The sequence below is a fragment of the Maritimibacter sp. DP1N21-5 genome, from assembly GCF_019218295.1.
Taxonomy (GTDB): domain Bacteria; phylum Pseudomonadota; class Alphaproteobacteria; order Rhodobacterales; family Rhodobacteraceae; genus Maritimibacter.
In genome coordinates this window covers 1-224,127 of sequence record NZ_JAHUZF010000004.1, presented here as the reverse complement: position 1 = coordinate 224,127, position 224,127 = coordinate 1, and the positions used below count along the sequence as shown (strand labels likewise).

The window sequence follows — 224,127 nt, the reverse complement described above, 5'->3', positions numbered from 1 at the left end:
AAAAACCTTGCGTCCGACCAGATGCGTTGTCTCGGGCCCGCCGGGCACCGCGATGACAAGCACGTCGGCCCAGGCGGCGACATCCTCGATCCGCTCCATCTGTTTCGCCGGAACCTCGCACTTTTTCGGGCTGCGGTTGTGGAACAGAATGTTCATGCCGAACCCGTGATGCGCGCGACGGGCGATGGCCTGACCGATCCGCCCCATGCCGATGATGCCGAGCGTCTTGCCGGTCATGTGAAGGCCGAGCATCTGCATCGGGTGCCAGCCTTCCCATGTGCCCGAGCGCACCAGACGTTCGCCCTCGCCCGCGCGGCGGCAGGCCATGAGCATGAGCGTCAGCGCGATATCTGCCGTGGCATCCGTCACCGCGCCCGGCGTGTTGGTCACGGCCACCCCGGCACGGCGCGCGGCGGCCACGTCGATGTGGTTGTAGCCCACACCGAAGTTCGCGATCAGCCGGCAACGTGGCTTGCCCGCCTTGGTGAAGAGCTCGGCACTGAAACGGTCGCCCAAGGAACAGAGCACCGCGTCATAGTCCCGGAGCGCGGCGAGCATCTCATCCACGTCCATCGGCCAGGTCGCATCGCGAAAGTCCACGTCATGCGCCACGGCGAGAGCGTCGATGACAGTGTCCGGCAGCGGGCGGGCGACGAGAACCAGCGCCATCAGTAGAGCCTTCCGCCGTCGGGCACGCTCTTGTCAGGCGTGATCAGGACCACCTCGCCCGTGTCGTCGGGCACGCCCAGGACGAGGACCTCGGACATGAACTTGCCGATCTGGCGGGGCGGAAAGTTGACCACGGCCATCACCTCTTTTCCGAGCACGCTTTCTGGCGTGTAGTGCTTGGTGATCTGGGCCGAGGACTTGCGCACGCCGATTTCGCCGCCGAAGTCGACCCAGAGCTTGATCGCGGGGCGGCGGGCTTCGGGGAAGGGTGCGGCCTCGACCACCGTGCCCTTGCGCACATCCACCTTCAGGAAGTCGTCGAAGCTGATTTTCTCCGTCGCGCCGCTCATGCGCCCAACTCCCGTGACCGGTCCGCCGCGGCCTTGACGGCGCGGGACAGGAGCGCGGGGAACCCCGTCGCCTCGTCCATCAGCACTTCGAGCGCCGCCTGCGTCGTGCCATTCGGCGAGGTCACGTTGACACGAAGCTGACCCGGATTTTCGGGGGCATCTTCGGCAAGCTGACCGGCACCACCCACGGTCGCCTTGGCGAGCGCCATGGAAAGCTCGGGCGAAAGGCCCTGTTCCACCCCGGCGGCGGCCAGCGTTTCGATGAGGTGGAAGACATAGGCGGGCCCGGACCCCGAAACCGCCGTGACCGCGTCCATCTGGTCCTCGCTGTCGAGGCGCACGACCTGACCGACGGCAGAGAGAAGTGCCTCGGCCATGTCGAGATGCGCGGGCGTTGCGGCGGCACCGCCGATGATCGCGGTGATCCCGCGCCCCACGGCGGCCGGCGTGTTGGGCATCGAACGCACGATCGGCGTGCGCGCGCCCAGCATCCGCTCGTAGGTCGCGATGGTGACACCGGCGGCGACCGAGACGAAGAGCGTCTCGGCATTCCCCATGGCCGCGAGCGCGGGCAGCGCGTCGGCCATCATCTGGGGCTTCACGGCGACAAGGACCACGGCGGGGGTCTCGGGCAGGGCCGCGTTCAGATGCACGCCGGTCGAGGTGAGCCAGTCGGACGGCTTCGGGTCGAGGACCCAGACGCTCGTCGCAGGAAGGCCGCCATCGAGCCAGCCCTTGAGCATGGCAGAGCCCATCTTCCCGCAGCCCAGAAGCACCAGCCCCCGCGCTGCAACCTGCTTCATGTCCATGTCCGCCTCCTTCCGCGCCCCTTGTCCGGCCCGGACGCTAGGCCCATGCGCGGCAATGTGCAACGGCACCCCCGGTTTTCCCGGCCTGCGCCATTCCGCCAACGCGAACGGGGGGACCGAAGCCCCCCCGCTGCCCGTATGAAACCCTTCCCAGTGTCAGGCCCGGCCGTAGGCTTCGGCCATCGCCACCTGCATGGCCGCGTCCACGCTCTTGTCGCTCCAGTTGACCAGTTGGAAGGCCGGGTAGAAGCGTTCACAGTTGCCCACGGCGGAGGAGATGAGCCGCCCAAGCTGTTCCGTGCCCGCGATCAGACCCCCGGCCAGAACGAGACCGTAACGGAAGACCATGAGGCGCTGTTCGTGCCAGTAGGTGAAAGCGCCGTCCCAGACCATGTCGTTGGTCGCGTTGAGCGCTTCGTAGAGCTGCGGAAGACGATGCTCCGGCGGCTCCATTTCGAAGGTGCAGATCAGGCGCAAAGTCTCGTCGTAGGGCGACCACGCGAGCGTGATCGAATAGGTGCGCCACTGTCCTTCGACAGCCATGGCAATCTGATCGTCCCCGACGCGGTCGAAATCCCAGGCGTGGTGTTCGGCCAGAGTTTCAACGATGTCGATTGGATGCAGGTCTTCGCTTTCGAGATAATGCTCGGTCGCCGCCATGGCTTGCCCCTTCTGCTCGGTGAGCCCTCGCGGATGCAGAAACGCTAGGACTCGGTGCCTGTACAGGGTTTGGCGTCTGATGCGCCATGTCCCTACCACATATCGTCAACTTTTCGTTGACTCCTGTAAAGGACAATCTGAACTATTCACGATTTGCCAATGTTCTGAGTCGCTTATGGACTCGCGACTTGCACGATTTGCACATGACATCCGCAGCGTCGGAGCGAACAGGGGCGCGCGCGCCTCGAACCGGGCAGTAACGAGCGGCGTTGGCGCGGCCTTCAGTGTTCCCCACGGATCGCGGCGGCGGCCTTTTCCGCGATCATTACGGTCGGCGACGCGGTGTTGCCCGACACGATCGTGGGCATCACTCCGGCGTCCACCACGCGCAGGCCCCCCATGCCATGGACCCGCAGGTCGTGATCCACGACAGCCATCGGGTCCGTCCCCATCCTTGTGGTGCCGACCGGGTGGAAGATGGTCGAGGCGATGTCTCCCACGCCACGCAGGAGGTCGGCGTCGGTTTCGCAGGATGGGCCGGGCAGGAACTCGTCGGGCTCATATTGCGCCATGGCCGGCATCCGCATCAGGGCGCGCGCCTGTTGCACCGCCTTGACGGCGACCAGCCTGTCGCGCTCGGCGCTGAGATAGCCCAGCCGGATGTCGGGCTGCTCGGCCGGGTCGCGGGAGCGGATATGGCTCGTGCCCCGGCTTTCCGGACGCAGGTTGCAGACCGACACCGTGACACCCGGAAAGGGATGCAGCGGATCGCCCAGCTTGTCGGTGGTCAGGGGCTGGACGTGGTATTCGAGATCCGGCGTCGCGACGGTTTCGTCAGACCGCGTGAAGATGCCCAGCTGCGAGGGCGCCATTGAGAGCGGTCCAGAGCGCGTCAGGGCATAGCGCAGGCCCATGCCCATTCTGCCGATGAGCGAATTTGTTTTCTCGTTCAATGTCTGCGCGTTCTTCACGCGATAGGCGGTGCGGATCTGGAGATGGTCCTGAAGGTTCTTGCCGACACCCGGCAGGTCATGCGCGACGGGAATGCCGAACCGGGACAGGACTTCTGGATCGCCGATGCCGGACAGCTCGAGCAGCTTGGGTGAATTGATCGACCCGGCGGCGAGGATCACTTCGCGCGTAGCACGGGCCTTGTGCGGGGTGCCGTGGACCGACCAGCGCAGACCGACCGCGCGGCGACCCTCGATGACAAGACCCTCGGCCAGCGCATGGGTCACGACGCGCAGGTTCGGGCGCTTCATGGCGGGCCGCAGAAAGGCCTTGGCGGTGGACCAGCGCACGCCCCGGTTCTGGTTCACCTCGAAGAAGCCGACGCCCTCATTCAATCCGTCGTTGAAGTCGTCGGACAGCGGAATGCCGAACTGGACGGCCGCGTCGCGAACGCTTTCGAGGATCGGCCAGCGCAGGCGCTGCTTCTGCACTTTCCATTCACCGCCCCCGCCGTGAAGCTCGCTCGTGCCGGCGTGGTGGTCTTCGGAGGCCTTGAAGAAAGGCAGGACGTCGTCCCATCCCCAGCCGACATTGCCAAGCTGGCGCCAGTGGTCGTAATCGGCCGCCTGCCCGCGCATATAGATCATGCCGTTGATCGAGGTGCAGCCTCCCAGCACCTTGCCACGCGGATAGGCGAGCGACCGGCCATTGAGGCCCGGCTCCTCGGCCGTGCGCATCATCCAGTCGGTGCGCGGGTTGCCCATGGTATAGAGGTAGCCCACCGGCACATGGATCCAGGGATAGCTGTCGCGTCCGCCCGCTTCGATCAGGAGCACCCGAGTCGCCGGATCTTCGGACAAGCGGTTCGCCAGAACGCATCCGGCCGTGCCTGCGCCGACCACGATGTAGTCCCATTCTTCCTCAGGTTGCATCGTGACACCTCCTTGCATTGCAAAACGCAAATTCCTGTTCGCGCCATCGCATCGTGCTGTGCAAAAACCAACAAAACAAAGGGTTTATTGCTTGAGCAATTGCTCAGTCACATACCTTGCGCTATCTCGTCCACATGAAGGCGGGGATCAAGCGCAAGTTGTCGGTCGTACTGTACATGGTGGCTATCGCCGCCGTGACCGGACCCTTCGATACCTTCCAGACGCTCGGCCTGATGCACAGGATCGCATACTGGGGCGTCAGTATCGTGGCGATTTCGGCCTTTATGATCGTTGCCATCGAGTGGTTCGGTGGTTTGCCTGCGTTGCGGCGCTTCCCCGTCGTGGCCATCGTGCTTGGCGCGACGGCCGCGGGCCCATTCGGCGCGGCGACTGTTTTGGCGCTCGACGTTGCGTTTCGGGGCTCGGAGTTCACGCTTTACGGTCTGGGCTTTCGCTGGGTCTTCGTGAGCCTGGTCGGGATCGGCGTCGGGATCATGGAGCATTACGTACGCCCCAGGGCGCAGGCGCGCGAGCGCGAAATCCTGTTCAGCGCCGCGCGCGCCGAAGTCGCGAAGTCGGAAACCGCCTCCCTCTTCCCGGAGCCGGGCGGGGCGAACGGAGCGCACGACGTTCCTGTATCGAAAGCAAACGGCCACGCGGCGGCGAGGCCAAAAGAGCCGCCCCTGTTCCTGCGCAACCTGCCCGAGGAACTTGGGCGGTCGATCATTTCGATCACGACGCAGGACCACTACCTCGATGTGGTCACGGAAGGTGGAAGCGACAGGATCCTGAAGCGGATGTCGGACGCAATCGCCGAGTTGAACGGCTATCCCGGGATGCAGATCCACAGGTCACACTGGATCGCCTTCGACGCGGTGGAGTCACTCGAACGCGAGGGACGCAAGGTGCGGGTCAGGCTGAAGAATGGCGAGGTCCTGCCGGTCAGCCGCCCGAACGTCGAGCCGCTGACGAAGGCGCTCGAGGCGGGCTGACGAGCGCGTGCCATGGCGCGAGGTCGTGGCTCGGACCCAGTCCGCAAATGGCGCACAAGTCGGCAATGCATGCTTCAGGAATGCACAGATTAACACTTTCGGCCCGCACGTGGTCTGTAACACGATGATTTCTATACCTTTTCAGGCTTCCGGGATTCCGGATTTCTAGAATCCCGGAACTCCCGACCGGGGACCGCCTCTTTCACCATCCCCTCTCAACACATAGTTTCTCCCACAACGCGATGGCGACGGCCCGGCACGACCCCCCGCCACGCCCAAGAAGGAGAGACCATGACCGCCTATTCCATCCTCGATCTGGCCCCGATTCCCGAAGGTTTCACTGCGGCCGACGCGCTCGCCAATTCCGTGGACCTCGCCCAGAACGCGGAAGCGCAGGGTTACACCCGTTACTGGTTCGCCGAGCACCACAACACCACCGGGATCGCGAGCGCGGCGACCTCGATCGTGATCGGCCATGTCGCCGGGAAGACGAAAACCATCCGCGTCGGTGCCGGAGGCATCATGTTGCCCAACCACGCCCCGCTCATGGTGGCCGAGCAGTTCGGGACCCTGGCCACGCTCTACCCCGACCGGATCGACCTTGGCCTCGGGCGCGCGCCGGGGACCGACATGGCGACCGCGCGGGCGCTGCGCCGGATGATGCAGCAGGCGGACACCTTCCCCGAGGACGTGGTCGAACTGATAGGCTATCTCGCGCCGCCGCAGCCGGGCCAGCGCATCCTTGCCGTTCCGGGCGAAGGCACTGAGGTGCCGATCTACATGCTTGGCTCGTCGCTGTTCGGCGCACAATTGGCCGCGCATCTGGGCCTGCCCTATGCCTTTGCCAGCCACTTCGCGCCCGACGCGCTGGACGACGCCGCCTATATCTATCGTCGGGATTTCAAACCCGGACAGATCGAGAAGCCGCATTTCATCCTCGCCGCGAACCTCTTCGCCGCCGACACGGATGACGAGGCGGCGCGACTGCGCACCTCGATGCAGCAGAGTTTTCTCAAGATCCGGCGCGGCGAGATGCGGGGGAAATTGCCCAAACCCGTTGACGACTTCGGCCTCGTCGCGACGCCCGATGAACAGGCGATGGTGAACCAAATGCTGCGGATCACCGCCGTCGGAGGCCCCGCGCGGGTGCAATCGCAACTGGCCGCGCTGATCGAACGCTACCGTCCCGACGAGATCATCCTCACCGGCATGATCCACGACCACGCTGCACGGTGCCGGTCGTTCGAGATCGGGGCCCAGGCGATGCAGGCTCTCAATACGGAACGGATTGCGAGCTAGACCTCAGCGCACGCCACGCTTCTCCCGCTCCCGCGCGTCGCCCTCTTCGGCGAGGCGCTGGTCCTCGCGCAGTTCAAGCCACATGGCGTTGAGCACGGCGAAGAGGGCGGCGAGGGGAAGCCCCAAAAGCCAAGCGAAATACCACATGTTGCGGCCCTCCTAGTAACTATGCCCGGAACCGGTCACGTCTTCCTCCGTGACCTTGCCCCAGAGCACTTTGTAGACCCAGGCCGTATAGGCCAAGATGATCGGCAGAAAGATCGCCGTGGCGACCAGCATGATGAAAAGCGTGAGGTGACTGGATGACGCGTCCCAGACCGTGAGCGAGGAATCCGGGTCCACGGTCGAGGGCAGGATGAAGGGGAACATCACCGTGCCCACCGAAGCGATGATCCCGAAGATCCCGAGTTTGGAAGCGAGGAGCGTCGTTCCCCCCCGCCCGGCGCGCAGCCCCAGGATGGCGAGCCCGATCCCGAGGAACCCGAAGATCGGCGCGATCATCGCCCAGGGCCTTTTGGCATAGGCGTCGAACCAGGTGCCCGTGCGGATGACCTCGTTGTAGAGCGGGTTGGAAGGGCCGTCCTTTGCGACCTCGTTCACGAACTGATAGCCGTCGATCCCGAGCCAGAGCCAGACACCGGCGAGCGCATAGGCCGCAGCGGCGACAAGACCCGCGACCACGCCCACCCGGCGGGCCCGAGTTGCGATCACCCCATCGGCCTTGAGCCCGAGCCAGGCCGCGCCATGCATTGTGAGCATCGAGATCGAGACGAGGCCCGCGAGCAGCGCGAAGGGGTTGAGAAGCGCGAACAGCTTGCCGAAGGCACCGCCTTCATACATCGGGACGAGGCTGTCGGTCAGATAGAAAGGCACGCCCTGCAACACGTTGCCCACCGCGACCCCGAAGACGGTGGCGGGCACCGCCCCACCGGCGAAAAGCGCCCAGTCCCAGCGGTTGCGCCAGACGGGGTCTTCGCGTTTCGAGCGATACTTGAAGGCCACGGGTCGGACGATCAGCGCCGCCAGGATCAGGAACATCGCGAGGTAGAATCCCGAAAAGCTCACCGCATAGAGCGGCGGCCATGCGGCGAAGATCGCGCCACCGCCCAGGATGAACCAGACCTGGTTGCCCTCCCACACCGGGCCGACGGTGTTGATGATCACGCGGCGCTCCACGTCGGTCTTGCCGATGAACGGAAGGAGCGCGCCCACCCCCATGTCGAACCCGTCTGTAAGGGCGAAGCCGATGAGCAGCACGCCCAGCAGCACCCACCAGGCGACGCGGAGGAACTCGAAACTGACGAATTCATGCAGGATCATGGGCTTACTCCGCAGGTTGGTCGACGTGGGGGGCTTCGGTCAGACCCGAGGACCTGAGCCGGGCTTCGTGCTTGTAGCGCCAGTCGAGCGTTTCCTCGACGTCCTCCACCGGTCCGCGGCGAATGTATTTCAGCATGAGCTTCACCTCGATCACGAAGAGGACGGTGTAGAAAGCGATGAACCCCGCCAGCGTGAGCGCGACATCGGTGATCGACAGGCGCGACACCGACAGCGCGGTCGGCAAAACCCCGTCCACCGTCCAGGGCTGTCGCCCGTATTCGGCGACGAACCAGCCCATCTCGGCTGCGATCCATGGCGTCGGGATGATGATGACGGCAGAGCGCAGCGCCCACTTGTGGAACCGCATGTTCCCGAAGGACGACATCGCGAAGAAGTAAAGCATCACGGCGATGAACATGAAGCCGAGTCCCACCATGACGCGGAAGGCCCAGAAGAGTGGCCCGACGCCCGGGATCGTGTCTTCCGCCGCCTGCGCGATCTGCTCGTCAGTGGCGTCACGCGGGTCCTCGACATAACGGTAGAGAAGGAATGCGTATCCCAGGTTCTCGGAATTTTCCTCGAATACGAGCCGCGTGGCTTCCGGCGTCTCGTCGCGCATCTCGCGGATTTCCATGAGCGCATCATAGGCACGCAGACCGGAGCGGATGTTGTTGACGCTTTCCGCCTCGAGCTCGTTGATTCCCGGGATTTCCTGCGTCAGGGACCGCGTGCCGATAAGGCCCATGACCCACGGTATCTCGATGGCGTAATGCGTCTCGCGCGCCTCTCGGTCGGGAATGCCGAAAAGGGTGAAGGGCGCGGGGGCGTCATGGGTTTCCCACATCGCTTCGATCGAGGCGAGCTTCATCTTCTGGGTATGCGACGCCGCATAGCCGCTTTCGTCTCCAAGGACGACGACCGACAGCGCCGAGGCGAGACCGAACGCCGAGGCCACGGCAATGGAGCGGCGGGCAAGCTCGATATGGCGGTTCTTCAGAAGATACCACGCGCTCACGCCCAGAACGAAGACCGCAGCCGTGACGTAGCCGGCCGAAACGGTGTGGACGAATTTCGACTGCGCGGCCTGATTGAAGAGGACTTCGAAGAAGTTCGTCATCTCCATGCGCATCGTCTCGGGATTGAACTCGGCCCCGACCGGGTTCACCATCCAGCCGTTGGCGATCAGGATCCAGAGCGCCGAGAAGTTCGAGCCGATGGCAACGAGCCAGGCGACGACGAGGTGTCCGACCTTGGAGAGCTTGTCCCAGCCGAAGAAGAAGAGACCCACGAAGGTCGCTTCGAGAAAGAAGGCCATGAGCCCTTCGATGGCCAGCGGCGCGCCGAAGACGTCGCCGACGTAGTGGCTGTAGTAGCTCCAGTTCATCCCGAACTGGAACTCCATGGTGATGCCGGTCGCCACGCCGAGAACGAAGTTGATCCCGAAGAGCGTGCCCCAGAATTTGGTCATCTGCCGCCAGATCGGCCGGCCGGACATGACATAGACCGTCTCCATGATCGCCACGAGGATCGACAGACCCAGGGTCAGCGGGACGAAGAGGAAGTGATACATCGCCGTCAGGGCGAACTGGAGCCGTGACAGCTCCACGATTCCGAATTCCATATCGTTTCTCCTGTGCCGCGACCGGAAAACCCGTGGCCACGACCATCCTTGGGACCGAAGCCCCTTCGCGTGCAACGATAATATCGCATCTGCGCGACAGGTTTAATGCGGCGGTTTGCCCCCTGTGACGCCGTGGCGCAGTTTAGAGCGTCACGATTGCGTCAGCCTCAACGAGATCCGTGTCGCGATGGGCGGCGATGACCAGCACCGCATCGGGCAAGGCTTGGCGCAGGTTCGCAAGAACGCGCGCGGCGGTCGCGGCGTCGAGCCCTTCGGTCGGTTCGTCGAGGAGGAGAACCTCGGGGTGGACAAGGAGCGCGCGCGCGAGCGCGAGGCGACGGGCCTCGCCCCCGGAAAGCCCCGTGCCACGGGGGCCGAGTTTGAGGGACAGCCCGCCCTTGGTGCGGATAGTCTCTGCTAGAGCAGCGGTGTCGAGGGCTTGCCAGAGCCCGTCGTCGCTCGCCTCCGGCGCGGCGAGGCGCAGGTTGTCAGCCACCGTGCCTGCAATCAGGGCCGCGCGCTGTGGGAGCAGGCTCAGACGGCGACGCAGCGCATCCTCCGGCCAGTCACTGACCGGCATGCCGCCAAGGGTGACCATGCCCGAGGCCGGGTCGATCAGGCCCGCAAGTGCCGCGAGAAGAGTGGATTTGCCCTGACCCGATGGGGCGGTGAGAAGCGTGGTTGTTCCGGCGGCGAGGGTAAGCGACAGATCCGAGACGATGGGAATGGCGGTGCCGGGTCGGTATAGCGCGAGGTCTGACACCACGAGCGGCAGCAACGTCCCGGGCGGCGCGGTGGTGCTCTCGGGAGCGCTGGACTGGTCCAACAGGTCGCCCACCCGTTTGGCGGCGCTCGTCAGGCGTCCCATCTCGGCGGCGAGACGGCGCAGCGGCATCAGAGCCTCGCCCAGCGCGAGGGCGGCGAAGACGGCGATGGCGGCACGGGCAGGGTCAAGGTCCCCAGCCAGAACGAGGCTGCCGGTCTGCCAGACGACAACGGCGAGGGTCATTCCGGCAACGAGCGACAGGTTGCGACCCGTGGCGCGTTCGATGCGGTCGAGGGCAATCGAGGCGCGGTGGCGGTCATCCTCGGCCGCCTCAGTCACTGCCAGCGCCTCGGGCAGGCGACCGGTGGCGACAAGGTCATCGCGGGCGGAGAGAAGGTCGATGGTCCGGGCGCGGTGCGATTGGGTCAGGGCCTCGGTCCGGGTGGACAGGTCGCGCGCGCGACGGATGCCGGCAAGCGTGACGAAACCGCCGCCAAGGGTGAAGCCCGCCCAGAGAAGCAGTGCCGCCATGGGGTCGACAAGCCATGCGATCATGACGGCCGCGAGGGTAACGGTGACGGAAGCCGCGACCACGGGCAGAACCACGCGCAAGGGCAGCGCGTCGAGCGCGTCCACATCCGCCGTAATCCGGTTGAGCCCCTCCCCCGCCCGCAGCCGACCGAGGGTCAGGAAGGGGGCGGTGGACAGCCGGGACAGAAGGGTCGTTCGCAAGGACGCGAGGGCCGCCAGCGTGGCGTCATGGGTCAGGAGCCGCTCGCCATAGCGGGCGGCGGCGCGGCCCAGAGCGAGGAAGCGGATCATCGCGGAGGGGCGGAATACGTCGAAGGCGATGCCGATTCCTGCAAGCCCCGCCACAGCGGTGGCGGTGATGAACCATCCCGAAAGCCCCAGAAGCGCCGCACCCATGATCAGGACCAGCGTCGCAAGTGCCCCACCCCGCCAGAAGGCGGCCCGGTTGCCTTGGGTCATGATGCGCAGAATGCGGACAAGGGCGCTCATGGCGACACCTCGATCACACGGTCCAGTCGGGCGATGAGGGCGGGGTCATGGCTGGCGACGATGAGCGTTGTCCCCCGGGCGGCGAGCGTCAGAAGGGCATCCGTGATCGCCCCAGCGGTCGCGCCGTCGAGATCGGCCGTCGGCTCGTCGGCAAGGACCACGTCCGGTGCGGTGGCGAGAAGCCGGGCGACGAGGACACGGCGGGCTTCGCCCCCGGAAAGGCCCGCGCCGGTTTCGCCAAGGGTCGTGGCGAGGCCGTCGGTCAGGCGGGCGACCACCTCGGTCAATTGCGCGGCGGCGAGGATGCCGGCGTCCGCCGTGCCGATCACCTCGGACAGGGGCGCGTCGGGAAAGCGGGGCGACTGGGGCATCCAGCCGACCCGACCGCGCCAGCCATCGGCCGTGCCATGGTCGAGCGGCAGCCCGGCGACAGTGATGGTCCCGGTATCGGGGGCCATGAGACCTGCGAGAAGCGCAAGGAGCGTGGATTTCCCCGCGCCGGAGGGGCCGGTGAGCGCCACGGTTTCACCCGGGGCGATGCGGGCGTCCGGATAGCGGATGCCCCGCGCGGAAAGCCCGGCCCAAGCGAGCGTCGCCGGTCCGGGAAGCGGATCCGACGAGGTAAGGCCGCCGAGGATCGCAGGTCGGGGGGTCGCCTCCCAATCCGCGAACTCCTTGGCCACTGCGCGGGCGGCGGCGCGGTCGTGCCAAGCTGCGGCGAGATCGCGCAAGGGTTGGAAATAGTCCGGTGTGAGCAACAGGAGGAAAATGCCCGCGAATGGGCTGAGGCCCCCGGTCCATGTGCCCCAGCCGATCACGCCCAGGAGCGAGAATCCCACCCAGACAGCGGTCATGGCCGTGCCGAGGGCGGCAAAAAGCTCCAGCACCGTGGACGACAGGAAGGCCAGCCGCAGGACCGACATGGCGCGATCGGCGAGGTCGCGGGCTTCACTGGCGAAGCGCTCGGTCACCCGGGACCCCGCGCCGAGAATGCGGATGTCAGGCAGCGCTGCGAGACGATCGACGAGAAGGTCGGAAAGCGTCGCGATACCTGCGAGGTGTCGGGCCGAAGCCCCTTCGGCGGCGCGTCCGATAAGCGCCATGAACACAGGGATCACCGGGCCCGCGACCAGAAGAACCAGCGCCACGGCCCAGCTTTGCGAAAGCGCGACGGCAAGGATCACCGGCGGCAACACCATGGTGCGGGCATGGGCGGGCGCGTAGCGGGTCAGGTAGGGGATGAGGCTGTCGAGTTTTTCCCGCGCAAGCGTCGCGGTCGTGCCTGGACCGGAGGGGAGCGCGGCGGTGGCCTCGCGCATGAGGATGCGCCGGCGCTGGCGGCGGATGACATCTTCGGCCAGCGCGAAGGCAAGCGCCTCGGCCCGGGACGAAAGCAATAAACGGATCAGCGCGATCGCGGAAAGCATCAACGCAGCGGTAAGCGGGGAGACGACCGGGGTCTGCGTGACGAAGCCCGCGAGAAGCGTCGCGAGAACTGCGGCCTGAGGCAGCCAGAGAAGCGAGGCGATGACGGCCAGCACCGAAGGGGCGCGCAGGCTGCGGGCCTTGTCGCCGATGAGGGTGGCAAGTGGATTGTCTGGTCGCGCGGTCACGAGAGGGAGATAGGCGGCAGGCGCAGGAATGCCCAGAGGCTGGACTGCGGCCTTTGGCCTCGGGCGCTAGGGCGTTGCGAGTTGCGCGGCGGCGGCGGCGGTCCCTGCCCCCACGATCCCGTCGAGCGCACCGTTGTAGAGCCCTCGCTCTTGCAGAACCAACTGGAAGGCGATCGCTGTATCGCGGTCCCAGGGTCCGGGCGCCCCACGGCGCAAGTCCGCGAAGGCGAGTTCGCCGCTCTCGAGCGCCTTGACATACAGCCCTGCGGCCACGGCCGGATCATAGGCGACACCGCGCCCGGTCTCATAAAACACGCCCATCTGCGCGACGGCGGGCGCATGTCCCGTATTAGCGACCATGCGGGTCAGCCGGATCTGTTCAGCGGGGTTGTCGGGCAGGCCCGAGGCCGGATCGGCATAGAGCGTGGACAGCTCCAGCGCGGCGGCAAGATTGCCCTGATCGGCCGCGCGGGTGAAATAGTCGACGGCCTTGGCGGTATCGGGAATGCCTAGTGCGGCATCGGCACGACCGGGGAAGCCTTCGCCGGTGAGATAGGTCTGGGCGAGGCGATACTGCGCGAAATGATATCCCTGATCGGCAGCGCCGGTCATGAGCTCGACCATGCGGGCGGGATCGCGCGGCACGCCGGTCGCCACCTGATGAAGAAGCGCGAGCGTGGTCATCCCGGCGGCATCACCAAGCGCGGCGGCGCGCTGGAAATGCTCCACGGCCTTCTGGATGTTCTGGCCCTGCGGTCCCACACCGAAGAGGAAGTAATCCCCCAGACGCGCCTCGGCCGGACCGAACCCGGCTACAGACGCCCGTGTGAGGAGCGCGAAGGTCGTTCGGGCATCACCCTTGGCCTGCGCGATGGAGGCGGCGTGGAACAGGACCGCGGGATCGGCGGGATCGGCGGTTGCGGCCTCGCTGCAGGCCGCGGCGGCGCGGGCGAGCCGGGCCTTCTGCCCGTCGGCATCTGCGGCGCCTGTCGGGACCCCGGCAGAAGCCGGGCCGGCGATGTCGAGGCATTCGGCGGCGGCAATCGCGAGCGGGTCCGGCTCGGGTTCCGGCGGGGTGGGCTCTGGAACGGCGACGTCGGTCGGGGGCTCTTCGGCGACGGGTGCCGGTGCGGCTTCCGGCGCGTCTGAGGCGGGCACGGATGGCGCGGGATCGACATGTGGCTCTCTCGCGTCGCTCGCCGGCCTTTCGGGCGCTGCGTCTGCCTCCGAGGCGATCGCGTTCTGCGACCGGTCGACGTCGTCGGGCACGGGCTTGGCGCTCTCGCTGCCGAGCGGCTCTTCAACTTCGGGCGTCATATCGGCCTTGAGGGGGAGCTTCTCCCCATCCGCGCCGACTTCAGGCTGGATGACAGCGGTCGGGGCCTTGTCGGACGCCATGTCCGCAGGCTCGTCGCCTTGTGCAATCGCCGTCATCGGCAAGAAGACGAGCGTAGCGGCCAAGGCACGAAATTGCGTCACGACAAATCCCTCTTTGCGAAAATACCCACCCCCAAAGTGCTAGCCCGAGCGTGGCCCTGTGTCCACAGCGCGGCATTGTTGCGGGCGCGTGGCTTGCTGCCATTGCCTTGTGCCCGCCGGGCGGTAACGTGGAGGAAAAGGGATGGGGCCGTGAACAGGGACGCCGCACGGGAAATCGAGAAGGATCAGCCGCAAGCGGTGCAAGAGCCGCTGGTGGTGGACCTCGACCGCGATCTGATGCGCGGCAATCTTGGCGCGGAGGTCTTTTGGTCGACGCTCGGCAAGGATTATCGCCGCTGTCTTTCGCTCCGCCATCGCATTCCGCCCGCCGCAGAGAACGTGCCGCTGGACAACCACGTGATCGGCGCGATGGGAGCGGCGGAGGCCAGCGGTCGGGCGGTGATCCTGACCGACAGCGGACAACCCGGTCTCGCCGCCGGGGTCGCGACGCGGATCGGCTGCGTCAGCGCGGTCGAACCCGGGACCGCGCCCGCCTCCGACCTGCCCCATGCGCCGCGCGCCTTGGGGCGTGCCATGATCAAGCAGATGCGGCCCCACCAATGGGTCAAGAACCTCTTGATCCTCCTGCCGCTGATCGCGGATCACGCCTTTCAGCCGGGACCGATCCTTCAGGCGCTGCTCGCCTTCGTCGCGATGAGCCTCATTGCCTCCTCGGTCTATGTGCTGAACGATCTGGCCGACCTCGACAACGACCGGGTGCACCGGACCAAGCGGGAACGGCCCTTCGCCTCGGGTCGTTTGCCGGTGAGATACGGCGGGCCGATGCTGGCCCTGCTTCTGGTCACGGGCTTCGGCGTCGCGGCATTCGTGAACCCGGCGCTGGTCGCCGTGCTCGCGGTCTATTTCGTGATGACGACGGCCTATTCGATGAAGCTGAAGGGGATGCTCGCGATCGACATCGTCGTGCTGGCGATGCTCTACACCGTGCGCATTGTCGCCGGAGCGGCCGCGACCCAGATCGACCCCTCGGTGTGGCTCCTCACCTTCTCGATCTTCCTGTTCTTGTCACTGGCGGCGGTCAAGCGGCTCGCCGAACTGGTCGATCTCGAAGCGCGCGACGGGCCGAAGGCAGCGGCGGGACGGGCCTATTCGGTCGCCGACCAGCCGATCATCGCGAACATCGCGACCGCTGCGGGGTTCATCGCGGTGCTGGTGCTCGCGCTCTACATGGACAGCCCCGAGGTGCGGGCGATGTATTCCGAGCCTTGGGCGCTCTGGGGCGTGTGCATCGTGATCCTGTTCTGGGTGAGCCGAATCGTTTTGCTGGCCCACCGGGGTGGTGTGCACGAAGATCCCGTGGTTTTCGCACTCAAGGACCCGATGAGCCGCGTCGTGGTGGGGATCGTCATCGCGCTATTTGCGACTGCGGTTCTCGCCTGACGGGGGGTTGCGGCGGCTCTTGGGCGGATTCGCGCGCAAAACCGCCCAAAACCGTGCTGCAGCGCGGCAATATCCCGCCCAGCGCCATAAGAGCTAGGCCGACCTGGTGGTTCCATTTATTGTTTTCTTAAACTTGGGACAGTACCAGCGCGGACCATGATCCGACTGAATTATACGAAAACGAACACAGCTTCGGCGGGGCGCGCCAAGACGCGTCTGAACGCCGCCACCGCGATTGGCGGGGCGGGCGTGCTTGCCGGTTTGTGTGTCGCCGCCTGGGGCAGCTTCTTTGCGGTCCACGGCCTGTACCCGTCCTATGTGGAAGCGTTCCTGAGCGAAGACGCCAAGGGCGCAACCGAAACAGCCGCCATGACGCGGGACGTTCTCCCTGCCGTCACGGCCCCCGAAACGGCCGCCCCGGAAACGGAACTCGTCGTCGTGGCGGACCGGCCCGCCGAGACCCCGGTGAAGCCGGAAGTTCCGGTGCAGACCTTGCCCGATACCCCCGCGAAGATCGGCGAACTGTCCTTCGAGGACTTCGCCGCTCTCGGGCAGGAGACGGTAGGTTTGGGAAGCGCGACGTCGCAGCCCACGGAGAACGCGGTGGAAACGGCCGCCGTTTCGCAAATCCCATCCTTGCAGGATTCAGCGGCCGCTGTGCCCGACACCGACCCGCTCGCCGGGATCGACCCCGAGCTTCTGCGCGGGCGGATGGGATCGGCGCCACTGGAAGGTGACTCCCTCGTCACCCGCGTGGTCGCCTCTGCCACAAGTGTCGTCCAGACGGTGCGCCCCGCGCCGCGTCCGGCAGGCTTTGCGCCCGTTCGCGAACCGGCGCGCGACATGGCGCCCGAGGCCGAGATCATCTCATCGATGAACGGCGCGACGGAGCTGGCGGTCGATATTTCTCCGCGTCCGCGTGCGATCCCGGATGACCTTCGCACGGCACTGACCGCGCCGGGCGCGGTGGCCCGGCTGGAAACCGTGGCTGCGAACCCCGCCTCCGATCCCGCGCCTCGCGGCTCTGCGGTCCTCGCGGGCAACGGCTGCAACCGCTCGCTCGCCAATGCGATGCCGGGACGGCGCGGCAATGCGACGGGCGGACAGGCCTTCGTCTCGGCGCTTGGCAACGGGTCGGGGTCGTCGCGCGACAATGCGATCATCAACGAGCTTGCCAAGGGCAACATGCCCGATTTCCTGCATGACCTTCAGCCCGTGGTGCTGTCAGGCAAGGATTCGCGCGGGTCGACGACCCAGATCGTCATCTGCGTGACGCCCGACTACCTGGCGCTCGGATCCGACCGCGACTTTGTGCGCGTGCCGCTTGGCCTGCCTGCCGCCGCCTCGATCGCGAACCGTTTCAACATGACGCTGCCCACCTCCCGCATGGTCGATGCGATCTATGCGCAGGCGAGCGTGCGCCTGTCGCCCTCGCCGATGCAGCCGGGGCCGCAGATGTCCTCGACCGACTACTTCCTGCGCCACAACGCGACCATCGAAGGTCAACGGGGCGGGCGCGCCGGGCTGGTGTCTGGCCACAAGAAGGACGTGGTGCTGGCCAATCGCATGGCGTCGAACCCCGGCCGAGTGGCGATCTATGGCTGGCACCGGAGCAAGAACGACCCGATCCAGCCGGTCTCGACCGTGCACGGGGCGAGCTATGCCGATTATTCGCATGGCATCCGGCTGGTCAGCCGCACCGCTTTCGTCAACGGCAAACCGGTGGACATCGACGATTTGCTGTCCTCGGACCGCTACGCCTATCTGCTCAATGCCGACGGGCCGATGCCGGGCGGCGTGATCCAACTCGCTTCGCGCTGATCGGCTGAAGCGGACGACAAAAAAGGCCCGCTCGGTTCGTCGAGCGGGCCTTTCGTTATGTCTCGGATTGTCTCACTTCACATCGGCAAAGCAGCGAAACCCGAGGTGGTAGTTCGCATGGCTGTGCGAGGACATGACCGGCGTGCCGTGCCAATAGGGAGCACGCCATCGAGCCCATTCCTCATGCGCGCGGATCGTGTCCCAGATGAACCAGCTTCCCTTCATCTCGGTCACGCCCAGCGTGGTGGAGCCGCGACTCGCCATCTGGCTTTCGTTGAGCGGCAGGTTCATGTGTTCAGCGGCATTCCCTTCGAGGTCATAGACCCCGAGCGCCGAACGGCAGTTCGGGAACGACCCGACCGGATAGGTGTTCGACCCACAACCGGCCCAGCTTCCGCCGTTGCAGCTTGGCGATTTCTGCGAGCCTTGTGCGCAAATCCCCCGCTGCCACTGCGGGCCATAGGTCCAGGATTTCGACGGGCCCCATTTCGCGTTATGGGCCGCGCGCATCGCCTGCGGCGTGCCGAGGTCGAAGCGGTAGTCGGGCGGCAGGAGCGCACCGGCGGCCGCCCCCTCCCATTCATGCGCGTCGCCCATCCGCTTGCCTTCCGCCGCACAGACCAGCGCCGCCTCCCGCGCACGGATCCAGGTCACGGGATAGGCCAGCGGCACGTTCGGATATTCGAACATATCGACGCAGACGGTCGCATCCTCGGGCCGCTGGGTCGCGGGGTCGTAGAGTGGCGCCATATACTTGCGCCCACATATGCGTTCGAACTGGGCATTGCGGTAGTATTGATAGGCATCCTGCGGGAGCTTGGCCTGCGCCTGTTCGGGCGTCATGGGGTGGCGGGTGATCGCCGGGTTGCCCTGCCCCGCGTAACCGGAGGCCTGAAAGATCTGGCGAATGCGGGAAATCTGCGCATCGGTAACCCCCCGCTTCTCCTGCATGAGGCGGAACATCGCCTCGTTGTTCTCCGCAAGGGTCGCAGCCAACGCGCCCCCTCCGGTCAAGAGTGACAGACAAAGGCCGATGGTCGCGACTGCTCTGCGCATTCCCTTATTCCTTTCGCACCATATAGAAGAAATCCCGATTGTCCGAGAACCCGATGAAACGCGGGATCTGACGTCCGTTCACCCAGGGGTCGCTCTCGGCCATGAACCGGTTCAGGTGCATCGGGGCGAGCCCGTCGCCGGTCTCGTTCTGCTTGTACACGGCAAGATAGGTCAGTTCGGGCGAGTTCATGTCGAGGAGCATCCCGTAGCCGCAGTCATAGGCCTGAAACACTCGCGCCATGGCAGAGGGGGTCACGGAGGAGAAATAGCCGTAGATCAGGAATTGCCGACCGTTCACCTCGCGCAGGCAGACTCCGGCGCGAAGCGTGCGAAGCTCCGCCTCGGCAGACCCGGACCAGTTGCCCCCGCCCCAGTTCGACACCCGGTCGCCAGGCACGCTCTGCCCTGCCTCGTTACGCACGACGAGCGGCACGCCGTTCTGGCGGGCATAACGCAGGTCGGGCACGACGTCGTTGTCCTCTTCGGTCCAGGTCTTCATCCCGACCGTGCCGTCGAGCGTCACGTAAAGCGTCGCGAGGTTGGGCATGAGCCGCGAGAAGGTGACACCGTTCGACAGGAAGCCGTAGTGATGACCCTTGTTGAAGGTCGCATAATCCTGAAACCGATAGGCCCCGTGGTCGCGTTTGAAGCCCCCGGCAAAGGTCGCCACGGTGCGGCTGGTGAGCGCCGGCGACAGCATTCCGTTACGCACCAGAGGATCGGGCCGGTTGAATCCATCAGGTCCCGGGATCTGCCAGTCGTCGCCGCGCCGTTGCGGGCGGGAGGACCATTCAAGCCCCGGGTGATCGGTGCCAAGTTCATAACCCAAGTCGAAACGCGACAAGTCGAAGGCCACGAGATAGACATCGGCACCTTGCTCCACCCCGTCGAGCCAGTTGGCCCCGTTCCGTTCGGCAAGGATCGACTGGGCGATCATGCCGGGCTGGAGCGCCGAGGCGAAGACGCCCTCCTGCCCGGTCACGCCATACCAGGCGCCAGCCTCCATGCCACCTTCGGCACCGTCAAGCTCAAGCCCCATGTAGGGTCGCATGATCGGACGCCGGTCGAGATTGGCCTGTCCCAGCGCGGCGGCCGTTTCGCCCGCATCGCCGTCTTCGACCATGGCGGCGTTCTCGATGAATGCGTCTTCGTAGAAGGCGCCCTTGATCAGGTTCACGAGCTTGTCGCCGAAGACGACGTTGTCGCGCAGGAAGTCCGAAACCGCCTCGCGGTTCGTCTTGCTGCCTGGCACGACGTTGCGAAGATAGGCTTTCTGGCCGCAGATCGGCGCATAGGGCAGACCGGTCTGGCTGGCCGTCGCGAGTTCGGAGGTGTCGCCTTTCCACGGACGACACTCCGTCTCCTCCCCGAGACCCGCGATGACGAGCGCCGGATCGGGCCCTTCAGAGAGCGAGAAGCGCCAGCTTTTCTCGTCAGCATTCTCGAGGTGATAGCGCCGCGTCGCGCCGGCCATGGTCACGTCGAGCACGAACCAACGGTTCACCCCCGGGTGCAGCGCCGTCAAGGCAAGAGCGCCGCCATCGGGCAGGGCGACCTCGGTCACTTCGCGCATGGGCGACATCTCGAGCACCGAAGGAACGGCGTATTGGTTGTAGGTTTCCCATTGCGCCGCGAGCGCCGCGTCATCCGCGGCCGTCGCGCTTTCTGCTGTTGCCGCACCCGTGAAAAGCGCGTTCGCGCAGAGTGCGGAGGTCGCGAGACCCCTTAAATACCGGGTCCAGCCTGTCACCATGGTCGTCTCCAATCGTCCGTGACCCACCGGACCGGAAGAGCCTGTGAAGGGACCTTGCGCCGACATTTCCCCGCGCTCCCGGACGCCCCCACGTCCTTCACCCCACTGCCCAAACCGAAAACAGATGAATCGTTTGTTCCCTCATCTTAGGGCGAAGGCGTCGCAAAAATAGGGCCAGTTGCGGGAAATTTTCGGAATGTGGCAGCAATGGTGAAAATGTGATCGGCACGGCCCACGAGGCGGGACGCAAATGAAAACCCCGGCCCGTGGTCGGACCGGGGTGGCTCGCGTGAATGGCGTCTCTCTTAGAACGGGCTGTCCGGGAAGTAGAAGCTTTCGGCGTTCTCCGGGGTGATCATCTCGCTCCCGATAATGAAGCGGCCCGACACCGGGGTCGCGGACACCATGCCCAGCGCGGTAAGTTCGATCGCGGTGGCGATCTGTGCCGGGGGATAGGTCACGTTGACGGGAAGCTGCGGGTCGCCCTCCATGATGCGGGCTATGATCTCTTTCATGCCGGCACCGCCGACCACCCACATTTCTTCCTCGCGGCCCGCCTGCGCAATGGCTTCGAGCACGCCGATGGCCATGTCGTCGTCCGACGCCCAGACCGCGTCGATGTCGTTATACTTGGACAGGTAGTCCTGCATCACGTTGAAGGCGTCGTCGCGGTTCCAGTTTCCGTGCTGCATGTCGAGCACGTTGATGCCCGAGCCCTCGATGGCGGCGCTAAAGGCGTCCACGCGCTCGTTGTCGAGCGTGGTGGGAATGCCGCGCAGGACGACGATGTTGTCGCCCTCGGTCAGGTTCTCGGCGAAATACTCACCGGCGACGCGGCCAAAGCCGGTGTTGTCGCCTGCGACGTACAGGTCCTCGATCCCCGGCACGGACAGGCCACGGTCCACCACCGTGACCCAGATGCCAGCATCGGCCACGGCCTGCACGGGCGAGGTGAGCGGTTCGCTTTCGAACGGCAACACGACGAGCGCGTCTATGTTGCGGGTGGCGACCATGTCCTCGATGTCGTTGACCATCGTGCCCGCGTCACCCGCCGTCGCGAGGACGAAGTCGAGCTGGGGATAGGTCTCTTCCAGCCGCGCGATGGCCTCCTGCGCGTGGTAGTTGAGGCCCCCCATGAAGCCATGGGTGGCCGAAGGGATCGCGACGCCGATCACCTTGGTTTCCCCGTCCTGCGCCATAACCGGCGTGGCCACAACGGCCAGACCCAGCGCCGCACCTTTGAAAATGTCTCTGCGTTTCATGATTTCCTCCCGTTTTGCCGCTCAGTCGGCGGACTTGCTTTCGCGCTGCAAGACGACAGCGAGAATGACGATGACCCCCTGGATCGCGCCATTGAGATAGGGCGAGACGATCGAAGCGAGGTTCAGGATGTTGTCGATAAGGCTCAGGATGAGCACGCCGATCACGGTGCCCCAGACCCGGCCAAAGCCGCCCTTGAGCACGGTGCCCCCGATGATGACGGCAGCGATGGCCTCGAGCTCCCAGAGCACCCCGGTCGAGGCCGAGGCGGAGCCAAGGCGCGGTACATACATGATCGTCGCCACGCCCACGAGGAGACCCAGGATCACGTAGGTCATGAGCCGCAGGCGATCGACCTTGATCGCGGAATATTTCGCGACCTGTTCATTGGCGCCAAGCGCCGCACAATGGCGGCCAAAGGGGGTGTGGCGCATGGCCAGTTCGCCAAGGATCGCGACGACGGCAAAGACGATGATCGGCCAGGCGATCCCGAGGAGGCCGTCATAGTAGACGGGGCGGTAGAAACTGCGCGCATCGAAGTTGAGCGACAGGGTGCCACCGTCGGCAAGCCATGTGACAAGGCTGCGGTAGATGCCCATGGAGCCGAGGGTCACGATAAAGGCCTCGATCCTGATCTTGGATATGAGAAAGCCGTTCAGGAACCCGGCGGCGAACCCGGTGGCCAGCGCAATGACCATGCCGGTGGCGATGAGTGGCACACCGATACCCATGCTGGGTATGAGCGCATTGAGCGAAAGGATCATCACGCCCGCGACAAAGGCCGCCATTGACCCCACCGACAGGTCGATCCCCCCCGCCGTGATGACGAAGGTCATGCCGACCGCGATGATCCCGATAAACGCCGACCGTGCGAGCACGTTGGTGACGTTGCCGTAGCTCAGGAAGTTCGAATTGAGCGACGCGCCAAGGATGATCAGCGCGACGAGCGCCAGAACGGGGCCCAGCACGTGCAGGTTCACGCGGCGGCGGGGTTTCGGCTCGGATGCGGTGATGTCGGTCATGCTGGCTCTGCTTCTGCGCTGCGGTCCGCGACGCCCACGGCGAGGCGGAGGATGTTTTCTTCGGTGATCTTCTCGCCGGTCAACTCGCCCGCGATGAAGCCCCGGCCCATGACCACGACGCGGTGCGCGGTGCCGATGACTTCGGGCAGTTCCGAGGACACGACGATCACGGATTTGCCCTGGGCGGCGAGGTCCGCGATGAAGCCGTAGATTTGTTGCTTGGTGCCGATGTCGATGCCGCGCGTGGGTTCGTCGATGATGACGATGTCGGGGTCCGCGAGCATGGTCTTGGCGAGCAGGAGTTTCTGCTGGTTCCCGCCCGACAGGCTTCCCGCCAGCATCGCGCGGTCGTTCACCCGGATGTCGAAGTCCGAGATCGCCTTGGTCAAGGCGGTGTCTTCCGCCCGCTTGTCGATCTTGATCCCACCAAACTTGTCGAGCGCGAGAAGCGTGAGGTTCTGGGTCAGGTCCTTGCCCAGAAGCAGCCCCTTGTCCTTGCGATCCTCGGTCAGGTAGACGACCCCAGCCTCGCGCGCGGCCTGGACCGATCCGGGTTTCACCGCCTTGCCCATCACACGCACGGTGCCGGTCGCCGGGCGCAGACCGACGAGGCCCTCCATCAGTTCCGTGCGGCCCGATCCGACGAGACCGGCAAAGCCAAGCACCTCACCCCGTTTCAGGGTGAAGCTCGCGTCGCGCACCTTGCCGGGCACGGTCAGGTTCTCGACCGTCAGGACCACCTCGTCCTTCGCGGGCGTCTTGTCGGGGAAAAGGTCGGTCAACTCGCGCCCCACCATGGCGGTGGCCATCGCGTCCTCGGTGAACCCCTCCGCCTCGCGGGTCAGGATCTGCGTCCCGTCGCGCAGGACCGTCACCCGGTCGGCAATGCGCCGGATCTCGTCCAGCTTGTGCGAGGTATAAAGGATCGCGGTTCCATTCGCGCGCAGCCGGTCGATCTGGCCCAGAAGCACGTCGGTTTCGCGCCCGGTGAGCACGGCGGTCGGTTCGTCCATGATCAGCACGCGGGCATTGCGGCCCAGCGCGCGCGCGATCTCGACCATCTGACGGTTGGGCACCGAGAGGTCGGCGACACGGGTGCGCGGATCGACGTGGCAATCTAGACGGGACAGAAGCTCGGACGCCTCGGCCCGCATCGCGGCCTTGTCGAGGAAGATGCCGCGCTTTTTCTCGCGGCCCAGAAAGATGTTCTCCTCGACTGACAGTTGCAGCGCGAGGTTGAACTCCTGGTGGATCATCAGGATGCCCGCGTTTTCCGCGTCGCGCTGGTCGGTGAAGGTGACGGGCGAGCCGTCGAGCAGAAGCTGGCCTTCGGAGGGCGACAGGTAGCCGCCCAGGATCTTCATCAGGGTCGATTTGCCCGCGCCGTTTTCACCGATAAGCGCATGGATCTGCCCCGGGACGAGGTCGAAATCGACGCCGTGCAGCACCTCGATCGGGCCGAAGCGGCGTTTGACGCTCTGTGCGGCCAGAACGGCGGTCATAGCGTGACCCATGCCGCGTTGCGTTTCGACGAGCGGACGCAGGCATCGACGAAGCTGACGCCCTCGAGGCCGTCCGCGACCGAAGGAAAGTCGATGCCGTCTGGCAGGCCGTCCGACGACCGGCGATGCCTGATCGCGGCGGCGGCAGCACCGTAGAGGTTCGCGAAGGCCTCGAAATACCCCTCGGGGTGGCCGGGCGGGATGCGCGTCATCGCGCGGCTCGCGTCCGAGGTCACGGCCAGCCCGCGCGTGAGCGTCATGGTCGGCCCACCGATCTCGGTCACATGCAGCTCGTTGGGGTTTTCCTGCCGCCATTCCAGCCCGGCCTTGTCACCGAAGACCCGGATGCGCAGACCGTTCTCCAGCCCCGCCGCGACCTGCGAGCACCAGAGCGTGCCGCGCGCGCCGCCTTGAAAACGGATCATGACATGGGCGTTGTCGTCCAGCTGGCGACCGGGGACAAAGGCTTGCAGGTCCGCCGCAATCGCCTCGGGCACGAGGCCCGTGATGTGACGGGCGAGGTGCCAGGCGTGCGTGCCGATGTCGCCCGTCGCGCCCCCGGCCCCCGACTGCGCCGGATCGGTGCGCCACGCGGCCTGTTTGTTGCCCGCGTCCGGCGCGTGGGCGAGCCAGTCCTGCGCATATTCGACCTGCACCAGACGGATGGTGCCCAGATCGCCGCGCGCCACCCGTTCCTGCGCCTCGCGCACCATCGGATAGCCCGCATAGGTATGGGTGAGCATGAAAAGCGCGTCGGATTTTTCAGCGAGTGCGGCGAGCTTTTTCGCGTCAGGCAGCGTGCCGGTCAGCGGCTTGTCACAGATGACGTGGATGCCACGCTTGAGGAACTCGCGCGCCACGGGCAGGTGCAGGTGGTTGGGGGTCACGATCGCGACCGCCTCGATCCCGTCTTTCAGACGCGCCTCGCGCTTGGCCATTTCGGTGAAGTCGTCATAGGTGCGCTCGGCGGCGAGTCCCAGCGCCTCGCCCGAAGCGCGCGCTTTGTCGGGCGTGGAGGACAGCGCCCCCGCGACCAGCGTATACTCTCCGTCGAGCCGCGCGGCGACCCGATGCGCGGCCCCGATGAAGGCGCCCTGCCCGCCCCCGACCATACCCAGCCGAATGGGACCGGTGCGATTCGCGAAACGGCTCATGGCTTCAGCCCCAGCATCCGCGCGTTGGCCTCGTCATCCGTGCCCGCGTCGGCGAAGTCGTCGAAGGCATGGGGTGTCACGCGGATGATGTGATCCTTCACGAATGCCGCCCCTTCCCGCGCCCCGTCCTCCGGGTGCTTCAGCGCACATTCCCATTCGACCACGGCCCAGCCGTCGAAATCCATCGCGGCGAATTTCGAGAAGACCGCGCCGAAATCAACATGCCCATCCCCCGGCGAGCGGAAGCGACCGGCGCGGTTGACCCAGGACTGATAACCGCCATAGACGCCCTGCCGGCCGGTCGGATTGAACTCGGCATCCTTGACGTGGAACATGCCGATCCGGTCGGCATAGATGTCGATGTTGTCGAGATAATCGAGGCATTGCAGGATGTAATGCGACGGATCGTAGAGCATCTTGGCACGCGGATGCTGGTTCACGCGGTCAAGAAACATCTCGAAGGTGACACCGTCATGCAGGTCCTCGCCCGGATGGATCTCGTAACAGACATCGAGGCCAAGCTCGTCTGCGAGATTCAGCAGCGGCGTCCAGCGCTTGGCAAGCTCGTCAAAGGCCATCTCGACCAGACCCGCCGGACGCTGCGGCCAAGGATACATGTAAGGCCAGGCGAGCGCGCCCGAGAAGGTGCCGACGGCCCGGTGGCCCATGTTGGCGGCGGCGCGCAGGGTCTTTTCAACCTGATCCACGGCCCATTTCTGACGCTCGGACGGGTTGTTGTGGACCGAAGGCGCGGCAAAACCGTCAAAGGCAACGTCATAGGCCGGATGCACGGCGACCAGCTGGCCTTGCAGGTGGCAGGTCATTTCCGGCACCTCGACGCCGTTCTCACGCGCCACGCCCAGAAATTCGTCGCAGTAATCCTTGCTCTCTGCCGCGCGATCCAGATCGAGGAAACGCGTCTCCCACGACGGCACCTGGACGCCCGCATATCCCGCGTCAGCCGCCCAGCGGCAGATCGACGGCCAGTCGTTGAACGGCGCTTCGTCCCCTGCAAATTGCGCAAGGAACAGGCCAGGGCCCTTGATCGTCTTCATCTTTCCTCCCACGCGCCCAGCTTCGGTTTTTCCACCCCGGGCCCACCGACTCTGACCGCCGATGTAATCGTTTGCGCTAACGCTGACAGAAGATGAAATCGTTTACAACCGTTTTTCGATTGCCCATTGTCGCGACAGCGCTAAGGAGTTCCCATGGACAGGAAAGTTGCGACGATCCAGGATGTTGCGCGTGTCGCCGGGGTATCGACCGCGACCGTGAGCCGGACGTTGTCCAAACCCTCTGTGGTGTCCACAACGACTCGCGATGCCGTTCTGTCTGCAATCGAAGCCACCGGATATCGCCCCAACACGATGGCCTCGAACCTGCGCCGGCAACGCGCGGGAAGCGTGATCGCGCTGGTCCCGAACCTTGCCAACCCTTTCTTCTCCCAGATCTTCGCGGGTCTGTCGTCGGTGCTGACGGAAGCCGGTTTCGGACTTCTGGTGGCAGACACGCAGACGGGCTCCGACCCGGATGAACGCCTGTCGCATTATCTGACATCGGGCATGGCGGACGGGCTCGTGGTGTTCGACGGGACGCTGTCGCCAGAGGTGCTGGCGCGCGGACAAAGACCGCCGGTGCTGATGGCCTGTGAATGGATGGACGGGGGGCTTCCCTCACTCACGGTGGACAATGTTGCGGGCGCGCGGATGGCTGTGGACCATCTGGTCGCGCAGGGACACCGCCGTATCGGTCACATCGGCGGGCCGGAGGGCAACGTGCTCTCTCTCGCGCGGGTCCAGGGATATCGCGCGGCCATGACAAAGGCCGGCCTCGCCGTCCGGGACGATTGGATCTTCGAGGGCGATTTCAGCATGGATTCCGGCGCACAGGCGGGGCGCGACTGGCTCCGGCGGGGCGACCGGCCCACGGCGCTTTTCTGCGCCTCGGACGAAATGGCGGTGGGGTTCGTGGGCGCGGTACATCGGGCCGGCTTATCCGTTCCGCGCGACGTGTCGGTCATCGGTTTCGACAATATCGAAGTGGTCCAGCACCTATCCCCGGCGCTGACCACGATCCGTCAGCCAAGACATCTCATCGGCGCGCGTGCGGCAGAGATGCTGCTCGACATGATCACGATGGGGAGCCTGTCGGGCCCGTCAGAGAAGATCCCGCTCGAGTTCATCGAGCGCGACAGCGTGACGGCCCCTCAGTCGGCATAGGCGATGGTCGCACGAACCGCGCGTTTCCACGCGTCGTATTTTCGGTCCCGCGCTGTTTCGTCCATCGCCGGATCGAAGCGCCGTTCGGCCGACCACCCCGCGGCGAAGGCCTCCATGTCCGGGAAGATCCCCGCCTTGTAGCCGGCGAGCCACGCGGCGCCCATCGCTGTGGTTTCGAGCACCTTCGGTCGTTCTACCGGCGCGTCGATGATATCGGCGAGGAACTGCATCGCCCAGTCGGACGCAGCCATGCCACCGTCCACCCGTAACGCCGTGTCGGAGGCCCCCGACCAATCCGCCTTCATAGCGTCGAGCAGGTCGCGGGTCTGGAACCCGACGCTTTCAAGCGCAGCACGGGCAAAATCCTCAGGTCCCGAATTGCGGGTCAGGCCAAAGACCGCACCCCGGCATTCCGCGTTCCAATAGGGCGCACCCAGCCCCGTGAACGCGGGCACGAGAACCACTCCTTGCCCCGGATCCGAGGCCTCGGCCATGGGCTGGGTCTCCGCCGCCTCACGGATGATCTTCAAACCGTCGCGCAACCACTGCACGACCGCGCCCGCAATGAAGATCGAACCCTCGAGCGCATAGGTCGGCTTTCCGTCAAGCTGATAGGCAATCGTGGTGAGCAGCCGGTTCTTCGAGGTGACCGGTTCGGACCCCGTATTGAGAAGCGCGAAGCATCCGGTGCCATAGGTGCTCTTCATCATGCCCGGCTTGAAACAGGCCTGCCCCACGGTCGCGGCCTGCTGGTCGCCGGCGATGCCGAGGATCGGGATCGGACGACCGAAGAGGTCGGGGCGGGTTGTACCGAAGTCATCCGCACAGTCGCGGACCTCGGGCAGCATCTCCATCGGGATATCGAGCCGGTCGCAGATGGTGCGCGACCAGCGCCCCTTGCGGATGTCATAGAGCATGGTGCGTGCGGCATTCGTGGCGTCGGTCGCATGGACCTTGCCGCCGGTGAGCTTCCAGACGAGCCAGCAATCCACCGTACCGAAGGCAAGCTCTCCCTTCCGGGCCCGATCTCGCGCCCCATCGACGGCATCAAGGATCCAGGCGAGCTTCGTGGCGCTGAAATAGGGATCGAGCAGGAGGCCGGTCTTCTCGGTCACGATGTCCTCGAACCCCTCCTTCTTCAACGCACGGCAAACCGATGACGTGCGACGGTCCTGCCAGACGATGGCATTGTGAATAGGCTTGCCCGTGGTCCGGTCCCAGACGACGGTGGTCTCCCGCTGGTTGGTGATGCCGATGGCCGCGATATCCTCGGCCCTGCCCCCCGCCTTCTCGATCGCCGCACGACAGGTCGCGGCCGTGGTCGTCCAGAGATCGGAGGGGTCATGCTCGACCCAGCCGCTCTGCGGAAAATGCTGCGCAAACTCCTGCTGCGCGCTGGCCACGTTCGTGAAGTCCGGCGCGAACAGGATCGCGCGGGTCGAGGTGGTGCCTTGGTCGATGGCGAGAATATGGGTCATGCGGCTCCTTTACGGTTCGACCCATGGTGCCGGCCATAGGGGGTCGGGCGCAAGAGAGGGGTCGGGATTGCCAATCATGGGCGCGGACGGCCTGCGGGGGAAGAGTCGCGAACAAGCGCCTAGGACGACCGTCACCAACACGGGCGCCAAAATGCACCAAAATCCAAGGTCATTTGTCGTCACGAACTATGGGGATTTGGTGGAGCCTAGGGGGATCGAACCCCTGACCTCTTGCATGCCATGCAAGCGCTCTCCCAGCTGAGCTAAGGCCCCGTCGTTCCGGCTGTCGCCGAACGCTTGGGGTGTTTAGGCGAGGCCGCTTTGCAGATCAAGCGGAAACTTCGGCGCGTTCGGCGGTTTTTTGTGGGACCCGATCACACCAGGACAAAGGCCCCGGCACCGCTTGAAAAACAAAGGCCGGACACGTGGCCCGGCCTTCCAAGGAACCCTGTCGAGAGGATCAATCCTCGTCGTCGCCCGCCACATCGGTGATGTCGTCGAGCGAGACATCGTCGTCCTCGTCGTCTTCGAGCACGTCATCGTCCAGATCCACCGAATCGTCATCGTCGTCGAGCAGGTCGTCGTCGTCGTCGAGCAGATCGTCGTCCATCGTGTCGTCGTCTTTGCGCGAATTCTTGTCGGCCTTGTCCGCAACCATGGTGCGGGTCTTGCCCTGATCAATCTCGACCACGTGACCCGTGTAGGGCGAAATGATCGGGTTGGCGTTCAGGTCATAGAACCGTTTACCGGTGGTCGGGCAGACGCGCTTGGTGCCCCATTCTGCTTTGGGCATGGAAAAACCCTTTCCGTCGTCGTGTCGTCATGCGAGAATCTGGGAGCAACTGCCACAAGTGCAAGGGGCTGTCAAAGCCTTTCCCCGCAGAACGCGAACGATCGGCGGTTCGGCGGGCAAGGCAATGGCAACGATCGACGGGAACGGGAACCGGCATGGGGCTTGGGCGGGCATTCTTCAGGCGCGAGACGGATCGCATCATGGCGAGCGAAAGGGTCCTGCTGTCCGGAGAGCCGCCGGTCGAAGTGCTTCTCAAACCCTCGACTCGCTCGCGACGCCTGTCGCTTCGGGTGAGTCGGCTTGACGGACGCGTGACGCTCTCGATGCCCGTGGGCATTCCCCGTGCCGAGGCAGAAGGCTTTCTTGTCGAGAAATCCAGTTGGATCCGCGAGCATCTGGCCGGCGTGCCGGGAGAGGCGCGACCAATGCCGGGCACCACGCTCCTGTTCGAGGGGACGCCGCACAGGATCGAGGCGGCCCCCCAGCGTGGCGTCAGCGTGAGGGACGGCACGATCCTGGTGCCACAGACGCGGGTCGAGACGACGCCGGCCCGGCTCGCCGCCTTTCTGAAAACGGTGGCGCGGGACCGGTTGGTCATGGCCTCGGAGCACTATGCGGCCCAGATCGGGCGGGAGCTGGGGCGTGTTACGCTGCGCGACACGCGCTCGCGCTGGGGCTCGTGCACCCATGAGGGCGATCTCATGTATAGTTGGCGGCTCGTCATGGCGCCGCCTCCGGTGCTCGATTACGTGGCAGCGCATGAGGTCGCGCATATGATCCACATGGATCACTCGGCACGCTTCTGGGGGCTGGTGGGCGACATCTGTCCCGACCACAAGGCCCAGCGCCAGTGGCTGCGGCAACGGGGCGGTGAATTGCATCGCTATCGTTTCCGCGATTGACGAAGACCGCGGGCGTGATCACAAAGCATCATGGAAACCCATGTGCCCAATCCGAACCCGGTGCCGCCGCCCGACGGGCAGGCGCCGGCACATGAACGGGTCTATCGCACGTTGCGGGGACGGATCATGGCGGGCGAACTGGAGCCCGGCGTCGCCCTGACACTGCGCGGAATTGGCAAGGACTTCGGCGTGTCGATGACCCCCGCGCGCGAAGCCGTGCGTCGCCTCGCCGCCGAAGGAGCGCTGACGCTCTCCGCGTCGGGTCGGGTGACGACGCCGGACCTGTCACCGGAACGGATCGAGGAACTCGCCGCACTCCGGGCGCTCCTCGAGCCAGAACTCGCCGCCCGCGCCCTGCCACGCGCGCATATGGCGCTGATCGAACGGCTTCGCACGATCAACGGGCGGGTGGCGGAGGTCGTCGCGAAACATGACGTGACCGGCTACATCCGCTCGAACCTCGAATTTCACCGCACGCTTTACCTGCGGGCGCAGGCCCCGGCAATGCTCGCCATGGTCGAGACAGTCTGGCTGCAACTTGGCCCCACAATGCGGGCGCTCTACATGTCGAAAGACCGGTCCGACCTGCAAAAACACCACCGCACCATCCTGGCGGCGCTCGCCGCAGGAGACGAACCCGGGCTCCGGCTCGCGGTGCGTACGGATGTGACGCAGGGGTTGCGGATGCTCGTCGGGCTGTAGAAGCATCGTCCCGGACCTGTTGACGCTCTTCAAGGATGGGTCAAAATGCGCCGTTTCAGACTTCCGGGATTCTAGAATTCCAGAATCCCGGATGCGGTACGATTATCCACGCCTTGCCCTTGGACCGCCCAGGCAAGAGTTAATGAATCGAAGATGCAACCAGACAGCGCCTCGGCCCAAGTCCGATGATTTCAGATCTGCAACCTTCGACGGATCGGATGGCCGCCCGCGTTTCAGTCCTGACGAACAGAAGGATGAACCGATGTCACATCTCAGCCGCCGTCAGCTTCTGGCCAGCCTCGCCGCCTCGCCTGTGGTCGCCTTAGGGATAGGCGCATACTCCCGCGCGGCCCACGCCCAGGCCGCCGGTGCGGGCCCGATCGCGCCGAATGTCTGCATGGTCATGCCTGAGACTACCGCTGGCCCCTATTACTTCGACCCTGGGATCGTCCGTGCGGACATCACTGAAGGCCTCGAGGGCGTGCCGCTCACGCTGAAGCTTCAGGTCGTCGATGCGACCTGCGTGCCGCTCGCGGGCGCGCGGGTGGATGTCTGGCAGTGTGATGCCGAAGGAAATTACTCGGGCTATCGCCAGAACGCTGGCGGCGACACGTCGAACAAGACCTTCCTGCGCGGCACCCAGATGACGGACGAGGCCGGCCTCGTGACCTTCGACAGCATCTATCCCGGCTGGTATCCCGGGCGCACCACACACGTGCATTACAAGGTATTTCTGGATGAGACGACCGTCCTCACCAGCCAGATCTTCTTTCCCGACACCCTGTCGGATGCGATCTACGCGACCGTCGCCCCCTATGACACGCGCGGCGCAGCGCACAGGACGATGAACACCGATGATTTCATTGCGCGCCAGATCGGTGACGGCGGCTATGCCGCGATCCGGGAGCAGACCGGACGTTACACCGCCGATCTGGTGGTCGGAGTAGATCCAGGCCCTCTCTAGGCGCTCGCCGGAACGCCAAAGGTCACGTCGAAAGACGGAGGGTCGACGTCCTGCCCCCTCCGGGCTGCTTCCGCGTTCGGACAGCCGACAGGCCGGGGTCTCGCCCCGGCCTGTCTTCCTGTTTCGCGATCAGATCGCTTCGACCATCGCTTCGCCGCCCGACATGTCGCAGACGCCGGGGTTTTCCTCGGCTTGAAAGACCTTCACGACGCCATCCTCAGCCATGAGCGCATAGCGTTTGGACCGGGCGACGAGGCCAACAGGCGGCGCGTCGAAGCGCAGACCCAGCGCCTCGGTCAGCGAACAATCCGCATCCCCGAGCATCTCGATCCCGGCATCCGTCGCGCCGGTCGATTCGCCCCAGGCGCCCATCACGAAGGGGTCGTTCACCGATACGCAGACCACGTGATCCACGCCCTTTTTCTTCAAGGCGTCCATGTTGCGCACGAAGCTGGGAACATGAGCGGTGGTGCAGGTGCCGGTATAGGCGCCCGGCAGCCCGAAGATCACCGTCTTTTTGCCTTTGGTGAGCGACGACAGCGTCACCGGCTCGGGCCCCTTTGCACCCATCTTCAGAAGCGTCGCTTCGGGCAGCGTTTCACCTACTTGAACCATACGATTTTCCTCTCCTGTTCGCATTGCCATCGGCATAGGCGCGACTATAGGGTCACGCACGAACGAGAGGGAGACGAAAAATATGGCGGGATGCATTGTCGTGGGGGCGGGACAGGCAGGGTCCGCTCTGGTCGCGAAATTGCGGCACGGCGGCTACGAGGGGCCGATCACGCTCATCGGCGAGGAACCGGTTCCGCCCTATCAGCGTCCGCCCCTGTCCAAGGCCTATCTGCTGGGCGACATGACGCTCGACCGGCTCTACCTGCGGCCCGAAAGCTTCTACACCGAGAAAGACATCGCCCTCCGGCTGAACACCGTGGTCGAGGGGATCGATCCGGCGGCCAAGACCTTGCGCCTCGCGGATGGCGAAGTCCTGGAATACGAGCATCTCGCGCTGACGACCGGCTCGATCCCGAACCGGCTGCCGGCAGCGATCGGCGGCGATCTTGCCGGTGTCTATACCGTGCGCACGCTCGCCGACGTGGACGCAATGGCGCATGAGTTCGCCGAGGGCCGCCGTGTGCTTGTCGTCGGCGGGGGTTACATCGGCCTCGAGGCCGCCGCGGTCGCGTCCAAGAAAGGCATGAAGGTCACGTTGATCGAGATGGGGCAGCGCATCCTGCAACGGGTCGCGGCGCCGGAAACCTCGGAGTATTTCCGCGAGCTCCACCGCAATCACGGTGCCACGATCCTCGAAGAGGTCGGCCTCTCCCGGCTGACCGGCGACGGCCATGTGTCAGGTGCGGAGCTCACCGACGGCTCCACGCTCGACGTCGATTTCGTGATCGTCGGCGTGGGCATCCGCCCGGACACGCGGCTTGCTGAAGCGGCCGGGCTCACCATCGACAACGGGATCGCGACCGATGCGCAGGGCCACACCTCGGATCCGTCGATCTATGCTGCGGGTGATTGCGCGTCCTTCCCCTACAAAGGCGGGCGCGTCCGGCTGGAAAGCGTGGGGAACGCCATCGACCAGGCCGAGCTGGTGGCAGAGAACATCATGGGCGCTGGCAAGGACTATGTCGCGAAGCCGTGGTTCTGGTCGGATCAATACGACACCAAACTGCAGATCGCAGGGCTGAATACGGGCTACGACCGGGTCGTGACGCGAACATCCGAGGGCGGCAGGAGCTTCTGGTATTACGCGGGCGACACGCTCGTCGCGGTCGACGCCATGGACGACCCCCGCGCCTATATGGTCGGCAAGCGGCTGATCGAAGGCGGCAAGTCGCCTGCTCCGGCGGCGGTGGCAGATACGGCCACCGACCTCAAGGAACTCCTTAAGGCGTGAGGATCATCGCGGGCAGGTTTCGTGGCCTTGCCTTGGCCGCGGTGGGCAAGGGCGATGCCGGCGCGCATCTGCGTCCGACCGCGGACCGGGTCCGCGAGAGCCTGTTCTCCATGCTCACCGGCGGGCGCTTCGGTGATCCCGTGACCGGGGCCGTCGTGCTCGACCTCTTCGCGGGGACCGGTGCGCTGGGGCTCGAGGCGCTGTCACGCGGCGCGGCGCAGGTGACCTTTGTCGAAGACGGGCGCGTGGGGACAAAGCTCATTCGCGACAACATCGACAAATGCCGGGCGCGGGACGAAACGCGCCTCATTGCCCGGGACGCCACCCGTTTGCCGCCCTGCGACGCCGCACCTGCGACGCTCGTGTTTCTCGACCCGCCCTATGGCAAGGGGTTGGGGGAGAAGGCCCTGACCTCGGCCCTGTCCGGCGGCTGGATCGCCCTCGGCGCGACGTTGGTCTGGGAAGAAAACCGCCCCGTCGTCCCGCCAAAGGGCATCGCGGTTCTGGACGCAAGGCGGTATGGGGACACGACGATCACGATCTGCGAGCGACAAGAGTGAGGACACCGCACACCCACATGACCCCGAAAGCAGTGCTTTTCGACTGCGACGGCGTTCTTGTCGACAGCGAGCCGCCGGCCTTCGACCTGCTGTGCGAGGAACTGGCCGCTCATGGGCGACCAATGTCGCGGGACGAGGCCGAGCGCACATTCATCGGCGGCACCATCGCAGGGGTCGCGGATCGGGCGCGGTCGATGGGGATCGGCTTCGGTCCCGATTGGGTCGATCTTTTCTATGACAAGCTCTACGCGCGTCTGGCCGAGGGCGTGCCGATGATGCCGGGGGTGGTCGAGACGCTCGATGCGCTCGACGCGGCCGGCGTCCCCTATGCCGTCGGTTCGAACGGCACGCGGCGCAAGATGACCATCACGCTCGGGGCCCATCCCGAAATCTGGGACCGGCTGAAGGGTCGTCTGTTCTCGGGTCAGGAACTTGGTGCGCCGAAACCGGCGCCGGACCTGTTTCTCGAGGCGGCGCATGCACTTGGCGTCGCGCCCGCCGATTGCGTGGTGCTGGACGACAGCCCCTCGGGGGCCAGCGGCGGGATCGCCGCGGGCATGCGCACGATCGGCTTTGCGCCGCATGGCCCGGGGCTTCTGGCGCCGCTCGGGATCGAGATGGTGGCGAGTTTCCCCGCCTTTCGCGAGTTGATCGGCCTCTAGCTAGTGCGCGGCGACAAGGCTCGCCCGGTCCCGCCCGGCAAGCAATCGCGCCTTGGCGGAGGTGGATTTCCACGCGAAGGACGGGGGCAACCCCAGACGAATCGCGGCCTGCGCCGCCGGAAGCGACCGGACCGGCACCCGGTCCCCCAGGGCGCCAAAGGCCCGCAACGCGACCCTTCGGCCCGGGGTAAGGTCGTAGGCCGGACCAAGCTCCAACGTATCGCGCAGCCCCGGAGGCAGGAGGCTCACCGCCCCCGCGGCTACGGCGCGATAGAGCGACTTCGGCACCCCGCGCGCCGTCTTGCCGGAGGTGATGATGTCGAGAAAGTCGAACACGATCTGATGCGGCTCGAAGCCGGCCGCGCGGGTCGCATAGATCGTATCGAAATCCTCGGGCCTGCGGATCGGGGTTTCCACGCCGTAAAGCGCCGCGATGGGCAGGTTCTCGGTATAGAAGGCACAGATTTCGTCCCGCGAGAGAGGACGCACGAAGCGGTGGTAGGCGGTCACGAAGCCATAGAGCGCCGTCGCGCTGACCCAGTCGAGGAGCGCGGGGTCCGTGGCGGCATAGGCAAGCCCGTCGGGCGTCTCGCCCGACACGCGCGCATGCATGTTGTTCACGCCCTTGATCACACGCCTTGCGGCCGAGGAGGGACCATAGGCCCCGATCATCGCCGCCATGCCGGTGCGCTTGGACCGTCCGAGCGGGTCGGTCGGATAGACCGAGTGATTCCAGACCCCGGACCTGATCCGCGGATCGGCAAATTCGAGCAGGACGGCCGCCACGCCCCCGACGGCCAGCGCCACGGGGTTCTTGTAGATCATCCAGGTCACGCTATCGGGCGAGCAATACGCGGGCTCGCCCCGGGGCTCGGAGAAATCGACTTTCCAGCCCAGATAAGACGTGGTTTTCGACATGTGGCGCCTCCCTTTCAACGGTCGTCACAGGCGTTGGTGGGCGCTCCTTCCAGGACGGACTGTGGCCTCTCGATGCCCGTCCGGCAAGGGTCAGGACGGTCCTGCTTCAGGTCTCGCAACGTCAAGCAGCAGAAAGCCTCTCCCCAACGACCCGTAATCGTGCGCGCAAAACGCGGCCCTCTGTGTTATGCTTGCTCAAGGCCGCTGCCCGCCCGGGGTGACATTGGCCTGACCTCAAACCCCGGTTCCGGTCTCCGGCCGTTTGGAAGACGGACGAGGGAGGAGACCATGTCCACAAGCAAGACCATCGGAAATCCGATATCCGTCGGACTGGGCGCGATCGGGCGCGGCGCACGCAGCGTCGAGCACGGCATAGAGACGCTCGGAAGCCACGACATGACCGCCGCGCGGGTGCGACGGCTGACGGTCACGGACCTAAGGCGCGCGATGCAGGCCGGGGTCCGCGATTTCAGCACCATGCGCACCGACGTGATGTTTCTCGTCCTGATCTATCCGATCATCGGCGTGGCGCTCGCGGGGCTCGCCTTCAACGAAGCACTGGTGCCGCTTCTCTTCCCCATCGCGGCGGGCTTCGCGCTCGTCGGTCCGATCCTGTCGATCGGGCTTTATGCGATGTCACGCACGCGGGAACTTCGCGGCACGGCCAACTGGTTCGACGCTTTCGCTGCCCTGCGCGCGGACACCATCGTGCCGCTTCTGGCAATGGCCGGCTATCTGGGCATCCTGTTCTTCCTCTGGCTCTGGACCGCCGACACGATCCATGGCGCGACGATGGGCGGGAGTTACGGCGCGCTCCTGCCGTTCCTGTCCGACGTGCTGACGACCGAAGCCGGATGGAGCATGATCGTCATCGGCATGGGCGCGGGGTTCGTCTTCGCCTGTGTGGCGCTCGTGACGACCTTCGTCGCGGCGCCGATGCTGGTCGACCGCAAGGTCGGGCTTCCGGTCGCGGTGAGCACCTCGATCCGGGTGGCGCGGGCCAGTCCCGGCGTCGTCCTCTTGTGGGGTTTCATCGTGGCCATGCTTCTGGCCATCGGCTCGGCCCCGCTGTTCCTAGGGCTGATTGTGGTGCTCCCGATCCTGGGCCACGCCACGTGGCACCTCTATCGCCGGGCGGTGCGCTTCGACGACATGGAGCGCGACAACCGGCTCTAGCCGTAGGTCGGATGAAACTTCCCGGCGGGCGACAGGGTAAAGATCTCGCAGCCGTCCGCCGTGATGCCGATGGAATGCTCGAACTGGGCCGACAGCGACTTGTCGCGCGTGACGGCGGTCCAATCGTCGGCAAGCACCTTGGTTTCGGGCCGTCCGAGGTTCACCATGGGTTCGATGGTGAAGAACATGCCTTCCTGCAGAACCGGTCCGGTGCCAGGACGGCCGTAATGGAGGACGTTCGGCGGCGCGTGGAACACCTGCCCAAGCCCGTGACCGCAGAAATCGCGCACGACGCTCATGCGGTTCTTTTCCACGAAGCTCTGGATGGCGAAACCGATGTCGCCGAAGGTGTTGCCGGGTTTCGCCGCCTCGATCCCGAGCATCAGCGCGTCATGCGTCACCTCGATGAGCCGCTCTGCCTTGCGCGGCAGGGCACCTGCCACATACATGCGCGAGGTGTCGCCATACCAGCCGTCCACGATCACCGTCACGTCGATGTTGAGGATGTCACCGTCCTTGAGCTTCTTGTCGCTCGGGATGCCGTGACAGACCACGTGGTTGATCGAGATGCAGGAGGCGTGTTTGTAGCCCTTGTAGCCGATCGTCGCCGAAGTCGCGCCGGCGTCGGTGACCATCGCTTCGATGGCCGCATCGAGTTCACCGGTGGTAACGCCGGGCTGCACCAAGGGCGCGATCCGGTCGAGGATATCCGCGGCAAGCCGCCCGGCCGCCCGCATGCCAGCAAAATCGGACGTGTCGTAAAGCCGGATACCTTCGCGCGTGATACGGGTTTTGTGGTCCAAGGGAGTCTCCTGAGATTTCCAGATAAATAGGCCAGAACGCCGGGGGAGACAACGGTGCGGGGGCCCGTCGCAGTCGCATTGGACGCGCTGCGAGGGCCGTTTGCGCAGCGCGGCGCGGTCCACCGCCGGCCGGACGATCCCACCTCCGCCTTGCCAGACAGGGGGTGCCGGTTCTAGTCTGGATCCGATTTCAGCATGAATTGACGAATGCCCATGTCCCGTTTCACCCGCCTGTCCCTCGTCGTCCCGCTCGCTTTTTCCGGGATCGGTTCCGCGGCCTTCGCCGACGCCTGTGAGGACGAGATCCGTGCGCTCTACGGCGCACCGGACGGTGTCATGGACCCCTCGAACCTTGTCCCGCAGGAGCATCAGGTCGTCTGGGAATATCCGGATGGCACGAAGGTCTTCTACAACACCGCCCGCTGGGAAAGCCCGGCGCGGGTGCTGAACGAGACCCCGAACGGATTCTATCTGCTCTTCGACGGGAGCTTCTATCAGGGCGCCAGTTGGGAGGGACCGTGGGAGCCCATGGGGCAGGACATCGACTATGATCCGGTCGACTTTGCGCGGGGTCTGAATGCCAGCGTGCAGGCATCGCTGCGCGATGTGCGATGCGACGGGACCGTCGATCTGGACGGGCGCGAGGCGCTGCGGTTCGGCTTCTTCGCGCGGGTCGAACCGCCAGGGGGTGGCAGCTGGTGGGAGGCGACGCACGTCCTCTATGTCGATCCCGTCACCAAACAGCGGCTCAGAATCGAGGAGCACAGGCTCTCTGAAAGCTGGGCTCCGGAGGTGAAAGAGGAGACGCGGGTGACCACGGTCACGCTCCTCCCAGGCTACACCATCCCGAATCCTCCGGGCCCTGAATGAGCGTCGGACGGGTCAAAGGATCACGGGGAGTCGTTCGCCCAGCGTGACCCCCGTCGGCGAGATGCGGGTGCCATAGGCGACGGGCTCCACCCCCGCCGCCACAGCCACCTCGACCGCCCGCGCATAGGTCGGGTCGATGTCGGCAGCGATGCGGACCTCCGTCGCGTCGCTGCGTTGCACGAGGTAGAAGATCACGGCCCGGTCGCCCGCCCGGGCCATTTTGGCGAGGTCCTCCATATGCCGCGTGCCACGCGCGGTGACGCTGTCGGGAAACTCCGCACGACCCGGCACACGCGCCAGCGTCACGGACTTGACCTCGACCCAGGCTTGCGGAAGGGCGTCGCCGGTCAGCAGGAAATCAACGCGGCTTCTGTCGCCATAGGCCACTTCGGGGCGGACAGTGGTATAACCCGCGAGGTCCGGCACGATGCCAGCCATAAAGGCCTGCTTCAACATGCGGTTGGGGAGCGCCGTGTCCACGCCCGTGAAGCTGCCGTCGGCATGCTCGACCAGCCGCCAGCCGAACTTGAGCTTCTTCTTCGGATCGTCGTTGGGTTCGAGCCAGATGCGCAGACCGGGGTCCGCAAGGCCCATCATCGAGCCGGGATTGGCACAATGCGCGGTGATCTCGGTCCCATCCTCGAGCCGGCAATCGGCCAAGAAACGTTTGTAGCGGCGTAGGAGGGTGGCAGGGATCAGGGGGGTGGCGAAGTCCATGGCGGCAGGGTGGAGTGAGGACCAAGCGATGTCCAGAGAGGGAGCGGAGCGGGCGGGCGATAGCAGGCGTAGGTCGGGTCCGCGCAGGGAGGGTTCGGTGTGCGAAAGGCGGGTGTCGTGGCACCGGGCTTCGGGATTCCGGAATTCTGGGATTCCGGAATTCCAGAATCCTGAAATTCGGATTACATCATCAAAAACATGCCGTTAGTCCACTTCCCCCCGGCGCAATGGTTAACGCACCACGTCAATCCGCCCCGCGCATCCCCTCTTTTGACGTTTCAAAAAAGCGACTACTCTCGGCAAAAAGGATGCACGACATGACCGCCAGCCCGAACCCGACCGCCGCGATGCTCGTCATTGGGGACGAGATCCTCTCGGGTCGCACGCGCGATTCCAACCTTCATTTCCTTGCCCGGCAACTCACCGAACATGGTGTCACGCTTGCCGAGGCCCGGGTCGTGTCCGACGATCATGCCGCCATCGTCGCCGCGGTGCAGGCGCTGTCTGACGCCTTCGATCACGTCTTCACCTCTGGCGGGATCGGGCCGACCCATGACGACATCACCGCCGACGCCGTAGCCGAGGCCTTTGGCGACCATATCGACATCCGGCCCGACGCCCGCGACCTTCTGCTCGCCTATTTCGAAAGCCGCGGGGTTGAGGCGACCGAGGGACGCATGCGCATGGCGCGTATTCCCGACAGTGCGACGCTGATCGAGAACCCGGTTTCGATCGCGCCCGGCTTCACGATCGGGAACGTCCACGTGATGGCCGGCGTCCCCAGCGTCTTCGAGGCGATGGTGGCCAGCGTCCTGCCGACCATCAAGGGCGGCGCGCCGCTCCTGTCGCAATCGCTGCGCATCCAGATGCCCGAAGGGGAAATCGCCGGGCCGCTGCGCACGCTCGCCGCCGAGTATCCGCAGTTGTCCATCGGGTCCTATCCCTATTCCACCAACGGCGTCTTCGGGTCGAACATCGTGATCCGCGGGCAGGACGGGGGTCAGGTTTCCGCCGCCATGGTCGCGCTCTGCGACCTCTTTCCGGGGCACGGCGCATGACCCAGCCCCTGCCCCTGCCAGATGCCCGCCGGCTGATCGACGCGGTGCTCGCCACCTGGCCCGCCGCCAGTGTCCAGCACGTCGGCGCCTGGACCATTCGCGAGGGTCAGAACGGCGGATCGCGCGTGTCCTCGGCGACCGAGGACTGGCCCGTGACCGAGGTCGACCTGCCCGCCGCCGAAGCCGCGATGCGGTCTTTCGGTCAGGTGCCGCAGATCATGGTCCGCGATCACGAAGACAAGCTCGACCACCTGCTCGAAACCCACGGCTACGCCATCAAGGATCCGACGAACCTCTACGTGATCGAGGCGAAGCTCCTCGCCGGGGACGGCAAGTTGCCGATGGGCGGCGGTTTCGCGATGTGGCCGCCCCTTGGCCTGATCCGCGACATCTTTGCGGACGGTCAGATCGACGCGGCCAGACAGGCGGTCATGGAGCGGTGCCCACATCCGAAAACGGCCATGATCGAGCGCGCCGGTGATTACCCCGGCGGCGCGGCCTTTGTCGCGATCGACGGCGATATCGCCATGGTCCATGCGCTCCACGTTCTTCCCGACGCGCGCCGCAAGGGCGTTGCCCGCCGGCTCCTCAAACGTGCCGCGATCTGGGGGCTGGACCACGGCGCCCAAATGGTGGGGCTGGCCGTGACGAAGGGAAACCACGCCGCCAATCCACTTTACGCTTCCTTGGGCATGAGCCTTCGTGGTCAGTACCACTACCGGATCAAGGAGGAATGAGACGATGGCGACGACTGCAGGCAAGACGATGATGGCCCTGGACCTTACCCCGGTGGACCCGCTTCCCGAGGCGACGCAGAAATACTTCGACATCTGCCAGGACAAGCTCGGCATGGTGCCAAATGTGCTGCGCGCCTATACCCATGACATCACGAAACTGAACGCCTTCACGGCGATGTACAACGACCTCATGCTGGGCGAGTCCGGCCTGACCAAGCTCGAGCGCGAGATGATTGCGGTGGTCGTGTCATCGGTGAACAAGTGCTGGTATTGCCTCGTCGCCCATGGTGCGGCCGTGCGGCAACTGTCGGGGGACCCGAAGCTCGGAGAGGCCATGGTCATGAACTTTCGCGCCGCCGATCTTGATGCCCGCCAATCCGCCATGCTCCATTTCGCCGAAAAGCTGACCGAGACGCCGGCGAAGATCGACGACGGGGACCGGCAGGCCTTGCGCGACGCGGGATTTTCGGACAGGGACATCTTCGACATTGCGAGCGTGGCCGGGTTTTACAACATGTCCAACCGGGTCGCTGCCGCCACGGATATGCAACCGAACGACGAATACCACGCCCTCGCGCGTTAGACCCCCATGACGCTTCGCCATCTGATCGCCCTCGCCTTGCTCGCGGCGCCGCCCGCGGCGGCGGATGTGCGGTTGCCTGACGGGGCGGTGCTGCGGTCGGAAACGGTCGAACAATCCGGCACATATGCCCTGCCCATCGGGGCGCACAACGGTGACAGCCTCCCGGTCGTGCGCGCGGCCGGGACCATCATGCGACAGGCCTGGCGCATCGGGGGCACGGGACAGTCGAGCTACCAGTTGCTCGTGACCCTGCGCCAGCAGTTGATCGACGACGGCTACGACATTCTTTTCGAGTGCGACCAGAAGAGCTGCGGCGGCTTCGATTTCCGCTTCGACACCGACGTGATCCGCGAGCCCGAAATGCATGTCGACCTTGGCGATTATCAGTTCGTCTCGGCCCATATGCCGGGCGACAGCGGCGAATACGCGTCGCTCCTCGTCTCACGTTCGGCCAGCGCCGGCTTCGTGCAGGTGATCCGCGTGAGCCGCAACGACCTGCGCCCCGGCACCACCGTCGCGGCGTCCATGGGACAGGCTGCCGCGCCCGAAGAGCCCCAAACGCAGGTGGCCCCCGGTACCGCTCCGCCCGCCGACGTCGGGGCAGCCATGGAACAGGTGGGCCGCTTCGTCCTCTCGGACCTGCGCTTTGAAACCGGCTCGTCCGCGCTCGGTGACGGGCGTTACGACAGCCTCGCATCGCTGGCCGGGTACCTGAAGGCCAATGCGACGAAGCGCGTCGCGCTCGTCGGCCATACGGATGCGGAGGGGTCGCTGGCGGCGAATATCGCGGTCTCGAAACGACGGGCGACGAGCGTGCTGGAACGTCTGGTCACCGACTATGGCGTGCCCGCATCGCAACTCGAGGCCGAAGGCATGGGCTACCTCGCGCCGCTGGCCTCCAACCAGACCGAAGAAGGTCGGACTCTGAACCGCCGCGTCGAGGCGATCCTCGTCAGCACCGAGTGACGGTCACTTCCCCATTTTCGCCATCTGCCTCTGGATGAAGCGGATCGCCCAGGCCGGTGCGAGACGGACGAGACGGAAGAGCATCTTGGCGTCCGAGCCGACAAGGATGTGCAGTTTCCCGGCTTCGATCCCGTCCAGTATGATCTTCGCCGCATCCGGCGCCGACGTCATCTGCGCGCTGGAGGCATCGGCCGAGCCGCGCATTTCGATACCCGAGTTGCCCGCGATGTTCGTGTTCACCGCGCCGGGCATCACGACCGACACGCCAAGCGTCGTGTCGACGGTCTCGGCATAGATGCCTTCGGTCATGAGCTTCACGGCCGCCTTCGTTGCGGAGTACATGGTCTGACCCGGGAAGGGGATGAACCCGCCCATGCTGGCCACATTTACCAGATGCGCCTCGGGGCGCGAGAGGAGCCCCGGCAGGAATGCCTTTGTCATGTTGATCGGTCCCGACAGGTTCACCGCGATGAGCCGGTCGATCACCTCCATCTCCAGATCCGCGAAATCGACGAAGGGCTGGATGATGCCTGCGTTGTTGATCAGGACATCCACGGGGCCAAGCCGTGCCTCGATCGCCGCAGGCAAGGCCAGAACCGCCTCGCGATCCGCGATGTTGGCTTCGTGCAGCGAGAGCCTGTCGCCCGCCCCGGCGATTTTGGCGGTCTCGGCAAGACCCTCCATCCGAAGGTCCACCGCCGCGACCTTTGCGCCACGCGCCAGACAGGCGAGGGCAAGTTCCCGTCCAATGCCGCTGCCGGCGCCAGTCACGACGACGGTTTTCCCACTGAGCTCCATGTGATCCTCGTTGCGTAACAGCTTTTCGCTCCTACGAATGCACAGGAGGGAATGAGCGTCAATTGACGGGAGTGACGCATCCCTGCGGCGTCAGACAATGGGCGGCCTTTGTCTGACAATAGAAAAGGAGCGCCGCAGGCTGCCACCCGCTTGGCGCTCCAGTTGCCTAAGTGTTCAGGCTGGGGAAATTCGCTGTGCCGGTGTTACCAGCTGTCGGGGCCTTTTTCCTGAAAGGCGGTCACGAGGAAGTCGATGAAGGCGCGCACCTTGGGCTGGGTGAAACGGCCCGGCGGGTAGACGGCATAGATGCCGACCACATCCTGAGGCAGGTCGGGTATCGCGTCCTCGACCAGCCCTTTTTCAAGAGCGTCGGCATAGAGGAAGGACGGCAGGTAAGCGATGCCAAGGCCGGCGATGGCGGCATTGAGAAGCGATTGCCCGTCGTTCACGGAAAGCCAGCCGGCCGTGCGGACCTGACGCACCTCGCCCGAGGGGGCCGGAACCTTCCAGACGTTCCCCGACGATTGCGAAGAATAATGCAGAAGCTTGTGTTCGTTCAGATCGTCGATCCGCATCGGGCGCCCGTATTTCTGGAAGTAATTCGGGCTGCCCACCATGCGACGCGTGGTTTCCGCGATCTTGCGGGCGCGCAGGGAGCTGTCTTCCATCTCGCCCACCCGGATGGCCATGTCGAAGCCTTCCGAGATGAGTTCGACGTAGCGATTGTTCAGCACCATGTTCACGTTCACGTCCGGGAAGTCCTGAAGGAACTGTCCAAGGACGGGCGAGAGGTGATTCACGCCGAAGTCGGTGTTGACGGAAATCCGCAACAGACCCGAGGGCGCGGATTGCATGGAGGTGACGAGGGCATCGGCCTCACCCGCATCGTTCAGCACCCTGCGGGCGCGATCATAGTAGGCCAGACCGATTTCGGTCGGCGACACGCGGCGCGTCGTGCGGTTGAGAAGCCGCGCGCCGAGGCGGGCTTCGAGAGAAGAGACGTGCTTGGAGACGGCGGACTTTGAGATCCCCATTTTCTTCGCCGCGTCCGTAAAGCCGCCCTGGTCCACGACGGTGGCGAAGGCTTCCATTTCGGTCAATCGGTCCATTTCAGGTCTTTCTACAGTCATCGCCCCAACACGGAATTGTATCGCGGCGAAATCGGGCAGGACTGTGGAAGGCACGGGTCGAAACCGGGGTCATTCGACGGATTGGATAAGGCGCGGAAACGGCGGTGAGGGCAAAACGGCCAGCTTGGCTCGCCGTCTGGCGCTCTGCCCCGTGTTGATATGGCATGCGGCGCGGTGTAGGGCGTGACGCGACAGTGAACGGGGCCAAGGAGCGAGGGCCGGGCGTGGACCATTTTCTCTACAAGGACGGCGTGCTGCATGCCGAGGACGTCTCGATCCCCGATATCGCGCGGGTCGTGGGAACACCGTTCTATCTTTATTCAGCGGCGACGCTGCGGCGCCATTTCGAGGTCTTCGATCAGGCGCTGTCCGGCATGGACCACCTTGTCTGCTACGCGATGAAGGCCAATTCGAACCTCGCCGTCATCAAGCTCCTGTCGGATATGGGCGCCGGAATGGATGTCGTGTCGGGCGGCGAGTATCGCCGTGCCATCGCGGCGGGCGTGCCGGGCGACCGGATCGTGTTCTCGGGCGTCGGCAAGACGCGCGAGGAGATGAGGCTGGCGCTTACCCACGGGATCCGCCAGTTCAACCTCGAGAGCGAACCCGAAATGCGGGCATTGTCGCAGGTGGCGAGCGAGTTGGGCGTCGAAGCCCCGGTCACGGTGCGCGTGAACCCGGATGTGGACGCCAAGACCCATGCCAAGATCGCCACCGGCAAGAGCGAGAACAAGTTCGGCATCCCGATCGCGCGGGCGCGCGAGGTCTATGCCGAGATCGCCGCCCTGCCCGGCCTGCGCGCCGTGGGCATCGACGTGCACATCGGGAGCCAGCTCACGGATCTCGCGCCTTTCCGCGCGGCCTTCGAGAAGGTCGCGGCGCTGACCGAGGTGCTGCGCGCGGACGGGCACGAGATCATCCGCCTCGATCTGGGCGGCGGTCTGGGCATTCCTTATGAACGCTCGAACGAAGTGCCGCCGCTGCCGTCGGACTACGGTCAGGTCATTCGCGAGACCGTCGGGCACCTGGGATGCGAGGTCGAGATCGAGCCCGGGCGACTCATCGCGGGAAACGCGGGCCTGATGGTGGCGTCCGTCATCTATCTCAAGCATGGCGAAGGCCGGGATTTCCTGATCCTCGACGCGGCGATGAATGACCTCGTGCGCCCGTCGATGTACGACGCGCACCACGACATCGTCCCGGTGATCGAAGCCGATGTCGGCGTCGATCAGGTGCCGCATGACATCGTCGGCCCAGTCTGTGAAACCGGCGACACCTTTGCCAAGGCGCGAAACCTGCCGCCGCTGAAAGACGGCGATCTGGTCGCGTTTCGCTCGGCAGGAGCCTACGGCGCGGTGATGGCGAGCGAATACAACTCGCGGCCCCTGATCCCCGAAGTGCTGGTCGACGGCGACCATTTCGCGGTGATCCGCCGGCGTCCGACCTTCGACGAGATGCTGGCCCGGGACGAAATTCCCGAGTGGCTTTGAGATATTGCGCCGCTTGCTGACGCAGGCGACGCGAAGCCGGGAGGGCGCTGCCCTCCCGGACCCTCCCGGAGATATTGGGGAAAGATGGAAGCAGGGGCGCGGGCGCGCGGACCTGAGCGGCTTTCCATCACTTTGCGGTCATACCTGCGTGTGAGCCTTTGACGCCTGACACGGGCGCGCTAGGGTTCGGGCGTGATGTCCGGTGCCAGGATCCGGACGCTGACTCGCGAAAGGCCCGGATGGACCGTTACGACAGCCTGCCCAATGATGCCCTTGCCCGTGTGAAGCGGGCACTCCGCCTGACGCGGGCCGGCATGTATCTGGAGCGCCTTCTGCGCGCCTTCTGGCCGCTCCTGACCGTCCTGTTCTTTGCACTCGCCTGGATGTTCTCGGGGCTGTCCGCCGTTGCGCCGATGTCACTGATGCGCGGCATTGCGGTTGTCGTGGCGACCACGGGGCTCGCCGCTCTGGTCTATGGCTTCGCGCGCTACCGCGCGCCGACGAAGGCCGAAGCCCTTGCCCGTCTTGATGCGAGCCTGCCCGGCGCACCCATTGCCGCGCTGTCGGACGCGCAGGCGATCGGTGCCGCGGACCCGGCCTCCCGCGCAGTCTGGGAGACGCACCTCGCCCGCATGGCGGCGCGGCTCGATGCCGCGAAGGGCCAGGCGCCAAAACCCGATCTCGCGCCGCGCGATCCTTTTGCCTTCCGGCTCATGGCGATGGTTGCCCTGGTCGTGGCCGTTCTTTTCGGCGTGCGGGCGGCGGGGCCGGGTCTCTCGGGACTGGTGCCGGGTTCCGGGGAGGAGGTCGCGCAGGCCTCCTGGGAGGGGTGGATCGAACCTCCGTCCTATACCGGCAAGCCGACCCTCTATCTTGGCGACCAGGCGCCCGGATATCTCGAAGTGCCCGAAGGCAGCCGGATCACCCTGCGCCTTTACGGGATCATCGACGAGATCGACATCACCGAGACTTGGTCGGACGAGCCCGCGACGGAACCGATGCCGACGCGGCTCTTCACCGTGGACGAAGATGGCGCACTGACGATCAACGGGGACACCTGGGATATCGCGGCGCTCGACGACGCGGACCCGGCCATTACCTTCGACGGGGACCTGACCCGGTCGATCGGCGGCGAAATGCAGCAGGGGTTCATCGCGACCGACGACTATGGCGTGGCCACCGGTCAGGCGCGGGTGGACCTGAACCTCGACGCCGTCAGCCGAGACTTCGGCCTTGCCGCCACACCGGAGCCGCGCGAGGCGATCGTCGTCGACCTTCCCATGCCCTTCCGTGGGTCGCGGGAAGAGGTCCGTGAGATCCTTGTCGAGAACTTCGCCGAGCACCCCTGGGCGGAACTGCCGGTGCGGGTGACCCTGACCGCCGTGGATGCCGCCGGTCAGACAGGTGACAGCGCGCCGATGGAAATGGTCCTGCCGGGGCGTCGGTTCCTGAACCCCATTGCGCGCGCGGTGATCGAACAGCGGCGGGATATCCTTTGGTCCATCGACAACGCGGCCTCCTCGGCACGGCTCCTGCGGGCGGTGTCGAACCGGCCCGCCGGGTTCTTCCCGAAGGAAAGCCAGGCGCTTGTGCTGCGCGCGAGCGTCAACGCGATGGAGGAGAACGATTTCAATCCGTCGGTCCGCGACGAGGTGGCGCAAGCGCTCTGGGATCTGGCCATCGAGCTTGAGGAAGGCGCGCTGAACGACGCGCTGGAGCGGCTGCGTCGGGCGCAGGAGCGGCTTCAGGAAGCGATGCGGCAGGGTGCCACGCCGGACGAGTTGTCGGAGCTTATGGACGAGCTGCGCGAAGCGATGCGCGACTACATGCAGCAACTGGCCGAAAACGCCCAACCGCAGGACGGCACGGACCAGCCCGATCAGGGCGAAACCATGGAGATGACCCAGCAGGACCTGCAGGACATGATGGACCGCATCGAGGAGTTGATGCGCGAAGGGCGGACGGAGGAAGCCGCGCAGATGCTCCAGATGCTCCAGCAGATGATGGAGAATATGCAGATGACCCAGGGCCAGGGCGGCGAGGGTCAGCAATCTCCGGGTCAGCAGGCGATGCGCGGATTGCAGGACACCCTGCGCGAACAGCGGGACCTGTCGGACGACACCTTCCAGGAACAGCAGGGCAATCCCGGACAGCAGCAGGGTCAGCAACAGGGACAAGGCCAACAGCAGGGTCAGGACCAGCCGGGCGAGGGCCAAGGCCAGCAGCAGGGCGAGAACCAGCCAGGTCAGGGTCAGGACGGCGACCTCGCTGGACGCCAGCGCCAGCTTCAGGGCCAGTTGCAGCGTCAGCGCGACAATCTGCCGGGCGCGGGCACCGAAGAAGGCGACGCGGCGCGCGATGCGCTCGACCGGGCCGGGCGCGCGATGGACGAGGCGGCCGAGGCGCTGCGTGACGGCAACAACTCGGAGGCGCTCGATCGGCAGGCCGAAGCGATGGAAGAAATGCGCGAGGGCATGCGCAATCTCGAGGACGCGATGCGGCAGGAAGCCCAGAACCAGCAGGGCGACCAGCAACAGCAGGGCGGCCAGGGTGACCAGCGCGGCGGTCCCGACGGACGCGACCAGCGCGACCCGCTGGGCCGGGAGGCCGGCGAACGCGGGGCGCTGGGGTCCGACAGCCCGCTGGCCGATGGCGAAGACGTCTACCGCCGGGCCGAGGAACTCATGGAAGAGCTGCGCCGGCGCTCAGGCGAAACGGAACGGCCGCAGGTCGAGCGCGATTATCTCGAACGCCTGCTCGATTTCTTCTGACCGTTTGGGATCCCGTCCACAGGGCGATACGCCACGCGGCGCATCATTCTAGAGCGGGACGACCGGTTGCCGAATGACGGTGCGCAGCTTTTCCGGGGCCGCGCGGCGTGGGTCGGAGAGGTAAATCTCGTGGTGAGGCTGGCCAAATGTCACCTGCGCTTCCGGCATGACCTCTTCATGCAGGCGCACCAGGGTCGGACCTTCATCGCTGTAGGGGCCGATGTGTACCGTCTGGAAGCACTCGCCTTCGATCAGATTGATCAGCGAGACCCCGGTTACGCCCTTTTCCTCCGCCGCCTTCCCGACGTCCGAGGCTTCCACGAAGTCCGGCATCCGAATGAGCGCCTGCCAATGCCATTCGTCCCGGCGTCCTTCGCCAAAAGCGCTTGGGTCGTCGGCCCACCATTGCGTCGAGAGGGGCGGGACCACGAAATCCCGGCCCTCGGCCTTCTTCGCGAACTTCACGCCATAAGCCACGGGATAGAGCCGTTCCATCGCCGCCGCATAGGCTGCATCTTCCGGCGCGCCTTGCCCGCTCACAGAGAGATAGCGGCAAGGCGGGATCGTCACCCGCGCCCACTCGCCCGGCTTGCCACCGTAATAGGTCTTGTCGGTCTTCTTCAGGTCGAGCTTGTCGGTCATGATGTCCTCTCATGATAGGTCAGCGCCCCGAGTATGAGGGGCGCGAGGGCCGTGCCGTCCAGATCTTCCACGTCGTCGAACAGAACCGCCCGTGTGCCTTCGGTCCGGAAGGCGGCGCCCGTCCGGTCCCGGAAGGTGTCGATGAGCGGGGTCCGGCAGTGGGTGAAGAGCGCGAGTCCCCGGCCATCCCGTGGCACCCCGATCCGGAGCGAGCATCCTTTCGGCGCGACGAAGGCCGCTGCCCCCAGCGAATGGCCTCCTCGACTGCAATGCTGTTCTCGGCCGCCACTTGCAGGATCAGGGCGCGCAGCGCGGCGAGCCCCTGCGCCGCATCACTCATGCCAGCGGCATCCCGATCAGCGTCACGAGCGTTTCGGGCGCCGTGTCCATCGGCGTGTTGACGTAGAGCTCCCAAGGCGGTCCGTCGCGCGGCACCTCGCCCGAACCGGGAAGCCAGTCGGCGTAGAGATACTGATAGGCCGCCGCAAGCCCCGTGTAGGGCCCCACATGGCGCAGGACCGCATGTTTTCCACCCAGCAGACGCAGCTCTTCCAAAGGTGGCGCGATCTCGACCCCTTCGGCAATCTCGAACCCGGCGGCGCTCTCCAGATCCTCTTCCGCCACGTTCTGCGGATCGCTGAAGTAGACGCCGAGCATCGCCCCAAGGTTCGGTCCCATTCCACGCGCCATGACGGTGGTTCCCGCCTTGTCGAAGGCCTGCCCGATCCCGAGATAGGAACCCCTGTGGGACACGACCGCGAGACGCCGGTCCGGTTCGTCGGTGATTTGCACGTCATACATCTGCGTCACTCCTTGTTTGCCAAGCCGCAGTGGAGGCAACGGCGTCCCATGTGCGCGAAATTCCGCGGGCGTGCGACCGAACCCCTCCCGGAAGGTCCGCGCAAAGCTTTTCGGGTTCGGGTATCCGACCGTGGCAGCGATCTCGGCCACGGTCCTGTCCGTTGTCAGTAGCAGGATTCCCGCCCGGTGCAGCCGCACCCGCCGGATGAAGACGGCAATGGATTCGCCGGTGATTGCCGTGAACACGCGGTGAAAATGGAACCGCGACAGGGCCGCGACGTCAGACAGGGCGTCGAGCGACAGGTCGCCGTCCAGATGCTCGTAGACATAGTCCAGAACCCGGAGCAATCGCTGATCATAGTCATTGGCCATGCCGTCTTCCGCCTTCTTGCTGCCCCGCAGACATGCCACGGGTCGGGGTCACAAATCTTGCCGAGTTGCAATCAGCCCCTTCCCCACCTTATATCGGGCCAAACCACGTTGAGGCATCCGATGACCAACTATCTCGACTTCGAAAAGCCGCTTGCTGAGATCGAAGGCAAGGCCGAGGAACTCCGCGCCATGGCGCGGGCGAATGCCGAGATGGATGTGGAAGGCGAGGCAAAGGCGCTCGACCGCAAGGCCGAGCAGATGCTCAAGGACCTCTACAAGGGCCTGACCCCCTGGCGCAAATGCCAGGTTGCGCGTCATCCCGAGCGGCCCCACTGCAAGGACTATATCGAAGCGCTCTTCACCGAATACACGCCGCTGGCCGGTGACCGGAACTTCGCCGACGACCACGCGGTGATGGGCGGTCTCGCGCGGCTGGGCGATCAGCCGGTCGTGGTGATCGGCCTGGAAAAGGGCCACGACACGAAGAGCCGCATCGAGCGGAACTTCGGCATGGCCCGGCCCGAAGGCTACCGCAAGGCGATCCGGCTCATGGACCTTGCCGACCGCTTCGGCCTTCCGGTCATCGCACTCGTGGACACGTCGGGCGCCTATCCCGGCAAGGGCGCGGAAGAGCGTGGCCAGTCCGAGGCCATCGCGCGCTCGACGCAGAAATGCCTGTCGCTGCGGGTGCCGCTGATTTCGGTGATCATCGGCGAGGGCGGTTCAGGCGGCGCGGTGGCTTTCGCATCGGGCAATACGGTCATGATGCTCGAGCATTCGGTCTATTCGGTGATTTCGCCCGAAGGCTGCGCCGCGATCCTGTGGAAGGACGCCGAAAAGATGCGCGAAGCCGCCGAGGCGCTGCGGCTGACCGCTCAGGACCTCAAGTCGCTGGGCGTGATCGACCGGATCATCCCGGAGCCCGTGGGCGGTGCCCATCGCGGCCGGAAGGATACCATCGCCGCTGTCGGGCAGGCCATCGAGACCGAGTTGAAGGCGCTCGCCAAGAAAAAGCCCGACGCGCTGCGCAAATCCCGTCGCGAAAAGTTCCTCTCCATGGGGTCCAAAGGTCTGGCAGCCTGACCGGGGCTTTCTACCACATCGTATCTTTTGCCCGCGCGGCCCAATCGAGGTCGTAGCCTTCGCCGTCCACCTCGCCCTTCGTCGCGTCCCGCAGCATCTCACCCATGGTGGGAAGCCCGGCGCTCTCGTCCGCGCCCGACCAAAGACCCGCACGCATGATCGCGCGGGCACATTGTGCATAAACCTCGGTGACCGAGATCACGGTGCAGGTCTGCGGGTGCTTGCCCTGCTGCTCGAAGCTTGCACAAAGCGCCGCGTCGTCGGTGACCATGGCCTGCCCGTTCACACGCACCACATTGCCCGAGCCGGGCACGAAGAACATCACCGAGATGCGCCCGTCGCGAACGATATTGCGCAGCGTATCGAGCCGCTTGTTGCCCCGCCAGTCCGGCAGCACCAGCGTCACGGGATCGACGATCCGCACGACGGGACCATCGTTCCCCCGCGGCGAAGTGTCGGTTCCTTCCGGCCCGGCGGTCGAGACCACGCAGAATCGCGAGGCTTCGATCCAGCGACGATAGGCTGGCGTGAGATGCGCGGTCACCTTGCGGATCGCCGCGTCCGAGGGTTTGGCGGTATCGTAGATCGCTTCCAGCGATGCGATATCCTCAATCCGCCGCATGAATGTCAGGGTCGAACCCCGCCTCCCGCATCAGACGGTTCGAGTTCTCCTCGATCACCTGTTCCAGCTTCATCGTAAAGGCGGTCACCTCCAGCCCCGGCTCGATGGGATCAAGAAACTCGACCACGGCCAGACCGGGTTTGCGCAGGATTCCGTGGCGCGGCCAGAAGACACCCACGTTGGTGGCCGCCGGAATGGCGGTCTGTCCCGAGCCGGAATAAAGCGCCGCGGCCCCCACCTTGTAGGGTTTCTTGGCCCCGGCGGCGACCCGCGTGCCTTGCGGGAAGATGATTAGCTGTCCCGGTCGCGATCGCCCCGAGGCGACATCGGCGAGCATCTGCTTCACCGCCGCGCCCCGCTTGCCCCGGTCGACCGGCACGCAACCGATGGCCTTGGCGTAATAGCCAAGGACCGGCGCCCATTTGAGCTGCTTCTTCATGATGAATTTCGGACGCGGAACCGCCGAGACGATCAGGATGATGTCGAAGAAGCTCTGATGCTTGGAGCAGATCAGGACCTCGTCGGTCGGCACTGTCCCCCGGATTTCCGAGCGCAGGCCGACGATGTGATGAGCAAGCCAGCGCACCGTCTTGGTGTAATGATCCACCGCGACATAGGCCATGTCCCGATTGATCAGCGTGGGGATGAAATAGGCGATCCCCATGACCCCCATCACCACATACATGAGAGCGATGAACAGTAACGACCGAAGCCATTGCATCAGGACAATTCCCGTAACGTGACCAGCGCCGCGCGACGGGTCGCGGCGAAAGCGACCAGCGCGGCGAGGACCGGAATAGCGAGAGGCAGGAGCCAATGCCAGCCCCGGAACCCGAGGCCGGTCAGGAAACCACCTCCGACGTCCGCCGAGGGCAGGAGCAGGATCATTACCGTGCCCACGAGGGTCCCGATGGCCGACCCCGCGAGCGCGCGCAGCGTGAAGCGCCGAACGAAGGCTCCGGCGATATAGCTGTCCATCGCGCCGACGAGGCGCAGCACATGGATGACCTGCGCATTTGCGGCAAGGGCGGCATTGGCCGCGAGCGTGATCATGGCCCCCGTCGTGGCGGCAATGAGGACGATCGAGATCGCGCCCAGCCCGCGCAGACGCGAAGCGGCACGCACCAGCGGCTCGCGCCACCGCGTATGGTCGTCCAGCACCGCGCCGGGCGCTTCACCGGCAAGCCGCTGACGCAGCCCGTCGGAATCGTAGCCCTCCCCCTCTTCGATCACTTCGATGAGCTTGGGCACGGGCAACGTGTCGATCGGCAGGTCGGGCCCGAACCAGGGCTCGAGGAGCGCGCGCTGTTCCTCGTCGGTCAGCACACGGGCATTGGCGATGCCGGGGGTGGTTTCGAGCACCGACATGACGGCCAGCACCTGTTGTTCGACTTGCCCATCCGGCGCAGAGACACGAATGGTGGAGGATTGCGCCAGCGCCTCGCCCCAGCGGTCGGCAAGCCGCCCGGTGGCCAGAGACAGCGCGAGTGCGAAGACCGCGAGGAACGCCATCGCACCCGAGGCGAAGAGCGTAAGGCGCGCGGTGAAGCCGGTGGGCGGCACGACCCGGTCGGCCTGGGCATCGCCGCCGATGAGCGCGAGCAGCGGGGTGAGGAAACGCTCGATCACAGGTCCGCCCCCGCCAGTTGCACCCGGTTGTTGGAGATCCGCAGCACCCGCGCCTGCACCTGCCCGCGAGCCTGCCGGATCAGGTTCATGTCATGGGTCGCAATGAGCACCGTCTTGCCCATGCGGTTGAGTTCGACCAGGAGCTGGAGAAGCCTGAGCGACATCTCCCAATCGACGTTGCCCGTCGGTTCATCGGCCAGGATGACCTCGGGTGACATGATCACGGCACGGGCCAGCGCGGCCCGCTGGCGTTCGCCGCCCGACAGTTCGGGGGGAAGCGCCTCGATCTGACCCGATAGCCCCACCCAGCCCAGAAGGTCGTCAAGGTCGGCCATATCCGCCTTGTTGCCCGACACCATGAGCGGCAGCGCAACGTTTTCGGCAAGGGACAGATGGTCGAGAAACTGCACGTCCTGATGGACGACGCCGATCCGGCGGCGCGTCTCGGCCACGTCGTCGCGCGTCATCTGGCGCACGTCCTGATCGAACAGCATCATCCGCCCGCTCGTCGGCACAAGCGCGCCGTAGCACAGCTTCATCAGCGTGGTCTTGCCGGCCCCTGAGGGCCCGGTGAGAAAATGGAACGATCCCGGCGCGAGCTTTAGCGAAATATCCGCGAGAAGCGGGCCGCCTCCGCGATAGCCATAGGAGACTTCCTGAAACTCGATCACTTGACGCCCCCTTTTGGCCTCCCCGTTCGGCTCTGCACAGTTTTGCCCCACAGGTCAGATTGTTGCAACGGCGCGATTGCAATGGTTTGATTCTTCATGATTTGCTCCCCATAGTATGGCCAAATGGCAGGTGCTTCGCCTGCCACGACAAAATGCGAGAGCGGGGGATCAGGGCGAATGCGGTTGGTATGCCCGAATTGCGGTGCGCAATACGAGGTCGATGATCGCGTGATCCCCGAGGGTGGGCGTGACGTCCAATGCTCGAATTGCGGGCACGCATGGTTCCAGCGCCCGGCGAACTGGGGGGTCGGTGACGCGGACGATGCCGGCTCGGAGCCAGCGCCGCTGCCCGAGGACGATCACGCCGACTATGTCGACGCGGACGAAGACGACGACGATCTGCCAGAAGACATCACCGACGAGCCGCCGCATCCTGCGCCGCCCCGTCGCCCGATGTCGGACAACGTACGCGACATCCTCGAAACCGAAGCCCAGCGCGAGCTGGACGCCCGGTCGCGCGAAAGCGTGGAGGTGCAGGAGGAGCTTGGCATAGGCGCCTACGGCGACCCGGAAGCCGAACGTCGCCGGATCGCGCGTGAACGGATGGCCCGCATGCGCGGCATCGAAGAGGGCGAGACCCTCGAACCCGAGGTCGAGCCGGAACCCGAACCGGAGCCCGAGCCGGCCACGCTGGCCGAACGGCGCGGGCGCGAGGTTTTCCCCGACATCGAAGAGATCAACTCCACCCTCGACGGAAACCGGGGGACCGACCACAGCGACCCGGCGCCCACCCCCGAGATCAGCGAATTTGCCCAGAAGGGGTCGTCCGGCTTCCGGCGCGGTTTCTCAGCCGTCCTGATCCTCGCGGCACTGGCGCTGGGGCTCTACCTGCTCGCGCCGAGGATCGTCGACCTCCTGCCGGCAAGCGCAGGGATCATGGCGCAATATGTCGACCTCGTGAACGGGTTCATCGCCTGGATCAATGCGATGGTGGTCGACGCCGTCGCACGTTTGGAAAGCGCGGCACAGGCCAGTTGACCTGGGGTCGGCGCCCGCCCGGCAGGGACCGGACGGGCAGTGTTGCGTTTACGCTCCGGAGATCAGTTCCGCCTGTTTCACGATCACCTCGGCCTGCTTGATCGACGCGATGTCGACCAGCCGGCCCTTGTAGACCGTCGCGCCCGCGCCGGTCGCCTTGGCTTCTTCCATCGCGGCGAGGATTTCGCGCGCTTCGGCCACCTTGGCCTCGGATGGCGTGAAGACCTGGTTGGCCAGCGCGATCTGTTTCGGGTGGATCGCCCATTTCCCGACCATGCCGAGCGTGGCAGAGCGCAGCGACTGCGCGATAAAGCCGTCGTCGTCCGAGAAATCGCCAAAGGGCCCGTCCACCGGCAGAAGCCCATGCGTCCGGCAGGCCGCGACGATGGCGGTCTGCGCCCAGTGCCACGGATCCGACCAGTACTTCTGGCCCTCGCGGAGCATGTAGTAGTCTTCCTGCGTGCCGCCGATCCCGGTGGTCTGCATGCCCATCGAGGCCGCGAAATCGGCCGCACCCAGAGACATGGCGACCAGCCGGGGCGAGGCCGCCGCGATTTCCTCCACATGGGCGATGCCTGCCGCGCTTTCGATAATGACCTCGAAGTTGATCGGCTTGGTGCGGCCCTTGGCGCGCTCGATCGCCGTCACCAGAGCATCGACGGCATAGATGTCACCCGCGCACCCCACCTTCGGGATCATGATCTGGTCAAGCCTGTCGCCTCCCTGTTCGAGCACATCGACCACGTCGCGATACCAATAGGGGGTGTCGAGACCGTTGATACGCACCGAGAGCGTCTTTTTCCCCCAGTCCACGGTGTTGATCGCCTCGATCACGTTGGCGCGGGCCGTGTCCTTGTCCGAGGGCGACACCGAGTCCTCCAGATCGAGGTTGATCACATCCGCGTCGGAGGCTGCCATTTTCGCGAAGAGCTTGGTGTTCGAGCCGGGGCCGAAGAGCTGGCAGCGGTTCGGACGGGCCGGAGCGGCGGGCTGGATTCGGAAAGACATGATCGCCTCGCAAGTTTGTTACGTCCAATTCGCGATCCGGGATAGATTATTGCGCAAGAGATGCCAAGCGATTCTCGCAGGTGCAGCAGATGGACGCCGCGTTGCGGCATAGGGTGATCCGATACCTGCAAAAAAATTCGACGAAAACCCACTTCTGCGCGAAGACCGTGCAAAAATCCGCGCTCCTGCAACCGAAATCGCGAGGCAATCGTTAGGAAGGTCAGCCATCCTGCCCCTGACAGTGGAGTGAAGCATGATACAGACCCCCTACCTACTTTTTCTCGGCGATGCGCCGGATGGACTCGCCGCCAAGGTCGCGCAGGGCATCAAGGACTGGCGTCCGGACAATGCCGTCGGCCAGTTCCGCATGGAGGGCTGCAAGGCCGACATGAAACTGCCCGACATGACGCTGGACGAGGCGAAAGCCGCCGGAGCGAAGACGCTGGTCATCGGGGTCGCGAACCGGGGCGGCGTGATTTCGCAGGCCTGGAAGCGCGTGCTGATCGACGCGCTGGAAGCGGGCTTCGATATCGCTTCCGGGCTGCACAACCTCCTGCGCGACGAAGCCGACCTTGTGGAGGTCGCCAAGACTTTTGGCCGGACGCTGCACGACGTGCGGGTGCCCTCGGTGAAATATCCGATCGCGAATGGCGAGAAACGGCGCGGCAAGCGTTGTCTCGCCGTGGGCACCGATTGTTCAGTGGGCAAGATGTATACAGCGATGGCAATGGACGCCGAGATGAAGGCGCGCGGCCTCAAGTCGAGTTTCCGCGCCACCGGCCAGACCGGCATCCTCATCACCGGCGACGGCGTGCCACTCGATGCCGTGATCGCGGATTTCATGGCGGGGTCCATCGAGTGGCTCACGCCCGACAACGACGACGACCATTGGGACATGATCGAGGGGCAGGGCTCGCTCTTTCACGTCAGCTATTCCGGCGTGACGCTGGCGCTGGTGCACGGCGGCCAGCCCGATGCACTGATCCTCTGCCATGAACCGACCCGCGACCATATGCGGGGCCTGCCGAGCTACAAGCTGCCGTCGCTCGAGACACTGCGCGACACCGCGCTGCCGCTGGCGCGGGTCGGAAACCCGGCCTGCGAGGTGGTCGGGATCTCGGTCAACACCCAGCACATGAGCGAGGAGGAGGCGAAGGTCTATCTCGCAAAGGTCGAGGCCGAGATGGGCCTGCCCGCGACCGATCCCTACCGCTTTGGCTCGGCCAGGCTGGTAGATGCGCTGGTCGCGCTCGGCTAAGGTCACGCGCGTGGCAGCGGCAGGCAGCGGGGGTTTCACACCCCCGCACCCCCGTGAGGTATTTGTGAAGCAGTGAAGGAGCAGCCGATGCACCTGTCCGTGACGTCCGAGAGTTTTCCCTTGGCCGAGGTCTTTACCATTTCGCGGGGGTCCAAGACCCATGCGGATGTGCTGACCGTGCGGCTGTCGGACGGGACGCACAAGGGCTGGGGCGAATGCGTGCCCTACAAGCGCTATGGCGAGACGCTGGACAGCGTGACGGCGGAGATCGAGGGGCTGCCCGAGGAATTCGACCGGGCGTCGCTGATGGACTTGCTGCCTGCCGGGGCCGCCCGCAACGCCGTGGATTGCGCGCTCTGGGACCTCGAGGCGAAACGCGCCGGCAAGCGGGCGTGGGAACTCGCCGGGCTGACGAAGCCCGGGCCGGAGATCACCGCCTACACCCTGTCCCTGGGCGAGCCTGACGCGATGGAGGCGGCCGCGCGCAGGCACGCCCATCGCCCGCTCCTCAAGATCAAGCTCGGCACGCCCGACGACATGGCACGGCTCGAAGCCGTGCGCCGGGGCGCGCCCAGATCGCGGATCATCGTGGATGCGAACGAAGGCTGGAGCGCGGAGGTCTATGCCGATCTCGCGCCGCATCTGGTGCGTCTCGGCGTGGCGCTGGTGGAACAGCCCCTGCCCGCCTCTGATGACGAGGCGCTCCTCGGAATGGAGCGTCCGGTGCCGGTCTGCGCCGACGAAAGCGCACATGACACTGCGAGCCTTGCCGCGCTCAAGGGCAAATACGACGTGGTCAACATCAAGCTCGACAAAACCGGCGGTCTGACCGAGGCATTGCGCCTGCGCGAGGCGGCGCTGACGGAGGGCTACGGGATCATGGTCGGCTGCATGGTCGGCACGAGCCTCGCCATGGCACCCGCGGTGCTCGTCGCGCAGGGCGCGATGGTGACGGACCTTGACGGGCCGCTTCTGCTGGCCCAAGACCGCCCGGAACCTTTGCAATTCGACGAGGCCGGGGTCCATCCGTCCTCGCCCAGCCTCTGGGGATAGGAGTCCGAACATGAGCCGAACCGTTTACGTCAATGGCGAGTACCTTCCCGAGGAAGAGGCGAAGGTCTCGATCTTCGACCGGTCTTTCCTTATGGCCGATGGCGTCTACGAGGTGACCTCCGTCCTTGGCGGCAAGATCATCGACTTCTCCGGCCACATCGCGCGGCTCGAACGCTCGCTGGGCGAGCTCGACATGCAGAAGCCCGCGGCCTTTGACGACCTGCTCGAGATTCACCGTGAGCTTGTCCGACTGAACGAGATCGACGAAGGCATGATCTATCTTCAGGTCAGCCGCGGCTCCGCCGGCGACCGCGATTTCGTGTTCCCAGACCCGGAGAAAGTGAAGCCGACGCTGGTGCTCTTCACCCAGAACAAACCCGGCCTCGCCGACAGTCCGGCGGCCAAGACGGGCCTCAAGGTCATTTCCATCGAGGACATGCGCTGGGCGCGCCGCGACATCAAGACGGTCCAGCTTCTCTACCCCTCCATGGGCAAGATGATGGCCAAGAAGCAGGGCTGCGACGATGCCTGGCTGGTCGAGGACGGCGTGGTGACCGAAGGCACCTCGAACAACGCCTATATCGTCAAGAACGGCACGATCATCACGCGGGAACTGTCCACACATATCCTGCATGGGATCACCCGCGCCGCCGTGCTCCGCTTCGCCAGGGAAGCGCAGATGACGGTGGTGGAACGGCCCTTCACTATCGAAGAGGCACAGGACGCCGACGAGGCCTTCATCACCTCGGCATCCACCTTCGTGCTGCCGGTGGTCGAGATCGACGGTGCTGCGATCGGCACCGGGGCACCGGGCCCCATGGCGGCCCGTCTGCGCGAGATTTACCTCGAAGAAAGCCGCAAAGCCGGGGTCTGACCCTGATTTAACTTGATTTTTGGCCGTCCCTCAGGCCTGCTGTATACGAGGCGACACCTTGTGACAGGCCCGGCACCTAGACCGGACAGGGGGACGACATGCGGGTAATCGGGGCAGCATTCGTGCTGATCGTCGGGATAGGCGGTCTCGCGCTCTGGAGCGCGCAGCATCAGGCACCACGGATCGAGGACGAAATCCGCGCCGCCGCGGGCGGTGTCGTCACGGGTGCCATCCATCCCATGGCGGTCACCGTATCGGGTCGCGACATCTCCCTCTCGGGCACCGCCGATACGCCCGAGGAGCTTGGCGTCATCAAGGACGCGCTGGACGAGGTTGACGGGCGTCGGGTCGTGGACACGGCGGACGTGACAGTGCTTCCTGTCGCCGCGCCCTATGACAGTGCCATCGCCAAGGGGGCGGACGGCAGCATCGCCGTGACCGGAAACGCGCCCAGCGCTGCCCTTGCCGAGACACTCGCGGCACAGGGCGTGCCGGGGGCAGACACCCTTCCGCTTGCCTCCGGTGCGCCGGAGGGTTGGTCGGGAGCGATGCTGGCCGGGCATGCGGCGCTGGCGGTCCTCGACGAGGGGTCTTTCGCGCTGGCCGGGACCTCGGCCATCTTGTCGGGCCTCGCCAAGACCCCGGAAGAGGCGAAAGCCGCCGCCGTCGCGCTCGAGGCGCTGCCGGAAGGTTTCGAGCGGCTTGTGTCGATCGACGTGCGCGACACCGGTCAGGTGGCCTTCGACCTGCGCTATGATGCGGCGGAGGGGATCGTGGTGAACGGCGCGGTGCCCGAGACGCTGGGCGTCGATGGCCTGCGCGAGAGCCTTGGCGGGTTGGACACCGGCGGCGATGTGACGCCGACCTACGGGACGTTTGCCGGGCTCGACGCCCGTCTTGAGGCCCTGTCCACGGTCTTGCCCGACCTGAACTGGCTGTCGTTGCGGGTCGAAAATGGCGCGATGTTCGCCGAAGCCGAGGCCGCGCCCGGACTTGGTCCGGCGCAGGTGGCCGAGGCGTTGAAGGCCGCGCTGAACACGCAGGACATCACGGTCAGGGGCGGCGAGGCCCCCCAGGACGGCGCGACGCGCACCAACGCCGCCACCGGCGCTTCGGAAGTCGCGAGCGCGGGCTACTGGCTCACGCTCCCGGACCTCGAGGTCTCGCGGGCCAATTGCACCACGAAGGCTCAGACCATCCAGGCTGGCCGGACCATCGGCTTCGTCTCGGGGTCCGCGCAGATCGACGCCGCCTCCATCGCTGTCGTGAACGATCTGGCGGGGCTGCTTCTCCTCTGCACAAAGGGCATGGGAATGCAGGTCCAGATCGGCGGACACACCGACGATCTGGGGGACGAGATGGAGAACTACCGCTTGTCCATTGCCCGCGCGAATGCGGTGCGCGACGCAGTGGTCGCGCGCGGTGTGCCTGCGAACAAGGTGCAGGCCTTCGGCTATGGCGCGACCGAGCCGGTGGCCGACAATGCGACAGACCAAGGCCGCGCCGCGAACCGCCGCACGACCTTTACCTGGCCCTGAGGGGCGACGAACAGCCAAACAGTCATGAGGCAGAAATGTTCACCAACTGGGGTTTTCTCCTTTCCGAAATGGCAGTGCTCCTGGCGCTCGCCGCCGGAGTCGGCCTGATCGCAGGCTGGATTCTCTGGGGCAGGCGGAGCGCACCCGACACCAGCCAGGAATCGCGTCTCCTGGCCGACCTCGCCGCCTGTCGGAGGGCGGGGGAGGAGAAATCGGCACGAATTGCGGAACTCGAGGATCGACTGGCAGCGGCGAAAGCGGATCGCGGGGCTTCCGCGCCGGCGTCCGACACTGGTGAATTGACGCAGGCTCATCCCGAGCGGACTCACGCGACCATGCCCACCACCCTCGACGCCCCGCGCGGCGACCGGCCCGACGACCTGACGCTCATTCGCGGTGTAGGTCCCAAGCTCATGGCAATGGTGAACGGCCTGGGGTTCTATCACTTCGACCAGATCGCCGCCTGGACTCCGGCGGAAGTCGCCTGGGTCGACGAAAACCTGACCGGCTTCAAGGGCCGGGTGAGCCGCGACAACTGGGTCGAACAGGCGACGATCCTCGCGACGGGCGGCACGACGGAGTTTGCCAACCGGCAGCGCGCGAAGGACGATTGATCAGTCCAGAACCGTGACGCCCTTTTCGGGATGCTTGCGGTAATGGTCCAGGCGCGCGTCGATCCCGCCGACGTGGAGCTCCAGCTTGTGGCCGTCCGGATCGAGCAGATAGGTCGACGCCCCTTCGCTGACGTTGTCCTGCCAGAGCGTTGCATCCACGCCGAGTCTCTCGACCAGCAGCGGGAAATCTTGCTCGGACACGTCGAAAGCGATGTGGCTATAGTCTCCGCGCACGTCCACCCTGGGCGCTAGACTCAGACAAAGCCAGAGCGCGCCGGAGGTGAGATAGGCCCCTTCGGACCAGACCGCCCGCAGCCGCAATCCAAGCCGATCGCGATAGAACGCCACCGACCGGTCGAGGTCGGTAACGGCAAGGGTGATATGGTTGACGCCGGTGATCGCCATGGGGCCACCGTGACCGCCCGGCGCCATCGGCGCAAGATCAGTCAAACCGCCAGCTCGAGGCCGTGACGCCACCGAAGATGTCGTCTTCGTGGTAGGTCCGGGTGGCCGTCGCACCCTCGGCCGCGCCGAGCGCCACGAAGAGTGGCACGAGGTGATCCTCCTGCGCGTGGCAGATGCGTGCGTAGGGCGCCGTTTCCCAATCCACGAGCGCCTCGGTGCGAGCGTCAGGTGCCGCATCGAGCGTCTTGCCCAGCCAGTCGTCGAAGGCCATCGACGGCGCCTTGGCCTGCGGACCGAAGTTGCGCAGATTATGGTAGGACAGCCCCGACCCGACGATCAGGACGCCTTCGTCGCGCAGCGGTGCAAGTGCGCGGCCGATCGCAAAGTGCTGCTCGGGCGAGTAATTGGCGAGAAGCGAAACCTGATAGACCGGGACCTGTGCCTCGGGATACATGATATAGGCGGGCACGAAGGTGCCGTGGTCGAAGCCCTGCGTCTCGTCGAGCGTCACGTCGAACCCGGCGTCGCGGATCAGCTCTGCGGTCCGTTCCGCAAGCTCGGGCGCACCCGGGGCGGGATAGGTGATCTGGTAGGTGTGCGGCGGGAAGCCGAAATAGTCGTATTCCATCGGCGGCTTCGCGGCATGCATCACGCGCACCTCGTCGGCTTCCCAATGACCGGAGATCATGAGAATCGCTTTGGGCGGTTCGGGAAGTTCGTCGGGCATCGCCGCGAGTGATCGTTCGAGCTTGGCGAAGCCCCGGCGCATGTCGGGGATCCACGGCCAGGGGCCGCCGCCGTGGGAAATGAAATAGGTGGGCATCCGGGTCATGATGGGTTCCTTTCCGTTGGCACCAATCTAGTGCCGTTATCGCCGCACAGAAGATGGTATTTCCCAACAGTTTCTGTGCAATTATTGGCAGACTTCACGCGTCACAAAGCGTTTGTCTTTCCGGTGCTCGCGCACCATGGTGAAGCCGCGTCAAGGATACGACTCCCACCGAGGTATCCGGTCAACTCAGGAAAGGACCCAGAATGAAACGCATCCTCCCGACACTCGCCCTCACGCTTGCCGCCTCACCGGCGCTCGCGCATCTCGATCCGAACGAGCACGGATCGGTCATGGCGGGGCTGTCGCACCCGGTCTTCGGACTCGATCATATCCTGGCCATGGTCGCGGTGGGGCTTTGGGCCGTGTCGCTTGGCGGGCGGGCGATCGTGGCGCTACCCGCAGCCTTTGTCGGTGCGATGATCCTGGGATATTTCGCTGCCGTCGCGGGCGTGCCCCTGCCCTTCGTCGAGCCGATGATCCTTGTCTCGGTCTTCGCCCTGGGCCTCGCCCTGGCCTTCGCGTTCCGTCTTCCCGTCTGGGCGGCCGCGACTGCCGTCGGTTTCTTCGGTCTGTTCCACGGCCATGCACATGGCGGCGAGCTTGGGTCCGCGGGCGCCCTTGCCTTCGGGATCGGCTTTGCCATCTCCACCGCGCTCCTTCACGCCTTCGGGGTCGTGGTCGCGATCATGGCAGGACGCGCGCTCCGTGGCGCCAATATCCTCCGGGGGCTGGGCGTGCTGACCGCGCTGGGCGGACTCTGGGTCGTGGTGGCCGGCTGACCACCAATTGGGCAGCGGGGCGCGGTTCTCCCGCTCCGCTGCGCCACAGGATCACTCTTTCAGCACGTTTTCCTTGAACGCGACCTCGAAGGCGGCCTGTTTCTCGGGCGAGGCTTCGGTCTGCTGGCTGGCCTTCCAGTCGTCATAGGGCATGCCATAGAAAATCTCGCGTCCCTCGTCCTTGCTCATCTCGATGCCGCGCTCGTTCGCGGCTTCCTGATACCAGCGCGACAGGCAGTTCCGGCAGAACCCGGCAAGGTTCATGAGGTCGATGTTCTGCACCTCGGGCCGGTCTTCCATGAGGTGCTGGCGCAAGCGCCGGAACGCAGCGGCTTCGAGTTCGATGCGGGTCTGGTCGTCCATGGGATCCTCCGTTTTCCCTAGACTTGTGCCAATCGGGCCGCCTCTTCAAGGAGCGGCGCCAGACGCGCGGCCCACTGACGCTGCTGGTCCTCGGTCCGGATCAGGTCGTTTCGCACTTCCACAAGCACGTTCGGACGGTTGTGGCGGATCGCATGACGGTCGACGCTGTCACCGTCCAGATGCCCGCCATAGGGCTCGTTCGCGCCGACGCAAAGATCCCCCTCGGCTTCGAGCAAAGCGATCAGCGGCGCGGTGAGGCGTTCGTCGCGCGCAAAGAGCACCCCCACCTGCCACGGTCTTGGATCGCGGCCCCGAAGCTGGCGGGTGAAGGAATGGACGGCGCAGTAAAGCGTGTCCTCGCGCCGCGCCGCGAGACGCGCGACTTCCTGATGATAGGGGCGGTAGCACAAGTTCAGTCGCCGCTGGACCTCGGCCGCGTCGGCATGACGATTGGCCGGGATGATCGTGCCGTCATAGAGCTTCATCACCAGCGTCGGATCATCTTCGCCCCGGTTCGGGTCGATCACGAGGCGGGAGAAGTTCGAGCAGACAACCGAGGCGTCGAGCAATTCGCCCAGCGCGAGCGACACCCCCGCGGCGCCCGGGTCGAAAGCGATGTGGCGGGCCATATCCTCGGGCGCAATGCCCAGATCGCCCCCCGCCACGGCTTCGGGCACGAAATTCTGTGCGTGGTCGCAGGTGATCAGCCAGCGACCGGTCCGGTCCGCGCCGAAGGTATGAAAAGGATGGTAGGTCATGCGCCTGTCACGGTTATCGCCAACATTGCCTAACGGACAGTCGGCGGGATGAAAAGAGGACGAATACGCCCGCTTTTGTCTGCCGAGCGCCGGCTTGCCGTTGCGCCACTCGTCCACCCGGTTTAGAGACATCTCGACCGTTACCGCAAACATCGCAAAACCCGAGGTCCCATGTCCCCTTCCCGCAATACCAAGATCGTCGCGACCCTTGGCCCGGCCTCCTCCACCTATGAGATGATCCGGGCGCTCGCCGAAGCGGGCGCGGATGTGTTCCGGCTCAACATGTCGCATGGCGGGCACGAAGATCACCGAGAGAGGCACGCGACGATCCGGCAGGTGGAAGCGGACCTGGGCCGGCCGATCGCCATTCTCGCCGACCTCCAGGGTCCGAAACTGCGCTGCGGCACCTTCGTGGCCGAGGCCGCCGATCTCGAGGACGGGCAGGATTTCCGCTTCGATCTGGACAAGAAACCCGGTGACAGCCACCGCGTCTGCTTGCCGCACAAGGAGATTTTCGAGGCGCTGGAGCCGGGTTCGACCCTGCTCGTCAACGACGGCAAGATGCGGCTGAAGGTGAAGGACTGCGGAGACGATTTCGCCAACTGCGAGGTGATCGTGGGCGGCACGATTTCCGACCGCAAAGGCGTGAACGTGCCCGACGTGGTGCTGCCGCTGGCTGCGTTGTCGGACAAGGACAAGGCCGACCTCGAGTTCGCCTGCGAACTGGGCGTGGACTGGCTTGCGCTGTCTTTCGTGCAGCGCCCTGCCGACGTGGAAGAGGCCCGCGCGCTGGCCAAGGGTCGTGCCGCCGTGCTCGCCAAGATCGAAAAGCCCGCCGCCGTGCGCGCCTTCGACGATATCCTCGCAGTCTGCGACGCGATCATGGTGGCGCGGGGAGATCTGGGTGTGGAGCTTCCGGTCCAGAACGTGCCGCCGATCCAGAAGCGCCTCGTCCATGCCTGCCGGCGCGCCGGCAAACCGGTGATCGTCGCCACCCAGATGATGGAGTCCATGATCGAAAGCCCGGTGCCCACGCGGGCCGAGGTCTCGGACGTGGCCAATGCGATCTACGAAGGTGCGGACGCCGTGATGCTCTCGGCGGAATCGGCGGCCGGGAACTACCCGCGCGAAGCGGTGTCGACCATGACGAAGATCGCGCATGAGGTGGAAAGCGACCCGACCTATCGGCAGGTCCTCAACAACTCCCGCTATGTCGAACGCAAGACCATCGCCGACGGCATCGTGTCCGCCGCGCGCGAGATCGCGGAAGCCACCGACATCCAGGCCATCGCCTGTTTCACCCAGTCCGGCACGACCGCTTCGCTCGTCGCGCGGGAACGGCCCGAGGTGCCGATCATCGCGCTCACGCCGCTCGTGGGCACGGCGCGGCGCCTGTGCCTCACCTGGGCCGTGCAGAGCTTCCTCACCGACAAGGTGGACCGCTTCAAGATGGCCGTGGTCGCCGCCGCCCGGGCCGCGCGCGACAGCGGCATCGCCACCGAGAACGACCAGATCGTCGTCACCGCGGGCGTGCCCTTCAACGTGCCCGGCACCACGAACATCCTGCGCGTCGCGCCCTGCGCGGAGCGTTTGATCTTCGCGACCGACCCGGAGTAGCCTGCGCGCACCCGGTGAGGCCTGCCGGGACGGAGTGTCCCATGCCCTACGACCTGCACATGGCGATCGGTATCACGATCCTCGCCCTCGCCATCCCGGCGACGATCAACGCTTGGATCGACCGGCGCCTGCCCATCGTGTCGGGCATCTTGGTCCTGATGGGCGGCGGGCTCATGGGCTATGCCTGGCGCGAGAAACCGGGAGGCTACGACTGGCAGGACCTGCCGACGAGCTTCATCACGGTGATCGGGCATTACCTTTAGGCGGAAAGAGCCTGAACCCCCTTGCCAGACGGGACAACCCCCCTTATACGGCGCACTTCCATGCGCGGCCGGCCAATGCGGCATGCCGAGTCGCGCCTAACGTCAGAATAGAATGGAGACGCAAATGCCCAAGATGAAGACCAAATCGAGCTGCAAGAAGCGGTTCAAGGTGTCTGCGACCGGCAAGGTCATCACGGCTCAGGCCGGCAAACGCCACGGCATGATCAAACGCCACAAGAAATTCATCCGCAACGCTCGCGGTACCACTGTCATGTCGGCTCCTGACGCGAAAATCGTCAAGTCGATGATGCCCTACGATCGCTAAGAGGAGCTAAGACATGTCCCGAGTCAAAGGCGGAACCGTCACCCACGCACGTCACAAGAAAGTCCTGAAGGCTGCGAAAGGCTACTATGGCCGTCGCTCCAAGACCTTCAAGACCGCGACCCAGGCCGTCGACAAGGCCAACCAGTACGCGACGCGCGACCGCAAGCAGCGCAAGCGGAACTTCCGCTCGCTGTGGATCCAGCGCATCAACGCCGCCGTGCGCGCGCATGACGAAGCGCTGACCTATTCGCGCTTCATCAACGGTCTCGCGACCGCCGGCATCGAAGTCGACCGCAAGGTCCTCGCCGATCTCGCCGTGCACGAGCCGGAAGCCTTCGGCGCGATCGTCGACAAGGCGAAAGCCGCGCTGGCTGCCTGATCTGAGGATTGGGAACTGAATTGAGGGGCCGCGCGGGAACGTGCGGCCCTTTCCTTATGCGCCCACCAGTCTTGCATCGCACCGCGTCTGTGCTAGCAGAGGGCAAGCTGAAAAACGGGGACCCCCGATGGACGATCTGAAGACGAAATACCTTGGCCTCATCAATGCCGCTGGCGACGAAGCGACGCTGGAGGACATTCGCCTGCAAGCCGTGGGCAAGAAGGGCGAAGTGGCGCTGGCCATGCGCGAGCTGGGCAAGATGACGCCGGAGGAGCGGCAGGAGCAGGGTCCCAAGCTCAATGCACTGAAGGACGAGATCAATTCGGCGCTCACTGCCAAGAAGGTGGCGCTCGGGGACGCCGCGCTCAATGAACGGCTGGCGGCGGAGTGGCTCGACGTGACGCTGCCGTCGCGGGGCCGTCGGATGGGCACGATCCATCCGGTGAGCCAGGTGACCGAGGAAGTCAGCGCGATCTTCGCCGACATGGGTTTCGCCGTGGCCGAGGGTCCGCAGATCGAGGACGACTGGCACAACTTCGACGCGCTCAACATCCCACCGCACCACCCCGCGCGGCAGGAGCATGACACCTTCTACATGCACCGGGCCGAGGGCGACAATCGCCCGCCCCACGTGCTGCGCACCCATACCTCGCCCGTGCAGATCCGGTCGATGATGGCGCAGGGCGCGCCGATCCGCGTTATCGCGCCGGGCCGCGTCTATCGGTCAGACTACGACCAGACCCACACGCCCATGTTCCACCAGATCGAGGGGCTGGCCATCGACAAGGACATCTCCATGGCGAACCTCAAATGGGTGCTCGAGGAGTTCTTCACCGCCTTCTTCGGCACCGAGGTCAAAACCCGCTTCCGCGCCTCGCACTTCCCCTTCACCGAACCCTCGGCAGAGGTCGACGTGCAATGTTCGTTCGAGGGCGGCACGGTGAAAGTGGGCGAAGGCAACGACTGGCTCGAAGTGCTGGGCTCCGGCATGGTCCACCCCAAAGTGCTGGAGTATGCGGGCGTGAACCCGGCGGACTGGCAGGGCTTCGCCTTCGGCATGGGCATCGACCGGATCGCGATGCTGAAATACGGCATCCCCGACCTGCGCGCGTTCTTTGACAGCGACCTGCGCTGGCTGCGGCATTACGGTTTTGCCGCGCTGGACGTGCCAACGATGCGGGGTGGGGTGAACCGCTAAGGCCCAAGACGAACAGAGGTTTGCGCCCGGCACGAGGGTGGGCGCTTGCGCCCGCCTTGGGGGCGGGTCGGGCGCAAACCGGATCGCAAGCGATCCGGTGGGCTTGCTGGACCGGGCATCGCACCGCTAAATGTAGCCCATGCCCCTCTTCCACCCCGACAACCGCACCCGCTCCGAGGCCTCCCGCAAACTCTACGCGCGGTATGAGGTCGCCCATACTGGCGTCGACTTTCTCGCGGCGGCCTGTTTCCTGATCGGGTCGTTCCTCTTCTTCTCCAACACCACGCAATACGCCGCCACATGGCTCTTCGTGATCGGCTCCCTCGCCTTTGCTGCCAAGCCCACGATCCGCCTGATCCGGGAGGTCAAACTCTACCGCTTGGGCGACCTCGAAACGCTTGCCGAAAGGGACACGTGATGACCGACGAGATGGAAGACCTCAACGACACCTACCCGGGCGCCGGTAACTTCACCTTCGGCGACAACCCCAGGCTTTGCGCCGAGCTTCTGGCCCTCGTGCGGTCGGGCAGGAAGACCGCGACCTGCGCGGCGCTGGCCGATTTCGACGACGACCCGGGCGCGATGCCCAAGGTGGGCCGCGCCGATATCGCGATGAACTGGGACGGGTCGCCCGCGCTGGTCATCCGGACGGTCAAGCTGACCGAGATCCGGTTCTGCGACGTGCCCGAGGACCTCGCCCTCAAGGAAGGTGAGGACGCATCGTTCGAAAGCTGGCGCAAGAACCACGAGCGGTATTTCAAGAGAAACGGCGGCTTCGACCCCGAGATGATGCTGCTTTTCGAGGAATTCGAGCTGGTCGAGGACCTCGCCACGCGCTGATCTGCGCAGGGCTGGAACTTCTCCCGGAGCCCTCTCGTTAGGCGCGTCGCAACGCCAGACAAACGGAGGTCCCATGGGTCTTTTTCGCCATGCCAACCGACAACGCAGCGAAGCGTCCAGAACGGTCTATGCCCGCTTCCAATTGATCTATACCGCCGTGGACTTCGGCGCGTCGCTCGCCTTCGTCGCGGGGTCGCTCATGTATATCCTCGGGGTGGACGAAGCGACGGTGATCTGGGTTTACCTCGCAGGCTCCCTGCTCTTCGCCGCCAAGCCCAGCCTTCGATTGCTGCGCGAGATCCGCCTCTATCGCATGGGGCATGTCGAATACCTTGCACAACGGGCCGAACCCTGAGCCGCAGGCTTTTCAATCCCGGCCAATTGCCGTAAATCGCGCGAGGCACGCGCAAAGGACCGTCTCGATGAAATTCACCCTCTCGTGGCTTCACGACCACCTCGACACCACCGCCTCGGTTGACGAGATCGCGGAAACGCTGACCGACCTCGGTCTGGAGGTCGAGGGGATCGAGAACCCCGGTGACAAGCTGTCGACCTTTACGCTGGCCAGGATCAAGCACGCCGAACAACACCCCGACGCCGACCGGCTGCGCGTCTGCACGGTGGAAACCGACGAGGGCGACAAGACCATCGTCTGCGGTGCGCCCAATGCGCGCGCCGGAATTACGGTCGTTCTGGCCAAACCCGGCGATTACGTCCCCGGCATCGACACGACGCTGTCGGTGGGCAAGATCCGCGGCGTCGAAAGCCACGGCATGATGGCGTCGGAACGCGAGCTTGAGCTGTCGGACGAACACAACGGCATCATCGAATTGCCCTCCGGCGAGGTCGGGCAGAAGTTCATCGACTGGCTCGCGGCGAACGATCCGGCGCGGGTCGACCCGGTCATCGAGATCGCCATCACCCCGAACCGCCCCGATGCGCTGGGGGTCCGGGGCATCGCCCGTGACCTCGCCGCGCGGGGTCTGGGCACTTTGAAGCCCGAGCCGACCGCGCATGTAGAAGGCACTTTCCCCTGCCCGATCACCGTCACCATCGACGGCGATACCGAGGGCGAGAATGGCTGTCACATATTCCAGGGACGGGTGATCCGGGGCGTCAAGAACGGCCCCTCGCCCGTCTGGCTGCAACAGCGGCTCAAGGCCATCGGTCTGCGCCCGATCTCGGCGCTCGTCGATGTGACCAACTTCTTCACCTACGACCAGAACCGCCCGCTGCACGTCTTTGATGCGGACAAGGTCCATGGCAACCTGCGCATCCACAAGACCGTGGGCGGCGAGACGCTGCTCGCGCTCGACGAAAAGACCTATACCTGCGCCCCCGGCGCCGTCGTGATTTCGGACGACCATGGCGTTGAAAGCGTTGCGGGCATCATGGGGGGCGAGGAAACCGGCTGCACCGAGGACACCGTGAACGTGTTCGTCGAGGCCGCCGTCTGGGACACCATCCAGATCGCCAAGACGGGCCGCGCGCTCAAGATCAACTCGGACGCGCGCTACCGCAACGAACGCGGCATCGACCCGGCGTTCAACCCGCTGGCCATCGAACTGGCCACCCAGATGATCCTCGACCTCTGCGGGGGCGAGGCCTCGGACGTGGTGACGGCGGGAGAAGTGCCTGACACCGCCCGCGCCTACAAGCTCGACACCGCGCGCTGTTCGTCTCTCGTCGGCATGGAGATTGCCCCGGAGACCCAGCGCGCGTCGCTCACCGCGCTGGGGTTCGAGATGGAGGGCGACATGGCCCATGTCCCCTCATGGCGCCCCGACGTGCAAGGCGAGGCCGACCTGATCGAGGAGGTCGCGCGCATCGCCTCGCTCACCAAGCTCGAAGGCAAGCCGCTCGCGCGCGCCAACACGGGTGTACCAAAGCCGATCCTGACGCCCCTCCAGAAGCGCGAGAACATCGGTCGCCGCACGGCTGCCGCGTTGGGCTACAACGAATGCGTGACCTACAGCTTCATCGACGCGAAGTCGGCGGCGATGTTCGGGGCCGAGGGCCGGGCGACGGAACTCGACAACCCGATCTCGTCCGAGATGTCGCACATGCGCCCGGATCTTCTGCCGGGTCTTCTGCAAGCCGCCGCCCGCAATCAGGCGCGCGGGTTCGCGGACCTCGCACTCTTCGAGGTTGGCGCGGCCTGGCACGGCGGCGAGCCGGGCGAACAGACCCTGCGTATCTCCGGGTTGCTGGTCGGCAAGACCGGCCCCAAAGACGTTCACGGCGAGAGCCGGTCGGTGGATGTCTATGACGCGAAAGCCGATGCCGAGGCAATCCTGTCGGCCATGGGCGCGCCCGCCAAGATGCAGATCCAGCGCGGGGCAGAGAGCTGGTGGCACCCCGGGCGTCACGGCAAACTTTGCCTCGGGCCCAAGGTGGTGATGGGCGTCTTCGGCGAGGTGCACCCCAAGGTGCTCGCCGAGATGGGCGTGAAAGGCAATGCCGTTGCCTTCACGCTCTACCCGGAAACCATTCCCTTCCCGAAATCGACCTCGGCCTCGCGGCCCGCGTTGACCATTTCTGACCTGCAGCCGGTCGAACGCGACTTCGCCTTCGTCGTGGCCGCTGATGTGGACGCGCTGACGCTCGTCAATGCGGCGGCGGGCGCGGACAAGGTGTTGATCGAAGAGGTCCGCGTCTTCGATCAGTTCACCGGGGGCAAGCTCGGGGACGAAGGCCTGAAATCGCTCGCCATCACCGTGCGCATCCAGCCGAAGGACGCGACGCTGACCGAGAAGGACCTCGAGGCACTGTCGGCCAGGATCGTCGAGAAGGTGACCAAGGCCACCGGCGGCACGCTGCGGGGCTAGGCCGGTTCACATACAAAAATCCCCCGGTCGGCCAAGCCAACCGGGGGCAGCACTGACGCGAAGGGGGAACGTCAGTGGCGGGGGTCAATTCGAGGAGGTCTCACCGGTCGCTTCCGCGCCTAGTTCGAGCCCCATACCGTCTTCGGCCATGCTCGCGGCTTCTTCGTCCAGCACGTCTTCGGCGTCCTGAAGCGTCTGGTCGAGCGTATCGCCTGCGGCATCCGCAGTCTGTTCCATCGCGCTGTTGGTCGTAACCGACCCGCGCATCGCGACTTCACGGGCCTCGTCCACTTCGACCATGCCGTCGCCGTTCATGTCATAGGTCTGCAAGGCAAGCTCGGCATTCGCGCCGAAGGTCGCCTGAAGCTCGGTCATGTCGAGCGTGCCATCCGCATTCGCATCAATACCGGAAAAGCTCATCGCCTGAGCGTTGGCGATGCCCGTGACCCCGAATGCGGCCACAATGGCAAGGGTCGGAAGGGCGAGCGTTTTCTTCGATGTCATGATCGTTCCTTTCGTTTCGGATCATTTACGGGTCCAACCTGTGCCCTTGCCTCCGGCTTTGCGAGCGCCCCGACGCAAGCGCGTCGATTTCAGCAGCGCCTTGCCAAGGGACAGCGAAACCTTGCCGCCGCGTCGGCAGAACTCCCCCCGCAATCGGCAGGGGAGCGCCCATTTGGAACCAAGAACCCCTGCCCGGCGTTCTATGGACAATTCCTCCCTCGCCCCCCTCAGGGTGTCAGACAGAACGGAGACAAACATGTTCGAACTTTCCGGCTTCTTTGGCCTCATCCTCCTCGCGCTCGACATCTGGGCGCTGATCTCGATCTTCTCGTCGGGTGCCTCGACCGGGTCCAAGGTTCTCTGGGCCCTGCTTGTGATCATCCTGCCGCTGCTCGGCTTCATCATCTGGCTCGTGGCCGGCCCGAAATCGAGCGCCCGGACGGTGTAAGGCTTCTTGAGGCCAGGGTCCTTCAAGACACGACATGAGGCGGTCGGGAGCCCTCTCCCGGCCGCCTTTGGCGCGTGGGGAAACGATCCTTTGCCAGATGTTCGAATTGTGCTAGCATTCGCGACAGCCGATGCAACGGCGCTTTTGGACAGTGAGGGGCGAAATGCTCAAGGAATTCAGAGACTTCATTGCGCGCGGCAATGTCATGGACATGGCCGTCGGTATTATCGTTGGCGCGGCCTTTACCGCCATCGTCACGTCGCTTGTCGCGGACCTGATCAACCCGATCATCGGGCTCTTCACCGGCGGCATCGACTTCACCAACAACTATGCCGTGCTCTCCGGCGATGTCCCCGAGGGCGCATCGCTCGAAGCGGCGCGGGAATCCGGCGCGTCGATCTTTGCCTATGGCAGCTTCATCATGGCCCTGATCAATTTCCTGATCATCGCCTTCGTGGTCTTCATGCTCGTGCGCATGGTCAACAAGATCAAGGCGGCCGCCGAAGGACCCAAGGTCGAAACCCCCAAGGAAGCTCCGCCGCCGCCGCCGGAAGTGGCACTACTCACGGAAATCCGCGACGCGCTCAAGGCGCGCTGACGGACCACTGACTCACTGCAAAGGGCCCGCCCCGGCGGGCCCTTTTCGTTTGCCGAAGAACCGCAAGACCAAAGGACCCGGACATAATGGAAGAGCAAATCCAACAGCAAGTTGCCACATGGCTCGACCGCTTCGGAGAGCTGATCCCCTATCTGCTCGACGGCGTGAAGGCGCTTCTCATCCTCATCGTCGGCTGGATCATCGCCGCCGCCATCAGCCGCATGGTCAAGAAACGCGTCGACAACGCCAAACGCATCGACCCGACCGTCGGGAACTTCATCGCCTCGATGGTGCGCTGGGTGCTGCTCGGCATCGTGGGGATCACGGTCCTCAATGTCTTCGGGGTCGAAGTCACCTCGCTCGTCGCCATGCTCGGCGCCGCAACGCTGGCCATCGGCCTCGCGCTTCAGGGCACGCTGGGCGACCTCGCGGCGGGTTTCATGATCATCCTCTTCCGGCCCTATCGCAACGGCCAGTACATCTCGATCGACAGCACATCGGGCACCGTGAAGGAGATCAACCTTTTCTTCACCGAGCTTGCGACGCCGGACAACATCCAGATCATTGTCCCCAACGGCAAGGCATGGGGCGCGATCATCACGAACTACTCGGCCCATGACACCCGCCGCGTCGACCTGACCGTGGGCATTGATTATTCCGACGACATGGACCGCGCCATGGAGGTCATGCTCGAGATGGCAAAGGCCGATGCCCGCGTCATGGACGACCCGGAGCCCTGGGTGCGCGTGACCAACCTTGGCGATTCCTCCGTCGATCTGACCATGCGCATCTGGGCCGCCGCCGCCGACTACTGGGACCTGAAGTTCGCCATGACCAAGGCGGTCAAGGAACGCTTCGACGCCGCCGGCCTGTCGATCCCCTTCCCGCAACAGGTGTCCTGGGTCCAGTCCGATCCCGGCACCTCGCTCGCCGTGGCGCAGACCCAGCGCGCGGCAGAGTAGCGCGCGCCCGATTCCATGCTATCCTTCCCTCATTCAGCAGGAGGGGAGGTCGCATTGGACCGCAGGATTTTCATCGCCACAGGCCTCGCTGCCATTACCCTGGCCGGACCCGCCACGGCACAGACTCACGCCGTCAACTCGCCGCGAGACGGCTTTCTGAACCTGCGCACCGGGCCGGGCGAACAATTCGACATCATCGGGCGCATGGGCCACGGAAGCCGCGTCACCATCCTTGAAAGCGCCGGAAGCTGGGTGCGCGTGCGCCATGACAGCGGCACGGTCGGCTGGTGTTCCGCCCGCTACCTCGCCGCGCTGGCGGTGTCGCCCTATTACTACGTCTATTCGCCGGGGGACGGTTTCCTCAACCTGCGCACGGGCCCCGGCACCCGCTATTCCATCATCGGACCGATGTACAACGGCGAGGAAGTCCGCATCCTCGAACGCGCCGGAGAATGGGTCCGCGTGCGGCATCAGAGCGGCACCGTCGGTTGGTGTTCGTCGAAATATCTGAGGCAGTGACGACCACCGCGCGTTTCCTGCCGAATGCGTGTTGACAGGCCCCGCAGGTGGCGGTATCTGCCCCCCCTGTGATGGCGTGGTAGCTCAGCTGGTTAGAGCACAGCACTCATAATGCTGGGGTCGGCGGTTCAAGTCCGCCCCACGCTACCATCACTCTCCCCGACAATGTCTCGTCATGATTTCAACGCAACCTGCGGCGAAATCACGTCGATCTCCAACGCCCGACCGACGGCGTAGTTGGTGAGCTGGCCGGCGTGGGTGTTGAGCCCGGCGGCAAGGCCCTCGTCGGCGAGACAAGCCTCGCGCCAGCCGAGGTCGGCGAGACGCAGCATGTAGGGGAGCGTGGCGTTGCCGAGCGCGAGGGTCGAGGTTCGGGCGACGGCGCCCGGCATGTTGGCGACGCAATAGTGCATGATGCCGTCGACCTCGTAGATCGGGTCCTGGTGTGTGGTGGGCCGCGAGGTTTCGAAGCACCCGCCCTGGTCGATGGCAACGTCGACGAGCACGGCCCCCGGTTTCATGCGGCCAAGGTCGGCGCGCGTGACCAGCTTGGGTGCCGCGGCTCCGGGTATGAGCACGGCACCGATCACCATGTCGGCGCTGGAGAGCGCCTCTGCCAGTCGCGCTTTCGAAGAAAAGGCGGTCGAGAACTCTCCCCGGAACATGTCGTCGAGCTGACGCAGGCGCTGCAGCGACATGTCGAAGACGGTGACCTGCGCGCCCATGCCTGCGGCCACGCGGGCGGCCTGGGTGCCGACGACGCCGCCGCCAAGCACGACGACCCGGCCCGGTGTCACCCCGGGCACACCGCCCAGCAGAACCCCGCGTCCGCCGTTGGCCTTTTGCAGCGTCCAGGCACCCACCTGGGGCGCGAGCTTGCCCGCGACTTCGGACATCGGCGCGAGCAGGGGAAGGCGGCCATCCCGGTCAAGCACGGTTTCATAGGCGATGGCCGTCACGCCGCTGTCCAGAAGGTCGCGGGTCTGATCCGGATCGGGCGCGAGATGGAGATAGGTGAACAGAAGCTGCCCTTCGCGCAGTTGCCTGCGCTCCACCGCCTGCGGTTCTTTCACCTTCACGACCATGTCGGCGCGGGCGAAGACCTCTTCGGCGGTGCTCACGATGGTCGCACCGACCGCGCGGTAATCCTCGTCCGTGAAGCCCGAGCCCTGCCCCGCCTGCGTTTCGATGATCACCTCGTGGCCATGCGAAACGGCCTCGCCGGCGGCAGCGGGGGTCACGCCGACGCGGTATTCCTGCGGCTTGATTTCTTTCGGGCATCCGATGAGCATTTGGTCCTCCTCTTTGCCCCATCTTCCCGCGAAACCCACGCAAACGGGTTGAATTTCATCGTTCCGTGAGACGAAATGATCGAAGGAACGCGCACAAGGAAAGGTCTTCATGCAAAATTCTACCGTTGACGAGGCGCTGGACGATATCGACCGCCGCATCCTTGCCGCGCTTCAGCGCACCGGGCGCATGTCGAATGCCGAACTGTCGGAAAAGGTTCATCTGTCCGCCTCGGCATGTCACCGACGGGTGCAGCGGCTCGAGAAGGACGGCTATATCCGGGATTATGTCGCGCTCCTGAACCCGCGGAGGATCGGTTATCCCACGATGGTCTTCGTCGAGATCAAGCTCTCCGGTCAGGCCGACGAACTGCTGGAGGCCTTCGAACGCGAGGTGGCCCTGGTTCCGGAGGTGCTCGAGTGCCACCTGATGGCCGGCTCGGCGGATTACATCCTGAAGGTCGTGGCGCGCGACACCGACGACTTCGCCCGGGTCCACCGACAGAAGCTCGCCCGGCTGCCCGGCGTTCTGGGCATGCAGTCGAGCTTTGCGCTGCGCACGGTCTTCAAGACCACGGCGCTTCCGACCTAGGCCGGAACCATCACCGGCGAGCGCCGTTCCCGGATGGGCAGGTGGACGATGGCCGAGAAGGCCCCCACCCCCACGCCGATCCACCAGACAAAGGTGTAGTCCCCCGTCAGGTCATACATCCGTCCGCCCAGCCAGACGCCAAGGAAGCTGCCCAGCTGGTGCGAGAAGAAGACGATTCCATAGAGCGTGCCCATGTAGCGCAACCCATAGAGATGCGCTACGAGCCCGGAGGTGAGCGGCACGGTGGCGAGCCAGAGACTCCCCATGACGATTGAGAAGACGATGACGCTGGTGGGCGTGATCGGCATCAGGATGAAGACGGCCGCGGCAATGGTCCGACCCGTATAGATCGCGGCGAGGAGGTATTTCTTCGAGAAGCGGTTCCCCATCCAGCCGGCAAAGAGCGTTCCGGCGATGTTCGCCGCCCCGATCAGTGAAATTGCGACCGCGCCCAGTGCCGAGGTGGTCGAAACGCCGATCGAAGCCAGCGTTCCGGAGGGGTCGATGGCACCGCACATCTCGGTCACGAAAGCGGGGAAATGCGCGGTGATGAAGGCGAGCTGGTAGCCGCAGGAGAAAAAGCCGAGAAAGATGAGCGTATAGGACGGATCGCGGAACGCGCGCTTGAGCACCGTGCCCATGCTTTCCTCGAGCTCCATCCGGGACACGGTGGGCGCGCGCATCATGGGGAGCGCCGCCAGCACCGCGATGATCGCCACTGCGAAGACGATGAAGACGCTCTGCCACGACATGAAGGACAACATCCATTCGGCAAGCGGCGCGCCAAAGACCTGCCCGGCACTGCCCGCCGCCGTCGCGATGGCCAGCGACATCGAGCGGTTCTTGTCCGAGGAGGCCCGCCCGACGACGGCGAGGATGACCCCGAAGCCGGTGCCCGCAATACCGAAGCCGACAATGAACTCGAGCATCTGGTGCGCGAGCGGCGTGGTCGCGAAGGACGACAAGAGCAGCCCGGCGGCATACATGAGCGAGCCGATGACGATGGCCTTTCGATCCCCGATCTTTTCGGCGATCGCGCCGAAGATCGGCTGGCCAATGCCCCAGGCAAGGTTCTGGATCGCGATGGCGAGCGAGAAATCCGCCCGCGCCCAGCCGAAGTCCTCGGCGATGGGGATCTGGAATACGCCGAAACTGGCGCGGATCGCGAAGCTCACGATGATGACGATGCACCCCGCGACGAGAACGGGGGTGATCAGGCTTTGCTGGCCGCGCGCTGTGTCCATGGGGAGCCTCCAGTTGCCGCGCCAGATTGTCGCAATTGCCGGCGGCGTCAAACGACAAATGATGATGTGACCAATCAGCTTTCCCTATGCGAACCAGCGCGGTAGAGGATGGCCATGAGCGAGACGCTGCAAGAGATATATGCCGCAAAGGTGGCCAAAGGCGACCTCACGCCCGATCCAGCGCAGGAGGCGGCCTTGCCGCTGCTCGACGACATACGGGCCGGGCTGATCGCCGCTGGGTCGAAGAAGAAGGGGTTCCTGTCCGGGCTCTTCCACAAGCCCGAGGATATGCCCAAGGGGCTTTACCTCTGGGGCGGCGTGGGCCGAGGCAAGTCGATGCTCATGGACCTGTTCGTCGACCACCTTCCCATCGAGGGCAAGCGCCGGGTTCATTTCCACGCCTTCATGCAGGAGGTGCAGGACGGGTTGCACCAGGCGCGCAAGGCAGGCGAATCCGACGCGCTCGCCCCGGTCGGGGCAAAGATCGCGCGCGACCTTCGGCTGCTTGCATTGGACGAGATGCAGATCACTGACATCGCGGATGCCATGGTGGTGGGGCGGCTCTTCCAGATGCTCTTCGCGGCCGGGGTCGTGGTGGTCACGACGTCCAACCGCGTGCCCTCGGACCTTTACAAGGACGGGCTCAACCGCCAGCTTTTCCTGCCCTTCATTGACCTGATCAAGGACAAGCTCGTGGTCCACGAACTGGCCAGCCCCCGGGACTACCGGCAGGATCGGCTGACCGGGGCGCAGGTCTATTTCACCCCGGCCAATGCCGACGCCCGGCGCGAGATCGAGGCGGTCTGGCAGGATCTCATCGGCGGTGGAGAGGCCGCCCCCCTCGTGCTCACGGTCAAGGGGCGCGAGGTGGTCATTCCGGCCTACCGCAATGGCGTGGGCCGCGCGCGGTTTCACGACCTCTGCGGCAAGATGCTCGGGCCTGCCGATTACCTTGCCGTCGCCGATGCTCTGCGCGTCCTCGTGCTCGAGGATATCCCGGCGCTCGGGCGGTCGAACTTCAACGAAGCGAAGCGCTTCGTGACGCTGGTCGATGCCCTCTACGAAGCGCATGTCCGGCTCGTCGCCTCGGCCGCGGCCGAGCCGGAATACCTCTACCTCGAGGGCGAAGGGTCCTTCGAGTTCGAGCGCACGGCGTCGCGGCTTCGGGAAATGCAGGACAAGGACTGGGGCCAGTGACCACCGATCTTGCGTTGGGCTTGGACGAGATGTCGGGGCGTTGCCACCCGACAGAAGGATCGTTGTTTTCTATTCGCGCGGAAGGCTGACGAATTCGCCTGTGAATTCGTCGAAGCAGCCTGCCGAAACGAGCATGCTCCGAACGTCTTGCGCAAATGTCTGGCTATACGTGGCCACGAGCACCAGCACGGTGCCCAGAAGCAACCTCAACATCCCGTCCCCCAGTCCTGTCCTGCTCGACAGGTCCATGTGCGGGACCGGAATTGGCAGTGATCCCGCGTAGTTAATAGCTGGTATTGTGCGCGAATCGCCCGAATCGGTCAACATAGAGTGTGATTCGCCGCCGCCGCGTCCGAATCGGAAGAAAAGCGATTCGTGTCAAAGGCTTGATTCGATTTGCGACCACCCGGCGGAGGTGACAGCGCGAAAATTATTTCCGGATCGGACCCATCAGGGGCGTCACCCGTTCTCGCGCAGGACCTGACCGGCGAGGTAGAGCGACCCGCAGATGAGCACGCGCGCCGCCGGATCCTCGGTGACGATTGCGCTCAGCGCCTCGGCGACGCTCGGCGCCGTCGTCGCCGAAAGCCCCGCCGTTCTGGCCGCAGCCGCCGTTTCCTCGGCCGACAGCGTGGCCGCCTCGCCGGGGATCGATACCGCCGTCAGCCGTTCCGCGTGCCCCATGAGCGGTCTCATGAAGCCGGCGATGTCCTTGGTGTTGAGCATCCCGCAGATCAGGTAGAGCTTCTTGTCCGTGAGCGTTTCGAGCACGCGTGCAATGGCCTGCCCCGCCGCCGGGTTGTGCCCGCCGTCGAGCCAGAGCTCGGCCCCGCCCGCAAGCTCCACCAGCGGCCCCTGGCGCAGGCGTTGCATCCTTGCAGGCCAGCTTGCGTTCACCATCGCGGCCTCACAGGCTTCTGTGCCCACGCGGAGCGCGCGAAGCGACGCGAGCGCGGCACCCGCGTTGTCGATCTGATGGGCGCCGATCAAGGCGGGCAGGGGCAAGTCGAGAAGCCCGGTTTCGTCCTGAAACACCAGCCGCCCGCGTTCCTGCCAGACGTGCCAGTGCTGACCCTGCGCGATCACCGGGGCGCCCAGCCGCGCCGCCGTCGCCTCGATCACCTCAAGCGCCTCGTCGTCCTGCGGGCCGACCACCACGGGCACACCGCGCTTGATGATCCCGGCCTTCTCGCCCGCGATCCTTGCCAGCGTGTCGCCAAGATACTGCGTATGGTCGATGGAGACCGGGGTGATGACCGACAGGACCGGATCCACCACATTGGTCGCATCGAGCCGCCCGCCAAGCCCCACCTCGAGCAGCGTGTAATCCGCTGGCGTTTCAGCAAAGGCGAGGAGTGCCGCCACGGTCGTGATCTCGAAATAGGTGATGCTTGCGCCGCCGTTGGCCTCGTAACAGCGGTCGAGCACTTCGGTCAGATGTGCCTCGGTGATCAGGTCGCCCGCGAGCCGGATCCGTTCGTGAAACCTTGCGAGATGCGGCGAGGTATAGGCATGGACGCGCTTTCCATCGGCTTCCAGCCCGGCGCGGATCATGGCCAGCGTCGAGCCCTTGCCGTTCGTCCCGGCGATATGGATCACCGGCGGCAGACGACGCTCGGGATGGTCCAACGCCTCGAGCAGCCGCCAGACCCGGTCGAGCGTCAGGTCGATGATCTTCGGATGAAGCGACATCATCCGGTCGAGGATGACGTCAGAGCCGGTCGTGCTCACTTTTTCGCAGGCTCCACCACGATGTCGGGGCCGGTGATCTCGGCCGGAAGGGCATCGCCCTCGGGTGCGGGAAGGTCACCCGCGACCGCGGGCGGCATCCCCATCATCATGCGCAGGATGGTGATCAGCTCGTCGCGCAGTTTTTTGCGGTGCGTCACGCGGTCGAGCATGCCGTGATCCAGAAGGTACTCGGCGCGCTGGAACCCTTCGGGCAGCTTCTCGCGGATCGTCTGTTCGATCACGCGCGGTCCCGCGAAACAGATAAGCGCATTGGGTTCGGCGATATGCACGTCCCCCAGCATGGCATAGCTCGCGGTGACGCCGCCGGTGGTCGGATGGGTCAGGACGACGATATAGGGCAGCCCCGCCTCCTTCACCATGTCCACCGCGACGGTCGTCCGGGGCATCTGCATGAGCGAGAGGATCCCTTCCTGCATCCGGGCACCACCCGCAGCGGAAAAGAGCACCAGCGGACGGCGCATCACCACGGCGCGTTCGGCGGCGGCGATGATCGCGTTGCCCACATACATCCCCATGGAGCCGCCCATGAAGCTGAAGTCCTGACAGGCGGCGACGATGGGCGTGCGCCCGATTTCGCCCTCGGCCACCAGCATCGCCTCACGCTCGCCGGTCGAATGACGGGCGGCCTTCATCCGGTCGGGATAGCGCTTCTGGTCCTTGAACTTGAGCGGATCGTCGATCGGCGCGGGCACCGAGATTTCCGAGAAGATGCCACCATCGAACAGTGCCGCGAAGCGTTCGCGCGGCGTGATCGCCATGTGATGATCGCAGGATGAACAGACATTCAGATTGTCCGAAAGCTCCCGGTGAAACAGCATCGTTCCGCATTCCGGGCACTTGATCCACAGATTTTCCGGCACCTCGCGGCGCGAGAAGAGCGAATTGATCCGGGGCCGGACGTAGTTCGAAATCCAGTTCATCGCGGGTTCCTTGGCCTCTGCCGCTGTCGCGTTTCGGGCTTACCTATGCCGCAAGGGCCGGTTTTGCAATCGCGTCGCGCCGGTTCATCCAGCGCCACCAGATCGCGAAGAGCACCAGCGTGAAGCCGGTCTGCGACAGGATCGACCAGGCGGTATAGCCCGACTCGAGCCCCATCTCGACCGCGAAGAGCGAGAAGCCTTCGAGATTGCCCTTGATCCCGATGAAGATGAGCGCGGCGTTGTTTCCGAAGTGCAACCCGGCCGCCGCCCCGATGTTCCCGGTGCGAATGGTGATCAGGCACAAGAGCACGCCGGTCGTCGTCGTGTTGATGACATAGGCACCTGCGTTGACATAGCCATAGGTGCCCGGATCGAAATGCAGGAGCCCGAAGATCAGGGACGGCAGGACCGCCCAGATGAGCGGCGACCGGAATCGCCCGCGCAGTTGCTGCAGCAGATAGCCACGAAACACCGCCTCTTCCGCGAAAGTCTGCAGGAAGATCACGGCGAGCGCCGGAAGCAGCCAGACGAGCCACTCGGACAGGGGACGGACCGCGACGATGCGCGGGCGGAACTCTTCGTCAAGGAACTGACGGTCGACATACATGAACGCGTACAGGAAGGTCGCCAGCGCAACCGTCGCCAGCACGCCCCAGCCGAAATGGGCCATGTTGATGCGCCGCGACGGGCCGAAGAGCGACGGATACCAACGCTTGTGAAGCAGGGGCAGCACGATGAGCAGCCCCAGGTGAAACCCGATGAAGGTCAGGAAAAAGAGCAGTGTCGACTGCGGCGTGAGCGCGGAGACCAGCTCGCGCGGCGGGGCGCCCGTCACATAGGCGCCAAGCTGGAACACGCCGGCCGTGGCCGCGAAGAAAATCCCGATGAGCAGCGCGAAGCCGAGGACCGTCCGCCAGATCTGAACGCGCGGCAGGGCTGGTTCCCAGAATGACTGCATGACTGACTCTCCTGTCGCTGTCCCGAACATAGCCATGACCCACGCGGGAACAAGGGACCCGGTTGCATCCGGGGGTCACCCTGCCTAGACCCGATGCGGACCACGTCACAAATTCCGGCCTCCCCATGCGCCAGCTTCTGCCTCTCGCCATTGCCGTCATGACCCTTCTGAGCGCCTGTTCGGGGGCCGGGTTCGGGACCGGGATGACCGGCGCGCCGGTCCGGGTGCTCGACGGCCGCGTGACCCTTGCGCCGCCGTTGGGCTACTGCGCGGACCGCTCGACGCTGCGCGACGACGCGACCGGGGCCTTCGTCCTTTACGGCGCATGCGGCGGTAAGGGGAACTCGGCTTCTCCTGCTTCGGCGCCTGCGGTCCTGACCGCCGCGGCCGCACCCGCCTTCGGAGCCGAGACCGCTTCGGCCGAAGGGATCGCCACGCTGGCGACGTTCCTTGAGACCGACGCAGGGCGCGGGGCGCTGTCGCGCACCGACAGTGGCGCGGCGGTCGAGGTTCTGAGCCTCGAACGAACCTCGGACCTCATCCTCGTGCGCGCCCGGGACGGCGCGACCGGCGATCTTGCGCCTGACTACTGGCGGGGCATCTTCCTCGTGCAGGATGCGCTCGTGACGGTTACGGTGTCGGGCACCCGCCCCTCGACGCTGACCTCACAGGCAGGACGCGATCTCATGATCGACTTCATTGCCACGATCCGCGCCGCGAACCCAGTCAGTGACACTGCGCCGGCCCCCGCAACCCCTGCCCGGTCCAGCGAGAAAGGGCTGGGCGCATTCTTCAAGCGTTTGCTCTAAGGCAATAAATTTGCTTTAGACAGGATACTGTTGATCAAACGGAAACTTAGGCTCCCATGGCGTTCGGCCCCTTCGACAAATTGTTGCACCGTCTGGTCATGCGTCGCTGGCAAAGCATCGCCGCCACCGCCGATTCCCTGCCGCTCGAAGCGCTCCGCCGGGTGCAGACCCGGGCGGCCCAGCTCCGGCAGGTGACGGACCGGGTCCTGCACGTGTCCAACGGCCGCCTCGCCCTGCCGCTGATCGGGTCGAACTCCTTTCCCAAGCCCCTCCATTCCGACTGGTCCTGGCGGCCGGAGCTTTGGCGTGGCCCCCTGTTTCCGCCCGGGCAGGCGAGCGTGGAGAGCAAGACGAAGATCGGGAAGGAAGTGACCGTGTTCCACGATTGCCGGATCTCGGAGCTGACCGTCCGGCAGATGCGCAACGGACACGAGGATGACCTCGCGCCCTTCGGGTTGCGCATGGACGTGTTCAAGTTCGACGGCTCCTTCCTGTCGCTCGTCATCGACCTTCCCGAAAGCGCGATGCGCGGACTTGGCCGCAAGCATCTGCTTCGCATGAACGCCACGGTCGAGACGGAGAAGAAGCTTGAAATCTTCGCCCGGCTCAATGTGCAGCACGGTCCCAACACGGAACAGATGGTGCGCGAACTGCCACTGGGAGACCGGGAAATCTCGGTTGATTTCGACCTCGCTTACACCAAGCTCAATGAAAAGCGGGTCGAACGCGCCTGGATCGACCTGATCTTCGAAGGGCCGGAAATGAACCAGGTCATGCTGCGCGACGTGAATTTCTCGCGCCGGCCACGGGCCGAAGTATAGAGGACTGCGATGACTGATCTCGTGCTGACCAAGACGCGGATCCATGCGGGCACCTGGGAAGGTGTGCTGACCGGTGCCGAAACGCCGCCCGATATCGAGGTGACGCACCACGGGCTCGTGGTCGACGGCGCCACCCTGCGGGGCGATCCCGAAGTCGAGGGTCAGTTTCGCGTCTCCGTGCCGATCCCGCTCGAGCTTCTGTCGGAGGGCGTCCAGACTTTCATCATCAGCCAGAAGGACGGCGACCGGCTGGCGAGCTTCACCATCGTCATGGGCCAGCCGCTGGACGAGGACTTCCGCGCCGAGATGGAACTCATCCGCGCCGAGCTCGACATGCTGAAACGCGCGTTCCGCCGGCATTGCGTGGAAACGACCTGACGTTCGCAGCGCCCGCTCAACGAGTCACGGAGGACAAGATGTCCGAGCCAAGCCTTCTCGGTATTCCCGGCGCACTGCGGCGTGCATCGACCAACCGGTTGCTCCTCAAAGAGGCCGTTCGCCACTTCGGCCCCTGCCGCTATACCGAGGCCGATATCGACTTTCCGGTGTTCAATCAGGACATTCAGGATGGTCCCGGCATACCCGAGGCGGTCCTGCGCCTGCACGAACAGATTGCAAAGGCCGATGCCGTCGTGATCTCGTCGCCCGAGTACAACAAGAACATCCCCGGCGTGCTGAAGAACGCGCTCGACTGGGTGAGCCGGGTCAAGGGCAACCCCTGGACGGGCAAGCCACTCGCCCTCATCGCCGCCTCCGACGGGCGCGCCGGGGGCGAACGCATGATGCACAACCTGATCCTGTGCGTGATGCCGTTCCGCCCGGCGCTCGTCTATGGTCCCGAGGTTTTCATCGCCAATTCGGGGACCGCTTTCGGAGACGACGGACGGCTCTTGAACGAACGCTCGGAAAAGAACCTGTCCGCCCTGATGGAGCGACTGCGCGCAGAGGTCGGGCGATGAAGGACGTCATCCTCTCCGACGGGATGGCCCCGTCGCGGGCACAGGCGCTTGCGGTGACGCTGGGGCTCGGTCGCGGAGTCGAGCGCGGCGACGCCCTGCCGCCGTTCTTTCATCAGATCTACTTCTGGGACCCGGTCGCCGCCGAGGCGCTTGGTCGGGACGGTCATCCCCGTGTCGGTCAGGGTCTTATCCCCGATCTGGGCCTGCCGCGCCGCATGTGGGCTGGCGGGCGGCTGGAGTTTCACGGTCCGCTTGTCGCCGGAGAGACCGCAGAGAAACGCTCGAGGGTCGAGAAGACCGAGCGCAAACAGGGCCGCAGCGGTCCCCTGGCCTTTGTCACGCTGCGCCATGACATCACGCAGAACGGCAAGCTTCGAGTTCAGGAATATCAGGATCTCGTCTACCGAGAGGTCCCCGACCTGAACACACCCGCGCCTCTCTCGCGGGAGGCCCCGGCTGACAAGCATGCCGAAGACGTGGACTTCACGACAACGCTGCTCTTTCGCTATTCCGCGCTCACCTTCAATGGTCACCGCATCCATTACGACGCCGACTATGCGCGCGAGGTCGAGGGCTATGCCGGGCTGGTGACGCATGGCCCGCTCTTGGCGCAACTCCTGATGCTGAAAGCCGAACGCGAGCTAGGGCTGCTCGTCGAGTTCAAGTTTCGCGCCGTCTCGCCTGCGGTGGTGCAGGAGACGCTGACCTTTTGCCGGGCCGGAAGGAAGCTCTGGGTCCGGGCACCGGACGGACGGCTGGTGATGGAGGCTGAGGCTCAGTAACGCTCGAAACCGGCAGTTCCGGCGACCTCGGGATGGCGCGCCACATGGTCGGCCTTGATCCGCTCGGACCCGCCCGCGCCGTCATGCCGCCAGCCCGGTGGCCGAAAGGCATATTCTGCCCGTTGCCGAAGGGTCAGACCGGGCCGGGTCACGTCGCGCCAGATCGCGACCCATTCATGAAACGCCACCCGGATCGGGTTGAAGGTGCCGATGTTATGGACGAGCCCATAGTCGGGCCTCTCGTCGGCCTGCTCGGGCACGAAGGTCCCGAAGAGCTTGTCCCAGACGATGAAGACCCCGGCATAGTTCGCGTCCAGATAGCGTGCATTGCGCCCATGGTGGACCCGGTGATGCGACGGCGTGTTCATCACCGCTTCGAACGAGCGCGGCAGCTTGTCGATCGCCTCGGTATGGATCCAGAACTGGTAGATGAGGTTGAGGCCGCCCACGAAAAGGATCATCGCCGGGTGGAAACCCAGTAGCACCAAGGGGGCGGAAAGGATCATCATGCCGGTAAAGGTGCCGGTCCACGTCTGCCGGAGCGCCGTTGTCAGGTTGTAGTGTTGGCTGGAATGATGGTTCACGTGGCTCGCCCAGACCCAGCGCACACGATGCCCGAAGCGATGCACCCAGTAATAGCGCAGGTCATCCAGCACGAAGCACAGGGCAACGACCCAGAGGCTCGTGCCCAGATCGAGCGGTGTCAGTTCCCAGAGCCACATGAGAAACCCGTAGGTGACGAAACCCAAGAGCACGCCAGCAACAACATTGCCGACACCCATCGCGAGCGAGGTCATGGCATCCCGCGCCTCGTAGCGCCCGCCCCGCTTGGCGATCACGATCCACGCTATCTCGATCAGGACAGCCGCGACGAAGAAGGGCACGGCGAGCGAGACGATATCCGGGTAACTCAGCGTGGACAGGTCTATCAGGTGGCCTCCTGTATTCGGGTTTTCCAGTCACGGGTTTCATCCGGGGTGAGCACCAGCGAGACCCGCGGCGCGGCGTAATCCGCAATATGCACCGACAGCCCGGCGGGCGTTTCGACCGGAATAGCACCGAGCAGTCGGTGCGTCGCCACATCCGCCCCCATGACCCAGAGAAGATGCAGCCCTTGCGCCTCGATCAGCGCGGCCTGCCGCGAGGCGGCGAGCGTGATGCTTTCGGGCGTCAGCGGCGGATTGTCGGCGATGAATTCGTGCCGCGCCGTGGCCTCGGTCAGCTCCATCGCGCGGGTCAGCCCGGCGAAGTAGAGCACCGCGAAAATCGCTGCGAGACCCACGACGACGATGACGGCCAACAGACCGAGTGGCATGACGGCTCCTCCCTGCCCGGAATGGTTGCCGGGCGGCACAGGGCTGTCAACGGGGACGCGAGGGAAGGATGGGCCGCCCCGACATGGAACCGGGGCGGCGCGCGATCAGGATAGGGCGCGCTTTACGCGCGGGATATTGCGCAGCACCAGAAAATCCAGTGCGCCGACCGCCACGAGGGCGACCGCCGCCAGCGGAAAGGCAAGCGCTGTTAGCCCGAGAACGACGACCCCCGGCACCCAGAGCCGACCCTCGACCTTGGGCGGGGCCGCCACACGGCGCGCAGCCTTGGGACGGCGTTTCCACCACATGACCAGACCCGACACCGGGATGAAGATCATCGACAGGCAGAACAGCGTGTTGAGAGCGAGGTTCCAGAGCCCCAGATCGCCTTCGTGAAAGGCGATGCCCCATGCCATCATCTTGGCATAGGGCGAATAGTCGGCATAGGGCACGTCGGCCAGCACGTTACCCGAATAGCGGTCGATGTGCAGCGTGCGGTCGGCGGCGGGGTTGTGACCATCGTTGGACATGCTGTCGTGGCTGATCGTCCAGACGCCCGTTTCATCCGCCGGAAAGCTGATCTGGAAGCGCCCCGGAAAGCCCAGCGTGCCGGCAAAGGCGGCCACCCCGTCGACCGTGACCGGCATGGCCACCGCGCTTTGCCCTGCGAGCGATCCGCTTTGCGGCATCGGCGTCTGTTCGAGCGTCCATGGCACTTCGTCGGCGGGACCGTGGTTCATCTCGGCATGGGTGGCATCGGACAGGGGCGCGCCCCATTTTTCGGCCGGAAAGGTGTTCCAGGCCTGCACCATCTTGCCGCCCCAGATCCCGGTCCAGCTCAGGCCCGAAACGAGGAACACCAGCATTACGACCGACATCCACGTCCCCAAGACCCCGTGCAGCGACTTCCACAGGGCGCGGCGGCGGGCGGTGACATCGGGAACGAGCATGGACCGTAGGCTGGTGCCACGCGACTTGCGCGGCCAATGCAGATAGAGCCCCGACAGCACAAGCAGGACCGCGAGCGAGGCGGCGACCTCGATCAGCCGGTCGCCGGTATCGCCGATCAGAAGCGTGCCGTGGATGTTGTTGGCGAGGTTGTAGAGCCCTGCGTCCCAAGGAAAGGTCTCGATCACCTCGGCGGTATAGGGGTTGATGACCACGGTTTGCGACGCCTCGCCGGCATTGATGCGGAACACCGCCACCCGGTCCGGACCCATCGGCGCGATGTATTGCCCGGCCTGCCCCCCCGGCACGGCGCTTTCGGCGGCGGCGGTCAGTTGCGACAGCGGCACGGGCGTTTCGCCGGGCGTCACATAGCCACGCTCGCCATTGATTTCGGTGATCGCGCTGACCCAGAACATGCAGAGCCCGGTCAGGGCCAGCATCACGAGAAAGGGAATGACATAGAGCCCGGCCCAGAAGTGCCAGCGCCATGCGGTGAAATAGAATGAAGTGGCCTGACGGGTCGTGCCCGCAGGATTTGCGTCCATCGTCGTCATGACGATATCTCCTTTTTGACTGTCTGATTTGAAACGGAAATCAGGCGGTCAGTGGCGGAGCTCTCGGGATCGGGCGGTCAAAGCGCGGGGCGCGGGGCGGAAGCGGCAGGGCCACCGGCTCCGGCGCAGCCTGGGCGAGGGTCGCGGCGAGGCGAACGCCCGGCAGATCGAAGGCGACGAGCGCGGAGCGCAGGTCGTTGAGGTGACAGAGCGCCCCCTTCTGGCTCGCGCCGTCTTCTCCGGGAATGTCCGACGCCGGGCCAATCGGAGCGCCGGTCGCGGGATCGACGGCCAGTTCGAGAGGCCCGTCGCCGGTGCAGATGACGACGGTCCATTCCCCAGCAGCATCGCGGGTCGTCATGACCGACGCCGGCAACAGGGCCGATATCGTCAGCGCGAAGGCGACGATCCAGCGGGTCAGAAACAGGGGCATGGCGGCGCGGCGCGACATGGGGTCGGTCTAGCGAAACCGGGCCGCTGTGCAAAGGGTTATCTGGTCCCCTGCGTTGCGCGTGTCTGCGTGGACGGCTCCTAGCCGCCCGCCCCCTCTGCGCCGATCATCGCCGCGACGATTGCGCGGGCGCTCTCAGACGACCAATCCGCGTCGCCCATCATCCGCGCGACCTCGTTCCCCTCCCGGTCGAGGATCACCGTCACGGGGAGGCCCATGACGCCCATCTGTGAGGCGAGCACCTTCTTCGCGTCGTAGAGTTTCGGCAGGTTCGTCACGCCGACCTCGTCGAAGAACTTCTGAACCGCCATCGGCTTGTTCCGCCCTGTGGCCACCGTCACCACCGCGAAATCCTCGCCGCCGAATTCAGCCTGCAAGGCGTCGAGCATGGGCATTTCGTGGCGGCAGGGCGCGCACCAGGTGGCCCAGAAGTTCAGCACCACCACCTTGCCCCGGTAGTCGGCGAGCGACCGTTCGGCCCCCGCCTCGTCCGTGAAGGTCGCCCCGCTCGCCGCCTTCGGCTCCGAATGGAACATGAGCTTCGTCATGCTCCCCTCGCGCAGCGCCTCCATCGACGCCGTATCCGCGAAGACCACGTTTGCACCCATGAGGAGGGCCGCGTATAGAGCCGTGCGATAGATCATCCAGTTCTCCCAGGTCCGTGCCATGACAAACGACACCAAAAATTCGGCGAATACCATGTGGGGCGGGCGCTTTGCCGCGGGTCCCGATGCGATCATGGAGGCAATCAATGCCTCCATCGGGTTCGACAAGCGCATGGCCCGGCAGGACATCACCGGCTCGCGCGCCCATGCGGCGATGCTCGCGGCACAGGGCATCATCTCTGATAAGGATGCGGAAGCGATCCGGGAAGGGCTTCTCACGGTTCTGTCAGAGATCGAGACCGGGACGTTTCAGTATTCCACCGCGCTCGAAGACATCCACATGAACGTGGAGGCGCGGTTGAAGGAGATCATCGGCGAACCTGCGGGCCGTCTGCACACCGCGCGGTCGCGCAACGATCAGGTCGCGACCGACTTCCGTCTCTGGGTCCGCGATCAGGTGGACGCGGCGATCGAAGGGCTCGACGCGCTCATCCGGGCCTTCCTTGATCAGGCCGAGGCGGGCGCGGATTGGGTCATGCCTGGGTTCACGCACCTCCAGACCGCGCAGCCGGTCACTTGGGGCCATCACATGATGGCCTATGTCGAGATGTTCGCGCGCGACAAGTCGCGGTTTCAGGACGCGCGAGTGCGAATGAACGAGTCGCCCCTTGGCGCTGCCGCGCTCGCGGGCACCGGGTTCCCGACCGACCGCCACATGACAGCGCAGGCGCTGGGGTTCGACCGGCCCATGGCCAATAGCCTCGACGCGGTGTCGGACCGCGACCATGCGCTGGAATTTCTCTCGAACGCCACGATCTGCGCGCTGCACCTCAGCCGCTTTGCCGAAGAGCTGGTGATCTGGTCCTCGGCCCAGTTCCGCTTCGTCACCCTGTCGGACCGCTTCTCGACGGGTTCGTCGATCATGCCGCAGAAGAAGAACCCCGATGCGGCCGAGCTGATCCGCGCCAAGATCGGGCGGATCATGGGGTCGATGGTGGCGCTGTTCACGATCATGAAGGGCCTGCCGCTCGCCTATTCCAAGGACATGCAGGAAGACAAGGAACAGGTCTTTGACGCCGCCGACAACCTGATGCTGTCGCTGGCCGCCATGACCGGGATGGTCACCGACCTGACCGCGAACAAAGATTCGCTCGCCGCCGCCGCCTCGTCGGGCTTTTCCACCGCCACCGACCTTGCCGACTGGCTCGTGCGCGAGCTGGGCCTGCCGTTCCGGGACGCCCATCACGTCACCGGCTCGCTGGTCGCCATGGCCGAGAAACAGGGCTGCGACCTGCCCGACCTGTCGCTCGCCGATATGCAATCCGTCCATGCGGACATCACCGGGGGCGTCTATGACGTGCTGACCGTCGATGCCTCGGTCGCGTCGCGGATGAGCTATGGCGGCACCTCCCCCGTGCGGGTGCGCGAACAGATCGCCGCGTGGCGAGAACGGCTGGGCTAGTCCCTAGCGATCTACCGGCAGTCCCGACGGCACACTGTCGGGCACACCCAGACGCTCGGCCTTGTCGGTGAGGGTTTCGAGGAAAGCGACAAGCGCAGCCACGTCCTCGTCCGGGAGCGGATGCACCGGCAGGTCGTTCGCCGCGGCGATTAGCTCGACCTCGTCCGGGTTCGCGATGACGAATGTATCGTTGGCACCGTCGAAGGCCGGGAGGGCAGCTGTTTCCAGCACATAGGCCCTCAGCGCCGCCGTCGGATCAAGGTGTTGGCGAATCACACCTTCGAGCGTGGGATAAGCCCCGTTGTGCCCGTAGGGCGCGGTCAGAGTCACGTTCCGAAGTGAGGGCGTGCGGAAGGCATAGGCATCCGCCGGATCGCCCGTCACCCGCATCCGGCCTTCGTCGCGTTTGTGGTTCTCGAAGCGCGCCGCCTTGCCCGGCCCGAACTGCGGCATGCCGATGGCGTGGAAGTCGTGGTCGGTCTGAAGCCAGCCTGAATGGCAGGAGGCGCAGCCCGCCTCGCCATAGAAAAGCTCCATGCCTCGCTGCGCCTCGGGCGGCAGTGTGGTCTCTCCCCGCATCATCCGGTCGAAGAGCGAGTCGGTCGCGCGCCATTCGAACCGGATGAAATCCGCCACGACATTGGAAATCTCGGGAAAGGTGATCGGCTGACCCGGCGCGATGGCGTCGAAGGCTTCGGCATATTCAGTGATTGCCGCCACCCGTGCGGCCAGTCGGTCCCAGGCCCCGCCCTCAGATGCGAGGAAGCCAAGGCGCACGGCCTCGCTCACCTCGTTCTCGGAGTAATGTCCGGCCATCTCGTCACCCGAGAGCACGGGGAACATGGACTGGGCCGACAGGATGCTGTCGAACCCCTCGACCATCTCGGCGCCCAGCGGCGTGCGAATGCCGTTGGGCTCGTTCGAATCGGCTTCGAGCCGCCCGTCATGGAACATCACGGTGAACTCTTCGGCGCCAAGGTTCCACAGCCCCGGCGCATTGCGCGGAATGCGCTGCTCGGGGCGGTTGTCGGCGGTCATGTGTCGTTCCGGCCCCATCATGTGCCCGCCCTCGCCGATGGAAAGCGACACACCGTCGGCGGTGCCGAGGGTCGGGTGGTGACAGGTGGAGCAGGCGATGTTGCGGTTGCCCGACAGGATCGGGTCGTAGAACAGGAGGTGCCCCAGCTCGACCCGGGCCATCTCGGTTGTCGCAAAGACCGGCTCGGGGCCAAGGTCCGGGCGGAACGGCGTGTCCTCCGCCGCGCTTGCCGCTACCGGAAGGAAAAGTACGCCGATCCAGGCCCGTGTCATGCCGCGCGCTCCGCATCCGCCGCGAGCGCCGGATAAAGCGCCGCATACCGTTGATATCCGGCCTCGTAGGCGGCCACATGGTCCCTGTCCGGTTCGATCACCTCGGCCACCTCGGGCGCGGTCATGACATCTGCCGGATCTGCCCTGGTGTCTGCGCATATCGCCAGCCGCGCCGCGCCCAGCGCCGCACCAAACTCGCCGCTCGCTGGCAGCGACAGGGGCAGGTTCAGCGTCGAGGCAATGGTTTCGAGCCACAAACGCGACCGCGCCCCGCCGCCGACGGCGAGCACGCTGTCGAGCGTCGCCCCGGTAGACTTCAGTGCTTCCCAGCTGTCGCGCAGAGCGTAGGCCACGCCTTCCATGACCGCCTGTGTCAACGCCTCGGAGCCTTGCGCCACGTCGAGACCCACAAAGGCCCCGCGCAGCTTGGCCGAGTTATGCGGTGTCCGCTCGCCCGAGAGATAGGGCAGGAAGAGGAGGTCGCCGGGGCCGCTGGCACGATCCGGGAGCGCTTGGGCCAGCTTGCCCGGCTCCGAATTCACCGCGCGCGCGAGCCAGTTCAGGCTGTCGGTGGCCGAGAGGATCACGCCCATCTGATACCAGCGATCCGGCACGGCGTGACAGAAGGTATGCACCGCGCTTTCCGGGGCCGGCGCGAAACTGTCCCGTGCCGCGAGGAGCACTCCGGACGTACCAAGAGACACGAAGCCCATGCCTTCGGCAAAGCACCCCGCGCCACAGGCCGCCGCGGCATTGTCGCCGCCGCCGCCGGCCACGACGACCGAGCCTTGCACGCCCCAGTCGGACGCGAGCGCCGTCCGCAGCATCCCGCCCGGTGCCGAGCCTTCCACAAGCTCCGGCATCTGGTCGCGCCGCATTCCCGTGGCGTCGAGCGCCGCCTGCGACCAATCCCGCTTGCCCACGTCGAGCCAGGTGGTCCCGGCGGCGTCGGACATGTCCGAGACGTATTCGCCGGTGAGCCAGAGCCGCAGGTAATCCTTGGGCAAGAGCACCTTGGCGACCTGCGCGAAGACCTCCGGCTCGTGTTTTGCCACCCAAGCGAGCTTGGGCGCGGTGAAGCCGGGGAAAACGATGTTTGCCGACACCTCGCGCAGCATCGGATCGGCGTCGAAGGCCGCTGCCTCCGCCGCCGAGCGGGTGTCGTTCCACAGGATCGCGGGGCGCAGCACGCGGTCTTGGGCATCGATGAGCGTCGCCCCGTGCATCTGCCCCGAAAGACCGATTCCGCGCAGAGCCGCAAAGGCGGCCCCGTGTGCCGCACGCAGTTCAGCCACGCAGGTCTCGCAGGCGCTGATCCAATCGGCCGGGTCCTGTTCGGACCAGCCGCGATGGGGATGGGGATTCGGATAATGCGCCTCGGCCACGCCGAGGACGGCGCCCTCTCCATCCGTCAAGATCGCGCGCAACCCCGAGGTTCCCAGATCGAGACCCAGATACATCCATCCTCCCTTCGCCCCGTCTGCGCGGAGCATTTATTTCACGCGTCAAAATATTAGCGCTAACAGATTGAGTCAACGCGTGCGTTGCACCCGGGGCAGTTCTGTCAACGAGGGGTTTGGAAGTGGTAGACCACTTTGTGACGATAGGTCTCGCCGGGGTCGAGACGCCACTTGGGAAAACCCGGCTGGTTCGGCGCATCCGGCCAGACCTGCGTTTCGAGCGCGATGCCCGCGTGGGGACCGTAGAGCCGACCACCAAGGCCGGGCAGATCCGCAATATGGCCCCCGTCATAGACCTGCAGCCCCGGTGCGGTGGTTGCGACGCTCAGGGATAGGCCGTTCGTGCCGGTCAGCCGCGCCACATCATGCAGTGGCCTGTCGCCATCGGACAGACAAAAATTGTGATCGATCCCCCCGGGCGCGACGGCGCGTTCCGTGGTGAAATCAAAGGGTGTCGCCCGGACCGGCGTTAGCCCGGTCGGGATGCCGTGCCGATCCGTCGGGACGAAGCTGTCTGCGTCGATCCAGAGGTGATGGCCCAGAATGTCCGCCCCGTCGTCGAGGTTGAAATAGCTGTGATGCGCAAGGCTCACCGCTGTCGGCGCATCGGTCCTGGCCGTCATGTCGAAGGACAGGGCACCGTCGCCGGCCAGCGCAATCTCCAGCCTGATGGACAGCGCGCCCGGGAACCCCATGTGCCCGCCTGGTTCCTCAAGGACAAGCACCAGCCGGTCCTCGGTCGCCGTGTCTATGGTCCAGACCTGCTGGCCCGTGCCTTTTGTCCCGCCATGAATGCAGGTCACCCCGCCTTCATTGCGGTCGAGGTGATGCACCACCCCGTCGATCACCAGCCGACCTTCTGCGATCCGGTTGGCGAAGCGCCCGACGAGCGCCCCGAACCACGTCATCGACCCGAGGTAAGGCAAGAGTTCCTCCGCCCCGAGCACGAGCGGATGATCTATGCCGTCAAGCCGCAGGTCCTGCAGCACGGCGCCATAGGTCAGCACACGCGCGGTCAGCCCGCCGCCGGTCAACGTGACCCTCTCGACCGGCGTGCCGTCCGGCAGGATGCCGAAAGTGTCGACCTTCGCCACGCGTCAGATCCCGCCCACGGGCGCGGTTTCGGCCAGCCGTTCCATCCCCGCGATGATCGGACGCGCCCGCGCGATGGCGTCCTGCACCGACGGCAGACCCAGCGACGCCCTGTGCGCCTCGGCACTGTCCCAGACTTCCGTGACCCAGATATGATCGGGTTCGGTGGCGTCCTGCGCCACGATATAGGACCTGCACCCGGGCATCATCCCGCCCGCGTTTTCAGACAGGATCGCCGCGAGTGCCGCGCCCTCGCCCTCCTTGGCAATGAATTTTCCGATCAGCCCATGCATGGCGTTTCCTCCGCGTTTTCCGAATGACCCTGCGAAGCTTCCAAAGGGTTTGCAAGACGGGAGCGCATCTCGCGTTTGCCTGTTTTTTGTGCAACCCGTCGGCAAATCCATCCCTTCGCGGAAATCCCCTACTGTCCACCCGGAACCATACGCTGCGATGCAGCGTTCACTGGACATGGGACAGGCAGGGATTACGTTTGTCTCACGCTCATTGGCCGCGCTTCATGGTTTTCATGCTCCTCCGGGCGGATCGGAGGGGGCGCGGCAGGGATGGCGGACGCGCGAGCCATAGTGCCCGCGTCCCCTCGGTCGGCCCGCCCGTCACCGGCTGAGTCACGACAATCCAGAGGGGCTTTGGCCCAGATGAAAGACAGTGTGACGGGAACGTCCACCCTGCCCTATTCCCGCATTGCCGTGATCGGCGGCGGGTCCTGGGGCACCGCCCTGGCCAGCGTCGCGGGCCGCGCCGGCCGGTCGGTGACGATCTGGGCGCGACGCAATGACCTTGCCGAAACCATCGACAGGACCCTTGCCAATCCCGATTACCTCCCCGGCGTCGAACTGCCACCGATGCACGCGACCTCGGATCTAGCGAAGGCGCTCGACGGGGCCGAGGCCGTACTGATCGTCACCCCGTCGCCTACGCTGCGCGACATGTGTCGCGCCATCGCGCCTAACATCGCCCCGGGTATCCCGCTCGCGCTCTGCGCCAAAGGGATCGAGCTTGGCTCAGGTCTGCTTCTGTCCGAGGTCGCCGCCGAGGAGCTTCCCGGCCATCCGATCGGCGCGATCTCCGGCCCGACCTTTGCCCGGGAAACCGCGCTCGACCACCCGACCGCCGCGACAGTTGCCTTCAACTTCCATTACCGCGACCGGATGAACCCGGCCTCCAGCCCCGCCGCTCGCCTCGCGCTGTCGATGTCCGGCGGCGGCTTTCGCCCCTATGTCTCCGACGACCTGATCGGGGTCGAGGTCGGCGGAGCGGTGAAGAACGTCATCGCCATCGCCTGCGGCATGATGTCGGGCGCGGGCTTTGCCGAAAACACCCGCGCCGCGCTCATCACCCGGGGGATCGACGAGATGAAGACACTGGCCGAGGCATTGGGTGGCCGTCGCGAAACCGTCACCGGCCTGTCGGGTGCGGGCGACCTCACCCTCACCTGCTCGTCCACCACGTCCCGCAACATGTCGCTGGGCACGCAGCTTGGCCAAGGTACCGCGCGGGCCGACTGTTTCGATGGCAAGCCCGTCGTGGTAGAGGGCGAAGTGAACGCCCGGTCCGTCGTGGACCTCGCCCGTCGCATTCGCGTGCCCATGCCGATCTGCGAAACCGTGAACGCGGTGCTGCACGAGGGCGCGGACCTGCAAACTTCGTTCAACGCGCTCTGGACCCGGCCGATCGAGGCCGAACCCCGCGCGCTCGACATCCTGCTCGATCATCCCGCACCGACCGCGACGTTAGGATTCAGAGCCCTATGAACCAGATGACCGACACCCTTCCCGTGCTCGCACAGCGCCAGTTCACCCTCGCCACCGATCTCGATGGCACTTTCCTCGGCGGGGCAGAGACCGAACGCAAACGGCTTTACGACTGGATCGAGGCGAACCGCGACAGCGTGGGCCTCATCTTCGTAACCGGCCGCGACCCGATGTTCATCGGCGAGATGTGTGCGTCGGGCATGCTGCCCTGGCCCGACTTCGTGGTGGGTGACGTCGGCACGACCATCGCCGCCGTCGACGGCGGCCGCACCATCGCGCCGATCCCGGACCTGGAGCACGACATCGCGACCCTTTGGGCGGACGGCGGTGAACGTGTGCGGGAGGCTTTGAACACGGCGCCGGGTCTGCGCCTGCAACCGACCGCGTTCCGGTATCGGGTGAGCTACGACCTCGACCCCGGCACCTTCGACCATGCCGCGAAGACGACGGTGGAGGACCTTGGCCTCGACTGGCTCATTTCGGACAACCGCTTCTTCGACGTGCTGCCGAAGGGTGTTTCCAAAGGTCCGTCAATCCGCAAGCTCGTCGCCCATCTGGGCATGGACGAAGCGCGCGTGCTCGTCGCGGGCGATACGCTCAACGACCTTTCCATGCTGGCCTGCGGCTTGCCCGCCGTCGCCGTGGGAAATTCCGAACTCGACCTCATCCAACAGGTCGCGCCTCTGGACCATGTCTACCTCGCCTCCGGTCACGGGGCGTCGGGGATCATGGAGGCCATCGAGGCGCTAGACCTTCACCCGAACCCGCCGAAAGGAGGCGCCTGAATGTCGTCCAATCTGGTCATCGTCTACCACCGTCAACCCTATGAGGAAGTCGAAGTCGACGGGACAATCGAATACCGCGAGAACAAAAGCCCGAACGGGATCGTGCCGACACTGAAGAGCTTTTTCGGACGCTTCGAGAAGGGCGCCTGGGTGGCCTGGAAAGAGGCCCAGGATACCTCGAACCCCGGTTTCGAGCGGCGGATCGAGATCGAGGATGCGCATGGGACATATGCCGTGACGCGGCTGCCGCTGACCCGTGCGCAGGTGAAGAGCTTCTACGAGGTTTCTTCGAAAGAGGCGTTCTGGCCGATCCTTCACGGCTTCAAGGAACGCTACAACTACGACCCCGTCGACTGGCCGACCTTCCGCGAAGTGAACTGGGCCTTTGCCGAGGCTGCCGCCTCCGAGGCCGCCGAGGGGGCCGTTGTCTGGGTCCACGACTACAATCTCTGGCTCGTCCCCGGCTACCTGCGCCAGATGCGCCCGGACGTGAAGATCAGCTTCTTCCACCACACGCCGTTTCCGTCCGCAGACATGTTCAACGTGCTGCCGTGGCGCAAGGAGATCCTGAAATCGCTCCTCGCCTGTGACGTGGTCGGCTTCCACATTCCGCGCTATGTGGCGAATTTCGTCTCGGCCGCGCGGTCCATGTTCGACGTGGACGTGACGCATCGGATCAAGGTCGACCCGGAGTTCGCCGGCCCTGCCTCGGCGCTGACCGAGGTGAGCGTTCCTGACATGATCGAATACGACGGCCACAAGGTCGCCGTGCAGGCATCCCCGGTCGGTGTCGATGCGCAGTATATCGAGGAAGTCGCAAGCCGGGAGGCGACCGAGACCCGCGCCTTCGACATCCGCGACGATCTGGGTGACGTGAAGCTTGTGCTCTCGGTCGGCAGGACCGACTACACAAAGGGCGGTATTGATCAGCTCATGTCTTTCGAGCGTCTCCTCACCGAGCGGCCCGAGATGCGCGGCAAGGTCAAACTCATGCATGTCTCCGTGCCCGCGAACAAGAACATGACTGTTTACCAGAACATCCAGCAGGACCTGGAACAGATGGCGGGCCGGATCAACGGCATGTACGGCACGCTCGACTGGCAACCGATCACGCTCATTTCCCGCGCGATCCCCTTCGAGCGCCTGGTGGCTTTCTACCGAGCCGCCGACGTGGCCTGGATCACGCCGCTCGCCGACGGGATGAACCTTGTCGCGAAAGAATTCTGCGCCGCGCGCACCGATGGCGACGGGGTCTTGGTCCTGTCGGAATTCGCGGGCGCGGCGGTAGAGATGGGATCGGCGCTTCTGGTGAACCCTTTTTCTCACCGATCGATGGATTCAGCGATCCAGCAGGCCCTTGACATGGAGGAGGACGAGCGGCGCGGCCGCATGGACATCCTGCGCAGAGTCGTCGCGAAACACGACATCCGTTTCTGGGCCAATCACCAGATGGAAGCACTGGGGTCCGAAGCGGCGCGGCAGGCGGCGGAGTAAGCTAGGCCGCTGCTTCGCCGGGCCTCTTGCCTAGAATGATCATGCCGAGCAGGTCGTCGTCCGTGACGTCCGGGATATCGACGGTGCCGACAAGCTGACCGTTCTTCATCACCGACGCACGGTCGCAGAGGTCCATGACCGCATGGACATCGTGGTCGATCAGGAAGATCCCGATGCCCTGCGCCTTCAGTTGCTTGATAAGGTCCGCGACCATCTGCGTCTCATGCGGGCCAAGGGCTGCGGTCGGTTCGTCCATGATCAGGATCCGCGCGTCGAAATAGACAGCGCGGGCAATCGCCACCGACTGCCGCTGACCACCTGAAAGCGCACTTACGGGGTCCTTGAACTTGCGGAAGTTCGGGTTGAGTCGCCCCATGATCTTGCGGCACTCCGCCTCCATCGCCGCGTCGTTCACGGTGCCAAGCGGCGTCGTCAACTCACGACCGAGGAACAGGTTTGACGCGGCGTCGAGGTTATCGGCCAGCGCGAGCGTCTGGTAGATCGTTTCGATGTTGTTGTCGCGCGCGTCGCGGGGGTTGTTGATCTCGACCTTCTTGCCGTTCACGAGGATTTCCCCCGTGTCCATCTTGTAGGCCCCGGACAGGCACTTGATCAGCGTCGATTTCCCCGCGCCGTTGTGGCCCAGAAGCCCGTGCACCTCGCCGGGATAAAGATCGACCGACACGTGATCGACGGCCTTGATGCCTCCGAACGAAATCGAGATGTCGCGGAGTTCGACGAGGGGGGTTCCGGTGCGATTAACCATGATCGAGCCTCACTTCTGACGGCGGCGGTAAAGGATATCGAGGTAGACCGCGATCACCAGGACCGAGCCGACGACGACCTGCTGCATGGCGGCGTCAAAGCCGATGAGGACCATCCCCGTTTGCAGCGATTGCATGACGAAGGCGCCCAGGATTGCCCCGTAGATCGTCCCGATCCCGCCCGAGAGCGAGGTGCCCCCGATGACCGCCGCCGCGATGACGAAGAGCTCGTCCAGCGTACCCAGCGCGTTGGTGGCCGAGTTCAGGCGGGCCGAGGCGACCACGGCGGACAGGCCGCAGAGGAACCCCATGAGCGCAAATATCTTGACCGTCATGCGCTTGGTGTTGATGCCGGCCAGTTCCGCCGCCTCCGGGTTACCGCCGATGGCGAAGACATAGCGTCCGAAGCGCGTGCGGGTCATGACGAAGGTCATCGCGATGCCGACACCCAGAAGGATCAGCACCGGAATGGCGAAACCGTGCGAGATGAAGAGCCCGGTTTCAGGAACTTCGATCGCGTTCGCCTCGGCATACTGGCGCACGATGCCGCGCGGCCAAGGGTAGGAATTGACCAGAAGCACCGCGCCGATGACGATCCCGCAGCCCAGGATGCCAAGGAACGTCTCAGCCCAGACCGGGCGCAACGGGAAGTGGAACTTGCGACGCTGGCGACGCCCGTTGAGGAGCAGAAAGATCACGCCCGCACAGCCAAGCAGCCCGACGATCCAGCTTCCCACCGCGCCGACCGCGCCGTAAGGCCCGCCACCGAGCAGCGAAAAGGTCGAGTCCAGCGGCGAAATCGTCTCGCCCCGCACCACGAGGTAGGCGACGCCACGCCAGACGAGCAGCCCGCCCAGCGTCACGATGAAGGCGGGGATCTTGCCATAGGCGATAAGCGCGCCCTGGAAGGCACCGACCAGTGCGCCGACGACCATCCCGGTGAGGCAGGCGATGACCCAGATCAACGGATGCCCCAGACCGAAGATCGCGGGCAGCACCTCGGTCTGCACGACCCCCATGACGACGGCGCAAAGACCCAGAAGCGAGCCAACCGACAGATCGATGTGCCGTGTCACGATGACCAGCACCATGCCCGTCGCCATGATCCCGATGGACGCGGTCTGCACGGAGAGGTTCCAGAGGTTCCGGGGCGTGAGGAACGCGCCGAAGCCGTTCACGAGCGCACCGTAGAGGTGAAAGCCGATCCAGATCAGAAGCAGCGCGCCGACCATGCCCAGAAGGCGGGTGTCGATCTCGGTCGCCTTGAGAAACCGTTTCACGGCATTGTCGCCGGGATCGGGCTGGATCGTGGTGGAAACTTGTGTGGTCTGATCCGTCATCTGGGTCGTCCGTTCTAACGGGCCGGACGCCTGGGAGCCTCGAGCTCGACCAATCGTCCGGGACAATCTCGGCGCGTGTCGCGCAGGTTGAAACCGGACCCGGCGGGGGATGCGTGTCCGCCGGGTCCGACCTTGGGCTTACTGACAGGCCGCGACGCTTTCCATCGCACCTTCGCAAGCTTGCTCTTTCGTGATGTGGCCCGCGTCGATCACGACGTCGAGGTTGTCGGCGGTGATCGGCGTGGGATCGAGGAAGATGGCGGTCATCTCGACACCGTTCTCGCCACCCGACCACATTTCCGCACCTTCCACATCCGCCATCGCGGTGCCCTCGGCGAGCGCAGCGGCGATCTCGGCGGCGGCCGCGCCAAGCTGGCGGCTGTCTTTCCAGACCGACACGGTCTGCGTGCCACGCGCCACACGGTTCAGCGCGGCGAGGTCGCCGTCCTGACCGCCGACCGGAATGGCGAGGCCCTGTGCGGACAGCGCGGCGATCACGCCGCCGGCCATCCCGTCGTTCTCGGACAGGACCGCGTCCACCTCGTTGTTGGCGGCGGTGAGGATCTGTTCCATGTTCTTCTGGGCGTTGTCGGGCTTCCAGCCGTCCGAGAAGGCCTCGCCGACGATGGTAATCTCGCCCGCTTCGACCTTGTCGCCGATGACCTCCATCATCCCTTCGAGAAGGAAGAGCGCGTTGGGGTCGCCCTTGTCGCCCTTGATGATGGCGTAGTTGCCGGTGGGCTGAACGTTCATCACTTCCTGCGCGATGATCGACCCGACACCCTTGTTGTCGAAGGTCAGGTAGAATGCGCGGTCGTCCTCGATCAGGCGGTCGTAACCGACAACCGGGATGCCTTCGGCGGCGGCCTGGTCCACGGCCGGGTCGATCGCGTCCTTGTCCACGGACAGGATAATCAGCGCTTCGGCGCCCTGCGCGATCAGCGCCTCGACGTCGGTCAGCTGCTTGGCGGCCGAGTTCTGGGCGTCAGCCGAGATATAGGTGTTGCCGGCGGCTTCAAGCGCTTCCTTGATCGCGGCTTCATCGGTCTTCCAGCGCTCTTCCTGAAAGTTCGACCAGCTCACGCCGACGGTGAGGCCCTCTGCATAGGCGGCGGTGCCAAGAAGCATCGCGGCCGCCGAAACGGTTGCGAGAAATTTCACGGATATATCCTCCCAAAGTTCCCCCGTCCGCCTCTCCATCCGTTACGGTTGTTTCCGTTAGCGGTCACGGCGGGGTCGGAGATGACCCTAATCTGAATTAATTTACCTGTCAAAATATTCATGCTAGGCCAGAGATGCGGGGCATTTGGCACCCCGCTTGCCCGGGCAACCCACCGAAAAGCCGTGGGAAATCAGCTTCGGGTCAGGGAGGAACGCCAATGGAACCAATGCCTTCCGTCGAACGTCTGACCGATCGCTTCGACCCCCGAGATGCAGGCCGTCTGGCCGTTCTCGACACGATTCGCGGCTCCGAGGGGATCGCCCGAATCGACATCGCCGAATCGACCGGGCTGTCGCCCGCGACGGTGACATCGATCACCGCCGACATGCTCGCGGCCGGGCTGATCGAGGAGATCCTGCCGGAAGAAAAGACCGGCGGCACGCGCCGTGGCCGTCCCCGCGTTCTTCTGAAGCTGCGGGGGGCGGCGCATAGGATCGCGGGCGTGAAGGTGACGCAGAAATCCGTGACCGTCCTCGTCATCGACTTCGAGGGGCACGAGATCGCTTCGCGCGAAGACCCGCTGTCCACACCGCGCATGACCGGGCCGCAACTGGCCCGCACCGTGGCCGAGGCCGTGGACCGCACCTGCGCCGACGCCGGGCTGGTCCGGCGCGACCTCTCCGCCGTCGGCATCGGGCTCGCCGGCCAGATCGACGCCTCGCGCAACCATGTCTATTGGTCCTCGTCGCTCTCGGCGCGCAACGTCGACCTCGGCCCGGCGCTCGCCGAAGAATTCGCCTGCCCGGCCTTCATCGACAACGACGCGAACCTGGTGGCCAAGGCCGAGCATATCTTCGGCATGGGCCGGGCGCTGTCGGATTTCCTCGTGGTGACGGTGGAGCACGGCGTTGGCCTCGGCATGATGATCGGCGGCAAGCTCTACCGTGGCACGCGCGGCTGCGGCGCCGAGTTCGGGCACACCAAGGTGCAGGCCCATGGCGCGCTCTGCCAATGCGGCCAACGCGGCTGTCTGGAGGCCTATGTTGGCGACTATGCGCTCCTGCGCGAGGCTCATATGAGCGCAGCGGATGCGGACCATCAGGATGTCACCGACCTTTTCGCCGCCGCCCGCGATGGCGACCCCATCGCGACGGAAGTCATTGATCGGGCGGGCAACATGTTCGCCATGGGACTGGCCAATCTGGTCAATATCTTCGACCCGGAACTCATCATCCTCGCAGGCACCGAAGTCGCCCGGCGCCCCATGTTCGAGCCTTGGGTCATCGACAAGATGAAGCGACTGGTGGTGGACGTGGACGTGCCCTTGCCGGACATCAAGGTAAACCAGTGGGGCAACCTCATGTGGGCCAAGGGGGCTGCGGCCTATGCCATGGAACAGGTGACGATCCTCACACTTCGGGAGCTTGGCCAGAATGTTGCGTAACCTCATGGCCCTGTGCCTGATCGCCTCGCCCGCCGTCGCCCAAGAGGTGCCCGTCTTTATCCCCGTGCCCGTGGCCGAACACATATACGCGGGCGGGTGGGAGCATTTCGTGGGCGGCGGCGTCGCGGCCTTCGACTGTTCGGGCGACGGGTTGCCGGAGCTTTACGCGGCCGGAGGCACGAACCCGGCACAACTGTTCCTGAACGACACGCCCGAACCCGGCGCGACCCTCGCCTTCCACCCCGAAACACCCGAAGCCCTGGCGCTCACCGGCGTGATCGGGGCCTATCCGCTCGACATCGACGGCGACGGGGAACTCGACCTCGCGGTCCTGCGCGTGGGCGAAGACCAGCTCCTGCGCGGGCTGGGGAACTGTGCTTTCGAGCCTTTCGACCTCGGGTTCACCTCCGCCGATCACTGGACCACCGCCTTTTCCGTGACTTGGGAGACCGGCCAGACCCTGCCCACTCTCGCCTTCGGCACCTATGTCGATCGCACCCGGCAGGACGGCCCCTTCGAGGCCTGCGACGTCACCCTCCTCTACCGACCCGAGGGCGACCGCTACGGCCCACCCACCGAGCTCGCCCCCGGTTGGTGCGCGCTGTCGATGCTCTTCACCGACTGGAACCGCGATGGACGGGCCGACTTGCGGGTGTCGAACGACCGCCATTATTACGTGCGGGGCGGCGAGGAACAGATGTGGGCGATGGAAGAGACCCCGCGCCTTTATGGGCCTGAGGACGGCTGGCAAAGCTACAAGCTCTGGGGCATGGGGATCGCTTCGCGCGACATCTCGGGCGACGGGTTTTCGGACGTCTACCTGACCTCGATGGGCGACCAGAAGCTGCAGGTCTTCGACCACGGGGCGGGAGGTCCGGTCTATACTGACGCGACCTACGGGCGGGGCACCACGGCGCACCGGCCCCATGTGGGCGGCGATGGGCGGCCATCGACCGGCTGGCATGCGGCCTTCGGTGACGTGAACAACGACGCCCGCGACGACATCTTCGTGGCCAAGGGCAATGTCGAACAGATGCCCGACGCCGCGATGAAAGACCCCAATTCACTGTTGATCCAGCAAGAGGACAGGACCTTCTCCGAGGCAAGCGTCGAGGCCGGGATCGCTACGATGGAACGCTCGCGCGGCGCGGCTCTGGCGGATCTGAACCTCGACGGATCGCTCGACCTTGCCGTGATCAACCGCCGTGCGGCGATGGAGGTCTACCAAGGCCCCGCGCCGATGGGCCACTGGCTGCTCGTCCGGCTGCAGGCCCCCGTGCCCAACACCGGCGGGATCGGCGCCTTCATAGAACTGAGGACCGAGGCGGGCACCCAGACCCGCGAGGTCACAGTTGGCGGCGGGCACGCGGGCGGAGACACCGGCTGGATGCATTTCGGACTGGGCGACGCGTCCGAGGCCGAGGTCCGGGTGATCTGGCCGCATGACGCGGTGGGAGACTGGCAGACGATCGCAGCCGGGCGCCGGATCACCCTTTCCCCGTAATCGGAGATTGATCTCGCCACATTCGCCATGCGTAATCCCGTCATGTCCGGACTACGCATCACCTACCTCATCCTCGCCGTCATCGGGGCCGTCTGGCCCATGTGGCATTTCCTGACCTATCTGACGACGGGCGGGACCTTTGCAGGCCTGTTCGCGGAATGGACCCAGGGGCCAGCCGTCACTGGCATGGCCATCGACCTTATGATCGCGGGCACGACGCTCGCCGTATGGTGCATCGCGGAGACCCTCGTGCGCCGCAACTGGGTCGCGCTCTGGGCATTGCCCGCGCTCCTGATCGGGGTCAGCTTCGCCTTCCCGCTCTACCTGTTCCTGCGCACCCGCCCGGCCCGAGGCTAGAGCGACGCGGCCAGACGCACGCCCTGGTCGATCGCCCGCTTGGCGTCGAGCTCGGCCGCGACATCCGCACCGCCGATCACATGGGGGGTCCTGCCCGCTGCGATCAACGCATCGGCCAAGGACCTTTCGCTTTCCTGACCGGCACACAGCACGATGGTATCGACCTCGATCACACGAGGATTCTCTCGGGCTTCGCCGCTGGTCACCTCCAGCCCCTCGGGCGTGATCCGTTCGTAATTCACGCCGCCCACCATCTCGACCGCCTTCAACTTGAGGGCGGCCCGGTGGATCCAGCCAGTCGTCTTGCCCAATTTCTTGCCCAGCGCCTGCGCCTTGCGCTGAAGCAAGACGATGTCGCGGGCGGGCGCTTCGGGCTTCGGCCCCTCGGGGGCGAGGCCTCCACGGTCCCGGTCCGGGTCCGAAACGCCCCATTCCTCTTTCCACAGGTCGAGATCGAGGGTGGGCGAGGTGCCTTCATGCGCGAGGAACTCGGCCACGTCGAAACCGATGCCCCCCGCGCCGATGATGGCGACACGCTTGCCGACCGGAGCTTTGCCACGCAGCACGTCGATATAGGACAGCACGTTGTCGCCCTCCTGCCCCACTATCCCCGGATCGCGGGGGTTCACGCCGGTCGCGACGATAACCTCGTCGAAATCGTTGAGGTCCTCGGCAGAGACACGGCCGCCGAGCCTCACCTCGACCCCCTCCTTCGCGACCTGACGTTCGAACCAGTCGATGAGACCCGCGAATTCCTCTTTCCCCGGAATGGTGGCGGCCATGTGAAGCTGCCCGCCCACCCGGTCGGCCCCGTCGAAGAGCGTAACCTTGTGCCCGCGCGAGGCCGCGGTGATCGCGGTCGAAAGACCCGCGGGCCCGGCGCCCACGACGGCGATGGACTTTGGCGAGGCGGTCGGAGTCACGACGATCTCGGTCTCGTAACAGGCGCGCGGATTGACGAGGCAGGAACTGATCTTGCCCGAGAAGGTATGATCAAGGCAGGCTTGGTTGCAGGCGATACAGGGCGCGATGTCCCCCGCGCGGCCCGCTTCGGCCTTGGCCACGAAATCTGGATCGGCAAGGAAAGGCCGCGCCATCGACACCATGTCGGCGCAGCCCTCGGCCAGCACCGCCTCGGCGGTCTCGGGGTTGTTGATCCGGTTCGACGTGATCACGGGGATCGTGACCTCGCCCATGAGCTTTTTCGTGACCCAGGCGAACCCCGCGCGCGGCACCGAGGTCGCGATCGTCGGCACCCGCGCCTCGTGCCAGCCGATCCCGGTGTTGAGGATCGTGGCCCCGGCAGCCTCGATCTCCTTGGCGAGTCGGATGACCTCCTCGGTGGTCGAGCCATTGGGCACGAGGTCGATCATCGACAGGCGATAGATCATGATGAAGTCGGGACCCACGGCGGCGCGGACCCGTTTGACCACCTCGGTCGGCAGGCGCATCCGGTTTTCGTGATCGCCACCCCAACGGTCGGTCCGCTTGTTGGTGTGGGTGACAAGGAACTGGTTCAGGAAATAGCCCTCGGACCCCATGATCTCGACCCCGTCATAGCCCGCCTCCTGCGCCCGCTTGGCGGTGGTGGCGAAATCGGCGATCTGTTTCTCGATTCCTTCCTCGTCTAGCTCCTTGGGCGGAAAGGGGGAAATCGGGGATTTGACGGGCGAGGCCGAGACGCAGTCGGGGTTATAGGCATAGCGCCCGGCATGGAGGATCTGCATCGCGATCTTGCCGCCTTCGGCATGGACCTTGTCCGTCACGCGCTTATGGTTCGCGATGTCCTCGGGCGTGTAGAGCCCTGCGGCCCCGACGGCGACGCCGCCCTCGGGATTGGGCGCGATACCGCCGGTCACCATGAGCCCCACCCCACCCCGCGCCCGCGCGGCGTAGTATTCCGCGACCCGGTCCCAATCGCCGCGCTCTTCAAGCCCGGTGTGCATGGAGCCCATGAGAACCCGGTTTTTGAGCGTGGTGAAGCCAAGGTCGAGGGGCGCGAGAAGGTGCGGATAATGGGTCATGAGGTCCTCCCTGTTTGGCAGGGAAGATATGGGCTCGCGTTGCGCTGTCACTCCCAAACGCTGCGTAAGGGAGGTTTTGCGCCGGGGCTTCGTTCCATCTGAGAAAGCCTGTGCACCGGGTCTTCACACCGTCGAGAGAGAAGGCTTTGCGCCGGGGCTTCGCCCCGTCGCGGGGGGCCTCGCTGCGCTCGGCGAGGGCCCATGATGGATTTTGGTGAAGGAAGGTGAGTGCGGAGGGGGCTGTCTGCCCCCATGAGTGCCTTTGCATCGCAAAGTCACTCATCCCCCGAAGGTATTTATGAAGCAGTGAAGCCAACGGCTCCACCCTCTGCATCTCGGAAACGAGGCGTCTCGTGACGGAGCGCAGAGGGCTTCACCGCTTGCGGTCATCGGCTCCTCAGCCTGTGCCGCAAATAATGCTTAAACCTAAGCTGGTTAAGGAAGCATGAACGCTCTCTTCACTGCTTCATAAATACCTCGGGGAGGTCTGGAGGGGCAGCGCCCCTCCAGCGGGTCGTGGCGGGCGAAGCCCGGCGCGAAACCTCAGAACTCGATCCCGGCCTGCGCTTTCACGCCAGAGCGGAACGGATGCTTGACGAGTTCCATCTCGGTCACAAGATCCGCCACCTCGATCAACTCGTCCTTGGCGTTCCGCCCGGTCAGGATCACATGGGTCATCGGCGGCTTCTCCTCGCTCAGGAAAGCCACCACCTCGTTCACGTCGACATAGTCATACCGCAGCGCGATGTTGATTTCGTCGAGCAGCACCATGCGGTTCGTCTCGTCCCGGATCAGCTCCTTCGCCTTGGCCCAGGCCGCCTGCGCCATTTCGATGTCGCGCGACTTGTCCTGCGTTTCCCAAGTGAAGCCCTCGCCCATCGTGTAGAATTCGCAGACATCCGAGAACCGGCTCTCGATCAGATCTCGCTCGCCGGTCGCCATGCCGCCCTTGATGAACTGCACGACTGCGCTCTTCATCCCGTGGGCGATCGCGCGGAACACCATGCCGAAGGCGGCCGAGCTCTTGCCCTTGCCCTTGCCGGTGTGGACGATGATCAGCCCCTTTTCTTCCGTCTTGGTCGACATGATCTTGTCGCGGGCGGCTTTCTTCTTGGCCATCTTCTGGTTGTGGCGTTCGGTATCGTCCGTCATGGCTTCCTCACTTGACCATTGTCGCTCCCGTTGAGGGGGCCGATCCTAGTGGTCGGGACGCCAGACGCAAGAGACGGGAAAGGGGCGCCATCGGACGCCCCTTTCGATGAGGTCGACCCGTGGTTATTCGGCGGGGACCGCCGCGGGCTCCGACATCTTGGCGAAGTGCTGGCGATTGAGGCGCAGGACCAGAACGACCATGGCGACCTGGAAGCCCAGCGCGAAAGCCTCTACCGACCAGTAGGCGATGCCGAACTTCGCGACGAGCCCGGTGGCGATCAGCCCCTTGTGCAGGAAGAACTGGATCATGACCGACAGCGCCACGCCGGGGCAGACGAGTGCATAGGAGCCCGGAGATGTCTTGGACCCGAAGACGAAATCCGACCAGTATCCCTCGCGCTTCAGGACGACGAGGCCCAGCGCCAGGAACATCACCTGGACTGACAGCAGGCGAGCGAGGAAGACCATGGTCTCGCCATCGGTCGTGTGACCCTCGAAGGTTGTGTGCATCCCATGCGACTGGCGCAGGAACATGATGCCGAGCGTGGTGACGATCGGGACGAGGATCATCAGCGTCGGCGCGCTTTCCTTGGCCGTGCCATAGTGCAGCATCGAGTTGAAAGCGGTGACCAGCGCCACCAGGGCATAGAGGATGGCTACCACGGCAAAGAAGGTCGATGCGATCATCGACACCCCCACGACGACTGTCTGGCCCGACATGGCGGCGGGCGCAGAAAGACCGACTGCCACCATCGACAGGGCGAAGGTCGGCAGCATCTGGGCGAAACTGTTGTGCGCCGTCACATCGAAGAGTCCGCCCCTGGTCAGCACCCGGCCGAGGAAGTCGCCGATGATGGACAACGCCAGCATGCCGATCGCGAGGAAGGCGACCATGGCGAAGGGGAACAAGTATTCGACGAAACTCCAAAGGTTCGGGACGAAGACCAGACCGACGATGAAGAGCGCGTTCACCGTCATGGCGAGCGCCAGAGGATAGGCCAGAAGTGTCGTTTCCGCGTTGGAATTGCGCAGGGTCCGGAAGGCTTCGGTCTTCTTGAAGCGGGCATAGGCCTGAAGGTTCCAGGCGAGCTTTTGCACGTTCATTACCGCGAAGACGGAGATTCCGACCAGCGCGATCGCGATTCCCACCTGCATCGGAACGCTTCCGCTCTGCCATGCGGCGGCGATGTCTTCGAAGACCGGCACCGTCCGGCCCGGGTGCGGAACCCAGAACATCAGATACATGAAGAAGGTGACGGCAAGGCCGCCGGCCCCGACGGAGGAGAGGAAGTAGAGGGGCGAATATTTATCCGCCGCACGGTGTGTTTGCATAACGATCCCTTTCATATTCATATGTTGGAATTTGTTATGCCGCAATCGGGACGAGAGTGCCCTGCGACAAGGCGCAGCACCCATTGTCCCTCCCGATGTCACGATCTTAACCTCGCCTTAACCTCTGGCAGGCTAGACCGGCACCATGAGTGTTGTTCGACTTTTCCCTCTCGCCTTCGCGCTTCTTTCGGCCTGCGACAGTCCCTCGCCGCAGTTCATGGATGCCGAACGGCGGGAGGTCACCGTTCAGGGGTCGACCTTCTCGGTCTACCGCATCGGCGATCATGTCGAGGTGATCCGGACCTCACCCGAACGGTTGCCGCGCGTTTCGGTCACCATGGCGAAAGCGGCCATCGCCGTTCATCAGGCCACCGGATGCCCCATGAAAGCGGGGTCCATGACCGGAGATACGGCGGTCATGAAAGCAGAACTTCAGTGCAAGGATTGACGGTCGTGACTCGAGCGGCCCGCAACGATCAAAGCTCGCGCTCGAAGGTGATCGAAGTCGGGCGCTTGTAACCTTCGTGGGCCGTGACGGCCGTCTTGGTGAACCCGAGACGCCGGAAGGCGGCGTGGTTCTCGGTCAACTCTATCCGCGATTGCAAACGGAGCCGTCGTTTGCCCAGCGCCCTGGCGCGCTCGGCGGCGAGGTCCATCAGGATCCGGGCGAACCCATGGTTGCGCGCCCGGTGATCCACGGCGAGCTTGCCGACATATAGCGCGTCGTCGTCCGGTGTCAGGAACACGCAGGCCTCGGGAGCTCCAGGCGTCCCGATGATCCAGATCTCGCCCTCTCGCGCCTGGTCCGCGACACTCGCCGCCGTCAGCCGGTGCATCGACGAGGGCGGATCGACGCGGCCGTCCATGTAGGAAAAGGTCCGGCTGATCAGCGCGAGCAACGGCTCGGCGGGATCCTCCGGCTGAAACCTGCGCGGCGTCATGAAAGACGTTCGATGAGCGCACGGGCGGAGTTCGACCGTGGTGTCCACAGACCCCGCTCCATCGCCTCGGCCAGTCGCTGCGCGATCTCGGCCAAGGCGGGCGCGTTGTGATCAGCGATGAAATCTCGCGTCTCCTCATCTTCGAGGAAGGCCGCGTGGACGAGATCGAAGTGGTGATCACGCACAGCCCCCGTGGTCGCGGCGAAGGCGAAGAGGTAGTCGACCGTCGCCGCAATCTCGAAGGCACCCTTGTAACCGTGACGTTTCACGCCTTCGATCCACTTCGGATTCACCACGCGCGAGCGGATGACCCGGCCGATTTCCTCGTCCAACGTGCGGACGACGGGGCGTTCCGGCCGAGAATGGTCGTTGTGATAGATCGGGCGGTCACGGCCCTGAAGCGTGGCGACAGCGGCGGCCGCGCCACCTTCGAACTGATAATAGTCGTCGCTGTCCAGAAGATCGTGTTCGCGGTTGTCCTGATTCTGCACGATGGCCTCGGTCTGGGCGAGCCGCTCTTCGAACCCCTCCCGGTCGCGGCGCCCTTCGTCGCCCGCGCCATAGGCATAGCCACCCCAATCGAGGTAGGCATCGGCAAGATCGGCCTTCCGCTCCCAAAGCCGCTCGTCGATCATCGCCTGCAGCCCGGCACCGTAAGCGCCGGGTTTCGACCCATAGACGCGCGCGGTGCCTTCGCCCGCACGGGCGCGGGCGGCGGCGGGGTTGTCGGCGTCGGGTTCGTCCAGCGCCTGCACGGCGCGGGCGGCGCTGTCGACCAGAGCAATAAGCTGCGGGAAAGCGTCGCGGAAGAAGCCCGACACGCGCAGGGTCATATCGACACGCGGACGACCCAGCACGCCAAGCGGAAGCACCTCGAACCCGGTCACGCGCCGGTTCGCCGCATCCCACTTCGGCTTCACGCCCATGAGCGCCAGCGCCTGCGCGATGTCGTCGCCGCCGGTGCGCATGTTGGCCGTGCCCCATGCCGTGACAAGCATCGTGCGCGGCCAGTCGCCGTTGGATTGCAAGTATTTGTCGATGAGAAGCGAGGCGCTCTTCCACCCGAGCGCCCAAGCGGTGGGCGTGGGCACGGCGCGGCTGTCGACCGAGAAGAAATTGCGCCCGGTGGGAAGCACGTCCAGACGTCCCCGCGTGGGCGCGCCGGATGGCGCCGGGGCGACGAACTGTCCTGACAGGGCAGTGAGAAGCCCCGCCCCCTCGTCCGGCCCACAGGCACGAACCGTGGGCAAAACGTTGTCGCGGATACCGTCCAGAACGGCTGCGCTCGCCGGTCCCGGCGGGGCCACATCGCCGTCGATCAGGCGGGCGGAGAAATCCTCGAGACGCTCGACCGTATCGCCGTAGGATCGCCATGTGCCGCCGATCAGCACCTCGGGCTTTGGCCCCTCCCAAGACTCGGCCATGTCGCAGTCAAGCGGGTCGAACGCCATCCCGAAATCCACCGCCAGCGCCCGGATGAGCGACGCATCGGCGCCCTGCCCGTCGCCCCGAGGCACGCGCACCAGCGCCTGCACGAGGTCACGCTCCAGCCGCCCGGTGGGGGATTGCCCGAAGACATGCAGCCCGTCCCTGATCTGCGCTTCCTTCAACTCGCAGAGATAGGCGTCGAGCTTGGCCAGATCACCCTCTTCATCCCTGCCCGTCATGCCCACGTCGATGTCGAGGCCGGTGACCGACGACAGCGACAGGATCTCGCGCCGCAGATGCGTGATCCGGCGCGGGTCCACGCCCGCCGCCTCGTAATACTCGTCCACCAGTGCTTCCAGATCGCGCAGGGGGCCGTAGCTTTCGGCCCGCGTCAAAGGCGGCGTCAGGTGGTCGATGATGACCGCCTGCGACCGACGCTTGGCCTGCGTCCCCTCTCCTGGATCGTTGACGATGAAGGGATAAACATGCGGCATCGGCCCCAGCACGGCTTCGGGCAGACAGTCGCCCGAGAGCGCGAGCGCCTTGCCCGGCAGCCATTCGAGGTTGCCGTGCTTGCCCATGTGGACGACGGCCTGCGACCGGTGGACGTCCCGCAGCCAGACGTAGAAGGCGAGGTAGTTGTGCGGCGGCACGAGGTCGGGGGAATGGTAGGTGTCGGTCGGGTCGATGTTGTAGCCGCGCGCGGGCTGCACACCGACGACGACGTTGCCATAGGTCAGGACCGAGAGCTTGAAGCGCCCGCAATCGACCTCGCCCGGCTCGTAGAATGGATCGGCCTCGGGCTTGCCCCACCGGTCTTCTATCCTCTGGCGCAAGGCGAAGGGGAGCTGGCCGTAGAAGATCTGGTAGTCGGCCATGGACAGATCGACACCGCCGGAGCGCCGCGCACGGTCGACAAGCCAGTTCGTCGGCCCCGCCATGATCGCCTGCATCAGCGCATCGGAGTCGGCTGGGATGTCGCGGACGCCGTAACCGGCCCCCTCCAGAAGCCGCAGCGCATGGACCGTCGCCGCTGGCGTATCGAGCCCGACGCCATTAGCCAGCCGCCCGTCCTTGTTGGGATAGTTGGCAAGCACCAGCGCCACGCGGCGGTCCTTCGCGGGCGTGGCGCGCAGCGTCGCCCAATTGGCCGCCAGCCGCGCCACGAAATCCACCCGGTCCCCTTGGGCGCGGTAGGTGGCGATGGGGCATTGGGTCGCCTCGTCGAAGAACGCCTCCCCCTTGAAGCTAACAGCACGGGTGAGCACCCGACCGTCCACCTCAGGGAGCGCCACGTTCATCGCGATGTCCCGCGCCGAAAGACCCGTGGTTCCGGTCGCCCAAGTCTCCTCGGACGATCCGGCAAGCACGACCTGGAACACCGGGGCCGCATTGGCCGCCGGCATGGCCAGGGGATTGGCCGGGCTGTCGTCGCCTGCATGGGGCGAACCCACGGCGAAGGAGGTGCAGTTAAGGATCACAGCCGGCGGCGCCTGGGTGAAGAGCGCCTCGAGCGTCGCGACCGATACCGGGTCCTTCAGGGAGGCCACAAAGACGGGCAACGGGTTCATCCCCTGCCGGTTCAGGGCGCGCACCATCCGGTTGATCGGATTGAGCCCGGCCCCCTGTACCAGCGCCCGGTAGAAGACGAGCGGCACCACTGGCGCACCCTTGGCCCAGGTCTCCTGCACCGTGGCAAGGTCCGCCACCCCGGCGCCGGGCCAGTAGACTCCGGCACGTAGTAGCGGCGCGGCAGGCTGGGGTTTTTCCGACCCGTCGAGCATGGCGCGAGCGTAGGTGAGGAAATTCGCGGCGTTCTCCGGCCCGCCCTCTACCAGATAGGCCCAGAGCGCGGCATAGTCCTCATCGCTCACGGTGGAGAGCGACGCGAGCTCCGCGTCGGGCTTGTCGTCACCGGGGAGGAGCGCAAGAGGAACCCCCGCCTCGGCCAGTCGGGCCGCATATTGTTCGACCCCGTAGCGCCAGTAGCCGGTGCCGCCCAGCACGCGGGCGATGACCAGCCGGGACTTCGTCGCGCAGTCATCGAGGTGCAGGTCCACACTCATCGGGTGGTTGAGGTGGGTCAGGTTGGCGAGGCGCAGGGTCGGCGGCGCCTCCATCTCGGCCCGTGCTTCGGACAGGGCGGCAAGTTCGGTATCGGCGGCAGAGATAAAGACGACATCGGCAGGGGTCTGGCCCAGATCGACGGCATCCTTGCCGTCGTCGATGGCGCCGGGCGTGGCCGCGAGAAGGTGCATCAGAATTGGCCTTTCGCCGGTGGCGGCGTCGGGGATTGCGTACTTGGGGAAAGATGGAAGGGCGCGGTTTTCATCTCAGGTCCTTGCCCATGAAAAGGCTTATGCCGTCGTCCGCGTAGTCGCCGAATGCTCCGCAGCGGGTGAAGCCGAACCGTTCGTAGAGCCGAACGGCGGCGGCGAGTTCTTCGCCGGTTTCGAGGTTGAGACGGGCGAGGCCTTCCTCCCGCGCCGTGTCCTCGATCATACGAAGGAGCGCGGCGGCGACCCCTTTGCCCCGGGCCGCGTCCGAGGTGAACATCGCCTTCACCTCGCCATAGCCGTCACGGATCGCGAGCGCGCCGACACCCAGCACCGTGTCACCCTCCCGCGCCGCGAAGAACCGGATGTCGGCGGCGGCGAGTGCCTCGGTCGGGAGCGCGTGGTTGTTTTCGGGCGCATAGGTCGCTGCCTGAAGCGCCTGCGCCTCCGCCAGAAGGGCCGAAGGGCCGGGGTCCAGCGGATTGGCAGGCGCGACGATGAGCATGGCTCAGACCTTGAGCGCGGTTTCGATGGCGGACCGGTCGAGCCCCGCCTGACCGATCACGACGAGCCGCGTGGCGCGCGGTGCGGTGCCGAAGGGCGCGTCGAAGTAGGTGTCGACGCGGGGACCGACTGCCTGCAGGGTGAGGCGCATGGGCTTGCCCGTGACCGCCGCGAAGCCCTTGAGACGCAGGATGTCGTGGGCGCGGATCACGTCTGCGACCTGTTCGGCAAAGGCCTTGGGATCGGCGATCTCGCCCCGTTCGACAACGAAACTTTCGAACTCGTCGTGCCCATGATCGTGGTGGTGATCGTGATCGTCATCCTCGTCATCGTCGTCGTGGTGATGGTGGTGGTGCACCTCGTGCCGGTCCGCCATGTCGTCCTCGGCCCCGGCGCCCTGCCCCAGAAGGACCTCGACCGGAAGCGCCCCCATCGACGTGCGCACGACCCGCACACCCTTGCGCGCCTCGCCCGAAAGCGTGGCGACCAGCGCGTCGGATTCCGTGTCGCCCAGAAGGTCCGACTTGTTCACCACGATCATGTCGGCGCAGGCAATCTGGTCGTCGAACAGCTCGGACAGCGGCGTCTCGTGATCGAGGTTCTCGTCCATCTTGCGCTGCGCATCGACGGCAGCGACGTCATGGGCGAAACGCCCCTCGCTGACCGCTTTGCCATCGACGACTGTGACCACGCCGTCCACCGTCACGCGCGTCGAAATCTCGGGCCATTGAAAGGCGCGGACGAGCGGTTGCGGGAGCGCCAGGCCGCTCGTTTCGATCACGATGTGGTCGGGCGGCACGTCGCGGGCCAGGAGCTTTTCCAACGTCGGGACGAAATCCTCGGCCACGGTGCAGCAGATGCAGCCGTTGGACAACTCCATCACGTCTTCTTCGGTGCAGGTTTCAACGCCGCAACCCTTCAGGATATCGCCGTCCACGCCAAGATCGCCGAACTCGTTGATGATAAGCGCGATCTTCTTGCCCTTGGCGTTCTCGAGCATATGGCGGATGAGGGTGGTTTTCCCGGCGCCCAGAAATCCGGTGACGACGGTGGCGGGTATCTTGGCGGGCATGGCTTTCTCCTGAGCCTGAATAGCGGAAAGCCGGGGCACGTAACCCCGGCTTGTCAGTTAGGATGAAACGCGGATCAGGCGTTGAACAGGCGCGGCGTGACGAGGCCGGTCTTGGCGAGACCGCGCGCCGACTTGGCACCGGCGAGCACGGCGAGATCTACCAGCGGTTCGATCAGCACGACGAGCATGTAGGCCCCGCCGAAGGTGAATACCGAAGCGGCGGTGCTGGCACCGAAGCCCTGGCCGTAGAAGGCCCAGAAGGCGACCCAGAGCACCACGCCACCCTGATAAGCGGTCGAAAGCGCAAGCGCATCCTTGTATTTGATATCGACATAGGCGGTGTCGCGGGCAATCAGCTTGTCCGCGAGATACTTGATCGCCACGAGCGGCACGATCAGCGTCGTGACGTTGGCGAAATACTGCGGCAGATCGAAGGGTGCGAAGAACACACCCTGAAGCAGGAGCGCGAGCGCGAGGCCGATGGCGGCCGGCGCGGCCCCGAAGACCAGAAGAAGCGTCGAGCCGAGGATGAAGTGAACCTCGGACACGCCGACCGGAAAATGCGGCAGCACCTGGAAAAAGCCGAAGGCGGCCACGGTGGTCGCGAGGCTGCGCGCCCCGAGCGAGGCAAGGCCGCGTTCCTTCACGGTCTCCCAGGCGAACTTGGCGGTCATCGCGGCGCCACCGGCGGCGGTCGCATAGGCGAGGATCATCTTGGCGGGGCCGACGAGGCCCGGTTCGATATGCATGTGCATCACTCCTTTGCCCGTCTCCCCGACGGGTGGGTTACAGTCCACATGGCAGGTCTCCTGGCTCTGCGGGTCGTCACGCGCCACCGCCTTCCCGAGGTCGTAGCCCCAGTGGCATAAGGTGGGCGCTCGCCGCATCACAGTCGCGGGGGCGGCTGCGGCTGAAGGCTCCGGTTTGGATCACCCCTCCGCATTCCCTATTCTCCCTTGGCGCTTTGCGCCCGTATCGGGAACCATGTCCTTCGCTTGTGACTCACCGGGACGTGATCGGTCAAGGCGGATTGCGACATCGGACGGTGTCAGCGCGACGCGAGCCCCAGCGTGTCGCGGTTTTCCGGAGTGTCGTCATAGACGGCCGACGTCGCGAGCTTCCCGCCCCGCAGCTTTGCCCGCCACGGCGCCGGACCCGCAAGCCGCGTATCGTCGCTGATTGACTCCCCGGCGATTGCGACGGTGTCTTTCCGCACCAGCACCTCGCGAACATCCAATCCCCCAAGGTCGCAAGATCCCCGCGCGTAATCGCGTCGTTGAAGGCATTGATGACAGTCACCGGGTCCATGCCCGATCCTAGCGCGTCGTGTCCGCCCCGCCTGTCGCGCCGGTAAAACGAGCGATCTCATCCACGATCCGGCCCAGCGCCCGGTCCGGCAACTCATGCCCGACGCCATCAAGCTCCACGATCCGTGCGCCCGCGATATCCCCAGCGATGGCGCGGCCGTTCTCGATGGGGAGCACCGGGTCATCGACGCCATGGATCACCAGAACAGGCACCGCGATCTCGCGAAACCGCCCGGTCCAGTCCTCCCGCGTGGAGAGCGTGCCATGGTTGAACATGCTCGCGAGGCTGTCCGTCCGGGCCAGAACCGCGCGCGCCCGCGCCTCTGCCGCCCCGGCGTCGAAGGGCGCACCGGTCCCCGCCGAGAGCTGGTCCATTCCGGAAAGAAAGGCCACCACCGCGTCCTCATACATCCAGTCGAGGTCTGCCATGCTGGAGAAGTGCGCCATGAAGGCGTCGGAGATATGCGGCAACGGGGCCCCGTCCCAGCCAAGCGGCTCCGACGCGATCAGGGTCAGGCTTGCAACCCTGTTCGGATGCTCCAGCGCGAGCATCTGGCCGATGTAGCCGCCAAGCGACATGCCCACGACATGGGCGCGCGCCAGGCCGTAGCCGTCCATCACCGCGAGCACGTCCTGCGCCATGTCCTCGACCACATAATCCGCCGCACCCGGGGGCACGGTCGTCGTCTCGCCGGTGTCACGATGGTCGAAGCGAATGACGAAAAGGCCCCGCTTGCCGAGTGCCTCGACCAGCGCGTCTGGCCATGAGAGCATCGACGCCGTGGCGCCCATCACCATGATCAGGGCCGGATCGCCCGGCGTGCCGAAGGCCTGTGTCGCGATGCGGACATCGCCGTTCTGAATGTAAGTCACGGATGATCTCTCCATCGGCACTCTGTCTCGCATGTCGTCATGTCTACCGCATCGACCCGAGGCGCGAAACGACGGCCTACAGGGGCGCACCCGTATGACGCGGTCTGACGGCGCGACACCCGTCGGCCAGATCGGACGAAAACCGCGCTGGACCGCCGCCGACCTCAATATCTTGTGGATAACCCGCACCACGAAACCCATATCAAGCGTCCCGCGATTGACACACCGGACCTGACCCGGAAACAATGCCCGGATAGGGAATCGCAACCTTCGGACCATGCCGTGCGCTTCAATCGCCTCAAACTCAACGGCTTCAAAAGCTTCGTGGACCCCACCGATCTGGTGATCAGTGAGGGCCTCACGGGTGTCGTCGGCCCGAACGGATGCGGCAAGTCGAACCTGCTCGAGGCGCTGCGCTGGGTCATGGGAGAAAACCGGGCCAAGGCGATGCGCGGCGACGGGATGGAGGACGTGATCTTCGCCGGCACCTCGTCGCGGGGCGCGCGCAACTTCGGCGAGGTGGTGCTGCAGATCGACAACTCCGACCGTCTCGCGCCCTCGGGGTTCAACGATTCGGACATCCTCGAAGTCGTGCGCCGGATCACCCGTGATGCAGGCAGCGCCTACAAGGTGAACGGCAAGGATGTGCGCGCACGGGACGTGCAGATGCTCTTTGCCGATGCCTCGACCGGTGCGCAGTCTCCGGCGCTGGTGCGGCAGGGGCAAATCTCGGAACTGATCAACGCCAAGCCCAAGAACCGCCGGCGCATCCTGGAAGAAGCAGCCGGGATATCCGGGCTCTACCAGCGTCGGCATGAGGCGGAACTCAAACTCAAGGGCACGGAGGCTAACCTCGAACGGGTCGACGACGTGATCGAACAGCTTGCTTCGCAGCTTGCGACCTTGGCGCGACAGGCCCGGCAGGCGGCGCGCTACCGCGAGATCGAGGCACAGCTTCGCACGTCGGAGGGGCTCCTCCTCTTCCGGCGCTGGCGCGAGGCGGACGAGGCGCGGCTGGTCGCCCAGACCCAATACGGCGAACGCGTGACCGCGGCCTCGCAGGCCGAGGGCGCAGCCCGGACGGCGGTCAAGGTCCGGGCAGAAGCCGAAGATCGCCTGCCGCCGCTGCGTGAGGAAGAGGCGATTGCCGCTGCCGTCCTTCAGCGGCTGACCGTGTCGCGCGACCAGCTCGCCGAGCAGGAAGTGCAGGCCGTTCAGCGGATCGAGACGCTGACCCGGCGGATCGAGCAGCTCGTCCGCGACTCCGAACGGGAAGAAGCGCTGAACCGCGACGCCGGAGAGACCATCGAACGGCTGGAATGGGAACGGACCGAACTTGCCAAGGCATCCGAAGGCCATGCCGAGAAACTGGAAGAAGCGGCAGAGCAGGCACATGATGCCAAACGCGTCATGGCCGACCGCGAGGATGCCCTCACGCAGCTGACCGAGGACGTCGCCCGGCTCGCAGCGCGGCACCAGTCGGCGCACCGCCTGCGCGATGACAGCCAGAAGACCCTGGAGAAATCCGAGGGCGAAGCGGCCCGCGCCCGCGATGCCGTTTTGTCGGCCAAGGCTGCGCTCGATGCCGCGAAGCTGGCGTTTTCGGAAGCCGAGTATGCCCAGCGTAACGCCGTGGAGGCCGCCGAGGCCGCCGAAGAAGCGTTGATCGCCGCCGAAGAAACCCGTGCCGACGCGCAATCGCGGGAGGCAGATGCCCGCGCCGAACGGTCCGAGGCGGAAGGCGAAGTCAACGCGCTCCGGGCCGAGGTCATGGCGCTCGCCAAGCTCCTTGAACGCGACACGACGGACGGGGGGCAAGTGCTCGACCTCGTGCGGGTGGTCAAAGGATACGAAGCCGCGCTCGGGGCGGCGTTGTCGGACGACCTGCGCGCCCCGGTTGTGAGCGAGGACGACCAGTCGGGCTGGATCGCCCTGCCCGGCTATTCAGACACTCAGAGGCTCCCCGAAGGCGTCGAGCCGCTCACCGCCCATGTGACGGTGCCCGATGTGCTCGCCCGCCGCATGGCGCAGGTGGGTCTGGTGGCCCCCGAGGACGCCGCGCGGCTGCAACCTCTGCTCAAACCCGGTCAGCGGCTCGTCACGCTGGACGGCGACCTGTGGCGCTGGGACGGCTATCGCGTTGCGGCCGACGATGCGCCCTCCGCCGCTGCGATGCGGCTCCGGCAGCTCAATCGCCTGGAAGAGCTGAAACAGGATCTGGAACGGGCACAGGCCCGCGCCGATGGCGCGATGCACGCGCATGAGGCCCTACGCGCCCGGCTGGCCGAGGCGGCCGAGGCCGACCGCGCCGCCCGGGACCTGCGCCGCGATGCCGACCGCGCGGTCTCGGATACCGCCCGGGCGCAATCGCGCGCCGAGGCCGACCGCAACATCGCCGAGGGCAGGCTCGAGAACCTGACCCTCGCCGTCTCCCGCCACGAGGAAGAGGCGATGGGTGCGCGCATCCGCCTGTCGGAAGCCGACAAGGCCGTGCGCGATCTGCCCAACCTCGACGATGCGAGGGCCGAAGTCGAGGATACGAAGCTGACCGTCGAAGCCGCGCGGATGACCATGATGTCGCGCCGGTCCCACCATGACGAGATCAAACGCGAGGGCGAGGCGCGGCTGAAACGCTCGCAGGAGGTCACGAAAGAGATCTCCGGCTGGAAGCATCGTCTGGAAACGGCGGGCAAACGCATCGCCGAACTGGCCGAGCGCAAGGCCGTGACCGAGGAAGAGCTCTACGACGCGAAGGCCGCCCCCGAGGAACTGGCGGCGAAGCGTGACGAGCTTGCCCGCGAGATCGCCAATGCCGAAGGCCGGCGTGCGACGGCGCAGGATGCGCTCTCGGTCGCGGAAACCGCGCTGCGAGAGGCCACCATCGCCGAACGCGAATCCGAGCGCCTTGCCGGCGAAGCGCGCGAAGCGCGGGCGCGGGCCGAGGCGCGGGTCGATGCGGCCAAGGAAACCGTCGCCTACGCTGAAGAGCGCATCCGCGAGGAGATGGAAACGACGCCCGCCGGCCTTCTGGAGAGCCTTGGGCAGGACCCGGACCAGATGCCGTCGTCCGACAGTATCGAAGCGGATGTGAACCGTTTGAAACGCCAGCGCGAGTCTCTGGGCGCGGTGAACCTGCGCGCCGAAGAGGACGCGAAGGAGGTGCAGGTCGAACATGACACGCTGGTGAGCGAAAAGGCCGACCTCGAGGAAGCGATCCGCAAGCTGCGCTCCGGCATCGCCTCGCTCAACCGCGAGGGGCGTGAGCGGCTGCTGACCGCCTTCGAGCAGGTGAACGAGAATTTCGGCCTGCTCTTCACCCACCTCTTCGGGGGCGGCGAGGCGAACCTCGTGCTGGTGGAATCCGACGACCCGCTCGAGGCCGGGCTCGAAATCATGTGCCAGCCGCCGGGCAAGAAACTGTCGACCCTGTCCCTGCTTTCCGGCGGCGAACAGACCCTCACCGCGCTGGCGCTCATCTTCGGCGTGTTTCTCGCCAACCCGGCTCCGATCTGCGTGCTGGACGAGGTCGATGCGCCCCTGGACGACGCGAACGTGACCCGCTTCTGCGACCTTCTGGACGAAATGACCCGCCGCACCAACACGCGCTTCCTCATCATCACGCACCATGCCGTGACGATGGCTAGGATGGACCGGCTGTTCGGGGTGACGATGCAGGAACAGGGCGTGAGCCAGCTTGTCAGTGTCGACCTGAAGAAGGCCGAACAGATGGTCGCGTGATCGCGGCCTCACGATCCCGGTTCACGCAGGAGAAAATTCGCCCTAAGGTTTCCAAAACCGGATTTCAGGGAGCCAACATGTTCGCCCGCACCATTGCCATTGCCGCCCTTCTCGCCACCCCTGCCCTCGCGCAGGACAACAAGACGCTCGAAGGCGCTGGCGGTGCCGAGATGGGACAGGTCGTCCTTGCCTCGGCCCCGGACACGCTGGTCGAATTCTTCAAGTCCGCCGGATATCCCGTGCGCCTGACCGAGGACACGGTGGGTGATCCCTTGATCGAGTATCGGGTGAATGGCGACAAGATGAGCCTGTTTTTCTACGATTGCGAAGACAACGTCGATTGCCAGGCGCTTCAGTTCTACGCGGGCTATACCGACAGCGGCGCGTCGCTCGAGACGATCAACAGCTGGAACACCGACCGCCGGTTCGTGCGGTCCTATCTTACCGAAGACAACGTGGCGCGGATCGAGATGGACGTGGCGACTTCGGTCGATGGCGTGAGCTTTGGTGACTTCGAGGCGATCCTTGGCCTTTGGCTCGAAAGCGTGGATCGGTTCGAGGAGCATATCGGGTGGTGAGCCCACTTTAACCTTCCACTCACCAAGGTGTTCTACCAACCTCCTACCGTGAACCTTCGCGGTGTAAGGAGGTGATGACTCTGGAAGAAAGACAATTCCGCAGATGGATGGTCGCGATCGCGGCGGCAACGCTGATCGTCGCGATCATCCGGCTCTGGATCGGTAGGTAATACCGAAAAAGAGTGCCCCGCCGAGTTGCACCTCGGCGGGGCGATTGTTTTCAGTGATGACACTGGAAAAACAATTCCGATGTGTCACATTCTACCACAAAGCTGAACGTTCCGTAAACGCTCCTCATGCATCGTGGTTAACGCAACCTCACAGCCGGTTGAGCAGCGCCGCAGTGGGCCAGGCATCCGCCGGCAGGCCAAGCCGCGCCTGTTCCGCCTGCACGGCCGCCCGCGTTCCCGCACCGAGGATGCCGTCGATCTTGCCCACGTCGTATCCCTTGGCCTGGAGCTTCTGTTGCAGGAGCTTCATGCCCCCCTGGTCCAGCCCGGGCTCCGGGTTTCCAGCGTTGTAGACGGGCGCACCTTCCAGCCGCGTCGCGAAATAGGCTGCGGTCAGCACATAGGTGAAACTCTGGTTCCACTCGAAATAGACTTGGAAGTTCGGGTAGGCCATGAACGCCGGGCCCTTGCGCCCCTGCGGCAGGATCAGCGATCCGGGCAGGTTCGCAAAAGACCCATCGCGCGCCTGAACGCCCATCGCCTTCCAGTCCGACGTCGACAGGCTCCGTTCGACGCCCGACTTCGACCAATCCATTTCCGCCGGCACGATGACCTCCTCGAGCCAGGGCTCGCCCGCCCGCCAGCCGAGGTTCGACAACATGTTCGCCCCGGACATGAGCGCATCGGGCGCCGACGACTTGAGAAGCACATGCCCGTCGCCGTCGCCGTCCACGCCGCTTTCGATGATGTCGCGAGGCAGCATCTGGACCATGCCGATCTCGCCCGCCCAGGCGCCGGTCGTGCCGCGCGGGTCGAAATCGCCGTGCTCATAAAGCTCCAGGGCCGCCAAAACCTGGGGCTGAAACAGGCCGGGACGCCGGCAATCGTGGCTCAGGGTCATCAGGGAGTTGAGCGTGTTGAAATCGCCCTGGAACGCGCCGTAATCCGTCTCAAAGGCCCAGAATGCCGTCAGGACGCCGCGGCTCACGCCATAGGTCTGGTCGATCCGGTCGAACACGCTCGCATAGCGCGACATGTTCGCGACGCCGTTATCGAGCCTGCCTTGAGAGATGAGCGAGCGGGAGAAGTCGATGAAGGTCTTCGTGAAGAACCCCTGCCCTCGGTCGGCGTTCAGGGTCCGACTGTCCTGCGCCGCGCTGGCGAAGAAGGCGTCGACCGTTCCCGAATCATGCCCCTGCGCCCGGGCGAGGTCCTTCATCCGCCCCACGAAAGAGGACCACGACCCACCGCATTCGACGAGGGGCGCGGGGATGGACTGGGCCCGCGCAGCCGTGCCCATGCCTGCGCCGATTGCCGCCACTATGGCCAGCGCCTTGAACCCGATCTTCATGAACTCTCCCTCGTTTGTTCGGCGTCACCCTAGCAAACCGGGCTTACCAGACAATGCCCAGCACGATGACAAGGCCGAGAACCGCCGCCCAGACCCGCCAGAGGACCCCGACCGCACCGTCGATCTCGTCACCTCCGACCACGCGTTCGCCCTCGGGGTTCACCCAGGGAAAGTCCCGCCTCTCGCCGTGATAGCTCCGCGGGCCGGACAAGGACACGTCCAGCGCCACCGCCATCGCCGCTTCCGGCCACCCCGCGTTGGGCGAGCGGTGCAGCGCCGCGTCGCGCCGCACGTTGTCCCCCGCACTGACATGGCCGGTCACGAGCAGCATCAGCCCGGCGGTGAGCCGCGCGGGGATCCAGTTCATCACATCGTCCAGACGCGCGGCGGCCTTGCCGAAGGCTTCGTGGCGGGGCGTCCGGTAGCCGATCATGCTGTCGGCGGTGTTCACCATCTTGTAGGCGAGCATGCCCGGCAGCCCCCCGACGAGAAACCAGAACGCCGGCGCGACCACGCCGTCCGAGAAGTTCTCGGCCGCGCTCTCGATGGCGGCGCGCGATACGTCGGAGGCATCCATGCCACCCGTGTCCCGACCCACGATCTTGCCCACGGCGCGGCGCCCCTCGGCCAGCCCGTCGGCGAGCGCGTTGGCCACGGCCATCACGTGATCGACGAGCGAGCGATGGGCCAGGAGGATCGCGGCCGCAAGGATCTCGGCCAGCCATCCGATCTGGGCGATGCCCCAGCCGATGCCCGCGGCCACTGTCACGAGCCCGATGATCGCAACCGCGCCGGTCACGATCCGTCCCTTGCCGTGATTGAGCGTGGCGTCGGCCCAACCGACCGCCTTGCCCATGAGAACGGCGGGGTGGTGCACCCGGCCCCAGACCTTTTCCGGTTCCCCGAATGCGGCGTCGAGCGCCATGGCGCAGGCAAGGACGAGGCTCATGTCAAGGCGGCCTCGAGTTGGTCCCAGCGATCCTCGGGCGGGAGACCCAGTCGAAGCCACTTCGGGTCATAGGGAAACACCCGCGACCAGACACGCCCCTTGGCCAGCCGCTCCTGCCAGGCACGCGCATCGTCCACTGCATAGAGGCGGAACAACGCGGTGCCACCGGCAACCTCCGCCCCGCGCGCCTGCATCATCGCATCAAGCCGTGCCACATCGACGTGGAGCCTCTGCCGTGTCCGGTTGGCCCAGTCCATGTCCGTCAGAGCCGCCCGACCGATGGCCAGCGCCGGACCGGACACAGGCCAGGGGCCGAGCATCCGGGCGAGCGCCCCAATATGGCCGGGGTCGCCGATGGCGAACCCTAACCGGGCCCCGGCGAGTCCCCAGAACTTGCCCAGCGACTTGAGGATGACCACGCCCGGCTCAGTCGCCATATCGCGCATATGGGATTGGCCGAGGGAGATGTCACAGAAGCTCTCGTCGATGACGAGCAGCCTGCGACCGGGGGCCTCGTCCGCGCCGAACCAGGTAAGCCCCGTGGGATTGTTCGGATGCACGACGACGCGCGCTTCGGCCGCGCCGTCCCGCACAACCTCCCACCCCGCATCCGAGAAGGCGCCCGCATGTTCGTTGTAGGTCCGTTCCGCCACCTGCACGCGCCCCTTCGGCAGAAGCGCCGGCATGCGCGCGATAAGCGCGGAGGCACCGGGGGCGGCAAGCACCGCAGCGCCCGCCGGTATCATCCAGAAGTCCCGCGCCGCATCTTCGAGCGCGGCCATCGCGCCGGCATCCGGCAGGGCAGTCCAGACATTTCGCGGGATGTCCGGCAAGGGATAGGGGCGAGGGTTTATCCCCGTGGACAGGTCCACCCAATCGCCTCGGGTGCCGCCCCATCGGGCCATCGCGGCATCGAGCCCGCCGCCGTGGTCGCGCCCCGTCATCATTCCTCCGCCGGGATGGGGGGGTGCCGGGTCACGAAATGCCCTTTCACCGCCTGCGGCCATTCGCGGTAGGGCACCTGCCCCGTCGCGCTGGCGGCATGTTTTTCCGCCCAGTCGACGATGCCCCGGGCCGCGTCCTGCGTTGGCTCGAACCGGCCGATAGTATAGCACAGCTTGCCCATAGCCTGCACCGCGACGTTGCAGCCGTGGTCGCAACCCATGAGGCAGGACACCCGCTTGACGGCCACATCGCGCCCGGAGGCCGCCGCTTCGACAAGCTCTGCCAAGAGGACGCCGTCCGTCACCTCGGCGCCGCGCTCGGCCCAGCCTTCGCGCTTGCAGGTATCACAGACCGTAATCCAGGTCGTCGCCATGGTGCTCCCCCAGTTCTCGCCGTCGCTTGAACCGGAAATCCTGCGCAATGGCAATGCTTGCGCGGGGGGATCGAATCTCCTTGGTCTGGAACCCGATTAACCTAAGAATGGAGACAACATTCCCGCGAGGTCCGGTTTCGGTTAGTCTCAAGTCCGTGGGTCGGGGAAATTCTGCGTCACATGCGAAACGCATGGGACCGTGACGGGAATACGGTGGAGCGCGTGAAGATACTCATCGTGGAAGAGGACACCGACCTGGGCGGCCTGTGGCAACGCCATCTGGAGCGCCAAGGTGGCACTGTGACCACCGTCACGACCGCGGCCGAGGCGCTGGCTCATCTCGGCACGGCGCGTGTCGACATCATCGTGGGCGATCTCGACCTTCCTGCCAATGGCGCAATCACGGTGGCGGATTACGCCGCCTATCGCCACCCGGAAACCCGCGTCGTCTTCGTCACTGCGCGCTCGTTCTTCTCGGATGGCTCGGTCTTTTCCATGACGCCCAACGCCTGTGCCTTCCTCCCGGCGGCGACCAGGGCCGAGGATCTGGCCATGATCGTCGCGCATCACGCGGAACGCGTGCCGAAACAGTGACCGGGTCGCAGGCGCGTCCTCGTCTTTCCCTTTTGCCTCCTCCCCCGTAGTTTGACCCCATGTCCAGCGACACATCCTTCGACCCGCCCAAACCCGAGGCCGTGATCTTCGACATCGGCAATGTGCTCATCACCTGGACGCCGGAGGTGCATTATGACCGCTGGATCGGCCCGGACCGTCGCCGCGCCATGTTCGCCGCCGTCGACCTTCACGGCATGAACGAGAGGTTCGACCGGGGCGAGCCCTTTCGTGCGGTGGTCGAGGAGACGGCCGCCCGCCACCCCGAATGGCGCGAAGAAATCCTGATGTGGCACGACCGCTGGCTCGACCTCACCCTTCCCGTGATCGACCATTCGGTCCGGCTGTTGCGGGCGCTTCGCCAAGCCGGGCATCCGGTCTTTGCGCTGACCAATTTCGGCGTGGACAGCTTCGCCCTGTCGGAATCGCGGGACCGCTTCCTGACCGAATTCGACCGCCGATACATTTCGGGGCATCTGGGCGTGACGAAACCCGATCCGAGTATCTACCAGATGGTGGAGGAGGACTGCGGCATCGCGCCTGACCGCCTTCTGTTCACCGACGACCGCGTCGACAACATCGCTATCGCCAAGGACAGGGGATGGCAGACCCATCTCTTCAAGCATCCGCAGGGATGGGCCGACACACTGGTCGAGGCCGGACTTCTGGCCCGCGAACAGGCCGTCTAGGCGCCCGGTTCCGTCGTCAGCCGGTCGCGAAGCCTCGCTAGATAACGGTCCAGAAGCCCCTGCGCCGCTGCCTGCGACTTGGCCTCGGCATAACACCGGCACTCCGGCGCATTTCCGGACGGGCGCAGATGCACAACCTCACCGGTTTCGAAGGTCACACGCAGTCCGTCGGTCTCGTCGATCCCCGCCACCTCGCCGGCGCCCTCGAAGAACGCGGCGCGCGCACCGGCATTCTTGGACAGTGTCGCAATCAGCGCCGATGACCTGTCGCTTGGCACCTCCGTCACGCGGTCGGCGGCGGTGAAGACCGACGGCAGACCTGCGACGAGATCGGCCAGCCGCACGCCCTGCTCCCGCGCCATCACCAGCGGCGCGATGATCGGCAGGAGGCAGTCGCGCGTCATGAGCGGGGCGAGCGGACCGGCGGGCCCTTTCGCGGCGAAGCCAAGAAGAAAGCCGCCGTTCGCCTCGTACCCCACGACCGACACGTCCGGGTCCTTCGCTTGACAGGCTTCCATCTTCGCGATGACGAAGGGCGAGCCGATACGCGTGCGATGGACAGTCCGGAAACCCATCTCATCGACCATGCTGTTTGATGAGACGGGCGTCACGATCACGGACGCGCCCAGCGCCTTGGCGGTCAGGGGCCCCAGCACGTCGCCCGGCACGATGTCCCCGGCGTGGTCGGCCATCAGCGGCCGGTCGGCATCACCGTCTGTCGAGATCAGCGCGTCGAGGGCTCCAGCCTTGCACCACACCCGGATATCGTGGGCCACCTCCCGGTCGACGGCTTCGGTATCGACCGGGATGAAGCGTGACGACCGGCCAAGCGGGACCGGCACGCCACCAAGGGCTTTCACGACCGCCGCCATGAGGTCGCGAGCCACTGAACTGTGTTGGTAGACCCCGATCCGCCAACCGGAAAGCGCCGCATCGCCATAGGCGGCCCTGTAACGCTCGACATAGGTTTTGGCCGTATCCGGCGCGGTTTCCTGGGCGATGACGGTCCTGTCACGCGCGGGCGATGCACCAAGGGCGGCCCGAATTGCGGCTTCGTCGTCCTTCGATATCTCGCCACCCGGCACGTAGAACTTGAGCCCGTTGCGGTCCGCTGGAATATGGCTGCCAGTGATCATGACCGCCGCGTGGCCCCGCGCCATGGACCCGAGCGCCAGTGCGGGCGTGGGAACGGCGCCGCAATCGACGGCCAGCAACCCCTCGGCGGTCACGGTGTCCAGAACGATCTTCGCAATGGCCGGCGACGACGGGCGCAGGTCGCGCCCGACATGGATCGCACCGCCATTGGGACAGGCCCGTAGGAAGGCCCGGATATGGTCCGCCACGAGTGCGTCCGTCAGGTCGACGACCAGTCCGCGAAGCCCGCTCGTTCCAAATTTCGGTGCCATATCCGTGCCCTTGCCACAGCCTTCTGGTGCCGGTCCCGGCACCTCGGGCCAGATGTGACAGAGCGGGCCGCGAAACGGAACCCCGAAGGCGCGTCACGCGATCTCGAGCGCGTCGAGGTTCTGGTAGGACAGTTCCATCCCGTCGAGCATTCCCGTGTCCATCATCTGCTTGCGCGTCTCGGCGTCGGGCAGGGTCATGGTCATGACCATTCGCGTTCCCGCACCGTGGCTGTTGAACAGCGTCTCCACCACATTGGGCGGCGTCGGGTCGGGGAGCAGCATGATCTCTTCCTGCACCACCCGGCGCGGTTCATCGAGTTCGAGGAAGGTCCCGGTGATCTGAAACTCGTAATCCGGTCCCTTGTGGAGCATCCGGTATTTCCCGCCCACGCGCGCGTCGATGTCCACTTCGGCAACTTCCCAGCCGTCGCCGCCGCCGTTCTGCCATTTCTTGATAAGCGCCGGTTCCATATGCGCGCGCCAGACAAAGGCCGGCGGCGCGTCGAAGTCACGTGTGACGACCAGTTGGGTGTCGCCATTCAGTTCAAAACTCAAGGGTTTGGGCATGTCAGTCTTCCTTGTCATGAAAGGGATAGTCAGGGGTTCGCTCGTCCTGTGCCTTGCGCATCTCTTCCGCCAGAACGGCGTCAAGGCGGTCATAGTTTGCCGTGAGCACGCGCCGGAGCCGGTCGAGCCAGCCCTCGAGTTCTTCGAGTGTCCCGCCCGCCAACCGGCAGGGGCGCCGGGTGCCGTCCACCCGTCGCGTGATCAGCCCGGCCTCCTCCAGCACCTTGAGATGGCGCGAGATCGCCGGTTGCGAAATGGAGAACGGCGCCGCGAGTTCGAGCACGGTCGCTTCGCCTTCGGCCAGCCGGGCAAGGATCGCCCGGCGGGTCGGGTCGGCGAGGGCACCGAAGGCTGCGTCGTAGTCCAAGGCGGGCATCGTCATGTGGATTCCTTATTTGCCATCTCTTTATATAACACATTATTTATTTAATGAGAACCCCTGTCAAAGCAGTGTTGCCAGGCCTCCCTCCAAACGACACACTCGTTCCCGATAGAACGAGCGCGACATGATCTGGTTTTTCCTGTGTTTTCTGGCTTTTGCCTTGGCGGTCGCGCCCTTCGTGCGCGAGCTGTTTCGCCATCCTCCGCAGGTGGACCGCGCCGACGCGCAGGGTGAGACCGCGCTCCTCGAAGACGGCGTCACCCACTATCATTGGCACGGACCCACGACCGACAGCGTGATCGTGCTGATTCATGGCCTGAGCTCCCCCTCCTGGGTCTTTGCCGGGCTGATCCGGGGGCTCAACATGATGGGCTATCAGGTCCTGAGCTACGACCTCTACGGGCGCGGGCTGTCCGACCGGCCCCGCGACCGGCAGACTCCGGAGTTCTTTCTGAGCCAGCTGACGAGGCTTCTGGACGAGCAAGGGCTGGAAGGGCCGGTGTCGATCATGGGCTATTCCATGGGTGGAGTGATCGGGGCGCTTTTCGCTGCGCGCTATCCCGAACGGGTGGACCGGCTTATCCTGCTTGCGCCGGCGGGCATGGACTATGTGCCGGGACCGCTTCTGGGACGGGCGGGAAACTCGGGGCTTTTCGGTCACTGGCTCTGGCAGGTGGCGGGTCCCAAGACGCTGCGCGAGGCGGCGCGGCGCGATGCAGCGGGCCCGACCGTGATCCCGGACCTGGCCGACCGGATCGACGCCGAACTGTCCCGGCGCGGATACCTGCGCGCGGTGCTGTCGGCGCACAAGAACACGCTGTCGCTTCAGATCGAAACCGTGCATCGCGACATTGGCAGGATGGGCACACCGGTTCTGGCGATCTGGGGCGAGGAGGACGCCGTGATCCCGCTTACCGCGATCGGCAAGCTGACCCAGTGGAACCGAAACGCCCGACATCACGTGGTGAAAGGCGCGGGCCATGCCCTACCCCACACCGCACCGACCGCGATCATCGCCGCCGTCACGGAGTTCCTGCGCGAGGTCTAGAGCCTCGTCACCAGCGTCTGCAGCGCCTCGGCCCCGCGATGCTTGTGCCGTCTGGTGTAGACGTAGGCAGCAAAGCGTGCCGTGAACCATTCCATCTTCGGCGCCTCGATTACGACGGTATCTGTCCAGACACAGCCCTTGCCGTGCGGCTGGATCGACAGGTTATGATCCCAGCGCGTGACCTGTGAGTTGTGTTCGCAGCTCTGGATCACGCGCGATTGCCGGTCGAGCGTTTCGACGTACATCGTATGGCCGGGGTTCTTCAGGACTCCGAAAAGCGTGATGTCCACGACATAGGTTTCACCTTCACGCACCACATCATCGGGCAACCCGTGATAGGCCGCGATCCCGCGCATCGCCTCGGTCATTTCAGAGAATTGCAAGGCCTCGGCAAAGACGGTGTCGGCGTCGCGAGGGTAACGGGCCGTGATGGTGATTTTCCGGGTCATCTCGTGGTCCAGTCAGATGGCGGCAGATAACCGGACCGGACAGGTCGAGGGAACCCCGGAAAAGACAAACCCCGGGGCAGGGCCACCGGGGATCATCGAAACGGCAGGTCGCCCTGCCGGGTGTCCAATGCGGGTCTTAGAGAAGACCTTCGCGCTGGGCTTTCTTACGGGCGAGTTTGCGTGCCCGGCGAACGGCTTCCGCCTTCTCGCGTGCTTTCTTGATCGAGGGTTTCTCGAAATGCTGCTTGAGCTTCATTTCCCGAAACACACCCTCACGCTGAAGTTTTTTCTTCAGTGCACGGAGCGCCTGGTCGACGTTGTTGTCGCGAACCGATACCTGCATGTGGTTGTCACCACCTTCCTAAGTTTGAGTTGCAAAAAGTTGCAGGAGCGCGCCTTATATAGGCAAGTTTCCCCCCTGTCCACCCCCCGAACCCCTTTGCGCAAAGGCTTCCCTTGATGGAAGCCCGGACCCGTGGCATGCTGCTTGCCAGGGGCGGAACAAGTAATAACAGAGGTCTCACATGAGCGAGAAATCCGATGCAGTCACCCTGCTTGACGCGGTGCTGATGCATGTTCCTTTCGACGGCTGGTCCGAGGCGGCCCTGCGCGCGGCCTGCGACGACACCGGCATCCCGATGGAAGCTGCGCGACAGCACTTCCCGCGCGGCGCCGTGGACATGGCCTTTGCCTATCACAAACGCGGCGATGCCGTCATGGTCGCGGCCCTACGGGAACGCGACCTCTCCGCCCTTCGTTTCCGTGACCGCATCGCGCTCGCCGTCCGCCTCCGGCTCGAAGCGGCAGATCGCGAACTCGTGCGCCGGGGCATGACGCTCTTCACCCTGCCCCAGCACGCCGCCGACGGCTCCCGCGCACTGTGGGAAACGGCCGGGCTCATCTGGGACACACTGGGCGACACCTCGCGCGACGTGAACTGGTATACCAAGCGCGCCACGCTTGCCGCCGTCTATTCCTCCACGGTGCTCTACTGGCTCGGGGATGAGAGCGTCGGATATGAAGCGACCTGGGCGTTTCTCGACCGGCGCATCGACGACGTGATGAAGATCGAGGATGTGAAGGGTCGTGTCCGGGGCACGAGGCTGTGGGACGCGTTGATGGCGGGGCCGCCGGGCAAGATGCTTGACATGATCCGCGCACCGGGCACGCCGCGCCCGGGCTACCCGGGAAGCTGGGACCGGAGCTGACGGACCCGACACCGATCAGGTCATGGACATCGCGCCGGCTCCGCCCGTAGGCTGCGCATTCATTGCGCACCCATTCTGACGGAGACCCCCATGACCATTCCAACCACCATGCGTGCCGTCGAGATCACGAAATCCGGCGCGCCCGAAGTGCTTCAGATCTGCGACCGCCCCGTGCCGAGCCCGGGTCGGGGCGACGTGCTCATCCGCCTCGCCTATGCCGGGGTGAACCGGCCCGACGCGCTGCAACGTGCCGGCATGTATGCCCCGCCCCCGACCGCGAGCGATCTGCCGGGGCTCGAAGGTGCGGGCGAGGTCGTGGCCGTGGGGCCGGGTGTCACCGGTATCGCGGTGGGCGATGAGGTCTGCGCGCTCTTGCCGGGCGGCGGCTATGCCGAATTCGTCACGACCCCGGCCGCGCATTGCCTCCCGGTGCCCAAGGGCCTTTCCCTGAAAGAGGCCGCCTGCCTTCCTGAAACCTACTACACCGTCTGGTCCAACGTCTTCATGCGCGGCGGGCTGACTGCGGGCGAGCGGTTCCTGGTCCACGGCGGATCATCCGGAATCGGCACGACGGCAATCCAACTCGCCCATATCTTCGGCGCGCGCGTCTTCACCACTGCCGGTTCGAACGAGAAATGCGAAACCTGCAGGTCGCTCGGCGCCGATGTGGCCATCAACTACCGGAACGAGGATTTCGTGGAAGTGCTGCGCGAAGTCGGTGGCGCGAACCTGATCCTCGACATGGTCGGGGGCAGCTATATCGAGCGTAACATCCGGTCGCTGGCCGACGACGGGCGCATGGTCCACATCGCCTTCCTCACCGGGCCAAAGGCCGAGATCAACTTCGCCCAGATCATGGCGCGACGGCTGACGATCACCGGATCGACGCTGCGGCCGCAATCCGACGCCGCCAAGGCCGCCATCGCATCAGAGCTTCGGGACAAGGTCTGGCCGCTTCTCGACGCGGGACGGGTGCGCCCGGTGATGGACAGCACCTTCGCCCTTGCAGACGCGGCCAAGGCGCATGAACGGATGGAAAGCTCGGCGCACATCGGGAAGATCGTGCTCGACATTGCGAGCTAGACTCTAGCCAAGCGCCGTCCAGGCCCCTTTGCCGATGGCGAAGAGGGCGATCACGACGGCGACCTGAACGGCCGCGCTTGCGATCGCACGTGACCAGCTTTGCACGGGTGGCGCCTCTGGCATCGCCACATCGGCATCCTTCGGTGCCTCTTCGTCCGGCAGGGGTTCGGCCGCGGCCAGCGCCTCGGCGAAATCGGCGAGGTTGAAGCCGTTGAAATCCTCGCCCTTCAGGTCGAAGGCCGCAAAGGCGCGCGCCAGCCGTTCGGTCACCTCGGCGATGTGGTCCTCGTCCGCAGGGTCGAAATAGCCCGCGGGGATGCCGCTCTGCCCCTGCTCCATGCCGAAGCCCGCCGCCTCGAAGAAGACCCTGACCATGTCCGAAGAACCTTGGAGCGCCGCGATGACCTTCGGGTCCCGAAACAGCGCGACATAGTCGGCGTCTCCGTCAGGGTGTCTGTGGATGTCGAAGTCATAATACATGGCGGTCCTCTCGCGTCGCATCGCCACAATCGTGGGAAACTTTGTCGCTCGATTGGATGAAATGGTTCAATTCGGAGGCAATTGTCCCGCAGTCACCGTCAGAACCCGCCCCGCACGCCAGCGCTTGCATCCGCCGCCCGCGCCCCCTTCAATGCCCGCAACCAGTGAGGGCCCCATGGATATCGCGAGCCGCGTCTACAATCACCAGTGGAAGATCGACCCCATCGTGCGGTCGCTCATCGACACGGATTTCTACAAGCTTCTCATGTGCCAGTCGGTCTATCGCACCCATCCGACCACCCAGGTGACGTTTTCGCTGATCAACCGGACCGCCTCGGTCCCGCTCGCCAAGCTCATCGACGAGGGCGAACTGCGCGAGCAACTCGACCACATCCGCACGCTGTCGCTCACCCGTGGCGAAAGCACCTGGATGCGGGGCAATACCTTCTACGGCACCCGCAACATGTTCCGCGCCGACTTCATGGAGTGGTTCGAGGGCCTGCGCCTGCCGCCCTATCACCTCGAACGCGTGGGCGATCAATTTGAACTGACGTTTCACGGCACATGGGCCGAGGTCATGCTGTGGGAGGTGCCCGCGCTCGCCGTGATTATGGAACTGCGCTCCCGCGCCGTGCTGCGCGACATGGGGCGGTTCGAGTTGGAGGTGCTCTATGCCCGCGCCATGACCCGCGTCTGGGACAAGGCGCTGTCCCTGCGCGCGCTGCCGGGCCTGAAACTGGCCGACTTCGGCACCCGGCGGCGGCACGGGTTTCTGTGGCAGGACTGGTGCGTGCAGGCGATGGTCGAGGGGCTGGGCGAGGCCTTCGTCGGCACCTCCAACTGCCTCATCGCCAAGAACCGGGATCTGGAGGCGATCGGGACCAACGCGCATGAACTGCCCATGGTCTATGCCGCGCTGGCCGAGGGCGACGCGGCGCTGGCGCAGGCCCCCTATCAGGTGCTGGCCGACTGGCAGGAGGAGCATTCGGGCAACCTGCGCATCATCCTGCCCGACACCTATGGCACGAAGGGCTTTCTGGAGCGCGCGCCGGATTGGCTGGCGGGCTGGACCGGGATCCGGGTCGATAGCGGCGACCCGGTGACGGCGGCGGAAACGGCGATTTCCTGGTGGCAGGAAAGGGGCGAGGACCCGCGCGAGAAAATGGTGATCTTTAGCGACGGTCTGGACGTGGAGGAGATCGAGCGGCTCCACGGGCTGTTCGCGGGTCGGGTGCGGGTGAGCTTTGGCTGGGGGACGCTGCTGACGAATGATTTCCGGGGGCTGGCGGCGGGCGATGCTTTGGCGCCCTTCTCGCTGGTGTGCAAAGCCGTCGCCGCCGACGGTCGCCCGACGGTGAAGCTATCGGACAACCCGGCGAAGGCTATGGGGCCGGAGGGTGAGGTTGAGCGGTATAAGCGGGTGTTTGGGGTTGGGGCTCAGGTGGAGCGGGAGGTTGTGGTTTGATTACTCAGTCTTTTGCGCATCGCCGAACGCCACCAAATAATCTAGGCCGCTCTCAGGGCAGTCCTCTGACGGATAGTGCTCATCAAAAAGGTCATTTGTCTTCTTCAGATACTTGGCAGCAATAAAAAGCCAGTAGTTATCAGAATTGTAATCCGGGATTGCTCCAGAGACATGCCCACGATGTGACGGATTTCTGCAAGAGGTCGAATTGTGCCATGAGAGGTGTTGCCATTGTGAATGCACAGAAGCACTGAAAGGCTGATAAACCCAGTTATAGAAATCTAAAACACCCGCCTCCTCCGCCATTTTTCTCGTGCTGATGCCCGACCAGCTACCTAGGTTGACATCCAAGAGATCAGAGTTGAGCTGAGAATTAACCCACCACTCTTGAAATTCGATCATTGCGGATAGGTCTTCTCCGTTGATATTGTGAGGATCATTTTCAAGTTGCTGCCGTCTATGTTCGGCTTCTAACTTAACATTTCCGACACCGTATTCGATGAATAGCTTCGACCTATTTAGTGGAGCCTTAAGTATCCAAGCGAGAGTTATAAAGACGTCAGCCATAACACGGAGAAAAATTGGCGCTGAGTGGGGCGTCCACATTACGGGAGCCGACGCAATATCCACGGCAAGAGTGGTTTGTCGCGCGATAAGGCATCCTACTACTTGGGAAATCTCAACTTGAGACAAGTCAAAGGCAAGCACATCGCGCCTATGCAGAAACTCTTTCTTGACGGTCGTCTCAAATCCAAAAATAAGTCTTTCTAGATCACTTTGAGCGTCCACTTCAGGTATAATCGTGTCTCTTTCATACTCACATGGCCCCATACCCTCAACCGACCTCCAAAATTTGCTGTGCCATTGTTCATCCACGTCGGTTTTCACTTCAGGCGAACCCAAAAAAAGAAACGGCGCCATTGCTCTCACAGCCGCTGCGACGGACCGGGATTCTTCGGTGTCAGGGTACTTGAATATCTCCTCTAACCTGTCCACTGCTGGATCCTTTATGGAAGAAGAAATAAATAGCTTCCCCTGACTGCCGAGCAGGTACACAGAAGTTGCCAAGCTAATTGCAGAAATCCGACTATGTCTGTCGTAGAGTTCATCAAGAATCATTGAAATCTTCCGCGCACCGAGAGGCACTGCGTCACTAACTTTCCCTTCGAATAGAAAGTCCAGAGGATGATCTTCAAACACCTCATTCATTGGCCCAAACCCTCTGCGGAGAATGTTCAGGGACCGAAACGGTGTCCTTTTTAAAACTTCTCGAATCTCATCGTCAGTAAGATCACTGAAGGAGGACATTCGATTGACCGCACTTGTCGTCCTCTCACTCTTTATATCAAGCACAGTCTGACAAAATGCGCGAAGGACTTCCATGTCTCGTGGTCCGAACGGCTCTCGGAGAAAAACAGCCAACCAGAAAACTTCCGGAATAACGTCGACCGCCCAGTGATAAGGCGAGTAGTTTTCTCCGAACGCGGCCTTTAGGGGAGGTATTAACCTTCTTTTCTTCTTCTTGTGATCTGAAAGAACTGGCTTCCGCAAAAAATCGCCCCACGTTATTTGAATGCTCTTTCACCTACGGTATGAGAATTCATCCTCTTGCGCATTAACTTTCTGCTCACTCCACCCTCCCCCGCAACGCCTTAACTTCCCCCCGCCGCTTCTTCTCGTCCACCCGTTTGCGCTTCTGGTTCAGGGACACCTTCGTCGGCACCCGCCGCTTGGGGACCACCAGCGCCTCCCTCACCATTTCCGCCAGACGCTCCTGCGCGATCTCGCGGTTCCGAGCCTGTGACCGCGTGTCCTGCACGAACAGCACCACCGCGCCGTCGCTCGTCCACTTGCGCCCTGCGACACGGCGAAGCCGACGCTTGACCGCATCAGGCAGGTTCGGCGAGCGCTCCGCCTCGAACCGCAACTCCACTGCCGTGGAGACCTTGTTCACGTTCTGACCGCCGGGACCGGACGCGCGGACGAATTGCTCGGTCAGTTCCCAGTCCTCGATGGTTATCTTGTCGTTTATCCGGATCATCTTGCCCAACGCTCCCCACGCGCAATAAGTGCCCGCCAAAAGCCCCCCGAACAATCGAAAAGGGCCATCCGTTGCGGATGGCCCTTCGAGAAGTCAGGAGGTGGGGCCGGTTAGACAAAAGTCAGCTTAGCCCGCTACCCGCCGAGGGCTGCCCCGGCTGGGCGCTTCTACTTTGTCCCGGCACCTCGCTCCACAAATTCTCTAGACATGGACACCTCCTTTCTTGAGTTGAATTTCAATAAGGTCAGGGTGACACACATCTTGTGTCGGTCAACAAAAATCATGCGACCTGTGGTGAAAGTTTTGTAACGAGTGCGCGAAAGGGAACAAGTGCCACCAAAGCGAGCAGAAGTTTGACGCCCCAGTCCGCGACGGCAAGGCTGACCCAGAGCGGCACGACACCGCCAAAGCCCAGGAACGGCACGCCCTCGGTCGCCCAAGAGGTCTCCATGTTCGCGGCGTCCGGGAACACCGCGCCGAGCGTGGCCGAGAAGGCGATGGAGAAGAAGAGGAGCGTGTCCACAGCCGATCCGACGAGGGTCGAAGCGAGCGGCGCGCGCCACCAGGTGCCCTCGCGCAGGCGGTTGAAGATCGCCACGTCCAGAAGCTGCGCGGTCAGGAAGGCGATGCCCGATCCCACGGCCACCCGCAGCGACACGGCGGCGAATTCGTAGCCGTCGCCCTGAAGCATGATCTGGCTCCCGATGAGCGAGCAGACGACGCCGACGACGAAACCGGCGAGCACGACGCGGCGCGCGGCCTGCACGCCGTAGACGCGGTTCATCACGTCCGTGACGAGAAAGGCGATAGGATAGGTGAAGGCCCCCCAGGTGAGCCAGTCACCAAGCAGAAACTGAACGAGGATGTTGGAGGCCACCACGACGGCGGCCATGGCGATTACGCCGGGAAGAATGCGGGTCATGTATCTGGTCCGTTTTTAACAAGGTCGCGGAGACTTGGCCCTGCGCACACCGCAGGACGGGCGGGAATTAGAGGTTTTCGTCCACCGGATCAAGAGATTCCCCTGTCGCCGGCAGCGGATCGTCGACGACGATGTATTCCACGATCTCGTTCTTCTGGAAAAACCGCTGGTTGTCATCGGCGACCATGACGATCCGGATCTGTTGCAGGTCGTCCTGCCAGACCGAGATGCCTTCGAGGTTGTCATGGGTGCGCGGCGAGGTGACAAGGAGCGTGACCTCGCCGGTCAGGTCGGTGTCTGACATGTCGAAGCGGCGCACGCGGGTGGAGAACCCGAGGTCCGAGGTCGAAAGGTCGCGTTCGAGCAGGTAGAAACGCCCGTCCGGCCCGATGTCCGCGCCCACCGGCAGGAACTCGTCCCGGCGCGGAATGTCGAAGGGCTGGTCCCAGGCGCCGTCTTTGTAGCGAAACACGGGAAAGGGTCGCGCCATGGCGCCCGAACGTTCCGGCAGGGTATAGAGCGCTCCGTCCGGCCCGATGGCCAGCGCCTCCAGCGAGGAGTTGTTCTGCATCTCGGCAAAGGCTTCGGCGCGGGGAAGCTCGGTGCCGCTGTCGCCTGTGACGTCGGCATATTCCATAATCCGATGCTCTGCCTCGAAGGACACGAACATCCTGCCATCGGCCGCAATCGCAAGCCCTTCGCTGTCATCGAAAAACCGCGGTAGCGGGCCACCGTCGGTGTGGGTCAGGGAGAGGATCGGCCCGCCCTCGGCCCCGATTAGCCGTCCGCGGTCGGTGCGAATGAGCCGCCCCGAGGTCACGAGTCCGCGGTCGGAGACCACGGTGAAGCCCACGCCGTCGTCATCCACCTCGATCCCCGACCAGCCCCCGAAGGCCTCGTCCGGAATCGACCAGACCACCGACGACGAAATCACCGCCGGATAGGGCGATTGCGCACGGGAGACCGGGGAGAAGGCCGCAAGGGCCGCTACTGCGATTGCAAGACGGCGGCGCATTGTTGCGGCAGGTCCGCGAGGGTCAGCTCACGGCGGGGTTGCGGTGCCGGCGCGTTCGGGTCGCGCGGCTGCGGCGGCGGCGGGTTCAGGATGTCGTTGACCCACTGCTGTGCATCGGCGCATCCGTCCCCGGCGGGGATCGGGTCCTGATCGGAACAGCCCGCCATGCCAGCGGGGCAATTCAGTCGGACATGGAAATGGTAGTGGTGGCCATACCAGGGCCGCACCTTGCGCAGCCAGGACCGGTCGCCGGTGGCATCGTTGCACATCTGCACCTTGGCTCCGGCGAAGACGAAGATCCGCGCCACGGCCGGGTCCGACGCGGCGGCCTTGATCACTTCCATATGCTGGGGCGTCCAGCTCGAATTCACGTAAGCGCCGTTCGAGCGCTGCATCGAGATCGACGAGATGTTTTCGCGTTCCTGCGGGGTGAGGTCGAGGCGCGTCGGGGGCAGCATCCAGATGTCGGCATCGAGCCCGATCTGGTGGCTCGCGTGGCCCGTCAGCATGGGGCCACCGCGCGGCTGGCTCATGTCGCCGACATAAAGCCCGGCCCAGCCGGGTTGTTGCGCGGCCTTGGCGGACAGGCGTTTGACGAAGGAAATCAAGTCCGGGTGGCCGTAGTTGCGGTTGCGCGACAAGCGCATCGCCTGCCAGGTCGGTCCGGTTTCCGGCAGACGTTCGGCCCCGGCGAGGCAGCCCTTGGAATAAGCGCCCCAGGACGCCGGGGTCTGCGATGAGGGCGCACGCGCCGCGCCGAAGAGCCGTTTTGCCGGCTCGTTGGAGGTCGAGATGATCTCGCGCGCGGCGGTCATGTTGTATTCGGATGCAGGCGGGGCGGCCCCACCGCCACTGCGCACCGGGCGATCCTGTCCACAGGAGATGAGAAGCGCGGCGGCTGCCAGCGGTAGGAGGAGAGCCCGCATGATATCCCTATCGTTCGCCGTTCGGTTTCACCCAGACTAGCAGAACGAGTCCCAGAAGAAAGAGCGCGATCAGGGGCGATACGCCAAGACGCGCCGATCCCGTGATCGTCGTGAAAAGCCCGATGAGGGCCGGTGCCATGAAGGCCGTGGCGCGCCCCGACAGACCATAGAGCCCGAAACTCTCGGTCGCAGTCGCGGGGTCGGTGTGTTTCACCATGAGCGAGCGCGAGGCCGCTTGAAGCACACCGCCGAAGCCACCGATGATCACGCCGCAGGTGAACATCACGATATCCGGCACGATCGACCCTTCGGCCAGCGGAATGCCGTAGAAGCTCTGCCGGTCCATGAAGACGATCGTCACGATGACGAGGATGAGCCCGATGATCGAGCCCGTGATCACGGGCTTCGGGCCAAGTCGGCTGTCGAACCTGCCACCCACCCAGGACAGGGCGGCGGCAGCGATGGCCGAGACGATCCCGAAGATCCCGATGAGGGTGATGTTCCAGTCGAGCACCAGCGTCGCATAGACGCCCCCGAAGCCGTAAAGCCCGTTGAGCGCATCGCGATAGAACATCGACGAGCCGAGAAAGGCGGCCAAGGATTTGCGCCGCCCCAGCGACTTGATCGAATTGCCGAGGAGCGACATGGCGGCCGAAAAGCTGTGACGCCGCTTCGGAATGTGGCCCTCACGGACCCAGAGGAAATAGGGCACCATGAAGACTGCGAACCAGAGCGCCACGAAGGGGCCGACGAACCGGGTGCCTTCGCGCATCTCGCCATCGACGAGCCCGAACACCGGCGGCAGGCCGATGAGCGTGGTGCCGTTGCTGCCCTCTGCGAGGAAGAGGAGCGTGATGATGAGCGCGATGATCCCGCCGAGATAGCCGAAGGCAAAGCCCGATCCCGAGGTCTTGCCGACCGCCTCGTCCTCTACCAGTCCCGGAAGCTGCGCGTTGATGAAGATAAGCGCGAACTCCGCCCCGATGAAACCTACACCGAAGGCGATGAGCATCGCCCACATGTTGCCGCCGGCCGGGTCGGTATACCAAAGCGCCGCCGCCCCGATGATGTAGAGCGCTGAGAAGGCCCAGATCCACGGGCGTCTGCGACCCGAGGTGTCGGCGAGCGCACCAAGGATCGGACCCCCGAAGCCGATGATGAGCCCGGTGATCGTCAGGCAGGTGGACCAGACCGTCTGTGCGCGCGCATCGGCCAGGGTCTCGTCCAGTCCGATGGTCATGAAGTAAGCGGCGGCGACCGTCGCGAAGAACGGGCCGTAAATGAAGGTGAGAAGGACCGTGTGGTAAGGCTGCGAGGCCCAGTCGAACCAAAACCAACCCCAGACCCGTTTGCGCGGCGATACGACGGCAATGCGCTCGCCCGGTGCAACCTCTACCATGCCCTGCCCTCTCCCCGTTTTCCTATCCTTATGGCGGGCATCGCGCGGCTGGCAAGGTTAATGGTCTCGCAGGGCTCACATTTCCGGCGGCCACGGCCTGTGGCGGTCGGCCTCGATCCAGCCGGTGACCCAGTCAGGAAGCGGCGGGGAAGACACATCCTCCTGACCCACGGCGGCCAGCACCCGCGCGGGCGGGACGATCCCGTTCCGATCCGTCACGGCCGAGCGATAGAGGATATGGGAGGTGCATTCCTCGCCTCGCCACATGCTTTGCTCGAGGTAGATGAACTTGTCGTCCCAGCCTAGTGCCCGGCTTTTCACCGTGACCCGGTCGAACATGCGCACCCGCTTGCGATACATGACCGAGGCCCCCGCCATGGTCAGCCCCCAGCGGTTCTTGCGCAATGCGGTGACGAGCCCGGCCCGCTGTGCGAGCGGGATGCGCCCGAGGTCGAAGATGGTCAGCGTGCGCCCGTTGTTAAGCTCCATCCAGATGTCCAGGTCCCAGGGCATGATCATGTGATGGGACACATGGACGCCCAGGAGAGACAGCGGCTCCGCCCGGGAGGCGAGGACCATTTCCTTGATCATGCGAATGAAGGGATACATCGGGACACTCCTTTGCCCCTTCGTGCTGCGTCGCAGTGCGGCCTGCGTCAACCGTTCCTTCGCGTCGCTCTTGTCATATCGGACGCATGACCATAGGTCAGTCGCGGAACACATGGGTCAAACACGGGTCAACGCACGATATGCTGTCGCTTCTGCAAATTCTCTACGCCATCACCAGCGTCGTCTGGTTCATCGTGATCGTGCACATCATCATGTCGTGGCTGATCAACTTTCAGGTGCTCAACCTGCGCCAGCAATTCGTCGCGCAGCTCTGGTATGGCCTCAACCGGCTGGTCGAGCCGGTCTATGGGCCGATCCGGCGGATGCTGCCCAACATGGGCGGGATCGACCTGTCGCCCATTTTCGTGCTGCTCGCCCTTTTTGCGATCCGCACCGTGATCAACAACAACATGTATCATTTCTACTGACGTCTTGTCGGCGGGTGGGCGCTTCGGCTATCCCCGAAGCATGCCTGCCACTCCTGACCTCGATCTCCTGAAATCCGTCTTCGGCTTCGACGCCTTTCGCCCCGGTCAGGACGAGGTCGTCACCTGCGTGACCGAGGGGCGCGACACGCTCGCCATCATGCCCACGGGCGGCGGCAAGTCGCTGTGCTACCAGCTCCCCGCACTGCTTCGCGACGGTGTGACCGTGGTCATCTCGCCCCTCATCGCACTCATGCGCGACCAGGTCCGGGCGCTTCGTGCCGTGGGGGTCGAGGCTGGCGCGCTGACCTCCGGCAACACCGAGGAAGAAACCGACGCGGTCTTCTCCGCGCTTTCCGAGGGGCGGCTCAAGCTGCTTTACATGGCGCCGGAGCGGCTCGCCTCCGGCGGCACCGTGAACCTCCTGCGCCGCGCGAACGTGCGCATGATCGCAGTGGACGAGGCGCATTGCGTGTCGCAATGGGGTCATGACTTCCGGCCCGATTACCTGCGTATCGGCGACCTAAAGCGCGCCCTCGGCGTGCCGCTCGCGGCCTTCACCGCCACGGCGGACGAAGAAACCCGCGCCGAGATCATCCAGAAGCTCTTCGACGGGCAGACGCCGACCACGTTCCTGCGCGGTTTCGACCGGCCCAACATTCACCTGGCCTTCGCCGTGAAGGACAAGCCGCGCGAACAGATCCTGAGCTTCGCGGCGGCGCGCAAGGGTCTGTCGGGCATTGTCTATGCCGCGACCCGCGCGAAGACCGAGACGCTGGCTCAGGCGCTCGTGGAGGCCGGGCACGAGGCGATCGCCTATCACGCCGGACTCGACCCTGACAGGCGCCGCGACGTCGAACGACGGTTCCAGACCGAGGACGGGCTGATCGTCGTGGCCACGGTCGCTTTCGGCATGGGTATCGACAAGCCTGACATCCGCTGGGTCGCGCATGCAGACCTGCCGAAATCCATCGAAGCCTATTATCAGGAAATCGGCCGAGCCGGTCGCGACGGCGCGCCCGCCGAAACCCTGACACTCTACGGCCCAGACGACATCCGGCTGCGCCGGAGCCAGATCGACGAAGGCCTTGCCCCGCTCGAACGGCGCAACGCCGATCACGCAAGGCTGAACGCCTTGCTGGGCCTCGCCGAGGCGGCCACCTGCCGGCGGGTCCGGCTCCTGGCCTATTTCGGGGAAGAGGCGGCACCCTGCGGGGTCTGCGACACCTGCGACAGCCCGCCCGAGACCTTCGATGCGACCGTGACCGTGATGAAGGCGCTGTCCGCTGCCCTGCGCACCGGGGAAAGCTTCGGGGCCGGTCACCTGATCGACGTTCTGCGGGGCACCGAAACCGACAAGGTCACTGCCCGCCACCATCAGGATCTGCCCACCTTCGGCGTCGGCAAGGACCTGACGAAAGGGCAATGGAACGCGGTCTTCCGGCAAATGATGGGGCTCGACCTTCTGCGCCCCGATCCCGAACGCCACGGCGCGCTGCGCGTGACGCAGACGGCGCATCCCGTCCTGCGCGGCGAAGAGCAGGTGATCCTGCGCAAGGACAACATCGCAGCCACCCGCGACCGCCCTGCCGTCCGAATGCTGGTCAGCGAAGAAGACGCGCCGCTTCTGTCCGCGCTCAAGGCCAAGCGCCGCGCCCTGGCCGAAGCCCAGCGCGTGCCGGCATATGTCGTCTTCACCGACCGGACCCTCATCGAAATGGCCGAGCGCCGGCCCATGACGCTAGACGCCTTGGCGGGGGTGTCCGGCGTGGGGGCGAAGAAGCTCGAACGTTACGGCGCGGAGTTTCTGGCCGTGATCGCGGGGGCCGAGGTCGAGGAGATGCACCCGGCCCGGCGGCGGCTGGCCGGGTCGGAGGCAGGCGTCCTGTTCGACGAGCTTTCCCGGATCGCGCGCGATCTCTATCGCGGCTTCGACGGCACCGACAAGCCGCTCTCGGTCTCGCCCGCGCTTCTGCGCCACATCGCCGAACGACGACCCGCGAACCAGGACGACCTCGCCCGGATCCGGGGCATGGACGCCGCGCGGATCGACCGCTTCGGTGCCGATTTTCTGGATGCACTGAGAGAGAGGGCCTGATGCTCGTCACGATTTCCCCTGCCAAACGGCTGGATGAAACGCCGGGAACCGGCACCGGCACCGAACCCGCCCTGAAGGCCGAGATGGAGAAACTCGTGACCACGACCCGGCGCCTCGGGTTGAAGGACATCGAAGGCCTGATGGACCTGTCCCCCAAGCTCGCTCGCCTCAACCGCGATCGGTATCGGTCGCTCCTGTCCGGCACGGGCGCAAAACAGGCCATCGAGATGTTCGACGGCGACACCTATACCGGCTTCGATGCGGGATCGCTCGACACGGACGCGCTCGACTATGCGCAGGACCACCTGCGGATTCTGTCGGGGCTCTATGGTCTTCTGCGCCCGCGCGACGTGATCGAGCCGCACCGGCTCGAAATGGGTACCCGGCTTGCCACGCGCCGGGGCAAGTCGCTTTACGAATTCTGGGGCGACCGGATCGCCGGACGGCTAGTGGAGGACGCGGCGAGCAGCGGAACCGACACGCTCCTGAACTGCGCATCGGTCGAGTATTTCACCGCGGCGGACCGCAAAGCGCTGACGCTCCGCGTGATCACGCCCACCTTCTACGAAACCAAGGCGGGCGAACCCCGGATCGTCAGCTTCTTCGCGAAACAGGCGCGCGGTGCGATGGCGCGCTTCGTCTGCGAGAACCGGGTGACGGACCCGGCCGCGCTCGCCGCGTTCGACGCGGGCGGTTATGTGTTCCAGCCCGCGCAATCGACCCCGGATCGCCCGGTGTTCCAGCGCGATGAAACCGCCGCTCAGACCGCCGCCTGAGCGGTGACGGAGGCCTCCGGCTGCCCCGGGTTCGTGGGCAGGGGTGGCCGGGCGTCGGCGGGACAGGCAGCGGCGATTTCCGCCAGAATAAGGTTTTTCGGGAAGGGCTTCGTCAAACAGGCGTCGAGCCCATGTGACAGGATCTCCTCCCCGTCGCCCAACATCGCATGGGCCGTGAGCGCCACGATTCGGGTGCGGGGCCGGTCAAGCGCCTCCTCCTGTGCGCGGATCAAACGGGTCGCTTCCTTGCCGTCCATGCCCGGCATCGAGATGTCCATGAAGACCAGGTCGGGCTCGAAATCGGCCCAGGCATTCACCGCCTGAAAGCCGTCTTCGGCAAAGCCGAGCTGAATATCGCAGGCCTTGACCAGCTTCGAGAAGACGAAGCGGTTGGTCTTGTTGTCCTCGGCCACCAGCACGCGCATCAAACGCGGGCCTCGGTCGTCCGGCCCACCCGCGGGAGGTGTGATCACGGCCCGTTTCTCGCCCTCTGCCACGGTCACCGTCGAGGGGTCGTCACCCGGCGCCGTGCCGCCCCTACGACTGCGAAAGCCCGGCGCGGAGGGTTCCGGCAGGGCCAGCAGGATCTCCATCAGGGCCGGGCGTGAATGCGGCTTGTGCAGCACCCGGTTGTCGTTGCAGGCGACATCTGGCGCGAAAGGGTCAGCCACGGTGACGACCGGCGCGGGCGCGGTTTCGCACATCGCCGCCATGTCCGCCCGGATCAGCTTCTGATCGACGAAGATCACGTCGACGTCGGAGGCGCGCTCTCGCCCGGCTTCGACCGTGTCGGCCAGCTCGACCGCCATGCCCAAAGCGACCAGACGCTTCGCGAGGATCGCGCGGTTCATGTCCTCCGCCATGACCAGAAGCGCCCGCTTGAGCCAGTGCGGCCGTTCCGCCAGAGGCGCTTCGGCGACGGTGGGCAGCGTGACGGAGAGCCCGAAACATGAGCCGACGCCAAGCTCGCTTTCCACCCAAAGCTCTCCCCCCATCAGGTCGACGAGGTGCCTGGTGATGGCAAGGCCAAGACCGGTGCCTTCGAACATGCGGTTCTGGTCATCTTCGACCTGGTTGAACTCGCCGAAAACATGCCCCTGCATCTCGGGTGCGATGCCAATCCCGGTGTCTTCGACCGTGATATGCACGCGTTGCGCGACATCGCCCTCCGGCACACCGACGACCCGCACCAGCACATGGCCGTCCGAGGTGAACTTCACCGCGTTCCCGATCAGGTTGGTCAACACCTGGCGCACCCGCACGGGATCGCCGACATAGCGGGTCGGCAGGAACATGTCGTAGTCGAGCATGACCTTCAGCCCCTTCTCGCGGATCGACGGCTGAAGCAGCGCGATCACATCGAGCACGGTCTTCTCAAGGTCGAAGGGTTCGGGATGAAGCGCCAGCTTCGAGGCCTCGATCTTGGAGTAATCGAGCACATCGTTGATGATCGTCAGAAGCGCGCGGCCCGACGAGCGGATCGTGTCGAGATAGGATTTGAGCTCCTCGTCCAGATCCGCCTCGGCCATGAGGTCGGCCATGGCGAGAACCCCGTTCATCGGCGTGCGGATTTCATGCGACATGTTGGCGAGGAAGGCCGATTTCGCGCGGCTGGCGGCTTCGGCCCGGTTGCGGGCGAGCATGAGGTTCTTCTGCCGCCGGACCGCCCGCGTGATGTCGAGCCCCATCGACACCGTGTCCCCGTCCGGCGCGCGCCGGTCGAGGAGCCGGACATAGGTCCCGTCCCACAGCCGGATTTCACGCGGCTCGGGGGCGGTCTGCGCCCAGCGCTCGAGCATCCAGTCGCGCCAGCCGGCCCTTGTGCGGTCTCCGATATCGACGATCCCTTCGAAGACGGCGACATCGATGATCTCGTCGTAGTGCACCCCGGGCCGGATCAGTTCGAGACCGTCGAAGGGCCGGTAATAGGCGGCATTGGCAATGACCAGCCGCCCGTCGGCGTCGAACACCGCGAAACCGTCCTCTATGGTCTCGATCGAGGACCAGAGGCGCCGCTTGGCGATATCCACCTCTTCCGACTTGCGCACGAGGTCGGTGCGCACCACCGCAACCTCTTCGCGGGTTTCGACCAGATCCTCCGACAGCGCGCGGGCGTGGCGCGACAGCATCCGGTTTGCTGCGTTCAACTCGGCCTGTTTCTGTTCCAGAAGCCGCTCTGCCGCCATTCGGGCGCGGCGTTCGTCGGTGAGGATATCGTCGGTCGGCATGGGTGTCTCCGCTTCGTCCCGGACACCTTCGACGAACAAGGTGAAGAGGCTCTTAACGGCAGTAGGGGAATCGTTGCGGGCCTTTCACCCTCATGCGAGCATGCGACCAAGCAGGAGGACAGACCCATGCGGTTCACCATTATTTTGGGCATGATTTTCATTAACTTGGCGGGAATTGCCGCCGCGCAGGAAACGGTGCCGGAACGGCGTTATGTCCTGCACCGCGATGTGGATTTCTTCGGTCAGGACCTGCGCAGTCTCTTCGACACCACGCTCGACACCTGCGAATCCGCCTGTCTGGGCAACACGGCCTGCGCGGCCTTCACCTACAACACGCGAAATGCCTCCTGTTTTCTGAAATCTGGGGTCACCGACCAGTCGGACTATGCCGGAGCCTTTTCCGGCGAGGTCTTCACGGTGCCGGACGCGATCCGTGCAAACGCCCGCGCGCGGGAGGCCGAGTTGACCGGCTTCCTCTATGGCTCCGATCTGTCCCGGGCCGCCGATCTTGCCGGGTCGATCCCGGACGAATTCGTCGCCGGCGGTTGGAGCGCCGGGGAGCTCAGGCAGACCGCCTATGAAAGCGAGCGGGATGGTAACCCCGGACAGGCGATGCGCTACATGGGGGCGGCCACCGTGGTCAGCGACGCGGGCGAGGATTGGCTCGAATATTCCCGCCTCACCATGGCGGTGGCCGGGCTTCAATCCGATGGCAATGACGCCCGCAGCTACCGCGCCACGGCGAAGAGCGCGGCCATCGCCGCCTATGTCCGGCTCGAATCCCCCGCAACTCGCGCCAATGCCCTGATCCTCCTGGCCGACATTCTGGAAGACAGCGACCGGGGCCGCGACATGATCGACGCCCTGCGGCTCGCACAGGATCTGTCGCCGCGCGACGACACGGCGCGCGCGCTCGACCGCGCCATCGGGCTTTACGGTTTCCGGGTCGAACAGACCACGGTCAACGCCGACAACGCGCAACCGTCGATCTGCGTCACCTTCACCGAGGAGTTGGCCGAAAGCGGCACGAACTACGCCGATTTCGTGCAATCGGACGTGGCCGGGATTTCCGTCGAGGCCACCAACCGCCAGCTTTGCATCGCTGGTGTAGAACACGGCGGTCGCTACACCTTCACCCTGCGCGCGGGCCTTCCGTCGGCTGACCGCGAAACCCTGCGCAGTCCTGTAGAAATCACGCAGTATGTGCGCGACCGGTCGCCCGGCGTGCATTTCCCGGCCCGTGCCTATGTGCTACCCCGCACCGAAGATGCCGGTTTGCCGATCGTATCGGTCAATGCCGAAACGCTCGATCTGACGCTCTTTCGTATCAGCGACCGCAACCTCCTGCGCACCATGCAGAACGATTTCTTCAACCGTTCGCTGGATTACTGGAGCACCGAGTATTTCAAATCCGAAATGGCCGAAGAGGTCTGGACCGGCACGGCAACCGTGGGGCGCACGATCAATGAGGACGTGACGACCCGGCTTCCCATCGGCGAGGCGATCGAGAACCAGCCCGCGGGCATCTACGCGCTCAAGGCCGCAGTTCCCGGCGAAGACGAATACGACAGCCCGCCAGCTGTCCAGTGGTTCGTGATCTCCGATATCGGCGTGACGACGATGACCGGGGCGGACGGGCTTCATGTCTTCACCCGGTCGCTGACCAGTGCCGGCCCGATGGACGGCGTCGAGGTGGAGCTTCTGTCCGTCGCAAACAGCGTGATCGGCACGACGACCACTGACGCGGAAGGTTATGCCCATTTCCCGCAGGCGCAGGTGGCCGGGCTCGGATCCTCGGCTCCCGGCCTCGTGGTGCTTCGGGCGGGGGAGGACGACATGGCCTTCCTGTCGTTGACCGATCCGGCCTTCGACCTGTCCGACCGCGGGGTCGAGGGCCATCCGGCCGCGCCGCCCATCGACGTGTTCCTGACCACGGATCGCGGAGCCTACCGCGCGGGGGAAGTGGTGAACGCCACGGTGTTGACCCGTGACGGCCTCTCCGAAGCCATCGAGGGCCTGCCGATCACCGCCATCTTAACACGGCCCGACGGGGTCGAATATGCGCGCAATCTGTCAGAGGGCAGCGTCGCGGGCGGGCATGTGTTCCACCTGCCCATCGCCGGCAATGCGCCGCGCGGGACCTGGCGGCTCGACGTGCACGCCGATCCGGACGCGCCCGCGCTCGCCTCCTCCACGCTGCTCGTCGAGGATTTCCTCCCCGAACGCATCGACTTCGACTTGGCTTTGCCGGACGGCCCCATTGCCCTGACCGACAGCCCCGATCTGACCGTGGAAGCCCGCTATCTGTTCGGCGCGCCGGGCGCGGATCTCGCCTTCGAAGGCGACGTCAGGCTGACCCCCGTGACCACGCTCGCCGCCTTCCCCGGTTACCGTTTCGGTATCTCGGATGAACGGCAGCGTCCGGTCTATGGCGCGCTCGCGAACGGGCGCACCGACGTCGAGGGGCGCGCGAGTGTGTCCGTCGACTTCCCCGAGGTCGAGGCGAATGGACGCCCCCTCGAGGCCGAGGTCATCCTGCGCGTGAAGGAAGGCTCGGGTCGCCCGGTGGAACGCAGCATTGATGCGCCCGTCACGCCGGAAAGCGACCTGATCGGGATCAGGCCGCTCTTCGAGGACGAGGTCCCCGAAAGCACCACCGCCCGGTTCGAACTGATCGGCCTGTCCCCCACGCTCGAGCCCAAGGCGATGGAAGCAACCTGGACGCTCAACCGAGTCACGACCCGCTACCAATGGTATAATCAGGACGGTTACTGGGACTGGGAACCCGTGACGACACGCAGCGCAGTCGACAGCGGCTCCGTCACCCTTGGCCCCGATCCCGTCGCCATGGAGGCCCCGGTCGACTGGGGCAACTACGAGCTTGTCGTGACCCGGACGGACGGCAGCTATCTGGCCTCCTCCCTCGCATTCTATGCAGGCTGGTATGTCCCTGCCGACGTGTCGCAGACCCCGGATATGCTTGACATGTCGCTCGACGCGCAAAGCTATCGCCCCGGCGACACGGCGCGGCTTCGGATCGAACCGCGCATGGCCGGGACGGCGCTCGTCACTGTGGTGTCCAACCGTCTGATCGACATGATCCCGGTTGAAGTGGGCACCGAGCCCGTCGAGGTCGAGATTCCTGTGACCGACGACTGGGGTGCCGGTGCCTATGTCACCGCCTCGCTCGTGCAGCCTCTGGACGAGACGCAGGGGCGCAACCCGGCGCGCGCAATGGGACTGGCCCATGCGCTCGTCGATCCCGGCAACCATCGCCTGTCGGTCATCATCGACGCACCGGAAGCGGCCCAGCCGCGCGGACCGATGGAGGTCTCGGTGCGCGTGGAGGGCGTGGAGGATGGCGACACGGCCTATGTCACGCTCGCCGCGATAGATCAGGGCATCCTCAACCTCACCGCTTTCGAGGATCCGGAGCCCACGGACCATTACTTCGGTCAGAAACGCCTCGGGATGGAGATCCGCGATATCTATGGCCGGCTCATCGACGGGATGACGGGAGACATGGGTCAGATCCGCTCGGGCGGCGACGCCTCGGCCGAAATGCGCATGCAAGCGCCGCCCCCGACGGAAGAGCTGATGGCCCAGTTCTTCGGCCCGGTCGAGGTGATCGACGACGTGGCGACCGTCACCGTCGATCTGCCCGAGTTCAACGGCTCGGTCCGGTTGATGGCCGTCGCGTGGTCGGAGACGGGCGTCGGCGAAGCGGGCGAGGACGTTCTGGTCCGCGACCCCGTGGTCCTGACCGCCTCGGTCCCGCGGTTCATGGCGCCCGGCGATACCGCGCGGATGCTTCTGGAACTGACCCATGCCGACGGTCCCGTGGGCGAGGTCTCGATCCAAGCAACCGCAGGCGGGCTTCAGATGGGGGGGGACGCCGCGCGGACCGTGACGCTTGGCGAGGGTGAAACCCGACGTCTCGAGGTGCCCATCGGGGCGCTCTCGGAAGGGCTCTACCAGATCGCGCTGGAGGTCACGACGCCGGGTGGCAAACGCCTGACCAAGACACTGACGATCCCGGTGCAGTCGAACGACCCCGAAATCGCGCGAACCGCCCGGATCGAACTGGCAGCGGGCGATACTTTCACGCTATCGGACGACATCTTCGACAACCTGCGCTCCGGCTCGGCCCGCGCCACGCTCGCCGCCGGACCCATCGCCAAGGTCGATGCGGCGGGGCTTCTCGCCCGTCTCGACGAATATCCCTATGGCTGCACCGAGCAACAGACCAGCCGCGCGCTGCCGCTTCTTTACATGGGCGGCGTGGCCGAGGCGATGGGGCTTGCCGACCGCGAAGACCTCCCGGCCCGCATTCAGGGCGCGATTGCCGAGGTGCTCGCCAACCAGTCCTCGTCGGGGAGCTTCGGATTGTGGCGACCGGACAGCGGCGACCTCTGGCTCGACGCCTTCGTGTCGGACTTCCTGTCGCGCGCCAAGGCACAGGGTTACGCGATTCCCGACACCGCCTTCCGGGCCGCGATGGATAACCTGCGCAATCAGGTGAACTACTACCCGGACTTCGAAGAAGGCGGCGAAGACATTGCCTATGCGCTCTATGTCCTCGCCCGCGAAGGCGCGGCCAATATGGGCGACCTGCGCTATTTCGCGGACGTGAAACCCGCGGCCTTCACAACCCCGATGGGCGCGGCCCAGATCGGCGCGGCGCTCGCTGCCTATGGCGATCCGACACGTGCCGACCGGATGTTCGCGCAAGCCAACCGGATGGTGCTCGAACAGGAACCCGAAGGCCAGCTCTGGCGCGCCGACTACGGCACCAACCTGCGCGATGCCGCTGCGGTCCTGACCCTCGCGCTCGAAGCCGGGAGCGAGGCGGTGGATCAGGGCACGCTCGTGACGCGCATCGCCGCCAACGATGGCCGATGGTCCACGCAGGAGGCGACATGGTCGCTTCTCGCGGCCAACGCCATGCTGGGCCAAGGGGCGAACGCCGGGCTGTCGCTGAACGGAAATCCCATGACCGGCCCGCTGGTCGAGGTGATGAACCCCGTCAGCCTGTCCCAACCATGGCAGCTCTCCAACGAGGGCGATGCTCCTGTGGACCTGACGATCACCACTTTCGGGGTGCCTGTCCTGCCCGAGCCGCCGACCGCCAATGGATTCGTCATCGAACGGCAGTATTTCACCATGGAAGGCGCGCCCGCCGACGTGTCGCGCGTGACCCAGGGCGAGCGGCTTGTCACCCTGATCACGGTCACGCCCGATGGCGATACGGAGGGACGGCTGATGGTCGACGATCCACTGCCGGCCGGGTTCGAGATCGACAACCCGAACCTCCTGCGCGCCGGTGACATCGGTGCGCTCGACTGGCTCGACCTGACGGAAGAGGTGGAGACGAGCGAGTTCCGGCAGGAACGCTTCCTGACCGCCGTCGACTGGCGCTCCAGCGCGCCGATCCGGCTCGCCTATATCGTGCGCGCGGTGACGCCGGGCGAGTTCCATCATCCCGCGCCCTCGGTCGAGGACATGTATCGCCCGAATTACCGCGCGACCGGGGCTACCGGGACCGTGGTGATCCAGTGAAGTGGCTCTGGACAGGCTTCGCGCTCACCGCGGTGCTCTGGGCCGGAGCGGCGGGGCGCGACGCCTTCGACCGTTGGGTCGATGACACGGTGCTTCCGCCGCTCACGGTCGAAACCTCGACCGAGGTGCTGGACCGCGACGGGCGCCTCCTGCGTGCCTATACGGTGGCGGATGGGCGCTGGCGGCTGGGAATCAAAGACGCCCGGGTCGACCCGATGTTCTCCGAACTGCTGGTGGCCTATGAAGACAAGCGTTTCTACCGCCACAAGGGTGTCGACTTCGTTGCGGGCTCCCGAGCCGTGGCACAGGCATTGCGCCACGGCGAGGTCGTCTCGGGCGCCTCGACCCTGACCATGCAGGTTGCGAGGCTGCTGGAGGACGGGCCGACCGGCACTCTCGCGGGCAAGCTGCGTCAGACGCGGCTGGCTCTGGCACTGGAGCGCGCGCTCTCCAAGGAGGAAATCCTCGCCCTTTACTATGACCGCGCGCCCTATGGCGGGAACACCGAGGGGCTGCGCGCAGCCACGCGGACGTGGTTCGGCAAGGAGCCTGTGAGGTTGACCCCGGCAGAGGCCGCGCTGCTCGTGGCCCTGCCCCAATCGCCGGAAAACCGTCGTCCAGATCGGCACCCGGAAGCCGCCCGGATTGCCCGCGAACGTGTCATCACGCGGGGGCTCGCGGCAGGCGTTCTGTCCCCCGAACTGGCCGAGGTAGCACGCGCCGACCCCCTGCCCCGCAACCGCCAGCCGCTGCCGGCCCTCGCGCCCCATCTGGCCGACCGCATGCGGGCAGAGGGGCCGGGTCCCGGCGGGTTCGTCACCACGCTCGACGCGGACCTTCAGGCGCGGCTCGAAACGCTGGCCGCGCGGGCCGTGGGCGACCAAGGCTCGGCGCGCCTGTCCATCGCCATCGTCGTCGCCGACCATGCCACCGGCGAGATCCTGGCGAGCGTGGGCTCCGCCGGATACGAGGCCGAGCGGGCCGGATATGTGGACATGACGACCGCGCATCGCTCGCCCGGATCGACCCTGAAGCCGCTGATCTATGCCATGGCCTTCGACGACGGGCTCGCTCACCCGGAAACCCTGATCGAAGACAGCCCGGTGCGGTTCGGAAGTTATGCGCCCGAGAACTTCGACGGGCAGTATCGCGGCGAGGTCACCGTCGCCGAGGCGCTGCGCCTCTCGCTCAACATTCCGGTCGTGGCGCTCACCTCCGAGGTTGGGCCCGCGCGGCTCTTCACCGCGCTCCGACAGGCCGGGACCGATCCAAGGCTTCCGGGCGGCGCTCCGGGGCTCGCCATCGCGCTCGGCGGCATCGGTGTCACGCCCGAGGGGCTGACCGCGCTCTATGCGACTCTCGCGAATGGTGGCTCAGGCGGGGGGCTTGTCCACCGTCCCGACAGCCCGCGCCCGGTGCCGCGTCGGGTCGTTTCACCCGAAGCGGCCTGGCAGGTCGGGCATATCCTGTCGACGGTTCCGCCCCCGCCCAACGCCGCGCGGGTGCATCTGGCCTACAAGACCGGCACCTCCTATGGCCACCGCGACACATGGGCGGTCGGCTTCGACGGGCGCCATGTCGTCACGGTCTGGCTGGGCCGCCCCGACGGAACCCCGGTGCCCGGTGCCTTTGGCGCCGATGTCGCCGCGCCGATCCTCTTCGAAGCCTTCTCACGGGTCACGACGCGGATCGAACCTCTGCCGCCGCCACCGGGCGCGCTCCTGCTATCCCATGGGGCACTTCCCCTGCCGCTCCAAAGGTTCCAGCCGCGCGACGCGGTCTTCGGGCCGGCACCGGGATCGGTCGCCCTGGCCTTTCCGCCGGACGGCGCGATGGTGGAGCTTTCCGGTGCCCCCCTCGCGCTCAAGATTCGTGACGGGGTGCCGCCCTTTACCGTTCTAGCCAACGGCGCGCCCCTTGTGGTCGGGCTCCATCCACGCGAAGCCACTCTCGACCTCGCGGGGCCGGGGCATCTCACCCTGTCGGTGATCGACGCGAAGGGGTCCGCCGCCCGGGCGCAGGTGGAATTGCGCTAGCGGTCAGCCGGCGACGAGGTCGCAGTCGGGATCGCGCACCGGCGTGCTCGACCAGCCGATGGCGATCAGTCCCCGATCGTCGCTGATCGCCACGATGCCCCAGCCTTCGACCGAGACATGGGTGTATTCCCAAGTGATATTGTAGCCTTGTTTCACCCGCGCGAGGACCGGCGCAGTCATCCTGGGCCCGGCGTAAACATCGAACTCCGCGCCATGGTAGCCCATGCAACCCGACCCCGTATCCGTGGGCACCGGCAGGCTTTCCAGCCGCCGCAGCATATTGGCATAGGGCAGGTCGAGCCGGGTCTGCGCGGTGTTCACGTTGCAGCCGAACCAGTCCTCGAACTCCTTGACCGCCGCCACATGACGCTGCGCCTCGGCACCGAGCGTGACGGCGGTCCCGACGCAGCCGGTGTTGTCGAAGACCGCCTGTCCCAGAGCGGAGCCGAAGCAATAGCCGGCGCGGTCGAAGTTGAGGTTCCTGAGAAACCACGCCTCGTGGCAAATGTCATAGGCGGCGGCCGGCAGGCCGATGAGCGTGAGGGGAAGGGCAAGCAGAATGCGCATGAGACTCTCCTGAAATGAATGTATCGAGCCTATCCCGCGCACGCCGCATCACAAACCCAAATGACCCGGACAAGCAAAACCCCGGCGCGGGGGCCGGGGTTCACTGGGATCTGTGCACAATTATGCGGCGTGACGATCAGCGGTCGTCGTCGTCATCCTCGTCATCATCCGAGTCGGGCAGGTTGAAGAAGCTGTCGGCGTCCACAGGCTCTTCTTTCTTTTCGACCCCGCCACCAAGCGTGAAGGTCTCGAGCCCCTCGATCGCGGTCGGCATTCGGGTTTCTTCCGGGTCCATGCCAAGGCTCTGCTCGGTCGACAGGAGCTTGCGGCGCTCGTCGTCCGACATGGCGGCACCTTCGGCAGCGCGTTTGGCGTTGGCCTTCTGCACGGCGGCGTCAAGTTCGGTCTGTTTGCACAGGCCCAGGGCCACCGGGTCGATGGGTTCCATCGACTGGATGTTCCAGTGGGTGCGTTCACGGATCGACTGGATCGTGGGCTTTGTGGTGCCGACGAGTTTGGCGATCTGGCCATCAGACAGTTCCGGGTGGAACTTCACCAGCCAGAGAATCGAGTTGGGGCGATCCTGACGCTTGGACAGGGGGGTGTAGCGCGGGCCACGGCGCTTTTCCTCGCCCACGGCGGCCGCGTTGAACTTGAGCTTGAGTTTGTGCGTCGCGCTGGCTTCCGCCTTCTCGATCTCGTCCTGCGTGAGCTGGTTGTTGGCGATCGGGTCGAAGCCTTTGACGCCCTGCGCGACCTCGCCATCGGCGATCCCCTGCACTTCAAGTTCGTGCAGCCCGCAGAAATCGGCGATCTGCTTGAAGCTGATCGTCGTGTTGTCCACCAGCCAGACGGCGGTGGCTTTGGCCATGAGCGGTTTGTCCATGATGGATCTCCTTTGATCGGGCCTTTGGATACGGCTCTCCCGTTCCCCGGAAGGGGCGCCCGTTTCGGGCTGGGTCACCGTTGTAGGGAAACTTGGGCGCTATATAGTGCAGGCAAAGCGATGAGGAAAGAGTGAATGCGTTGGCTGATCATTCCGCTGCTGGCGGCGGCGCTCTGCGCAGGGGTGGCCCGGGCCGAGGGCGAACGTGCCGGGGACTTCGATTACTACATTCTGGCGATGAGCTGGTCGCCCAACTGGTGCAAGCTCACCGGCGAGGCCCGCGACAGCGAGCAATGCGACAAGCGGCTTGGCTGGGTCGTGCACGGGCTCTGGCCGCAGTATGAAGACGGCTGGCCCTCCTACTGCCTGACCGGCGAACGCGCGCCGTCTCGGCAGATGACTGCGGCGCAGTCCGATGTCTTTGGCGCGGGCGGGGCGGCGTGGTATCAGTGGAAGAAGCACGGGGTCTGCGCCGGATTGCCCGCAACGGAATACTACGCGCTGGCGCGGGAGGCGTTCGGCCGGGTCAACCAGCCCGAGGTGCTCGAAAAGATCGACAGAACCTTCTCGGTGCCGGCCTCACTGATCGAGGAGGCCTTTCTCAAGGCGAACCCGAAGTGGACGCCCGACATGCTGACCGTGTCCTGCACCGACGGACATATCCAGGAAGCGCGGCTGTGCCTGACACGGGATCTCGAACCCCGGGACTGCGCGGCCGATACCGTGCGCGACTGCACGCTCACCAAGGCGCTGATCGAGCCGATCCGCTGATCCACGCTGCCTTGCGGGACCGGGAATTTCACCGGGGGATAAACCTTTGCCCTTAATCAGGAAAGGCCAAGCTACTGTGAAAACTGACGTTTCCGGATTCCGGGATTCTAGAATTCTAGAATCCCGGAATCCCTGACCGGCACCCCACAGGCCAGACATGGAGATGTCGCGGCCCCGCCTCGTCGTTATGACCAAGGAGCCGAGACCCGGCCGGGTGAAGACCCGGCTGGCCGCTGACATAGGTGCCCTCCCGGCAGCGTATTGGACCCGGCAACGCCTGCACGACATATCCCGCAACCTCACTTCCGCGCATTGGACCATGATGCTTGCGGTCGCGCCCGATTCGGCCGTCGCCGCGCCGCTCCTGCCCGGCCTCCCCCGCCTGCCCCAAGGCCCCGGCGACCTTGGCGACCGGATGGCGCGGGTGTTCCGGCGCCTGCCGCGCGGACCGGTCCTCATCATCGGCACGGACATTCCCGGGATCACGCGGCCGATCCTGTCCGACGCGTTTCGGGCCCTTGCTCGGCACCGCGCGGTGATCGGGCCCGCCTCCGACGGCGGCTTCTGGGCCATCGGCCTCGACACGCGGCGGCGCATCCCGGCGAACCTCTTCGCGAAGGTCCGCTGGTCCACGGAGCACGCCTTGGCCGATACGCTCGTCACTCTCCCCTCCGCCACGTTTCTGCCGACGCTCGACGATGTCGATACCGTCGCCGATCTGGCCACCATTTTTCCCACTGACGCGACACAGCGCGCGTGATACGCCAATTCCATGGCACGCATCCCCACGAAGGACGAAATCCTCGCCTGGATTTCCGACAACCCGACCCAGACCTCGAAACGCGACATCGCCAAGGCATTTGGCATCAAGGGCGCGGAACGGATCGACCTCAAACGCATCCTGCGCGAGCTGGAGGCGGACGGGCAGCTGCAGAAGCGGACCAAGACCTACCGCGACCCCGACAAGCTGCCGCCGGTCGCGATGCTCGAAGTCTCCGAAATCTCGCCCGACGGCGACGTGATGGCCCGGGCGCTGGAATGGCAGGGCGAGGGCACGCCGCCACGCATCCTTTTCATCGCGAAGAAGGGCGACCCGGGACTGGCCAAGGGCGACCGCATCCTGTGCCGGATGACGGAAGAGGCAGGCGAGGATTACGACTATACCGCCCGCCTGATCCGCAAGATCGGTCAACATGCCAAGACCATTCTGGGGATCTACCGCAAGGGCCACGAAGGCGGGCGCATCACTCCCATCGACAAGGGTGCCGACAAGGAATGGATGGTTCCCGCCGGCGCAGAGGAAGGTGCCAGGGACGGCGAGCTGGTCGAGGCGCAGCAGGTCGGGCCCAAGGGTCGGCTGGGGCTTCCCAAGGCCAGGGTCGTCGCACGTCTGGGTGATCCTTCGGCCGCGAAGGCGGTCTCGCTCATCGCGATTCACCAGCACGGTATCCCGGACGACTTCCCCGATGCGGTCCTCGACGAGGCCGACGCGCAGACGCCCGCCGAGCTCGACGGCCGCGAGGACCTGCGCCACCTGCCGCTCATCACCATCGACCCGCATGACGCGCGGGATCGCGACGATGCCGTTCTTGCCCATCCCGACGACAACCCGAACAACCCGGGCGGCTTCGTGATCTGGGTCGCCATCGCCGATGTCGCCCATTACGTCACCCCCGGCTCCGCGCTCGATGCAGAGGCGCGCAAGCGCGGCAACTCGAGCTATTTCCCCGACCGGGTCGTGCCGATGCTCCCCGATCGCCTGTCCGGCGACCTCTGTTCTCTTCACGAAGGCGTGCCTCGCGCGGTCATTGCGACGCGGATGGTGATCGACGCCGACGGGCGCAAGCTCTCGCACAGCTTCATCCGGGGGCTGATGAAGTCCCGCGCCTCCCTCGCCTATCAGGAGGTGCAGGCCGCGCAGGACGGCGCGCCCAATGACAAGACCGCACCGCTTTTGAACGAGGTCATCACGCCCCTCTACGGCGCCTATCACGCGCTGCGGCGGGCGCGGGCCTACCGGCAACCACTCGACCTCGACCTACCCGAGCGCAAGATCGTGTTGACCGAGGATGGACAGGTGGAGAGTGTCCGCTTCGCCGAACGTCTCGATGCTCACCGGCTCATCGAAGAAATGATGGTCCTCGCCAATGTCGCAGCGGCCGAGGAGCTGGAGCGCTTGAATCGCCCGCTCCTTTACCGCGTCCACGAGGAACCGACGCCCGAGAAAATGGAAGCCCTGCGCGAGGTGGCGCAGGCCTCGGGCTTCACCCTCGCCAAGGGCCAGGTGCTCAAGACCGCGCATCTGAACCGCCTGCTGTCCCAGGCGGAAGGCAGCGAGTTTGACGAGTTGATCAACATGTCGACGCTGCGGTCGATGACGCAGGCCTATTATCACCCCCAGAACTTCGGGCACTTCGGCCTGGCGCTGACCCATTACGCCCATTTCACCTCGCCGATCCGCCGCTATTCGGACCTGATCGTCCACCGGGCGCTGATCACCGCACATGGCTGGGGCGACGATGGCCTGTCGCCAGAGGACATCGACCAGTTGGAAGCCACCGCCACCCACATCAGCCAGACCGAGCGCCGGTCGATGGAGGCCGAGCGCGACACCACCGACCGCTACCTCGCCGCCTTCCTGTCCGAACGGGTCGGCGACGAGATGACCGGCAAGATTGCCGGCATCCAGCGCTTCGGGGCCTTCGTGCGGCTGGACGAAACCGGCGCGGACGGGCTTATCCCGATTTCCACCATCGGGAACGAATACTTCCGCTTCGACGATCGGGAACAGGCGCTGACGGGCGAACGTTCCGGGCTGAGACTGACGGTGGGACAGCCCGTGCTCGTGCGGCTCGCCGAAGCGGTTCCGGTGACCGGGGGCCTCATGTTCCAGTTGCTCGAAGTTGCCGGAAACCCTGTCAAGACGTCGCCGCGCGGGGCCGGGCGCGAGGGTATGAAACGCAAACCTGCGAGAGCATCGAAACAGGCGGCGAAAGCCCGCAAGAAGGTTCATCGCACCAGACGCTAGCCCCTGCCGGTTCGCAGGAGGAGCGAGGCAGAGGGCCGGGAGAACGAAGATGGAGGACGCGGCTCCCTCACCCGAAGGCGGAACGGACTTTCGGACCTGGGTCGAGACGACCATGCGCGAACGGGCCCTCGCTCGCATGATCCGGGCGTCGGTCTATGACGGCGCCATGAAGGACGCGTGCCTTCTGCCTGACGTGATCGACCTGCAGGACCAGAACCCGCACCGGCTTCTCCCAATCTGGGAATACCTCGATGTCGCGGCCAGTCCCGAGCGGATCAAGAACGGTCGTCTTTCCATTCGCAGGCACCGGTCCCTCCTGGTCGAGGTCGAACGGCTCTTCGGCGTGGACCCCGAGGTCATCGCTGCGATCTGGGGGCTCGAGACCGGCTTCGGCGCGGCGCGCGGCGAGCTTTCCGTCCTGTCGAGCCATGCGAGCCTTGCCTATGGCGGCAAACGACGGTCCGTGCACGAAGAGGAACTGATCGCGGCGCTGCGCATCGTTCAGTCGGGCCATGTCACCGCGCGGGACATGCGGGGGAACTGGTCCGGCGGAATGGGCCACGGCAATATTCTGCCCTCGACCTTTCTCGACTTCGGTCGCACCCTCTCGGGTAAGGGACGGGTCGACGTCTGGTCCGACGATCCTGCAGATGCGCTGGCCACGATCGCGCATTTCCTCGCCAAGCATGGTTGGCGGCGCGGCCAGCCCTGGGGCTATGAACTGACGCTCCCGCCCGATTTCGACCATGCCGTGACCGGCACCGAGCAGAGCTTTCCGACCGCCACCTGGGAATCCTGCGGGCTTTCGACCGCCGATGGGGCGCGCATTCCCGACTATGGCGGCGCCTCGGTGCTGCTGCCCGCCGGCGCGGGCCGCGTCGCGCTGATGGTCCTGCGCAATTACCACGTGCTTCTGCGCTACAACCGGTCGCGAAACTACGCGATCGCCATCGGCCACCTTGCCGACCGGATCGGGGGCGGCAAGCCGTTTCGCGGATCATGGCCGGACGACAGCCACGTGCCCGGACCCGACGACCTGCGGGAAGTCCAGATCCACCTCAATGCGCTCGGCTACGCGACGCAGGAACTGGACGGCACGGAAGGACCCGGCACGGACCGCGCGGTGCGCGCGTATCAGCGCGCCCGGGGGCTCGTCCCCGATGGCCATGTGTCGAATGCCCTGCTCGAACGTCTGCGCGGCGAACGCGCGGAGGGTCAGGCGTAGCTGGCGCGGATCGCCTTCATGTTCTGGCCATAGACCTCGGGCGTGTCGACCGAGCCGCCCTTGAAGACCGCCGAGCCGGCGACGAGCACATCGGCCCCCGCCTCGACCACGAGCGGCGCGGTGATCGGATCGACCCCGCCGTCGATCTCGATATGCACGGGGCGGTCACCGATCATCTGGCGCAGGGTGCGGACCTTTTCGGTCATGTCGATGAACTTCTGCCCGCCGAACCCGGGGTTCACCGTCATCACGCAGACGAGATCGGCCATGTCGAGCACATGGCGGATCGCCTCGGCGGGCGTGCCGGGATTGAGTGCCACCCCGGCCTTCATCCCCGCCCCCCGGATCGCCTGAAGCGTCCGGTGGATATGGGGTCCGGCCTCCACATGGGCGGTCAGGACATCGGCCCCGGCCTCGGCGTAGGCGTCGATATAGGCATCGACCGGCGAGATCATGAGGTGCACGTCCATCACCGTCTTCACATGCGGGCGGAAGGCTTTCACCGCGGGCGGGCCGAAGGTCAGGTTGGGCACGAAGTGCCCGTCCATCACGTCCACATGGACCCAGTCGGCGCCCTGTTCCTCGATCGCGCGGATCTCGGCCCCGAAATTGGCGAAATCGGCGGAGAGGATCGAAGGGGCGATCTTGATGGTGGTGCGGTCGAAACTCATGGCAGGCTCCCGGATAAGCGTTGCCTGCCTCTTAGCGCCAGACCGCCCCCGCTTCCACCTTTCATCTTTCCCCAAGTACTCAAATTCCGGCCTCAGCCGCCCGCGCTCAGGCCGGGCGTGAGGAGATGCCGGATCAGCGCGATGGGATGCGACCGCAGCGTCAGCCGCAGCGCCGCGTAATCCTCCACCACCTCCTCGCCCTCGGTCATCTCGGGCAGCACCACGGCGGGCTCGAAGATCCCCTCGCCGTCCAGGTCACCGGAAAAGAGCGGCAGCGGCTCGTCCCCGGTGATCGCGCGCGCCTGCCAGAGCGCCTCGCGCCGCGACAGACGCAGCCCGGCAAAGGCATCCGCCTCGGCCAGACGGGCGAGCAGCCGGGGCGCGGTCCCGGCCCGGCGCCAGACATCCTCGACACAGGTATATCCGTTGCCCCGCGCCCCGGTGATCCAGCCCGCCTCGTCCTCGGTCATCCCCTTCATCTGCCGGAACCCCAGCCGCAGCGCGAGCCCGCCGCGCCCGTCGTGCTCGAGCACGTTGTCCCAGTAGCTCGCGTTGATGCACAGCGGGCGCACCTCGACCCCGTGTTCGCGAGCATCGCGCACGATCTGGGCAGGGGCGTAGAAGCCCATGGGTTGCGAATTCAAAAGCGCACAGGCGAAGACCGCCGGGTGATGGCATTTGATCCAGGCGGAGGCATAGACGAGGAGCGCGAAGCTCGCCGCATGGCTTTCGGGAAAGCCGTAGGAGCCGAAGCCTTCGATCTGGGAAAAACAGCGCTCGGCGAAGTCGAGGTCATAGCCATTCTGGCGCATGCCCCTCAGGAACCGGGTGCGGAAATCCGACACGTTGCCGTGCTTCTTGAACGTGGCGAGCGCCCGACGCAACTGGTCGGCCTCTTCCGGCGAAAACCCCGCGCCGACGATGGCGATCTGCATGGCCTGTTCCTGAAACAGCGGCACGCCCAGCGTTTTCGCCAGCACAGTGCCCAGTTCGTCGGAGGGAAACGCGACTGCTTCTTCACCATTCCTGCGCCGGATAAAGGGATGCACCATGTCGCCTTGGATCGGCCCCGGCCGGATGATCGCGACCTGAATAACGAGGTCGTAGAACGTGCGCGGTTTCATCCGGGGGAGAAAGTTCATCTGCGCCCGGCTTTCGACCTGGAACACGCCCAGACTGTCGGCCCGGCACAGCATGTCATAGACCCCTTGGTCCTCGGGCGGGAGCGTCGCGAGGCCATAGTCGAGGCCAAGATGCCGGCCCATCAGGTCGAACGCCTTGCGGATACAGGTCAGCATCCCGAGCGCAAGGACATCGACCTTCAAAATCCCGAGCGAGTCGATGTCGTCTTTGTCCCAGCAGATCACCGTGCGATCCTCCATCGTCGCGTTCTCGATGGGGACGAGTTCATCAAGCCGCCCCTCGGTGATGATGAACCCCCCCACGTGCTGGGACAGATGCCGGGGAAAGCCCTGTATCTCGTCCACGAGGTCGAGCACCTGACCGAGCTTCGGGTCAGTCGGATCAAGCCCGATCTCGCGCAGCCGTTCGGTGCGCATCCCCGATCCGCCCCAGCCCCAGACCTGCGAGGACATGGAGGCAATCGTGTCCTCAGACAGACCCATCACGCGCCCGACCTCGCGAATGGCGCGCTTGCCGCGGTAGTGGATCACGGTGGCGCAAAGCCCCGCGCGGTGGCGACCATACCGCTGATAGATGTGCTGGATGACCTCCTCGCGCCGCTCGTGTTCGAAATCCACGTCGATGTCGGGCGGCTCGTCGCGGGCTTCCGACACGAAACGCTCGAAGACCATCGTGCCGATCTCGGGCGAGACACTCGTCACGCCCAGCGCATAGCAGACCACGGAATTGGCCGCCGAGCCGCGCCCCTGACACAGGATGTTTCGCGACCGAGCGAAGGCGACGATGTCGTTCACGGTCAGGAAATAGGGCTCGTATTTCAGCTTGGCGATGAGCGCGAGTTCATGCTCCAGCATCTTCGTTACCCGCTCCGGTGCCCCTGCCGGATAGCGGTCGCGCAGCCCGGCCCGCGCCAGCCGTTCAAGCCGGGCGGCGGGGGTTTCGTCGCCCGAAATTTCCGAGGGATATTCGTAGCGCAGTTCGTCCAGTTGAAAGCGCAGACTGTCCGCAATCTCGCCCGCCCGGTGCACGGCATCCTCGTAGCCCGGATAAAGTCGCAGCATCTCGGCCTCGGTGCGCAGACGGCGTTCGGCGTTGACCTGCGCGTTGCGCCCCAGCGCCTCGATCCGCACCCCCAGCCGGACGGCGGTCAGCACGTCGGTGATCCGGCGGCGGCGGGCGTGGTGCATGATCGGCGCGGCGGCGGCGACGGTGGGGATACCAAGGGTCCGCGCCTGCCGGGTGAGCCGGGCAAAACGCGCCCGGTCCTGCCCATCATAGGCTGGGGCCATGACGAGGTAGATGTCGCGCTCCTGCGCCCGGATCAGGCGGCGCGCATTGGCTTCCCATTTAGGTGCGGTGCCCGGATGGAGCAGGAGCACGCAGTCCTCGAGTGCCCCCGCGAGATCCCCGGTATGGAGCAGGCAGTCCCCCTTTTCCGCCCGAAGCCGCCCGGTCGAGATGACCCGCGACAGACGCCCCCAGCCCGCCCGCGTCCGGGGCAGCACCGTCACCCGCAGACCGTCGGTGGTGACGAGCGTCGCGGCAGGCAGCAGCCGGGGCACGTTGCGGATGTCGGCAGAAGGCGGTTTGGGCAGATGCGCGGGCGCGGGCGGACCGATGGGTCCAAGCGCGACCTCCTGCCGGTCCCGGTCCGCGATCTGGCGCGCGATGGTCTTGGCCTGGGTAAAGGCGCGCACGATCCCGGCGACCGAATTCACATCGGCCACCGCGAGGGCGCTCATTCCCGTAAGCGCGGCCCGTTCCACGTATTCCTCGGGGTGCGAGCCACCCGTGAGGAAGGTGAAGTTGGACGTTATGCAAAGCTCCGCGAACATGGTGAGTCGGGAGTATATTCACCTTTTGTTCTCATGTGGAGTCGGGGAGGAGGAACCTCTAGTTTCAAACGCTGAGGTCGCCACCACCGCGCGGAATCAAGGCCGCAGGCCGCCGCGCAAGCGCCTGCCCGCAGGCTGGCGCTTTGCAACGGTCAGCACCGAACTCAGAGCGAAGATGTATGTGGCACCAAAAAGCGCACCACTCGACCGTCGGAGCGCCATCCCCCGGGCAGGCGCTCGCGCGGCTCGCACCTAGCATAGCAGTCACTCCCCCGGACACTCCCCGGCCATGCAGGCCTTCATATCCTCGAAGGCCGCTTCATCGACACCCGTGAACACGTTCGACGCACAGGCACCCACGTCCAGATAAAGTGCTTTACCGTCGGCCTCCTGCCGCACGAACATCAGGGCGTCCTCGTCTTGCGCCAGCGTCGGGCACCACGGCCCGACACAGGAGATGACCACGACCACCTCGGCATCCACCGGCGTCGTGTACCCCTCGGGCGTAAGCAGGTTCCCGGTGATATGGCCATTCGTGAGCCAGTCGTCTTCGGGCGCAGCCTCGTCATAGCCCGAAGGCGCGCCTTCGGCGTCAAAGGTGAAGGACCCGCGCACGACGGAATAGACCTTCTCCGACGCATCCGCCGTTTCATAGGCGACGGTCGGCGGGTAGGGCAGGCAAGACAAGGCCAGCGCCTGCCCCGGCAAGGCCAGTGCGGCCAGCGCCATCACAGCCGGTCGGAGAACTCCGCCAGCACGGCGCGGTAGATGTCGCGCTTGAAAGGCACAATCTTCTCTATGATTTCGGCAGGGTCGATCCAGCACCATTGGTCAAACTCCGGGTGTTCGGTTGCGATGTTCACATCCCCATCCGTCCCCTTGAACCGCAGGAGGAACCAGCGCTGTTTCTGGCCCCGGTAGCGCCCTTTCCAGATCCTGGGCACGATGTCGTGCGGCAGGTCATAGGGCAACCAGTCGGGATGCTCGGCCTCGACCTCGACAAGGTCGGCCGTCACCCCGGTTTCCTCCCACAATTCGCGCAGCGCGGCGTCGCGAGGATCTTCGCCCTCGTCCACCCCGCCCTGCGGCATCTGCCAGGCCGTCGCATCGGTGCCAAGCGACTTGGCATCGATACGCTGACCCGCGAAAACCTTCCCCTCGGCATTGGCGAGGACGACCCCCACGCAGGGCCGATAGGGAAGGGCCTCGATGTCTTCCGGCGTCATGTGACGCTTACTCGGTGCCAAGCTTGGACAAGCCGTGGATCAGGTCCACGGCATAGGACAGCTGGAAATCCTCGTCGCGCATCTGGGCGGTTTCCTCGGCCTTCAGACGTTCTTCCTCGATCTGGCGAATCTCGTCCTCGGTCAGGCTGTCGTTGTTGAGCGACCCGCGCAGGTCAGCCTCGGTGCGGGCGGGACGGCTGGTGTCCTCTTCCTCTTCCTCGATGGGATTGGGTTGCGGCTGTTCCACGACGATGTCGGGGCTCACGCCCAGCGCCTGAATCGACCGGCCCGACGGCGTGTAATAGCGCGCGGTGGTCAGGCGCATCGCGCCGTCACCCCGAAGCGGCATGACGGTCTGCACCGACCCCTTGCCGAAGGATTTCGTCCCCACGACCACGGCGCGGTGGTGATCCTGAAGCGCACCGGACACGATTTCCGACGCCGAGGCGGAGCCGCCGTTGATCAGCACGACCATCGGTTTGCCTTCGGTGATGTCGCCGGGCTCGGCATTCACGCGGTCGCTTTCCTCCGGGTTGCGGCCACGGGTCGATACGATCTCGCCGCCTTCGAGGAACGCGTCGGAGAGCCGGATCGCCTGGGTCAGCAGACCGCCGGGGTTGTTGCGCAGGTCGAGAACGACGCCCTCGACATTCGCGAGGCCACCCATTTCCTCGACCACGGTACGGAAGCCTTCTTCCACGTTGGGATAGGTCTGGTCATTGAAGGTGGTGACGCGGATCACGACCGAGTCGCCCACCTGCCGCACGGTGGCGGCGGTGAGTTTGATGGTGTCGCGGATAATCGAGATGTCGAAGGGTTCCTCGATGCCTTCGCGCACTACGGTGATCAGGATCTCAGACCCGATCGGCCCGCGCATCAATTCCACCGCCTCGTCAAGCGTGAGGCCCAAAACGCTTTCGCCATCCACATGGGTGATGAAATCGCCTGCAAGCACACCGGCCTGATCGGCGGGTGTCCCATCCATCGGCGAGACGACTTTCACGAAACCCTCTTCCTGCGTCACCTCGATGCCAAGACCGCCAAAGGACCCGCGCGTCTGCACGCGCATGGCGTCGGCGTCGTCGGGGGGCAGATAACTCGAATGCGGATCGAGCGAGGACAACATCCCGTTGATCGCCGCTTCGATGAGCTCGCTTTCATCGACGTCTTCCACGTACTGCGCGCGAATGCGTTCGAAGACGTCACCGAAAAGGTCGAGCTGTTCATAGACGGTGCTGTTGCGTTCGCCGTCCTGCGCCAGAAGCGGGCCGGCCACCTGCGTCGTCAGAACCGCCCCGGCCAGTGTTCCGCCGATGGCGGCGATCAGGAATTTCTTCATGAGGTCTCTACTCTTTCGTCCTATCCGAAATGGCCGGTGCCCCGGTCGTCATCCCTCTGGTCCCACGAACCAATCCCCCGGGTCAACAGGGTCGCCCATATGGCGCAACTCCAGATACAGGGTCTCGGATGCTTCTGCACCACTCCCGTCCGCACTTGAAATCAAGAACGCTTGAGGGTCGCTTGGCGCGGCGCCGCCCATGAGGCCGATCGGTGCCCCCTGCGGCAGGACTTCGCCCACCTCGCCAAAGAGCTGTCCAAGCCCGGCGAGCACGAGAAGATAGTCCTCGCCCGGCTCGAGGATCGCGACCTGTCCATAGTCGAGCAGCGGCCCGAGATAGCGGATCGTCGCGGCCCAGGGCGTTGTGACGAGGGTCAGGGGCCGGGTCGCGATGACCCAGCCGGGGCGGGTCACGCCCGCAGCATCGGTATCGCCATAGCGCCGGATGATGCGACCGAGCACGGGCAGTTCAAGCGCCCCCTGCGCCTCCTGGAAATCAGGCTGGGCGATGGAAACACTCGTATCCTCGACCGTCGCGGTCATGAGACCCGAGGCGAAACTTTCGAGCGTATCGGCGGTGGCGACAAGGTTTTCCATCGCCTCTTCATCGGTGAGGAACCGCTTCGGAAGATCGGTGCGATTAGACACCGCCTGCGACAGTTCCGTCCGCGCCTCTTGCACCCCCGCCAGCCCGTCCTCCAGGGTAGAGACCGCGGCTTCCTGAAGCGCGCGCAGAAGCGCGACTTCCTGAAGCGCAGAGCGCAGGCGCAACGCCTCGCGGTTCAACGCCGGCGTCACTTCGGACAGGATCATCCCGGTCCTTGCCGTGCCGAGCGGCCCTTCGGGGTGAAGAAGGAGATGCGGCTCGGGGCTTGCCTCGATCGCCTGAAGCACGCCCAGAAGCTGGGCAAGTCGGTCATTCTCGGCCAGAAAGACGCCCTGAATCGCCGCTTCGCGCACCCGTGCCTGCCGCAGCCCTTCCCGCAGCGCGGCAAGCCCCGCCTCATAGGCCTGCACGGTCTGGGTCAGTGCCTCGACCCGGTCGCCCGCCTTATCGGCGTTCTCCAGTGCCGCGCGGGCGTCTTCCAGAAGCTCGATAGCCTCCTGCGCGCTCATCGTCGGATCGGTCTGAGCCGCCACCGGCCCAGCGATCAGCAGCGAGAGGGCGAGGACGAAGGACTTCACCGGACGATCAGGCTTTCGCCCGTCATTTCGGCGGGGGGCGCGATCCCCATGAGGTCAAGAAGGCTCGGCGCGAGGTCGGCAAGGCGACCGGACCTGATGCCCGCCCCCTCTGGCCCGTTGAAGAGCGCCACCGGCACCGGGTTCGTCGTATGCGCGGTATGCGGCCCGCCGGTTTCTGGATCGACCATCATCTCGCAATTGCCGTGGTCAGCGCAGACGATCATCGCGCCGCCTTCTTCCTTGAGCGCGATCATTGCTTCGAGCACCTGTTCATCGACCGCCTCGACGGCGGCAATGGCGGCGTCCAGATCGCCGGTGTGACCGACCATGTCGGGGTTCGCGAAGTTCACGACGATGAGGTCGTATTTCTCGTGGATCGCACGCACCAGTTCCCGGCCAACTTCCGGCGCCGACATCTCCGGCTGGAGGTCATAGGTCGCGACTTTCGGCGAGGGCGCCATGTAGCGCTGCTCCCCCGCTTCCGGTTCTTCCTTTCCGCCGTTCAGGAAGAAGGTGACATGGGGGTATTTCTCGGTCTCGGCCAGCCGGAACTGGCGCAGCCCCTTCTTGGCCACCCATTCGCCGAGCGTGTTCACGATTTCCTGCTTGGGGAAACAGGTGGTCATATACTCATTGTGTCGCGTCGAGTAATCGACCATGCCGAGGCGCGCGGCGAGCTTGGGGCGCAGGCCTGCATCGAACTCGGCGAAGCCCGGTTCGCCAATGGCGCGCAGGATCTCGCGGGCGCGGTCGGCGCGGAAGTTGAGGAAGAAAAGCCCGTCGCCGTCGTGCATGCCGGTGTAGCCGTCGATCGCGGTCGGCTGGATGAACTCGTCCGTCTCGCCGCGAGCATAGGCGCTCGCGATGGCGTCCAGCGCGGAGCCGGCCGTCTCGCCCATCCCCTTGACCGCCGCGTCGTAGGCCCTGCTCACGCGTTCCCAACGGTTGTCGCGGTCCATCGCGAAATAGCGGCCCGTGACCGAACCAACTGTCACGCCCTCCGGCAGGTCCGCCAGAAACTGCGCCACCTGAGCGGCCGCCGAACTGGGTGCCACGTCGCGCCCGTCGGTGATGACATGCACCGTGACCGCGAGACCCGCATCATGAAGCGCGCGCGCGGCGGCGACCATGTGGTCCTGATGCGAATGCACACCGCCCGGAGAGACGAGCCCCATCAGATGCGCGGTCCCGCCCGAGGTCTTCAGATCGTCGATGAAGGCCATCAGCGCCGGGTTCTGGAAAAAGCTGCGGTCTTCGATGGCAAGGTCGATCTGGCCGAGGTCCATCGCCACCACGCGACCAGCACCGATGTTGGTATGACCCACCTCGGAATTGCCCATCTGTCCCTTGGGCAGGCCCACGTCATTGCCGTGGGTCACGAGCGTGGCATTCGGGCAGACCATCATCAACTCGTCGAAGGCGGGCGTTTCGGCGAGCGCCACCGCGTTGCCCGAGCTTTCCACGCGCAGGCCCCAGCCATCGAGAATACAAAGGACGACGGGTTTCGGGATGGTCATATGCGCCTCGTTCTTGCCTTGGGGAGATTTGTAGACGGGGGGCGGAGGATTGAAAAGGTTTCGCGCCAGACTTCGTCTGGCACGATCAACTGGGGAGGCTCTGCCTCCCCAGACCCCTCCGAGGTATTTGGGAAGCAGTGAAGGGGATCAGGCGCGCGCCGCCTCGCTATCCGACAGGATCATCCGGGCACGGGCGAGGAAATCGGCCTCGAGATCACCGCGCGCCTCGTTGAGCTTCGCGATATAGGCCTCGTTCTCCTGGGTCGGGATGGTCGGGTCATAGTGCTCGGCGGCGATGAGCATGCCGCTGCGGTCCATGTCGGCGAAGAGATCGGTGACCCGCTGCGCCTGATCAGGGGAATAGCCCAGCGCCTCGAAGGCGGAGCGGCCCATGCGCAAAGACGAGTCGTAGGTTTCCCGGATGATGTCGCGGCAGCCCGCATACCAGAGGTCGTAGACATGGTTGCGGTCGAGGGCGCGGGCCATGACGTGGATAGTCGGGTGGTTGTGGACGAGATGCTTCACGAGTTCGGTGATCTGCTCCTTGTCGTCGATGGCCACGACGAAGAGCTTGCAGCGGTCGATCCCGGCGGCGTGGAGCAGGTCCGCGCGCGTGGCATCGCCGTAGTAGGCTTGCACGTGGAAGCGTTTGAGCATCTCGAGCTGCGTTGAGGAATAGTCGATGACGGTCGGCGTCATGCCCGCACCGCGCAGCATCCGGGCGACGATGCCGCCGACCCGCCCGTGGCCCGCGATGATGATGTCGTTCTCTTCCTCGATCTCGTCCATCTCGCGGTCCTCGGTTTGCGAAAACCGCGGCGCGATGACCCGGTCGTAGAGGATGAAGAGCGCCGGGGTGAGCAGCATGGACAGCGCCACGACGAGGAGCAGGCGATCGGCGAGGTCGGTGGGAAGCACGCCATTGGCCACGGTGAAGGACAGGAGCACGAAGCCGAACTCGCCCGCCTGTGCGAGGCCGAGCGCGAAAAGCCAGCGATCCGCGCCCCGGACGCGAAAGACGATGGCGAGCGCGTAGAGCACGGCGCATTTGAGAAGGATCAGGCCGAGGGTCAGGCCAAGGATCACGGCAAAGCTCTCGGCGAGCAGGGCGAAGTTGATACCCGCCCCAACGGTCATGAAGAAAAGGCCCAGAAGTAGGCCCCGGAACGGGTCGATGTCGCTTTCGAGCTCGTGCCGGTATTCGCTGTTGGCCAGCACGACGCCCGCGAGGAAGGTGCCCAGCGCGGGCGACAGGCTGACGAGCGACATGAGAAGCGCGATGCCGATCACGAACATGAGCGCCGTGGCGACGAACAGCTCGCGCAGGTTGGCCGCAGCGATGAAGCGAAACACCGGGCCGACGACATAGGCGCCCGCGCCCACGACCGCCGCGATGGCCCCGACCGTGGCAAGCGCGACGCCCCAGCCGGGAAGCCCGTCGACGAGGGACAGGCCGCTGCCGTGGTCGCCCTCGGTGCCGTGGTGCAAAGCCTCGGTCAGCTCGGGAAGCGCGAGGAGCGGAATGAGTGCCAGCATCGGGATGACGGCGATGTCCTGAAACAGAAGGACCGAAAAGCTCGACTGTCCCCCGTCGGACCGCATGAGACCCTTCTCGCCGAGCGTCTGGAGCACGATGGCCGTGGACGACAGCGCCAGGACCAGACCCACGGTCAGCGCGACGGTCCAGACCTGCCCGAGAAGCATCGCAGCACCCATAACCACGGCGGCCGTGAGGACGACCTGCCCTCCGCCAAGGCCCAGAAGGCGCGCGCGCATGGCCCAGAGACGCCGGGGCTCGAGCTCCAGCCCGACGAGGAAGAGCATCATCACCACGCCGAATTCGGCGAAATGCTGGATCTGGATCACATCGACATGGAGCCAGGCCAGCACCGGGGAAATGACGATGCCCGCAAGGAGGTAGCCTAGCACGGACCCGAGCCCCAGGCGCGAGGCGATGGGCACGGCCACCACGCCGGCGATCAGAAAGACGAATGCAAGAAGAAGAAAGTCGGTCATGTGCGCGCCCCTTGGTCCCTTGGGTCAGCTTGGCGCAAAGGGACCGCGTCGCCTAGACCCGATGATAGGGCGATCCCGCAAGGATCGAAGCCGCGCGGTAGAGCTGTTCGGAGAGCATCACGCGCGCCAGCATGTGGGGCCAGACCATCTGGCCAAGAGAGAGCGCGGCATCGGCCCGGGCGCGCAAGCTGGGGTCGATCCCGTCCGCGCCCCCGATGACGAAGGCCACGTCGCCGCGCCCCTGATCGCGCCAGCCGGCCAGCTGGTCGGAAAACTCCGGCGAGGTCATGATCCGCCCGCGTTCGTCCAGCACGACCAGAACGGCGCCATCCGGCACGGCGCGGTCGAGCAACGCGGCTTCGGCCGGCATTCCGCCGCCCTTCTTGTCTTCGACTTCATGAAGCGTGAGCGGACCCAGACCAAGCGCGCGGCCGGTGCGGTCGAACCGGGTGACATAGTCGTCGATCAGCTCGCGTTCGGGGCCTTTGCGCAGACGCCCGACAGCGACGATGTGAATGCGCATGACAGCTCAGGCCCGGATCAGGTCCGCGCCGTCTTGGGGACCGCGTGCGTGTCCATCCACATCTTCTCGATCTGATAGAACTCTCGCACTTCCGGGCGGAAGACATGGACGATGACGTCGCCCGTGTCGATGAGGACCCAGTCGCCCTGATCCTTGCCCTCGAGCTTGGAGATGATGCCGAAATCCTGCTTGAGGTTGTCGGTCAGCTTCTCCGAGATCGCGGCCACCTGCCGCGACGACCGGCCAGAACAGACGATCATGTGATCGGCCATGGCGGATTTTCCGCGCAGGTCGATGGTCACGATGTCCTCGGCCTTGTCGTCTTCCAGCGAAGCGAGAATGCGCTCGAGCACTTTCTGGCTCGTCGGTTCAGCGGGCGTCGCGCTCATGTCGCCCGCACCTGCGGCCGCCAGGTCGGCCGCCTTCGTGTCAGTGTCCAGGACATAGTCCTCCTAATTTGAGCGCCTGTCTTATCCCGACGCGAGGATAGTTTAAAGGTATCATCCTCACGCGAATTTTCAATTCTCGGATTCCGTCGAATACGCCATATCACGCGGATCGTTCAGGTGGCGCACCTCCCTTTGCGGGAAGGGAATCGAGATGCCGTTCTCCTTGAACGCGTCCCAAAGCGCCAGATAGACGTTGCCCCGGATGTTCGTCAGCCCCCCGGTCGGGTCGTCGATCCAGAAGCGCAGGATGTAGTCCACCGAGGAATCGCCGAAGCCCACGATATGGCAGACCGGGGGGCGGAAACTCAGCACCCGCTTGACTGACGTCGCCGCCTCGATCGCCACCCGGCGCACCACATGGGGGTCGTCCTGATAGGCGGTCCCGAAGTAGATATCGAGCCGGACGAAGGCGTTGGTGTGCGACCAGTTCACAACCTGTCCGGTAATCAGGTCTTCGTTCGGGATCAGGTATTCCTTGCCGTCCCGCGTCACGACGCTCACGTATCGCGCGCCCAGTTGCTCGATCCAGCCGAAGGTGTCGCCAAGGCTGATCACGTCGCCCGGCTTGATCGACTTGTCGAGCAGGATGATCACGCCCGACACGAGGTTCGACACCACCTTCTGAAGCCCGAAACCGAGCCCGACGCCGATCGCGCCCGACAGGACCGCGAGTCCGGTGAGGTCGACGCCCACCACCCGCAACCCGATGAATATGGCCGCACCGAACAAGATCACCTGGAGGAACTTGATCGCGAGCACCTGCATCGAGGGCGAGATATCGTCGTTGCGCCGGATGCGAGCGGCGGAGTTGATCGACACGAACCGCGCAGCGAAAAAAAGCGCTCCCAGGATGACGATGGCCTGAATGATCATCCAGACCGACAGGCGCATGTCGCCCAGGTGAATGGCGAGACCGTCGAAGATCGTCACCGCCTCGTCGGTCAGGTTCATGAGCGACAGGGTGACCCAGATCCAGCCGGCCGTGCGCACAACGCCGCGCAGGAACGTATTGCCGATGAAGCGTGCCAGCACCGCGATGATGAGCCAGGCCAGCGCCATCTGCCCAATGATGCCCAGAAGGTAGGACCGCGAGGGCCAGGTGACCTCGCGCATGATCCAGACCACCGGCCAGATCGTCGCAACGAAGAGGATGAGCGACATGCGACGGTGCATCACGATCCCGAACCGCATCCGCCACGTGGGCCAGCCCTCGCGTGCCCTGAGCCATTCGTAATAGCGGGGCGCGACATAGCGGCGGGCGAGAACTGCGAAGGCGAGGATCGCGAGGGCGATGATGACCTGATAGGCGTTCCACGGTCGCAGGAGGCTTTGCACGAAGACCAGAGCCTGATCCCAGAGGTCGAGCGCGATGTCCTCTGGCGCGGGGCCCGGCGGAACCGGCGGGACCGGCCCGGAGCTGGCCGCCGGATCGCCGGGCGATTGCACCCGGATCGCGCCGGTATCCGTTTGTCCTGACGTGAAAAACCCTGTGGCCATCGCACTCCCTTTTCCACAGCGTAAGCGCTTCTCCGGCGCGGCGTCCAGTCCTGCCCGCCGGGCCATGTGACCGGACGTCAGCCCCGAACGGCGCGAAAACCGGTTGCGATTTCCGATCCCCGGACGAAGCTTGCAACCGAGGGAGGACATCATGACCGATGCACAGATCAAACGCGCCGGGCGCAACACCATCGCCGATGCGCTCGCCCGGGCCGCCGCACGGTTTCGCGACCGGACCGCGCTTCACTTCGCGGACCGGAGCTGGACGTTCCGCGAGATCCACGACGCCGCCGGCCGGGTCGCTGCGAGCCTTCTGGCGCAGGGGTTGCAACCCGGCGACCGGATCGCCGCCTACGGCCGCAATTCCGACGCCTATCTCGTCCTCTATCTCGCCTGCGCGCGGGTCGGGTTCATCCATGTCCCAATCAACTACGCGCTGGTCGGGCGCGAACTCGACTACATCCTCGACAACTCCGGCGCCGCCGCACTCTTCGTCGATCCGGGACTGGAAGCGAAGGCGGACGAGGTGCTGGCGAAGCGTGGACCGATGACGGTCTACGGGCGGCTCTTCGAAGGTGACGACGATATCCTGTCGCGTGCACGGGACGCGTCGATCACGGTGCCCGACGACCTTGGCGAGGGGATCGACCCCGAGGACCTTGTCCAGTTGCTCTACACGTCCGGCACCACGGCCGCCCCCAAGGGCGCGATGATGAGCCACCGGGCGCTGCTCGCCGAATACACCTCCTGTATCGTGGAATTGAACCTGTCCGGTGCCGACCGGGCGCTCGCCGGCCTGCCGCTCTATCACTCCGCTCAGATGCATGTCTTCACCGTGCCGCAGTTCCTTGTCGGGGCGACCACATGGCTCATCGAAGCGCCCCTGCCGGACCTTTGCCTCGAATTGATCGAACGTCACGGGATCACGTCATTCTTCGCGCCGCCGACAGTGTGGATCAGCCTCCTGCGCGCCAGGTCGTTTGACGACCGCGACCTGACCAGCCTGCAATACGTCTACTACGGCGCGTCGATCATGCCGGTTCCGGTGCTTCGGGAACTTCGCGAGCGGCTCCCCGGCGCGGCGCCCTACAACTGTTACGGCCAGTCGGAGATCGGCCCGCTCGCGACGGTGCTCTACCCCGACGAACATGACGCGCGCCCGGCCTCGGCGGGTCGTCCGATCTACAACGTCGACACGCGGCTGGTGGACGAGGAGATGCGCGACGTGGCCCCCGGCGAGCAGGGCGAGATCGTGCACCGCTCGCCGCAGCTTCTGTCGGGCTACTGGGAAAAGCCCGAGGCGACCGCCGAGGCCTTTGCCGGCGGCTGGTTCCACTCCGGCGACGTGGGAGTGATGGACGACGAAGGCTACATCACCGTCGTGGACCGCACGAAAGACATCATCAAGACCGGCGGCACCATGGTCGCCTCGCGCGAGGTCGAGGAGGTGCTGTTCACCCACCCCGCCGTTCACGAGGTCGCGGTGATCGCACTGCCCCATGACAAGTGGGTCGAGGCAGTGACGGCGGTCGTTGTTCTGCGCGAAGGCGGGACCGTGACCGAGGCGGAGCTCGTGGACTTCGCCAAGGCGGAACTGGCCGCGTTCAAACTTCCGAAGGCGGTGGTCTTCGTGGAGGAACTGCCGCGCAACACGGCGGGAAAGATCCTGAAGCGGCAGTTGCGGGACGAGCATGTGGGGTTGTTTGGCAGCGCGTAGCGACGCGCCCTCCCTCGGGTGGGCGCACCAACGCCCGTGGTCGCCGCATTGTCTCAAAAGCCCGGAAGACCTGCATCTGGTGACCGACAGCGACATGCGCCCTCCCGGGGGGAGGGAGTGCGCGTCGCGGGCTGGTCGCCCGCTCCAATCCCGGCCCCCATCGGCGAAGCCCACCCGAAACCCTTGCGAGACTCACCGCCAGGGCGTAAATGACCGCCCATGACACGTGTTTTCGATATGGATGATCGCGCGCGCCTGCCTTGGCGCTTTTTCGGCGCGACGCTGACAATTCTCGCCCGACTTTGATCGCGGCGACCTTTCCGCACGTCCATACTCATCACATTCGCCATTTCCCCTGAGGAGTTACCCATGGCTGGAAAAACGCTCTACGACAAAATCTGGGATGCCCATGTCGCGCATGAAAGCGACGACGGCACCTGTCTGCTCTACATCGACCGTCACCTCGTCCACGAAGTCACCTCGCCGCAAGCTTTCGAGGGCCTGCGCATGGCCGGCCGCACCGTTCACGCGCCGGACAAGACGATCGCCGTGCCGGACCACAACGTGCCGACCACGCTCGACCGCGTGTCGGGCAAGATCGACAACGAGGAAAGCCGAATTCAGGTCGAGGCGCTCGACAAGAACGCCAAGGACTTCGGAGTCCATTACTATCCCGTGTCCGACGTCCGTCAGGGCATCGTGCATATCGTCGGCCCCGAGCAGGGCTGGACCCTGCCCGGCATGACCGTGGTCTGCGGCGATTCCCATACGGCGACGCATGGCGCCTTCGGCGCGCTGGCCCACGGGATCGGCACCTCCGAGGTCGAGCATGTTCTGGCGACGCAGACGCTGATCCAGAAGAAGTCCAAGAACATGAAGGTCGAGGTCACCGGCAAGCTGCGCCCCGGCGTGACCGCCAAGGACATCACACTGGCTGTTATCGGCAAGACCGGGACCGCGGGCGGCACCGGTTACGTCATCGAATATTGCGGTGAAGCGATCCGCGATCTGTCGATGGAAGGTCGGATGACGGTCTGCAACATGGCCATCGAAGGCGGCGCGCGCGCCGGCCTTATCGCGCCGGACGAAACCACCTATGCCTATGTCAAAGGCCGCCCCCACGCCCCCAAAGGCGCCCAGTGGGAAGCCGCGCTGAACTGGTGGAAAACGCTCTACTCCGACGACGACGCCCATTGGGACAAGGTCGTGACGCTGAAGGCCGAAGAGATCGAGCCGGTCGTCACATGGGGCACCTCGCCCGAGGATGTGCTGCCGATTTCCGCCGTGGTGCCCGCGCCGGAGAGCTTCAAGGGCGGCAAGGTCGACGCGGCCCGTCGCTCCATCGAGTACATGGGGCTCAAGGCCGGTCAAAAGCTCACCGATATCGAGATCGACACGGTCTTCATCGGCTCCTGCACCAACGGCCGGATCGAGGACCTGCGCGCCGCTGCCGCGATCCTCAAGGGCAAGAAGATCAAGGACGGGATGCGCGCGATGGTCGTGCCCGGCTCGGGTCTAGTCCGCGCGCAGGCCGAGGAAGAGGGCATCGCCCAGGTGTTCATCGACGCCGGTTTCGAATGGCGTCTGGCGGGCTGCTCCATGTGCCTGGCCATGAACCCCGACCAGCTGGCCGAGGGCGAGCGTTGCGCGTCCACCTCGAACCGCAACTTCGAGGGACGTCAGGGCTACAAGGGCCGCACCCACCTCGTGTCGCCCGCGATGGCCGCCGCCGCCGCAATCACCGGTCGTCTCACCGATGTGCGTGAGATGATGTCCGAAAACGAACCCGCATAAGGACCTGCGAGAATGGAAAAGTTTGAAAAACTCACCGGCATCGCGGCGCCCATGCCGCTCGTCAACATCGACACCGACATGATCATTCCGAAGGTCTTTCTGAAGACGATCAAACGCTCGGGTCTGGGCGTGAACCTCTTTGACGAGATGCGTTATGACCGTCAGGGCAACGAGATTCCCGACTTCGTGCTCAACAAGCCGCAGTATCGCGAGGCAGAGATCCTGATCGCGGGCGACAACTTCGGTTGCGGCTCGTCGCGCGAACACGCCCCCTGGGCGATTGCCGATTTCGGCATTCGTTGCGTGGTGTCCACTTCCTTTGCCGACATCTTCTTCAACAACTGCTTCAAGAACGGCATCCTGCCGATCGTGCTGCCGGAAGAGCAGGTCGAAGTGCTGATGAAAGACGCCGAAAAAGGGTCGAATGCGCGGATGACCGTCGACCTCGAGGGCCAGACGATCACCACCTCGGAAGGCGAAAGCTTCGCCTTCGAAGTGGACGCCTTCAAGAAGCACTGCCTCCTGAACGGTCTCGACGACATCGGCCTGACGCTCGAGAAACAGGACGCGATCGCGGCCTTCGAAACGCAGGCCGCCCAGGCGCGTCCCTGGGTCTGATCCCCGGCGAACCGACCCGGTTAACGCTTAAAACAAGGCCGATCCGTTCACGCGGGTCGGCCTTTTCCCTTGTGCCTTCCTTCGTCAGTCCGGTGCCGAGGGCGCCGCATGCAAGCGCGCATCAGGCACAAAGTGCTGATTCTCGGTTCACCCATAGGAAACAACCCGGGGTCTTGCGCTCTTCCGTTTCGAAAAAGGTGACAATTCAAAGGCCCATCGCAAGGGAAACCCAAGAGATTCCGCCGGTCATACCGGTGTTCGGCGCGCCGAAACCCCATATTTTGTAGGGCCGCCCGGCGCACCCAACAGCCGGGAGTAGTTACCCCAACCCTGCCCAAATCCTGCCGCGTGATAGGTGCAGAAAAGCACCAGTTACTGCCCATTAACGCCAAGAATCCCCAGTCTATTCAGACCATTGCTTGCAGCAGGACGAGAAAGTGGGCAACTTTGTGTCAATCATAAGGCAGGCCGCCACAAATGGCGGACCCGGTTTGGAACAAGGTAAGCGGCATCGTATCGCGACCGTCCGAAACGAGGGATATAGGCAGTGACAAGTCGTCTGATAGGCGCGTTCATTCGCGCGGTTCTCGTCGTGATGCTTATCATCACGCCATCCCTCATGCTTCCCGGCATCCATCAGGAAACCGCACAGATCGTCGCGCTCGCCGCGATCTTCGCCTTTGCGCTCACGATCTTCGAATACGCCTCGACCTATCCCGGCCTCGTGGAGTTCCGCGAAGCCCCGCCGTTCAACCGCATCCGCTTTTTCAGCCTGATGGTGACGGTCTTCATCCTGTCGTCCGTGATGCGCGGCGATACCGACCCGACCACCTTCACCGCTTTCCTGACCGCCGTCGGGACGCTCATCGGGAATGCGCTCGATTTTCCCTATTCCCCTGTCCGGCTGATCACCCTCATGCTGCCCGAGAATGCCACGGTGCACGATATCCTGATGCTGCGCACGCAGGCGGGGATCGCCTATCTCATCTCGATCATCTCGCTCGCCGTCTTCCTGATCGTTCTGCGCGTGACCGGCTGGCCCAAACGCACGGGTAGTTTCAACGTCTGGGTCAATCTTCCGATGTTCGACCCGACCGCAGGAGGTGACGTTGTCGAGCGGCTCGAACGCGACGCACGGTTCAACGTGGCGCTGGGGTTCATCCTGCCCTTCCTGACACCGGCCGCGGTCAAGGCGGCCTCGGGCCTCTTCGGGTCCCTCTCGATCACCAATGACCAGACGATGATCTGGACGCTGGCTGCCTGGGCCTTCTTGCCGGCCTCGCTCTTCATGCGCGGCATCGCGATGCAGAGGGTCGCGAGCCTCATCACGGCGCAGCGCACTCGCAATGCGATTAGGTCCGGCGCGGCGGGGCTTCAACCGGCGTGATCCTCCCCTTGGCGTCCGTTGCAAAGACCGCTGTCGCGGTCGTGGTCTTTATCGGCCTGTCGCTTGCGGGACCTGCCCGGGCCGAAACCGTCCGCTTCGCCACCTACAACGCCGAACTCGTGCGCAAGGGGCCCGGCGTGCTTCTGGCCGACATCCTGACCGGGCAAACTCAGGTTCGCGCCGTGGCCGACGTCATCGCCGCGACCGCGCCCGACGTGCTGCTCCTGACCGGCTTCGACTGGGACCATGACAAGCGCGCCGCGACGGCATTTCAAACGCTTCTGGCCGAACGCGGCATGGACTTGCCTCACATTTTCTCGCCAAGGGTGAACGCCGGCCTGCCCTCGGACGAAGATCTGGACGGCAACGGATGGTATGGCGAAGCCCGCGACAGTCAGGGTTTCGGCACTTTCACAGGACAGGGCGGCATGGTGGTGTTTTCGAAGTACCCCTGGACCGGCGCCTGGGATTACTCCGACCTCCTCTGGCGCGACCTTCCGGGGAACATCGCGCCGGTGGTCGAAGGGGGGCCCTTCCCCTCGGAAGAGGCCGCCGCTGTCCAGCGCCTGTCTTCGGTCGCACATTGGCGCCTGCCGCTTGATATCGCGGGGCGCGAGGTGGATCTCATGGTCTGGCACGGCTCGACCCCGGTGTTCGACGGGCCCGAGGACCTCAACGGGCGGCGCGGCGCGGATGAGGCGACCTTCTGGCTCAAGCTCCTCGACGGCGCCCTGCCCTTCGATGCGCCCGAAGCGCCGGTGGTCCTCATGGGCGACGCGAACATCGACCCGGTCGATGGCGACGGGCGGCACGAGGCGATCCAGGCACTCTTGACGGACGGTCGGCTGCAGGACCCGAGACCGACCAGCGCGGGCGGCATCGAGGCCGCGAATGCCCATCACACAGGCGACCCGGCCACCGACACCGCCGATTTCGCCGATCCGACACCCGGCAATCTGCGCGTCGATTACGTGCTTCCCGATGCGCGCCTCACCATCGAGGGGGCCGGGGTTCACTGGCCGCCCAGCGTGGACCCGGCGCATGAGGTGGTGACCCAGGCGAGCCGCCATCGGCTCGTCTGGGTGGATGTCGCGATCCCCTAGACCAGCGCCTTGATCCCGGCGACATGCCCCGCGCTCGCGCCCAGTACATCCGCTGCGAGGACCCGGGCCTCGGCCAACGGGTCCTCCACGATCCGGTCGATGAGCCCCCAGGACAGCGCCTCCTCCGCCGGAACCTTCTGCCCCGCCATGAGGATCATCTTGGCCCGCGACGGCCCGACAAGCGCCGCCATCCGCTTCGGGTCCGAGGGTTGCGGGAGAAAGCCGAGCTTCATCACCGGATAGAAGAATTTGGCCCCCGGCACCGCGATCCGCAGGTCACAGGCCAGCGCCATCCCCATCGCGCCGCCCGCAAGCGTGCCATTGAGCGCCGCAATGGTCAGGATCGGTGCGTCATGAATGGCCCCCGAGAGCCGCTCCCAAAGCGGCGAGGTCGCCAATCCCGCTCGCGCCTCGTCAAGGTCGGCGCCCGCCGAGAACACCCTGCCCTCGCCGGTCAGGACCAGCGCCCGCGCCGTTCCCGCCGCCTCTTCCGCGATCTCGCACAGCTCGGTCAGCATCGCCCCGGTCAGGGAATTGGCCTTGTCAGGTCGCGCGATGGTGGCGATCCAAAGACCGCCGTCCTTTTCAAGCCGGATCATCGGATCAGCCCCACCGACCGCCGCACCCCTTCTTCGCGCAGCGACACCTCCTGCCCAAGCCAGGCGTCGCCCTCGGGTCCGCAAAGCCACAACAGACACCGCGCCGGCCACTCCGGCGGGATATGGTCGGACCATTCGAGCGCGGCGACGGGATTCCGACCGGAGGCCTTGATCTCGCGCTGCATTTCCGTCGCCACCGTTCCGGGTGACAGGCCGATGGCCCTGATACCGGCCTCGCATTCTTCCTTGTGAAGCGCCTGCGTCATCATGTGGACTGCCGCCTTGGAGGCGCAGTAATGGCTCCAGCCCTCCAGCGCGTTATGCGCGGCGCCCGAAGAAATCGTCAGCACCGTGCCTCCGCCCGCCGCGCGCATCCCCGGAAGAACCGCGCGCATCCCGTGGTAGACGCCCTTGAGGTTCACGTCGATCGCCTGACCCCAACCCGCCGGTTCACTGTCGCGCAGATGGGAAATCGGCTCGATCACGCCCGCGTTGTTGATGAGCACATCGACCGCGCCGAAACGCGCCACGGCCTGTTCGACCGCAGCCGCGACGCTGGCGTACTCCGCCACGTCGCAGGTCACGGCCATGGCCCGGTCCCCGATCTCGGCCGAGATCCGTTCGATATCGCCTGACGTGCGCGCAACCAGCACCACGTTCGCGCCAGCGTCGGCAAAGACCCGCGCCGCTGCCTCGCCGATCCCGCGGCTCGCGCCGGTAATCAGCACCGTCTTCCCACTCATATCCATAGCGCACCTCCGTTTTCTCCATGGCTAGCCCATGCGCCCTGCCTGCGCCACCCGCCCTTGCGGGATGCGCCCTGCGAGGCTACCTCAGGTGAAACCCGGAAAGGACGCACATGCAGGCTTCTCTCGACACCCTGACCCAGCAACTCCTCGAGGCCGCGAAGCGCGCCGGGGCCGACCGCGCCGATGCGATGGCGGTTCAGGGCACGTCGCTCTCCATAGACGTGCTGAAAGGGGCGCTCGAACATGCCGAACGCTCCGAAGGCATCGACATCGGCCTGCGCGTCATGGTGGGTGATCGGCAAGCGAACGTGTCGGCCTCGGACATTTCCGAGGCGACCATCGCCCAAATGGCCGAACGCGCCGTTGCGATGGCGAAAGAGGCCCCCGAGGACCCCACGATCCGGCAGGCCGATCCTTCGCGACTCGCCCGCGACTGGGATTTCGACGCGCTCGAAATCATGGACCCATCCGCCGAACCCGATCCCGCTGCCCTAGAGGCCGACGCCCTCGGTGCCGAGGCCGCCGCGCTCGCGGTGCAGGGCGTGAGCCAGGTGCAATCTACAAGCGCCGGCTACGGACGCACCGACATTCACATGGCCTTCTCGAACGGCTTCTCGGGCGGTTACGGGCGCACGACCCGTGCGGTCTCGCTCGCCGCCATTTCCGGCAAAGGCCCTGCGATGGAGCGGGAGTTCAACGGCGAAAGCCGCATCTGGCAGAAGGACCTCCCCTCCTCCGAGGAGATCGGCCGCATCGCGGGCGAACGCGCCGCCGCCCGGCAGGGCGCGAAACAGCCGCCGACGGGTCGTTTTCCGGTGATCTTCGATGAACGGGTGGCCTCCTCCATCGTCGGGCACCTTCTGTCTGCGATCAACGGCACCTCCATCGTGCGTGGCTCGTCGTTCCTGCGCGACAAGCTGGGCCAGATCGTCCTGCCCGAACAATTGTCGATCGTGGAAGACCCCCATCGCCCTCGCGCCACCGGTTCGCGCCCCTTCGATGGCGAGGGTCTTCCCACTACGAAACGCGCCTGGGTCGAGAACGGTGTGCTGACCGGCTGGGTCACTGACCTGTCCACCGCCGCCAAGCTCGGCACCACCAGCACCGCCAACGCCGGGCGCGGCACCGGGTCGCCGCCCGGCCCCGGCGTGTCCAACGTCACACTCACGCCGGGCGATATCTCGCCCAAAGAAATGATGCGCGATATCGGCACGGGCCTCCTCATCACCGGGCTGATCGGGTCCACCGTGAACATGAACACGGGCGACTATTCGCGCGGGGCCTCGGGGTTCTGGGTTGAGAACGGCGAGATTGCCTATCCGGTCAACGAATGCACGGTTGCGGGCGACCTCAACGACATGCTCAAGCGGATCATCCCGGCGAACGATGCCGAGGACCACAAGAGCCGCCGCGTGCCCTCGCTCCTGATCGAAGGGCTGACGCTTGCCGGGAGCTGACCTCGCCCTTCTGACCGAGGCCGCGCGTGCCGCGGGCGAGGTGGCGATGGGCTTCTTCCGCGCGCAGCCTGAAAGATGGGACAAGCCGGGCGGCCAGGGTCCGGTGACCGAAGCCGACCTCGCCGTGGACAACCTCCTGCGCGACACGCTTACCGCCGCGCGACCCGACTACGGCTGGCTGTCCGAGGAAACCCCGGACCACATCGACCGCCTGTCACGCGAACGCGTGTTCATCGTCGATCCTATCGACGGCACCCGCGCCTTCATCGACGGGGGCGAGACATGGTCGCATTCGCTCGCCATCGCCGAAGCCGGGCGGATCATCGCCGCCGTCGTGTTCCTCCCGGTGCGCGACAAGCTCTATGCTGCACATCTGGGTGGCGGGGCGACAATGAACGACGTGCCGATGGGGGTCTCGTCGCGGGATGATATTGCCGGCGCCTCGGTGCTCGCCGCCAAACCCATTCTCGAACCTTACCAGTGGATCGACGCCGTGGTGCCCCCGGTCGTGCGCAAGTTCCGCCCCTCGCTCGCCTATCGCCTCGCCGCCACCGCCGAAGGCCGCTACGACGCGATGATGGCGCTGCGCGCGACTTGGGAGTGGGACGTCGCCGCCGGATCGCTGCTGGTCGAGGAAGCGGGCGGCGTCGTCACCGACCGCAAGGGCGGCGCGCTTCGCTTCAACAACGAGGTGCCGCAACTGAACGGTATCGTTGCGGGAGGTGGCAGCGTGCAAACCGGACTGATCGACAGGCTGCTTTGATGCTATCATCAGGCATCACGATTGATCGGAGCCCCACCATGCGCCTTCTCCTCGCCGTCACGCTTTTCGCCGCCCCTGCCTTGGCGCAAGAGGGGTCCTCCTTCGATTGTTCGAAAGCCGAAAGCAGCGCCGAAGAAGCGATCTGCGCCACGCCGGACCTCGCGGCCTTGGATAGGCGGATCGCCGAGGTCTTTGCCCGTGCGCTCACCGTGGTCGACGCCCTCGACACCGGCGCTGAGGAGGCCCGCACCGCCCTTCAGACAGAACAGCGCGGCTGGATTGGCGGGCGGGACGACTGTTGGAAGGCAGAGGATCTGAAGGCCTGTATCGAAACCGCCTATCTCACCCGCGAAGGTCAGCTCACGGCGCGCTGGCTTCTGTCGGACCCTACCGGCACCACCTTCTGGCGCTGCGACGGTAATCTTGAGGTTGTGACGAGCTACTTCGACACGCCGCTTCCCTCCGTCCGCTTCGAAGTGGGGGACACCGTCGATACTGGCAGCCTGACGCGCACGGCTTCGGGCAGCCGCTACGACGGCAGCTTCGGGCGCTTCATCTGGATCAAGGGAAACGAAGCGACCTACCGCTCACCGGACCCGGATGGGCAGGAAACCCGCTGTGTGGCAAGCGATTGACGCGCCACTCATGTTAGCGGGACACAACGTCGATAACATGCATGAAATAAGGGCTTTGGTTTTCTCCGGTCAGCGCCTAACATCGGGTTGAATCGCACAGGAGACACCCGATATGGTCCAGACCCCGAAACGCCCGCTGACGCTGCGCGACGTGTCCGAAGCCTCGGGCGTGTCCGAGATGACCGTTTCCCGCGTCCTGCGCAACCGGGGCGACGTCTCGGATGCGACGCGCGAAAAGGTTCTCGAGGCGGCGAAGTCGCTGGGCTACGTTCCGAACAAGATCGCCGGTGCGCTGGCCTCCCAGCGCGTGAACCTCGTTGCCGTGATCATCCCCTCCCTGTCCAACATGGTCTTTCCCGAGGTGATGACCGCGATCTCCGACGTTCTGGACGACACGCCGTTGCAACCCGTGGTCGGGGTCACGAACTACCGCACCGACCGCGAGGAGAAGGTGCTTTACGAAATGCTGTCGTGGCGGCCCTCGGGGGTGATCATCGCCGGACTCGAACACTCGGACGCGTCCAAGGCGATGCTGCGCGGCGCGGGCATTCCGGTGGTCGAGATCATGGACACCGACGGCACCCCGATCGACAGCGCCGTAGGCATCTCCCACCGCCGGGCAGGACGGATGATGGCCGAGCGGATCATCTCCAAGGGCTACCGCAAGATCGGCTTCCTCGGCACCAAGATGCCGCTCGACCACCGCGCCCGCAAACGGTTCGAAGGCTTCACCGAAGCGCTCGCCAAGGCCGGGCTCGAGGTGATGGATCAGGAGTTCTACGAAGGCGGCTCCGCCCTCGCCAAGGGGCGCGAGATGACCGAGGCGATGCTGAAGCGCTCGCCCGACCTCGATTTCCTTTACTATTCCAACGACATGATCGGCGCTGGCGGGCTGCTTTACTGTCTCGACGCCGGGATCGACGTGCCGAACCGGGTGGGTCTCGCGGGGTTCAACGGGGTCGAATTGCTCAAGGGTCTTCCCAAGCAACTCGCCACGATGGATTCCTGCCGCGAGGAGATCGGGCGCCGGGCCGCCGAGATCATCGCCGAACGGGTCGAAGCCGCCGACGGCCGCGGCGAGGGCGTGAAGATCGAACTCACCCCCACCATCGACCGCGGCGACACGCTCCGTCCGAAGTCCCTCGACGCCGCCTACCCGGAATAAGTGGACATTCCGCCGCGATCAGGGCAAACCACCACACGGTCGGTCCCGTGGCTCAACTGGATAGAGCAGCCCCCTCCTAAGGGGCAGGTTGCAGGTTCGAATCCTGCCGGGATCACCAGTTTTCGATTGCGCGACGGACTCCCGTCGCGACAATAAGGACTGCAAGTAATTCGTGTTGGCCGGTTAATCTCTTGGCGACGCCAAACGGGAGCTTATGCTCAATCCCGAGGAAGCGGTTGACGCTCCTTTTGAAGCAACGATTCGGACTTACTACGGTCTGCAGGAGCCAACGACCAAACTATCGGTTTCTGATGGCTTGGATTTGATCCCTTTCAGAAATGTAGTCCGCTTTTGGACAATCACTTGCCGAGGTAGCGCGAATTCTCGGAGATCACGTAGCGGGCGCCCGACAAAGTCAGATGTCCATAATCGAATTGCATCAGTACCTCGTCAGGTGCGAAGAGCCGGCAAGCGCTGTCATCGCAGATTGTCCCGTACACGTCGACATAGGAAACTCCCGCCGCTGTCGCAAGTTGGCGCATCATTCCGTTGAGCTGATCTCGACCAGGCGTCTTTAACGCATCGAAATCGAACGCTTCCCCGGTCAGCCGACTGCGTGCAAGTAACTCGGGCAATACTCCCTCATACTCAACAGTCGGTCCAACGACAACGACCCGGTCCGCCAACTGCTTCAATGCCTCAAGCGTAGGCATCACATATTCCAGTTCAGCTTCTTCCCAGCGCCCTCCTAGGATCACCATGTCGACGCGACGAGACGGCAAGTACTCAGAAAACACCCAGTCTCTGAGATCAGTGCAGCGCTCCGCCCCCTTGGCACCGATCAATGCGCGGCAACCAGACGCTGTCGCTTGCATTACGTTTGCTCCGGGCATCGCTTCTTTCAGGGCGCCCCAATACTGGGCTGCATGGCTGTCGCCAATCAGAAGAACATTCTGCCGATCCGGATCAAACTTTATGCATTGTTCTTGATCGAACGAATCGAAGGTCCCATCCGCCTGTCCAATCAAACAGCTACCAGTGCGAAACTGCGCCGCGTAGTCGGGCCAAGACCGATAATCGGCAGTCGCCGCAATTCTCTGAACTTCGTTCGGAAAGGTGCGCCAATCCGTCATATTCGCTGCCGCTGAAACGCCGAGCGCAGCAAGAATTGCAAGTGTAGCGCCACCACCCAAGGTCACTCTTGGGGCTGACCAGGCCCTAGCGCGCCCAGATCGAAATGGTCTTTCTACAAAGTATGTTGAAAGAGCCCCCAACGCACAGGAGGAGATCAGCAGAGCGAACGTCTCGGTAGCTGATAAATCGTCTCCAGAAAACGCTCTCCAGAAGACAATCAAAGGCCAATGCCACAAGTATAGGCTGTAGCTAATCCTGCCGACCTCCACGAATGGTCTCGAAGAAAGAATCCAGCCAATCGCTCCATCTCCTCCCCATCCTATCAAGAGTGCCGCCCCGACAACGGGCGCCATAGCGTTCCAACCGGGAAAAGCGGAAGAACTATCCAGAAGAAACATCGGTGCCAGTGTGAAGGCCAAGCCCAAGGGGCCAAGAACCCGCAGTGAGACCAGCGTTCTTGGACGTCCTTGTCGAACCATTATTGCTAGTATAGCGCCGAGACCCAGCTCCCATGCCCGCGGTGGAAGGAGATAGAATGCGGTAGGCTGCTGCCTTGTGGTAAGAAAGATGCAGCCTAGTAATGACAGAATTATCAGGGCTGTGACAACTTGCAGCAGATAGCCACGTACAAACTTCATGATGACGAACAACAATGGCGGGAAGAAAATATAGAACTGCTCTTCAACCGCCAGAGACCACGTGTGTAGAAGTGGTTTCGTCTCAGCGGGCGCAGTGAAATATCCGGCATCATTCCAAAAAAAGAAATTTGCCGTGAAAGTAGCAGCGGCAACTATGGATTTTCCCGTCTCAATCCTTTCACTCTCGAAGAATAGGAAACTTGAAGCGACGAGTGTCACGATCAGAACGACCGAAAGCGCTGGCAGGATCCTAAGCATGCGCCTCTTGTAGAATTCCAGCAGTGAGTAGCGGCCGAACTCTATATCTTCCAGAAGAATGGTCGTTATCAGAAATCCACTGATCACGAAGAAGACATCGACGCCGACGTAGCCGCCCGAGAACAATGGAATTCCCAGGTGGAAGGCGACGACTGGAAGTACAGCAATGGCCCTGAGCCCGTCAATATGAGGTCTATACTTCATCTGGCGTCCAAGTTGCCTGCGTCAATTGCCGCCATAGAACCTACCTCACACGGCCTTGCAACACGATGTCACAAAGATTCAGAATCTACGCGCCGGTCTCGTCCATCTAGCGACCCTCGCAGGGCAGCACGACCGGGCGGATCACTCCACCCGGATGACGTTCTTGTCGATGGCCAGCATGTAGCCCCGGCGTGCGATGGTCTTGACCAGAAGTTCGGCCATCATCTGGTTGCCCAGCGCGTCGCGCAGCCGCTTGATCCGCGTCGCCCCCGCCGCTTCCTCGCAGTCCGAGGGATCGCGCCCGGAAATCAGCCCCTCGAGCTCTGCCCCGGTCAGCACGTCTTCATCCATCCGCGCCTCGGCCAGCACCGAGATCGTCTCGATCGCCGCTTCGGTCAGGCTGAACTCCATGTTGTTTAGCGACACCGTGCGCTGTTCGCGGTTGATCGCCAGTGACTTCACCGTGATTCCCGCCTCCTCAAGCTGCGCCATGCGCCGGTTCTGGGCGACGATGATCACCAGAAACACCAGTGCGGCCACCAGAAGCGCCGTGGCGAAGAGCATCAGGACGAAGATCACCACCCGGTAGCTGTTGAGCGTGTCGGAAAAGGCCGTGCCGGACTGGGCGAGGATCTCCAGAAGCTTGATCTCGGCCGCGCCGGTCAGCGCGTCGTTCTCGACGAAAAGCTGCTCGACTCGCGCGTTGAAGGCATTGGCGTCCGGCAGCGTGCGGAACAGGAAGACCGCCGCCACCGCGAGGATGAGCACGATCGCCCCGATGCCCAGCGCCACGACCCGGTTGCCGGGCATGGAGAACTCAGTAGCGGAGGAAGAATTCACCGGCACTCGCTTTCCTTTCCGCAAGACCCTGGTCGTCGAAGATGCCCAGCACATTGAGGAGCGTCCACCCCTCACGTGCAATACGGTCGGCCACCACGGGTCCCGCCGCCTCGGGCGAGGCGCAGGCCGCATCGGGCAGTTCGATGACCCCGTAATGCAGCTTCAGCGGATTGTCCTGCTTGGCCTTGTAATCGGCATAGCAGGCAGCGCCCGCCGTCGACCCCGCGACGCCAAGGATCAGGGCGGCCCCAAGGGCACGAAGGAAGCGGAGGAAAGATGACTGTGTCATGCGCCCGGGATGCATCCGAATTGCCTTGCTATCCAATAACACCCCCGCGTCGGACGCGCGATATCAGATGACAATGCGCCGTTATGGGTTAGCGGCGCGACTTGGCCCCATGCTCGGTCCATCAGCAACGGGTCATTCCGGCCCGCCCACAGAGAGGTACCGCCAATGTCCATCCTGTCCCGTATTACCCGCTCCGCCAGCGCCGCCGCCATCGCCGCCGCTCTGGCCCTTTCCCCCGCCGCCGCCACGCCGGCCCGTGCGGGAGACGCCGAACTGATCGCCGGCGCGATCGGCACCGTCGTGCTGGGCGCCATCGCGCTCAATGCCTATAACAACGCAGGCCAGGGCAACGGCGTGCGCGTCGCGCCGCAGCCCCAGCGCCAGCAGGTCCACCAGCCGCGTCGGGACCACGACTATGGTCGCCACAGTCGCACGCTGCCCTCGGCCTGCGCCATTCCGATCGGCCGTGGTCACAACCAGGGCCTCTATTTCGGCAAACGCTGCCTGTCGCAGAACTTCTCAGGCGCCCGGGCGCTCCCGGGTTATTGCGAGACCCAAATGGTCGACCGCCAGTCGGGCCGGGTGCGCAACGTCTATAACGGCTCCTGCCTGCAACGCGCCGGCTACCGGGTCGACGGCCACGGTGGCGGCCAGTACGGCGGTCACTACGGTGGCGGGCGCGGCAACCGCTAAGACACGTCGAGCAGCGGGCGGCACCTTATCCAGCTTTCAATGCCGCCTTCGACGGGGCGGGTGGCCTTCGGGCCCCCGCCCGATTTCCATTTGCATCGCCGCGCGCAATGGGCGAGCACAAGCCATGAACCTGGCTCCCGACTTCTCGTATGAAAGCGCCGCGCTGATCCGTGGCCATCTCCGCATCGCGGGCGTCGACGAAGTCGGGCGCGGACCGCTTGCCGGCCCGGTCACCGCCGCCGCCGTCGTGCTCGATCCCGCGCGGATCCCCGAGGGCCTGAACGACTCGAAGAAACTGAGCGCGGCGCGTCGTGATGCCCTGTTCGACGAAATCCTCGCCACGGCGCAGGTCGCAGTCGCCCATGCCACCGTCGAGGAAATCGACACCCACAACATCCTGCGCGCCAGCCATATCGCCATGCTGCGCGCGGTCGCCCTGCTCGACCTCGCGCCCGATCACCTGCTGATCGACGGCAACCTTCTGCCGCAGGGCTGCGTTCTGTCGGCAGAGGCCGTGATCAAGGGCGACGGCAAGTGCCTGTCGATCGCGGCGGCCTCCATCGTGGCGAAAGTGACGCGCGATCGCCTCATGGTGGACTTGGCGCAACAGCACCCGGGTTACGGCTGGGAGCGCAACGCCGGATATCCATCAAAAAGCCACATTTCGGCTCTCCAAGACCTTGGGGTGACCCCACACCATAGGCGATCCTTCAAACCGGTCCACAATATCTTGTGTCCACAAAAACTGTAACCCCCTGATTTAATAAAGAAATTGACCCCGGACTCCGTCTGACTCAAAGTTATCCACAACAAGGAGGCCGAAAACGGCCCCGGGGAACGAGGCAGACGAATGACGACCAAGACGACTGCGGAGGGCAAGACCCTGCCGCTGAACACTATTCTTGATGGCGATTGCATCGAGGTGATGAACAGCCTTCCGGCTGGCTCCGTGGACCTGATCTTCGCCGATCCTCCCTACAACCTTCAACTGAGGGGCGAGCTTCATCGGCCCGACAATTCCAAGGTCGATGCGGTGGACGATCACTGGGATCAGTTCGCGTCGTTCAAGGTCTATGACGACTTCACCCGTGAATGGCTGACCGCCGCGCGCAGGCTTCTGAAGCCGAACGGTGCGATCTGGGTGATCGGGTCCTATCACAACGTCTTCCGGATGGGCGCCGAACTTCAGAACCAGGGCTTCTGGATCCTGAACGACGTGGTCTGGCGGAAATCGAACCCGATGCCGAATTTTCGCGGCAAACGGCTCACCAACGCGCATGAGACGCTGATCTGGGCGTCGAAATCCGAGGAATCGAAGCCTACCTTCAACTACGAGGCGCTGAAGGCCCTCAACGAAGGCGTGCAGATGCGGTCCGACTGGGTCATCCCGATCTGCAACGGCGGCGAACGTCTGAAGGACGAGAACGGCGACAAGGCGCATCCGACGCAGAAGCCCGAGGCACTTCTCCACCGCGTGCTGATCGGCACCACGAACCCCGGCGACGTGGTGCTTGACCCTTTCTTCGGGACCGGCACGACCGGCGCGGTCGCCAAGATGCTGGGCCGCGAATACATCGGGATCGAACGCGAAGAAGCCTATCGCAAGGTCGCGACCGCGCGGATCGCGCGGATCCGGAAGTTCGACAAGGAGGCGCTGGAGACCACCGCGTCCAAACGGGCCGAACCCCGCATTCCCTTCGGCCAGCTCGTCGAACGTGGCATGCTGCGCCCCGGTGAAATGCTGGTCAGCCCGCGTGGCCAACTTGCCAAGGTGCGCGCCGACGGCACGCTCATTTCGGGCGAGGCGCGTGGGTCCATCCACCAGGTCGGCGCCTCGCTCGAGAACGCGCCGTCCTGCAACGGCTGGACATACTGGCACTTCAAGACCGAGGGCAAGACCGTGCCCATCGACGTGCTCCGTCAACAAATTCGCGCCGAAATGCGCTGAACGAGACGCCGGTTCCATCCGGCCAAGGCGTACCGCCTGTGCCTGTGGCCATAGCCACGGCACCACTCAACCCCGCCCTCGTGGCGGGGTTTTTTTGCATGGGGCTACCTCAGTTTTACCGCACCTGCGGCACCGGCAACTCGCCCCGCTTGTAAGGTCCCCAATCTTCGACTTCGGGATAATAGTCCCGCCGCCATTGCCGCACTTTCGGGTTCATCATCCGCCGCCAGACCGGCGGGATCATCGCGATGGTCGCCATGAGCGCGTAGCCATAGGGCAATTGCGGCGCGACGCTGTCCTCGTAAGTCTGGAGCAGGGGGAACCGGCGGGCGGGCTTGTAATGGTGGTCCGAATGACGCTGGAGGTTGATGAAAAGCCAGTTCGTCGCACGATGGTCGGCGTTCCACGAATGATGCGGTCGCACGGGTTCATAGCGCCCCTCGCCCAGATGCTTGCGGGTCAGACCGTAGTGCTCGACGTAATTCGTCAGCTCGAGCTGCCAGATCGCCACGATGGCCTGCACGAGGAACAGCCCGAGCCCGATCCAGCCCCCCAGGACCAGCGCACCGATCAGCGCGCCGCCCTGCAACGCCCAGTAGCGCCAGAACGGGTTCGCCTCGTCCCACGGCGACAGCTCGCGCCGCGCAAGCATGGCGGCCTCGGCGCGCCATGCCGAAATCGGACCTTCGCGCAGCACCCGGAAAAAGTAGCGATGGAAACCTTCGTTATACCGCGCCGTCACCGCATCGCGCCGGGTGCCGACCCAGGGGTGATGAACCAGCAGGTGCTCGGTGCGGAAATGGGAATAAAGCACGGAGGCCAGCAACAGGTCCGCGAGCCAACGTTCGAACTTGTCCTGCTGGTGGAGAAGCTCATGAGCATAAACGATGCCGATGGAGCCGGACATGACGCCCACGCCGACGAAAACGCCGACTTTCTCCCACCCGGTCAGGTGCTCGGCCCCCGGGATATAGATCAGCATCCCAACCTGCACCGTGGCCTGCACCGGAAACCAGATCCAGGTAATGAGCTTGTACCAGAAGAGATGCGCGTCGCCGCCGGAGGGGCCTGGGTTCTCGGTGTTGTGACCCAGAAGCCGGTCGAGCAGGGTAAAGAGCCACCATGTTCCCGCGATGGGCAGGAGGAGCGCCCAGCCGCCGTAGGCCGCTGAGAGGAGCACGAGCGGCACCACACCCAGCGACAGCCAGAAGGGTGCGGCGTGCCGGAAATCGACTTTGGCGGGTTCGCTCATCTGACCCTCATTCTGCTCGCCGAAAGCCTACGCCCTAGGCCCGGACGAGACAACCGCGCCCCTCAACCCGCGTCGAAATGACCGCGCGCCAGATCATAGGCCTTGCGCATCACCGTGGGCAGGTCCGAAGGGGCGAGGCGTGTGAAATGCCCCCGGTCAGGGACCGTGTCCATCGGCAGCGTCGCGACCCTGAGCGACAGGATCAGATGGAAATGCGTGAAGGTATGGCGCACCTCGCCGCCCGGGTCGTGCCAGTCGCCGGGCACGGGCGGCTTCTCCACGGCCACCTCGCCCCAGTCCGCGCCCGGCCAGCCCAACATGCCGCCCAGAAGCCCCTTGTCGGGCCGCGTCTCGACCAGCCATGCGCCATCTTCGCGCCGGCCGACATAGGCCACGCCATGGCGGATGGGTTTGGGCTTCTTCGCCTCGCGGGCGGGCAGATCGACCTGGTCGCCTACCGCGCGGGCCTGACAACCGTCCCGCCACGGACAGATCCCGCAGGCAGGCGACTTCGGCGTGCAGATCGTCGCGCCAAGGTCCATGACTGCCTGCGCGTAATCGCCCGGCCGGTCCTGCGGGGTCAGCGTTGCGGCGAGGTCGCGCAGACGGGGCTTCGAACCCGGCATCGGATCGGTGACATGGAACACCCGCGCCATGACTCTTTCGACATTGCCGTCCACCACCGTCTCGGCCCGGTCGAAGGCGATGGCCGAGATGGCGGCGGCGGTATAGGGTCCGATCCCCGGAAGCGTCATCAGCCCCTCGCGCGTGCCAGGAAACTGCCCACCGTGATCGGCGCTCACCACACGCGCGCATTTGAGGAGGTTGCGCGCCCGGGCGTAATATCCAAGCCCGGCCCACTCCCCCATCACGCGGGCATCGGGCGCCGCGGCAAGGTCATCGACCGTCGGCCAAAGCGCCGTGAACCGAAGGAAATAGGCGCGCACGGCCGCCACGGTAGTCTGTTGCAGCATGACCTCGGACAGCCAGACGCGGTAGGGGTCCGGCATGATACCGGCAGCGCGATCAGCCGGGCCCACACGCCACGGCATCTCGCGGGCATGGCGGTCATACCACGCCAGAAGCGCGTCCGGCTTCACCCCGCTCTCACACATGTTTTATCCTTTTGAAACCATAATCCACATGGCGCGCGCACGTCCCTTTCCCTAGTATCCGCCCTGACATGGAGAGACCAGTGACCGACGCCCCCACCTCCAATGGAACCGGCAAATCGACCCGCCGTGAACGCACGACGCGGGGCTTTGAACGCACGTCCAAGCTCCTTGGCGGCCGCATTCGCGCGGCGTCGGAGAGCCGGGGCTTCGCACAGTCGCGGCTGCTCACCCATTGGGAAGAAATCGCAGGCACCGCCATCGCGGCGATCTGCCGCCCGGTCGAGGTTTCCTATGGCCGTCAGGGGTTCGGCGCGACGCTCACGCTGCTGACGACGGGGGCGAATGCGCCGATGCTCGAGATGCAGAAGGAGCAGCTTCGGGAAAAGGTCAACGCCGCCTACGGTTACGCCGCAATCAGCCGCATCCGCCTGACCCAGACCGCGCCCACCGGCTTTTCCGAAGGACAAGCGCAGTTCGCCCCGCGCACGCCCGAGACGGCCAAGCCGGACGATCCCCAGATCGCCGCCCGCGCCCATGACACGGCAACGGGTATCCAGAACGACGACCTGCGCGCGGCGCTCGAAGCGCTGGCGGCAAACGTCTTCACCAAGAACTCCCAGAAGCAATGAGGCAGACCCCATGAACAAAATCATCCCAATCGCCGTCGGCGTCGGCATCGTCCTTGGCGGCGGCGCATGGCTCGCCACATCGGGCAGCAACAGTGCGGCGACGACCACGTCGCTCTCCCCCGTGACCGCCGCCGTGGCGCAGGACGCCGATATCGAACTGGCCCCGGCCTTCACCTTGGGCCAGGAAGACGCGCCGGTCGAGATCATCGAATACGCCTCTTTCACCTGCCCCCATTGTGCCGACTGGCATGACCGCTCCTGGGACAACCTCAAGACGGAATACATCGACACTGGCATGGTGAAATTCACCCAGCGCGAGGTCTATTTCGACAAGTATGGTCTCTGGGCCGGCCTTATCGCCCGCTGCGGCGGCGAGTCGAAGTATTACGGCATTTCCGACATGATCTTTGAAGGTCAGAAGGACTGGATCGGCGACGGGCAGGAAGCCACGATCCTCGAGAACCTCAAGACCATCGGCAAGAAGGCCGGGATGGAAGAGGCGCAGCTCGAGACCTGCCTGAACGATCAGGCCGCCGCGCAAAGCATGGTCGCCGCCTTCCAGACTTACGCCGCCGAGGACGAGGTGCAGGGCACGCCCACCTTCTTCATCAACGGCGAGCGTCATTCCAACATGACCTGGGAAGACATGAAGGAAATCATCGACGCCGAACTGGCAGGGTGATCTCGTCTTCTACGTGAACAACCGGGCGAGCCTGACCTCCAGGCTCGTCCAGTCCTCCGGCACCAGCCGCACCGGCACCACGAGGACATGAGGCCGCAATTCGGGCGGAAGCCGGACCGCGTCCTTCTCGGTCGTCACCATCTGCGCGCCCAGCATGGCCGCCTCGCGGGCCAGGCGGGTCAGGAGCGCGGGCGTCATGTCCTGATGGTCGGCCAGCGCCTGCTTGCCCACCACCTCGGCGCCCAGATCGTTGAGCGTGGCGAAAAAGCGCTCCGGCACCCCGATCCCGGCAAAGGCAAAGACCCGTGCCCCCGTCCAGTCCATCCCGGTCTGAAGCGGTTCGAGCCGCGCCGCGACACGCGGAATCGGGAGCGATTCAAAGTCCGTCTGGGCGCGCATCGGTCCCAGCGTGATCAACACGTCGGCCTGCGAAAGCCCCTTGTCGCGCGCGATCTTGAGCGGCCCCAGCGGCCAGGCCCGGCCGTTCCCGAAGCCGCGCACCGCGCTTTCCACCAACACGCCAAGGTCCGCGCGCACAGCGCTATCTGGCAGGCCCCCGTCGATGATGACGACCTCGGCGCCCGCGTCGATGGCGGCACGCGCACCCATCGCCAGATCGGCGGCGGTCCAGGTCGGGGCGAAGGCCGCGATAAGGAGCGGCTCGTCCCCGACCTCCTCGGCGCGGTCGGTATAGGCGATCGACCGCGGCGTGCCCGCGCCCGTGGTGACGACATGGACGTTGCGCTGCATCTCGGACAGCTTCTGGGCCAGCGCGATCACCGTCGGCGTGACCCCGGTCCCGCCCCCGCGCGTCAGGCTGCCCACGGCGACGATGGGCCGGCTCATGGTCGCAGGTTCTCTGCGGCGCAGTCTCACAGCCCGCGCCGGTCGAGCGCTTCGACGACCAGTTCGACCACGCGGTCGGTCGCCTCGGCCCCGTTCGTCGTGACTTCCCAGGCGGCGGTGGCGACTTCGGCGACCTTGTCCGGCTGGAGCAGATGCTCGAGCCCGGCGGAAAGACCGGCTTCATCCTTCGCGGCCCATGCGGCGCCCGCGTCGCGCAACCGCTCGTAGCTTTCCCGCCATGACCCCATGAGCGGGCCATGGATCACGGCGGAGCCGAGCGCCGCGGCCTCGAACGGGTTGCGCAGCGCCCCTTTGTCGAATGTGCCGCCCATGAAGGACACCGGGGCGAGCCGATACCAAAGGCCCAGTTCGCCGGGCTCATCGGCGACGAATATCTCGACCTCTGGCTCCGGTTCGTCCTCGACCGAACGCAGACCCACGACCCAGCCGTCCTCCTCGAGCCGGTCCTTGAGCGCCGGCCCCGTCGACATGTCCTGCGGCACGAGGATCAGAAGCAGACGGTGCGACCGGCGCATCACGGTTCGATGGACCGCGACGATCATGTCGATCTCGGCCTCCCGCGCCCCGGCCGCGAGCCAGACCGGCCGTGCGCCCAGTTGCTCGGCGATCATGTCGCGCTCGGCCTGCGAACAGGGGAGGGGCGCGGTGCCTTCCTGCAGGAACCCGACGGCCTCGATCCGCCCCGAAGGAACACCCAGCCCCATCAGCCCTTCAGCCGCCGCCTTGTCGCCCGCGAGCACATAGGAAAACCGCTTGAGAAGCGCGCGGCGGATTCCCGGCACCCAGCGCCAACCGGGGCGTTCGGGCACGCGTGCATCGACGAGGAACATCTCGGTCCCGGCCTTACCCGCCGTTTCGATCAGCTCCGGCTCGAACCGGTTCTCCGCCCAAAGACAGATGTCGGGTTTCCAGTGCCCGACAAAGGCCTCGGCGCCGCGCGCGAAATCATAGGGCGCGTATTGCAGGATGACATCCGAGGGAAGACGTGCCTCGAGCGGGTGGTCCGGATCGTGGCGGGCGGTGGTGACGAGGAAGTTCAGGTCGTCGCGCTCGTCGCGCAGGCGGTCGATCAGTTCAGGAAACCCCAGCGCCTCGCCCTCGTTGCCGGCGTGGAGCCAGACCAGCGGCCCCTCGGGCCGGGGGACAGCCGCGTGACCCCGCCGCTCACCCGTGCGGCTCGCGTCTTCCTCGCCCGCCTCGACAGCCCGGTTCAGCCGCGCATCGGCGGCCGAACGGCCGCGCAGCCGCTGGGTCACGAGATAAAGGGGAAGGCCGGGTCGTTTGACCATATGGGCCTCAGCCCAGTTCCTCGGTCGGGGCGGCGGGCGATTCCTCGTCCCTGAGCCGATGCAGGTGGGCGATGAAATACCGCATGTGCGCGTTGTCCACGGTGCGCTGCGCTTCAGCCCGCCAGGCGTCATAGGCGGTCTGATAGTTGGGATAGATGCCGACGATATGGATGTCGTCCACGTTCTTGAATTGCGTCTTGGTCGGGTCGACCAGTTCGCCGCCAAAGACCAGATGCAGCCGTTGCATGATTTCCGTCTCCATTATGCCCCTCGCCTATCCCTAACGCAGGGGCGAAGCCGGGGAAAGGTCAGGGCTTTTGCACCGCAGCGTATCCTGCGGCCTGAATCAGCTCCTGAATGGCCTTGGTCCCGAGGGTCGAGTCCACCGTCACCTCGCGCGCTTCCATGTCGAAGTCGAGCGCTGCGCCTTCGTCGACGTCGAGCAGCGCATCCTCGATCTTGGCGCGGCACTTGCCGCAGTGCATGTCGGGAACGGAAAATGTCTCGGTCATGACGAACTCCTCTATCGGCTTCAGGGATGAGCTAGGCGCGAGCTCCGGTGCCGTCAATAAATTACAAACGACCCCCTTGACCTTCCAGTAACTGGAACCCCTATGTGCTGTGGCAAAGGAGCCACGCCATGCAGGATATGACGCTGAAGATCGAGGGGATGACCTGTGCCGCCTGTGTCGCGCGGGTCGAGGATGCGCTTGGCGCACTGCCCTTCGTAGACCACCCCAGCGTGAACCTAGCCGGGGAACAGGCGAGCTTCGGGATCGATGACCCCGGGCGCATGGCCGAAGCGGCCGAGGCGCTGGCACGGGCCGGTTACCCGGTGGTGACCGATGCGCTCGACCTGCATGTGGAGGGCATGGCGGATGCCGCGTCCGTCGCAAGCGTGGAAAACGCGCTGCGCAAGCTGCCCGGCGTTCTGGACGCCAGCGGCAACCCCGCGACGGAGCTTGTCCATGTGGTGATCGCTGCGGGCGCCATCGCGCCCTCCACCATCGCGAAGACGGCGAGCGGCACGGGTTATGTCGCCCGGATCACCTCCGGCAGGGCGCTCGACCTCGATGCGAAGAAGGCGGAAGAGATGCGACACCTCGGGCGGCTCACCTTGCTGGCCGCGCTCCTCACCCTGCCCGTCTTCGTGGCGGAGATGGGCGGACATCTCTATCCACCGTTCCATCACTTGCTCATGGGTCTCGTCGGGACGACGCCGCTGCGCATCGCCGAGTTCGCTCTGACGGCCGTGGTGCTTCTGGGTCCGGGTCTGCGCTTCTATCGCAAGGGTCTGCCGCAACTTGCACGTTTTTCGCCGGACATGAACAGCCTCGTCGCCGTGGGCACGCTGGCGGCCTTCGCCTATTCCACCCTGGCGACCTTCGTGCCCGGTATTTTTCCCGCGGGCACAGCAAACGTCTACTTCGAAAGCGCCGCGGTCATCGTGACGCTGATCCTTTTCGGACGCTGGATGGAGGCGCGCGCCAAGGGCCGCACCGGCGAGGCGATCCGCGCGCTCATGAACCTCGCGCCCAAGACGGCGCGGGTGGAGCGCGGAGACTCCATCGTTGACCTCCCGACGGCCGAGATCGTGGCAGGTGACGTGCTGGTCGTGCGGCCCGGCGAGGCGATCGCCGTGGACGGCGCGGTGCGGACCGGCGACAGCCACGTGGACGAGAGCATGCTGACCGGCGAGCCTCTTGCCGTGGCCAAGGGGCCGGGCGACGCGGTGACCGGCGGCACGGTGAATGGGACCGGGGCGCTCCGGGTCACGGCCACACGGGTCGGGGCGGACACCACGCTGGCCCAGATCGTGCGCATGGTCGAACAGGCGCAGGGGGCGAAGCTGCCGATCCAGTCAGTGGTGGACCGGATCACGCGGGTCTTCGTGCCGGCGGTCATGGGGATCGCGGCGCTGACGATTGTCGTCTGGTTCGTCGTCGGACCGTCGCCCGCACTGGCCCATGCCCTGGTCGCCGGGGTTGCCGTTCTGATCATCGCCTGCCCCTGCGCCATGGGGCTCGCCACGCCGACCTCGATCATGGTGGGCACCGGGCGTGGCGCGGAACTGGGCGTGCTGTTTCGCAAGGGCGATGCGCTGCAACTTCTCGAAGGTGCCAGTGTCGTGGCATTCGACAAGACCGGAACGCTGACGCGCGGTCAGCCAGAAGTGACGGACGTCGAGGTTCTGGACGGTTTTGACCGTGAGACCGTGCTGCGACTCGCCGCCGGGGCAGAGGCACAATCGGAGCATCCGATCGCCGAGGCCATCGTGCGCGCCCATGTCGGCGCCGCGCCGCAGGTGTCGGATTTCCGCGCCATTCCCGGATTCGGGATCAAGGCCGAGGTCGAGGGTCATGCGGTTCTGGTCGGCGCTGGCCGGCTCATGGCGAGGGAGGAGATCGACACCAGCGTCCTGACCGAACGGGCCGAGGCGCTTGGCGCGATGGGCAAGACGCCGCTCTGGATCGCGGTCGACGGCAGTCTGGCCGCGCTCGTCGCGGTCGAGGACCCGATCAAGGACAGCACCCCCGCCGCCATCAAGGCGCTTCACGCGCAGGGTCTCGAAGTGGCGATGATCACCGGCGACGCGCGCGGGACGGCAGAGGCCATCGCCGCGCGGCTTGGCATTGACCACGTACGCGCCGAGGTTCTTCCGCGCGGCAAGGTGAAGGCGGTCGAGGACCTGCGCGCGGCCCATGGCGCCGTGGCTTTCGTGGGCGACGGGATCAACGACGCCCCCGCGCTCGCCGCCGCCGACGTGGGTCTCGCCATCGGCACCGGCACGGACGTCGCCATCGGGGCGGCGGATGTGGTGCTGGTGTCGGGCGAGCTGACCGGAATCGGCACGGCCATCCGGCTTTCCCGCCAGACCATGCGCAACATCCGGCAGAACCTCTTCTGGGCCTTTGGCTACAACGTCGTCCTGATCCCCGTTGCCGCCGGAGTGTTCTATCCGCTCTTCGGCTGGCAGCTCTCGCCCATGCTTGCCGCCCTCGCCATGGCCATGTCGTCGGTCTTTGTCCTGACCAACGCGCTGCGCCTTCGGTTCGTGAAAGGAACGCCATGAATATCTCGGATGCCGGGGCGGCCAGCGGCCTACCCGCGAAAACGATCCGCTATTACGAGGACATCGGGCTGGTCACGCCTGCCCGCGATGCGAACGGCTACCGGTCCTTCGGTGAGGTGGACGTGCACAACCTGCGCTTTCTGGCACGGTCGCGCGCACTCGGGTTCTCGATAGAGGATTGCCGCACGCTTCTCGCGCTTTATCAGGACAAGAGCCGCGCCTCGGGCGAGGTGAAGAAGGTCGCCGAAGGGCATCTGTCCGAAATCGAACGCAAGATCGCGGACCTCACGGCCATGCGCGACACGCTCGCGCATCTGGTGCATTGCTGTCACGGAGACGACCGGCCGGATTGCCCAATTCTGGAGGGGTTGGAACGCGACTGAAATCCGGCAACACCGAAAGGCGCGCCCGGACCGTGGGTTTCCAGAATCCCACATGAAAAAGGGCGGCCCTTACGGACCGCCCTTCCCCATTCTCAGAACCGCCGCTTACTGAAGCGCTGCGTCAGTGATGTCGAGCGTGTAGGCGCCTTCCGGCTCCTTCGTGATGACCGGGTCCGAGCCGCCCGCCATCAGGGTCGCCACGGTGCGCTCGTAATCCGCCACGTCCAGCGCGCCGTTCGAGCCGGCGGTCAGTTTCGCCACTTCGCCCATCATGCGCTTCTGGTGCTCTTCGGTCTGCGCGCCGGTCTCGTCGTAATCGAGAACGATCATCGCGGCCTCGTCCGGGTTCTCTTCGGCGTATTTCCAGCCTTCCATGGAGGCCTTCACGAAGCGCACCATCTTGTCCTTGAACGCCTCGTCGGCCAGGTTTTCCTCGAGCACGTAAAGACCGTCTTCCAGCGTAGCGACGCCCTGATCCTCGTACTTGAAGGTGATGAGGTCATCCTCGGAAATGCCCGCGTCGATGACCTGCCAGTATTCGTTGTAGGTCATGGTCGAAATACAGGCGGCCTGCTTTTGCAGGAGCGGATCGACGTTGAAGCCCTGTTTCAGAACCTCGACACCGTCCTCGCCGCCTTCGGTCGGAATACCCAGCGTGCTCATCCACGACAGGAAGGGGTATTCATTGCCGAAGAACCAGACGCCCAGCGTCTTGCCCGGGAAATCCTCGGGGGTCGCGACACCCGACTCCTTGAGGCAGGTCAGCATCATGCCCGACGATTTGAAGGGCTGCGCGATGTTCACCACCGGCGCCCCCTGCTCGCGTGCGGCGAGAGCGGAGGGCAGCCAGTCGACCATCACGTCGGCACCGCCACCCATGAGCACCTGCACCGGCGCCACGTCGGGCCCGCCCGGCTTGATCGTCACGTCGAGGTCGGCGGCCTCGTAGAAGCCTTTTTCAAGCGCCACGTAGTAGCCCGCGAACTGGGCCTGGGTCACCCATTTGAGCTGCAGGGTCACCTCGTCGGCGGCGAAAGCCGATCCGGCCATCGCGCCGCTCAGCGCAAAGGCAGCGAGGCCCGTTTTCACTGATTTCATCATGTTGTCTAACTCCCGGTTGATTGGTTTTCTTGCTCAGCCTCGTTGGGACGGATGCCAGAAGGTCACGCCCTTTTCTATCAGTGCCACCGCGCCGTAAAAGGCGCTGCCCGCCACGGCCGCGACGGCGATCTCCGCCCAGACCATATCAAGCCCCAGCCTGCCGACTTCGGTGGAGATGCGAAAACCCATCCCTTTGATCGGACTGCCGAAAAACTCGGCGACGATGGCCCCGATCAGGGCGAGGGTTGTCGAAATTTTCAGCCCGTTGAAGACGAAGGGCATCGCGGCAGGCAGCCGGAGTTTGCCCAACGTCTGCCAATACGAGGCCGAATAGGTCTTCATCAGATCGCGCTGCATCGCGGTGGTGGAAGCGAGCCCCTCGACCGTGTTCACGAGCATCGGGAAAAACACCATGACGACCACCACGGCGGCTTTCGACTGCCAGTCGAAACCGAACCACATGACGAGGATCGGCGCGGTACCGACGATGGGAAGTGCTGCGACGAAATTTCCCACCGGAAGCAGCCCGCGTTGCAGGAACGGTGAGCGGTCGATGAGGATCGCGGTGAGGATCGCAGCCCCGCAGCCGATGATGTATCCCGTGAGTGCGCCCTTTACGAAGGTCTGAAGAAAGTCGCCCCAAAGGATCGGCACGCTCGACAGGATCCGGGCCCAGATGTCGCTCGGGGCCGGCAGGATGACGAGCGGCACGCCAAGGCCGCGCACGATCCCCTCCCAGACCACGAGGATGGTGATGCCGAAGACGACCGGCACGGCCAGCCGCACGGCACGCGTCCGGGCGTGGCGCGAGTTCGCGAGCCAGCCGTTGAGGGCCCAGGCACCGGCCCAGAAGGCGAGCGCAAAGATCAGCCAGCCCCAGCTCATGCGCTCATCCCCATGCGTTTCAGGGTGCGCGCCTGAATGACCCCGATGATGCCCACAAGGATCGCGGCCAGAATGGCGGCGGCAAAGAGCGCGGACCAGATCTGGACGGTCTGGCCATAATAGCTCCCCGACAGCATCCGCGCACCGAGGCCGCGTATGGCGCCGGTCGGAAGCTCGCCCACGATGGTGCCGACCAATGCCGCAGCGATGCCGACCTTGAGCGAGGCAAAGAGATAGGGCATCGAGGCCGGCAGCCGCAGTTTCCAGAAGGTCTGGGACCGGCTCGCCGAATAGGTCTTCATCAGGTCGAGGTCGAAAGCCGCAGGGGACCTGAGCCCCTTCACCATGCCGACGACCACCGGAAAGAAGCTGAGATAGGCGGAAATGATCGCCTTCGGGATCAGCCCCGTGATGCCCACCGAATTCAGGACCACGATGATCATCGGCGCAATGGCGAGGATGGGAATGGTCTGGGACGCGATGGCCCAGGGCATGACGCCCATGTCCATCGCCCGGCTATGAACGATGCCAACGGCCAAGAGGATGCCGAGCCCGGTGCCTATGGCGAAACCCAGGAGCGTCGCCGACAGCGTGATCCAGCCGTGATAGACGAGGCTCCGCTTCGAGGTCGGGTTCATCGCCACGGTCGAACCCCAGAGTTCCGCGATCACCTGATGCGGGGCGGGCAACACAGGCCGATCCTGCGACCAGGTATCCACCACGAGTTCCGGGAACGTGAGCGTGGTCTCGGCGCGCGCCGCCTGATCCATCGCCCACTGCGCGTTCATCTTCACCGCAGCCCCGTACCAGACCACGATGATCGCGGCGACCACGGCGAGGATGGGAAGAAGCTTGTTCATGCCGCCCCCCCTGCCCTTTCATCTTTCCCTAAATACGCAATCGCTCCGCCTGCCACAGAGGACAGGATTTTGCGTATTTTAAGAAAGATGAAAGAAAGAGCGGTTAACCAGACACCACGGTACAGGCTGGCGAGCCGATGACCGTGAAAGGTGAAAGGCGCGCCTGCGTCCTTACCCAAACCGCAGGGCGGAACCGTGAGGTACTTGGCGCCGAGTGCCTCACGGGGACGCCTGACCGTGCCTCCTGCGGGCGCGCGCGTTAACCTTAATGGAAGGCGGCGATGGTCGGGCCGGGCCGGGCCGAGGCGCGCAGCGCCGAGGCCCTCCCCGCGACGTTGCGAAGCAAAGGCGCAATCTCTTGTCCGGTGACTTTGCGAAGCAAAGGCGCAAGACCTCGTCCGGGCGGGGTCAGTCATAGCTGTGCCCCTCCCGCAGCCCTTCGCGCACCCGGTGGGCGATCTCCAGAAACTCCGGCGTGTCACGAATTTCGAGCGGACGCTCACGGGGAAGCGTGCTCTCGATCACGTCGGTGATCCGCCCCGGCCGGGGGCTCATCACCACGATCCTCGTGGACAGGTAGACCGCTTCAGGGATCGAGTGGGTCACGAAGGCGATGGTCTTTTCCGTCCGCGCCCAGAGCTCCAGCAACTGCTGGTTCAGGTGGTCGCGAACGATTTCGTCCAGCGCGCCGAAGGGTTCGTCCATGAGCAGGATGTCCGCATCGAACGCCAGCGCCCGCGCGATCGAAGCGCGCTGTTGCATGCCGCCCGAGAGCTGCCAGGGAAACTTTTTCCCGAAACCTTCGAGATCGACGAGCGACAGGACCTTTTCGACCCGGGCCTGATGTTCGGCTTTCGGAATGCCCATGATCTCGAGCGGCAGCTTGATGTTTCCCGAAATGGTGCGCCAGGGGTAGAGCCCCGCCGCCTGAAACACGTAGCCATAGGCCCGCGACCGCCGCGCCTCATCGGCGGACATGCCGTTGACCGTCAGGGCCCCGCCTGTGGGTGTCTCCAACGCCGCGACACAGCGCAGGAAGGTCGTCTTGCCGCAGCCCGAGGGGCCGATGAAGCTCACGAAGTCGCCCTTTTCCACGCTCAGGTTCACACCCTTGAGCGCGTGCACCGGCCCGTCGTTCGTCTGGAAGGTCAGGTCGAGGTCTTTCGCCTCGATCACCGGCTTTGTCACTGTCCCAAATCCTTCACGTCTTGAGGCCCCATAGTTTCGGCTCTGCGAATTCCACCGAGTTTCCGGCCGGATCGCGCACATAGACACTGCGCGCACCGTTGGGCCAATGGAAGTCCGCTTCGATCCCGATCCCCTTGGCCGAGAGATAGTCGACCCATTCGTCCAGGTCTTCGCCCGGAACGGAAAAACAGATATGCCCCGGTCCCGTCGCACCATGCAGCGGGACCGGTATGCCGGAGCCGTCCCCCGGCTGTGACGATTCCGCCGCCACGAAGGCCAGCACCACGCTTTGCCCGCAGACGAAGAAGACGTGGCGCGGGTCGTGACGGATGATCACCTTCAGCCCCACGATCCCGGCATAGAAACCCTCTGCCGCGTCGAGGTCATCGACATAGACGGCGGCTTCCAGAACGCCTTGCGGAGCGGAGGGGCTGGCCAAGGATCAGACCCCCGTCGCCGGGATGCCGGACCGTTCGATGGGGCGCGGCGCGGTGAGCTCCTTCCATTTCGAGAGTGCCGTGTTCACCGTGCCATTCGGCTCGCGCTTGACGAACTCGCCCCAGCCTTCCTTCGATTTGATTTCCCCCTCGGCAAAGGCGAGGCGACCACGGGTGAAAGTAAAGCGCGGCAGGCCCTTCACGTGCTGGCCTTCGAAGACGTTGTAGTCGATGGCGGATTGCTGGCTTGACGCGGAGATCGTCTTTTCCGCCTCCGGGTCCCAGACCACGAGATCGGCGTCGGCACCGACCAGAACGGCGCCCTTCTTCGGGTAGCAGTTCATGATCTTGGCGATATTGGTCGAGGTGACGGCAACGAATTCGTTCATGGTGAGGCGCCCGGTGTTCACGCCGTGGGTCCAGAGCATCGGCATCCGGTCTTCGAGCCCGCCGGTGCCGTTCGGGATCTTGGTGAAGTCTCCGACGCCGTAGCGTTTCTGATCCGTGGTGAAGGCGCAGTGATCCGTGGCCACGACCGAGAGCGTGCCGGAGGCAAGCCCGGCCCAGAGGCTGTCCTGATGTTTCTTGTTGCGGAAGGGCGGCGACATCACGCGGCGGGCGGCGTGGTCCCAGTCCTCGTTGAAGTATTCGCTTTCGTCGAGCGTGAGGTGCTGGATCAGCGGCTCGCCCCAGACGCGCTTGCCGTTCATCTTGGCCCGCCGGATCGCCTCATGCGCTTCCTCGCAAGAGGTGTGCACGACATAGAGCGGCGCGCCGGCCATGTCGGCGATCATGATGGCGCGGTTCGTCGCCTCGCCTTCCACCTGGCTTGGGCGGGAATAGGCGTGGGCTTCCGGCCCGGTGTTTCCTTCCTTCAGGAGCTTCGCCGACAGTTCGGCCACCACGTCACCGTTCTCGGCATGGACCATGGGGGTCGCGCCCAGTTCGGCCAACCGCTGGAACGAGGCATACATCTCGTCGTCGTTGACCATGAGCGCGCCCTTGTAGGCCATGAAGTGCTTGAAGGTGTTGATCCCCCGCTCCTTCACCACCGTCTCCATCTCGTTGAAGACCTGTTCGCTCCACCATGTCACGGCCATGTGGAAGGAATAATCACAATGCGCCTTGGTCGATTTGTTGTCCCAGCGCTGGAGCGCCTCGAGCAGCCCCTCACCGGGATTGGGGAGCGCGAAGTCCACGACCATCGTCGTCCCGCCCGCGAGCGCCGCACGCGTCCCCGAGTCGAAGTCGTCGGAGGAATAGGTGCCCATGAACGGCATTTCGAGGTGCGTGTGCGGGTCGATCCCGCCGGGCATGACGTAGCAGCCGGTGGCGTCCACGGTGTCGTCCCCCGACAGGTCCGTCCCGATCTCGATGATCTTGCCGCCGTCGATCAGCACGTCGGCCTTGTAGGTCAGGTCGGCGGTGACGATGGTGCCATTCTTGATGACTGTGGTCATGTCTTTCTCCTCGGTGTTTTCCGCTACTGGACGCAGACGTTGAAGCCCCGGGCATCGGTCAGCGGATAAATTTTGCCATCGCGGCGATAGAAGTAACAAAAGCCGACCCCGTTCCGGTCGACCTGAACGAGCATGTCGGAGGTCGGAAGGTCGGCAGGAAAGGCCGCCATGGCCTCGGGTGTGATCGGCGCCTCGGCAACCTGGATGCGTGGAGGAAGGCCGTTCGATGCAGTGCCGGCGCTGTCACATGCCACGAGGGCGAGGACTGGGAACAGGATCAGCAGGGCTTTCATCATTCCTCCTCAGACACTCGCGAAACACCCGATGGCATCGCCATGCACCGAGATATCACAGGGGCCGAACTTGCTCTCGACGGCCAGTGAAAAGACGTCGGACCAAGGCAGCCAGAACACGCGGTAAGGGCCGATGGGGGCGGTGACAGCATAGGCGTAGTCAGTGACGCCCCCGGGGAGGTTCACCTCCATCATCTCGGGTTCGATGAGCGCGGCCTCGAAGTCGGTCAGCACTGCCTCGTTCCAGTCGGGAATGCCGTGATCGCGGTGGGCGTCGAAGTTCGCGACCTCGGCGGCGATCCGGTCCTTGATATGGGCGATCTCCTGCGCGCTGAGCGGGCCTTGGCTTACCATCCACGCGCCTCCCGTCCCGGGCTGGACCCGGAATCTTCTGCCCTGCGGGCGTGGCCCCGGGGCAAGCCCGGGGAAGGGTTGGCGCGCGGGGATGTCACCCCACGATCTCCGCGGTTTCGAGCACGGCGTGGAACAGGACGTCCGCCCCTGCCGCCGCCCACTCCTTTGAAATCTCTTCGGCCTCGTTGTGGCTCAGCCCGTCGACACAAGGGCACATGATCATCGCGGTCGGCGCGACCTGATTGATCCAGCAGGCGTCATGGCCCGCGCCTGAGATGATGTCGCGGTGCGAATAGCCTAGCCGTTCGGCGGCCGAGCGCACGGCGGTGACGCAGCCCTCGTCGAAGGCGACCGGGTCGAAGCCGCCGACCTTTTCCATCTCGACCGACAGACCCATGTCGTCGCAGATCTTCTGCACGCCCTCCTTCAGACGGGTTTCCATGTCGGTGATCACGTCCAGCTCCGGGTGGCGGAAATCGACGGTAAAGACGACCTTGCCCGGGATCACGTTGCGCGAGTTCGGATAGACGTCGATGTGACCCGCAGCGCCGACCGCGTTGGGTGCGTGAGACAGCGCGATCTCGTCCACCAGTTCCAGCACCCGCGCCATGCCCAGACCCGCGTTTCTGCGCATGGGCATCGGGGTCGACCCCGTGTGCGCCTCTTTTCCCACGATCGTCACTTGCGTCCACGACAGCCCCTGTCCGTGGGTGACGACGCCAATGTCCTTGCCCTCCGCCTCCAGGATTGGACCCTGTTCGATGTGAAGCTCGAACATCGCGTGCATCTTGCGCGCGCCGACTTCCTCGTCCCCGACCCAGCCGATGCGCTTAAGCTCGTCACCAAAGGACTTACCCTCGGCGTCCTTGCGCCCGTAGGCCCAGTCCTGCGTGTGAATGCCCGCGAACACACCCGAGGACAGCATCGCGGGGGCAAAGCGCGTGCCCTCTTCGTTGGTCCAGTTGGTGACCACGATCGGGTGCTTGGTCTTGATCCCGAGGTCATTCATCGAGCGGATCGCCTCGAGCGCGCCCAGAACGCCCAGAACGCCGTCGTATTTGCCGCCCGTCGGCTGGGTGTCCAGGTGCGATCCCATGTAGACGGGGAGCGCGTCGGCATCCTCGCCCGCCCGCGTCGCGAACATGTTGCCCATGGTATCGACGCCCATGGTGCAACCGGCCTCTTCACACCAGGTCTGAAACAACGCGCGGCCTTCGGCGTCGGCATCGGTCAGGGTCTGGCGGTTGTTGCCGCCCGCGACACCCGGCCCGATTCTGGCCATTTCCATGAGGCTGTCCCATAGCCGGTCGCCGTTGATCCGAAGGTTTTCACCCGGTGCAGCCATGGCACCCTCCTGTCTTGTCCCGGCGCGTGCTTGCACATCAGGCAACGCGCCGCATAATTAATCAACAGGGAAACGGAACGCGCCCAAAAGGGGTCCGTCGTCGCGCGGCGAGGCAGTGTGATTTCCGTATCCGGGCACAGCCCCATTTCCCTGTATCTCGTCCGCGCCCCTTATTTTTCTGGGGCTTCGGCCTTTTGACCACTTGGTCAAGGTGAGGCTAACACAGCGCGTTGCCGCGTCAAGAAAGCCTCACCATTCCGTTCAATCCCGCGGGTCACTGGCCCCGCGAAATGCAGGTGAGCGGATCGCCCATCGGGTTGTTGGGATGTTGGAGCCAAGTCCGCTTGTCGTCCTTGGCCGGGATCGTCATGCCGGTGCGCAGGTCTTTCTCGCCCGGCTCCAGCCGCCGCATGGTGATGCAGTCCTCCACCGGGCACACGTTGACGCAAAGGTTACAGGCAACACATTCGTCGTCCTTCACCGTGAACACGCGGTCGGGGCTCATGGCGATGGCCTGGTGGCTCGTGTCCTCGCAGGCCGCAAAACAGCGTCCGCAGGAGATGCAGAGGTCCTGGTCGATCTGCGCCTTGGTGACATAGTCTAGGTTCAGGTGCTGCCAGTCGGTGACCTTTGGCGTCGCCATGCCGATGAAATCTTCCGTGCTGGCGAACCCCTTTTCGTCCATCCACTGGCTGAGGCCCGAGATCATTTCCTTCACGATCTTGAAGCCATAAGTCATCGCGGCCGTGCAGACCTGCGCGTTGCCGGCGCCCAGCGACATGAACTCGGCGGCGTCGCGCCAAGTGGTGATGCCGCCGATGGCGGAAATCGGGATGCCCGCGGTTTTCTCCCATCGGGCGACCTCGGCCACCATGTTCATCGCAATGGGCTTGACCGCCGGGCCGCAGTAGCCGCCGTGGGTGCCGAGACCGTCGATCATCGGTTCGGGGCACATCTCATCGAGGTTCACCGAGGTGATCGAGTTGATGGTGTTGATCATCGACACCGCATCGGCCCCGCCCTGTTTCGCGGCGAGCGCGGGCTGGCGGATGTCGGTGATGTTTGGCGTCAGTTTCACAATGCAGGGCAGGTCCGAGTGTTTCTTCACCCATTCGGTGATCTGGCCCACGTATTCCGGCACCTGCCCTACGGCAGACCCCATGCCGCGTTCGGCCATGCCGTGCGGGCAGCCGAAGTTCAGCTCGACCCCGTCCGCGCCGGTTTCGCTGACCCGGTCGAGGATCTTGCGCCAGGCGTCCTCGTCCAGCGGGACCATAAGCGACACGACCACCGCGCGGTCGGGATAGTCGGCCTTCACGCGCTTGATTTCCTCGAGGTTTATCTCGAGCGGGCGGTCGGTGATCAACTCGATGTTGTTGAGACCCAGAAGTCGCCGATCCGCGCCCCAGATCGCGCCGTAGCGGGGGCCGTTCACGTTGACGACGGGCGGGCCTTCTTCGCCCAGCGTCTTCCACACGACACCGCCCCATCCGGCCTCGAAGGCGCGTCGGACGTTGTATTCCTTGTCGGTGGGCGGCGCGGAGGCCAGCCAGAAGGGGTTGGGGGACGTGATGCCCGCGAAGGTGGTGGTCAGGTTCGCCATGGCTCGGAACTCCTCAGCTTAGGCAGACATCAGGGTGGCGTGAATGTCCTCGGCGGCGTCGCGCCCCTCGGCCACGGCGGTCACGGTCAGGTCGTCCCCGCCCGAGGCACAGTCGCCCCCGGCCCAGACCCCTTGGCGCGAGGTGCGCCCGGCGCCGGTCACGGCGATCTTGCGCCCCGCCATGTCGAGCCCGTAGGCATCGCCCAGCTTCTGACCGATGGCCTTGAGCACCATGTCGGCGGCGACGGTAAAGCTTTCGCCGGTCGGCTTGGCGTTCTCGTCGGTATAGTCGAAATCGACCGCGTTCACCTGGCCTTCGCCAAGGATCACGGCGGGCGAGGCATGGGTGACGATGCGCACGCCTTTGGAGGCGGCGAGATCCTGTTCGAACTTCGAGGCAGGCATCGCCTCGGCCCCCCGGCGATAGACGAGGCTCACCTCTTCCGCGCCCAGAAGCTTTGATTGCACGGCGGCATCCACGGCGGTCATGCCGCCGCCGATCACCACGACGCGGCGACCGACGTCGAGCGTGGTCAGATCATCGGCCTGCCGAAGCTCGGCAATGAAATCGACCGCATCCCGAACCCCATCGAAATCCTCGCCCCCGATCCCGAGATCGTTGGTGGCGCCAAGACCGACCCCAAGGAACACGGCGTCGTAGTCGGCGGCCAGCCCGTCGAGCGACAGGCCCTTGCCGAGCGCCTGACCCAGCTTAACCTCGATCCCGCCGATCTGGAGCAGCCAGTCGACCTCGCGCGCCGCGAAATTGTCGACGCTCTTGTATGACGCGATGCCATATTCATTGAGCCCGCCTGCCTTGGGCCGCGCATCGTAGACGACGACATCGTGCCCCTTTATGGCGAGGCGATGGGCGCAGGACAGACCCGCCGGCCCCGCACCGACGACGGCGACACGTTTGCCTGTGGGGTCGGCGCGCTCGAACGGATGGACGTTCTTCCCCATGAGCGTATCGGTAGCATAGCGCTGAAGGCGTCCGATCTCGACTGGCTTGCCCTCGGCCACTTCGCGCACGCAGGCCTCTTCACAGAGCGTCTCAGTCGGACAGACCCGGGCGCACATTCCGCCCATGATGTTCTGATCGAAGATCGTCTTCGCCGCCGCTTCCGGCGTTCCGGTCAGGATCTGCCGGATGAAGAGCGGGATGTCGATCGAGGTGGGACAGGCCGTCATGCAGGGCGCGTCGTGGCAGAAATAGCATCGGTCCGCCGCGACGCGCGCCTCATGCGCATCGAGCGGCGGGTGCAGGTCGGCGAAATTGTCGGCGAGGACCGGAGGCGCGAGGCGTCCGGCGACCATGCCCGGCGTGGTCGGGGTGTTGGTCACGGCTGGCTCCCTGTTGCTGGCGTGTTCGTCTTGTTTTCAGGAACGCTAACACGACCTGTTTTTTTATCAATCGGTAAAAAACGCGGCAGCGCAGCATTTCAGGCGCTGCCGACCCGATAAGCAGTGCGCAAATCGCTTGCTCAGGAAAACGGCAGGGTCTGCACGGAGAGCGGAAGCAATCGCGAATGGGTTTGGCCAGATCGACCGGATGTCACGCTTTCACAAGTCGATCCAGGGCAGCAACACGCCCCAAGAGGGCCGGCAGATCATCGAGCCGCACCATGTTGGGACCGTCCGAAGGCGACCGCTCGGGCGCCTCGTGGGTTTCGAGGAACAGGGCCGCGCATCCCACCGCCACCGCAGCCCGCGCAAGGACCGGCACGAATTCGGCCTGCCCGCCGGAGGACGCGCCCTGCCCGCCCGGCAGTTGCACGGAATGGGTCGCGTCGAAGACCACGGGATAACCCGTGTCGGCCATGATCGGCAGGGCGCGCATGTCGCTGACCAGCATGTTGTAGCCGAAGCTCGTGCCGCGTTCGCAAAGCAGGATGTTGTGATTGCCGGTCGATGCGATCTTGGCCGCGACATTCGCCATATCCCACGGCGCGAGGAACTGTCCCTTCTTGACGTTGATCGTCTTGCCCGTTTCACCAGCCGCTAGCAGGAGATCGGTCTGGCGGCACAGGAAGGCCGGGATCTGAAGGATGTCCGCGACCTCGGCCGCGCGGCGCACTCCGTCGATGTCATGTACGTCTGTGACCACGGGACAGCCGAATTCGGCCCGAATGGCGGCGAGGATCTCGAGCCCGGCCTCGAGCCCCGGCCCCCGGACGCCCTTGATCGAGGTGCGGTTCGCCTTGTCGTAGCTCGCCTTGAAGACAAAGGGCAGCCCGGCCGCCTCGGCCGCTACGCCGATCCGCTCGGCGAGCATCCGGGCGTGATCCAGGGTTTCGAGCTGACAAGGCCCGGCGATCAGCGCGAGCGGCTGGTCGTTTCCGAAGGTGACATTGCCGACCTGCACGCGCCGCATCAGCCGAGCCCCAGACGCAAACAGTCGTGAATATGGATCAGACCCATGATCCGGCCTTCGTCGTCCAGCACGAAGAGCGCAGAGATCTTGCGATCGTTCATGAGGTGAAGCGCCTCGGACACCAGCGTTCCCATGGGCACAGTCTTGGGCGCGCGGGTGGCGACCTCGCCAGCTGTTCGCGTGAGCAGATCGTCCAGATTGCGGCGCAGGTCGCCGTCGGTAATGATCCCGGTCAGGCGGCCGTCCTCGACGACGCCCGCAAGGCCAAAACCCTTGGTCGTCATGGTGATCAGGCCCTCGCGCATGGATGTGTCCGGCGCAAGCAGGGGCAAGGCCTCACCCCGGTGCATCAGGGCTTCGACACGCTTGAGCCGCGTGCCGAGCTTGCCGCCGGGGTGGAAGACTTCGAACTCTTCTGTCCCGAACCCCCGCGCGTTCATGAGCGCGACCGCCAACGCGTCGCCAAGCGCGAGCGTCGCGGTGGTCGAGGTGGTGGGCACGATGCCAAGCGGACAGGCCTCCGGGACATCAGGCAGGGTCAGGACCACGTCAGCTTCCCGCGCGAGCGTGCTGTCTGCCCGGCTGGTGATCGCGATCAGGGGTATGGCGAAGCGGCGCGCATAGGTGACGAGGTCGGCAAGCTCGGTCGTCTCCCCGGAATTGGAGATCACGATACAAGCGTCCGCCGGCGTGACCATGCCAAGGTCGCCGTGGCTCGCCTCCGTCGGATGAACGAATTGGGCGGGGGTGCCCGTGGAGGCGAGTGTCGCCGCGATCTTGCGTGCAATATGGCCGGACTTCCCGACCCCCGCGACGATGACGCGCCCTGTGATCGATCCCAGAAGGGAAATGGCACGGACATGGTCGGCCCCAAGATCGGACGCAAGCGTTGTAATCGCCTCGGCCTCAACGGCCAGGACGCGGCGCAGTTCGGCCAGAACCTCCTCCGCCGTCAATACGATCATCCGCTGTCCATCCTGCATGTGTCGTTCCATCCTTATCGTGGTTTGGCAGGTATCGGGCAAGGGCGCCCCCTGTGACTTCGGACCCGTTGAGGATGACCGAAGATGGCGGCAGGCATGTGGCCGAAACGGGGAGCCTTCACGTCATGCCGGCGCGGGACGGTGACTGTGGTTTCGGGAAGAATACATTGATCAAGATCCGGCCCTTTTGCCCGGTGGGGCCAGCCCGCGCGCAAATCGAATGGAGGCGATCCTTGGGTCCTCATAGGACGACGCCGACCCTGCCCTGCACCAGTCCTCGAATGCGGCGAACAGCGGGAGGAGGGCGGAACTCCACTGCCCGCTGTCGCCCGATCGAAACAGCCGGAGACTGTCGTAGAGCCGGTTCGGATGCTCTGCCGTGCCCCACCGCCAGTCGCTCGCCTTCGGCAGGATCACCCAGCAGGGCACGCCAAGCGCGCCGGCCAGATGCGCGGTCGCGTTGTCGATGGTGATCACCAGGTCGAGCGCGGCGATCTGGGCAAGCTGGTGCGTGAGGTCCTTCAAGGGGTTCGACTTGGGATCCACGAGGATCGGCGCGCCAAGGCGCCTGGACGCCGTCTGCGGATCGACGTCACCATACTGAAGCGAATGGAACCGGACGCCTTCCCGTCGCGCAAGCGGCGTGAGGAGGGACAAGTCCAGACTGCGATCGGCTCCGGTTCCCGTCGCCTGCGAATGCCAAGAAAGGCCAACGTTTCTCGCCTGCCCCATGCGGGACCAGAGCGACCGGTAAGACGCGACGCGCGCTTGGTCGGGCGTCAGGGTTCTGGCATGGGACAATGGTCGCGCGACGAACCGCCATCCCGACAGCATTGAAGTCTGATAATCGAACCGCCGGGACGACAAGGCGGGTGGCGGCTTTTCAAGCTGGGGGAATGCGTCGATGTCGTTGCGCAGGGCCAGATACCCAAGAAGGCGATGATCGACTTCGGCAGTAACCTGCGCGCCGGCGTCTACCAGTTGTCGCAGGAGCCGGGCCTGCATGACCTGATCCCCAAGCCCCTGCTCGCCCCAGACGAGGAGGCGCTTCCCCGCGATGGGCTCGCCCGACCAGAAGGGGGCGGCGAACGGTCTACGGGATCCCTGGAAACTGTCGAGCTGCCAGCGCCCGCGGTCGTATAGGGTCAATCCCCCGGCGATATCGCCCTGTCGAAATCGTTCGAGCCCCAGCGTGCGCAAGAGATGCGGTGCCCGGCTCCCGGCGGCATATTCCGTCTCAAGAACTTGCCTTGCTTCGGGGAACAGGCCGTGGGCACGCAGACTGCGGGACAGAAGAACCGCGATCCCCGCCCGCTCCTTGGCGTCGGTGACGTCGAGCAGGGTAAGACGCAGTGTCACGATGTCCTGATCGCTGGCGGCCATGGGGTTTTGTGACGGTGTGGATGGGAGTACCGCAACAAAAAGCCGCCGAGGATTTCTCCGCGGCGGTTTTGTTGTGTTGTATTGAGAGATTGGTTTCTTTCTAGGTTTGGCGGTGACCTACTCTCCCACGTCTTGAGACGCAGTACCATTGGCGCATCGGTGCTTAACGGCCGAGTTCGGGAAGGGATCGGGTGTATCACTCGAGCTATGACCACCAAACCGAGGAAGAAACCAAGCTGGCGAGCCAGCAATCGAAGTCAAGTATGTATGTGTATGCTTTTGATTTGTCAGAGTAGTGCGCTGTCGCCTGTTGGCTAGTTGAGCGCTTTGGTTTTTCTACTACTGGATCAAATCAAGCCTATCGGGCCATTAGTACCGGTCAACTGAATGCATTGCTGCACTTACATCTCCGGCCTATCGACGTGGTGGTCTTCCACGGCCCTCAGGGATACCTTGTTTTGAGGGGGGCTTCCCGCTTAGATGCCTTCAGCGGTTATCCTTTCCGTTCATAGCTACCCAGCACTACCGTTGGCACGATAACTGGTCCACCAGTGGAACGTTCACCCCGGTCCTCTCGTACTAGGGGCAACTCCTCTCAAGTATCCTACACCCACGGCAGATAGGGACCGAACTGTCTCACGACGTTCTAAACCCAGCTCACGTACCTCTTTAAACGGCGAACAGCCGTACCCTTGGGACCTGCTCCAGCCCCAGGATGAGATGAGCCGACATCGAGGTGCCAAACACTGCCGTCGATATGGACTCTTGGGCAGTATCAGCCTGTTATCCCCAGCGTACCTTTTATCCGTTGAGCGATGGCCCTCCCACTTGGGACCACCGGATCACTATGGCCGTCTTTCGACTCTGCTCGACTTGTCAGTCTCGCAGTCAGGCTGGCTTCTGCCATTGCACTCAACGAGCGATTTCCGACCGCTCTGAGCCAACCTTCGCGCGCCTCCGTTACTGTTTGGGAGGCGACCGCCCCAGTCAAACTACCCACCACGCAGGGTCCCGGATCCGGATAACGGACCGCGGTTAGACATCAAGCAGAATAAGGGTGGTATCTCAAGGAAGGCTCCACAGGAACTGGCGTCCCTGCTTCGAAGCCTACCACCTATCCTGCACATATTGTGCCTGATGCCAGTGCGAAGCTGTAGTAAAGGTGCATGGGGTCTTTCCGTCTAACCGCGGGAAGCCTGCATCTTGACAGGCAATTCAATTTCGCTGAGTCGATGTTGGAGACAGCGGGGAAGTCGTTACGCCATTCGTGCAGGTCGGAACTTACCCGACAAGGAATTTCGCTACCTTAGGACCGTTATAGTTACGGCCGCCGTTTACCGGGGCTTCATTTCGGAGCTTGCACCCCTCCATTTAACCTTCCGGCACCGGGCAGGCGTCAGACCCTATACGTCGTCTTGCGACTTCGCAGAGCCCTGTGTTTTTAGTAAACAGTCGCCACCCCCTGGTTTGTGCCCCCAGCCAAAACTTGCGTTGAAGCCGGGCCTCCTTCTCGCGAACTTACGGAGGTATTTTGCCGAGTTCCTTCAACATCGTTCTCTCAAGCGCCTTGGTATTCTCTACCAGTCCACCTGTGTCGGTTTAGGGTACGGTCTAAAAGTGGGGCTATTTCCAGGAACCGCTCAGCAGCCCAACCAATCCGATAAGGTTGAACTACACCTGCGATCCGTCACCACCACATGGCCCAGGAATATTAACCTGGTTCCCATCGACTACGCCTTTCGGCCTCGCCTTAGGGGCCGGCTTACCCTGCTCAGATTAGCTTTAAGCAGGAACCCTTGGACTTTCGGCGAGAGGGTCTCTCACCCTCTTTGTCGCTACTCATGTCATCATTCTCGCTAGTGATCTCTCCACCGGATGCCTTACAGCCCGGCTTCATCGAAAGTTCCTTGTCTCCAATCTTCCCGAAGGAAGTAAGGAGACATGGAACTATGTCACACTACGCTCCGCTACCACGTGCACCTAAGTGCACATCCTCAGCTTCGGCTCATGGCTTGAGCCCCGTTACATCTTCGCCGCAGGACAACTTATATTAGACCAGTGAGCTGTTACGCTATCTTTAAAGGATGGCTGCTTCTAAGCCAACCTCCTGGTTGTTTTGGTCGTCCCACCTGCTTTCCCACTTAGCCATGAATTGGGGGCCTTAGCTGGAGGTCAGGGTTGTTTCCCTCTCCACGACGGACGTTAGCACCCGCCGTGTGTCTGCCATCTAGTACTCCCGGGTATTCGGAGTTTGGTTAGGATCAGTAAGCCTGTGGGGCCCCATTACCCATCCAGTGCTCTACCCCCCGGGGTATTCGGATGACGCTCTACCTAAATAGATTTCGCGGAGAACCAGCTATCTCCGAGTTTGATTGGCCTTTCACCCCTAGGCACAACTCATCCCGACCTTTTTCAACAGGTGTGGGTTCGGACCTCCAGTGAGTGTTACCTCACCTTCATCCTGGTCATGCCTAGATCACTCGGTTTCGGGTCTGATCCCACGAACTCATTCGCCCTATTAAGACTCGCTTTCGCTGCGCCTACACCTAACGGCTTAAGCTTGCTCGTAAGACCAAGTCGATGACCCATTATACAAAAGGTACGCCGTCAGGACTCGAGGTCCCTCCGACTGCTTGTAGGCGTTCGGTTTCAGGTACTGTTTCACTCCCCTCGTCGGGGTGCTTTTCACCTTTCCCTCACGGTACTGGTTCGCTATCGGTCAGTAAGGAGTACTTAGCCTTCGGGGGTGGTCCCCCGATCTTCAGACAGGATTTCACGTGTCCCGCCCTACTTAATACGTCCAATCGTGCTTCCTATACGGGACTATCACCCACTATGGTCATGCTTCCCAGCATGTTCTAGTCACACTCAAGGCTCGGCTGGTCCCCGTTCGCTCGCCGCTACTAGGAGAGTCTCTATTGATTTCCTTTCCTCCGGGTACTTAGATGTTTCAGTTCCCCGGGTTCGCTCTTAAAACCCTATGTATTCAGGTTAAAAGTACCTGGTTCAGCCCGATATAAGCAGCCCTAGAGCTATTATATCAAACTGTCAGGTGGGTTGCCCCATTCGGAGATCCATGGATCAAAGCTTATTCTCAGCTCCCCATGGCTTATCGCAGAGTATCACGTCCTTCATCGCCTCTTACTGCCAAGGCATCCACCAAACGCCCTTCTCGCGCTTGATTTGATCCAGAAGAAGAAAAACCGTTGCCAGTTCTTCACGACAGTCGGGCTGGTTCGTCCGATGTCTTTGCTTCTGGTCAAAAGCATACTTTCCCGCCTCTTCCGATGTCGGTCGGAAGAGACATAGATGAACCGTAGTTCATCTTGGTTAGTGTACTTGACTTGGACAACGTCATGTCTTGCGGGTCAAACCCACCAGTTGCAGCTCACTTGCCACAACCAACATGATGTTGTTGATTTCTCTCTATACGATGTCAAAGCGTGTTCTGGTCGAACACGGCGTCCGATTGGACGGTTAAACACTCGAAAGCGCTTAACGATCTAATCGGTGGTTTCTGGAGCCCTCAAACAACGATACGCGGAGCCAAACCTAAGGTTTGGTGGAGCGTATCGGGATCGAACCGATGACCCCCTGCTTGCAAAGCAGGTGCTCTCCCAGCTGAGCTAACGCCCCGTTCCGAAGGATCGGTTCGCAACAAGACAGTTACGATCGAACGTCTCTCTGCCCGAACCGGCTTTCGGTAGATGCTTCGCATCAACCTGTCGCCCGTCATGTTTGCAAGCAAACAAGACGTTGGTGGGTCGAGGAGGACTTGAACCTCCGACCTCACGCTTATCAGGCGTGCGCTCTAACCACCTGAGCTACCGACCCAGACAGACCGGTAGGTCTGTGATTTCCAGTCTGAAGAGATATGAGGACGGCCTGGTCCGTTTGATGTTGTGATGCAAAGGACATCACAGCGATGCTGAGTGCATCGCTTTGCTAAGTGTTCGTCGAAGTAAGCTGAGCAAGCTCGGCAAACTTATCCGGAACATCCTTAGAAAGGAGGTGATCCAGCCGCAGGTTCCCCTACGGCTACCTTGTTACGACTTCACCCCAGTCGCTGAGCCTACCGTGGTCCGCTGCCTCCCGTAAGGGTTAGCGCACGGCCGTCGGGTAGACCCAACTCCCATGGTGTGACGGGCGGTGTGTACAAGGCCCGGGAACGTATTCACCGCGTCATGCTGTTACGCGATTACTAGCGATTCCGACTTCATGGGGTCGAGTTGCAGACCCCAATCCGAACTGAGATAGCTTTTTGGGATTAACCCATTGTCACTACCATTGTAGCACGTGTGTAGCCCAACCCGTAAGGGCCATGAGGACTTGACGTCATCCACACCTTCCTCCTGCTTATCACAGGCAGTTCCTTTAGAGTGCCCAGCCGAACTGCTGGCAACTAAAGGCGTGGGTTGCGCTCGTTGCCGGACTTAACCGAACATCTCACGACACGAGCTGACGACAGCCATGCAGCACCTGTCACTGATCCAGCCGAACTGAAGGAAACGATCTCTCGTAACCGCGATCAGGATGTCAAGGGTTGGTAAGGTTCTGCGCGTTGCTTCGAATTAAACCACATGCTCCACCGCTTGTGCGGGCCCCCGTCAATTCCTTTGAGTTTTAATCTTGCGACCGTACTCCCCAG

General features: G+C 64.9%; 211 protein-coding genes, 5 tRNA genes, 3 rRNA genes and 1 riboswitch (1 of these 220 only partly in view). Of the genes, 90 read left to right on the top strand and 129 right to left on the bottom strand.

All coding sequences use genetic code 11. From position 1 onward, the window contains the following. From KJP29_RS05515 to KJP29_RS05495, 5 genes are all read right to left on the bottom strand, one after another. Positions 1-669, bottom strand: the 5' portion of a protein-coding gene (locus tag KJP29_RS05515; RefSeq protein WP_218462566.1) for a D-glycerate dehydrogenase. The gene continues 285 nt to the left of window position 1, outside the view; 669 of the gene's 954 nt are visible here — the first part of the coding sequence; its start codon is at positions 667-669; the stop codon falls past the left edge of the window. Next, positions 669-1,019, bottom strand: a complete 351-nt coding sequence (locus tag KJP29_RS05510; RefSeq protein WP_218462565.1) for a tRNA-binding protein — start codon at positions 1,017-1,019, stop codon at positions 669-671. Before KJP29_RS05510 ends, KJP29_RS05515 begins: the two co-directional genes overlap by 1 nt. Next, positions 1,016-1,828 carry a pyrroline-5-carboxylate reductase gene (gene proC, locus KJP29_RS05505; RefSeq protein WP_218462564.1) on the bottom strand — a complete coding sequence of 271 codons (813 nt, stop codon included), beginning with the start codon at positions 1,826-1,828 and terminating at the stop codon, positions 1,016-1,018. Before proC ends, KJP29_RS05510 begins: the two co-directional genes overlap by 4 nt. A 156-nt stretch (positions 1,829-1,984) precedes the next feature. Next, complete coding sequence (locus KJP29_RS05500; protein ID WP_218462563.1) at positions 1,985-2,488, bottom strand: YbjN domain-containing protein; 504 nt, start codon at positions 2,486-2,488, stop codon at positions 1,985-1,987. 281 nt (positions 2,489-2,769) lie between these two features. Then, positions 2,770-4,371 carry a GMC family oxidoreductase gene (locus KJP29_RS05495; protein ID WP_218462562.1) on the bottom strand — a complete coding sequence of 534 codons (1,602 nt, stop codon included), beginning with the start codon at positions 4,369-4,371 and terminating at the stop codon, positions 2,770-2,772. A gap of 116 nt (positions 4,372-4,487) precedes the next feature. Here KJP29_RS05495 and KJP29_RS05490 point away from each other — a divergent pair, with 116 nt between their 5' ends. Then, positions 4,488-5,363 carry a LytTR family DNA-binding domain-containing protein gene (locus KJP29_RS05490; RefSeq protein WP_218462561.1) on the top strand — a complete coding sequence of 292 codons (876 nt, stop codon included), beginning with the start codon at positions 4,488-4,490 and terminating at the stop codon, positions 5,361-5,363. Positions 5,364-5,654: 291 nt separating this feature from the next. After that, positions 5,655-6,662, top strand: a complete 1,008-nt coding sequence (locus KJP29_RS05485; protein WP_218462560.1) for an LLM class flavin-dependent oxidoreductase — start codon at positions 5,655-5,657, stop codon at positions 6,660-6,662. A 3-nt stretch (positions 6,663-6,665) separates the two neighbouring features. On the opposite strand, the gene cydX is transcribed toward KJP29_RS05485, so the two are convergent. The 6 genes from cydX to KJP29_RS05455 form a co-directional block, all read right to left on the bottom strand. Then, positions 6,666-6,809, bottom strand: coding sequence for a cytochrome bd-I oxidase subunit CydX (gene cydX, locus KJP29_RS05480; protein WP_218462559.1), 144 nt, complete (start codon positions 6,807-6,809; stop codon positions 6,666-6,668). 12 nt (positions 6,810-6,821) lie between these two features. After that, a complete protein-coding gene (cydB, locus tag KJP29_RS05475; protein ID WP_218462558.1) occupies positions 6,822-7,982 on the bottom strand; it encodes a cytochrome d ubiquinol oxidase subunit II in 1,161 nt (386 codons plus the stop codon). A 4-nt stretch (positions 7,983-7,986) separates the two neighbouring features. Continuing rightward, positions 7,987-9,603 (bottom strand): cytochrome ubiquinol oxidase subunit I, encoded by a 1,617-nt coding sequence (locus KJP29_RS05470; RefSeq protein WP_218462557.1) that lies wholly within the window; start codon positions 9,601-9,603, stop codon positions 7,987-7,989. 142 nt (positions 9,604-9,745) lie between these two features. Continuing rightward, on the bottom strand, positions 9,746-11,389 hold the full coding sequence (cydC, locus tag KJP29_RS05465; protein ID WP_218462556.1) for a thiol reductant ABC exporter subunit CydC: 1,644 nt from the start codon (positions 11,387-11,389) through the stop codon (positions 9,746-9,748). Further along, positions 11,386-13,002 carry an ABC transporter ATP-binding protein/permease gene (locus KJP29_RS05460; RefSeq protein ID WP_370630837.1) on the bottom strand — a complete coding sequence of 539 codons (1,617 nt, stop codon included), beginning with the start codon at positions 13,000-13,002 and terminating at the stop codon, positions 11,386-11,388. The genes cydC and KJP29_RS05460 overlap by 4 nt, the downstream gene beginning before the upstream one ends. A 66-nt stretch (positions 13,003-13,068) precedes the next feature. Continuing rightward, positions 13,069-14,481, bottom strand: a complete 1,413-nt coding sequence (locus tag KJP29_RS05455) for a tetratricopeptide repeat protein (protein ID WP_218462555.1) — start codon at positions 14,479-14,481, stop codon at positions 13,069-13,071. A gap of 150 nt (positions 14,482-14,631) precedes the next feature. Here KJP29_RS05455 and KJP29_RS05450 point away from each other — a divergent pair, with 150 nt between their 5' ends. Beyond that, on the top strand, positions 14,632-15,882 hold the full coding sequence (locus KJP29_RS05450; protein WP_218462554.1) for a UbiA family prenyltransferase: 1,251 nt from the start codon (positions 14,632-14,634) through the stop codon (positions 15,880-15,882). A 156-nt stretch (positions 15,883-16,038) separates the two neighbouring features. Next, on the top strand, positions 16,039-17,703 hold the full coding sequence (locus KJP29_RS05445) for a hypothetical protein (RefSeq protein ID WP_218462553.1): 1,665 nt from the start codon (positions 16,039-16,041) through the stop codon (positions 17,701-17,703). 72 nt (positions 17,704-17,775) lie between these two features. On the opposite strand, the gene KJP29_RS05440 is transcribed toward KJP29_RS05445, so the two are convergent. The 7 genes from KJP29_RS05440 to KJP29_RS05410 form a co-directional block, all read right to left on the bottom strand. Further along, complete coding sequence (locus KJP29_RS05440; protein WP_255553453.1) at positions 17,776-18,699, bottom strand: SUMF1/EgtB/PvdO family nonheme iron enzyme; 924 nt, start codon at positions 18,697-18,699, stop codon at positions 17,776-17,778. Positions 18,700-18,763: 64 nt separating this feature from the next. Continuing rightward, positions 18,764-20,512 (bottom strand): hypothetical protein, encoded by a 1,749-nt coding sequence (locus tag KJP29_RS05435; protein ID WP_218462551.1) that lies wholly within the window; start codon positions 20,510-20,512, stop codon positions 18,764-18,766. Positions 20,513-20,817: 305 nt separating this feature from the next. Continuing rightward, positions 20,818-21,774 carry an ABC transporter substrate-binding protein gene (locus KJP29_RS05430; protein ID WP_218462550.1) on the bottom strand — a complete coding sequence of 319 codons (957 nt, stop codon included), beginning with the start codon at positions 21,772-21,774 and terminating at the stop codon, positions 20,818-20,820. 21 nt (positions 21,775-21,795) lie between these two features. After that, on the bottom strand, positions 21,796-22,794 hold the full coding sequence (locus KJP29_RS05425; protein ID WP_218462549.1) for an ABC transporter permease: 999 nt from the start codon (positions 22,792-22,794) through the stop codon (positions 21,796-21,798). Then, positions 22,791-24,296, bottom strand: a complete 1,506-nt coding sequence (locus tag KJP29_RS05420; protein ID WP_218462548.1) for a sugar ABC transporter ATP-binding protein — start codon at positions 24,294-24,296, stop codon at positions 22,791-22,793. The genes KJP29_RS05425 and KJP29_RS05420 overlap by 4 nt, the downstream gene beginning before the upstream one ends. Beyond that, positions 24,293-25,450: a Gfo/Idh/MocA family protein gene (locus KJP29_RS05415; protein WP_218462547.1), complete on the bottom strand. Its 1,158-nt coding sequence runs from the start codon at positions 25,448-25,450 to the stop codon at positions 24,293-24,295. Before KJP29_RS05415 ends, KJP29_RS05420 begins: the two co-directional genes overlap by 4 nt. Then, positions 25,447-26,505 (bottom strand): sugar phosphate isomerase/epimerase, encoded by a 1,059-nt coding sequence (locus tag KJP29_RS05410; protein ID WP_218462546.1) that lies wholly within the window; start codon positions 26,503-26,505, stop codon positions 25,447-25,449. The genes KJP29_RS05415 and KJP29_RS05410 overlap by 4 nt, the downstream gene beginning before the upstream one ends. Positions 26,506-26,658: 153 nt before the next feature. On the opposite strand from KJP29_RS05410, the gene KJP29_RS05405 reads away from it, so the two are divergent. Beyond that, entirely contained in the window at positions 26,659-27,669 is a 1,011-nt protein-coding gene (locus tag KJP29_RS05405; RefSeq protein ID WP_218462545.1) for a LacI family DNA-binding transcriptional regulator, read from the top strand. Here KJP29_RS05405 and glpK read toward each other — a convergent pair. The 3 genes from glpK to KJP29_RS05390 form a co-directional block, all read right to left on the bottom strand. Further along, positions 27,657-29,147, bottom strand: a complete 1,491-nt coding sequence (gene glpK / locus KJP29_RS05400) for a glycerol kinase GlpK (RefSeq protein WP_218462544.1) — start codon at positions 29,145-29,147, stop codon at positions 27,657-27,659. The two genes, KJP29_RS05405 and glpK, sit on opposite strands and share 13 nt — an antisense overlap. A 197-nt stretch (positions 29,148-29,344) precedes the next feature. Next, positions 29,345-29,420, bottom strand: a tRNA-Ala gene (locus tag KJP29_RS05395). 187 nt (positions 29,421-29,607) lie between these two features. Beyond that, positions 29,608-29,940, bottom strand: coding sequence for a TIGR02300 family protein (locus tag KJP29_RS05390; protein WP_218462543.1), 333 nt, complete (start codon positions 29,938-29,940; stop codon positions 29,608-29,610). Between the two features lie 200 nt (positions 29,941-30,140). On the opposite strand from KJP29_RS05390, the gene KJP29_RS05385 reads away from it, so the two are divergent. The 3 genes from KJP29_RS05385 to KJP29_RS05375 all read left to right on the top strand — a co-directional run bounded on the left by KJP29_RS05385 (position 30,141) and on the right by KJP29_RS05375 (position 32,508). After that, positions 30,141-30,842, top strand: a complete 702-nt coding sequence (locus tag KJP29_RS05385; RefSeq protein WP_218462542.1) for a M48 family metallopeptidase — start codon at positions 30,141-30,143, stop codon at positions 30,840-30,842. Between the two features lie 30 nt (positions 30,843-30,872). Next, the gene (locus KJP29_RS05380) at positions 30,873-31,544 is read left to right on the top strand and encodes a GntR family transcriptional regulator (protein WP_218462541.1); all 672 of its coding nucleotides are present in this window, start codon (positions 30,873-30,875) and stop codon (positions 31,542-31,544) included. 262 nt (positions 31,545-31,806) lie between these two features. Further along, positions 31,807-32,508, top strand: coding sequence for an intradiol ring-cleavage dioxygenase (locus KJP29_RS05375; protein ID WP_218462540.1), 702 nt, complete (start codon positions 31,807-31,809; stop codon positions 32,506-32,508). Between the two features lie 129 nt (positions 32,509-32,637). On the opposite strand, the gene KJP29_RS05370 is transcribed toward KJP29_RS05375, so the two are convergent. Next, positions 32,638-33,123: a peroxiredoxin gene (locus KJP29_RS05370; protein WP_218462539.1), complete on the bottom strand. Its 486-nt coding sequence runs from the start codon at positions 33,121-33,123 to the stop codon at positions 32,638-32,640. Between the two features lie 82 nt (positions 33,124-33,205). On the opposite strand from KJP29_RS05370, the gene KJP29_RS05365 reads away from it, so the two are divergent. Genes KJP29_RS05365 through KJP29_RS05355 form a run of 3 tightly spaced genes read left to right on the top strand, consistent with a single transcriptional unit; the run spans position 33,206 to position 35,636 of the window. Next, complete coding sequence (locus tag KJP29_RS05365; protein ID WP_218462538.1) at positions 33,206-34,414, top strand: NAD(P)/FAD-dependent oxidoreductase; 1,209 nt, start codon at positions 33,206-33,208, stop codon at positions 34,412-34,414. Further along, the gene (gene rsmD, locus KJP29_RS05360) at positions 34,411-34,974 is read left to right on the top strand and encodes a 16S rRNA (guanine(966)-N(2))-methyltransferase RsmD (RefSeq protein WP_218462537.1); all 564 of its coding nucleotides are present in this window, start codon (positions 34,411-34,413) and stop codon (positions 34,972-34,974) included. Before KJP29_RS05365 ends, rsmD begins: the two co-directional genes overlap by 4 nt. A 17-nt stretch (positions 34,975-34,991) precedes the next feature. Next, positions 34,992-35,636: an HAD family phosphatase gene (locus KJP29_RS05355; protein ID WP_218462536.1), complete on the top strand. Its 645-nt coding sequence runs from the start codon at positions 34,992-34,994 to the stop codon at positions 35,634-35,636. Here the strand turns inward: KJP29_RS05355 and KJP29_RS05350 are convergent, their stop codons facing one another. Further along, the gene (locus KJP29_RS05350; RefSeq protein WP_218462535.1) at positions 35,637-36,554 is read right to left on the bottom strand and encodes an oxygenase MpaB family protein; all 918 of its coding nucleotides are present in this window, start codon (positions 36,552-36,554) and stop codon (positions 35,637-35,639) included. It lies immediately after the preceding gene. A gap of 288 nt (positions 36,555-36,842) precedes the next feature. Here KJP29_RS05350 and KJP29_RS05345 point away from each other — a divergent pair, with 288 nt between their 5' ends. Then, complete coding sequence (locus tag KJP29_RS05345) at positions 36,843-37,730, top strand: DUF2189 domain-containing protein (protein ID WP_218462534.1); 888 nt, start codon at positions 36,843-36,845, stop codon at positions 37,728-37,730. Here the strand turns inward: KJP29_RS05345 and map are convergent. Next, positions 37,727-38,533 (bottom strand): type I methionyl aminopeptidase, encoded by an 807-nt coding sequence (gene map, locus KJP29_RS05340; protein WP_218462533.1) that lies wholly within the window; start codon positions 38,531-38,533, stop codon positions 37,727-37,729. The two genes, KJP29_RS05345 and map, sit on opposite strands and share 4 nt — an antisense overlap. Positions 38,534-38,746: 213 nt before the next feature. Here map and KJP29_RS05335 point away from each other — a divergent pair, with 213 nt between their 5' ends. Next, positions 38,747-39,403, top strand: a complete 657-nt coding sequence (locus KJP29_RS05335; RefSeq protein WP_218462532.1) for a hypothetical protein — start codon at positions 38,747-38,749, stop codon at positions 39,401-39,403. Positions 39,404-39,415: 12 nt separating this feature from the next. Here the strand turns inward: KJP29_RS05335 and sfsA are convergent, their stop codons facing one another. Next, entirely contained in the window at positions 39,416-40,120 is a 705-nt protein-coding gene (gene sfsA, locus KJP29_RS05330; protein ID WP_218462531.1) for a DNA/RNA nuclease SfsA, read from the bottom strand. Positions 40,121-40,437: 317 nt separating this feature from the next. On the opposite strand from sfsA, the gene KJP29_RS05325 reads away from it, so the two are divergent. Genes KJP29_RS05325 through KJP29_RS05310 form a run of 4 tightly spaced genes read left to right on the top strand, consistent with a single transcriptional unit; the run spans position 40,438 to position 43,464 of the window. After that, positions 40,438-41,178, top strand: a complete 741-nt coding sequence (locus KJP29_RS05325) for a molybdopterin-binding protein (protein WP_218462530.1) — start codon at positions 40,438-40,440, stop codon at positions 41,176-41,178. After that, the gene (locus KJP29_RS05320) at positions 41,175-41,915 is read left to right on the top strand and encodes a GNAT family N-acetyltransferase (protein WP_218462529.1); all 741 of its coding nucleotides are present in this window, start codon (positions 41,175-41,177) and stop codon (positions 41,913-41,915) included. Before KJP29_RS05325 ends, KJP29_RS05320 begins: the two co-directional genes overlap by 4 nt. 4 nt (positions 41,916-41,919) lie before the next feature. Continuing rightward, positions 41,920-42,498 carry a peroxidase-related enzyme gene (locus tag KJP29_RS05315; RefSeq protein ID WP_218462528.1) on the top strand — a complete coding sequence of 193 codons (579 nt, stop codon included), beginning with the start codon at positions 41,920-41,922 and terminating at the stop codon, positions 42,496-42,498. 6 nt (positions 42,499-42,504) lie between these two features. Then, positions 42,505-43,464, top strand: coding sequence for an OmpA family protein (locus KJP29_RS05310; protein WP_218462527.1), 960 nt, complete (start codon positions 42,505-42,507; stop codon positions 43,462-43,464). A gap of 3 nt (positions 43,465-43,467) precedes the next feature. On the opposite strand, the gene KJP29_RS05305 is transcribed toward KJP29_RS05310, so the two are convergent. Together KJP29_RS05305 and KJP29_RS05300 are read right to left on the bottom strand one after the other, a co-directional pair. Beyond that, positions 43,468-44,262 carry an SDR family oxidoreductase gene (locus KJP29_RS05305; RefSeq protein WP_218462526.1) on the bottom strand — a complete coding sequence of 265 codons (795 nt, stop codon included), beginning with the start codon at positions 44,260-44,262 and terminating at the stop codon, positions 43,468-43,470. A 203-nt stretch (positions 44,263-44,465) separates the two neighbouring features. Then, positions 44,466-45,371 carry a LysR family transcriptional regulator gene (locus KJP29_RS05300; protein WP_218462525.1) on the bottom strand — a complete coding sequence of 302 codons (906 nt, stop codon included), beginning with the start codon at positions 45,369-45,371 and terminating at the stop codon, positions 44,466-44,468. 245 nt (positions 45,372-45,616) lie between these two features. Here KJP29_RS05300 and lysA point away from each other — a divergent pair, with 245 nt between their 5' ends. Together lysA and KJP29_RS05290 are read left to right on the top strand one after the other, a co-directional pair. Next, entirely contained in the window at positions 45,617-46,882 is a 1,266-nt protein-coding gene (gene lysA, locus KJP29_RS05295) for a diaminopimelate decarboxylase (RefSeq protein ID WP_218462926.1), read from the top strand. 239 nt (positions 46,883-47,121) lie between these two features. Then, positions 47,122-49,653, top strand: coding sequence for a TIGR02302 family protein (locus tag KJP29_RS05290; RefSeq protein WP_218462524.1), 2,532 nt, complete (start codon positions 47,122-47,124; stop codon positions 49,651-49,653). Positions 49,654-49,701: 48 nt separating this feature from the next. On the opposite strand, the gene KJP29_RS05285 is transcribed toward KJP29_RS05290, so the two are convergent. The 3 genes from KJP29_RS05285 to KJP29_RS05275 form a co-directional block, all read right to left on the bottom strand. Next, positions 49,702-50,295, bottom strand: coding sequence for a GyrI-like domain-containing protein (locus KJP29_RS05285; protein WP_218462523.1), 594 nt, complete (start codon positions 50,293-50,295; stop codon positions 49,702-49,704). Beyond that, the gene (locus tag KJP29_RS05280) at positions 50,292-50,492 is read right to left on the bottom strand and encodes a hypothetical protein (RefSeq protein ID WP_218462522.1); all 201 of its coding nucleotides are present in this window, start codon (positions 50,490-50,492) and stop codon (positions 50,292-50,294) included. Before KJP29_RS05280 ends, KJP29_RS05285 begins: the two co-directional genes overlap by 4 nt. 139 nt (positions 50,493-50,631) lie before the next feature. After that, positions 50,632-51,468: a GyrI-like domain-containing protein gene (locus KJP29_RS05275; protein WP_218462521.1), complete on the bottom strand. Its 837-nt coding sequence runs from the start codon at positions 51,466-51,468 to the stop codon at positions 50,632-50,634. A gap of 120 nt (positions 51,469-51,588) precedes the next feature. Between KJP29_RS05275 and KJP29_RS05270 the strand changes: the two genes are divergently transcribed. Next, a complete protein-coding gene (locus KJP29_RS05270; RefSeq protein WP_218462520.1) occupies positions 51,589-52,551 on the top strand; it encodes an acetyl-CoA carboxylase carboxyltransferase subunit alpha in 963 nt (320 codons plus the stop codon). Between the two features lie 10 nt (positions 52,552-52,561). Here the strand turns inward: KJP29_RS05270 and KJP29_RS05265 are convergent, their stop codons facing one another. Genes KJP29_RS05265 through KJP29_RS05250 form a run of 4 tightly spaced genes read right to left on the bottom strand, consistent with a single transcriptional unit; the run spans position 52,562 to position 55,473 of the window. Then, positions 52,562-53,173 carry a pyridoxamine 5'-phosphate oxidase family protein gene (locus tag KJP29_RS05265; protein WP_218462519.1) on the bottom strand — a complete coding sequence of 204 codons (612 nt, stop codon included), beginning with the start codon at positions 53,171-53,173 and terminating at the stop codon, positions 52,562-52,564. After that, the gene (locus tag KJP29_RS05260) at positions 53,160-53,894 is read right to left on the bottom strand and encodes a 1-acyl-sn-glycerol-3-phosphate acyltransferase (protein ID WP_218462518.1); all 735 of its coding nucleotides are present in this window, start codon (positions 53,892-53,894) and stop codon (positions 53,160-53,162) included. The genes KJP29_RS05265 and KJP29_RS05260 overlap by 14 nt, the downstream gene beginning before the upstream one ends. Next, a complete protein-coding gene (locus KJP29_RS05255; RefSeq protein WP_370630846.1) occupies positions 53,894-54,799 on the bottom strand; it encodes a cell division protein FtsX in 906 nt (301 codons plus the stop codon). The genes KJP29_RS05260 and KJP29_RS05255 overlap by 1 nt, the downstream gene beginning before the upstream one ends. Continuing rightward, positions 54,799-55,473 (bottom strand): ATP-binding cassette domain-containing protein, encoded by a 675-nt coding sequence (locus tag KJP29_RS05250; protein WP_218462516.1) that lies wholly within the window; start codon positions 55,471-55,473, stop codon positions 54,799-54,801. Before KJP29_RS05250 ends, KJP29_RS05255 begins: the two co-directional genes overlap by 1 nt. Before the next feature lie 177 nt (positions 55,474-55,650). On the opposite strand from KJP29_RS05250, the gene KJP29_RS05245 reads away from it, so the two are divergent. Then, positions 55,651-56,511, top strand: a complete 861-nt coding sequence (locus KJP29_RS05245) for a zinc-ribbon domain-containing protein (protein ID WP_255553451.1) — start codon at positions 55,651-55,653, stop codon at positions 56,509-56,511. Between the two features lie 48 nt (positions 56,512-56,559). Here the strand turns inward: KJP29_RS05245 and KJP29_RS05240 are convergent, their stop codons facing one another. Continuing rightward, positions 56,560-57,519 carry an L-malyl-CoA/beta-methylmalyl-CoA lyase gene (locus tag KJP29_RS05240; protein ID WP_218462514.1) on the bottom strand — a complete coding sequence of 320 codons (960 nt, stop codon included), beginning with the start codon at positions 57,517-57,519 and terminating at the stop codon, positions 56,560-56,562. A 253-nt stretch (positions 57,520-57,772) separates the two neighbouring features. On the opposite strand from KJP29_RS05240, the gene dgcN reads away from it, so the two are divergent. The 5 genes from dgcN (at position 57,773) to KJP29_RS05215 (ending at position 62,856) form a co-directional block, all read left to right on the top strand. Further along, positions 57,773-58,777, top strand: a complete 1,005-nt coding sequence (gene dgcN, locus KJP29_RS05235; protein ID WP_218462513.1) for an N-acetyltransferase DgcN — start codon at positions 57,773-57,775, stop codon at positions 58,775-58,777. An 87-nt stretch (positions 58,778-58,864) separates the two neighbouring features. Then, complete coding sequence (gene dgcA, locus KJP29_RS05230) at positions 58,865-59,830, top strand: N-acetyl-D-Glu racemase DgcA (protein WP_218462512.1); 966 nt, start codon at positions 58,865-58,867, stop codon at positions 59,828-59,830. A 10-nt stretch (positions 59,831-59,840) separates the two neighbouring features. Then, a complete protein-coding gene (locus KJP29_RS05225) occupies positions 59,841-60,704 on the top strand; it encodes a D-amino-acid transaminase (RefSeq protein ID WP_218462511.1) in 864 nt (287 codons plus the stop codon). A 98-nt stretch (positions 60,705-60,802) separates the two neighbouring features. Next, positions 60,803-62,242 (top strand): OmpA family protein, encoded by a 1,440-nt coding sequence (locus KJP29_RS05220; protein ID WP_218462510.1) that lies wholly within the window; start codon positions 60,803-60,805, stop codon positions 62,240-62,242. 35 nt (positions 62,243-62,277) lie between these two features. Next, complete coding sequence (locus KJP29_RS05215) at positions 62,278-62,856, top strand: hypothetical protein (protein WP_218462509.1); 579 nt, start codon at positions 62,278-62,280, stop codon at positions 62,854-62,856. On the opposite strand, the gene KJP29_RS05210 is transcribed toward KJP29_RS05215, so the two are convergent. Together KJP29_RS05210 and KJP29_RS05205 are read right to left on the bottom strand one after the other, a co-directional pair. Beyond that, positions 62,857-63,261, bottom strand: coding sequence for a VOC family protein (locus tag KJP29_RS05210; RefSeq protein ID WP_218462508.1), 405 nt, complete (start codon positions 63,259-63,261; stop codon positions 62,857-62,859). It abuts the gene before it with no gap. 37 nt (positions 63,262-63,298) lie between these two features. Then, entirely contained in the window at positions 63,299-64,093 is a 795-nt protein-coding gene (locus KJP29_RS05205) for a class III extradiol ring-cleavage dioxygenase (RefSeq protein WP_218462507.1), read from the bottom strand. Between the two features lie 203 nt (positions 64,094-64,296). Between KJP29_RS05205 and KJP29_RS05200 the strand changes: the two genes are divergently transcribed. Beyond that, positions 64,297-64,872, top strand: a complete 576-nt coding sequence (locus KJP29_RS05200) for a HupE/UreJ family protein (RefSeq protein ID WP_218462506.1) — start codon at positions 64,297-64,299, stop codon at positions 64,870-64,872. A 51-nt stretch (positions 64,873-64,923) separates the two neighbouring features. Here KJP29_RS05200 and KJP29_RS05195 read toward each other — a convergent pair whose 3' ends face one another. Together KJP29_RS05195 and KJP29_RS05190 are read right to left on the bottom strand one after the other, a co-directional pair. Next, on the bottom strand, positions 64,924-65,235 hold the full coding sequence (locus tag KJP29_RS05195) for a DUF1244 domain-containing protein (RefSeq protein WP_218462505.1): 312 nt from the start codon (positions 65,233-65,235) through the stop codon (positions 64,924-64,926). A gap of 17 nt (positions 65,236-65,252) precedes the next feature. Next, positions 65,253-65,993, bottom strand: coding sequence for an N-formylglutamate amidohydrolase (locus KJP29_RS05190; protein ID WP_218462504.1), 741 nt, complete (start codon positions 65,991-65,993; stop codon positions 65,253-65,255). Between the two features lie 171 nt (positions 65,994-66,164). On the opposite strand from KJP29_RS05190, the gene pyk reads away from it, so the two are divergent. From pyk to pheT, 9 genes are all read left to right on the top strand, one after another. Then, the gene (gene pyk / locus KJP29_RS05185; protein ID WP_218462503.1) at positions 66,165-67,610 is read left to right on the top strand and encodes a pyruvate kinase; all 1,446 of its coding nucleotides are present in this window, start codon (positions 66,165-66,167) and stop codon (positions 67,608-67,610) included. 41 nt (positions 67,611-67,651) lie between these two features. Then, positions 67,652-67,873, top strand: coding sequence for a hypothetical protein (locus KJP29_RS05180; RefSeq protein ID WP_255553450.1), 222 nt, complete (start codon positions 67,652-67,654; stop codon positions 67,871-67,873). Between the two features lie 124 nt (positions 67,874-67,997). Continuing rightward, positions 67,998-68,198 carry a 50S ribosomal protein L35 gene (gene rpmI, locus KJP29_RS05175; protein WP_218462502.1) on the top strand — a complete coding sequence of 67 codons (201 nt, stop codon included), beginning with the start codon at positions 67,998-68,000 and terminating at the stop codon, positions 68,196-68,198. Between the two features lie 13 nt (positions 68,199-68,211). Continuing rightward, on the top strand, positions 68,212-68,577 hold the full coding sequence (gene rplT / locus KJP29_RS05170; RefSeq protein ID WP_218462501.1) for a 50S ribosomal protein L20: 366 nt from the start codon (positions 68,212-68,214) through the stop codon (positions 68,575-68,577). 127 nt (positions 68,578-68,704) lie between these two features. Next, entirely contained in the window at positions 68,705-69,775 is a 1,071-nt protein-coding gene (gene pheS / locus KJP29_RS05165) for a phenylalanine--tRNA ligase subunit alpha (RefSeq protein WP_218462500.1), read from the top strand. Between the two features lie 139 nt (positions 69,776-69,914). After that, a complete protein-coding gene (locus KJP29_RS05160) occupies positions 69,915-70,193 on the top strand; it encodes a YrhK family protein (RefSeq protein ID WP_218462499.1) in 279 nt (92 codons plus the stop codon). Beyond that, on the top strand, positions 70,193-70,615 hold the full coding sequence (locus KJP29_RS05155; protein ID WP_218462498.1) for an ASCH domain-containing protein: 423 nt from the start codon (positions 70,193-70,195) through the stop codon (positions 70,613-70,615). The genes KJP29_RS05160 and KJP29_RS05155 overlap by 1 nt, the downstream gene beginning before the upstream one ends. 73 nt (positions 70,616-70,688) lie before the next feature. After that, positions 70,689-70,970 carry a YrhK family protein gene (locus KJP29_RS05150; protein ID WP_218462497.1) on the top strand — a complete coding sequence of 94 codons (282 nt, stop codon included), beginning with the start codon at positions 70,689-70,691 and terminating at the stop codon, positions 70,968-70,970. Between the two features lie 67 nt (positions 70,971-71,037). After that, positions 71,038-73,443, top strand: a complete 2,406-nt coding sequence (gene pheT, locus KJP29_RS05145) for a phenylalanine--tRNA ligase subunit beta (protein ID WP_218462496.1) — start codon at positions 71,038-71,040, stop codon at positions 73,441-73,443. Between the two features lie 84 nt (positions 73,444-73,527). On the opposite strand, the gene KJP29_RS05140 is transcribed toward pheT, so the two are convergent. After that, positions 73,528-73,947 (bottom strand): hypothetical protein, encoded by a 420-nt coding sequence (locus tag KJP29_RS05140; RefSeq protein ID WP_218462495.1) that lies wholly within the window; start codon positions 73,945-73,947, stop codon positions 73,528-73,530. 256 nt (positions 73,948-74,203) lie between these two features. Between KJP29_RS05140 and KJP29_RS05135 the strand changes: the two genes are divergently transcribed. The 5 genes from KJP29_RS05135 (at position 74,204) to KJP29_RS05115 (ending at position 76,624) form a co-directional block, all read left to right on the top strand. After that, complete coding sequence (locus KJP29_RS05135) at positions 74,204-74,395, top strand: PLD nuclease N-terminal domain-containing protein (protein ID WP_218462494.1); 192 nt, start codon at positions 74,204-74,206, stop codon at positions 74,393-74,395. Positions 74,396-74,558: 163 nt separating this feature from the next. Then, positions 74,559-74,993, top strand: coding sequence for a large conductance mechanosensitive channel protein MscL (mscL, locus tag KJP29_RS05130; protein ID WP_218462493.1), 435 nt, complete (start codon positions 74,559-74,561; stop codon positions 74,991-74,993). A gap of 86 nt (positions 74,994-75,079) precedes the next feature. Then, positions 75,080-75,955, top strand: coding sequence for a mechanosensitive ion channel family protein (locus KJP29_RS05125; protein WP_218462492.1), 876 nt, complete (start codon positions 75,080-75,082; stop codon positions 75,953-75,955). Positions 75,956-76,009: 54 nt separating this feature from the next. Next, positions 76,010-76,474 (top strand): SH3 domain-containing protein, encoded by a 465-nt coding sequence (locus KJP29_RS05120; protein ID WP_218462491.1) that lies wholly within the window; start codon positions 76,010-76,012, stop codon positions 76,472-76,474. A gap of 73 nt (positions 76,475-76,547) precedes the next feature. After that, a tRNA-Met gene (locus KJP29_RS05115) sits at positions 76,548-76,624 on the top strand. A 23-nt stretch (positions 76,625-76,647) separates the two neighbouring features. Here KJP29_RS05115 and ald read toward each other — a convergent pair. Beyond that, positions 76,648-77,766 (bottom strand): alanine dehydrogenase, encoded by a 1,119-nt coding sequence (gene ald / locus KJP29_RS05110; protein WP_218462490.1) that lies wholly within the window; start codon positions 77,764-77,766, stop codon positions 76,648-76,650. A gap of 109 nt (positions 77,767-77,875) precedes the next feature. Here ald and KJP29_RS05105 point away from each other — a divergent pair, with 109 nt between their 5' ends. Further along, positions 77,876-78,355 (top strand): Lrp/AsnC family transcriptional regulator, encoded by a 480-nt coding sequence (locus tag KJP29_RS05105; RefSeq protein WP_218462489.1) that lies wholly within the window; start codon positions 77,876-77,878, stop codon positions 78,353-78,355. On the opposite strand, the gene KJP29_RS05100 is transcribed toward KJP29_RS05105, so the two are convergent. Further along, complete coding sequence (locus KJP29_RS05100) at positions 78,352-79,599, bottom strand: MFS transporter (protein WP_218462488.1); 1,248 nt, start codon at positions 79,597-79,599, stop codon at positions 78,352-78,354. The genes KJP29_RS05105 and KJP29_RS05100 overlap by 4 nt on opposite strands. A 114-nt stretch (positions 79,600-79,713) precedes the next feature. Between KJP29_RS05100 and zapE the strand changes: the two genes are divergently transcribed. Beyond that, positions 79,714-80,796, top strand: a complete 1,083-nt coding sequence (gene zapE / locus KJP29_RS05095) for a cell division protein ZapE (RefSeq protein WP_218462487.1) — start codon at positions 79,714-79,716, stop codon at positions 80,794-80,796. 69 nt (positions 80,797-80,865) lie between these two features. On the opposite strand, the gene KJP29_RS05090 is transcribed toward zapE, so the two are convergent. The 4 genes from KJP29_RS05090 to KJP29_RS05075 all read right to left on the bottom strand — a co-directional run bounded on the left by KJP29_RS05090 (position 80,866) and on the right by KJP29_RS05075 (position 84,426). Continuing rightward, positions 80,866-81,009 carry a hypothetical protein gene (locus tag KJP29_RS05090; protein ID WP_218462486.1) on the bottom strand — a complete coding sequence of 48 codons (144 nt, stop codon included), beginning with the start codon at positions 81,007-81,009 and terminating at the stop codon, positions 80,866-80,868. Between the two features lie 246 nt (positions 81,010-81,255). Beyond that, on the bottom strand, positions 81,256-82,491 hold the full coding sequence (locus KJP29_RS05085; protein ID WP_218462924.1) for a folylpolyglutamate synthase/dihydrofolate synthase family protein: 1,236 nt from the start codon (positions 82,489-82,491) through the stop codon (positions 81,256-81,258). A 32-nt stretch (positions 82,492-82,523) separates the two neighbouring features. After that, a complete protein-coding gene (gene accD, locus KJP29_RS05080) occupies positions 82,524-83,468 on the bottom strand; it encodes an acetyl-CoA carboxylase, carboxyltransferase subunit beta (protein WP_218462485.1) in 945 nt (314 codons plus the stop codon). A gap of 43 nt (positions 83,469-83,511) precedes the next feature. Continuing rightward, positions 83,512-84,426, bottom strand: a complete 915-nt coding sequence (locus tag KJP29_RS05075; RefSeq protein ID WP_218462484.1) for a CPBP family intramembrane glutamic endopeptidase — start codon at positions 84,424-84,426, stop codon at positions 83,512-83,514. A gap of 125 nt (positions 84,427-84,551) precedes the next feature. Here KJP29_RS05075 and KJP29_RS05070 point away from each other — a divergent pair, with 125 nt between their 5' ends. From KJP29_RS05070 to KJP29_RS05050, 5 genes are read left to right on the top strand one after another with little or no spacing between them, the layout of a single operon-like run. Beyond that, a complete protein-coding gene (locus tag KJP29_RS05070) occupies positions 84,552-85,235 on the top strand; it encodes a hypothetical protein (RefSeq protein WP_218462483.1) in 684 nt (227 codons plus the stop codon). Between the two features lie 56 nt (positions 85,236-85,291). After that, on the top strand, positions 85,292-86,056 hold the full coding sequence (locus KJP29_RS05065; protein ID WP_218462482.1) for a DUF6478 family protein: 765 nt from the start codon (positions 85,292-85,294) through the stop codon (positions 86,054-86,056). A gap of 9 nt (positions 86,057-86,065) precedes the next feature. After that, the gene (locus KJP29_RS05060) at positions 86,066-86,434 is read left to right on the top strand and encodes a hypothetical protein (protein WP_218462481.1); all 369 of its coding nucleotides are present in this window, start codon (positions 86,066-86,068) and stop codon (positions 86,432-86,434) included. Between the two features lie 38 nt (positions 86,435-86,472). After that, on the top strand, positions 86,473-87,015 hold the full coding sequence (locus tag KJP29_RS05055) for an NADPH-dependent FMN reductase (RefSeq protein ID WP_218462480.1): 543 nt from the start codon (positions 86,473-86,475) through the stop codon (positions 87,013-87,015). After that, entirely contained in the window at positions 87,012-87,797 is a 786-nt protein-coding gene (locus KJP29_RS05050) for a MaoC family dehydratase N-terminal domain-containing protein (RefSeq protein ID WP_218462479.1), read from the top strand. Before KJP29_RS05055 ends, KJP29_RS05050 begins: the two co-directional genes overlap by 4 nt. Here the strand turns inward: KJP29_RS05050 and KJP29_RS05045 are convergent. The 5 genes from KJP29_RS05045 to KJP29_RS05025 form a co-directional block, all read right to left on the bottom strand. Then, positions 87,791-88,726: a sterol desaturase family protein gene (locus KJP29_RS05045; RefSeq protein WP_218462923.1), complete on the bottom strand. Its 936-nt coding sequence runs from the start codon at positions 88,724-88,726 to the stop codon at positions 87,791-87,793. The genes KJP29_RS05050 and KJP29_RS05045 overlap by 7 nt on opposite strands. Continuing rightward, entirely contained in the window at positions 88,726-89,112 is a 387-nt protein-coding gene (locus KJP29_RS05040; RefSeq protein ID WP_218462478.1) for a hypothetical protein, read from the bottom strand. The genes KJP29_RS05045 and KJP29_RS05040 overlap by 1 nt, the downstream gene beginning before the upstream one ends. Positions 89,113-89,217: 105 nt before the next feature. After that, on the bottom strand, positions 89,218-90,615 hold the full coding sequence (locus tag KJP29_RS05035; protein ID WP_255553449.1) for a PepSY domain-containing protein: 1,398 nt from the start codon (positions 90,613-90,615) through the stop codon (positions 89,218-89,220). A gap of 40 nt (positions 90,616-90,655) precedes the next feature. Beyond that, positions 90,656-91,066, bottom strand: coding sequence for a DUF2946 family protein (locus KJP29_RS05030; protein ID WP_218462477.1), 411 nt, complete (start codon positions 91,064-91,066; stop codon positions 90,656-90,658). Between the two features lie 80 nt (positions 91,067-91,146). Further along, a complete protein-coding gene (locus KJP29_RS05025; RefSeq protein ID WP_255553448.1) occupies positions 91,147-91,734 on the bottom strand; it encodes a TlpA disulfide reductase family protein in 588 nt (195 codons plus the stop codon). On the opposite strand from KJP29_RS05025, the gene argH reads away from it, so the two are divergent. After that, positions 91,733-93,133: an argininosuccinate lyase gene (argH, locus tag KJP29_RS05020; protein ID WP_218462475.1), complete on the top strand. Its 1,401-nt coding sequence runs from the start codon at positions 91,733-91,735 to the stop codon at positions 93,131-93,133. The two genes, KJP29_RS05025 and argH, sit on opposite strands and share 2 nt — an antisense overlap. Before the next feature lie 3 nt (positions 93,134-93,136). Here argH and KJP29_RS05015 read toward each other — a convergent pair whose 3' ends face one another. The 4 genes from KJP29_RS05015 to KJP29_RS05000 all read right to left on the bottom strand — a co-directional run bounded on the left by KJP29_RS05015 (position 93,137) and on the right by KJP29_RS05000 (position 97,289). Further along, entirely contained in the window at positions 93,137-94,444 is a 1,308-nt protein-coding gene (locus KJP29_RS05015) for a cytochrome-c peroxidase (RefSeq protein WP_218462474.1), read from the bottom strand. Continuing rightward, positions 94,441-95,904, bottom strand: coding sequence for a xylulokinase (xylB, locus tag KJP29_RS05010; protein ID WP_218462473.1), 1,464 nt, complete (start codon positions 95,902-95,904; stop codon positions 94,441-94,443). Before xylB ends, KJP29_RS05015 begins: the two co-directional genes overlap by 4 nt. A gap of 104 nt (positions 95,905-96,008) precedes the next feature. Further along, a complete protein-coding gene (locus tag KJP29_RS05005) occupies positions 96,009-96,998 on the bottom strand; it encodes an aldose epimerase family protein (RefSeq protein ID WP_218462472.1) in 990 nt (329 codons plus the stop codon). 3 nt (positions 96,999-97,001) lie between these two features. Continuing rightward, the gene (locus KJP29_RS05000) at positions 97,002-97,289 is read right to left on the bottom strand and encodes a putative quinol monooxygenase (RefSeq protein ID WP_218462471.1); all 288 of its coding nucleotides are present in this window, start codon (positions 97,287-97,289) and stop codon (positions 97,002-97,004) included. A gap of 363 nt (positions 97,290-97,652) precedes the next feature. On the opposite strand from KJP29_RS05000, the gene KJP29_RS04995 reads away from it, so the two are divergent. Genes KJP29_RS04995 through ggpS form a run of 3 tightly spaced genes read left to right on the top strand, consistent with a single transcriptional unit; the run spans position 97,653 to position 101,047 of the window. Next, positions 97,653-98,768 (top strand): NAD(P)H-dependent glycerol-3-phosphate dehydrogenase, encoded by a 1,116-nt coding sequence (locus KJP29_RS04995; RefSeq protein WP_218462470.1) that lies wholly within the window; start codon positions 97,653-97,655, stop codon positions 98,766-98,768. Continuing rightward, on the top strand, positions 98,765-99,553 hold the full coding sequence (locus tag KJP29_RS04990; RefSeq protein ID WP_370630836.1) for an HAD family hydrolase: 789 nt from the start codon (positions 98,765-98,767) through the stop codon (positions 99,551-99,553). Before KJP29_RS04995 ends, KJP29_RS04990 begins: the two co-directional genes overlap by 4 nt. After that, positions 99,554-101,047, top strand: a complete 1,494-nt coding sequence (gene ggpS / locus KJP29_RS04985; RefSeq protein WP_218462469.1) for a glucosylglycerol-phosphate synthase — start codon at positions 99,554-99,556, stop codon at positions 101,045-101,047. A gap of 1 nt (position 101,048) precedes the next feature. On the opposite strand, the gene KJP29_RS04980 is transcribed toward ggpS, so the two are convergent. From KJP29_RS04980 to KJP29_RS04970, 3 genes are all read right to left on the bottom strand, one after another. Further along, the gene (locus KJP29_RS04980) at positions 101,049-101,813 is read right to left on the bottom strand and encodes an ATP-binding cassette domain-containing protein (protein WP_218462468.1); all 765 of its coding nucleotides are present in this window, start codon (positions 101,811-101,813) and stop codon (positions 101,049-101,051) included. A 9-nt stretch (positions 101,814-101,822) separates the two neighbouring features. Beyond that, a complete protein-coding gene (locus KJP29_RS04975) occupies positions 101,823-103,151 on the bottom strand; it encodes a sugar ABC transporter permease (RefSeq protein ID WP_218462467.1) in 1,329 nt (442 codons plus the stop codon). Positions 103,152-103,289: 138 nt separating this feature from the next. Further along, positions 103,290-104,279: a substrate-binding domain-containing protein gene (locus KJP29_RS04970; protein ID WP_218462920.1), complete on the bottom strand. Its 990-nt coding sequence runs from the start codon at positions 104,277-104,279 to the stop codon at positions 103,290-103,292. 251 nt (positions 104,280-104,530) lie between these two features. Here KJP29_RS04970 and KJP29_RS04965 point away from each other — a divergent pair, with 251 nt between their 5' ends. From KJP29_RS04965 to KJP29_RS04955, 3 genes are read left to right on the top strand one after another with little or no spacing between them, the layout of a single operon-like run. Beyond that, positions 104,531-105,757 carry an ROK family protein gene (locus KJP29_RS04965; protein ID WP_370630835.1) on the top strand — a complete coding sequence of 409 codons (1,227 nt, stop codon included), beginning with the start codon at positions 104,531-104,533 and terminating at the stop codon, positions 105,755-105,757. Further along, complete coding sequence (locus tag KJP29_RS04960; protein WP_218462466.1) at positions 105,747-107,261, top strand: CRTAC1 family protein; 1,515 nt, start codon at positions 105,747-105,749, stop codon at positions 107,259-107,261. The genes KJP29_RS04965 and KJP29_RS04960 overlap by 11 nt, the downstream gene beginning before the upstream one ends. Positions 107,262-107,303: 42 nt before the next feature. Then, on the top strand, positions 107,304-107,618 hold the full coding sequence (locus KJP29_RS04955) for a DUF2834 domain-containing protein (RefSeq protein ID WP_218462465.1): 315 nt from the start codon (positions 107,304-107,306) through the stop codon (positions 107,616-107,618). Here the strand turns inward: KJP29_RS04955 and KJP29_RS04950 are convergent. From KJP29_RS04950 to KJP29_RS04940, 3 genes are all read right to left on the bottom strand, one after another. After that, positions 107,615-109,642 carry an NADPH-dependent 2,4-dienoyl-CoA reductase gene (locus KJP29_RS04950; protein ID WP_218462464.1) on the bottom strand — a complete coding sequence of 676 codons (2,028 nt, stop codon included), beginning with the start codon at positions 109,640-109,642 and terminating at the stop codon, positions 107,615-107,617. The genes KJP29_RS04955 and KJP29_RS04950 overlap by 4 nt on opposite strands. 543 nt (positions 109,643-110,185) lie before the next feature. Beyond that, on the bottom strand, positions 110,186-110,794 hold the full coding sequence (gene cobO / locus KJP29_RS04945) for a cob(I)yrinic acid a,c-diamide adenosyltransferase (RefSeq protein WP_218462463.1): 609 nt from the start codon (positions 110,792-110,794) through the stop codon (positions 110,186-110,188). A gap of 123 nt (positions 110,795-110,917) precedes the next feature. Further along, complete coding sequence (locus KJP29_RS04940; RefSeq protein ID WP_218462462.1) at positions 110,918-112,126, bottom strand: hypothetical protein; 1,209 nt, start codon at positions 112,124-112,126, stop codon at positions 110,918-110,920. Between the two features lie 145 nt (positions 112,127-112,271). On the opposite strand from KJP29_RS04940, the gene KJP29_RS04935 reads away from it, so the two are divergent. Beyond that, on the top strand, positions 112,272-112,574 hold the full coding sequence (locus KJP29_RS04935) for a hypothetical protein (RefSeq protein ID WP_218462461.1): 303 nt from the start codon (positions 112,272-112,274) through the stop codon (positions 112,572-112,574). Between the two features lie 28 nt (positions 112,575-112,602). On the opposite strand, the gene KJP29_RS04930 is transcribed toward KJP29_RS04935, so the two are convergent. From KJP29_RS04930 to KJP29_RS04900, 7 genes are all read right to left on the bottom strand, one after another. Further along, positions 112,603-113,067: an N-acetyltransferase gene (locus tag KJP29_RS04930; RefSeq protein ID WP_218462460.1), complete on the bottom strand. Its 465-nt coding sequence runs from the start codon at positions 113,065-113,067 to the stop codon at positions 112,603-112,605. Further along, positions 113,064-116,753: a cobaltochelatase subunit CobN gene (gene cobN, locus KJP29_RS04925; protein WP_218462459.1), complete on the bottom strand. Its 3,690-nt coding sequence runs from the start codon at positions 116,751-116,753 to the stop codon at positions 113,064-113,066. Before cobN ends, KJP29_RS04930 begins: the two co-directional genes overlap by 4 nt. Before the next feature lie 70 nt (positions 116,754-116,823). Next, positions 116,824-117,276: a GNAT family N-acetyltransferase gene (locus KJP29_RS04920; RefSeq protein ID WP_218462458.1), complete on the bottom strand. Its 453-nt coding sequence runs from the start codon at positions 117,274-117,276 to the stop codon at positions 116,824-116,826. Between the two features lie 3 nt (positions 117,277-117,279). After that, positions 117,280-118,347, bottom strand: coding sequence for a cobalamin biosynthesis protein CobW (gene cobW / locus KJP29_RS04915; RefSeq protein ID WP_218462457.1), 1,068 nt, complete (start codon positions 118,345-118,347; stop codon positions 117,280-117,282). A 74-nt stretch (positions 118,348-118,421) separates the two neighbouring features. Continuing rightward, entirely contained in the window at positions 118,422-119,096 is a 675-nt protein-coding gene (locus KJP29_RS04910) for an energy-coupling factor ABC transporter permease (RefSeq protein WP_218462456.1), read from the bottom strand. A gap of 32 nt (positions 119,097-119,128) precedes the next feature. Continuing rightward, positions 119,129-119,349: riboswitch (cobalamin riboswitch) on the bottom strand. 46 nt (positions 119,350-119,395) lie between these two features. Further along, entirely contained in the window at positions 119,396-119,563 is a 168-nt protein-coding gene (locus tag KJP29_RS04905) for a hypothetical protein (protein ID WP_218462455.1), read from the bottom strand. A 100-nt stretch (positions 119,564-119,663) separates the two neighbouring features. Further along, positions 119,664-120,527 carry an alpha/beta fold hydrolase gene (locus KJP29_RS04900; protein WP_218462454.1) on the bottom strand — a complete coding sequence of 288 codons (864 nt, stop codon included), beginning with the start codon at positions 120,525-120,527 and terminating at the stop codon, positions 119,664-119,666. A 282-nt stretch (positions 120,528-120,809) separates the two neighbouring features. On the opposite strand from KJP29_RS04900, the gene smc reads away from it, so the two are divergent. Then, the gene (gene smc, locus KJP29_RS04895) at positions 120,810-124,265 is read left to right on the top strand and encodes a chromosome segregation protein SMC (RefSeq protein ID WP_218462453.1); all 3,456 of its coding nucleotides are present in this window, start codon (positions 120,810-120,812) and stop codon (positions 124,263-124,265) included. 77 nt (positions 124,266-124,342) lie between these two features. Further along, positions 124,343-124,843 (top strand): YbjN domain-containing protein, encoded by a 501-nt coding sequence (locus KJP29_RS04890; protein ID WP_218462452.1) that lies wholly within the window; start codon positions 124,343-124,345, stop codon positions 124,841-124,843. Positions 124,844-125,161: 318 nt separating this feature from the next. On the opposite strand, the gene KJP29_RS04885 is transcribed toward KJP29_RS04890, so the two are convergent. The 4 genes from KJP29_RS04885 to KJP29_RS04870 form a co-directional block, all read right to left on the bottom strand. Then, positions 125,162-126,313: a lytic murein transglycosylase gene (locus tag KJP29_RS04885; protein WP_255553467.1), complete on the bottom strand. Its 1,152-nt coding sequence runs from the start codon at positions 126,311-126,313 to the stop codon at positions 125,162-125,164. Positions 126,314-126,407: 94 nt separating this feature from the next. Beyond that, complete coding sequence (cbiB, locus tag KJP29_RS04880; protein ID WP_218462450.1) at positions 126,408-127,313, bottom strand: adenosylcobinamide-phosphate synthase CbiB; 906 nt, start codon at positions 127,311-127,313, stop codon at positions 126,408-126,410. Further along, a complete protein-coding gene (locus KJP29_RS04875; protein WP_218462449.1) occupies positions 127,310-128,260 on the bottom strand; it encodes a threonine-phosphate decarboxylase in 951 nt (316 codons plus the stop codon). The genes cbiB and KJP29_RS04875 overlap by 4 nt, the downstream gene beginning before the upstream one ends. Next, on the bottom strand, positions 128,257-128,631 hold the full coding sequence (locus KJP29_RS04870; protein WP_218462448.1) for a DUF1636 domain-containing protein: 375 nt from the start codon (positions 128,629-128,631) through the stop codon (positions 128,257-128,259). Before KJP29_RS04870 ends, KJP29_RS04875 begins: the two co-directional genes overlap by 4 nt. Positions 128,632-128,811: 180 nt before the next feature. On the opposite strand from KJP29_RS04870, the gene KJP29_RS04865 reads away from it, so the two are divergent. Both KJP29_RS04865 and KJP29_RS04860 read left to right on the top strand, forming a co-directional pair. Further along, on the top strand, positions 128,812-129,225 hold the full coding sequence (locus KJP29_RS04865; RefSeq protein WP_255553447.1) for a response regulator: 414 nt from the start codon (positions 128,812-128,814) through the stop codon (positions 129,223-129,225). A 59-nt stretch (positions 129,226-129,284) separates the two neighbouring features. Next, entirely contained in the window at positions 129,285-129,932 is a 648-nt protein-coding gene (locus KJP29_RS04860) for an HAD family phosphatase (protein ID WP_218462447.1), read from the top strand. Here KJP29_RS04860 and KJP29_RS04855 read toward each other — a convergent pair. The 3 genes from KJP29_RS04855 to KJP29_RS04845 all read right to left on the bottom strand — a co-directional run bounded on the left by KJP29_RS04855 (position 129,929) and on the right by KJP29_RS04845 (position 132,287). Next, positions 129,929-131,338 carry a phosphomannomutase gene (locus KJP29_RS04855; protein WP_218462446.1) on the bottom strand — a complete coding sequence of 470 codons (1,410 nt, stop codon included), beginning with the start codon at positions 131,336-131,338 and terminating at the stop codon, positions 129,929-129,931. The genes KJP29_RS04860 and KJP29_RS04855 overlap by 4 nt on opposite strands. A gap of 93 nt (positions 131,339-131,431) precedes the next feature. Next, on the bottom strand, positions 131,432-131,905 hold the full coding sequence (locus KJP29_RS04850; RefSeq protein ID WP_218462445.1) for an SRPBCC domain-containing protein: 474 nt from the start codon (positions 131,903-131,905) through the stop codon (positions 131,432-131,434). Between the two features lies 1 nt (position 131,906). Next, positions 131,907-132,287 (bottom strand): helix-turn-helix transcriptional regulator, encoded by a 381-nt coding sequence (locus tag KJP29_RS04845; protein WP_255553444.1) that lies wholly within the window; start codon positions 132,285-132,287, stop codon positions 131,907-131,909. Between the two features lie 124 nt (positions 132,288-132,411). Between KJP29_RS04845 and KJP29_RS04840 the strand changes: the two genes are divergently transcribed. Then, positions 132,412-133,335: an alpha/beta fold hydrolase gene (locus tag KJP29_RS04840; protein ID WP_218462444.1), complete on the top strand. Its 924-nt coding sequence runs from the start codon at positions 132,412-132,414 to the stop codon at positions 133,333-133,335. Here the strand turns inward: KJP29_RS04840 and KJP29_RS04835 are convergent. Continuing rightward, entirely contained in the window at positions 133,332-133,784 is a 453-nt protein-coding gene (locus KJP29_RS04835; protein WP_218462443.1) for a hypothetical protein, read from the bottom strand. The genes KJP29_RS04840 and KJP29_RS04835 overlap by 4 nt on opposite strands. 136 nt (positions 133,785-133,920) lie before the next feature. Then, positions 133,921-134,127 (bottom strand): 30S ribosomal protein S21, encoded by a 207-nt coding sequence (gene rpsU, locus KJP29_RS04830; RefSeq protein ID WP_218462442.1) that lies wholly within the window; start codon positions 134,125-134,127, stop codon positions 133,921-133,923. 181 nt (positions 134,128-134,308) lie between these two features. Between rpsU and KJP29_RS04825 the strand changes: the two genes are divergently transcribed. Both KJP29_RS04825 and KJP29_RS04820 read left to right on the top strand, forming a co-directional pair. Continuing rightward, positions 134,309-134,992, top strand: coding sequence for a COQ9 family protein (locus KJP29_RS04825; protein ID WP_218462441.1), 684 nt, complete (start codon positions 134,309-134,311; stop codon positions 134,990-134,992). A gap of 96 nt (positions 134,993-135,088) precedes the next feature. Then, on the top strand, positions 135,089-136,075 hold the full coding sequence (locus tag KJP29_RS04820) for an NAD(P)H-quinone oxidoreductase (RefSeq protein WP_218462916.1): 987 nt from the start codon (positions 135,089-135,091) through the stop codon (positions 136,073-136,075). Positions 136,076-136,078: 3 nt separating this feature from the next. Here the strand turns inward: KJP29_RS04820 and KJP29_RS04815 are convergent, their stop codons facing one another. Then, positions 136,079-136,555, bottom strand: coding sequence for a hypothetical protein (locus tag KJP29_RS04815; RefSeq protein WP_218462440.1), 477 nt, complete (start codon positions 136,553-136,555; stop codon positions 136,079-136,081). 175 nt (positions 136,556-136,730) lie between these two features. Here KJP29_RS04815 and pncB point away from each other — a divergent pair, with 175 nt between their 5' ends. Then, a complete protein-coding gene (gene pncB / locus KJP29_RS04810; protein WP_218462439.1) occupies positions 136,731-138,020 on the top strand; it encodes a nicotinate phosphoribosyltransferase in 1,290 nt (429 codons plus the stop codon). On the opposite strand, the gene KJP29_RS04805 is transcribed toward pncB, so the two are convergent. The 7 genes from KJP29_RS04805 to KJP29_RS04775 form a co-directional block, all read right to left on the bottom strand. Beyond that, entirely contained in the window at positions 138,021-139,571 is a 1,551-nt protein-coding gene (locus tag KJP29_RS04805) for a DUF5677 domain-containing protein (protein WP_218462438.1), read from the bottom strand. A gap of 76 nt (positions 139,572-139,647) precedes the next feature. Then, a complete protein-coding gene (arfB, locus tag KJP29_RS04800) occupies positions 139,648-140,061 on the bottom strand; it encodes an alternative ribosome rescue aminoacyl-tRNA hydrolase ArfB (protein WP_218462437.1) in 414 nt (137 codons plus the stop codon). Positions 140,062-140,341: 280 nt separating this feature from the next. After that, positions 140,342-140,983 (bottom strand): queuosine precursor transporter, encoded by a 642-nt coding sequence (locus KJP29_RS04795; RefSeq protein WP_218462436.1) that lies wholly within the window; start codon positions 140,981-140,983, stop codon positions 140,342-140,344. A gap of 67 nt (positions 140,984-141,050) precedes the next feature. Beyond that, a complete protein-coding gene (locus KJP29_RS04790) occupies positions 141,051-141,998 on the bottom strand; it encodes an esterase-like activity of phytase family protein (RefSeq protein ID WP_218462435.1) in 948 nt (315 codons plus the stop codon). Then, the gene (gene mepA / locus KJP29_RS04785; RefSeq protein ID WP_255553466.1) at positions 141,971-142,813 is read right to left on the bottom strand and encodes a penicillin-insensitive murein endopeptidase; all 843 of its coding nucleotides are present in this window, start codon (positions 142,811-142,813) and stop codon (positions 141,971-141,973) included. Before mepA ends, KJP29_RS04790 begins: the two co-directional genes overlap by 28 nt. Positions 142,814-142,931: 118 nt before the next feature. Then, a complete protein-coding gene (locus KJP29_RS04780) occupies positions 142,932-144,296 on the bottom strand; it encodes an MFS transporter (RefSeq protein WP_218462915.1) in 1,365 nt (454 codons plus the stop codon). 102 nt (positions 144,297-144,398) lie between these two features. Further along, complete coding sequence (locus KJP29_RS04775) at positions 144,399-144,932, bottom strand: acyl-CoA thioesterase (RefSeq protein WP_218462433.1); 534 nt, start codon at positions 144,930-144,932, stop codon at positions 144,399-144,401. Positions 144,933-145,072: 140 nt separating this feature from the next. Between KJP29_RS04775 and KJP29_RS04770 the strand changes: the two genes are divergently transcribed. From KJP29_RS04770 to yaaA, 3 genes are read left to right on the top strand one after another with little or no spacing between them, the layout of a single operon-like run. Further along, positions 145,073-145,360 carry a YggT family protein gene (locus tag KJP29_RS04770; RefSeq protein WP_218462914.1) on the top strand — a complete coding sequence of 96 codons (288 nt, stop codon included), beginning with the start codon at positions 145,073-145,075 and terminating at the stop codon, positions 145,358-145,360. Between the two features lie 40 nt (positions 145,361-145,400). Then, on the top strand, positions 145,401-147,455 hold the full coding sequence (recQ, locus tag KJP29_RS04765) for a DNA helicase RecQ (RefSeq protein ID WP_218462432.1): 2,055 nt from the start codon (positions 145,401-145,403) through the stop codon (positions 147,453-147,455). Next, positions 147,455-148,231 carry a peroxide stress protein YaaA gene (gene yaaA, locus KJP29_RS04760; protein WP_218462431.1) on the top strand — a complete coding sequence of 259 codons (777 nt, stop codon included), beginning with the start codon at positions 147,455-147,457 and terminating at the stop codon, positions 148,229-148,231. Before recQ ends, yaaA begins: the two co-directional genes overlap by 1 nt. Here the strand turns inward: yaaA and KJP29_RS04755 are convergent. Beyond that, a complete protein-coding gene (locus tag KJP29_RS04755; RefSeq protein ID WP_218462430.1) occupies positions 148,216-150,459 on the bottom strand; it encodes an ATP-binding protein in 2,244 nt (747 codons plus the stop codon). The two genes, yaaA and KJP29_RS04755, sit on opposite strands and share 16 nt — an antisense overlap. 126 nt (positions 150,460-150,585) lie before the next feature. Here KJP29_RS04755 and KJP29_RS04750 point away from each other — a divergent pair, with 126 nt between their 5' ends. Together KJP29_RS04750 and pbpC are read left to right on the top strand one after the other, a co-directional pair. After that, a complete protein-coding gene (locus KJP29_RS04750; protein ID WP_218462429.1) occupies positions 150,586-156,018 on the top strand; it encodes an alpha-2-macroglobulin family protein in 5,433 nt (1,810 codons plus the stop codon). Beyond that, entirely contained in the window at positions 156,015-158,054 is a 2,040-nt protein-coding gene (gene pbpC, locus KJP29_RS04745) for a penicillin-binding protein 1C (protein WP_218462428.1), read from the top strand. Before KJP29_RS04750 ends, pbpC begins: the two co-directional genes overlap by 4 nt. A gap of 3 nt (positions 158,055-158,057) precedes the next feature. On the opposite strand, the gene KJP29_RS04740 is transcribed toward pbpC, so the two are convergent. Both KJP29_RS04740 and KJP29_RS04735 read right to left on the bottom strand, forming a co-directional pair. Further along, a complete protein-coding gene (locus KJP29_RS04740; protein WP_218462427.1) occupies positions 158,058-158,621 on the bottom strand; it encodes a DUF4453 domain-containing protein in 564 nt (187 codons plus the stop codon). A 136-nt stretch (positions 158,622-158,757) separates the two neighbouring features. Next, positions 158,758-159,507 (bottom strand): DUF1013 domain-containing protein, encoded by a 750-nt coding sequence (locus tag KJP29_RS04735; RefSeq protein WP_218462426.1) that lies wholly within the window; start codon positions 159,505-159,507, stop codon positions 158,758-158,760. A 135-nt stretch (positions 159,508-159,642) separates the two neighbouring features. On the opposite strand from KJP29_RS04735, the gene KJP29_RS04730 reads away from it, so the two are divergent. The 4 genes from KJP29_RS04730 to KJP29_RS04715 all read left to right on the top strand — a co-directional run bounded on the left by KJP29_RS04730 (position 159,643) and on the right by KJP29_RS04715 (position 164,531). Then, positions 159,643-160,278, top strand: coding sequence for a ribonuclease T2 (locus tag KJP29_RS04730; RefSeq protein WP_218462425.1), 636 nt, complete (start codon positions 159,643-159,645; stop codon positions 160,276-160,278). A gap of 163 nt (positions 160,279-160,441) precedes the next feature. After that, entirely contained in the window at positions 160,442-161,038 is a 597-nt protein-coding gene (locus KJP29_RS04725; protein ID WP_218462424.1) for a TIGR04282 family arsenosugar biosynthesis glycosyltransferase, read from the top strand. Positions 161,039-161,050: 12 nt separating this feature from the next. Continuing rightward, complete coding sequence (rnr, locus tag KJP29_RS04720; RefSeq protein WP_218462423.1) at positions 161,051-163,306, top strand: ribonuclease R; 2,256 nt, start codon at positions 161,051-161,053, stop codon at positions 163,304-163,306. 49 nt (positions 163,307-163,355) lie between these two features. Then, complete coding sequence (locus tag KJP29_RS04715) at positions 163,356-164,531, top strand: lytic murein transglycosylase (RefSeq protein WP_218462422.1); 1,176 nt, start codon at positions 163,356-163,358, stop codon at positions 164,529-164,531. On the opposite strand, the gene rpe is transcribed toward KJP29_RS04715, so the two are convergent. The 11 genes from rpe to KJP29_RS04660 form a co-directional block, all read right to left on the bottom strand. Continuing rightward, complete coding sequence (gene rpe / locus KJP29_RS04710) at positions 164,522-165,202, bottom strand: ribulose-phosphate 3-epimerase (RefSeq protein ID WP_218462421.1); 681 nt, start codon at positions 165,200-165,202, stop codon at positions 164,522-164,524. The genes KJP29_RS04715 and rpe overlap by 10 nt on opposite strands. Before the next feature lie 92 nt (positions 165,203-165,294). Beyond that, on the bottom strand, positions 165,295-168,180 hold the full coding sequence (locus KJP29_RS04705; protein ID WP_218462420.1) for an error-prone DNA polymerase: 2,886 nt from the start codon (positions 168,178-168,180) through the stop codon (positions 165,295-165,297). Positions 168,181-168,444: 264 nt separating this feature from the next. Beyond that, positions 168,445-168,909, bottom strand: coding sequence for a hypothetical protein (locus tag KJP29_RS04700; protein WP_218462419.1), 465 nt, complete (start codon positions 168,907-168,909; stop codon positions 168,445-168,447). After that, positions 168,909-169,406: an RNA pyrophosphohydrolase gene (locus KJP29_RS04695; RefSeq protein ID WP_218462418.1), complete on the bottom strand. Its 498-nt coding sequence runs from the start codon at positions 169,404-169,406 to the stop codon at positions 168,909-168,911. The genes KJP29_RS04700 and KJP29_RS04695 overlap by 1 nt, the downstream gene beginning before the upstream one ends. 7 nt (positions 169,407-169,413) lie before the next feature. Continuing rightward, positions 169,414-170,745, bottom strand: coding sequence for a S41 family peptidase (locus KJP29_RS04690; protein ID WP_218462417.1), 1,332 nt, complete (start codon positions 170,743-170,745; stop codon positions 169,414-169,416). Between the two features lie 48 nt (positions 170,746-170,793). Continuing rightward, positions 170,794-171,930: a peptidase M23 gene (locus tag KJP29_RS04685; RefSeq protein ID WP_218462416.1), complete on the bottom strand. Its 1,137-nt coding sequence runs from the start codon at positions 171,928-171,930 to the stop codon at positions 170,794-170,796. Continuing rightward, on the bottom strand, positions 171,927-173,447 hold the full coding sequence (gpmI, locus tag KJP29_RS04680; protein WP_218462415.1) for a 2,3-bisphosphoglycerate-independent phosphoglycerate mutase: 1,521 nt from the start codon (positions 173,445-173,447) through the stop codon (positions 171,927-171,929). The genes KJP29_RS04685 and gpmI overlap by 4 nt, the downstream gene beginning before the upstream one ends. Before the next feature lie 147 nt (positions 173,448-173,594). Further along, entirely contained in the window at positions 173,595-175,463 is a 1,869-nt protein-coding gene (locus tag KJP29_RS04675) for a cation:proton antiporter (protein ID WP_218462414.1), read from the bottom strand. Between the two features lie 52 nt (positions 175,464-175,515). Then, complete coding sequence (gene rlmH, locus KJP29_RS04670) at positions 175,516-175,986, bottom strand: 23S rRNA (pseudouridine(1915)-N(3))-methyltransferase RlmH (RefSeq protein ID WP_218462413.1); 471 nt, start codon at positions 175,984-175,986, stop codon at positions 175,516-175,518. 17 nt (positions 175,987-176,003) lie between these two features. Further along, entirely contained in the window at positions 176,004-176,375 is a 372-nt protein-coding gene (rsfS, locus tag KJP29_RS04665) for a ribosome silencing factor (RefSeq protein WP_218462412.1), read from the bottom strand. Between the two features lie 129 nt (positions 176,376-176,504). Then, positions 176,505-177,932, bottom strand: a complete 1,428-nt coding sequence (locus tag KJP29_RS04660; RefSeq protein WP_218462411.1) for a mechanosensitive ion channel family protein — start codon at positions 177,930-177,932, stop codon at positions 176,505-176,507. A 151-nt stretch (positions 177,933-178,083) separates the two neighbouring features. Here KJP29_RS04660 and KJP29_RS04655 point away from each other — a divergent pair, with 151 nt between their 5' ends. The 5 genes from KJP29_RS04655 to KJP29_RS04635 all read left to right on the top strand — a co-directional run bounded on the left by KJP29_RS04655 (position 178,084) and on the right by KJP29_RS04635 (position 184,551). Next, positions 178,084-179,649, top strand: a complete 1,566-nt coding sequence (locus tag KJP29_RS04655) for a fatty acyl-CoA synthetase (protein ID WP_218462410.1) — start codon at positions 178,084-178,086, stop codon at positions 179,647-179,649. A 369-nt stretch (positions 179,650-180,018) separates the two neighbouring features. Continuing rightward, positions 180,019-181,443 carry a 3-isopropylmalate dehydratase large subunit gene (leuC, locus tag KJP29_RS04650; protein ID WP_218462409.1) on the top strand — a complete coding sequence of 475 codons (1,425 nt, stop codon included), beginning with the start codon at positions 180,019-180,021 and terminating at the stop codon, positions 181,441-181,443. Between the two features lie 12 nt (positions 181,444-181,455). Further along, positions 181,456-182,061 carry a 3-isopropylmalate dehydratase small subunit gene (gene leuD, locus KJP29_RS04645; protein ID WP_218462408.1) on the top strand — a complete coding sequence of 202 codons (606 nt, stop codon included), beginning with the start codon at positions 181,456-181,458 and terminating at the stop codon, positions 182,059-182,061. Between the two features lie 547 nt (positions 182,062-182,608). Further along, on the top strand, positions 182,609-183,448 hold the full coding sequence (locus tag KJP29_RS04640; protein ID WP_218462407.1) for a hypothetical protein: 840 nt from the start codon (positions 182,609-182,611) through the stop codon (positions 183,446-183,448). Between the two features lie 8 nt (positions 183,449-183,456). Beyond that, positions 183,457-184,551 carry an endonuclease/exonuclease/phosphatase family protein gene (locus KJP29_RS04635; protein WP_218462406.1) on the top strand — a complete coding sequence of 365 codons (1,095 nt, stop codon included), beginning with the start codon at positions 183,457-183,459 and terminating at the stop codon, positions 184,549-184,551. Here KJP29_RS04635 and KJP29_RS04630 read toward each other — a convergent pair. Beyond that, the gene (locus KJP29_RS04630) at positions 184,548-185,150 is read right to left on the bottom strand and encodes an enoyl-CoA hydratase/isomerase family protein (protein ID WP_218462405.1); all 603 of its coding nucleotides are present in this window, start codon (positions 185,148-185,150) and stop codon (positions 184,548-184,550) included. The two genes, KJP29_RS04635 and KJP29_RS04630, sit on opposite strands and share 4 nt — an antisense overlap. Continuing rightward, complete coding sequence (locus KJP29_RS04625) at positions 185,147-185,899, bottom strand: SDR family oxidoreductase (protein ID WP_218462404.1); 753 nt, start codon at positions 185,897-185,899, stop codon at positions 185,147-185,149. The genes KJP29_RS04630 and KJP29_RS04625 overlap by 4 nt, the downstream gene beginning before the upstream one ends. Before the next feature lie 110 nt (positions 185,900-186,009). On the opposite strand from KJP29_RS04625, the gene KJP29_RS04620 reads away from it, so the two are divergent. From KJP29_RS04620 to KJP29_RS04600, 5 genes are all read left to right on the top strand, one after another. After that, positions 186,010-187,356, top strand: coding sequence for a TldD/PmbA family protein (locus KJP29_RS04620; protein ID WP_218462403.1), 1,347 nt, complete (start codon positions 186,010-186,012; stop codon positions 187,354-187,356). Further along, positions 187,343-188,119, top strand: a complete 777-nt coding sequence (locus KJP29_RS04615) for a 3'(2'),5'-bisphosphate nucleotidase CysQ (RefSeq protein ID WP_218462402.1) — start codon at positions 187,343-187,345, stop codon at positions 188,117-188,119. The genes KJP29_RS04620 and KJP29_RS04615 overlap by 14 nt, the downstream gene beginning before the upstream one ends. A gap of 38 nt (positions 188,120-188,157) precedes the next feature. Then, positions 188,158-188,754, top strand: a complete 597-nt coding sequence (locus KJP29_RS04610) for an MliC family protein (protein ID WP_218462401.1) — start codon at positions 188,158-188,160, stop codon at positions 188,752-188,754. Between the two features lie 112 nt (positions 188,755-188,866). Then, positions 188,867-189,919: a LacI family DNA-binding transcriptional regulator gene (locus tag KJP29_RS04605; protein ID WP_255553440.1), complete on the top strand. Its 1,053-nt coding sequence runs from the start codon at positions 188,867-188,869 to the stop codon at positions 189,917-189,919. Positions 189,920-189,960: 41 nt separating this feature from the next. After that, positions 189,961-190,037: transfer RNA gene (locus KJP29_RS04600), tRNA-Arg, on the top strand. Positions 190,038-190,278: 241 nt separating this feature from the next. Here KJP29_RS04600 and KJP29_RS04595 read toward each other — a convergent pair. The 3 genes from KJP29_RS04595 to KJP29_RS04585 form a co-directional block, all read right to left on the bottom strand. After that, on the bottom strand, positions 190,279-192,153 hold the full coding sequence (locus KJP29_RS04595) for an acyltransferase family protein (RefSeq protein WP_218462400.1): 1,875 nt from the start codon (positions 192,151-192,153) through the stop codon (positions 190,279-190,281). Between the two features lie 141 nt (positions 192,154-192,294). Next, positions 192,295-192,963, bottom strand: a complete 669-nt coding sequence (locus KJP29_RS04590; RefSeq protein ID WP_255553439.1) for a hypothetical protein — start codon at positions 192,961-192,963, stop codon at positions 192,295-192,297. A 7-nt stretch (positions 192,964-192,970) separates the two neighbouring features. Continuing rightward, on the bottom strand, positions 192,971-193,282 hold the full coding sequence (locus KJP29_RS04585) for a hypothetical protein (protein WP_255553438.1): 312 nt from the start codon (positions 193,280-193,282) through the stop codon (positions 192,971-192,973). Between the two features lie 165 nt (positions 193,283-193,447). Here KJP29_RS04585 and KJP29_RS04580 point away from each other — a divergent pair, with 165 nt between their 5' ends. The 3 genes from KJP29_RS04580 (at position 193,448) to KJP29_RS04570 (ending at position 195,923) form a co-directional block, all read left to right on the top strand. Further along, complete coding sequence (locus KJP29_RS04580; protein ID WP_218462398.1) at positions 193,448-193,975, top strand: hypothetical protein; 528 nt, start codon at positions 193,448-193,450, stop codon at positions 193,973-193,975. A 124-nt stretch (positions 193,976-194,099) separates the two neighbouring features. Further along, positions 194,100-194,726: a ribonuclease HII gene (locus KJP29_RS04575; protein ID WP_218462397.1), complete on the top strand. Its 627-nt coding sequence runs from the start codon at positions 194,100-194,102 to the stop codon at positions 194,724-194,726. Positions 194,727-194,825: 99 nt separating this feature from the next. Then, positions 194,826-195,923 carry a site-specific DNA-methyltransferase gene (locus tag KJP29_RS04570; RefSeq protein WP_218462396.1) on the top strand — a complete coding sequence of 366 codons (1,098 nt, stop codon included), beginning with the start codon at positions 194,826-194,828 and terminating at the stop codon, positions 195,921-195,923. A gap of 115 nt (positions 195,924-196,038) precedes the next feature. Here KJP29_RS04570 and KJP29_RS04565 read toward each other — a convergent pair whose 3' ends face one another. Continuing rightward, entirely contained in the window at positions 196,039-197,175 is a 1,137-nt protein-coding gene (locus KJP29_RS04565) for an alkane 1-monooxygenase (protein ID WP_218462395.1), read from the bottom strand. 62 nt (positions 197,176-197,237) lie between these two features. Next, entirely contained in the window at positions 197,238-198,290 is a 1,053-nt protein-coding gene (gene mutY / locus KJP29_RS04560; RefSeq protein WP_218462394.1) for an A/G-specific adenine glycosylase, read from the bottom strand. A gap of 80 nt (positions 198,291-198,370) precedes the next feature. Here mutY and KJP29_RS04555 point away from each other — a divergent pair, with 80 nt between their 5' ends. Continuing rightward, positions 198,371-198,919, top strand: a complete 549-nt coding sequence (locus KJP29_RS04555) for a DUF721 domain-containing protein (RefSeq protein WP_370630834.1) — start codon at positions 198,371-198,373, stop codon at positions 198,917-198,919. A gap of 10 nt (positions 198,920-198,929) precedes the next feature. Then, entirely contained in the window at positions 198,930-199,601 is a 672-nt protein-coding gene (locus tag KJP29_RS04550; protein ID WP_218462392.1) for a DsbA family protein, read from the top strand. 9 nt (positions 199,602-199,610) lie between these two features. Here the strand turns inward: KJP29_RS04550 and lpxK are convergent, their stop codons facing one another. From lpxK to KJP29_RS04530, 4 genes are read right to left on the bottom strand one after another with little or no spacing between them, the layout of a single operon-like run. Then, complete coding sequence (gene lpxK / locus KJP29_RS04545; protein ID WP_370630833.1) at positions 199,611-200,447, bottom strand: tetraacyldisaccharide 4'-kinase; 837 nt, start codon at positions 200,445-200,447, stop codon at positions 199,611-199,613. A 26-nt stretch (positions 200,448-200,473) separates the two neighbouring features. After that, complete coding sequence (locus tag KJP29_RS04540) at positions 200,474-201,757, bottom strand: 3-deoxy-D-manno-octulosonic acid transferase (RefSeq protein WP_218462391.1); 1,284 nt, start codon at positions 201,755-201,757, stop codon at positions 200,474-200,476. Between the two features lie 7 nt (positions 201,758-201,764). Then, positions 201,765-202,007, bottom strand: a complete 243-nt coding sequence (locus KJP29_RS04535; RefSeq protein ID WP_218462910.1) for a DUF4170 domain-containing protein — start codon at positions 202,005-202,007, stop codon at positions 201,765-201,767. Between the two features lie 58 nt (positions 202,008-202,065). Then, complete coding sequence (locus KJP29_RS04530; RefSeq protein ID WP_218462390.1) at positions 202,066-202,269, bottom strand: heavy-metal-associated domain-containing protein; 204 nt, start codon at positions 202,267-202,269, stop codon at positions 202,066-202,068. 128 nt (positions 202,270-202,397) lie between these two features. Between KJP29_RS04530 and KJP29_RS04525 the strand changes: the two genes are divergently transcribed. Continuing rightward, a complete protein-coding gene (locus KJP29_RS04525; RefSeq protein WP_218462389.1) occupies positions 202,398-204,830 on the top strand; it encodes a heavy metal translocating P-type ATPase in 2,433 nt (810 codons plus the stop codon). Then, the gene (cueR, locus tag KJP29_RS04520; protein ID WP_218462388.1) at positions 204,827-205,213 is read left to right on the top strand and encodes a Cu(I)-responsive transcriptional regulator; all 387 of its coding nucleotides are present in this window, start codon (positions 204,827-204,829) and stop codon (positions 205,211-205,213) included. Before KJP29_RS04525 ends, cueR begins: the two co-directional genes overlap by 4 nt. Before the next feature lie 105 nt (positions 205,214-205,318). On the opposite strand, the gene KJP29_RS04515 is transcribed toward cueR, so the two are convergent. The 19 genes from KJP29_RS04515 to KJP29_RS04425 all read right to left on the bottom strand — a co-directional run. Next, positions 205,319-206,311: an ABC transporter substrate-binding protein gene (locus tag KJP29_RS04515; protein ID WP_218462909.1), complete on the bottom strand. Its 993-nt coding sequence runs from the start codon at positions 206,309-206,311 to the stop codon at positions 205,319-205,321. A gap of 36 nt (positions 206,312-206,347) precedes the next feature. Continuing rightward, on the bottom strand, positions 206,348-207,199 hold the full coding sequence (locus KJP29_RS04510) for an ABC transporter permease (protein WP_218462387.1): 852 nt from the start codon (positions 207,197-207,199) through the stop codon (positions 206,348-206,350). Continuing rightward, positions 207,196-208,059, bottom strand: a complete 864-nt coding sequence (locus KJP29_RS04505; RefSeq protein ID WP_218462386.1) for an ABC transporter permease — start codon at positions 208,057-208,059, stop codon at positions 207,196-207,198. The genes KJP29_RS04510 and KJP29_RS04505 overlap by 4 nt, the downstream gene beginning before the upstream one ends. A 408-nt stretch (positions 208,060-208,467) precedes the next feature. Continuing rightward, positions 208,468-209,247: an ABC transporter ATP-binding protein gene (locus KJP29_RS04500; RefSeq protein WP_370630832.1), complete on the bottom strand. Its 780-nt coding sequence runs from the start codon at positions 209,245-209,247 to the stop codon at positions 208,468-208,470. A 13-nt stretch (positions 209,248-209,260) separates the two neighbouring features. After that, positions 209,261-209,686, bottom strand: a complete 426-nt coding sequence (locus KJP29_RS04495; RefSeq protein WP_218462384.1) for a VOC family protein — start codon at positions 209,684-209,686, stop codon at positions 209,261-209,263. 3 nt (positions 209,687-209,689) lie between these two features. Next, on the bottom strand, positions 209,690-211,144 hold the full coding sequence (gene hydA / locus KJP29_RS04490) for a dihydropyrimidinase (protein ID WP_218462383.1): 1,455 nt from the start codon (positions 211,142-211,144) through the stop codon (positions 209,690-209,692). A 23-nt stretch (positions 211,145-211,167) separates the two neighbouring features. Beyond that, complete coding sequence (locus tag KJP29_RS04485; RefSeq protein WP_218462382.1) at positions 211,168-211,437, bottom strand: hypothetical protein; 270 nt, start codon at positions 211,435-211,437, stop codon at positions 211,168-211,170. A gap of 9 nt (positions 211,438-211,446) precedes the next feature. Then, positions 211,447-211,791: a hypothetical protein gene (locus KJP29_RS04480; protein ID WP_218462381.1), complete on the bottom strand. Its 345-nt coding sequence runs from the start codon at positions 211,789-211,791 to the stop codon at positions 211,447-211,449. 94 nt (positions 211,792-211,885) lie between these two features. Further along, the gene (locus KJP29_RS04475) at positions 211,886-213,136 is read right to left on the bottom strand and encodes a Zn-dependent hydrolase (protein ID WP_218462380.1); all 1,251 of its coding nucleotides are present in this window, start codon (positions 213,134-213,136) and stop codon (positions 211,886-211,888) included. A 274-nt stretch (positions 213,137-213,410) separates the two neighbouring features. Then, positions 213,411-214,739, bottom strand: a complete 1,329-nt coding sequence (preA, locus tag KJP29_RS04470) for an NAD-dependent dihydropyrimidine dehydrogenase subunit PreA (RefSeq protein WP_218462379.1) — start codon at positions 214,737-214,739, stop codon at positions 213,411-213,413. Positions 214,740-214,757: 18 nt separating this feature from the next. Further along, positions 214,758-216,083 carry an NAD(P)-dependent oxidoreductase gene (locus KJP29_RS04465; protein ID WP_370630831.1) on the bottom strand — a complete coding sequence of 442 codons (1,326 nt, stop codon included), beginning with the start codon at positions 216,081-216,083 and terminating at the stop codon, positions 214,758-214,760. 211 nt (positions 216,084-216,294) lie between these two features. Further along, positions 216,295-217,113 (bottom strand): 3-deoxy-8-phosphooctulonate synthase, encoded by an 819-nt coding sequence (gene kdsA, locus KJP29_RS04460; protein ID WP_218462378.1) that lies wholly within the window; start codon positions 217,111-217,113, stop codon positions 216,295-216,297. After that, the gene (locus KJP29_RS04455) at positions 217,113-218,078 is read right to left on the bottom strand and encodes an SIS domain-containing protein (RefSeq protein WP_218462377.1); all 966 of its coding nucleotides are present in this window, start codon (positions 218,076-218,078) and stop codon (positions 217,113-217,115) included. Before KJP29_RS04455 ends, kdsA begins: the two co-directional genes overlap by 1 nt. A 189-nt stretch (positions 218,079-218,267) precedes the next feature. Continuing rightward, positions 218,268-219,479: a hypothetical protein gene (locus tag KJP29_RS04450; RefSeq protein WP_218462376.1), complete on the bottom strand. Its 1,212-nt coding sequence runs from the start codon at positions 219,477-219,479 to the stop codon at positions 218,268-218,270. A 104-nt stretch (positions 219,480-219,583) separates the two neighbouring features. After that, positions 219,584-219,698 (bottom strand): 5S ribosomal RNA (gene rrf / locus KJP29_RS04445). Between the two features lie 129 nt (positions 219,699-219,827). Beyond that, a 23S ribosomal RNA gene (locus tag KJP29_RS04440) occupies positions 219,828-222,663 on the bottom strand. A gap of 376 nt (positions 222,664-223,039) precedes the next feature. Further along, positions 223,040-223,115 (bottom strand) — tRNA-Ala (locus KJP29_RS04435). A gap of 121 nt (positions 223,116-223,236) precedes the next feature. Continuing rightward, positions 223,237-223,313: transfer RNA gene (locus KJP29_RS04430), tRNA-Ile, on the bottom strand. A 170-nt stretch (positions 223,314-223,483) separates the two neighbouring features. Next, positions 223,484-224,127 (bottom strand): 16S ribosomal RNA (locus tag KJP29_RS04425); the annotation flags it as partial.

Excerpts from the sequence above, each read along its gene's own strand:
- KJP29_RS05510 (WP_218462565.1), bottom strand. The coding sequence starts at position 1,019 with ATGAGCGGCGCGACGGAGAAAATCAGCTTCGACGACTTCCTGAAGGTG.
- proC (WP_218462564.1), bottom strand. The coding sequence starts at position 1,828 with ATGGACATGAAGCAGGTTGCAGCGCGGGGGCTGGTGCTTCTGGGCTGC.
- KJP29_RS05500 (WP_218462563.1), bottom strand. The coding sequence starts at position 2,488 with ATGGCGGCGACCGAGCATTATCTCGAAAGCGAAGACCTGCATCCAATC.
- KJP29_RS05495 (WP_218462562.1), bottom strand. The coding sequence starts at position 4,371 with ATGCAACCTGAGGAAGAATGGGACTACATCGTGGTCGGCGCAGGCACG.
- KJP29_RS05485 (WP_218462560.1), top strand. The coding sequence starts at position 5,655 with ATGACCGCCTATTCCATCCTCGATCTGGCCCCGATTCCCGAAGGTTTC.
- cydX (WP_218462559.1), bottom strand. The coding sequence starts at position 6,809 with ATGTGGTATTTCGCTTGGCTTTTGGGGCTTCCCCTCGCCGCCCTCTTC.
- cydB (WP_218462558.1), bottom strand. The coding sequence starts at position 7,982 with ATGATCCTGCATGAATTCGTCAGTTTCGAGTTCCTCCGCGTCGCCTGG.
- KJP29_RS05470 (WP_218462557.1), bottom strand. The coding sequence starts at position 9,603 with ATGGAATTCGGAATCGTGGAGCTGTCACGGCTCCAGTTCGCCCTGACG.
- cydC (WP_218462556.1), bottom strand. The coding sequence starts at position 11,389 with ATGAGCGCCCTTGTCCGCATTCTGCGCATCATGACCCAAGGCAACCGG.
- KJP29_RS05445 (WP_218462553.1), top strand. The coding sequence starts at position 16,039 with ATGATCCGACTGAATTATACGAAAACGAACACAGCTTCGGCGGGGCGC.
- KJP29_RS05435 (WP_218462551.1), bottom strand. The coding sequence starts at position 20,512 with ATGGTGACAGGCTGGACCCGGTATTTAAGGGGTCTCGCGACCTCCGCA.
- KJP29_RS05430 (WP_218462550.1), bottom strand. The coding sequence starts at position 21,774 with ATGAAACGCAGAGACATTTTCAAAGGTGCGGCGCTGGGTCTGGCCGTT.
- KJP29_RS05425 (WP_218462549.1), bottom strand. The coding sequence starts at position 22,794 with ATGACCGACATCACCGCATCCGAGCCGAAACCCCGCCGCCGCGTGAAC.
- KJP29_RS05420 (WP_218462548.1), bottom strand. The coding sequence starts at position 24,296 with ATGACCGCCGTTCTGGCCGCACAGAGCGTCAAACGCCGCTTCGGCCCG.
- KJP29_RS05415 (WP_218462547.1), bottom strand. The coding sequence starts at position 25,450 with ATGAGCCGTTTCGCGAATCGCACCGGTCCCATTCGGCTGGGTATGGTC.
- KJP29_RS05410 (WP_218462546.1), bottom strand. The coding sequence starts at position 26,505 with ATGAAGACGATCAAGGGCCCTGGCCTGTTCCTTGCGCAATTTGCAGGG.
- KJP29_RS05405 (WP_218462545.1), top strand. The coding sequence starts at position 26,659 with ATGGACAGGAAAGTTGCGACGATCCAGGATGTTGCGCGTGTCGCCGGG.
- glpK (WP_218462544.1), bottom strand. The coding sequence starts at position 29,147 with ATGACCCATATTCTCGCCATCGACCAAGGCACCACCTCGACCCGCGCG.
- KJP29_RS05390 (WP_218462543.1), bottom strand. The coding sequence starts at position 29,940 with ATGCCCAAAGCAGAATGGGGCACCAAGCGCGTCTGCCCGACCACCGGT.
- KJP29_RS05385 (WP_218462542.1), top strand. The coding sequence starts at position 30,141 with ATGGCGAGCGAAAGGGTCCTGCTGTCCGGAGAGCCGCCGGTCGAAGTG.
- KJP29_RS05380 (WP_218462541.1), top strand. The coding sequence starts at position 30,873 with ATGGAAACCCATGTGCCCAATCCGAACCCGGTGCCGCCGCCCGACGGG.
- KJP29_RS05375 (WP_218462540.1), top strand. The coding sequence starts at position 31,807 with ATGTCACATCTCAGCCGCCGTCAGCTTCTGGCCAGCCTCGCCGCCTCG.
- KJP29_RS05370 (WP_218462539.1), bottom strand. The coding sequence starts at position 33,123 with ATGGTTCAAGTAGGTGAAACGCTGCCCGAAGCGACGCTTCTGAAGATG.
- KJP29_RS05365 (WP_218462538.1), top strand. The coding sequence starts at position 33,206 with ATGGCGGGATGCATTGTCGTGGGGGCGGGACAGGCAGGGTCCGCTCTG.
- KJP29_RS05355 (WP_218462536.1), top strand. The coding sequence starts at position 34,992 with ATGACCCCGAAAGCAGTGCTTTTCGACTGCGACGGCGTTCTTGTCGAC.
- KJP29_RS05350 (WP_218462535.1), bottom strand. The coding sequence starts at position 36,554 with ATGTCGAAAACCACGTCTTATCTGGGCTGGAAAGTCGATTTCTCCGAG.
- KJP29_RS05345 (WP_218462534.1), top strand. The coding sequence starts at position 36,843 with ATGTCCACAAGCAAGACCATCGGAAATCCGATATCCGTCGGACTGGGC.
- KJP29_RS05335 (WP_218462532.1), top strand. The coding sequence starts at position 38,747 with ATGTCCCGTTTCACCCGCCTGTCCCTCGTCGTCCCGCTCGCTTTTTCC.
- sfsA (WP_218462531.1), bottom strand. The coding sequence starts at position 40,120 with ATGGACTTCGCCACCCCCCTGATCCCTGCCACCCTCCTACGCCGCTAC.
- KJP29_RS05325 (WP_218462530.1), top strand. The coding sequence starts at position 40,438 with ATGACCGCCAGCCCGAACCCGACCGCCGCGATGCTCGTCATTGGGGAC.
- KJP29_RS05320 (WP_218462529.1), top strand. The coding sequence starts at position 41,175 with ATGACCCAGCCCCTGCCCCTGCCAGATGCCCGCCGGCTGATCGACGCG.
- KJP29_RS05315 (WP_218462528.1), top strand. The coding sequence starts at position 41,920 with ATGGCGACGACTGCAGGCAAGACGATGATGGCCCTGGACCTTACCCCG.
- KJP29_RS05310 (WP_218462527.1), top strand. The coding sequence starts at position 42,505 with ATGACGCTTCGCCATCTGATCGCCCTCGCCTTGCTCGCGGCGCCGCCC.
- KJP29_RS05305 (WP_218462526.1), bottom strand. The coding sequence starts at position 44,262 with ATGGAGCTCAGTGGGAAAACCGTCGTCGTGACTGGCGCCGGCAGCGGC.
- KJP29_RS05300 (WP_218462525.1), bottom strand. The coding sequence starts at position 45,371 with ATGGACCGATTGACCGAAATGGAAGCCTTCGCCACCGTCGTGGACCAG.
- KJP29_RS05290 (WP_218462524.1), top strand. The coding sequence starts at position 47,122 with ATGGACCGTTACGACAGCCTGCCCAATGATGCCCTTGCCCGTGTGAAG.
- KJP29_RS05285 (WP_218462523.1), bottom strand. The coding sequence starts at position 50,295 with ATGACCGACAAGCTCGACCTGAAGAAGACCGACAAGACCTATTACGGT.
- KJP29_RS05275 (WP_218462521.1), bottom strand. The coding sequence starts at position 51,468 with ATGGCCAATGACTATGATCAGCGATTGCTCCGGGTTCTGGACTATGTC.
- KJP29_RS05270 (WP_218462520.1), top strand. The coding sequence starts at position 51,589 with ATGACCAACTATCTCGACTTCGAAAAGCCGCTTGCTGAGATCGAAGGC.
- KJP29_RS05265 (WP_218462519.1), bottom strand. The coding sequence starts at position 53,173 with ATGCGGCGGATTGAGGATATCGCATCGCTGGAAGCGATCTACGATACC.
- KJP29_RS05260 (WP_218462518.1), bottom strand. The coding sequence starts at position 53,894 with ATGCAATGGCTTCGGTCGTTACTGTTCATCGCTCTCATGTATGTGGTG.
- KJP29_RS05245 (WP_255553451.1), top strand. The coding sequence starts at position 55,651 with ATGCGGTTGGTATGCCCGAATTGCGGTGCGCAATACGAGGTCGATGAT.
- KJP29_RS05240 (WP_218462514.1), bottom strand. The coding sequence starts at position 57,519 with ATGTCTTTCCGAATCCAGCCCGCCGCTCCGGCCCGTCCGAACCGCTGC.
- dgcN (WP_218462513.1), top strand. The coding sequence starts at position 57,773 with ATGATACAGACCCCCTACCTACTTTTTCTCGGCGATGCGCCGGATGGA.
- dgcA (WP_218462512.1), top strand. The coding sequence starts at position 58,865 with ATGCACCTGTCCGTGACGTCCGAGAGTTTTCCCTTGGCCGAGGTCTTT.
- KJP29_RS05225 (WP_218462511.1), top strand. The coding sequence starts at position 59,841 with ATGAGCCGAACCGTTTACGTCAATGGCGAGTACCTTCCCGAGGAAGAG.
- KJP29_RS05220 (WP_218462510.1), top strand. The coding sequence starts at position 60,803 with ATGCGGGTAATCGGGGCAGCATTCGTGCTGATCGTCGGGATAGGCGGT.
- KJP29_RS05215 (WP_218462509.1), top strand. The coding sequence starts at position 62,278 with ATGTTCACCAACTGGGGTTTTCTCCTTTCCGAAATGGCAGTGCTCCTG.
- KJP29_RS05210 (WP_218462508.1), bottom strand. The coding sequence starts at position 63,261 with ATGGCGATCACCGGCGTCAACCATATCACCCTTGCCGTTACCGACCTC.
- KJP29_RS05205 (WP_218462507.1), bottom strand. The coding sequence starts at position 64,093 with ATGACCCGGATGCCCACCTATTTCATTTCCCACGGCGGCGGCCCCTGG.
- KJP29_RS05200 (WP_218462506.1), top strand. The coding sequence starts at position 64,297 with ATGAAACGCATCCTCCCGACACTCGCCCTCACGCTTGCCGCCTCACCG.
- KJP29_RS05195 (WP_218462505.1), bottom strand. The coding sequence starts at position 65,235 with ATGGACGACCAGACCCGCATCGAACTCGAAGCCGCTGCGTTCCGGCGC.
- KJP29_RS05190 (WP_218462504.1), bottom strand. The coding sequence starts at position 65,993 with ATGACCTACCATCCTTTTCATACCTTCGGCGCGGACCGGACCGGTCGC.
- pyk (WP_218462503.1), top strand. The coding sequence starts at position 66,165 with ATGTCCCCTTCCCGCAATACCAAGATCGTCGCGACCCTTGGCCCGGCC.
- KJP29_RS05180 (WP_255553450.1), top strand. The coding sequence starts at position 67,652 with ATGCCCTACGACCTGCACATGGCGATCGGTATCACGATCCTCGCCCTC.
- rpmI (WP_218462502.1), top strand. The coding sequence starts at position 67,998 with ATGCCCAAGATGAAGACCAAATCGAGCTGCAAGAAGCGGTTCAAGGTG.
- rplT (WP_218462501.1), top strand. The coding sequence starts at position 68,212 with ATGTCCCGAGTCAAAGGCGGAACCGTCACCCACGCACGTCACAAGAAA.
- pheS (WP_218462500.1), top strand. The coding sequence starts at position 68,705 with ATGGACGATCTGAAGACGAAATACCTTGGCCTCATCAATGCCGCTGGC.
- KJP29_RS05160 (WP_218462499.1), top strand. The coding sequence starts at position 69,915 with ATGCCCCTCTTCCACCCCGACAACCGCACCCGCTCCGAGGCCTCCCGC.
- KJP29_RS05155 (WP_218462498.1), top strand. The coding sequence starts at position 70,193 with ATGACCGACGAGATGGAAGACCTCAACGACACCTACCCGGGCGCCGGT.
- KJP29_RS05150 (WP_218462497.1), top strand. The coding sequence starts at position 70,689 with ATGGGTCTTTTTCGCCATGCCAACCGACAACGCAGCGAAGCGTCCAGA.
- pheT (WP_218462496.1), top strand. The coding sequence starts at position 71,038 with ATGAAATTCACCCTCTCGTGGCTTCACGACCACCTCGACACCACCGCC.
- KJP29_RS05140 (WP_218462495.1), bottom strand. The coding sequence starts at position 73,947 with ATGACATCGAAGAAAACGCTCGCCCTTCCGACCCTTGCCATTGTGGCC.
- KJP29_RS05135 (WP_218462494.1), top strand. The coding sequence starts at position 74,204 with ATGTTCGAACTTTCCGGCTTCTTTGGCCTCATCCTCCTCGCGCTCGAC.
- mscL (WP_218462493.1), top strand. The coding sequence starts at position 74,559 with ATGCTCAAGGAATTCAGAGACTTCATTGCGCGCGGCAATGTCATGGAC.
- KJP29_RS05125 (WP_218462492.1), top strand. The coding sequence starts at position 75,080 with ATGGAAGAGCAAATCCAACAGCAAGTTGCCACATGGCTCGACCGCTTC.
- ald (WP_218462490.1), bottom strand. The coding sequence starts at position 77,766 with ATGCTCATCGGATGCCCGAAAGAAATCAAGCCGCAGGAATACCGCGTC.
- KJP29_RS05105 (WP_218462489.1), top strand. The coding sequence starts at position 77,876 with ATGCAAAATTCTACCGTTGACGAGGCGCTGGACGATATCGACCGCCGC.
- KJP29_RS05100 (WP_218462488.1), bottom strand. The coding sequence starts at position 79,599 with ATGGACACAGCGCGCGGCCAGCAAAGCCTGATCACCCCCGTTCTCGTC.
- zapE (WP_218462487.1), top strand. The coding sequence starts at position 79,714 with ATGAGCGAGACGCTGCAAGAGATATATGCCGCAAAGGTGGCCAAAGGC.
- KJP29_RS05090 (WP_218462486.1), bottom strand. The coding sequence starts at position 81,009 with ATGTTGAGGTTGCTTCTGGGCACCGTGCTGGTGCTCGTGGCCACGTAT.
- KJP29_RS05085 (WP_218462924.1), bottom strand. The coding sequence starts at position 82,491 with ATGATGTCGCTTCATCCGAAGATCATCGACCTGACGCTCGACCGGGTC.
- accD (WP_218462485.1), bottom strand. The coding sequence starts at position 83,468 with ATGAACTGGATTTCGAACTACGTCCGGCCCCGGATCAATTCGCTCTTC.
- KJP29_RS05075 (WP_218462484.1), bottom strand. The coding sequence starts at position 84,426 with ATGCAGTCATTCTGGGAACCAGCCCTGCCGCGCGTTCAGATCTGGCGG.
- KJP29_RS05070 (WP_218462483.1), top strand. The coding sequence starts at position 84,552 with ATGCGCCAGCTTCTGCCTCTCGCCATTGCCGTCATGACCCTTCTGAGC.
- KJP29_RS05065 (WP_218462482.1), top strand. The coding sequence starts at position 85,292 with ATGGCGTTCGGCCCCTTCGACAAATTGTTGCACCGTCTGGTCATGCGT.
- KJP29_RS05060 (WP_218462481.1), top strand. The coding sequence starts at position 86,066 with ATGACTGATCTCGTGCTGACCAAGACGCGGATCCATGCGGGCACCTGG.
- KJP29_RS05055 (WP_218462480.1), top strand. The coding sequence starts at position 86,473 with ATGTCCGAGCCAAGCCTTCTCGGTATTCCCGGCGCACTGCGGCGTGCA.
- KJP29_RS05050 (WP_218462479.1), top strand. The coding sequence starts at position 87,012 with ATGAAGGACGTCATCCTCTCCGACGGGATGGCCCCGTCGCGGGCACAG.
- KJP29_RS05040 (WP_218462478.1), bottom strand. The coding sequence starts at position 89,112 with ATGCCACTCGGTCTGTTGGCCGTCATCGTCGTCGTGGGTCTCGCAGCG.
- KJP29_RS05035 (WP_255553449.1), bottom strand. The coding sequence starts at position 90,615 with ATGACGACGATGGACGCAAATCCTGCGGGCACGACCCGTCAGGCCACT.
- KJP29_RS05030 (WP_218462477.1), bottom strand. The coding sequence starts at position 91,066 with ATGTCGCGCCGCGCCGCCATGCCCCTGTTTCTGACCCGCTGGATCGTC.
- argH (WP_218462475.1), top strand. The coding sequence starts at position 91,733 with ATGACAAACGACACCAAAAATTCGGCGAATACCATGTGGGGCGGGCGC.
- KJP29_RS05025 (WP_255553448.1), bottom strand. The coding sequence starts at position 91,734 with ATGGCACGGACCTGGGAGAACTGGATGATCTATCGCACGGCTCTATAC.
- KJP29_RS05015 (WP_218462474.1), bottom strand. The coding sequence starts at position 94,444 with ATGACACGGGCCTGGATCGGCGTACTTTTCCTTCCGGTAGCGGCAAGC.
- xylB (WP_218462473.1), bottom strand. The coding sequence starts at position 95,904 with ATGTATCTGGGTCTCGATCTGGGAACCTCGGGGTTGCGCGCGATCTTG.
- KJP29_RS05000 (WP_218462471.1), bottom strand. The coding sequence starts at position 97,289 with ATGCATGGGCTGATCGGAAAATTCATTGCCAAGGAGGGCGAGGGCGCG.
- KJP29_RS04995 (WP_218462470.1), top strand. The coding sequence starts at position 97,653 with ATGAAAGACAGTGTGACGGGAACGTCCACCCTGCCCTATTCCCGCATT.
- KJP29_RS04990 (WP_370630836.1), top strand. The coding sequence starts at position 98,765 with ATGAACCAGATGACCGACACCCTTCCCGTGCTCGCACAGCGCCAGTTC.
- ggpS (WP_218462469.1), top strand. The coding sequence starts at position 99,554 with ATGTCGTCCAATCTGGTCATCGTCTACCACCGTCAACCCTATGAGGAA.
- KJP29_RS04980 (WP_218462468.1), bottom strand. The coding sequence starts at position 101,813 with ATGGTTAATCGCACCGGAACCCCCCTCGTCGAACTCCGCGACATCTCG.
- KJP29_RS04975 (WP_218462467.1), bottom strand. The coding sequence starts at position 103,151 with ATGACGGATCAGACCACACAAGTTTCCACCACGATCCAGCCCGATCCC.
- KJP29_RS04970 (WP_218462920.1), bottom strand. The coding sequence starts at position 104,279 with ATGCTTCTTGGCACCGCCGCCTATGCAGAGGGCCTCACCGTCGGCGTG.
- KJP29_RS04965 (WP_370630835.1), top strand. The coding sequence starts at position 104,531 with ATGGAACCAATGCCTTCCGTCGAACGTCTGACCGATCGCTTCGACCCC.
- KJP29_RS04960 (WP_218462466.1), top strand. The coding sequence starts at position 105,747 with ATGTTGCGTAACCTCATGGCCCTGTGCCTGATCGCCTCGCCCGCCGTC.
- KJP29_RS04955 (WP_218462465.1), top strand. The coding sequence starts at position 107,304 with ATGTCCGGACTACGCATCACCTACCTCATCCTCGCCGTCATCGGGGCC.
- KJP29_RS04950 (WP_218462464.1), bottom strand. The coding sequence starts at position 109,642 with ATGACCCATTATCCGCACCTTCTCGCGCCCCTCGACCTTGGCTTCACC.
- cobO (WP_218462463.1), bottom strand. The coding sequence starts at position 110,794 with ATGACGGACGATACCGAACGCCACAACCAGAAGATGGCCAAGAAGAAA.
- KJP29_RS04940 (WP_218462462.1), bottom strand. The coding sequence starts at position 112,126 with ATGCAAACACACCGTGCGGCGGATAAATATTCGCCCCTCTACTTCCTC.
- KJP29_RS04935 (WP_218462461.1), top strand. The coding sequence starts at position 112,272 with ATGAGTGTTGTTCGACTTTTCCCTCTCGCCTTCGCGCTTCTTTCGGCC.
- KJP29_RS04930 (WP_218462460.1), bottom strand. The coding sequence starts at position 113,067 with ATGACGCCGCGCAGGTTTCAGCCGGAGGATCCCGCCGAGCCGTTGCTC.
- cobN (WP_218462459.1), bottom strand. The coding sequence starts at position 116,753 with ATGCACCTTCTCGCGGCCACGCCCGGCGCCATCGACGACGGCAAGGAT.
- KJP29_RS04920 (WP_218462458.1), bottom strand. The coding sequence starts at position 117,276 with ATGCTCATCGTCGCGCCTGCCAATCCGCTGGACCCCGGCCCTTCGGCC.
- cobW (WP_218462457.1), bottom strand. The coding sequence starts at position 118,347 with ATGCCCGCCAAGATACCCGCCACCGTCGTCACCGGATTTCTGGGCGCC.
- KJP29_RS04910 (WP_218462456.1), bottom strand. The coding sequence starts at position 119,096 with ATGCATATCGAACCGGGCCTCGTCGGCCCCGCCAAGATGATCCTCGCC.
- KJP29_RS04890 (WP_218462452.1), top strand. The coding sequence starts at position 124,343 with ATGTTCGCCCGCACCATTGCCATTGCCGCCCTTCTCGCCACCCCTGCC.
- KJP29_RS04885 (WP_255553467.1), bottom strand. The coding sequence starts at position 126,313 with ATGGGCACGGCTGCGCGGGCCCAGTCCATCCCCGCGCCCCTCGTCGAA.
- cbiB (WP_218462450.1), bottom strand. The coding sequence starts at position 127,313 with ATGAGCCTCGTCCTTGCCTGCGCCATGGCGCTCGACGCCGCATTCGGG.
- KJP29_RS04875 (WP_218462449.1), bottom strand. The coding sequence starts at position 128,260 with ATGATGACGGGGCGCGACCACGGCGGCGGGCTCGATGCCGCGATGGCC.
- KJP29_RS04870 (WP_218462448.1), bottom strand. The coding sequence starts at position 128,631 with ATGGCGACGACCTGGATTACGGTCTGTGATACCTGCAAGCGCGAAGGC.
- KJP29_RS04865 (WP_255553447.1), top strand. The coding sequence starts at position 128,812 with ATGCGAAACGCATGGGACCGTGACGGGAATACGGTGGAGCGCGTGAAG.
- KJP29_RS04860 (WP_218462447.1), top strand. The coding sequence starts at position 129,285 with ATGTCCAGCGACACATCCTTCGACCCGCCCAAACCCGAGGCCGTGATC.
- KJP29_RS04855 (WP_218462446.1), bottom strand. The coding sequence starts at position 131,338 with ATGGCACCGAAATTTGGAACGAGCGGGCTTCGCGGACTGGTCGTCGAC.
- KJP29_RS04850 (WP_218462445.1), bottom strand. The coding sequence starts at position 131,905 with ATGCCCAAACCCTTGAGTTTTGAACTGAATGGCGACACCCAACTGGTC.
- KJP29_RS04845 (WP_255553444.1), bottom strand. The coding sequence starts at position 132,287 with ATGACGATGCCCGCCTTGGACTACGACGCAGCCTTCGGTGCCCTCGCC.
- KJP29_RS04840 (WP_218462444.1), top strand. The coding sequence starts at position 132,412 with ATGATCTGGTTTTTCCTGTGTTTTCTGGCTTTTGCCTTGGCGGTCGCG.
- KJP29_RS04835 (WP_218462443.1), bottom strand. The coding sequence starts at position 133,784 with ATGACCCGGAAAATCACCATCACGGCCCGTTACCCTCGCGACGCCGAC.
- rpsU (WP_218462442.1), bottom strand. The coding sequence starts at position 134,127 with ATGCAGGTATCGGTTCGCGACAACAACGTCGACCAGGCGCTCCGTGCA.
- KJP29_RS04825 (WP_218462441.1), top strand. The coding sequence starts at position 134,309 with ATGAGCGAGAAATCCGATGCAGTCACCCTGCTTGACGCGGTGCTGATG.
- KJP29_RS04815 (WP_218462440.1), bottom strand. The coding sequence starts at position 136,555 with ATGTATTATGACTTCGACATCCACAGACACCCTGACGGAGACGCCGAC.
- pncB (WP_218462439.1), top strand. The coding sequence starts at position 136,731 with ATGGATATCGCGAGCCGCGTCTACAATCACCAGTGGAAGATCGACCCC.
- arfB (WP_218462437.1), bottom strand. The coding sequence starts at position 140,061 with ATGATCCGGATAAACGACAAGATAACCATCGAGGACTGGGAACTGACC.
- KJP29_RS04795 (WP_218462436.1), bottom strand. The coding sequence starts at position 140,983 with ATGACCCGCATTCTTCCCGGCGTAATCGCCATGGCCGCCGTCGTGGTG.
- KJP29_RS04790 (WP_218462435.1), bottom strand. The coding sequence starts at position 141,998 with ATGCGCCGCCGTCTTGCAATCGCAGTAGCGGCCCTTGCGGCCTTCTCC.
- mepA (WP_255553466.1), bottom strand. The coding sequence starts at position 142,813 with ATGACCGCCGCGCGCGAGATCATCTCGACCTCCAACGAGCCGGCAAAA.
- KJP29_RS04775 (WP_218462433.1), bottom strand. The coding sequence starts at position 144,932 with ATGTATCCCTTCATTCGCATGATCAAGGAAATGGTCCTCGCCTCCCGG.
- KJP29_RS04770 (WP_218462914.1), top strand. The coding sequence starts at position 145,073 with ATGCTGTCGCTTCTGCAAATTCTCTACGCCATCACCAGCGTCGTCTGG.
- recQ (WP_218462432.1), top strand. The coding sequence starts at position 145,401 with ATGCCTGCCACTCCTGACCTCGATCTCCTGAAATCCGTCTTCGGCTTC.
- yaaA (WP_218462431.1), top strand. The coding sequence starts at position 147,455 with ATGCTCGTCACGATTTCCCCTGCCAAACGGCTGGATGAAACGCCGGGA.
- KJP29_RS04755 (WP_218462430.1), bottom strand. The coding sequence starts at position 150,459 with ATGCCGACCGACGATATCCTCACCGACGAACGCCGCGCCCGAATGGCG.
- KJP29_RS04750 (WP_218462429.1), top strand. The coding sequence starts at position 150,586 with ATGCGGTTCACCATTATTTTGGGCATGATTTTCATTAACTTGGCGGGA.
- KJP29_RS04740 (WP_218462427.1), bottom strand. The coding sequence starts at position 158,621 with ATGCGCATTCTGCTTGCCCTTCCCCTCACGCTCATCGGCCTGCCGGCC.
- KJP29_RS04735 (WP_218462426.1), bottom strand. The coding sequence starts at position 159,507 with ATGGACAAACCGCTCATGGCCAAAGCCACCGCCGTCTGGCTGGTGGAC.
- KJP29_RS04730 (WP_218462425.1), top strand. The coding sequence starts at position 159,643 with ATGCGTTGGCTGATCATTCCGCTGCTGGCGGCGGCGCTCTGCGCAGGG.
- KJP29_RS04725 (WP_218462424.1), top strand. The coding sequence starts at position 160,442 with ATGTCGCGGCCCCGCCTCGTCGTTATGACCAAGGAGCCGAGACCCGGC.
- rnr (WP_218462423.1), top strand. The coding sequence starts at position 161,051 with ATGGCACGCATCCCCACGAAGGACGAAATCCTCGCCTGGATTTCCGAC.
- KJP29_RS04715 (WP_218462422.1), top strand. The coding sequence starts at position 163,356 with ATGGAGGACGCGGCTCCCTCACCCGAAGGCGGAACGGACTTTCGGACC.
- rpe (WP_218462421.1), bottom strand. The coding sequence starts at position 165,202 with ATGAGTTTCGACCGCACCACCATCAAGATCGCCCCTTCGATCCTCTCC.
- KJP29_RS04705 (WP_218462420.1), bottom strand. The coding sequence starts at position 168,180 with ATGTTCGCGGAGCTTTGCATAACGTCCAACTTCACCTTCCTCACGGGT.
- KJP29_RS04700 (WP_218462419.1), bottom strand. The coding sequence starts at position 168,909 with ATGGCGCTGGCCGCACTGGCCTTGCCGGGGCAGGCGCTGGCCTTGTCT.
- KJP29_RS04695 (WP_218462418.1), bottom strand. The coding sequence starts at position 169,406 with ATGACGCCGGAAGACATCGAGGCCCTTCCCTATCGGCCCTGCGTGGGG.
- KJP29_RS04690 (WP_218462417.1), bottom strand. The coding sequence starts at position 170,745 with ATGAAGAAATTCCTGATCGCCGCCATCGGCGGAACACTGGCCGGGGCG.
- gpmI (WP_218462415.1), bottom strand. The coding sequence starts at position 173,447 with ATGACCATCCCGAAACCCGTCGTCCTTTGTATTCTCGATGGCTGGGGC.
- KJP29_RS04675 (WP_218462414.1), bottom strand. The coding sequence starts at position 175,463 with ATGACCGACTTTCTTCTTCTTGCATTCGTCTTTCTGATCGCCGGCGTG.
- rlmH (WP_218462413.1), bottom strand. The coding sequence starts at position 175,986 with ATGCGCATTCACATCGTCGCTGTCGGGCGTCTGCGCAAAGGCCCCGAA.
- rsfS (WP_218462412.1), bottom strand. The coding sequence starts at position 176,375 with ATGAGCGCGACGCCCGCTGAACCGACGAGCCAGAAAGTGCTCGAGCGC.
- KJP29_RS04660 (WP_218462411.1), bottom strand. The coding sequence starts at position 177,932 with ATGGCCACAGGGTTTTTCACGTCAGGACAAACGGATACCGGCGCGATC.
- KJP29_RS04655 (WP_218462410.1), top strand. The coding sequence starts at position 178,084 with ATGACCGATGCACAGATCAAACGCGCCGGGCGCAACACCATCGCCGAT.
- leuC (WP_218462409.1), top strand. The coding sequence starts at position 180,019 with ATGGCTGGAAAAACGCTCTACGACAAAATCTGGGATGCCCATGTCGCG.
- leuD (WP_218462408.1), top strand. The coding sequence starts at position 181,456 with ATGGAAAAGTTTGAAAAACTCACCGGCATCGCGGCGCCCATGCCGCTC.
- KJP29_RS04630 (WP_218462405.1), bottom strand. The coding sequence starts at position 185,150 with ATGATCCGGCTTGAAAAGGACGGCGGTCTTTGGATCGCCACCATCGCG.
- KJP29_RS04625 (WP_218462404.1), bottom strand. The coding sequence starts at position 185,899 with ATGGATATGAGTGGGAAGACGGTGCTGATTACCGGCGCGAGCCGCGGG.
- KJP29_RS04620 (WP_218462403.1), top strand. The coding sequence starts at position 186,010 with ATGCAGGCTTCTCTCGACACCCTGACCCAGCAACTCCTCGAGGCCGCG.
- KJP29_RS04610 (WP_218462401.1), top strand. The coding sequence starts at position 188,158 with ATGCGCCTTCTCCTCGCCGTCACGCTTTTCGCCGCCCCTGCCTTGGCG.
- KJP29_RS04605 (WP_255553440.1), top strand. The coding sequence starts at position 188,867 with ATGGTCCAGACCCCGAAACGCCCGCTGACGCTGCGCGACGTGTCCGAA.
- KJP29_RS04595 (WP_218462400.1), bottom strand. The coding sequence starts at position 192,153 with ATGAAGTATAGACCTCATATTGACGGGCTCAGGGCCATTGCTGTACTT.
- KJP29_RS04590 (WP_255553439.1), bottom strand. The coding sequence starts at position 192,963 with ATGCCCGGCAACCGGGTCGTGGCGCTGGGCATCGGGGCGATCGTGCTC.
- KJP29_RS04585 (WP_255553438.1), bottom strand. The coding sequence starts at position 193,282 with ATGACACAGTCATCTTTCCTCCGCTTCCTTCGTGCCCTTGGGGCCGCC.
- KJP29_RS04580 (WP_218462398.1), top strand. The coding sequence starts at position 193,448 with ATGTCCATCCTGTCCCGTATTACCCGCTCCGCCAGCGCCGCCGCCATC.
- KJP29_RS04575 (WP_218462397.1), top strand. The coding sequence starts at position 194,100 with ATGAACCTGGCTCCCGACTTCTCGTATGAAAGCGCCGCGCTGATCCGT.
- KJP29_RS04570 (WP_218462396.1), top strand. The coding sequence starts at position 194,826 with ATGACGACCAAGACGACTGCGGAGGGCAAGACCCTGCCGCTGAACACT.
- KJP29_RS04565 (WP_218462395.1), bottom strand. The coding sequence starts at position 197,175 with ATGAGCGAACCCGCCAAAGTCGATTTCCGGCACGCCGCACCCTTCTGG.
- mutY (WP_218462394.1), bottom strand. The coding sequence starts at position 198,290 with ATGTGTGAGAGCGGGGTGAAGCCGGACGCGCTTCTGGCGTGGTATGAC.
- KJP29_RS04550 (WP_218462392.1), top strand. The coding sequence starts at position 198,930 with ATGAACAAAATCATCCCAATCGCCGTCGGCGTCGGCATCGTCCTTGGC.
- lpxK (WP_370630833.1), bottom strand. The coding sequence starts at position 200,447 with ATGAGCCGGCCCATCGTCGCCGTGGGCAGCCTGACGCGCGGGGGCGGG.
- KJP29_RS04540 (WP_218462391.1), bottom strand. The coding sequence starts at position 201,757 with ATGGTCAAACGACCCGGCCTTCCCCTTTATCTCGTGACCCAGCGGCTG.
- KJP29_RS04530 (WP_218462390.1), bottom strand. The coding sequence starts at position 202,269 with ATGACCGAGACATTTTCCGTTCCCGACATGCACTGCGGCAAGTGCCGC.
- KJP29_RS04525 (WP_218462389.1), top strand. The coding sequence starts at position 202,398 with ATGCAGGATATGACGCTGAAGATCGAGGGGATGACCTGTGCCGCCTGT.
- cueR (WP_218462388.1), top strand. The coding sequence starts at position 204,827 with ATGAATATCTCGGATGCCGGGGCGGCCAGCGGCCTACCCGCGAAAACG.
- KJP29_RS04515 (WP_218462909.1), bottom strand. The coding sequence starts at position 206,311 with ATGAAATCAGTGAAAACGGGCCTCGCTGCCTTTGCGCTGAGCGGCGCG.
- KJP29_RS04510 (WP_218462387.1), bottom strand. The coding sequence starts at position 207,199 with ATGAGCTGGGGCTGGCTGATCTTTGCGCTCGCCTTCTGGGCCGGTGCC.
- KJP29_RS04505 (WP_218462386.1), bottom strand. The coding sequence starts at position 208,059 with ATGAACAAGCTTCTTCCCATCCTCGCCGTGGTCGCCGCGATCATCGTG.
- hydA (WP_218462383.1), bottom strand. The coding sequence starts at position 211,144 with ATGACCACAGTCATCAAGAATGGCACCATCGTCACCGCCGACCTGACC.
- KJP29_RS04485 (WP_218462382.1), bottom strand. The coding sequence starts at position 211,437 with ATGAAAGCCCTGCTGATCCTGTTCCCAGTCCTCGCCCTCGTGGCATGT.
- KJP29_RS04480 (WP_218462381.1), bottom strand. The coding sequence starts at position 211,791 with ATGGTAAGCCAAGGCCCGCTCAGCGCGCAGGAGATCGCCCATATCAAG.
- KJP29_RS04475 (WP_218462380.1), bottom strand. The coding sequence starts at position 213,136 with ATGGCTGCACCGGGTGAAAACCTTCGGATCAACGGCGACCGGCTATGG.
- preA (WP_218462379.1), bottom strand. The coding sequence starts at position 214,739 with ATGGCGAACCTGACCACCACCTTCGCGGGCATCACGTCCCCCAACCCC.
- kdsA (WP_218462378.1), bottom strand. The coding sequence starts at position 217,113 with ATGCGGCGCGTGCAGGTCGGCAATGTCACCTTCGGAAACGACCAGCCG.
- KJP29_RS04455 (WP_218462377.1), bottom strand. The coding sequence starts at position 218,078 with ATGATCGTATTGACGGCGGAGGAGGTTCTGGCCGAACTGCGCCGCGTC.
- KJP29_RS04450 (WP_218462376.1), bottom strand. The coding sequence starts at position 219,479 with ATGGCCGCCAGCGATCAGGACATCGTGACACTGCGTCTTACCCTGCTC.